This is a genomic window from Changpingibacter yushuensis, from assembly GCF_014041995.1.
Lineage (GTDB): Bacteria > Actinomycetota > Actinomycetes > Actinomycetales > Actinomycetaceae > Changpingibacter > Changpingibacter yushuensis.
The window spans coordinates 1,614,803-1,845,488 of record NZ_CP059492.1 but is presented as its reverse complement, the minus strand read 5'-3'; the positions used below and the strand labels follow the sequence as shown (position 1 = coordinate 1,845,488).

The 230,686-nt window shown below is 58.1% G+C and carries 203 protein-coding genes, 3 tRNA genes, 1 other RNA gene, 3 pseudogenes and 1 other annotated feature (2 of these 211 cut by a window edge); of the genes and pseudogenes, 142 read left to right on the top strand and 68 right to left on the bottom strand.

The annotated features are described in order from the left end of the window. The 8 genes from H2O17_RS08065 to H2O17_RS08030 form a co-directional block, all read left to right on the top strand. Nucleotides 1-837, top strand: partial view of a UxaA family hydrolase gene (locus H2O17_RS08065; protein WP_182049222.1) — the 3' portion only. The gene continues 678 nt to the left of window position 1, outside the view; only the last 837 of its 1,515 coding nucleotides appear in the window; the start codon falls outside the window, past its left edge; it ends in the stop codon at nt 835-837. A 120-nt stretch (nt 838-957) separates the two neighbouring features. Then, a complete protein-coding gene (locus tag H2O17_RS08060; protein WP_182049221.1) occupies nt 958-1,173 on the top strand; it encodes a hypothetical protein in 216 nt (71 codons plus the stop codon). An 8-nt stretch (nt 1,174-1,181) separates the two neighbouring features. Beyond that, nucleotides 1,182-2,174, top strand: coding sequence for a bifunctional riboflavin kinase/FAD synthetase (locus H2O17_RS08055; RefSeq protein WP_182049220.1), 993 nt, complete (start codon nt 1,182-1,184; stop codon nt 2,172-2,174). Between the two features lie 219 nt (nt 2,175-2,393). Continuing rightward, complete coding sequence (rpsO, locus tag H2O17_RS08050; protein ID WP_182049219.1) at nt 2,394-2,663, top strand: 30S ribosomal protein S15; 270 nt, start codon at nt 2,394-2,396, stop codon at nt 2,661-2,663. Nucleotides 2,664-2,970: 307 nt separating this feature from the next. Further along, entirely contained in the window at nt 2,971-5,319 is a 2,349-nt protein-coding gene (locus H2O17_RS08045) for a polyribonucleotide nucleotidyltransferase (RefSeq protein WP_182049218.1), read from the top strand. Nucleotides 5,320-5,429: 110 nt separating this feature from the next. Further along, nucleotides 5,430-6,752, top strand: a complete 1,323-nt coding sequence (locus H2O17_RS08040) for a M16 family metallopeptidase (RefSeq protein WP_246311199.1) — start codon at nt 5,430-5,432, stop codon at nt 6,750-6,752. 119 nt (nt 6,753-6,871) lie between these two features. Further along, nucleotides 6,872-7,612, top strand: coding sequence for a 4-hydroxy-tetrahydrodipicolinate reductase (gene dapB / locus H2O17_RS08035; RefSeq protein ID WP_182049217.1), 741 nt, complete (start codon nt 6,872-6,874; stop codon nt 7,610-7,612). Between the two features lie 111 nt (nt 7,613-7,723). Then, nucleotides 7,724-8,854: a 6-phosphofructokinase gene (locus H2O17_RS08030; RefSeq protein ID WP_182049216.1), complete on the top strand. Its 1,131-nt coding sequence runs from the start codon at nt 7,724-7,726 to the stop codon at nt 8,852-8,854. A 159-nt stretch (nt 8,855-9,013) separates the two neighbouring features. On the opposite strand, the gene H2O17_RS08025 is transcribed toward H2O17_RS08030, so the two are convergent. Further along, on the bottom strand, nt 9,014-9,616 hold the full coding sequence (locus tag H2O17_RS08025) for a GNAT family N-acetyltransferase (RefSeq protein ID WP_182049215.1): 603 nt from the start codon (nt 9,614-9,616) through the stop codon (nt 9,014-9,016). A gap of 104 nt (nt 9,617-9,720) precedes the next feature. On the opposite strand from H2O17_RS08025, the gene dapA reads away from it, so the two are divergent. The 4 genes from dapA to H2O17_RS08005 all read left to right on the top strand — a co-directional run bounded on the left by dapA (nt 9,721) and on the right by H2O17_RS08005 (nt 16,051). After that, nucleotides 9,721-10,626 (top strand): 4-hydroxy-tetrahydrodipicolinate synthase, encoded by a 906-nt coding sequence (gene dapA / locus H2O17_RS08020; protein WP_182049214.1) that lies wholly within the window; start codon nt 9,721-9,723, stop codon nt 10,624-10,626. Between the two features lie 99 nt (nt 10,627-10,725). Next, entirely contained in the window at nt 10,726-12,384 is a 1,659-nt protein-coding gene (locus tag H2O17_RS08015) for a ribonuclease J (RefSeq protein WP_182050993.1), read from the top strand. Nucleotides 12,385-12,504: 120 nt separating this feature from the next. Next, nucleotides 12,505-13,296 carry a purine-nucleoside phosphorylase gene (locus H2O17_RS08010; RefSeq protein WP_182049213.1) on the top strand — a complete coding sequence of 264 codons (792 nt, stop codon included), beginning with the start codon at nt 12,505-12,507 and terminating at the stop codon, nt 13,294-13,296. 61 nt (nt 13,297-13,357) lie between these two features. Next, a complete protein-coding gene (locus H2O17_RS08005) occupies nt 13,358-16,051 on the top strand; it encodes an FtsK/SpoIIIE family DNA translocase (protein WP_246311198.1) in 2,694 nt (897 codons plus the stop codon). Between the two features lie 55 nt (nt 16,052-16,106). On the opposite strand, the gene H2O17_RS08000 is transcribed toward H2O17_RS08005, so the two are convergent. Beyond that, nucleotides 16,107-17,369 carry a CapA family protein gene (locus H2O17_RS08000; RefSeq protein WP_182049212.1) on the bottom strand — a complete coding sequence of 421 codons (1,263 nt, stop codon included), beginning with the start codon at nt 17,367-17,369 and terminating at the stop codon, nt 16,107-16,109. Nucleotides 17,370-17,447: 78 nt separating this feature from the next. Here H2O17_RS08000 and pgsA point away from each other — a divergent pair, with 78 nt between their 5' ends. From pgsA to dapF, 9 genes are all read left to right on the top strand, one after another. Beyond that, nucleotides 17,448-18,065 carry a CDP-diacylglycerol--glycerol-3-phosphate 3-phosphatidyltransferase gene (gene pgsA / locus H2O17_RS07995; protein WP_182049211.1) on the top strand — a complete coding sequence of 206 codons (618 nt, stop codon included), beginning with the start codon at nt 17,448-17,450 and terminating at the stop codon, nt 18,063-18,065. A 39-nt stretch (nt 18,066-18,104) separates the two neighbouring features. Further along, nucleotides 18,105-18,611, top strand: coding sequence for a CinA family protein (locus H2O17_RS07990; RefSeq protein WP_182049210.1), 507 nt, complete (start codon nt 18,105-18,107; stop codon nt 18,609-18,611). Between the two features lie 246 nt (nt 18,612-18,857). Continuing rightward, entirely contained in the window at nt 18,858-19,184 is a 327-nt protein-coding gene (locus tag H2O17_RS07985) for a helix-turn-helix domain-containing protein (RefSeq protein WP_246311362.1), read from the top strand. Next, nucleotides 19,184-19,423: a DUF3046 domain-containing protein gene (locus tag H2O17_RS07980; protein WP_182049208.1), complete on the top strand. Its 240-nt coding sequence runs from the start codon at nt 19,184-19,186 to the stop codon at nt 19,421-19,423. Before H2O17_RS07985 ends, H2O17_RS07980 begins: the two co-directional genes overlap by 1 nt. 378 nt (nt 19,424-19,801) lie before the next feature. Beyond that, entirely contained in the window at nt 19,802-20,887 is a 1,086-nt protein-coding gene (gene recA, locus H2O17_RS07975; RefSeq protein ID WP_182049207.1) for a recombinase RecA, read from the top strand. Nucleotides 20,888-20,973: 86 nt separating this feature from the next. Further along, nucleotides 20,974-21,450 (top strand): regulatory protein RecX, encoded by a 477-nt coding sequence (locus H2O17_RS07970; protein ID WP_246311197.1) that lies wholly within the window; start codon nt 20,974-20,976, stop codon nt 21,448-21,450. Between the two features lie 72 nt (nt 21,451-21,522). Further along, the gene (miaB, locus tag H2O17_RS07965) at nt 21,523-23,082 is read left to right on the top strand and encodes a tRNA (N6-isopentenyl adenosine(37)-C2)-methylthiotransferase MiaB (RefSeq protein WP_182049205.1); all 1,560 of its coding nucleotides are present in this window, start codon (nt 21,523-21,525) and stop codon (nt 23,080-23,082) included. Nucleotides 23,083-23,085: 3 nt separating this feature from the next. Continuing rightward, nucleotides 23,086-24,009: a tRNA (adenosine(37)-N6)-dimethylallyltransferase MiaA gene (miaA, locus tag H2O17_RS07960; RefSeq protein WP_182049204.1), complete on the top strand. Its 924-nt coding sequence runs from the start codon at nt 23,086-23,088 to the stop codon at nt 24,007-24,009. Between the two features lie 4 nt (nt 24,010-24,013). Beyond that, nucleotides 24,014-24,886: a diaminopimelate epimerase gene (gene dapF / locus H2O17_RS07955; protein ID WP_182049203.1), complete on the top strand. Its 873-nt coding sequence runs from the start codon at nt 24,014-24,016 to the stop codon at nt 24,884-24,886. Nucleotides 24,887-24,890: 4 nt separating this feature from the next. On the opposite strand, the gene H2O17_RS07950 is transcribed toward dapF, so the two are convergent. Next, entirely contained in the window at nt 24,891-25,535 is a 645-nt protein-coding gene (locus H2O17_RS07950; RefSeq protein ID WP_182049202.1) for a class I SAM-dependent methyltransferase, read from the bottom strand. A gap of 65 nt (nt 25,536-25,600) precedes the next feature. Between H2O17_RS07950 and hflX the strand changes: the two genes are divergently transcribed. The 3 genes from hflX (at nt 25,601) to H2O17_RS07935 (ending at nt 30,268) form a co-directional block, all read left to right on the top strand. Further along, nucleotides 25,601-27,178: a GTPase HflX gene (hflX, locus tag H2O17_RS07945; RefSeq protein WP_223148994.1), complete on the top strand. Its 1,578-nt coding sequence runs from the start codon at nt 25,601-25,603 to the stop codon at nt 27,176-27,178. Between the two features lie 5 nt (nt 27,179-27,183). Next, nucleotides 27,184-29,127, top strand: a complete 1,944-nt coding sequence (locus H2O17_RS07940) for an ATP-dependent DNA helicase (protein ID WP_246311196.1) — start codon at nt 27,184-27,186, stop codon at nt 29,125-29,127. Nucleotides 29,128-29,245: 118 nt separating this feature from the next. Further along, nucleotides 29,246-30,268 (top strand): L-lactate dehydrogenase, encoded by a 1,023-nt coding sequence (locus H2O17_RS07935; protein WP_262485941.1) that lies wholly within the window; start codon nt 29,246-29,248, stop codon nt 30,266-30,268. A 93-nt stretch (nt 30,269-30,361) separates the two neighbouring features. Here H2O17_RS07935 and lexA read toward each other — a convergent pair whose 3' ends face one another. Next, nucleotides 30,362-31,081 carry a transcriptional repressor LexA gene (lexA, locus tag H2O17_RS07930; RefSeq protein WP_182049200.1) on the bottom strand — a complete coding sequence of 240 codons (720 nt, stop codon included), beginning with the start codon at nt 31,079-31,081 and terminating at the stop codon, nt 30,362-30,364. 189 nt (nt 31,082-31,270) lie between these two features. On the opposite strand from lexA, the gene H2O17_RS07925 reads away from it, so the two are divergent. After that, nucleotides 31,271-31,870 carry a LysM peptidoglycan-binding domain-containing protein gene (locus H2O17_RS07925; protein WP_182049199.1) on the top strand — a complete coding sequence of 200 codons (600 nt, stop codon included), beginning with the start codon at nt 31,271-31,273 and terminating at the stop codon, nt 31,868-31,870. Between the two features lie 203 nt (nt 31,871-32,073). Then, a complete protein-coding gene (nrdR, locus tag H2O17_RS07920; RefSeq protein ID WP_182049198.1) occupies nt 32,074-32,562 on the top strand; it encodes a transcriptional regulator NrdR in 489 nt (162 codons plus the stop codon). A 207-nt stretch (nt 32,563-32,769) separates the two neighbouring features. On the opposite strand, the gene H2O17_RS07915 is transcribed toward nrdR, so the two are convergent. The 3 genes from H2O17_RS07915 to H2O17_RS07905 all read right to left on the bottom strand — a co-directional run bounded on the left by H2O17_RS07915 (nt 32,770) and on the right by H2O17_RS07905 (nt 38,455). Beyond that, nucleotides 32,770-34,905, bottom strand: coding sequence for an AMP-binding protein (locus tag H2O17_RS07915; protein WP_182049197.1), 2,136 nt, complete (start codon nt 34,903-34,905; stop codon nt 32,770-32,772). Between the two features lie 10 nt (nt 34,906-34,915). Then, complete coding sequence (gene serA / locus H2O17_RS07910) at nt 34,916-36,127, bottom strand: phosphoglycerate dehydrogenase (RefSeq protein WP_182049196.1); 1,212 nt, start codon at nt 36,125-36,127, stop codon at nt 34,916-34,918. Nucleotides 36,128-36,208: 81 nt separating this feature from the next. Beyond that, nucleotides 36,209-38,455 carry a HelD family protein gene (locus H2O17_RS07905; RefSeq protein ID WP_182049195.1) on the bottom strand — a complete coding sequence of 749 codons (2,247 nt, stop codon included), beginning with the start codon at nt 38,453-38,455 and terminating at the stop codon, nt 36,209-36,211. Between the two features lie 269 nt (nt 38,456-38,724). On the opposite strand from H2O17_RS07905, the gene H2O17_RS07900 reads away from it, so the two are divergent. Both H2O17_RS07900 and H2O17_RS07895 read left to right on the top strand, forming a co-directional pair. Next, the gene (locus H2O17_RS07900; protein ID WP_182049194.1) at nt 38,725-40,071 is read left to right on the top strand and encodes a PAC2 family protein; all 1,347 of its coding nucleotides are present in this window, start codon (nt 38,725-38,727) and stop codon (nt 40,069-40,071) included. A gap of 5 nt (nt 40,072-40,076) precedes the next feature. Then, nucleotides 40,077-41,606, top strand: a complete 1,530-nt coding sequence (locus tag H2O17_RS07895; protein ID WP_182049193.1) for an MFS transporter — start codon at nt 40,077-40,079, stop codon at nt 41,604-41,606. Here the strand turns inward: H2O17_RS07895 and H2O17_RS07890 are convergent. Next, nucleotides 41,555-42,457, bottom strand: coding sequence for a spermidine synthase (locus H2O17_RS07890; protein ID WP_246311195.1), 903 nt, complete (start codon nt 42,455-42,457; stop codon nt 41,555-41,557). The two genes, H2O17_RS07895 and H2O17_RS07890, sit on opposite strands and share 52 nt — an antisense overlap. 304 nt (nt 42,458-42,761) lie before the next feature. On the opposite strand from H2O17_RS07890, the gene dinB reads away from it, so the two are divergent. From dinB to dnaE, 23 genes are all read left to right on the top strand, one after another. Then, the gene (gene dinB, locus H2O17_RS07885; protein ID WP_182049192.1) at nt 42,762-44,003 is read left to right on the top strand and encodes a DNA polymerase IV; all 1,242 of its coding nucleotides are present in this window, start codon (nt 42,762-42,764) and stop codon (nt 44,001-44,003) included. A 105-nt stretch (nt 44,004-44,108) separates the two neighbouring features. Further along, nucleotides 44,109-44,504 carry a DUF3040 domain-containing protein gene (locus tag H2O17_RS07880; protein WP_182049191.1) on the top strand — a complete coding sequence of 132 codons (396 nt, stop codon included), beginning with the start codon at nt 44,109-44,111 and terminating at the stop codon, nt 44,502-44,504. A gap of 460 nt (nt 44,505-44,964) precedes the next feature. Continuing rightward, nucleotides 44,965-45,396, top strand: coding sequence for a division/cell wall cluster transcriptional repressor MraZ (gene mraZ / locus H2O17_RS07875; protein WP_182050988.1), 432 nt, complete (start codon nt 44,965-44,967; stop codon nt 45,394-45,396). A 114-nt stretch (nt 45,397-45,510) separates the two neighbouring features. Beyond that, nucleotides 45,511-46,569, top strand: coding sequence for a 16S rRNA (cytosine(1402)-N(4))-methyltransferase RsmH (gene rsmH / locus H2O17_RS07870; RefSeq protein WP_182049190.1), 1,059 nt, complete (start codon nt 45,511-45,513; stop codon nt 46,567-46,569). After that, nucleotides 46,566-46,973 carry a cell division protein FtsL gene (gene ftsL, locus H2O17_RS07865; protein ID WP_182049189.1) on the top strand — a complete coding sequence of 136 codons (408 nt, stop codon included), beginning with the start codon at nt 46,566-46,568 and terminating at the stop codon, nt 46,971-46,973. The genes rsmH and ftsL overlap by 4 nt, the downstream gene beginning before the upstream one ends. Then, nucleotides 46,974-48,848, top strand: a complete 1,875-nt coding sequence (locus H2O17_RS07860; RefSeq protein WP_182049188.1) for a peptidoglycan D,D-transpeptidase FtsI family protein — start codon at nt 46,974-46,976, stop codon at nt 48,846-48,848. Then, entirely contained in the window at nt 48,838-50,361 is a 1,524-nt protein-coding gene (locus H2O17_RS07855; RefSeq protein ID WP_246311194.1) for a UDP-N-acetylmuramoyl-L-alanyl-D-glutamate--2,6-diaminopimelate ligase, read from the top strand. Before H2O17_RS07860 ends, H2O17_RS07855 begins: the two co-directional genes overlap by 11 nt. Beyond that, nucleotides 50,361-51,764, top strand: a complete 1,404-nt coding sequence (locus H2O17_RS07850) for a UDP-N-acetylmuramoyl-tripeptide--D-alanyl-D-alanine ligase (RefSeq protein ID WP_182049186.1) — start codon at nt 50,361-50,363, stop codon at nt 51,762-51,764. The genes H2O17_RS07855 and H2O17_RS07850 overlap by 1 nt, the downstream gene beginning before the upstream one ends. Beyond that, complete coding sequence (mraY, locus tag H2O17_RS07845; protein ID WP_182049185.1) at nt 51,765-52,850, top strand: phospho-N-acetylmuramoyl-pentapeptide-transferase; 1,086 nt, start codon at nt 51,765-51,767, stop codon at nt 52,848-52,850. Beyond that, nucleotides 52,847-54,322: a UDP-N-acetylmuramoyl-L-alanine--D-glutamate ligase gene (gene murD / locus H2O17_RS07840; protein ID WP_246311192.1), complete on the top strand. Its 1,476-nt coding sequence runs from the start codon at nt 52,847-52,849 to the stop codon at nt 54,320-54,322. Before mraY ends, murD begins: the two co-directional genes overlap by 4 nt. Nucleotides 54,323-54,425: 103 nt before the next feature. After that, nucleotides 54,426-55,598: an FtsW/RodA/SpoVE family cell cycle protein gene (locus H2O17_RS07835; protein WP_246311190.1), complete on the top strand. Its 1,173-nt coding sequence runs from the start codon at nt 54,426-54,428 to the stop codon at nt 55,596-55,598. Beyond that, entirely contained in the window at nt 55,595-56,710 is a 1,116-nt protein-coding gene (gene murG, locus H2O17_RS07830; protein ID WP_182049182.1) for an undecaprenyldiphospho-muramoylpentapeptide beta-N-acetylglucosaminyltransferase, read from the top strand. The genes H2O17_RS07835 and murG overlap by 4 nt, the downstream gene beginning before the upstream one ends. A gap of 2 nt (nt 56,711-56,712) precedes the next feature. Next, nucleotides 56,713-58,083, top strand: coding sequence for a UDP-N-acetylmuramate--L-alanine ligase (gene murC, locus H2O17_RS07825; RefSeq protein ID WP_182049181.1), 1,371 nt, complete (start codon nt 56,713-56,715; stop codon nt 58,081-58,083). Further along, nucleotides 58,080-59,249 carry a cell division protein FtsQ/DivIB gene (locus H2O17_RS07820; RefSeq protein WP_182049180.1) on the top strand — a complete coding sequence of 390 codons (1,170 nt, stop codon included), beginning with the start codon at nt 58,080-58,082 and terminating at the stop codon, nt 59,247-59,249. Before murC ends, H2O17_RS07820 begins: the two co-directional genes overlap by 4 nt. 138 nt (nt 59,250-59,387) lie before the next feature. Beyond that, nucleotides 59,388-60,614, top strand: a complete 1,227-nt coding sequence (ftsZ, locus tag H2O17_RS07815) for a cell division protein FtsZ (protein WP_182049179.1) — start codon at nt 59,388-59,390, stop codon at nt 60,612-60,614. 102 nt (nt 60,615-60,716) lie between these two features. Beyond that, entirely contained in the window at nt 60,717-61,589 is an 873-nt protein-coding gene (locus tag H2O17_RS07810; protein ID WP_182049178.1) for a purine nucleoside phosphorylase YfiH/LACC1 family protein, read from the top strand. A 59-nt stretch (nt 61,590-61,648) separates the two neighbouring features. Then, on the top strand, nt 61,649-62,059 hold the full coding sequence (locus H2O17_RS07805) for a cell division protein SepF (protein WP_182049177.1): 411 nt from the start codon (nt 61,649-61,651) through the stop codon (nt 62,057-62,059). A gap of 1 nt (nt 62,060) precedes the next feature. After that, entirely contained in the window at nt 62,061-62,348 is a 288-nt protein-coding gene (locus H2O17_RS07800) for a YggT family protein (RefSeq protein WP_182049176.1), read from the top strand. Between the two features lie 340 nt (nt 62,349-62,688). After that, on the top strand, nt 62,689-63,273 hold the full coding sequence (locus tag H2O17_RS07795; RefSeq protein WP_182049175.1) for a DivIVA domain-containing protein: 585 nt from the start codon (nt 62,689-62,691) through the stop codon (nt 63,271-63,273). A 70-nt stretch (nt 63,274-63,343) separates the two neighbouring features. Further along, on the top strand, nt 63,344-64,033 hold the full coding sequence (gene lspA / locus H2O17_RS07790) for a signal peptidase II (RefSeq protein ID WP_182049174.1): 690 nt from the start codon (nt 63,344-63,346) through the stop codon (nt 64,031-64,033). Continuing rightward, nucleotides 64,026-64,955 carry an RluA family pseudouridine synthase gene (locus tag H2O17_RS07785; protein WP_182049173.1) on the top strand — a complete coding sequence of 310 codons (930 nt, stop codon included), beginning with the start codon at nt 64,026-64,028 and terminating at the stop codon, nt 64,953-64,955. Before lspA ends, H2O17_RS07785 begins: the two co-directional genes overlap by 8 nt. Next, nucleotides 64,952-65,407 (top strand): GNAT family N-acetyltransferase, encoded by a 456-nt coding sequence (locus H2O17_RS07780; RefSeq protein WP_182049172.1) that lies wholly within the window; start codon nt 64,952-64,954, stop codon nt 65,405-65,407. The genes H2O17_RS07785 and H2O17_RS07780 overlap by 4 nt, the downstream gene beginning before the upstream one ends. A 125-nt stretch (nt 65,408-65,532) precedes the next feature. Continuing rightward, nucleotides 65,533-69,066, top strand: a complete 3,534-nt coding sequence (gene dnaE, locus H2O17_RS07775) for a DNA polymerase III subunit alpha (RefSeq protein WP_182049171.1) — start codon at nt 65,533-65,535, stop codon at nt 69,064-69,066. 100 nt (nt 69,067-69,166) lie between these two features. On the opposite strand, the gene H2O17_RS07770 is transcribed toward dnaE, so the two are convergent. The 6 genes from H2O17_RS07770 to H2O17_RS07745 all read right to left on the bottom strand — a co-directional run bounded on the left by H2O17_RS07770 (nt 69,167) and on the right by H2O17_RS07745 (nt 73,138). Then, a complete protein-coding gene (locus H2O17_RS07770; protein WP_182049170.1) occupies nt 69,167-69,394 on the bottom strand; it encodes an RNA-binding S4 domain-containing protein in 228 nt (75 codons plus the stop codon). A gap of 46 nt (nt 69,395-69,440) precedes the next feature. Next, complete coding sequence (locus tag H2O17_RS07765; RefSeq protein WP_182049169.1) at nt 69,441-69,953, bottom strand: DedA family protein; 513 nt, start codon at nt 69,951-69,953, stop codon at nt 69,441-69,443. Nucleotides 69,954-69,984: 31 nt separating this feature from the next. After that, nucleotides 69,985-70,386, bottom strand: coding sequence for a Fur family transcriptional regulator (locus tag H2O17_RS07760; protein ID WP_182049168.1), 402 nt, complete (start codon nt 70,384-70,386; stop codon nt 69,985-69,987). Next, the gene (locus H2O17_RS07755) at nt 70,368-71,240 is read right to left on the bottom strand and encodes a metal ABC transporter permease (RefSeq protein WP_182050987.1); all 873 of its coding nucleotides are present in this window, start codon (nt 71,238-71,240) and stop codon (nt 70,368-70,370) included. The genes H2O17_RS07760 and H2O17_RS07755 overlap by 19 nt, the downstream gene beginning before the upstream one ends. Nucleotides 71,241-71,248: 8 nt before the next feature. Continuing rightward, a complete protein-coding gene (locus H2O17_RS07750) occupies nt 71,249-72,052 on the bottom strand; it encodes a metal ABC transporter ATP-binding protein (RefSeq protein WP_182049167.1) in 804 nt (267 codons plus the stop codon). 144 nt (nt 72,053-72,196) lie between these two features. Continuing rightward, on the bottom strand, nt 72,197-73,138 hold the full coding sequence (locus tag H2O17_RS07745) for a metal ABC transporter substrate-binding protein (RefSeq protein ID WP_182049166.1): 942 nt from the start codon (nt 73,136-73,138) through the stop codon (nt 72,197-72,199). Between the two features lie 183 nt (nt 73,139-73,321). Here H2O17_RS07745 and H2O17_RS07740 point away from each other — a divergent pair, with 183 nt between their 5' ends. Together H2O17_RS07740 and dusB are read left to right on the top strand one after the other, a co-directional pair. Next, the gene (locus H2O17_RS07740; protein WP_182049165.1) at nt 73,322-74,719 is read left to right on the top strand and encodes a glycine--tRNA ligase; all 1,398 of its coding nucleotides are present in this window, start codon (nt 73,322-73,324) and stop codon (nt 74,717-74,719) included. A gap of 148 nt (nt 74,720-74,867) precedes the next feature. Next, nucleotides 74,868-76,136, top strand: a complete 1,269-nt coding sequence (gene dusB, locus H2O17_RS07735; RefSeq protein WP_246311189.1) for a tRNA dihydrouridine synthase DusB — start codon at nt 74,868-74,870, stop codon at nt 76,134-76,136. Between the two features lie 16 nt (nt 76,137-76,152). On the opposite strand, the gene H2O17_RS07730 is transcribed toward dusB, so the two are convergent. Then, nucleotides 76,153-77,250, bottom strand: coding sequence for a hypothetical protein (locus H2O17_RS07730; RefSeq protein WP_182049164.1), 1,098 nt, complete (start codon nt 77,248-77,250; stop codon nt 76,153-76,155). A 51-nt stretch (nt 77,251-77,301) separates the two neighbouring features. On the opposite strand from H2O17_RS07730, the gene H2O17_RS07725 reads away from it, so the two are divergent. From H2O17_RS07725 to H2O17_RS07715, 3 genes are all read left to right on the top strand, one after another. Next, entirely contained in the window at nt 77,302-78,549 is a 1,248-nt protein-coding gene (locus H2O17_RS07725) for a deoxyguanosinetriphosphate triphosphohydrolase (protein WP_182049163.1), read from the top strand. A 138-nt stretch (nt 78,550-78,687) separates the two neighbouring features. After that, entirely contained in the window at nt 78,688-80,823 is a 2,136-nt protein-coding gene (gene dnaG, locus H2O17_RS07720) for a DNA primase (protein ID WP_182049162.1), read from the top strand. Nucleotides 80,824-80,925: 102 nt separating this feature from the next. Further along, nucleotides 80,926-81,002, top strand: a tRNA-Ile gene (locus H2O17_RS07715). Between the two features lie 320 nt (nt 81,003-81,322). Here the strand turns inward: H2O17_RS07715 and H2O17_RS07710 are convergent. Next, complete coding sequence (locus tag H2O17_RS07710; protein ID WP_182049161.1) at nt 81,323-81,637, bottom strand: thiamine-binding protein; 315 nt, start codon at nt 81,635-81,637, stop codon at nt 81,323-81,325. Nucleotides 81,638-81,838: 201 nt separating this feature from the next. On the opposite strand from H2O17_RS07710, the gene H2O17_RS07705 reads away from it, so the two are divergent. The 4 genes from H2O17_RS07705 to H2O17_RS07690 all read left to right on the top strand — a co-directional run bounded on the left by H2O17_RS07705 (nt 81,839) and on the right by H2O17_RS07690 (nt 85,479). Then, on the top strand, nt 81,839-82,882 hold the full coding sequence (locus H2O17_RS07705; RefSeq protein ID WP_182049160.1) for a zinc-binding dehydrogenase: 1,044 nt from the start codon (nt 81,839-81,841) through the stop codon (nt 82,880-82,882). Nucleotides 82,883-83,052: 170 nt separating this feature from the next. Continuing rightward, nucleotides 83,053-83,577, top strand: a complete 525-nt coding sequence (locus H2O17_RS07700; RefSeq protein ID WP_182049159.1) for a type 1 glutamine amidotransferase domain-containing protein — start codon at nt 83,053-83,055, stop codon at nt 83,575-83,577. Nucleotides 83,578-83,687: 110 nt separating this feature from the next. Further along, complete coding sequence (locus H2O17_RS07695) at nt 83,688-84,617, top strand: VOC family protein (protein WP_220456736.1); 930 nt, start codon at nt 83,688-83,690, stop codon at nt 84,615-84,617. A 529-nt stretch (nt 84,618-85,146) separates the two neighbouring features. Beyond that, entirely contained in the window at nt 85,147-85,479 is a 333-nt protein-coding gene (locus H2O17_RS07690) for a Sec-independent protein translocase subunit TatA/TatB (protein ID WP_182049158.1), read from the top strand. Here the strand turns inward: H2O17_RS07690 and H2O17_RS07685 are convergent. Beyond that, a complete protein-coding gene (locus H2O17_RS07685; protein WP_182049157.1) occupies nt 85,450-85,602 on the bottom strand; it encodes a hypothetical protein in 153 nt (50 codons plus the stop codon). The genes H2O17_RS07690 and H2O17_RS07685 overlap by 30 nt on opposite strands. Between H2O17_RS07685 and H2O17_RS07680 the strand changes: the two genes are divergently transcribed. From H2O17_RS07680 to H2O17_RS07620, 13 genes are all read left to right on the top strand, one after another. After that, nucleotides 85,601-87,970 carry a glycoside hydrolase family 127 protein gene (locus tag H2O17_RS07680; RefSeq protein ID WP_182049156.1) on the top strand — a complete coding sequence of 790 codons (2,370 nt, stop codon included), beginning with the start codon at nt 85,601-85,603 and terminating at the stop codon, nt 87,968-87,970. The two genes, H2O17_RS07685 and H2O17_RS07680, sit on opposite strands and share 2 nt — an antisense overlap. After that, the gene (locus tag H2O17_RS07675; protein ID WP_182049155.1) at nt 87,967-90,375 is read left to right on the top strand and encodes an FG-GAP repeat domain-containing protein; all 2,409 of its coding nucleotides are present in this window, start codon (nt 87,967-87,969) and stop codon (nt 90,373-90,375) included. The genes H2O17_RS07680 and H2O17_RS07675 overlap by 4 nt, the downstream gene beginning before the upstream one ends. Nucleotides 90,376-90,465: 90 nt before the next feature. Beyond that, nucleotides 90,466-90,741 carry a twin-arginine translocase TatA/TatE family subunit gene (gene tatA / locus H2O17_RS07670; protein WP_182049154.1) on the top strand — a complete coding sequence of 92 codons (276 nt, stop codon included), beginning with the start codon at nt 90,466-90,468 and terminating at the stop codon, nt 90,739-90,741. Beyond that, nucleotides 90,738-91,601 (top strand): twin-arginine translocase subunit TatC, encoded by an 864-nt coding sequence (tatC, locus tag H2O17_RS07665; protein WP_182049153.1) that lies wholly within the window; start codon nt 90,738-90,740, stop codon nt 91,599-91,601. Before tatA ends, tatC begins: the two co-directional genes overlap by 4 nt. A 168-nt stretch (nt 91,602-91,769) precedes the next feature. After that, the gene (gene murJ / locus H2O17_RS07660) at nt 91,770-93,548 is read left to right on the top strand and encodes a murein biosynthesis integral membrane protein MurJ (RefSeq protein WP_182049152.1); all 1,779 of its coding nucleotides are present in this window, start codon (nt 91,770-91,772) and stop codon (nt 93,546-93,548) included. A 5-nt stretch (nt 93,549-93,553) separates the two neighbouring features. Continuing rightward, on the top strand, nt 93,554-94,813 hold the full coding sequence (locus H2O17_RS07655; RefSeq protein WP_182049151.1) for a carboxylate--amine ligase: 1,260 nt from the start codon (nt 93,554-93,556) through the stop codon (nt 94,811-94,813). 111 nt (nt 94,814-94,924) lie between these two features. Further along, entirely contained in the window at nt 94,925-96,193 is a 1,269-nt protein-coding gene (locus H2O17_RS07650; RefSeq protein WP_182049150.1) for a peptidoglycan bridge formation glycyltransferase FemA/FemB family protein, read from the top strand. Between the two features lie 42 nt (nt 96,194-96,235). Next, entirely contained in the window at nt 96,236-96,583 is a 348-nt protein-coding gene (locus H2O17_RS07645) for a hypothetical protein (protein ID WP_182049149.1), read from the top strand. Continuing rightward, nucleotides 96,583-97,125, top strand: coding sequence for a hypothetical protein (locus H2O17_RS07640; protein ID WP_182049148.1), 543 nt, complete (start codon nt 96,583-96,585; stop codon nt 97,123-97,125). The genes H2O17_RS07645 and H2O17_RS07640 overlap by 1 nt, the downstream gene beginning before the upstream one ends. 132 nt (nt 97,126-97,257) lie before the next feature. After that, nucleotides 97,258-97,329: transfer RNA gene (locus tag H2O17_RS07635), tRNA-Asn, on the top strand. Nucleotides 97,330-97,458: 129 nt separating this feature from the next. Beyond that, nucleotides 97,459-97,944: a peptide deformylase gene (gene def / locus H2O17_RS07630; RefSeq protein ID WP_182049147.1), complete on the top strand. Its 486-nt coding sequence runs from the start codon at nt 97,459-97,461 to the stop codon at nt 97,942-97,944. Then, nucleotides 97,944-98,864 (top strand): TIGR01777 family oxidoreductase, encoded by a 921-nt coding sequence (locus H2O17_RS07625; protein WP_182049146.1) that lies wholly within the window; start codon nt 97,944-97,946, stop codon nt 98,862-98,864. Before def ends, H2O17_RS07625 begins: the two co-directional genes overlap by 1 nt. Before the next feature lie 297 nt (nt 98,865-99,161). After that, nucleotides 99,162-99,665 (top strand): DUF3145 domain-containing protein, encoded by a 504-nt coding sequence (locus H2O17_RS07620; protein ID WP_182049145.1) that lies wholly within the window; start codon nt 99,162-99,164, stop codon nt 99,663-99,665. Between the two features lie 92 nt (nt 99,666-99,757). Here the strand turns inward: H2O17_RS07620 and H2O17_RS07615 are convergent, their stop codons facing one another. Further along, a complete protein-coding gene (locus tag H2O17_RS07615) occupies nt 99,758-100,078 on the bottom strand; it encodes a hypothetical protein (protein ID WP_182049144.1) in 321 nt (106 codons plus the stop codon). A 34-nt stretch (nt 100,079-100,112) separates the two neighbouring features. Between H2O17_RS07615 and H2O17_RS07610 the strand changes: the two genes are divergently transcribed. Genes H2O17_RS07610 through H2O17_RS07600 form a run of 3 tightly spaced genes read left to right on the top strand, consistent with a single transcriptional unit; the run spans nt 100,113 to nt 102,006 of the window. Continuing rightward, nucleotides 100,113-100,733: a hypothetical protein gene (locus H2O17_RS07610; RefSeq protein ID WP_182049143.1), complete on the top strand. Its 621-nt coding sequence runs from the start codon at nt 100,113-100,115 to the stop codon at nt 100,731-100,733. Then, entirely contained in the window at nt 100,733-101,350 is a 618-nt protein-coding gene (locus H2O17_RS07605; protein WP_182049142.1) for an L-threonylcarbamoyladenylate synthase, read from the top strand. Before H2O17_RS07610 ends, H2O17_RS07605 begins: the two co-directional genes overlap by 1 nt. After that, entirely contained in the window at nt 101,347-102,006 is a 660-nt protein-coding gene (locus H2O17_RS07600; RefSeq protein ID WP_182049141.1) for an HAD family hydrolase, read from the top strand. Before H2O17_RS07605 ends, H2O17_RS07600 begins: the two co-directional genes overlap by 4 nt. A gap of 75 nt (nt 102,007-102,081) precedes the next feature. Here the strand turns inward: H2O17_RS07600 and H2O17_RS07595 are convergent, their stop codons facing one another. The 3 genes from H2O17_RS07595 to aceE form a co-directional block, all read right to left on the bottom strand. Then, on the bottom strand, nt 102,082-103,905 hold the full coding sequence (locus H2O17_RS07595; RefSeq protein ID WP_182049140.1) for an ABC transporter ATP-binding protein: 1,824 nt from the start codon (nt 103,903-103,905) through the stop codon (nt 102,082-102,084). After that, entirely contained in the window at nt 103,905-105,677 is a 1,773-nt protein-coding gene (locus H2O17_RS07590) for an ABC transporter ATP-binding protein (RefSeq protein ID WP_182049139.1), read from the bottom strand. The genes H2O17_RS07595 and H2O17_RS07590 overlap by 1 nt, the downstream gene beginning before the upstream one ends. A gap of 171 nt (nt 105,678-105,848) precedes the next feature. Beyond that, nucleotides 105,849-108,593 (bottom strand): pyruvate dehydrogenase (acetyl-transferring), homodimeric type, encoded by a 2,745-nt coding sequence (gene aceE, locus H2O17_RS07585; RefSeq protein WP_182049138.1) that lies wholly within the window; start codon nt 108,591-108,593, stop codon nt 105,849-105,851. A gap of 369 nt (nt 108,594-108,962) precedes the next feature. Between aceE and H2O17_RS07580 the strand changes: the two genes are divergently transcribed. From H2O17_RS07580 to H2O17_RS07570, 3 genes are all read left to right on the top strand, one after another. Further along, a complete protein-coding gene (locus H2O17_RS07580) occupies nt 108,963-109,361 on the top strand; it encodes a DUF3052 family protein (RefSeq protein ID WP_182049137.1) in 399 nt (132 codons plus the stop codon). A gap of 138 nt (nt 109,362-109,499) precedes the next feature. After that, nucleotides 109,500-109,573: transfer RNA gene (locus tag H2O17_RS07575), tRNA-Val, on the top strand. 88 nt (nt 109,574-109,661) lie between these two features. Further along, entirely contained in the window at nt 109,662-109,859 is a 198-nt protein-coding gene (locus H2O17_RS07570) for a hypothetical protein (protein ID WP_220456735.1), read from the top strand. A 28-nt stretch (nt 109,860-109,887) separates the two neighbouring features. On the opposite strand, the pseudogene H2O17_RS07565 reads toward H2O17_RS07570, so the two are convergent. The 5 genes and pseudogenes from H2O17_RS07565 to H2O17_RS07545 form a co-directional block, all read right to left on the bottom strand. Beyond that, nucleotides 109,888-110,208, bottom strand: a pseudogene (locus H2O17_RS07565) (integrase core domain-containing protein); the annotation flags it as partial. A 4-nt stretch (nt 110,209-110,212) separates the two neighbouring features. Beyond that, complete coding sequence (locus H2O17_RS07560; protein WP_425486310.1) at nt 110,213-111,616, bottom strand: IS30 family transposase; 1,404 nt, start codon at nt 111,614-111,616, stop codon at nt 110,213-110,215. Between the two features lie 86 nt (nt 111,617-111,702). Continuing rightward, a pseudogene (locus H2O17_RS07555) lies at nt 111,703-112,652 on the bottom strand (IS3 family transposase); the annotation flags it as partial. Further along, nucleotides 112,219-112,353: a sequence feature (AL1L pseudoknot), on the bottom strand. It overlaps the preceding pseudogene by 135 nt. 248 nt (nt 112,653-112,900) lie before the next feature. Beyond that, nucleotides 112,901-114,145 carry an MFS transporter gene (locus tag H2O17_RS07550; RefSeq protein ID WP_182049136.1) on the bottom strand — a complete coding sequence of 415 codons (1,245 nt, stop codon included), beginning with the start codon at nt 114,143-114,145 and terminating at the stop codon, nt 112,901-112,903. After that, nucleotides 114,142-115,674 (bottom strand): ATP-binding cassette domain-containing protein, encoded by a 1,533-nt coding sequence (locus H2O17_RS07545; RefSeq protein ID WP_220456734.1) that lies wholly within the window; start codon nt 115,672-115,674, stop codon nt 114,142-114,144. The genes H2O17_RS07550 and H2O17_RS07545 overlap by 4 nt, the downstream gene beginning before the upstream one ends. Before the next feature lie 566 nt (nt 115,675-116,240). On the opposite strand from H2O17_RS07545, the pseudogene H2O17_RS07540 reads away from it, so the two are divergent. Then, nucleotides 116,241-117,552, top strand: a pseudogene (locus H2O17_RS07540) (ISL3 family transposase). Here H2O17_RS07540 and H2O17_RS07535 read toward each other — a convergent pair. From H2O17_RS07535 to H2O17_RS07510, 6 genes are all read right to left on the bottom strand, one after another. Then, a complete protein-coding gene (locus H2O17_RS07535) occupies nt 117,521-117,865 on the bottom strand; it encodes a hypothetical protein (RefSeq protein ID WP_182049134.1) in 345 nt (114 codons plus the stop codon). The pseudogene H2O17_RS07540 and the gene H2O17_RS07535 sit on opposite strands and share 32 nt — an antisense overlap. Further along, nucleotides 117,862-118,329 (bottom strand): ribonuclease H family protein, encoded by a 468-nt coding sequence (locus tag H2O17_RS07530; RefSeq protein ID WP_182049133.1) that lies wholly within the window; start codon nt 118,327-118,329, stop codon nt 117,862-117,864. The genes H2O17_RS07535 and H2O17_RS07530 overlap by 4 nt, the downstream gene beginning before the upstream one ends. A 117-nt stretch (nt 118,330-118,446) precedes the next feature. Then, complete coding sequence (locus H2O17_RS07525; RefSeq protein ID WP_182049132.1) at nt 118,447-118,599, bottom strand: hypothetical protein; 153 nt, start codon at nt 118,597-118,599, stop codon at nt 118,447-118,449. A 12-nt stretch (nt 118,600-118,611) separates the two neighbouring features. After that, a complete protein-coding gene (locus H2O17_RS07520) occupies nt 118,612-118,935 on the bottom strand; it encodes a hypothetical protein (RefSeq protein ID WP_182049131.1) in 324 nt (107 codons plus the stop codon). A gap of 102 nt (nt 118,936-119,037) precedes the next feature. Continuing rightward, a complete protein-coding gene (locus H2O17_RS07515) occupies nt 119,038-120,252 on the bottom strand; it encodes an SIR2 family protein (RefSeq protein WP_182049130.1) in 1,215 nt (404 codons plus the stop codon). Then, nucleotides 120,249-121,748 carry an AlbA family DNA-binding domain-containing protein gene (locus tag H2O17_RS07510; protein ID WP_182049129.1) on the bottom strand — a complete coding sequence of 500 codons (1,500 nt, stop codon included), beginning with the start codon at nt 121,746-121,748 and terminating at the stop codon, nt 120,249-120,251. Before H2O17_RS07510 ends, H2O17_RS07515 begins: the two co-directional genes overlap by 4 nt. Before the next feature lie 430 nt (nt 121,749-122,178). Between H2O17_RS07510 and H2O17_RS07505 the strand changes: the two genes are divergently transcribed. Both H2O17_RS07505 and H2O17_RS07500 read left to right on the top strand, forming a co-directional pair. Next, nucleotides 122,179-122,418, top strand: coding sequence for a hypothetical protein (locus tag H2O17_RS07505; RefSeq protein WP_182049128.1), 240 nt, complete (start codon nt 122,179-122,181; stop codon nt 122,416-122,418). Next, a complete protein-coding gene (locus H2O17_RS07500; RefSeq protein WP_182049127.1) occupies nt 122,415-124,865 on the top strand; it encodes an ATP-binding protein in 2,451 nt (816 codons plus the stop codon). The genes H2O17_RS07505 and H2O17_RS07500 overlap by 4 nt, the downstream gene beginning before the upstream one ends. 600 nt (nt 124,866-125,465) lie before the next feature. Here the strand turns inward: H2O17_RS07500 and arsA are convergent. The 3 genes from arsA to arsM form a co-directional block, all read right to left on the bottom strand. Continuing rightward, the gene (gene arsA / locus H2O17_RS07495) at nt 125,466-127,340 is read right to left on the bottom strand and encodes an arsenical pump-driving ATPase (protein ID WP_281363043.1); all 1,875 of its coding nucleotides are present in this window, start codon (nt 127,338-127,340) and stop codon (nt 125,466-125,468) included. Then, on the bottom strand, nt 127,331-127,765 hold the full coding sequence (gene arsD, locus H2O17_RS07490; RefSeq protein ID WP_182049126.1) for an arsenite efflux transporter metallochaperone ArsD: 435 nt from the start codon (nt 127,763-127,765) through the stop codon (nt 127,331-127,333). Before arsD ends, arsA begins: the two co-directional genes overlap by 10 nt. A gap of 208 nt (nt 127,766-127,973) precedes the next feature. After that, entirely contained in the window at nt 127,974-128,750 is a 777-nt protein-coding gene (gene arsM / locus H2O17_RS07485; protein WP_182049125.1) for an arsenite methyltransferase, read from the bottom strand. An 84-nt stretch (nt 128,751-128,834) separates the two neighbouring features. Between arsM and H2O17_RS07480 the strand changes: the two genes are divergently transcribed. Then, nucleotides 128,835-129,203, top strand: a complete 369-nt coding sequence (locus H2O17_RS07480) for an ArsR/SmtB family transcription factor (protein ID WP_182049124.1) — start codon at nt 128,835-128,837, stop codon at nt 129,201-129,203. Nucleotides 129,204-129,891: 688 nt separating this feature from the next. Continuing rightward, nucleotides 129,892-131,706 (top strand): DNRLRE domain-containing protein, encoded by a 1,815-nt coding sequence (locus H2O17_RS07475; protein WP_182049123.1) that lies wholly within the window; start codon nt 129,892-129,894, stop codon nt 131,704-131,706. On the opposite strand, the gene H2O17_RS07470 is transcribed toward H2O17_RS07475, so the two are convergent. Beyond that, nucleotides 131,696-132,466 (bottom strand): carboxymuconolactone decarboxylase family protein, encoded by a 771-nt coding sequence (locus tag H2O17_RS07470; RefSeq protein WP_182049122.1) that lies wholly within the window; start codon nt 132,464-132,466, stop codon nt 131,696-131,698. The genes H2O17_RS07475 and H2O17_RS07470 overlap by 11 nt on opposite strands. Before the next feature lie 252 nt (nt 132,467-132,718). On the opposite strand from H2O17_RS07470, the gene H2O17_RS07465 reads away from it, so the two are divergent. From H2O17_RS07465 to ddaH, 6 genes are all read left to right on the top strand, one after another. Beyond that, on the top strand, nt 132,719-133,609 hold the full coding sequence (locus H2O17_RS07465; protein ID WP_182049121.1) for a helix-turn-helix domain-containing protein: 891 nt from the start codon (nt 132,719-132,721) through the stop codon (nt 133,607-133,609). Between the two features lie 237 nt (nt 133,610-133,846). Further along, complete coding sequence (locus H2O17_RS07460; protein ID WP_182049120.1) at nt 133,847-134,824, top strand: ABC transporter ATP-binding protein; 978 nt, start codon at nt 133,847-133,849, stop codon at nt 134,822-134,824. After that, nucleotides 134,821-136,401 (top strand): ABC transporter permease, encoded by a 1,581-nt coding sequence (locus H2O17_RS07455; RefSeq protein WP_182049119.1) that lies wholly within the window; start codon nt 134,821-134,823, stop codon nt 136,399-136,401. The genes H2O17_RS07460 and H2O17_RS07455 overlap by 4 nt, the downstream gene beginning before the upstream one ends. A gap of 151 nt (nt 136,402-136,552) precedes the next feature. Beyond that, nucleotides 136,553-137,125: a dienelactone hydrolase family protein gene (locus H2O17_RS07450; protein ID WP_182049118.1), complete on the top strand. Its 573-nt coding sequence runs from the start codon at nt 136,553-136,555 to the stop codon at nt 137,123-137,125. Between the two features lie 288 nt (nt 137,126-137,413). Continuing rightward, nucleotides 137,414-139,501, top strand: a complete 2,088-nt coding sequence (locus tag H2O17_RS07445; protein ID WP_182049117.1) for an InlB B-repeat-containing protein — start codon at nt 137,414-137,416, stop codon at nt 139,499-139,501. Nucleotides 139,502-139,641: 140 nt separating this feature from the next. Next, on the top strand, nt 139,642-140,430 hold the full coding sequence (gene ddaH, locus H2O17_RS07440) for a dimethylargininase (RefSeq protein ID WP_182049116.1): 789 nt from the start codon (nt 139,642-139,644) through the stop codon (nt 140,428-140,430). Here the strand turns inward: ddaH and H2O17_RS07435 are convergent. Further along, the gene (locus tag H2O17_RS07435; RefSeq protein WP_182049115.1) at nt 140,408-141,310 is read right to left on the bottom strand and encodes a ketopantoate reductase family protein; all 903 of its coding nucleotides are present in this window, start codon (nt 141,308-141,310) and stop codon (nt 140,408-140,410) included. The two genes, ddaH and H2O17_RS07435, sit on opposite strands and share 23 nt — an antisense overlap. Before the next feature lie 200 nt (nt 141,311-141,510). Between H2O17_RS07435 and H2O17_RS07430 the strand changes: the two genes are divergently transcribed. From H2O17_RS07430 to H2O17_RS07400, 7 genes are all read left to right on the top strand, one after another. After that, nucleotides 141,511-142,209: a uracil-DNA glycosylase family protein gene (locus H2O17_RS07430; protein ID WP_182049114.1), complete on the top strand. Its 699-nt coding sequence runs from the start codon at nt 141,511-141,513 to the stop codon at nt 142,207-142,209. 57 nt (nt 142,210-142,266) lie between these two features. Then, the gene (locus tag H2O17_RS07425) at nt 142,267-143,094 is read left to right on the top strand and encodes an aldo/keto reductase (protein ID WP_182049113.1); all 828 of its coding nucleotides are present in this window, start codon (nt 142,267-142,269) and stop codon (nt 143,092-143,094) included. 84 nt (nt 143,095-143,178) lie between these two features. After that, nucleotides 143,179-144,453 carry a pyridoxal phosphate-dependent aminotransferase gene (locus tag H2O17_RS07420; RefSeq protein WP_182049112.1) on the top strand — a complete coding sequence of 425 codons (1,275 nt, stop codon included), beginning with the start codon at nt 143,179-143,181 and terminating at the stop codon, nt 144,451-144,453. 38 nt (nt 144,454-144,491) lie between these two features. Continuing rightward, nucleotides 144,492-145,355, top strand: coding sequence for a glutamate ABC transporter substrate-binding protein (locus tag H2O17_RS07415; protein ID WP_182049111.1), 864 nt, complete (start codon nt 144,492-144,494; stop codon nt 145,353-145,355). A 60-nt stretch (nt 145,356-145,415) separates the two neighbouring features. Then, nucleotides 145,416-146,105, top strand: a complete 690-nt coding sequence (locus H2O17_RS07410) for an amino acid ABC transporter permease (RefSeq protein ID WP_182049110.1) — start codon at nt 145,416-145,418, stop codon at nt 146,103-146,105. Further along, nucleotides 146,102-146,956, top strand: coding sequence for an amino acid ABC transporter permease (locus H2O17_RS07405; protein ID WP_182049109.1), 855 nt, complete (start codon nt 146,102-146,104; stop codon nt 146,954-146,956). The genes H2O17_RS07410 and H2O17_RS07405 overlap by 4 nt, the downstream gene beginning before the upstream one ends. Before the next feature lie 162 nt (nt 146,957-147,118). Further along, nucleotides 147,119-147,907: an amino acid ABC transporter ATP-binding protein gene (locus H2O17_RS07400; protein WP_281363042.1), complete on the top strand. Its 789-nt coding sequence runs from the start codon at nt 147,119-147,121 to the stop codon at nt 147,905-147,907. A 110-nt stretch (nt 147,908-148,017) separates the two neighbouring features. On the opposite strand, the gene H2O17_RS07395 is transcribed toward H2O17_RS07400, so the two are convergent. Next, nucleotides 148,018-148,335, bottom strand: coding sequence for a heavy metal-binding domain-containing protein (locus H2O17_RS07395; protein WP_182049108.1), 318 nt, complete (start codon nt 148,333-148,335; stop codon nt 148,018-148,020). 97 nt (nt 148,336-148,432) lie between these two features. Between H2O17_RS07395 and H2O17_RS07390 the strand changes: the two genes are divergently transcribed. The 5 genes from H2O17_RS07390 to H2O17_RS07370 all read left to right on the top strand — a co-directional run bounded on the left by H2O17_RS07390 (nt 148,433) and on the right by H2O17_RS07370 (nt 155,028). After that, nucleotides 148,433-148,720, top strand: coding sequence for a glutaredoxin domain-containing protein (locus H2O17_RS07390; RefSeq protein ID WP_182049107.1), 288 nt, complete (start codon nt 148,433-148,435; stop codon nt 148,718-148,720). A gap of 143 nt (nt 148,721-148,863) precedes the next feature. After that, on the top strand, nt 148,864-150,603 hold the full coding sequence (gene spxB, locus H2O17_RS07385) for a pyruvate oxidase (RefSeq protein WP_220456733.1): 1,740 nt from the start codon (nt 148,864-148,866) through the stop codon (nt 150,601-150,603). Nucleotides 150,604-150,840: 237 nt separating this feature from the next. Further along, complete coding sequence (locus tag H2O17_RS07380) at nt 150,841-151,251, top strand: (deoxy)nucleoside triphosphate pyrophosphohydrolase (RefSeq protein WP_182049106.1); 411 nt, start codon at nt 150,841-150,843, stop codon at nt 151,249-151,251. Beyond that, the gene (locus H2O17_RS07375) at nt 151,248-154,139 is read left to right on the top strand and encodes a DEAD/DEAH box helicase (protein ID WP_182049105.1); all 2,892 of its coding nucleotides are present in this window, start codon (nt 151,248-151,250) and stop codon (nt 154,137-154,139) included. The genes H2O17_RS07380 and H2O17_RS07375 overlap by 4 nt, the downstream gene beginning before the upstream one ends. Nucleotides 154,140-154,575: 436 nt before the next feature. Beyond that, nucleotides 154,576-155,028, top strand: a complete 453-nt coding sequence (locus H2O17_RS07370) for an Lrp/AsnC family transcriptional regulator (RefSeq protein WP_182049104.1) — start codon at nt 154,576-154,578, stop codon at nt 155,026-155,028. Nucleotides 155,029-155,049: 21 nt separating this feature from the next. Here the strand turns inward: H2O17_RS07370 and H2O17_RS07365 are convergent, their stop codons facing one another. Continuing rightward, nucleotides 155,050-155,526, bottom strand: a complete 477-nt coding sequence (locus H2O17_RS07365; protein ID WP_182049103.1) for a hypothetical protein — start codon at nt 155,524-155,526, stop codon at nt 155,050-155,052. On the opposite strand from H2O17_RS07365, the gene H2O17_RS07360 reads away from it, so the two are divergent. Continuing rightward, nucleotides 155,525-155,725, top strand: coding sequence for a hypothetical protein (locus tag H2O17_RS07360; protein WP_182049102.1), 201 nt, complete (start codon nt 155,525-155,527; stop codon nt 155,723-155,725). The genes H2O17_RS07365 and H2O17_RS07360 overlap by 2 nt on opposite strands. Nucleotides 155,726-155,878: 153 nt before the next feature. On the opposite strand, the gene H2O17_RS07355 is transcribed toward H2O17_RS07360, so the two are convergent. Then, a complete protein-coding gene (locus tag H2O17_RS07355) occupies nt 155,879-156,592 on the bottom strand; it encodes a MarR family winged helix-turn-helix transcriptional regulator (protein ID WP_182049101.1) in 714 nt (237 codons plus the stop codon). 133 nt (nt 156,593-156,725) lie between these two features. On the opposite strand from H2O17_RS07355, the gene H2O17_RS07350 reads away from it, so the two are divergent. Next, entirely contained in the window at nt 156,726-157,304 is a 579-nt protein-coding gene (locus H2O17_RS07350) for an NADPH-dependent F420 reductase (RefSeq protein WP_182049100.1), read from the top strand. 93 nt (nt 157,305-157,397) lie between these two features. Further along, entirely contained in the window at nt 157,398-159,869 is a 2,472-nt protein-coding gene (pepN, locus tag H2O17_RS07345; RefSeq protein ID WP_182049099.1) for an aminopeptidase N, read from the top strand. 37 nt (nt 159,870-159,906) lie between these two features. Here pepN and H2O17_RS07340 read toward each other — a convergent pair whose 3' ends face one another. Beyond that, the gene (locus tag H2O17_RS07340) at nt 159,907-161,616 is read right to left on the bottom strand and encodes an FAD-dependent oxidoreductase (RefSeq protein WP_246311188.1); all 1,710 of its coding nucleotides are present in this window, start codon (nt 161,614-161,616) and stop codon (nt 159,907-159,909) included. A 296-nt stretch (nt 161,617-161,912) separates the two neighbouring features. On the opposite strand from H2O17_RS07340, the gene H2O17_RS07335 reads away from it, so the two are divergent. From H2O17_RS07335 to H2O17_RS07325, 3 genes are all read left to right on the top strand, one after another. Then, the gene (locus H2O17_RS07335) at nt 161,913-162,182 is read left to right on the top strand and encodes a metal-sensitive transcriptional regulator (RefSeq protein WP_182049098.1); all 270 of its coding nucleotides are present in this window, start codon (nt 161,913-161,915) and stop codon (nt 162,180-162,182) included. Between the two features lie 140 nt (nt 162,183-162,322). Then, complete coding sequence (locus H2O17_RS07330) at nt 162,323-163,129, top strand: Nif3-like dinuclear metal center hexameric protein (RefSeq protein ID WP_182049097.1); 807 nt, start codon at nt 162,323-162,325, stop codon at nt 163,127-163,129. A 93-nt stretch (nt 163,130-163,222) separates the two neighbouring features. After that, a complete protein-coding gene (locus H2O17_RS07325; RefSeq protein WP_182049096.1) occupies nt 163,223-163,957 on the top strand; it encodes a zinc ribbon domain-containing protein in 735 nt (244 codons plus the stop codon). A gap of 70 nt (nt 163,958-164,027) precedes the next feature. Here the strand turns inward: H2O17_RS07325 and H2O17_RS07320 are convergent, their stop codons facing one another. Continuing rightward, a complete protein-coding gene (locus H2O17_RS07320; protein ID WP_182049095.1) occupies nt 164,028-164,726 on the bottom strand; it encodes a YaaA family protein in 699 nt (232 codons plus the stop codon). A 195-nt stretch (nt 164,727-164,921) separates the two neighbouring features. Between H2O17_RS07320 and rnpB the strand changes: the two genes are divergently transcribed. After that, an RNA gene (gene rnpB, locus H2O17_RS07315) (RNase P RNA component class A) lies at nt 164,922-165,289 on the top strand. 102 nt (nt 165,290-165,391) lie between these two features. Here rnpB and ppgK read toward each other — a convergent pair. Next, nucleotides 165,392-166,438 carry a polyphosphate--glucose phosphotransferase gene (gene ppgK / locus H2O17_RS07310; RefSeq protein ID WP_182049094.1) on the bottom strand — a complete coding sequence of 349 codons (1,047 nt, stop codon included), beginning with the start codon at nt 166,436-166,438 and terminating at the stop codon, nt 165,392-165,394. Between the two features lie 35 nt (nt 166,439-166,473). Further along, nucleotides 166,474-167,373 (bottom strand): type I methionyl aminopeptidase, encoded by a 900-nt coding sequence (gene map / locus H2O17_RS07305; protein ID WP_182049093.1) that lies wholly within the window; start codon nt 167,371-167,373, stop codon nt 166,474-166,476. A gap of 97 nt (nt 167,374-167,470) precedes the next feature. On the opposite strand from map, the gene H2O17_RS07300 reads away from it, so the two are divergent. Continuing rightward, nucleotides 167,471-167,716 carry a hypothetical protein gene (locus H2O17_RS07300; protein WP_182051064.1) on the top strand — a complete coding sequence of 82 codons (246 nt, stop codon included), beginning with the start codon at nt 167,471-167,473 and terminating at the stop codon, nt 167,714-167,716. A 175-nt stretch (nt 167,717-167,891) separates the two neighbouring features. On the opposite strand, the gene panB is transcribed toward H2O17_RS07300, so the two are convergent. Further along, on the bottom strand, nt 167,892-168,713 hold the full coding sequence (gene panB / locus H2O17_RS07295) for a 3-methyl-2-oxobutanoate hydroxymethyltransferase (RefSeq protein ID WP_182049092.1): 822 nt from the start codon (nt 168,711-168,713) through the stop codon (nt 167,892-167,894). Between the two features lie 143 nt (nt 168,714-168,856). Here panB and H2O17_RS07290 point away from each other — a divergent pair, with 143 nt between their 5' ends. The 4 genes from H2O17_RS07290 to H2O17_RS07275 all read left to right on the top strand — a co-directional run bounded on the left by H2O17_RS07290 (nt 168,857) and on the right by H2O17_RS07275 (nt 175,168). Further along, the gene (locus H2O17_RS07290; protein WP_182049091.1) at nt 168,857-170,035 is read left to right on the top strand and encodes a DUF2207 family protein; all 1,179 of its coding nucleotides are present in this window, start codon (nt 168,857-168,859) and stop codon (nt 170,033-170,035) included. Nucleotides 170,036-170,097: 62 nt separating this feature from the next. Beyond that, nucleotides 170,098-171,435 carry a type I glutamate--ammonia ligase gene (gene glnA / locus H2O17_RS07285; protein ID WP_182049090.1) on the top strand — a complete coding sequence of 446 codons (1,338 nt, stop codon included), beginning with the start codon at nt 170,098-170,100 and terminating at the stop codon, nt 171,433-171,435. A gap of 13 nt (nt 171,436-171,448) precedes the next feature. Beyond that, nucleotides 171,449-174,514 (top strand): bifunctional [glutamine synthetase] adenylyltransferase/[glutamine synthetase]-adenylyl-L-tyrosine phosphorylase, encoded by a 3,066-nt coding sequence (locus tag H2O17_RS07280; protein ID WP_182049089.1) that lies wholly within the window; start codon nt 171,449-171,451, stop codon nt 174,512-174,514. Between the two features lie 45 nt (nt 174,515-174,559). Beyond that, nucleotides 174,560-175,168: a histidine phosphatase family protein gene (locus tag H2O17_RS07275; RefSeq protein ID WP_182049088.1), complete on the top strand. Its 609-nt coding sequence runs from the start codon at nt 174,560-174,562 to the stop codon at nt 175,166-175,168. Nucleotides 175,169-175,294: 126 nt separating this feature from the next. Here H2O17_RS07275 and H2O17_RS07270 read toward each other — a convergent pair whose 3' ends face one another. The 7 genes from H2O17_RS07270 to lpdA all read right to left on the bottom strand — a co-directional run bounded on the left by H2O17_RS07270 (nt 175,295) and on the right by lpdA (nt 183,879). Further along, complete coding sequence (locus tag H2O17_RS07270; RefSeq protein ID WP_220456732.1) at nt 175,295-176,056, bottom strand: amino acid ABC transporter ATP-binding protein; 762 nt, start codon at nt 176,054-176,056, stop codon at nt 175,295-175,297. Nucleotides 176,057-176,058: 2 nt separating this feature from the next. Continuing rightward, a complete protein-coding gene (locus H2O17_RS07265; protein ID WP_182049086.1) occupies nt 176,059-177,039 on the bottom strand; it encodes an amino acid ABC transporter permease in 981 nt (326 codons plus the stop codon). 2 nt (nt 177,040-177,041) lie between these two features. Continuing rightward, nucleotides 177,042-177,941, bottom strand: a complete 900-nt coding sequence (locus H2O17_RS07260) for an ABC transporter substrate-binding protein (protein ID WP_182049085.1) — start codon at nt 177,939-177,941, stop codon at nt 177,042-177,044. 295 nt (nt 177,942-178,236) lie between these two features. Beyond that, nucleotides 178,237-179,661 carry a type I glutamate--ammonia ligase gene (gene glnA, locus H2O17_RS07255; protein WP_182049084.1) on the bottom strand — a complete coding sequence of 475 codons (1,425 nt, stop codon included), beginning with the start codon at nt 179,659-179,661 and terminating at the stop codon, nt 178,237-178,239. A gap of 191 nt (nt 179,662-179,852) precedes the next feature. Continuing rightward, nucleotides 179,853-180,557 carry a DUF4191 domain-containing protein gene (locus tag H2O17_RS07250; protein WP_246311186.1) on the bottom strand — a complete coding sequence of 235 codons (705 nt, stop codon included), beginning with the start codon at nt 180,555-180,557 and terminating at the stop codon, nt 179,853-179,855. 163 nt (nt 180,558-180,720) lie between these two features. Further along, on the bottom strand, nt 180,721-182,484 hold the full coding sequence (sucB, locus tag H2O17_RS07245; protein WP_182049083.1) for a 2-oxoglutarate dehydrogenase, E2 component, dihydrolipoamide succinyltransferase: 1,764 nt from the start codon (nt 182,482-182,484) through the stop codon (nt 180,721-180,723). 18 nt (nt 182,485-182,502) lie between these two features. Continuing rightward, nucleotides 182,503-183,879 carry a dihydrolipoyl dehydrogenase gene (gene lpdA / locus H2O17_RS07240; RefSeq protein ID WP_182049082.1) on the bottom strand — a complete coding sequence of 459 codons (1,377 nt, stop codon included), beginning with the start codon at nt 183,877-183,879 and terminating at the stop codon, nt 182,503-182,505. A gap of 503 nt (nt 183,880-184,382) precedes the next feature. Between lpdA and H2O17_RS07235 the strand changes: the two genes are divergently transcribed. After that, the gene (locus tag H2O17_RS07235) at nt 184,383-184,712 is read left to right on the top strand and encodes an oxidoreductase (RefSeq protein WP_182049081.1); all 330 of its coding nucleotides are present in this window, start codon (nt 184,383-184,385) and stop codon (nt 184,710-184,712) included. A gap of 68 nt (nt 184,713-184,780) precedes the next feature. Here H2O17_RS07235 and H2O17_RS07230 read toward each other — a convergent pair whose 3' ends face one another. Next, nucleotides 184,781-186,208: a leucyl aminopeptidase gene (locus H2O17_RS07230; RefSeq protein WP_182049080.1), complete on the bottom strand. Its 1,428-nt coding sequence runs from the start codon at nt 186,206-186,208 to the stop codon at nt 184,781-184,783. Here H2O17_RS07230 and H2O17_RS07225 point away from each other — a divergent pair. Next, on the top strand, nt 186,207-186,680 hold the full coding sequence (locus H2O17_RS07225; protein WP_246311185.1) for a hypothetical protein: 474 nt from the start codon (nt 186,207-186,209) through the stop codon (nt 186,678-186,680). The two genes, H2O17_RS07230 and H2O17_RS07225, sit on opposite strands and share 2 nt — an antisense overlap. Nucleotide 186,681: 1 nt before the next feature. Continuing rightward, nucleotides 186,682-187,704 carry a quinone-dependent dihydroorotate dehydrogenase gene (locus H2O17_RS07220; protein ID WP_182049079.1) on the top strand — a complete coding sequence of 341 codons (1,023 nt, stop codon included), beginning with the start codon at nt 186,682-186,684 and terminating at the stop codon, nt 187,702-187,704. 117 nt (nt 187,705-187,821) lie between these two features. Here the strand turns inward: H2O17_RS07220 and H2O17_RS07215 are convergent, their stop codons facing one another. Then, nucleotides 187,822-188,502, bottom strand: a complete 681-nt coding sequence (locus H2O17_RS07215; RefSeq protein WP_246311184.1) for a DUF3043 domain-containing protein — start codon at nt 188,500-188,502, stop codon at nt 187,822-187,824. Nucleotides 188,503-188,678: 176 nt separating this feature from the next. Between H2O17_RS07215 and H2O17_RS07210 the strand changes: the two genes are divergently transcribed. The 4 genes from H2O17_RS07210 (at nt 188,679) to H2O17_RS07195 (ending at nt 192,721) form a co-directional block, all read left to right on the top strand. Beyond that, complete coding sequence (locus H2O17_RS07210; RefSeq protein WP_182049077.1) at nt 188,679-190,037, top strand: dipeptidase; 1,359 nt, start codon at nt 188,679-188,681, stop codon at nt 190,035-190,037. Then, nucleotides 190,034-191,170, top strand: a complete 1,137-nt coding sequence (locus H2O17_RS07205) for a glycerate kinase (protein ID WP_182049076.1) — start codon at nt 190,034-190,036, stop codon at nt 191,168-191,170. Before H2O17_RS07210 ends, H2O17_RS07205 begins: the two co-directional genes overlap by 4 nt. Nucleotides 191,171-191,318: 148 nt before the next feature. Beyond that, complete coding sequence (locus tag H2O17_RS07200; protein ID WP_182049075.1) at nt 191,319-191,669, top strand: HesB/IscA family protein; 351 nt, start codon at nt 191,319-191,321, stop codon at nt 191,667-191,669. Nucleotides 191,670-191,686: 17 nt separating this feature from the next. Continuing rightward, a complete protein-coding gene (locus H2O17_RS07195) occupies nt 191,687-192,721 on the top strand; it encodes an FKBP-type peptidyl-prolyl cis-trans isomerase (RefSeq protein ID WP_182049074.1) in 1,035 nt (344 codons plus the stop codon). Between the two features lie 420 nt (nt 192,722-193,141). Here H2O17_RS07195 and H2O17_RS07190 read toward each other — a convergent pair whose 3' ends face one another. Continuing rightward, on the bottom strand, nt 193,142-193,765 hold the full coding sequence (locus H2O17_RS07190) for a superoxide dismutase (protein WP_182049073.1): 624 nt from the start codon (nt 193,763-193,765) through the stop codon (nt 193,142-193,144). Nucleotides 193,766-194,053: 288 nt separating this feature from the next. Here H2O17_RS07190 and H2O17_RS07185 point away from each other — a divergent pair, with 288 nt between their 5' ends. Together H2O17_RS07185 and trpD are read left to right on the top strand one after the other, a co-directional pair. After that, a complete protein-coding gene (locus H2O17_RS07185) occupies nt 194,054-194,500 on the top strand; it encodes a response regulator (protein WP_182049072.1) in 447 nt (148 codons plus the stop codon). 1 nt (nt 194,501) lies between these two features. Next, the gene (gene trpD, locus H2O17_RS07180) at nt 194,502-195,563 is read left to right on the top strand and encodes an anthranilate phosphoribosyltransferase (RefSeq protein ID WP_182049071.1); all 1,062 of its coding nucleotides are present in this window, start codon (nt 194,502-194,504) and stop codon (nt 195,561-195,563) included. A 95-nt stretch (nt 195,564-195,658) separates the two neighbouring features. Here trpD and H2O17_RS07175 read toward each other — a convergent pair whose 3' ends face one another. From H2O17_RS07175 to H2O17_RS07165, 3 genes are all read right to left on the bottom strand, one after another. Further along, a complete protein-coding gene (locus H2O17_RS07175; protein ID WP_182049070.1) occupies nt 195,659-195,937 on the bottom strand; it encodes an Lrp/AsnC family transcriptional regulator in 279 nt (92 codons plus the stop codon). A gap of 44 nt (nt 195,938-195,981) precedes the next feature. Then, nucleotides 195,982-197,748 (bottom strand): DEDD exonuclease domain-containing protein, encoded by a 1,767-nt coding sequence (locus tag H2O17_RS07170; protein WP_246311183.1) that lies wholly within the window; start codon nt 197,746-197,748, stop codon nt 195,982-195,984. Nucleotides 197,749-197,828: 80 nt separating this feature from the next. Next, nucleotides 197,829-198,383 (bottom strand): hypothetical protein, encoded by a 555-nt coding sequence (locus H2O17_RS07165; protein ID WP_182049069.1) that lies wholly within the window; start codon nt 198,381-198,383, stop codon nt 197,829-197,831. A 70-nt stretch (nt 198,384-198,453) separates the two neighbouring features. Between H2O17_RS07165 and H2O17_RS07160 the strand changes: the two genes are divergently transcribed. Both H2O17_RS07160 and H2O17_RS07155 read left to right on the top strand, forming a co-directional pair. Beyond that, entirely contained in the window at nt 198,454-199,665 is a 1,212-nt protein-coding gene (locus H2O17_RS07160) for a pyrophosphate--fructose-6-phosphate 1-phosphotransferase (RefSeq protein WP_182049068.1), read from the top strand. Nucleotides 199,666-199,808: 143 nt separating this feature from the next. Then, on the top strand, nt 199,809-201,167 hold the full coding sequence (locus H2O17_RS07155) for a class II 3-deoxy-7-phosphoheptulonate synthase (protein WP_182049067.1): 1,359 nt from the start codon (nt 199,809-199,811) through the stop codon (nt 201,165-201,167). A gap of 112 nt (nt 201,168-201,279) precedes the next feature. Here H2O17_RS07155 and pknB read toward each other — a convergent pair whose 3' ends face one another. Then, nucleotides 201,280-203,256: a Stk1 family PASTA domain-containing Ser/Thr kinase gene (gene pknB, locus H2O17_RS07150; RefSeq protein ID WP_182049066.1), complete on the bottom strand. Its 1,977-nt coding sequence runs from the start codon at nt 203,254-203,256 to the stop codon at nt 201,280-201,282. 113 nt (nt 203,257-203,369) lie between these two features. Then, nucleotides 203,370-204,584, bottom strand: coding sequence for a lytic transglycosylase domain-containing protein (locus H2O17_RS07145; protein ID WP_182049065.1), 1,215 nt, complete (start codon nt 204,582-204,584; stop codon nt 203,370-203,372). A gap of 247 nt (nt 204,585-204,831) precedes the next feature. Between H2O17_RS07145 and H2O17_RS07140 the strand changes: the two genes are divergently transcribed. Then, nucleotides 204,832-205,191 (top strand): Rv2175c family DNA-binding protein, encoded by a 360-nt coding sequence (locus H2O17_RS07140; RefSeq protein ID WP_182049064.1) that lies wholly within the window; start codon nt 204,832-204,834, stop codon nt 205,189-205,191. A gap of 107 nt (nt 205,192-205,298) precedes the next feature. Here the strand turns inward: H2O17_RS07140 and H2O17_RS07135 are convergent, their stop codons facing one another. From H2O17_RS07135 to H2O17_RS07125, 3 genes are all read right to left on the bottom strand, one after another. Beyond that, nucleotides 205,299-205,871, bottom strand: coding sequence for a TetR/AcrR family transcriptional regulator (locus H2O17_RS07135; protein ID WP_182049063.1), 573 nt, complete (start codon nt 205,869-205,871; stop codon nt 205,299-205,301). Next, entirely contained in the window at nt 205,858-207,387 is a 1,530-nt protein-coding gene (locus tag H2O17_RS07130) for an MFS transporter (RefSeq protein ID WP_182049062.1), read from the bottom strand. The genes H2O17_RS07135 and H2O17_RS07130 overlap by 14 nt, the downstream gene beginning before the upstream one ends. A 92-nt stretch (nt 207,388-207,479) precedes the next feature. Next, entirely contained in the window at nt 207,480-208,568 is a 1,089-nt protein-coding gene (locus H2O17_RS07125; protein ID WP_182049061.1) for a polyprenyl synthetase family protein, read from the bottom strand. A gap of 184 nt (nt 208,569-208,752) precedes the next feature. Here H2O17_RS07125 and H2O17_RS07120 point away from each other — a divergent pair, with 184 nt between their 5' ends. The 6 genes from H2O17_RS07120 (at nt 208,753) to H2O17_RS07095 (ending at nt 216,486) form a co-directional block, all read left to right on the top strand. Further along, a complete protein-coding gene (locus tag H2O17_RS07120) occupies nt 208,753-209,802 on the top strand; it encodes a DUF4192 family protein (RefSeq protein WP_182049060.1) in 1,050 nt (349 codons plus the stop codon). A 105-nt stretch (nt 209,803-209,907) separates the two neighbouring features. Then, complete coding sequence (locus H2O17_RS07115; protein WP_182049059.1) at nt 209,908-210,321, top strand: universal stress protein; 414 nt, start codon at nt 209,908-209,910, stop codon at nt 210,319-210,321. A gap of 3 nt (nt 210,322-210,324) precedes the next feature. Beyond that, entirely contained in the window at nt 210,325-211,440 is a 1,116-nt protein-coding gene (gcvT, locus tag H2O17_RS07110; protein ID WP_182049058.1) for a glycine cleavage system aminomethyltransferase GcvT, read from the top strand. Nucleotides 211,441-211,523: 83 nt separating this feature from the next. Then, entirely contained in the window at nt 211,524-211,889 is a 366-nt protein-coding gene (locus H2O17_RS07105; protein ID WP_182049057.1) for a glycine cleavage system protein H, read from the top strand. A 2-nt stretch (nt 211,890-211,891) separates the two neighbouring features. Then, nucleotides 211,892-214,765: an aminomethyl-transferring glycine dehydrogenase gene (gcvP, locus tag H2O17_RS07100; protein ID WP_182049056.1), complete on the top strand. Its 2,874-nt coding sequence runs from the start codon at nt 211,892-211,894 to the stop codon at nt 214,763-214,765. Nucleotides 214,766-215,001: 236 nt separating this feature from the next. Further along, nucleotides 215,002-216,486 carry an RNA polymerase sigma factor gene (locus H2O17_RS07095; RefSeq protein ID WP_182049055.1) on the top strand — a complete coding sequence of 495 codons (1,485 nt, stop codon included), beginning with the start codon at nt 215,002-215,004 and terminating at the stop codon, nt 216,484-216,486. Nucleotides 216,487-216,672: 186 nt separating this feature from the next. On the opposite strand, the gene H2O17_RS07090 is transcribed toward H2O17_RS07095, so the two are convergent. Continuing rightward, nucleotides 216,673-217,296 (bottom strand): 3'-5' exonuclease, encoded by a 624-nt coding sequence (locus tag H2O17_RS07090; RefSeq protein WP_182049054.1) that lies wholly within the window; start codon nt 217,294-217,296, stop codon nt 216,673-216,675. Nucleotides 217,297-217,435: 139 nt separating this feature from the next. Here H2O17_RS07090 and H2O17_RS07085 point away from each other — a divergent pair, with 139 nt between their 5' ends. The 3 genes from H2O17_RS07085 to H2O17_RS07075 all read left to right on the top strand — a co-directional run bounded on the left by H2O17_RS07085 (nt 217,436) and on the right by H2O17_RS07075 (nt 220,949). Further along, nucleotides 217,436-217,630 (top strand): DUF7455 domain-containing protein, encoded by a 195-nt coding sequence (locus H2O17_RS07085; protein ID WP_182049053.1) that lies wholly within the window; start codon nt 217,436-217,438, stop codon nt 217,628-217,630. Nucleotides 217,631-217,748: 118 nt separating this feature from the next. Next, the gene (locus H2O17_RS07080) at nt 217,749-219,884 is read left to right on the top strand and encodes a DNA gyrase/topoisomerase IV subunit B (RefSeq protein WP_182049052.1); all 2,136 of its coding nucleotides are present in this window, start codon (nt 217,749-217,751) and stop codon (nt 219,882-219,884) included. A 63-nt stretch (nt 219,885-219,947) separates the two neighbouring features. After that, nucleotides 219,948-220,949: a GNAT family N-acetyltransferase gene (locus tag H2O17_RS07075; RefSeq protein ID WP_182049051.1), complete on the top strand. Its 1,002-nt coding sequence runs from the start codon at nt 219,948-219,950 to the stop codon at nt 220,947-220,949. Nucleotides 220,950-220,974: 25 nt separating this feature from the next. Here H2O17_RS07075 and H2O17_RS07070 read toward each other — a convergent pair whose 3' ends face one another. Beyond that, complete coding sequence (locus tag H2O17_RS07070) at nt 220,975-223,407, bottom strand: DNA gyrase/topoisomerase IV subunit A (RefSeq protein ID WP_182049050.1); 2,433 nt, start codon at nt 223,405-223,407, stop codon at nt 220,975-220,977. A gap of 129 nt (nt 223,408-223,536) precedes the next feature. Here H2O17_RS07070 and H2O17_RS07065 point away from each other — a divergent pair, with 129 nt between their 5' ends. From H2O17_RS07065 to H2O17_RS07055, 3 genes are read left to right on the top strand one after another with little or no spacing between them, the layout of a single operon-like run. Next, entirely contained in the window at nt 223,537-224,100 is a 564-nt protein-coding gene (locus tag H2O17_RS07065) for a DUF5998 family protein (RefSeq protein ID WP_246311359.1), read from the top strand. Between the two features lie 13 nt (nt 224,101-224,113). Beyond that, entirely contained in the window at nt 224,114-225,256 is a 1,143-nt protein-coding gene (locus H2O17_RS07060; RefSeq protein ID WP_246311181.1) for an alkaline phosphatase family protein, read from the top strand. Beyond that, entirely contained in the window at nt 225,257-225,901 is a 645-nt protein-coding gene (locus H2O17_RS07055; protein ID WP_182049048.1) for a thymidine kinase, read from the top strand. Nucleotides 225,902-225,984: 83 nt separating this feature from the next. Here H2O17_RS07055 and sepH read toward each other — a convergent pair whose 3' ends face one another. Beyond that, nucleotides 225,985-227,046, bottom strand: coding sequence for a septation protein SepH (gene sepH, locus H2O17_RS07050; RefSeq protein WP_182049047.1), 1,062 nt, complete (start codon nt 227,044-227,046; stop codon nt 225,985-225,987). A gap of 348 nt (nt 227,047-227,394) precedes the next feature. Here sepH and H2O17_RS07045 point away from each other — a divergent pair, with 348 nt between their 5' ends. From H2O17_RS07045 to H2O17_RS07030, 4 genes are all read left to right on the top strand, one after another. Further along, nucleotides 227,395-227,694, top strand: a complete 300-nt coding sequence (locus tag H2O17_RS07045) for a DUF4193 domain-containing protein (RefSeq protein ID WP_182049046.1) — start codon at nt 227,395-227,397, stop codon at nt 227,692-227,694. 199 nt (nt 227,695-227,893) lie between these two features. Next, complete coding sequence (locus tag H2O17_RS07040; RefSeq protein WP_246311180.1) at nt 227,894-228,583, top strand: DUF3710 domain-containing protein; 690 nt, start codon at nt 227,894-227,896, stop codon at nt 228,581-228,583. Continuing rightward, nucleotides 228,580-228,831: a hypothetical protein gene (locus tag H2O17_RS07035; RefSeq protein ID WP_182049044.1), complete on the top strand. Its 252-nt coding sequence runs from the start codon at nt 228,580-228,582 to the stop codon at nt 228,829-228,831. Before H2O17_RS07040 ends, H2O17_RS07035 begins: the two co-directional genes overlap by 4 nt. 22 nt (nt 228,832-228,853) lie before the next feature. Further along, nucleotides 228,854-229,690: a DUF3159 domain-containing protein gene (locus tag H2O17_RS07030; protein WP_220456731.1), complete on the top strand. Its 837-nt coding sequence runs from the start codon at nt 228,854-228,856 to the stop codon at nt 229,688-229,690. On the opposite strand, the gene H2O17_RS07025 is transcribed toward H2O17_RS07030, so the two are convergent. Both H2O17_RS07025 and H2O17_RS07020 read right to left on the bottom strand, forming a co-directional pair. Continuing rightward, nucleotides 229,687-230,373, bottom strand: coding sequence for a potassium channel family protein (locus H2O17_RS07025; protein ID WP_182049043.1), 687 nt, complete (start codon nt 230,371-230,373; stop codon nt 229,687-229,689). The genes H2O17_RS07030 and H2O17_RS07025 overlap by 4 nt on opposite strands. Continuing rightward, nucleotides 230,370-230,686 carry the 3' end of a potassium channel family protein gene (locus H2O17_RS07020; protein ID WP_316932578.1) on the bottom strand. It continues 352 nt past the right edge of the window, so 317 of the gene's 669 nt are visible here — the last part of the coding sequence; its start codon lies beyond the right edge, outside the window — the gene reads right to left on this strand; the stop codon is at nt 230,370-230,372. Before H2O17_RS07020 ends, H2O17_RS07025 begins: the two co-directional genes overlap by 4 nt.

Sequence of the window (230,686 nt, the reverse complement as noted above, 5' to 3'; positions counted from 1 at the left end):
CAGGATTACGAGGGCTTTGAGGCCATCATTGAGGCACTTGTGGCTTGCGCCGAGCCCAAGTTGGCACGCCTTAACCAGCGTGAACGCACACCACTGCCGCTCTCAAAGCTCTGCATTGGCATGCAATGCGGTGGGTCAGATGCCTTCTCCGGACTTTCGGCAAACCCAAGTGCGGGATACGCCTCCGACATGCTGGTCAAAGGGGGTGCAACTGTCATGTTTTCCGAAGTCACTGAAGTGCGCGATGGAGCATATCTCATTGCTGACCGATGTGAGGACGAGGAGACTGCTGCAAAGTTCCTAGCCGAAATGGCTTGGTATGACAGCTACTTGGAGAAGGGCGGTGTGGACAGGTCTGCGAATCCTACTCCTGGCAACAAAAAGGGTGGACTCGCCAACATCGTCGAAAAGACAATGGGCTCGATCGCCAAGTCGGGCACTGCCACTATCACTGAGGTAATCTCGCCTGGAGAGTTGCCTACGAAGCATGGACTGATGTTCAACGCGACACCCGCCTCCGACATCGTCTGTGGACCCATGCAGGTAGCCTCGGGAATCACCCTTCAGGTGTTCATGACCGGACGGGGTACGCCATATGGGCTGGATATCGCGCCTGTTATCAAGGTGTGTTCGCAGAGCGATCTCAAGAAGAAGTGGTTTGACATCATCGATGTCAATGCGGGACAAGTGGTGGACGGCGAGAAGACTATTCCCGAGGTCGGCACCGAGATCTTCAACTTGATTCTTGACGTGGCTTCAGCGACCAAAGAGACGTTTTCACAGAAGTACGGTCTGAAGAACGACTTCATCGTGTTCAACCCAGCTCCTATCACGTAATGGCTGCAGGGCTAGCGCCGTAGAGGCTTACCACAGCATGTGCCCGGATGTGATCCGGGCACATGCTGTTTGTGACCGCCCGGACGGGATTACATGGGCTATGGACGGTAGGCTTGTTCCGTGGAACTGAACCAAAATGAATCAAACACGGAATCCTGCGGTTGCGGCGGGCACGCTAAGGCTGAAGAAAAGCTGGGCGGCTGCGGTTGCGGCGGGCACCATTCTGATCAGGAAGTGCGCCATGCGCATTCTCCCGAGGCCGAGGAAATGCGCGCTGAAGGACATCTGGATCTTTCCGAAGGCCGGCGTAATCTCGGCCTTCGGTCGGCAAAGTGAGCCGCGCTATGCAGGTTTGGCACAGCGAGGAGGATATTCCGAGCGAGTTGGGCCGAACCGTGGTGACGATGGGCATTTTCGACGGCGTTCACAAAGGCCACCGAGCCGTTCTTGCCAAGACCGTTGCTGAAGCCAAGGCACGAGGCGTCATGTCCGTGGCGCTAACGTTTGATCCTCATCCGGCAACCGTCCATAATCCTGACAGCCCTATTCACCTAGTGGCGACGCTTGGAGACCGGCTCGATCGCCTAGCTGCCGCTGGCATTGATGCCACCTTTGTGCAGCACTACACACTCGAATACGCACAGGCCAGCCCCCGAGAGTTCGTGGCAAATCAGCTCGTGGGTCAGCTTCACGCCGAAGCGATCGTGGTGGGCCAGGACGCTAGGTTTGGCAAGGGCAACGTTGGTGACGGTGACATGCTACGGGCCCTAGGTTCCCAACTAGGTTTTAGTGTGTACCTTGTCTCTGACGTAGGCGACGACGCCGGTCATCGCTGGTCATCTACTAGGGTCCGCGAACTCCTTTCGATGGGTGATGTCAGCGGCGCTGCGATGGTTCTGGGGCGTCCTCACCGGATTCGTGGCGAGGTAGTTCACGGCTTCCAACGCGGGCGCGAACTTGGATTTCCTACGGCCAACCTAACAGGGGACAACCTTGGTGAGGTGCCAGCCGACGGCGTGTACGCCGGGTGGCTTGTCAGGCGCGTTCCAGCCTCCAGTGCCGCCGAGTACCTGCCGGCCGCGATTTCTGTTGGAACCAATCCGCAGTTTGACGGCGTGGAGCGCACAGTGGAGGCTCACGTGCTTGGCCGTTCCGACCTCAACCTGTATGGCGAATCAGTGGCGATTGACTTCATTGAGCGGCTCCGCCCGATGTTCTCATTTGGCTCCCTTGATGAGTTGCTAGTGCAGATGGATGAGGATCTGCGCGGAACTGCCGAGGTGTTGGGTGTACCCACTGCCGGGCGGGTGGATCCCAAGAAGATCAAGGCTATCTAGCAGGTTTGATAGCGGGCCGTAAGGCAATTGGTGGCAGGCAGTGAGGCGAGGCGTAAGGCAGTGAGAGAGGAAAGCCGGTCGGCAAGCTCACAACTGGCCTAACCGCTGGAAAAACCCGGACATGGTAGACTTCTTGAGCCGTTAGATCGGCCACGGATGTGTCATTGCCTGGGAGAACATGCCCCAGTGCTCTGTGCAACGGAACCAATAAGGAGAATCATGGCGCTCAAGCCTGAAGAAAAGCAGCAGATCATTGCAGAGTACGCAACCCATGAAGGTGACACCGGTTCGCCCGAGGTTCAGGTTGCACTGCTCTCAGCTCGTATCAAGGAGCTCACTGAGCACTTCCGCACACACAAGCACGATCACCACTCACGCCGTGGTCTGATGCTCCTCATCGGTCAGCGCAAGCGCCTTCTCGCATACCTTGCTGAAGAAGACATCGAACGCTACCGTTCCCTCATTGCTCGTCTCGGCTTGCGCCGATGACTAACTGATAAGCGGCCTGGGCATATTGCCCGGGCCGCTTGTAGTTTGTTGAGCCGAATGGCGAATCGTTAACAGCCACAGTGAGCCCGTGTGTTCACGCAAACAACAGACAACTCCGAATAGAATTCGGTAGTCTGCCAATGGCTGAGTGGCTTGTTCGCCGCTCATGCCACAGCAAACTGGAGGCCCCCGCCTCCACGATCGACAAAGAAGATAGACCCGCACCCGGTCCTCGGTGGTGGCCTACGGAAGCTGTTCCGCGGGTTTTTACTGATGGCCGTGTCGGGAGCAAAAGAAGGAGGTCCCTGTGGAGGGTCCTGACGTTCATTCTTCCGAGGCAGTCATTGACAATGGCTCTTTCGGAACCCGCACAATCCGTTTCGAGACGGGCGTTCTCGCCCGTCAGGCAAATGGCTCAGCAGTCGCTTACCTTGACGGTGAAACAACCGTGTTCGCCGCCACCACGGCATCTAAGTCGCCGAAGGAACATTTTGATTTCTTCCCGCTGACCGTAGACGTGGAAGAGCGCGCTTACGCAGCTGGCCGCATCCCTGGATCGTTCTTCCGCCGCGAAGGCCGTCCCGGTACTGAGGCCATCCTCGCCGCTCGCCTCATCGACCGTCCGTTGCGCCCCGCATTCAAGAAGGGCATGCGTAACGAAGTTCAGGTTGTCGCAACTGTACTGACGATTCACCCGGACGATGCGTACGACGTCGTCGCCATCAACGCCGCTTCACTTTCCACCTCCCTTGCTGGCCTGCCGTTCTCCGGCCCAGTTGGTGGTACTCGCATTGCGCTCGTTGACGGCAAGTGGATCGCATTCCCTCGCTACAGCGAAATGGCACGCGCCACCTTCACGATGGCAATCGCTGGCCGCATTGTTGGCGACGACGTCGCCGTCATGATGGTCGAAGCCTCCGCTCCGGAGAACGCTGACGCTGTTATCAAGGTCGGCGGCACCAAGCCCACCGAAGCAATCGTGGCCGAGGGGTTGGAAGCTGCTAAGCCAGTTATTCGCGAGCTGTGCGAAGCGCAGATCAAGCTCATTGAGGAGTGCGGAAAGCCCACGGGCGAATTCCCATTCTTCCCCGATTACACGGAGGATCAGCTAGCGGCTGTTGAAGGCGTGCTCGGCGATCGTTTCGCTCCGATCTTGGGCATTGTTGCCAAGGCCGAACGCGATGAGGCTCTCAACACTCTGACGGATTCTGTGGTTGCCGAACTGGCAGACCAGTTCCCGGAGCTGGAGAACATGGTGGCCGCTGCGGTCAACGCAGCTTTCAAGAAGACAATGCGCCGTCACGTACTCACTGAAGGCGTCCGTATGGACGGCCGCACCCCGGTTGAGATTCGTTCCATCAGCGCAGAAGCCGGTGTGCTACCTCGCGTTCACGGCTCTGCACTGTTCCAGCGCGGCGAAACCCAGATCTTGGGCGTTACAACCTTGAACATGCTGAAGATGGAGCAGCAGCTGGATAACCTTTCTCCGGTTACCCGCAAGCGCTACATTCACCACTACAACTTCCCGCCATACTCGACTGGTGAGACCGGCCGCGTTGGTAGCCCCAAGCGCCGCGAGATCGGTCACGGCCACCTTGCTGAGATCGCACTCGAATCCCAGCTTCCTGAACGCGAAGAGTTCCCCTACGCGATTCGTCAGGTCTCTGAGACCATGGGCTCGAACGGTTCATCGTCAATGGGATCTGTGTGCGCCTCGACCCTCGCTCTGCTCAACGCTGGTGTGCCGCTGAAGGCCCCTGTTGCAGGTATTGCGATGGGCCTGATTTCAGACACGATCGACAACCAGACTCGTTTCGTCACACTGACAGACATTCTGGGCGCTGAGGATGCACTCGGCGATATGGACTTCAAGGTTGCCGGCACACGCGAGTATGTCACGGCTCTTCAGCTTGACACCAAGCTGGCCGGCATTCCTGCCGCAGTGCTGGATGCCGCTCTGGGCCAGGCTCGTGAGGCACGCCTCGCGATCCTCGATCTCATGAACGAAGCCATTGGTGGTCCTGATGAGATGGCGCCAACAGCACCACGAATCATCTCCGTCAAGATTCCTTCCGACAAGATCGGTGAAGTCATCGGACCCAAGGGCAAGATGATCAACCAGATCCAGGAGGATACCGGCGCAGACATCACGATCGAAGAAGACGGTACCGTCTTCATCGGCGCGAGCAATGGCGAGTCTGCTGATGCTGCGCGTTCGGCGATCAATGCGATTGCAAACCCACAGATGCCTGAGGTTGGCGAGCGCTTCGTGGGCACGGTTGTCAAGACCACCACGTTCGGTGCGTTCGTTTCCCTTATGCCGGGCCGCGACGGCCTACTGCATATCTCGCAGATTCGTCGGATGGTGGGCGGCAAGCGCGTCGAGAACGTGGAAGACGTGGTCAACGTCGGTGACAAGGTCGAGGTCGAGATCTCCGAGCTGGATTCACGCGGCAAGGTTTCGCTGGCTGCTGTTGTCGATGGCGTTGCCGTCACTGAGCGCGATTCGGAGGAGGAAGGCGAACGCCGTCCTCGCAGCGACCGTGGTGAGCGGGGCGATCGCGGTGGCGAACGCGGTTCGCGCCGTGGCTCCCGCCAGCGCCGCCGTACCCACTCGGATGATGCAGGCGAAGGCTCAGCTCCCGAAGGAGAGTGAGTCAATCCACCGCTGGCAGGCTGTGGCTTGCGAGCGGTGAGATAGTGATGTGATAGGCAAGCGGCCCAGAAGGTTTCTTCTGGGCCGCTTGTTTCCATTACGCTGGCATAGTGGTTGCTGCAGATTTCACCGAACGTTCACTCGATCTGGATGCCGAAAAGGAAATGCGGCTTGTTGACAACGGCCTTGTCACTCGCCGAAGTATCCTTCCCGGCGGCATTCGCGTTCTCACTGAGGAGATACCCCATCAGCATTCGACCTCGGTTGGGCTGTGGATCGGAGCGGGTTCGCGGGATGAAGCTCCGGGATCCGAAGGGTCAACCCACTTCCTTGAACATCTTCTCTTCAAGGGGACGAAGAAGCGCAGCGCTAAGGATATCGCGGAGCGCATCGACTACCTTGGTGGCGGATTCAACGCAGCCACGGCCAAGCAGTACACCTGCTACTACGGCCATGTATTCGACGAGGATCTATTCGACGGCCTAGATCTGCTCACAGATATGGTCACCGGCGCCCGGCTTAGCGCTGAGGATATGGAGATGGAACGCGGCGTTATCCTCGAGGAACTCGCCATGTATAACGACGACGCCTCCGAGGTGGCGCACGAAGCCATTCCAGCCATGGTGTTCCAGAATCACCCGCTTGGACGCCCGGTTGGTGGATCGAGGGAGTCAGTGACAGCGCTGTCACATGATCGGCTGACCGCCCATTACGGTTCAAAATACCGATCGAATGAGCTGGTGGTGACGGCCGCGGGCGCAATCAATCACGATCAGTTGTGCGACGATGTGTTGCACTTGCTTGAGATCTCAGGATGGGATACTTCGTCGCCTGCCGTTCCCAGCGAAAGGCGATACGCCAGCCAAATCGAATACGCCCAGCCCACACGCCAGCATCTCAATCGTGCCGTAGAACAAGCAGCTGTAGTGCTCGGAATGCCTGCGATGGATCTGTTCGATGAACGCCGTCCCGTCATTTTTGCGTTGAACGCGATCCTCGGTGGTGGCACATCATCGCGGTTGTTCCAACAGATTCGCGAGGAACGTGGGCTGGCCTACTCCACGTACTCATTCCCGGCCAACTTCCCTGAAGGGGGAATGTTCGGACTCTACGCTGGATGTGCACCAGATAATGTTTCTGCTGTGTCCGAGTTGCTTGGCGCATGCCTTGACGATTTGGCCGCCAACGGCGTCACTCAAGACGAAGTGGAGTCTGCCTACCGGCGTGTACGTGCAGACATCATCTTTGACGCCGAGCGAATTTCAAGCCACATGAATCGGCTTGGGCATGCGGAACTCATTCGCGGCACACTCGTGTCCCAAGATGAGCAGCTCCGCCGGTCACGCGCTGTGACGGCGGAACAGATTACCGAGTTGGCACGGCAGTTGGCATCCGGTCCTCGTTCTCTGTGCACAGTGGGTCCGCAGGGCTAGACACCTTTCCGAACTACGTGCCACACGAGAGAGTGTGGGTAACTAACGCCGTTCCACAGCCCAAGGCCTTTCAGCGAACATCTTTCTGCTCGGTGCGCCTCAGACGGTAACCTGATTTCATGACGATCAAAGTGGCAGTAATAGGCGCAGCAGGCCGCATGGGTAGGACGGTTTGCGATGCGGTAAGCCAGGCGGAGGATCTGGAACTTGTGGCCCAGATTGACGCCGGTGTTTCCATCGAGGGAAATCTCAACGGCGCACAAGTGGCTGTCGAGTTCACCGTTCCCGCGGTGACTGAAGCCAACGTCCATGCGCTGCTGGACTGTGGGGTCGACGTCGTCGTCGGCACAACCGGCTGGACGGAAGAATCGCTTGCGCGTGTGGGTGAACATGCGGATGCCACACGACGTTCGGTGATCATCGCGCCGAATTATGGGCTTTCCGCGGTATTGCTCATGAGCTTCGCGGAAAAGGCGGCGCCGTATTTCGAATCGGTGGAGGTAATTGAACTACACCATCCAGAGAAAGTGGACGCTCCATCAGGAACGGCCACAACCACGGCCAAGCGCATCTCAGCAGCCCGGGTGGCCGCTGGTGTTGCCGCCAGCCCCGATGCTACGCAGATCGATCCGGAGGGAGCGCGAGGCGCCAATGTTGAGGGCGTGCACGTCCATGCAGTTCGCCTTCGCGGTCTGAACGCGCACGAGGAGGTACTGCTCGGAAACCCCGCGGAACAACTGGTGTTGCGCCAAGACTCCTTTGATCGAACAAGCTTCATGCCGGGGGTACTGCTCGCGATCCGCAATGTAATGGGGCGGGGTGGGCTCACATATGGCCTAGATAAGGTGATCGACCTCTAGAGCGCGCGATCTCTCAGGTAGTCTACGAAATAATCATGAGATGCCGGGCAAACAAAGGTGGCACAGCGGCCACCTTTCCCGGCGCTGAACCGACTGATGAAGGAGGGGCCGATGAGTGAAACCCCACGCAGAGTAGGTGTGCTGACCGCTGGAGGCGACAGCCCAGGGCTTAACGCCGCCATTCGAGGGTTTGGCAAAGCTGCCATCTCGCGTTATGACATGGAGCTAGTTGGCTTTATCGATGGGATTCGAGGGTTGGCTGAGAATCACACACGTCAACTAACCTCAATTGACCTCGCGGGAATCCTCACCGTGGGCGGGACGATCTTGGGCACCTCGCGCGACAAACCGCACAAGATGAACGTGAACGGCGAAATCGTCAACATGGTGCCCACCATCGTTGAGAACTACCACAAGAACGATCTGGACGCCCTCGTGTGCATTGGTGGTGGCGGAACCGCGAAGAATGCCATGAAGCTCGCAGAAGCCGGGCTCAACGTCATCCACCTTCCTAAGACGATTGACAACGACATCGCGCATACTGACACCAGCTTCGGGTTCTCCACTGCGTTGGGAATCGCCACTGAGGCAATCGACAGGCTTCACTCCACAGCCCATTCCCATCACCGCATTGTGGTGGTAGAGACCATGGGTCACAAGGCCGGCTGGCTGGCGCTGGGCGCTGGGATCGCCGGGGGAGCGGACATCGTCCTTATCCCCGAGATTCCGTACGAGGTCAATGCGATCGCCGCCTCGGTTGAAGAACGCGCGCGTTCTGGGCACAACTTCTCAGTTCTTGCGATTGCCGAAGGTGCACTGAGCGTCAAAGACACGGCAACTCTGGCAGCAGCGGAATCGCTCGTGAGGACCGCAACCTCGCCTGAAGCGAAACGGGCAGCAAAGGAGTACCGGCAAAGCGTCCTGAGCGGGCATCGTGACAACGCCTTTAAGCTTGCCGAAGAACTCGAAGGAATCACCGGGCTCGAAGCCCGCGTGACAGTCTTGGGATATGTGCAGCGCGGAGGTACGCCGGATGCGTCTGACCGTCTGCTCGGCACAGTTCTGGGCGGTGCCGGAGCACGTCACGTGGCTAACGGGGAGTTCGGAATTACTGTTGCCGCTCGCGGCCAAGGATCCGAACCTGTGCCACTCGAAGAGGTCGCCGGTTCAGTCAAAACCGTGCCTCTAGACCACCCATGGGTCACTGCCGCACGGGATGTGGGAACGAACCTCGGAGACTAGGGGGCTTGGGAAACTAGGCCGCTTGGGAGTCTCTAGGCCGCTGGGGAGTCTGAGAAGTCGGCAAAGCTCACGGGAAAAGGCGGCGGTATCCTACGGGGCTGGCATGTAGGCATCAGAGAATTCTAGGCCGAACGCCCACGATCACGTGATCGTGGGCGTTCACTCTGCCAGCAGAGCATGCCAGCAGTGCTCGTTGACCAAGACGCCGCCCACGTCCACTGCGCGGCGCAGTCCCGCAGGCGCAAAGCCTGCGGCCTGAAAGAACTTGATGTGCGCGTCGTCGCCCGCCAACACCCATGTCTGGATCTCAGTGGCTCCCTGTTGGCGGGCGGTGTCCGTTGCCGCAGCCAGAAGGCGCGATCCGTGCCCTGCCCGCTGCCGTGCCGCGGGAACTTCCAAAGCCGTCACTTCCACCACAACCCGTTTGGCTGCTTCGCTACTGCGCTGCTCCGCGACATTTGCCCGCGCGGGTGTCACGACCACGTCGTCGGACACAACAGTGGGGCAAAACGCGACGAATCCCGCTATGACGCCGTCGTGAACTGCAACGAGTACGTGATGATCGGAGGAAGGTGGGTTCGAGATGGTGCCAAGCCACGCATTGGCGAACACACGGGCGTCGATCAGCGCCTCCACGTCAGCAGCGAGGCGTGCGCCCGTAGCTGCCACCAGCTCGGCTTTCATCGTTCGTGCATGAATATCGCCCATCGCAGAGGCGTCTAGGCCAGTAGCAGGACGAACAAACACATGTGACTCGCTCATGCCCACTAGGCTAGCTGGCACCGCGTTGGTCCGCCCAATTGACGTCCGTCCGAATATCGGGTCCTTGCCACGCAACGTCTTCGCGCACGCTAGAGTCATGAAGCATGAGTGAGACAACGCAGGTCCCGCAGCGCGCATTCGGCTCTGTCGCCGTTGCGATGGTGACACCGTTCCATGAAGGCGGCGCCCTTGACATAGATTCCGCCGTGGCCCTAGCCAACAAGTTGGTTGACGATGGCTGTGACGCCATCCTCCTTTCGGGTACCACTGGGGAGTCTCCCACCACCCATCAGCCGGAGAAGGATGAGCTTGTTCGGGAGGTCAAGAAGAGCCTCGGAAACCGTGCGATGGTGATCGCCGGCGCAGGTTCGAATGACACTGCGCACGCAGTACGCGTTGCGCAAGGTGCACTGGAATCGGGCGCCGATGGCTTGCTCGTTGTGGCTCCGTACTACAACCGCCCATCTCAAGAAGGCGTGTACCAGCATATTCTGGCAGTCACCCAAGCCACAGATCTGCCCGTCATGATCTATGACATCCCGGGGCGAACCGGAGTCAAGCTGGAGTTGGACACTCTCAAGCGCCTCGCGGAGCATCCACGCATTCTGGCTGTCAAAGACGCCACAGGCGATGTGGCTGACGGTTTTGTGAAGATGGACGTCACCGGGCTCGAGTATTACTCGGGCGACGACGCCCTGAACTTTGCGTGGCTCGCACACGGAGCGTCCGGTGTTGTATCTGTGGCCGGGCATATCATTGCCAAGCAACTGCGCGCGCTAGTGACAGAAGTCGACGCTGGCGATTTGCCTGCTGCGCGCGCTGAGGCCGCACGCCAGCGGCCCGTTATTCAAGCGATTATGGGTGGGGGCCAAGGTGCGGTTATGGCCAAAGAAGCCCTCAAGCTTGCCGGTGTGCTGCCTTCAGCCACTCTTCGGCTGCCGCTTGTGGGAGCATCGAAGGGGCAGATTGCTGAACTCGCCCAAGTGTTGCGTCACAACGGATTGATGTGAGCCACAGCGCGCCCAAACGATGAACAACAACGCATATGTGCATGTGCCCGCCAATTCGGGTTGATCTCATGCGACAATAGTGCTGTGACTGACCACGTGATGCCTGCTCCTTTGTCCAACGATGCCGTTCGTATCATTCCTCTTGGAGGGTTAGGCGAAGTCGGGCGCAACTGCAATGTTCTGGAGTATCAGGGCAAGCTCGTCGTCGTCGATTGTGGTGTGCTCTTCCCGGAAGAAAGCCAACCCGGCGTTGATCTCATACTTCCTGATATTGATTATCTGAAGAATCGGATTAACGACGTCGAAGCCATTGTGCTCACGCACGGCCATGAGGACCATATTGGTGCCGTTCCCTATCTTCTGAAGCTTCGTAACGATATTCCAATTGTCGGTTCTCAGCTGACCATTGCATTTATCGAGGCAAAGCTTCAAGAGCACCGCATCAAGCCACATTCCCACATCGTGGTGGAGGGTGACGTAGAGAATGTGGGGCCGTTCGAGATGGAATTCATCGCGGTGAACCACTCGGTCCCTGATGCTTTGGCTGTATTTGTGCGGTCACCCGAAGGCAACATTCTCATCACGGGGGACTTCAAGATGGATCAGCTGCCAGTTGATGGCCGCCTGACTGATCTGCGAGCCTTTGCCAAGGCCGGTCAAGAGGGCGTAGATCTGTTCATGTGCGACTCAACCAATGCTGAGGTTCCCGGCTTCGTACGGTCTGAATCAGAAATCGGTCCGGTTATCGACGATGTATTTGCTCATGCACCTGGGCAGATCGTGGTGGCTTCCTTCTCGTCACACGTTCATCGCGTTCAGCAAGTACTCAACGCCGCCGCCCACCACGGGCGCAAGGTTGCCTTCGTTGGCCGTTCGATGGTGCGCAATATGACCATCGCTGCTGAACTCGGCTATTTGGACGTTCCGGCCGGAGTGCTTTTGGACCTGGGATACATGCGTGACATCCCTGAGAATCAAAGGGTCTACATGTCCACTGGTTCTCAAGGTGAACCGATGGCAGTTCTAGCTCGTATCGCATCCTCGACTCATCCGAAGATAGCGGTGGGTCCAAGCGATACGGTGCTTTTTGCGTCCTCTCTTATCCCTGGCAACGAAAACTCCGTGTACCGCCTTATCAATGGGCTCATGCGTCTTGGTGCCCGCGTCATCCACCAAGGAAACGCACGTGTTCACGTATCGGGTCACGCTGCTCAAGGCGAACTGCTCTATTGTTACAACATCCTCCAGCCGGCTTTTGCTATGCCTATTCACGGCGAAGTTCGCCATCAGGTGGCAAACGGCGGCATAGCAGTCAAGACGGGTGTTCCGCCAGAGAATGTGATCCTCGCGGAAAACGGTTCCGTCATAGATATGCACGATGGAGTGGTCCAACTGGTAGGTTCTGTGCCATTCCACGAGATCTATGTTGACGGATCCTCGGTTGGAGACATCACAGAGACCGAACTCAAGGATCGCCGCATACTCGCGGAAGAGGGCTTCATCGCCATCTTCGCTGCTGTAGATGCCAAGGCTGAGCAGATTGTGACAGGCCCGCATATTCAAGCCCGCGCCATGGCGGAAGATGAATCTGTGTTTGACGATATCCTCCCCGAAGTCACGGTGGCTCTTGAGGAAGCTCTGGAGAAGGGCATGGATACGTACGGCATGCAGCAAGCCATGCGCCGGGTCATGGGCCGGTGGGTCTCCCGTAAGCTTCGCCGCTCGCCCATGATCATCCCAACTGTTGTAGAGGTCTAGCTCCTATCCGATAGGAAGCCCTAGTCGTGTAGCCATGCCCTGATTTGATCGCCTTGGTTCCAATCTGCTGAGAATCTCGAGACACCGCGTTTTTGCGTGTTCAGGACTACGATGTGAGCCATGGTTTCCGATGAAGCAAGCGCTGAGGCAATCCGGAAACGGTTTGGCTTGGCCAGTTATGATGCAGCAGTTGTCCTTGGGTCTGGCTGGGGCCCTCTCCTTGACGCGTGGCCGGACCCTATCGCAGCCACAACGTATGCGGAGGTTGGATTACGCCCGCCTGTCGCTCCAGGGCACGCCGGCCAGCTAGTCGCTTTTGAGCATAAGGGGCATCGCACTCTGGTCTTCTCGGGTCGCACGCACCTGTATGAGGGGCACGGGCCCGCTGAAGTGAGCCGGAATGTTCGGGTGGCGGCGGCTCTGGGCGTCAAGACGCTCGTGCTAACCAACGCGAACGGGGCCCTTTTCCAGGATTGGCCGCTAGGCCAGATCATGATGCTGACCGATCACCTCAACCTCACCGGTACTTCGCCTCTTCACGGGGCGACCTTCGTAGATCTCACGGAGACCTATTCTCTCGGCCTGCGCCAAAGAGCTCGCCACGAGGCTGAACTCGATGGAATTGATTTGGTTGAAGGCATCTACGCGATGCTTCCTGGTCCTCACTATGAGACAGCCGCGGAGGCACGAGCGATCTCTCTCCTCGGAGCTCAGGCGCTCGGAATGTCCAGCGTTCTGGAAGCCATCGAAGCGCGAGCGCACAGAATGGATGTGCTCGCACTCTCAACCGTCACAGCACACGAAGCCAGCGGTGAGATTATCGATCCTGATGAAGTTGTGGAGATTGCAGGACGCGAAGCGGGACGTTTAGGCCCGTCTATCTGGCGGTTGATCGAGGGTTTAGGGGTGTAAGAACGCGTCACATGGCGGCGCGCCAAGTGCAACCCGCCGTGGCTCGCGCTAGTGTTCTAATGTGAGTCCACGAGTGCCCAAAGAAGAAGCGAAGAAGAGGCGTCCCTCCAGCAGGTCTGGTGCGAACCCCTCTCCTCGCAGTGAGCCGGCGCCCGCGGTTGAGCGCAAGCCCATGTCTGGCCTCAAGCGAGATGCAATCGCATTTGGCTTCTTGGCGCTCGCGATTATCGTGGCGCTCAGGGAATGGTTCAACTTGTCCGGATTGCTCGGCGGAGCAATCCACCATGTGACCTCCGGTGCGGTGGGCCTCCTCTCAATTCTGGTTCCGGTGCTGCTTCTCTTCATTTCGGTACAGTTCTTCCGCGCGAGTCCGCCCGCCACGAATCGCCGTATTGCACTGGGTCTCTTCCTCATGATTCTTTCGATTTCTGGCATTCTCCAGTTGGCGGGCGACCCAGCGAGCCCCATCGAGAACTTCGTGGAAATTGAGGGAGCTGGTGGCCTAGTTGGCTGGGCGATTGGCGCGGCCTTGAAGACCTTGCTTTCTGCATATGGCGCGTATGCGGTGCTCGGACTCCTTCTGATCTTTGCGCTGTTGTACATCACCAACACAACTGTCCACGACATATGGGTCTGGATTCGTGGCTCCAAGCCCACAGGTGATGAGGCCTCCGAGGTTGCAAACCGCGGAGCGTCCGCTTCCATTCCATACGATTCAGCGCATGAGATCGACGTCGCTCCAACCCCCACCCGCCTTCTTCCCAGGAGGAGGCGTTCAACTGCAGATGCTGAGCCCACGGAAGTGGCGCCCGCTATCGAGGCCACCAATGAGGATGAGCTGGCTCGTCAGGCGCTTGAAGCGGTTGAGACACCCAGTTCGCAACGCAAGCGCGCATCCAAGCGCAAGGCGCCAGAGACAGTGCGGGAGCCGTCTGATCCAGACAGTCAAGCTACCATCGCCGGTGTTCTTCCTTCGGACCTACCCGCTCCAGGTATCAGCAACGTAGGCGTTGAAGGGCAGCAACTTGCATTGGACCCCGATGTAACCTATCGACTGCCGGATCTGGGCGACCTCAAGGCGGGACTACCGCACAAGGAAAAGACGGAAGCGAACGACCGCGTCGTCGCCCAACTAACTCAAGTGTTCACCGATTTCTCAGTGGATGCGCAGGTGGTGGGATTCTCTCGCGGACCCACAGTTACACAGTATGAGGTTGAACTGGGCCCAGGCGTCAAAGTCGAACGCATCGGCGCACTGTCAAAGAACATCGCCTACGCGGTGGCCTCAGCGGATGTGCGCATACTTTCACCAATTCCTGGCAAGTCGGCTGTGGGAATCGAGATTCCCAATGCAGACCGCGAGACCGTTCTGCTTGGGGATGTCCTCCGCTCTGGAACAGCCCAGAAGGCTTCGCATCCTCTCACCGTGGGCGTGGGAAAGAACGTTCAAGGGCAGTTCGTCATCGCTAACCTAGCGAAGATGCCTCATCTCTTGGTGGCAGGTGCTACAGGCGCGGGTAAATCGTCTTTCATCAACTCGATGATCACGTCAATCATGATGCGTGCGACTCCCGATCAGGTGCGCATGATTCTTGTCGATCCCAAACGCGTGGAACTCACGATCTATGCGGGTATTCCGCATCTCATCACCCCGATCATTACCAACCCGAAGAAGGCAGCTGAGGCCCTCGACTGGGTGGTCAAGGAGATGGATGCGCGCTATGACGACATGGCTGCGTACCACTTCAAGAACATCAACGATTTCAACGCGGCTGTGCGTGAAGGCAGCGTAGCGGCTCATGATCCACACCGAACACTTGCGCCGTACCCTTACCTCCTCGTGGTTGTAGACGAACTAGCCGATTTGATGATGGTGGCCCCCCGCGACGTCGAAGCGTCCATCCAGCGGATCACACAGCTTGCTAGGGCCGCTGGTATCCATTTGGTGTTGGCAACTCAGCGTCCTTCTGTAGACATCGTGACGGGCGTCATCAAAGCAAACATCCCATCGCGCCTCGCGTTCATGACCTCATCGCTTGTTGATTCCCGGACAATTCTGGACCAGTCAGGCGCCGAGAAGCTGATTGGTCAGGGCGATGCGCTCTTCCTACCCGCGGGTGCCTCAAAGCCGATTCGCCTCCAAGGAGCGTGGGTAGACGAAGAAGAGATTGAGCGTGTGGTTGCCCACGTCAAGGGGCAACTCCAGCCGCATTATCGCGAGGACTTTGAGGAAGTTGAAGCCCAGAAGAAGCAACGCGACGAGATCGGGGATGATCTTGAGGTGCTGCTCCAGGCTGCTGAGATAGTTGTGACTACCCAGTTTGGCTCCACATCTATGCTTCAGCGAAAGCTGCGAATTGGGTTTGCTAAGGCGGGCCGCATGATGGATTTGCTGGAGCAGTATGAGATCGTGGGGCCATCAGAGGGTTCGAAAGCTAGGGCAGTGTTGGTTTCGCCTGAGCAGCTCGAGGACTGTTTGGCCGTGCTTCGTGGCGAGCGCCCCACGTTGGGCGACGTCGAGGAAGCTGATTCTCCCGGCGTCATTGAATCCGAGTCGTCAGAAGATTGGGGAGAGTGGGACGGCGATGATAGTGACCGCGAACCAGCAGGTAGCCCGGATTCACCAACCGTCGTGGATAGGTACCCACGTGATCCGCTAGACCACGCCACTCAACCCTCCGCCACAAGTTGGTACGACGATGACGACGACGAGGGCGAATCTGGCGAGGATGCTTGGCAGCTCACAGGCCGCTGATGGGCGCCAACGGACGGGCGAGGATTCTTGGAACTCCGCTAGTGCCGTTAGGGCGCTACTGGCGCGCAATGGAGACTAACGTGGATTGCCCTGTTGGTGCCACGGTTCGCTCTGAGGAGCCGTCCGCTTCCATAACCGGGTACGTAGCGTCCGCACGCGCCTGAATTTCGGCCGCTGAAAGCGACATGCCGGTGCCGCCTTCGCCATTCATCAGCCTATTGAGTAGGAATAGGTGATCTGTGCGGTCATCCTGCGTGACGGCCGTCCATTCGAGGTTGGTCACGTGTGCAGAGCCCTCGGGCGGAACACTTACTGTAGCGGTAGTGAGGAGGCCCGTGGTGACCCGGTACCCGTGGTTCTCGATGGTCTGACCGGAAATGAGATTCCCCATGGACCACACCACCCACATACCTTGGCCGTCCGGCCCGCCATCCACCTTGGTGACAGGTTCAGGAACGTGTGAATGGTTCCCGAAGATCACGTCAACTTCTCCGGAATCTGCCAACTCTTGTGCGATGAGTGTTTGTTCCTCAATGGGATCAGACACATACTCTGTTCCCCAATGCATCGAGACCACAACGAGGCCCGCACCTTTGGCGCGAGCTTCTTTCGCATCCGCGATGATATCTTCCACAGAGTTATTTCCGAGGCTTCCCACCACGTTCCATGAGTAGGGGTGTTCGGCCGGGATGGGTATTCCGTTGGTGAGCGTGGTGGCTGAGATATGAGCGATCTTCAGGTCACGTCCGCCGGTCTCCAAGGTGTAATACTGGATTTCGTCGGCTTCTTCTTGGGTACGAGCGGTTCCAGCGTGTCCGAGGCCCTCAGCCTCCAAATGGCGGATTGTGGACTCGACTCCGGCAAAGCCACGGTCCATTGAGTGGTTGGTGGCCAGTGCGCAGCCATCCCAGCCCATGTGCTTGAGCGAAGTTGCGATCTCTGGTGGAGCGCCAAAGTTGGGGTAGTTGGACGGCTCCTGACCGTCGGGGACAATCGGCACCTCAAGGGCGCACAGCGCAAGGTCCGCACCGCTGATCCAGTCGGAGATCCCCGAAAACAGTGTGGTGTAGTCGTAGGTGGATCCATTCCACGCGGCGGCGTTGACCGAAAGGTGAAGAAGAATATCTCCGCCGGCGACGATGGAGATCTCGCTGGGCGTGGCCGTTGAAGTTGGCTCCGGAGTGGCTTCAGCAGTGGGGGAGTCAGAGGCTTGGGCAGCTGGAGGCTGTGAGGACGCTGGCGCGGAACTTGCTGATGTACAGCTAGCCAACGCAATCATTGTGCACGTTGCTGCCAGAAAAATGTGAGTGCGGCGCATGTTTTCCCCTCGTGATGTACAAGCATTCTATCGGCGGTGGTTCGAGAAGAACACGGGACGGGCGGCTAGGCTTGGCATGTGAGTAGCCATCAACGTGAACCGAGGAATGAACCTCCGGTTCTCAATATCGCCAACGTCCTGACAATCGTTCGCCTCATCTTGGTGCCAGTGTTCATTTTGGTCTACTGGGAAGCCACTCCGGGACGCGCGTGGATTGCCTGTGCCGTCTTCGTGGTTGCTGCTATCACGGACAAACTGGACGGCTATTTGGCCCGATCACGGAACCTTGTCACTGATTTCGGCAAGCTCGCTGACTCGATCGCAGATAAAGCGCTGATCTCAGCGGCTCTCATTATGTTGTCGTGGCATGGGTACTTGTGGTGGTGGGTCACGGTCCTCATGATTGGCCGCGAACTGGCCATCACGCTCATGCGGATGGCGTTGGTGCGCAGGCAAGTCATGGCTGCTGGCAAAGGTGGCAAGATCAAGATGGTCTTCCAATCTGTGGGCATTGGAATGCTTCTGGCTCCTTGGCATTCATTCTTGCCCGGAACGCTGGCAACAGCGGCTATGTGGCTGTGCTACGCGCTGTTGGGTATTGCTCTGTACTATTCGCTCAGCTCGGCGGTGGGATATGTACATGATGCGCAGCGGATCATTCGGCAAGCCAAGGAAGCTGACGATTCGCAGGATTAGCCCGCTGGTGCGGTGCGGTTTGCAGGGGAGTTGAAGCACATGGAGCGCAAGTTACCTAGTGCAGACGAAAGTGTCCGCGCAATTGTCGACGAACTCAAGCGGCGCGGGCTTACTCTCGGTTGCGCCGAGTCTTTGACGGGAGGAGCCCTGACTGCAACGTTTGTGGCAGTGCCCGGAGTCTCTGAGATTTTGCGTGGGGGTGTGGTCTCCTATGCAACTGATGTTAAAGCGTCGCTGTTGGGTGTTTCCCGCGATCAGCTGCTGCTGACAGGTCCTGTGGATGGCGAAGTGGCTCTCCAGATGGCACGCGGTGCGTGTTCAGTTCTGGGCGCCAACATTGGATTGTCGACGACGGGCGTGGCTGGCCCTGGTCCAGCCGACGGACATGAGGCTGGGACTGTGTGGATCGGACTTGCGGGCGTGCTCGGCGAGGCAAACCGGCTCTTACGGTTGAGTGGTACACGATCACAGATCCGTTCGGGCACCATCGATGCGGTCATTGAGCTCCTGAGGGAGTCTCTGTGGGGAGTTCTCCCTCACCAGTAGACGTAGTTTCTCAGGACTTCCCCAGCTAGCGTGTGAAGGATGGCACGTAAGCACCGGCTCAGATTTGAGTCTTGCGACGAAACAAAACTTGAGTGGCATCCACTCAAGTTTTGTGCTTTACTGATTTAGGTAACTTGAACGGGAACATAATTCCAACGTTCGACGTTGAGAGAGTTGATGAGCATGGAGCTACGTACCGGCGTCAACCGGAAGAACGATGAAGTAATCCATCAGACTGTTGAATCAATGCACCGCGAACAGGCGCTTCTGCGCCGTGAACTCGGTGAGGTGCTGCGCGAATATCGCCAGCGTCAGGGCCGCACGCTTCGCGAGGTGTCCTCGGGCGCCCGGGTTTCACTGGGTTACCTCTCAGAGGTAGAGCGTGGTCAAAAGGAAGCCTCCTCTGAGTTGCTTTCCTCGATTTGCCGCGCACTGAACGTGCCGTTGAGTCATGTTCTGCGGCTCGTCGCGGACCGTATCGACCTCATTGAAGGCCGTATTCCTCCGCACATGCGAGTTCCAAATGCGGTGCCGGATGAGCTGGTGCGCGCTGAACTTGCAAAGCTGAACTGATGCGAGAATCCGAGTTCTGGGCCGCGGTCGATTGGGTATACCCCAATGGACGTGGGCACAGCTTGGCAGAGGATTTGGTCCTTTCCGCGTTGGGTGATGTGAGCCCACGTGAAGCACTCGATGCGGGGGAGAACCCACAACGGGTGTGGGAGGCGATGTGCGATGCGATGGACTTGCCTTCCTCCTACTACTTCATTAATCGTGTGAAGCCGGAAGATCGTGACCGTTTGGTTGGCTGAGAGTTGCTGCGCAGTTCACCGCCGGTAGTGACGTGGCTGGCGGTAGCTGCTGTGCGAGTTGCATTGGAGCGAGTGACGCGGCTTGGCTGCTAGGCCGCCGGCTGATACCGCACGTTACGTGAGTCTTTTGTGACAATGCTGTGGAAGAAAGCGCCTCATCAAGATGTGTGCGTGTTGCTCTTTATCGAACGGACGTTCGAGAGTAGTGTGTTCCACAGGTCCCGGGAGTGGAAGGTTCTGCACAGTGCAGTTCAGTCTTCTTTTTGTGTCGGAGGTTGGGCATAACGTGGATCTCGGATAGCCGCTCGGCGAGGGCGGGCTCCGAACAGACCTGTTCTGACCGCGCCGCATGAGCGGCATCGATACAGAGGAATAACGATGGCTAAGTCCAGCTCCACTTCCAGCGTGCCCGTCACAAAGGCAACTGACCGTGCTAAGGCGCTCGATGTAGCGCTTTCTCAAATTGATCGCCAGTTCGGCAAGGGTTCCGTCATGAAGCTGGGGGACAAAGTCCACACAGCTGTTCAAGTCATTCCCACTGGATCTGTTGCTCTAGATATTGCCCTTGGCATCGGAGGTTTGCCACGCGGACGCGTTGTTGAAGTCTATGGGCCAGAATCCTCCGGAAAGACCACAGTGGCACTACATGCTGTGGCGAATGCTCAAAAAGGTGGCGGGATTGCTGCCTTCATTGATGCTGAACACGCCCTTGATCCGGAGTACGCCAAGAGGCTTGGCGTTGATACCGATTCGCTCATTGTCTCGCAGCCAGATACTGGCGAACAAGCGCTTGAAATTGCGGATATGTTGATCCGCTCAGGTGCGCTTGACATCATCGTCATCGATTCAGTCGCCGCCCTTGTCCCAAAGGCGGAAATTGAAGGTGAGATGGGTGATTCACATGTTGGTCTGCAGGCACGGCTTATGAGCCAAGCCCTACGCAAGATCACCGGTGCTCTTTCCGCTTCGGGTACCACAGCAATCTTCATCAATCAGCTGCGTGAGAAGATCGGTGTATTCTTCGGCAATCCTGAGACCACCACGGGTGGAAAGGCACTGAAGTTTTACGCTTCTATACGCCTTGATGTGCGTCGTATCGAAACCCTTAAAGAGGGAACCGATCCAGTTGGAAACCGGACGCGTGTCAAGGTCGTCAAGAACAAGATGGCGCCTCCATTCAAGCAAGCAGAATTTGACATCCTGTACGGCCAAGGTATTTCGCGTGAAGGCGGAATTATCGACATGGGTGTCGATCTGGGAATCGTCCGTAAGTCTGGCGCATGGTTCACCTATGAAGGTGATCAGCTTGGTCAAGGTAAAGAAAAGGCGCGCCAGTTCCTCAAGGACAATCCTGAGATGGCAGCTGAAATTGAACACAAGATTCTTGTCAAGGTAGGAATTGCTGGGGAACCAGGAACAGAGTCTGTCGTGCCTGAGGGTGAGGATACGGACGTCGAATTCTGATGTCTCCGCGCCGTACTCGTGGCACCCACTCCATCGATGGAGAGCTCAGCCGTGATGAACAGCTAGCGCGTGGTCGGGATATTGTGATGAGACAACTCGCCATGGTGGACCGATCACGCGCTCAACTGGCGCAAGCCATGGAACGCAGGGACGTTCCTTCCGATGTGGCCGAGGAGGTTCTCTCCTATTTTGAGTCGATTGGCTTAATCGATGATGCCCACTTTGCAGAGGTGGTGACCCGCATGCGGCTGGCTGAGAAGAAGGCTTCGCGCAGGGCCATTTCCGAAGAGTTGCGCCGCAAAGGAGTCGATCGTGAGCTCGTCGAGCAGGCAGTCTCTACTATCGACCCCGAAGAGGAGCTTGAAGGAGCAGTTCAGCTCGCATTCAAGAAACTCGCAAGTAGGTCCGGCAACCCAGAAACTCTGTATAGACGCACCTACGCAATGCTTGCGCGGCGCGGCTATTCGCCGTCGCAATGCACACTGGCACTACGCCAGGCACAATCTCAACTTGCAGAAGCAGAGCTGAGTTCTGACGTACCCGAATGGCAAGAAGATGTGTAGTGCTGTCAAACGCGATGCATGCCTCATGCGGCATGCTGGTGATTTGGATTCTCTCAACTAGACTGGTCGGCGATGTCTGAACTACCGATTACCTATGCCATCCGTACCCTTGGCTGCCAGATGAACGTCCACGATTCCGAACGTCTTGCGGGCCTCCTTGACGCTGCGGGCTATGTGCCTGTTGCGCAGGTCCCGGACAAGGCGGCGCGTGCCACGCTGGCCGGCGACGAGGGTGCGGACATCGTTATTCTCAACACGTGTTCGGTGCGGGAGAACGCTGCCAACAAGCTGTTCGGTAACCTCGGGCAGCTCGCATCTGTCAAGCGAGATCGCCCCGGCATGCAGATTGCTGTAGGGGGCTGCCTTGCCCAACAGATGCGAGACGGCATTGTGGAAAAAGCACCGTGGGTGGATGCCGTGCTTGGCACCCATAACCTCGACGTCCTTCCAGCACTGCTTGAGCGGGCTCGCCACAATCACGAGGCTGCCGTGGAGATTGAAGAATCGTTGAAGGTATTCCCTTCAACCTTGCCCACGCACCGTGAGTCGGCATATGCGGCCTGGGTTTCGATCTCCGTGGGCTGCAACAACACGTGTACCTTCTGCATTGTTCCCCATCTTCGGGGAAAGGAACGTGATCGCAGGCCAGGCGACGTGCTCAACGAGGTTAATGCAGTTGTATCTGAAGGCGCGTTGGAAGTGACTCTGCTTGGGCAGAACGTCAACTCATACGGCGTCGGATTTGGTGATAGGCAAGCATTCGCTAAGCTCCTGCGCGCATGCGGAGAGGTTCCTGGCCTAGAGCGAGTGCGCTTTACCTCACCCCATCCAGCAGCTTTCTCTGATGAGGTCATCGCTGCGATGGCTGAGACTCACAACGTGATGCCGTCACTACATATGCCACTTCAATCAGGCTCTGACTCGATTCTTCGAAAGATGCGGCGTTCGTATCGATCAGAGAAGTTCCTAGGCATCCTTGAGCGTGTGCGCGATCAGATTCCTGACGCCGCCATCACAACTGACATCATTGTGGGCTTTCCTGGTGAGACCGAAGAGGACTTCCAAGCGACCTTGGATGTTGTGGAGAAGTCTCGGTTCAGCTCAGCATTCACTTTTATCTATTCACCACGCCCGGGTACTCCGGCCGCGGACATGGAGGAGCAGGTCCCCGAAGCCGTCGTTGCAGATCGCTACCGGCGGCTTTCCGCGCTCCAGGACAGAATCTCGGAAGAAGAAAACCGTAAGCAGGTTGGTCGCGCTGTCGAAGTGCTCGTCTCGGAGAGCGAGGGCCGCAAGGACCGCGCCACACACCGCGTGAGTGGCCGAGCAGCTGACAATCGGCTCGTCCATGTGGCACTTCCAGATACCTTGCCTGAAGCCGAGCGGCCCCGGCCAGGCGATATGGTGCGTGCTGTGGTTACCCACGCTGCTCCCTACCACTTGGTGGCAGATTCGGCCTCTGAAGGTGGACTGTTTGAGGTGCGGCGCACGCGGTCGGGCGACGCATGGCAGGCCCGCGAACGCCGGACTGCCGAACTGACAGCGGAAGCGGAAGGACGGGCACCTGTTGCAATCGGCATGCCAAGCATTCGGACCTCCCTCCCAGTGGCATCTTCGCGGCCTGCGGACTGACCAGTGATAGTTTCAATCGTCGGCCCAACTGCTTCAGGCAAGACGGCCCTGTCGCTTGAACTCGCGGCGCTTCTGGGCGGGCCAGACTCAGTTGAGATCATTTCTGCTGACGCCATGCAGCTCTACCGCGGTATGGACATTGGCACGGCCAAGCTTCCGCTGGAGCAACGCCTGGGAATCCCACATCACCAGGTCGACGTGCTTGATGTGACAGATGAAGCGAGTGTGGCTGCCTACCAGCGCTCCGCGCGATTGGATGTTGCAGACATCCAATCGCGCGACAGGATCCCGATCGTTGTGGGCGGATCAGGGCTGTATGTATCTGGTCTGCTCGATGAGTTGGACTTTCCGGGCCACGACTCGCGGATCCGCGCGGAACTTGAAGCCACCGTGACCATGCAGGGGCTAGCTCCGCTGGTTGCGGAGCTAGCCCAGAAAGATCCCCGTGCTTACGCAACGATGGATGTAGCGAACCCCAGACGAGTGGTTCGGGCGTTGGAGGTCATTCGTTTGACAGGCCAGCCCTACACGCCACGCTTCCCTCGGCACACCTCCCACTTCGAGTCCGTGCTCATGTTTGCAGTTACTCGTGAGAAAGCCGTGCTGCACGATTCCATCGAACGCCGCGCACAGGACATGATGAAGAGTGGTCTCCTTGAAGAGACGAGAGGGCTCATTGATGTAGGTCTGCGCCACGCACCAACTGCGTCGCGCGCTACTGGATATGCGCAGGCACTTGACGTCATTGACGGGAACCTCACCCCGCAGGAGGCGATCGAATCCATAGCTCTTGCTACGCGACGGCTCGCAAAGAAGCAAGGCACATGGTTCCGTGCTGATCCGCGTTTGACGTGGTTTGATCTGACTGACGGTGATATCACGCGCGTGGCCCGTGATATCGCATCCCGCATCATGGAGATAGGCTAAACACGTGATAATCCCTGAGCTTGAAGGCGTGACCCTCACCAAGGGGCACGGTGCTGGCAACGACTTCGTGCTGGTTCCAGACCTAGCTGGTCAGCGCACCATCAGTGAACAGACTGTTGCAGCTATATGCGATAGGCATCTAGGCGTTGGAGCCGACGGTCTGATCCGTGTTGTGCGCACTGCGCATGTGCCTGAAATGGCTGATGTTGCCGCGGCCCATCCTGAGGCCGAATGGTTCATGGACTATCGCAATGCGGACGGCTCTGTTGCGCAGATGTGCGGCAATGGTGTGCGGGTGTTCGTGCACTATCTGAGGATCCAGGGCCTCATCGATCTGGTATCGGGTGAAGAGGTTGCCGTGGCAACCCGTGGCGGAGTTCGTACTGTTCGGTTCAACGATACTGACTACACCGTGGATATGGGAGAGTACGGCCTGCCATTCGGCCCCGGCGGAGCAGATACCACCGTCGACATTCCGGGAGTTGGGATCCGGCCTGCCGTCTCTGTCACGATGCCTAATCCACATACCGTGGTGCTGTTGCAGAACCTCGCAGAACTCGAAGCCGCGGATCTTCATCACGCGCCACAGTACGATCCGGTTCCGAAAGACGGGACTAACCTTGAGCTTGCCGTGCCAGGAGAAGTCACCGCCATGCGGGTCCTCGAACGAGGCGTAGGTGAGACTTTGGCCTGTGGAACTGGCACGTGCGCTGTGGCACTCGCTGTACTACTTGCTCGCGGCGACTGTGCGGGCAGAGTTGAGATAGATGCTCGAGGTGGCCACCTTTCGGTGCTCATTGAGGGCGGCCGAGCATTCCTGACTGGTCCAGCTATCCTCGTCGCCGAAGTGAATGTGCTGGGGATTGCGGGGCACTAAGCTCCTAGCCTTCGTGGGAATCCACAACGTCGGCACGGGGGTGGCGGGTAGCCTCAAAGACTCGAAACCCCTTGGCTGAGCCGATCTTCTCGCATCCGAAACCTTGCTTGTGAAGCCAGTTCTGAAGGGAATCTGCGCCAAGGTTCTTTTGCACAACGAGGTAGGCGACGCCGTCGTCGGACAAGACGGTGAGCCAAGTCGAAAGAAGCGAGTGCAACTCCGCCTTTCCAATACGCACGGGAGGGTTGGACCAGATAAGGTCAACCTTGCGGTCGCCCAACTGGGCGAAGGCTTCCTCGGGAGAGAATACAGATCCACTAAGACCCGCTCGCTCTAGGTTCTCAGCCGTCAGTTTCCGGGCGCGTTCATTGACATCAACACCCCATACGTGGGCGCCGGGTGCTGCCGCTGCAAGTGCCAGCGTGATGGGGCCCCAGCCGCAGCCAACGTCCACCGCGATGCCCCTGTGCGCTAGGAGCGGATCCGGGACTTTTGACAGCAGAACAGCCGTTCCCTTATCGACGCGATCATGTGAGAAGACACCGCCTTGGGTCACCACAGAATAGGGATTGCCGCGCAGAGTTACCTCGCGCAGGACTGGCGCTTCGTCGGATGAGGGGCTGGCGGAAAAGTAATGCTCTGTGCTCACGAAGGTAGTTTACCCGAGCCTGCTCAGCGCACGCTTCTGCGATGTGAGATTATTAGAGGAGCCAATTGAAGGAGTACACAACGTCCACAACATCAGGGTCCGATGTGGCCCGAACGAACGACGACGCCGCCAACCGTGACGCCTTAGATCACGATTCCGAGGTGGATGTCCACTCGCGCGAAGGCACCGCGCTTCAGGCGGACCCCGCATACACAGGTTCATGGTCTGGAGATTCACTCGACCGTGAGGAACGTACCTCATTGCGGCGTGTGGCGAGCCAAGAAACTGGCGTCGAACGCGAAGAAGGCGTCGATATTGAGTACCGTCAGGTCAGGCTCGAACGAGTCGTCTTGGTGGGGTTGTGGCTGGATGGCACGCTCAAGGATGCAGAGGACTCCCTACGGGAACTCGCCGCTCTGGCAGAAACTGCTGGATCCGAAGTGCTCGACGGCGTGATTCAACACCGCGACCTGCCCGATCCAGCAACCTATCTCGGCTCAGGAAAGGCCAAGGAACTGGCCGAACTCGTTGCAGAGCTTGAAGCCGATACGGTCATCGCCGATTCGGAGCTGGCACCCTCCCAACGCCGTGCACTTGAGGACATCGTCAAGGTCAAGGTGATAGACCGCACCGCCTTGATTCTGGATATCTTTGCTCGCCATGCCAAGTCCCGCGAGGGCAAAGCTCAGGTGGAGCTCGCTCAACTAGAGTACTTGCTCCCGCGCCTGCGTGGTTGGGGTGAGTCCATGTCCCGGCAGGCCGGTGGCCGAGTGGCGGCCGGTGCAGGTATTGGATCCCGCGGCCCTGGCGAAACCCAGATCGAAATGGACCGCCGCCGCATCCGAAATCGCATGGCGAAACTCCGTAAGGATATTCGGCAGATGACGCCTGCTCGTGAACAGCAGAGGTCTGAACGCCGCCGCACCAAGATTCCATCCGTCGTGATAGTCGGATACACAAACGCGGGGAAATCCTCGCTCCTTAATCGGATCACCGGAGCAGGCGTGCTCGTTGAGAACGCTTTGTTCGCCACCCTCGACCCCACTGTGCGTAGAGCGCGCACCCCTGAAGGGCGCGACTTCACAATCTCTGACACAGTTGGGTTTGTTCGCAACCTGCCAACTCAGCTAGTGGAAGCGTTTCGCTCAACTCTTGAGGAAGTGGGAGAGGCTGACGTGCTCTTGCACGTTGTTGACGCATCGCACCACGATCCCGTTGGTCAGGTACAGGCGGTCCATGACACCCTGGCTGACGTGCCAGGCATCCACGATGCTCACGAGATCATCGTGCTCTCCAAAGCTGACCTCGCCGATCCCGTTGACATCGCAACTTTGCGATCACGCTTTTCGGGTGCCGTCGTCGTCTCGTGTTTGACCGGCGAAGGAATCGACGACCTCATGGAGGTCATCGACCAAGCGTTGCCCCGCCCCGCAGTGCAGGTGCAGGTTGTGATCCCGTATTCAATGGGATCGCTGGTCTCACGCGTATATGCGGAAGGTGAACTCCTAGAACCCGTTGAGTATCGCGACGGCGGAACGTGGATCCACGCGATGGTCTCCGCCGGATTGGAGGCCGCACTCACCGATTACATGATCGGTGAACCCGAAGCCGCCGCGGCGCCCAATCCCGACGAAACCAAGTAGGTCACGTGGGCGCTGATATCGAGGATCTTCTCGATGCCGTCGTTGCCCAGCTGGGCGGAAAGCGCCGTGAAGGCCAAGTCGAAATGGCCCAAGCGGTGGTGGACTGTCTGGAAGTGGACGGGCACCTCCTCGTTCAGGCTGGCACGGGAACGGGTAAGTCGATCGGCTACCTCGTTCCCGCCATGAAGTGGGCAATTGAGAACGATTCGAGAGTCATCGTCTCGACGGCAACCCTCGCATTGCAGCGCCAAATCGTGGCCCACGACGCCCCGCGGGTAGCCGAGGCCGTGTACAACGCCACCGGGAAGTCTCCCCGAGTCAGCCTCCTCAAGGGCTGGAACAACTACGTGTGCCTTCGAAAGGCCGCGGGCGGGTACCCAGAGGATGATGCTCTTCTCTCCCGTGCCTCAGGGGAGTACGGTGCCAGTTCCACTGGTGAGGAGGTTGTGAGGCTGCGCGATTGGGCGATGTCAACCGACTCAGGAGACCGGGATGACCTTGTGCCAGGCGTTTCTGATCGAGCATGGCGGCAGGTTTCCATCGCCAAACCGGAGTGCCTAGGGTCCAAGTGCCCCCTGCGTGGCTCCTGTTTTCCAGTTCTCGCGCGCCAACAGGCCGATGAAGCCGACGTCGTCGTCACAAATCATTCGATGCTGGGTATCCAGAGTGCGGGAACTCCCGTCCTTCCAGAAGCTCAGGCCTACATCGTTGACGAAGCACATGACTTGGTGGACCGCGTGACGAGCCAGCTCACAGCATCCGTATCCAAAGCAGACATAGCGGCTCTCGCGCGGCTCTTGCGCCGTGAGAAGATCCTTGCAGTTGAGCTAGAAGATGCAGGCGATGGGATTGATACGGCGCTCGCGGACCTTCCCGAGGGGCGTATCACCCAGTTGCCGGAGAACCTTCAGGATGCGTTGTTGCGGCTCTTGGGAGAGTTGCAGCAGGCAGCTGTTGACGTGGGAGAGCTGCCAGGCAAAGAGGAAGCAGACGCCGCTGCCAAGGCCGTGGCACGCAATCGGGTGCAGAGCCTATCTGAGGTGGTTGATCGGCTTCTATCTGATCAGACCTCACAGGGTGCGCTCGTACCGTGGGTCGCGCGTGATCTGGACGATCGAGCTTCACTGTATGTTGCGCCACTTGACGTCTCAAACTCGCTTGCGGACCAGCTCTTCGAGGGGAAAGCAGCGGTGTTGACGTCAGCTACTTTGGAAATTGGCGGCAGCTTTAACCACGCCGCCCGCGAGGTGGGCTTCCTGTATCCGAGTCAAGGGCCGTGGACTGGCATCGACGTCGGCTCTCCTTTTGACCACGGCAAGCAAGGCATCTTGTACGTCGCTGCGCACCTTCCCACACCGGGGCGTGACGGTTACGGTAACGAGCAGCTCGATGAGATCGTGGACCTCGTGCGCGCATCGGGTGGCGGGGCGCTGGCCCTCTTTACCTCACGTCGTGGGGCGGAAGCTGCTGCAGAGTATGCGCGTGAGCGCCTACAGACGCCAATTTTCGTTCAGGGCGAGGATCAGTTGCCCACTCTCGTTCGCGAGTTTTCCGACGACGACGCCGCGTCGCTTTTCGGTACGCTTTCGCTGTGGCAGGGAGTAGATGTTCCGGGACGAACGTGCCGGCTAGTCATCATGGACCGGATTCCCTTTCCTCGGCCTAATGAACCACTCACGCAGGCGCGCACCAAGCGTGCTGAAGAATCCGGAGGCAACGGATTCATGGAGGTCTCGGCGACTCACGCGGCTCTCCGGCTAGCCCAAGGTGCAGGCAGGCTTCTCCGCAGAATTGATGACAAAGGCATGGTGGCTGTGCTTGATCCTCGATTGAGGAAGGCACGGTATGCAGGTTATCTCATGGCATCCCTGCCGCCGCTATGGCCCACAACAGATAAGAGCACTGCAATCTCTGCGCTCGAGAGGCTTGCGCGTTTCGAGCAGGAATGACATCCGTTCAAGCTTGCAAATCGGTCTGAACATCGGCCCAAGCCCACGACGTGGCGCCAAGGTCCGTACAATGAAACATGAAAGCAGAACAACCTGCTCCGAATCAGTGAGGTGCACATTGTCCGACAATCCCAATCCTGAAGCTGAAGTTGAAGCAACACCAGTTCCGGTGGTTTCCTCCGGCAAGGTAACTGAAGTCAACACAAAGGTATCCGTCATTGGTGCTGGAGCAGTTGGCTCAGCCTGCACATACGCGATGATGATCAAGGGCGTTGCACGCCATTATGCGATGTATGACATCGCTGAGGACAAAGTTAAAGCCGAAGCCCTCGACATCGCCCAGGGTTCCCAGTTTGCCCCAGTTTCAACCGTAGTTGGCTCATCCGATATTGAGGTCATCAAGGATTCGGATGTTGTGGTGGTGACGGCTGGTGCCAAGCAGAAGCCGGGGCAGTCGCGACTGGACCTAGCCGGGGCAACCATCAACATCATGAAGAACATCCTTCCTGCTGCTGTTGAACAGGCACCCAACGCCATTTTCCTCATCGTCTCCAACCCCGTGGACGTTGTTACATACACTGGCTTGAAGATCTCCGGCATGTCGCCAGATCGTTTCTTTGGATCAGGTACAGTGCTCGATTCGTCCCGCCTTCGCTATCTTGTTGCTCAGGACTGTGGGGTGGCTCCTCAGACTGTCCACGCATACATCGTTGGAGAGCATGGCGATTCTGAGATCCCGCTGTGGTCTAGTGCGATGATCGGTGCAGTTCCGCTGCTTCAGTGGGGTGAAACCGCCTCCGGAAAGACTTTGGATGACCGTGAGCGTGAAGCCATTCATCGCGAAGTTGTGAACTCTGCATACAAGATCATTGATGGAAAGGGCGCCACAAACTACGCCATCGGGCTTTCCGTCTCTCACATCGTGTCCACCATTCTGCGTGACGAGCGCCGGGTGTTGCCCGTCTCTTCGCAGCTCAATGATTGGCTCGGAGTCTCCAATGTTGCCATGTCTGTTCCAACAGTCGTGGGCCGCGATGGTCTTGGCCGCAGGCTCGTTCCAGTGGTAACCCCTCGCGAATTTGAAGGACTGCGCGCGTCGGCTGATTCTATTCGCGCGGTGGCCGCCAAGTTCGGTTACTAAACGCTTGTGCGCTTGTGATTAGCGCTCAACGTCATTGTGAGGCTGGGGTGCACATCAACAGATGTGCACCCCAGCCTCACAATGCATAAGCCCCTATATCGCGCGCAACACAGTCACAACACGACCAAGAATCGCCACGTTGTCCGCAGGAATGGGGGAGTAAGCGGAATTCCGCGGCAGAAGCGTGACATGCCCAGCGCGCCGCTGGAGAACTTTGACTGTAGCTTCACCATCGAGCATGGCAGCCACAATCTCTCCGCTCTCTGCCACCGACTGACGGCGCACCACTACCCAATCGCCGTCGCAAATCGCGGCATCGATCATGGAATCACCTGAGACCTTCAGCGCGAACATCTCGCCCTCGCCCGTGAGGCGGCGGGGCACGGTGAACACATCCTCCACAAGCTGTTCGGCCAAGATCGGTGCACCAGCCGCGATCCGGCCAACTACGGGCACATTGACGGGCGGTTCCACGGCGACGATTGAATCGCCGTCGTTGAACGATACTGGATTGCTCCGAACACTAGGTGAGACAGAGGGAAGAGGTAGCTCAGTCACGGATGCCCGCACGTCCTCGCCGAACGAAAGCCCCAGGTCCGTCAGTTCCATTGTGCGTGGACGCCGGGTGTCACGCCTCAAATACCCCAGATCAGTGAGGCAATCGAGCTGATACTTCACGGACGAGGTAGAGGAAAGGCCGACTTCGTCACCGATCTCGCGGATGGTTGGCGCGTAGTGGTTGCGCAACATGTGCGTACGGATGCACATGAGAACCGCAGCCTGCCGCTCGGTCAGAGTTGCTTGATTCGCCATCCGTACCTTCCTTTTTGGCCGCAAATTTGTCGGCCCACAATGTTTGACTGCTTCTACAAGGTTACCGGTCATTCGGGCGCTCAAACACACGTTCAGGCGGCGAGTCGAAATCTTGTTCTAGACACGATGAAACCTAGGCGCTAGAGTACAAACAGATGTTCGACGAACAATCGTTCGAAAGGAGCCAAAATGAGTGTTCTGGAGATCCAGCAACCTGACGCTGGTGCAGCAGCCCACAATGCTCGTCGCGATGGTGCGGTGGCCTTGTACCCCATTCCTTCACTTAGTTCACAGGCTGGCCGCCGCAAACCGGCAACTGGCAATCGCGCTCTGCGCGCCGTACCTACGGCTGATTCTGCGGAGTTCGCGCACTCAGTAGGCCAGCGCGCAGCTATCCGTGCTGATGTAGAAGCAGCTTTCTCGCCGCGTGCTGGGCGGGCCATGCTTACGTCGCTGGGTGCACCAGCCAAGGCCACAGCAGTAGGCACGCGGAACGCGGCAGGCGTTGCAGTTGACCTTGATAAGGTGCTCACTCTTGTTGTGAAGGCACTGAGTGCGCTTCTCCTTGTCGCTGTTCTTGCTGTGGCCGGTTTGATGGTTGGTTCGCTTTTCTTGGCAAGTCCCGGTGACGTGTTGGTTGTTCAACCGGGTGATACGTTGTGGTCAATCGCTAGCACGGTCACGAATGCGCCGGATACCAGCGCAGTTGTTGCGGATATTCGTGACCTCAACAATCTTGGTTCTGACGCACTGACCGTGGGGCAGAGTATCGAACTGCCTGCCTACTGATTCCCTGACCGATCGGTGTCCGCACATAGTGCATGACGTCCGCTGCGTCGGTTGCTTGAACAGCTTCGTCGTGAGCCAGCATCAGTTCCTCAGCCAATCGGTTCGGCAACCCACCGTTCCCATCGGCTTGTCAGTGTGGCCACGGCTCTTCGGCTAGAGGAGTTCCTAGTAGCGTGCTATGGAGCGTTTGCTATGATCGCTGAGTGCACTGTCCTTTTTGTCACCATCCGGATTCGCGAGTTATTGACTCGCGAACAAGCGACGACGGCCTCTCCATCCGGCGGAGGAGGGAATGCCCTGCCTGCAAACAGAGGTTTTCCACCCTCGAGACGGCAAGCTTGATCGTAGCGAAGCGATCAGGAGCCACGGAGCCTTTCTCCCGCGAGAAGATAATCGCGGGAGTCGGCAAGGCTTGTCAGGGACGGCCGGTAACAGATGACGATTTGGCGCTCCTCGCCAGCCAAGTTGAAGAGCGCCTGCGAGCCACCGGTAGTGCACAGATCTCAACGCATGAGATCGGTTTGGCAATACTTGAACCACTGCGCAAGCTGGACGACATTGCGTTCTTGCGTTTCGCGTCCGTCTATGAGGGATTTGAAACTCTTGACGATTTCGAAACTGCCATAGCAAAGCTTCGAGCTGAAGAAGCAGATCTGCCTACTGATGACCACACGGGTCCCTCAGATTCCTGATGGTTCTGCGGTACGTGGGTGGGCATTGCGGTAACCAAAGAGAACTCGGCATTACGGTAGCCAAGAAGAACTCGGCATTGCGGTAACCAAGAAGAACTCGGCATTGCGGTAGCCAAGAAGAACTCGGCAGCACTGAAAGCTCAATACCTCTGCGCGGGAGGACCCCACTTCTCTACGGTGACCACCCGCGCACGGTGTCTCAGCGAATCAGTGGAGTGATTCCTCATCCGAGTCGATTGGTTTCTCATCTGGTTCCTGCGAAGATGCTGCACCAGCGGCCGGCGCACCATTCGCGGTGTGCGTTTCGGCCTGCGCTTGTGCACCTGAACCGGGGTCGGTTCCTTCGGATGAATCCTCTTGGGTGGCCGCCTCGCTTTCAGCTGCAACTTGATGAAGGCCGAACCCAATGCGACCATCCTCATCTGTCTTGAGCCTAGCGTTGAGCTGTTCAGTAGCCTGTGAGATCTGCTCGCTTGCCAAGGTCAGCTTCTCCTGAAGCTGTTCCTTGGTCGCATGCCACGTTTCGGTCACATTCAAAGAGAGTTCTGAGACGGATTCGGCAACCGATGCTGTCAGGGCCTCGAGTTTGTCTGAGGTAGCTTCTGTAAGTTCGGCAGCCTTCTTCCGCCATTCGCCGGATTTGAGCTCGTACTCTTGGAGTTCGTCGCGCACCGCGCGGCGTAGTACCTTTCCCAGCTGTGAGCGTGGCAAATCTTCTGCGATGGCAATGGACTTTGGCATGGCGTAGTGAGAGAGCTTATCTTGTGTCCACCTGCGAACGGCATCGATATCAACGATGGTATCGGGCTCTAGCACCAGTACCGCCACAACAGACTCACCACGGTTCTCATCAGGCATACCAACTACTGCTACGTCGCGAACACCCGGCATGGACTTAATGGCATCTTCCACCTGAGACGGATACACGTTGAAACCACCGTGAATGATCATCTCCTTGCGACGATCAGCCATGACGAGGAACCCGTCATCCCAACGGCCAAGATCTCCGGTGCGGAGCCAGCCGTCGTGGAATACGGCGGCTGTCTCATCAGGCTCGCCCAAGTATCCAGAGAACACTTGAGGCCCACGAACGAGGATTTCTCCCACATCGGCGGCGTCCTTGCTCGGGTCGTCCGGGTCAGCAAGGCGAATCTCGGTGGATGGGAAAGGAATCCCGAGAGTGGATGGGCGCCGATTGATCGAGACAGGCGAACCGGCAATGATAGGGCTCGCCTCGGACATGCCGTATCCCTCAATAATGAATCCGCCAGTGGCTTCCTCCCATCGAGTGGCGAGGTCTGGATCCAGGGCCATGGCACCGGAGAAAGCCCATTTGATGGAGGTGAGGTCTGTTGCCTTTCCCGCCTCGCGTTCTTTCACGGCCTGGGCAAGAACACGTTCGAACATGGGAGCAACCCCGGGGAAGAGGGTGATGGGGTAGCGACGCTGACCAGCAAGTAGGGAGGAGACGTCAAAGTTGGGCAGGATCACCAACGTGGCCGCTTGAGAGATCCCCACGCCGAGCACAGTCTGGAGCCCGAATGCATGGAAGAATGGCAAAACACCAGCGAAGACTTCCTCGCCTCTGCGCACACCTTGGATCCACAGCGTGGTCTGGGTGATGTTTGCCATGAGGTTTCGGTGGGTGAGTTGGACGGCCTTGGGTACGCCAGTGGTTCCACCTGTGTGGATTAAGACTGCGCGGGAATCAAGGTCGATTCCGGAATCAGTCTTCAAGATGAACTGGCTGGCACTAGGGGCTTTCTTGACAACTCTGTCAAAAGAGAGAATGCCATGTGGCACATCGGCGCGTAGTTTCGCCCGCTGCGCGCGTGCAGACGCAACAGGGAGAGTCAACAACAAGCGCGAGAAGTGGGGGAGTTCCCGAGATAGGTCAACTGAAAGGTACGTCCTGCCCCGGTCATCGCCGTCCTCAGTCAGTTTGGCAAGCGTCTGCTCCCAGACCACCACCACTTTCGCTCCATGGCGCGCCAACTGTTCGTGAAGCTCGGCGGATGGCGCCAGAGGATTATGCTCCGCCACTACGGCGCCCAGGGAAAGGGCCGCGTAGAATGCCACCACGTGTTGCGGGCAGTTCGGCATAATCAGGGCTACTACATCGCCGCGGCGTACCCCACATCGGTACAGTGCAACCGCGGCCTTCCGCGTCTGATGCGCGAGTTCGGAGTAGGTGATGGTCCGCCCGAGAAAGTCAATTGCAATGCGATTGGGATAATCTTTGGCAGACTGCCACAGAAGCGAACCCAAAGGCCGCGTGACTGGTTCGATCTCAGCTGGTATGCCGGGAAGATAAAAGGGCCGCGCCGATGTGGATTCACTCATGCTTCAAACCCTAGTACTCACGCCTGAGAACTCGAAGCCGAATGTTCTGAGGAGAGTCCGCGAGATGTTCGACGGCGTGAGCCGGAAGCTCCGTGGAGACGTCGGTCACCATGTAGCCAATCTCTCCTTCTGTTGCTAGAACCTGAGTGTTGATGTTGGCTCCCTCATCCGCAAAGATCTGGTTGACTCGCGCCAAAGCGCCTGGCATGTTCCTGTGGATCCACGCGATGCGATACAGAGAGCTGCGCGACGGCGTGGCCGCGATGTTCGGAAGGTTGACCGATAGTTCGGTTGAACCCTTTCTCCAGTAATCCAAGAGCTTTCCAGCCACGAAGTAGCCAATTGACTCCTGAGCCTCGAGGGTGGATCCTCCGATGTGCGGCGTCAAGATGACGTTGGGGAACTCAACAAGCGGGGAGTCGAACGGATCGCCATTGCCATCTGGTTCTTCAGGGAATACGTCGATGCCAGCTCCCGCGAGTGAACCATCTGCCAGCTTCTCAACGAGGGCGTCGATGTCGACGATCGAACCGCGCGAAAGATTGATAAGTATCGCGCCCTTCTTCATCTGTGCAAACTGCGAGCGACTGAAGAAACCCCTATTTGAGGGGCGCCCGTCCACGTGCAAGGAGACAATGTCAGCTTGGTTGAGGAGCTCATCCAAGCTTCGGACGCGTTTCGCATTGCCGATGGTCAGGCGTTCGGCTATGTCATAGAAGATGACGCGCATGCCCATAGCCTCAGCCAGTACCGAGAGCTGCGTTCCGATCGAGCCGTATCCGACGATGCCAAGAGTCTTGCCCCGTACTTCGTGGGCGCCGTTGGCAGACTTCTTCCACAGTTTGGAGTGCAGTGCGGAGTTCTTCTCAGGAATGTGACGGGTCAACGCGATTGCTTCACTGATGGCCAGCTCCACAACGGAGCGCGTGTTGGCGTATGGCGCATTGAACACAGCGACGCCGTGTTCGTTGCACGCTGCCAGATCGATCTGATTGGTGCCAATACAGAATGCGCCAATCGCTGTAAGGCTGGGGCATGCCTCGATGACTTCGCGAGTCACGGTGGTCTTAGATCGGATGCCAAGGATATCGATTCCGTCAAGAGCGTCTATCAGATCCTGGCCTTGGAGGGCGTGGGAGACTCTGATGATCTCGCAGTCGGTCTTGTTGAAGACCTCATCGGCTGACTGGTATGGATTCTCGAGCAGGAGTATGCGGGTCACGGATCAACAATGTCCGAAAAACCCTGGCGCGGCAACATCAGCTCACATCCCGGGCTTTTTCGCGTGAATGCCCTCGGGCTCTTAGGCGTGCATGCCTTCTGGAAGTGCAGTGGTATGAACCACCCGCAGCTGCCGCGTTGGCCTAGTCATGGCTACGTAGAGACTTCCGGGCCCCTCCTCCAGAACCGCAGCAGGTTCAAACAGCACGACGACGTCGTATTCGAGCCCTTTGGACTGATACGGAGTCAACACCTGGATGCGTGCGGCAACATCATTCCCATCAGTGTCGGTAGGCCAACGTTGCGCTGATTCAGATGCCAGGATGGCCGCTGCGACCCGATCGTGCATGGCTTCGGGGGCGATGACTGCCAGAGTGCCGCCGCCAACGCCATATTCTGCATCCATAATGAGGCAAGCTTGTGAAATCTCCATGGCGAGCACCTCATTCACGGTGTCGATTGTGGCCGGGCTATCTACAAAGCTGTCCGGAAGGTCGCGAGCTGCTTGGACAGACGCCACCCTGGCTCCCGCTGCGAGCAGCGTCCGGCTCGCGGCATTCAGAACAGTTGCTGGCGTGCGGTAAGAGATCGTCAGGTTCTCCTGACGTACGTTCTCACCGAGGCGGCCCAGCAGGGACCGCCATCCGCCTTGCGGCGCGCCCTCTGGGCGTTGGTCGAGATCTCCTACCACGGTGAAGGATCGGCTCGGGCAGCGCCGAATAAGCATCTCCCACTGCATGGGTGAAAGCTCTTGTGCTTCGTCTACCACCACGTGGCCGTATGTCCATGAACGGTCAGAGGCTGCCCGTTCGGCGAGCGTAATGCGCGGGCCAGAGTCCGCCAGCCGCTCCGCCATCATCCCGGCATCGAGGATCCCGCCGCCGAGATTCATAGCGGACATCGTCTCGCTGACGTATGAGGAGAGTTCGGCTTGGCGAGCCTGTGCGGCTGAACGTTGCCGCCTCTCAAAATCGTCATGGAACGGGCCAAGGTGTTCGGCAAGTTCATCAAGAATGGCGATGTCAGCCGGGGTGAAGCCCGAACCCTTGGGACGAATGAGTGCGCTGAGTTCACTATCGCTTAACTCGCGGGCCACTTCCCGAAGAAGTTCGGGGCGCGAGTAGAGGCGTTCAAGCAGCTGGGAGGGTGCCGATGGCAGCCAATGGAGGTTAATCTCACGGCGCGCATCTGTGGACGCGGCGACGTCGCCGATAATCCACTCATTTTCTGCCAAGGAGAGGTCTTTTGCATCAGCTACGCGGCGGGCAAGCAGGTCAACGAGCATTCTTGCGTAAACGTCGCGTGCTTCATTATGTGAGGTGCCTGCGCGGCGGGCTTTGCTGTGAGCGGTTTCCACATCTCGTGGGGTCAGGCGAACCTGGACTCCGGAGATGGTGAGGGTGACAGAACGCGAAAGTGGACGCTCAAGTACCTCGCGGACAGCGCGCTTGGCAATCCTGCGCCACACGAGGCGACCCTTGATCTCGCCAGCGTATGCAGAATCTACAGACGTAGCTCGAACACCGGGCATGAGGCCAGCGATTGTTGTCGAAACAACGTCTGATTCGCCGAGAGAGGGAAGGACCTGATCGATGTAGCGGAGGAACACGGGGGAGGGCCCCACAATGAGCACTCCGGAGCGCGATAAGCGTGCCCTCTGGGAGTAGAGAAGGAACGCAGCGCGGTGGAGGGCCACGGCCGTCTTACCGGTGCCGGGGCCACCTTGCACTACGAGGACGCCCTGAGATTCGGCGCGGATGATTCGGTCCTGTTCGGCTTGAATGGTCGCGACGATGTCAGACATCTTTCCGTCGCGAGCCTGATTCATGGCAGCCATGAGAGCGCCTTCGCCCGTGAGATTGAGGTCATTGCTCGTGGCATTGGAGTCGAGTAGTTCGTCTTCAATGCCGGTGACCTCGCGGAAACGGGTCTGGATATGGCGGCGTCGAACTACATCGCCAGGATGGGCGGCCGTGGCCTGATAGAAGGCTTCTGCTTGCGGTGCCCGCCAGTCCAGCAGGATGATCTCGCGATCCGAGTTCTTCAGACTGATGCGGCCAATGTGTTCGTTAGTTCCATCTTCAAAATCCAGGCGGCCCAGAACAAGACGATTCTCCACGTTACGAAGCCGGGTGAGGTTGTCCTCATAATGACTGGCAAAGGAATCCCGCTCGGAGAGTTCCCCGGCGCTCTCTTGGCCCGTTTGGCTACGAACGGTGCTCAGCCGATCAGCGTACGCTGCGCGTTGACTATCTAGAGCGTGGTAAGCATGGTCCACATAGTCCTGCTCTTGAGCGATGGCGCGTTCACGTGGCGAGCTTTCAGTCACTAGGTGGCCTCCGTGGGTGGTGGGCAAAGTGTGTTTACCCAGTAAGAAAACTGGACCATCAATTATCGGGCATACGTCCGCATTTCGCCAACAATGGTTCGCCGGTGGGATAAATGCGGCTCGTGCCACGCCACTGTAGTCTGGAAGCGTCGAAGATTGAGCACAAACGGATTACTATTTGCACGGTCCGATCCATGTGAGTGGTTTCGACTGTAAGTGATCGGCTTGGCACGTCACGTTGTGCCGGTGCCCGTCGGAAGGAGAGAGTAGTGGCGCATTACGTTTCATTTCCCGATGAGGTGCCTGAAGGTCCCATTGAGAATCTGGTAATCAACCTCGTTGATCCTGCAACCGATGCCGGTGCTGTATCGCGTCTTATCGCCCATTCGCTTGCACCACTCGACGGTCAGCCTGCGGCATTGTTCGATACGGATCCTTTGATGGATTATCGCGCGCAGCGTCCGTGGGTGAACTTTGAAGATGGCAAACTCGTGGGATTGTGGCGCGATGGCCTTGTCCTCTCAAACGCGCGGGATATGGAAGGACAGCCCTTCCTCCACCTCCACGGCATGGAACCCGATTTTCACTGGGAGGCATTGGTCTCTGACATGCTCGACATCGTCGAGCGGTTTGGTGTGCGGCATATCTTTGCTTTCACCGCCATTGGTTCGGCCACTCCGCACACGCGTCCCGCTGACATGGTTGTCCGAAGCTCGGATCCGGACACCAATCCGGAGGTGCTGGAAGCAAACTTCTGGTTCCAATCATCGTTTGCTGACTACCTTGAGTTCCAGACCTCGCGGCTCGATCTAGGCATGACCAACGTTGCAGTCCGAGTGCCGATGTACTTAGTGGGTCATCACTTCTCGGCTGGCGCTGCGGGCGTTCTTAAGATGGTCTCCAGCTTGTCCGGTCTGCGCCTGCCCGTGGGAGATCTGGAGCAGGATTCGGCAGGTCAGGTGGAGGAACTCGCGGAGCTCATGGAGCAAAACGAGGAGCTCAAGGGCATGATCGCAGCCCTTGAGAATGACTATGACCAAGAAGGCGCCACCCAAGGCTTCGTTACTGCGCCGGCAATGGAACTCGCGGTGCCAAGTGTTGATGAGATCGGGCGAGCAGCAGAGCAGTTCCTTGCACAAGCCGATATCACGCTACCGAACCCCGCTGAGACGGACCAGTACGATCCGCAAGGACTTATCCAGCGTATTGCTGAGTTCCGTCAGCGAAATCGCGTCATGGAACAGAACGACGACGGCAGGCCACGGTCCCGTTTTGAAACGAACGTTCGTTTCGGCGACGTCGTCGATAGAGGTGTGCGGGAGGCGTTCGAGGAGTCAAACAACGGCAAGTCGAAACGGGTTGAAGGCGAAGGATCTCAAAGGTCTGACGGATCGAGTGAGCCGGAGCACATTGATACTCCGCCGAATTCGCCCGATACCGCCCAAACCCAGCAAGATGACCAGATCGATGGAGCCGGTGCGGCTGATCCAGAGCCTGAGCAGGAACCGTCCGCATCCGATAACGCCGATAGCATAAGACCAAGTAATGACAAAGAGTTTCGTCTCTGGCCACGGCGCCGGGGCCGGCACGCACGTCCGAAAGACGAGGACAGGTAGACCACGTGGCTGAAGCGGGATCAAAGCAGTCCAGATCCGCATACTTGGTATTCTTCGCCGCCGAAGCCATTTACATTATGGCGATTGCTGGGCGCTCCAGCTTCGGAGTGGCTGGGCTGTACGCGATGGATCGATTCGCGATTAACGCTTCGACTTTGTCCCTCTTCACGGTCATTCAGTTAGCTGTGTATTCGGGTGCCCAGATCCCCGTCGGTCTGTTGCTGGATCGCATTGGAGTGCGCAAAGTCCTCGTGAGTGGTGCGGTCATCATGGCTGCTGGCCAGATCGTCCTAGGACTGACCACATCGCTTCACGTGGCGCTCGCGGCCCGGATTCTCATCGGCCTTGGGGATGCCACGGCTTTTAGTTCGGTGTTGCGACTCATCCCCGTGTGGTTCACGCCCTTCGCTGCACCACTGATGACTCAGATGACGGGCATGCTTGGACAGATTGGCCAGATCATTTCATCGATCCCATTCGCATTTGTGTTGGGGCAGTTTGGGTGGTCTCCAGCTTTTGTTGGTCTGGGAACGGTGGCTGGGCTTGTGTCCATCATCGGGTTGGTATGGGTTCGAAACTCTCCAACGGACAGTGGCCAGCAGGTCCGGCGTGTTGACCCGCAAGAGCAAGGGCAGAGCGCACGGGACGTCATGCGGGAACCTGGCACATGGTTGGGTTTCTGGACGCACTTCACGTGTGGATTCCCCGCCACAGTGTTCCTCCTCTTGTGGGGCACACCGTTTCTGCAGATCTCACAAGGACTTTCTGCCGGAACCGCAGCTGGGCTACTCATCCTTCCACCGTTGGCGGGGGCCGTGGTTGGACCAGTCATTGGGCGCATGACTGGCGCTCATCCTCTCCGCAGATCGTGGTTGGTGTACGGATCAGTGGGCTTGTGCGTGGCGACGTGGATTCCGCTGTTGGTTATGGATTCCGCGCTTCCACTCTGGTACCTGGCCTTGTTCTGTGCGCTGCTTTCGATTCCTAGCTCGGCTTCGAGCATCGCTTTCGATTTCGTGAGAACATCGGTGGACGTGCGCCGCGTTGGGACGGGCAATGGGCTCGCCAATATGGGCGGATTCTCCGCCTCTCTCATCATTTCCTGGGTCATTGGGCGCATTCTTGACCAGCTAGCGCCGGGTGGGGATTACAGCCGGGACGATTTTCAGATAGCGATGGCCAGCCAAGTTATCTTCATCGTGATTGGCCTCATTGGAATCGCGTATTTCAAGAACAAGGTCCGCAAGAAGATGATGCAACAAGGAATCATTGTTCCTCCGCTGCGCGAGGTGTGGGAACGCTATCATCCAGCCGCTACAGTGCTGGACAGCCGGACAACCACATATGAGGCCGCTGTTGAGGCATCCTCAATGGAGTTAGCTGCTGCCTTAGCGGCAGACACCGTGATAGAAGCGGAGAATGCTGCACAGGTGAAAGCCGTGAGCGATGGAGATGGACACGATGATGCCGCAGGAGCGGCACCTCACACAGTGGGGTCACCAGAGGAATCGGGAACGAGCGTAGACCACAACTGACCTGGAGCGAGGTCGGCGTCGCGAAATGGGCGGGCGCTTTCGGCTCGTCGTCGTAGTTCGGATTCCCCAAGGACCTTTGCGGGTAGTGGGAGGCGCCGCACATCCCGTTCTATGGTGTCCATTGCGAAGTCGCGGTCTGAAGCGGCGATGACGATGTTCCCGAAGCGCCGCCCCTTCATGATGGCTGGATCGACGATTGCCATGACGTGGGCAAAGGTACCTGTCAAAGCGCTGACTTCCTCACCAAACACCGAAAGTCCAGTCGAAGCGATGGAGTTGAGAAGATAGACGCCTCCCTCCGATAGGACATCGTGGGCGCGTGCAGCGGACTCAAGCGTCCTGAGCTGAGAAGGCACGTGACGGTTTGCAAATGCGTCGCGAACAACCACATCCCATGTGCCCTTCGTAGTATCGAGGGCCCTGCGTGCCTCATCAATCCGGATCCTGAGGCGCGGAGATCCTGGTAGGTCGAACCACTCACGCACGGAGCGCGCCAGGATCGCGTCAATCTCAATGGCTAGCTGCCGCGAGTTCGGCCGGTCAGCGTCAAGTGCGCGAGCGAGTGCGCAACCAGCCCCGCCCAGATGGAGGACGCGAAGGGGCTCTGCTTCGGTAAATCGCGAGTCTACGATGAGCCGAATGTGCTGCATGTACTCGAACTCGAGTTGGCGCGGGTCAGCGAGGTTGAGTGCCGATGATTCTGCGCCATCGAGGTAGAGCGTGGCGAGATCTCCGGCCAGCCCCACTTCGGCGTGTGCAAATGTGGTGCGCACGATCCCCTCTGGCAGTCGATCCCGCTGGAGAATCTGATCATTAGGCGTGTGGGAGGTCATTCGGGTTCTTCTGCTCACGGAACTCAGCTTATCGTGGCAGGTACCTGCGCCGCCTCGCACGAGTATGACGTGCCAGCAGCTCACTCACTATAGTGACGTGCCAGCAAAGCACTCATGAGTATGTCGTGCCAGCAAAGCACTCATGAGTATGTCGTGCCAGCAAAGCACTCATGAGTATGTCGTGCCAGCAAAGCACCCGGCAGCAACGATCGTCACGGGTCAGGAACGATCGTCACAGATCAGGAAGGTGCTCGTGTCTGGGACTGGCGCTCATACTGTGGCGGTGCTCACGCGTTAGGCTGGAGTTAGTTAGGAGGAAATGATGTCACGAGCTCCTCGATCTGCAGCGGCCAAGAGAAACTGGGGTAGTGATGACTCCCAGACGAATATCCTCCACATCGATATGGACGCATTCTTCGTTTCTGTGGAGCTCTTAGAGCACCCAGAGTTGGCGGGTAAGCCTGTGGCGGTTGGTGGCCGTGAGCGGGGAGTGGTTTCAGCAGCATCGTATGAAGCGCGTGCTTACGGAGTGAACTCAGCGATGGCGGTGGGTCAGGCGTACCGGTTGTGTCCTTCCATCATCATGCTTCCTCCGCGAGGGGATCTGTACCGCGAGGTCTCACGCCGAATCATGGCAATCCTCGCCGATGTGACTCCCAAGATTGAGCAGGTCTCGGTCGATGAAGCGTTCCTTGACGTCTCTGGAGCCCGACGGCTCTTCGGGTCTCCGGTGGAGATTGGGCAGGCACTGCGTCACAAGATCCGCTCGGAGGTTGGAGTACCCGCCTCTGTTGGCATTGCGGCCACAAAGCATGTTGCCAAGGTGGCTTCTGCCCACGCCAAACCGGACGGTCTTCTTCTCATCCCTGCATCGCAGACTGTGGAGTTCCTCCACTCACTTCCCGTGGGAGCGCTGTGGGGAGTAGGCGAAAAGGTGCGGCAGAAGCTTGAGGTTCAGGGAGTTGAGACCGTTGCTGATCTCGCGAACCTCGGCGAAGAGCGGCTCGTTCGCATCCTTGGTCAGGCCAGTGGAAGGCACCTCTTCGCACTGGCCAACGGCGTGGATCCACGCCAAGTTGAGGTATCCCGTCCCGAAAAATCAGTGGGTCGCGAAGAGACCTTCTTCGACCATGTCAGTGATCGGGAGGAACTAGCACGTGTGTTGCTTTCTCAAGCCCATGACACCGCCAGACGGCTGCGCGCCATGGGTCTAGTGGCGCGATCCATCAGCATCAAGGTTCGTTTCGCTGACTTCACCACGATCACTCGCTCCACAACCTTGGCCCAGCCCAGCTCGGTTGCCAGTGATCTCTACGCGGGCGCAATGCGGCTGCTCGCAGCGGTGACAATCAGGGGAGATGGCTTACGGCTATTGGGAATGCGTGCCGAACAGCTCATAGATCCAAGTGACGGGATCCAGCTGGCGTTTGATGACGATCCTCGCCGCGCCAAGGCAGAGGCTGTCATGGATCTCGCTCAGGTCAGGTTTGGCCGGGCAGCACTGCGCCCGGCGGCGCTGATCGAACATGATAACTCGGGCACCGAGGAGGATACTCAAGGTTAGTTGGGCTGATTCTTGGGGATTTCTTTACCAGCACAACCTTGTTAACTACCCTTCGGCTACGCCTAGGGGATATTCTTAGGGCACGACGATCGACGAGGAGACGAAATGCCTCTTTCAGAATATGAGCGCAAGATGCTTGAGGAACTCGAGGCCCAGTTGGCCGACGAGGACCCCAAGTTTGCCGACACATTCAAACCTGAACCTTCCGCGGAAGCACGGTCGATGGAACTTTCCATTCGGGACCTCGTGCTCGGCCTCCTCGTTGCAATTGTTGGAATTGCAGTGTTGGTGGGTGGAATTGCAATAGAACAGGTGATCGTTGGTGTACTTGGCGTAGTTGTCATGTTCGCCGGATTCTGGTTTATCGCTTCAGGCTTCAGGTCTGGACCATCGCAGGGCAAGGGCACATCCAAGGCCTCCAAACCTGACCCAGACGCATCTGGGAAGTTCATGGACCGGCAAAACCAAGAGTGGGAGCGTCGGCGCCGCGAGGGCCGGTAGGTTTCTTCTCTGTGGCACCGGCAGCGTGAATGGTACCGCTAGCATGACTGGTGTGTGCCACCCAAGCAGGGCTTGGCGTGCGCCGCGGCGCGGCTTGGCAGGGCTCTAAGACTCTCAATCCCACCAACTCAATATCTTCTCTCACGGGAGGTCAGACCATCTGGTCTGACCTCCCGTGTTGTGTGCTGCCCGCGATCTTCCGCCCCACTTCGCTCCACCTCCAAAGAGGGGATGCACTGCGCCGATAGCCAACCCCAGGAAATCTCCGTCATCTCCTCTACACTCCTGCCGTCTTCCTGTGACATCTCCGGAGGAGCCTCAGCGAGAGGGGCGAATTCCCCTCCACTCCGATTTCTCAGCAATTTCAACGAATATCCGAAATGTGGTTGCGCCCGGTGACGTGATGTTGGAGCATTGTGGAGTAAAGTGGAGCTACGAAAGCAAAGAGGGGGTGAATGCGGTGTTCCTCGGTACATATGAGCCACGGCTTGATGACAAGAGCCGCCTCATTCTTCCCGCCAAGTATCGTGACCAACTCCAAGCTGGGCTGGTCATGACTCGTGGTCAAGAACACTGCCTGTACGTCTTCCCGCTCGCCGAGTTTGAAGGCATGCAAGAACAGCTCCGCCAAGCTCCACTCACTTCGAAAGAAGCACGCTCTTACCTGCGCGTGTTCCTTTCTGGTGCAGTTGACGAGATCCCAGATAAGCAAGGCCGCGTCACAATTCCGTCGTCCCTGCGTACCTACGCAGGATTGGAACGCGAACTTGCCGTTATCGGCACGGGCAACCGGATCGAAATCTGGGATCAGGCGGCGTGGAACGCCTATCTCACCGACCAAGAGTCAGCCTTTGCTGATCGTGAAGACGAGGTTATCCCGGGACTCTTCTGAGTCCCGGTTGGTGATCTTCTTCTGCCTATCTGAGGCAATTCCCCAGTTTCAGATAGGCGGGAGAGGACCACTGATCGGGCCGGATTCCCAGATTTCAAGAGAAAGGAACTGTGGATGCGGGACCACTTTGCTGCACCTCATGGTGCTGAGTCACCTGAAGGCCCTCACGGCGACTTCTCTCCCATTGACCCAAGCGGGCCACGCGCAGCCGGCAACGCCCTTCACAAGCCGGTCATGCTCGACGAGTGCTTGGAATTGCTCGCCCCCGCCTTGGATGGGCGCACGCCAGTCATGATCGATTGCACGCTTGGAATGGGCGGGCACACTCAGGCATTCCTTGAGCAGTTTCCGCTGTTGACTGTGGTGGGAATCGATCGCGACAAGGATGCTATCGCTTTGGCATCGGAGCGCCTGAGCGGATTTGGTTCGCGGTTCCAACCGGTTCAGACCACCTACGACGACGTCGCCAATGTGGCCTCCACGTATGGAACCAACGGACGTGTTGATGCAGTTCTGATGGACCTTGGCGTCTCATCTCTACAGCTTGATGAAGTAGAGCGCGGCTTCTCATACGCTCACGATGCTCCACTGGACATGCGGATGGACACGCGGAGTGGGCGCACAGCCGCGGATCTGCTTGCCACAGAGCCTGTTAAGGAGATCGCCCGGATTCTCTCTACGTATGGAGAGGAACGATTCGCAATGCGAATCGCCCAGAGAATCGTGGCTCGGCGTGATACGGATCCAATCGTGCGTACGCGAGATTTGGCTGAACTTGTCAGAGACGCTATTCCGGCAGCAACTCGCCGAACCGGTGGAAACCCGGCAAAGCGCACGTTCCAAGCCCTAAGGATCGCAGTCAATGATGAGCTTTCTGTTCTTGAGCGGGCAATGCCTGCGGCAATCTCAGCGATTCGAGTAGGTGGGCGAATCGCCGTCGAATCCTACCAATCGCTCGAAGACAAGATCGTGAAGCGAGCGCTGGCCGAGGGCGCCACGTCGTCGACCCCTCCAGGGTTACCGATGGAACTACCGGGCCACGAACCCTACCTCAGACTTCTCACACGAGGGGCCCGCAAAGCGAGCGCCGAAGAAATCGCCGTCAATCCACGCAGTGCATCGGTTCGCCTCAGGGGTGCCGAAAGGTTGCGTAACGAAGGGAGCAACTCATGAGTGCCGTGTCAAGTTCAGCTGTGCGTTCGGCTGCTCCACGCCCAGTTATTCAGGGACTTCCTGAGCTCTCCGTGGTGCCCACTCCGGCCAAACGAAGTGGCTTCATCGGAACAGTTTTGGCGTGCGCCGCACTGTTCGTGGGCGCTTTCGGATTGGTCTTCTTCCTCAACACTCAGATGGTGGCTTCTGCATTCGAGATTCAACAGATCAACAAGGAACTCAACGTCGTGACTGCTCATCAGCAGACGCTTGAAGATCAGGTTGTGGGCGTCTCCACGCCTCTTGGCCTTGAGCAGAAGGCGAAGGATCTCGGAATGGAACAAGCAACGACGATCCTCCACCTTGATGTGGACACGGGCGCGATTGTGAATCCGGACCAAACCCAGGCAGCCTCAGGAAAATAGATGCCGAACTTACGAGATAACCCCAAACTGCGCAAAGCGAGTCAGGGACTCTCGAACTGGCGGCATTCGTTCACGCGCCAATCAATGCCGGTTCGCAGGTTGCGTTCATTGACGGTGATGTTCATGGTCTGTGCTTCGCTGCTGACTGTGCGGCTCGTTGACGTTCAGGTGATACGGTCCGCTGAACTGGCTGAGAGCGCATCATCGTTTCGCACGCGCACATACACGCTGCAGGCCAAGCGTGGCGACATCGTGGACTCATCGGGTGCGGTGCTCGCCACTTCTGTGGAACGCTACAACGTTGGAGTGAACCAGAATCTCATTAGTTCGTACGTCGTTACTGACGACAACGGCAAGGTGACCGGTACGGGAGCAGCCGCTGCGGCGGCGGCCCTGGCACCGCTTCTCGAGGTCGATCAGGCAACACTTGGTGGCACGCTTCTGGGCGGTCAAACCAAGTCCACATTCGTGTACATCGCGAAGGATATTTCGCCTGAACTCTGGCGCGAGATCAACGCACTCGGTATTCCCGGTATTGAGCCTGAGCAGTACATGAAGCGCATCTATCCCAATGGGACTGTGGCGGGAAATATCCTCGGCTACACAGGCGAGACCGGCGATGATGACACAGTGACGGGCCAAGCCGGAGTTGAGAAGTCGGAGAACAGCGTCTTAACCGGAACTGACGGTTCGCTGACTGTACAGATTGCTTCCGGTGGTGCCGTGCTGCCCAACGGCGAGAAAACGCAAGTTGCAGCTGAAGATGGCGATACAGTCAAGCTGACGATCGATCGAGACCTACAAAATACTCTTCAGGAGGCCGTCGATTCATCGGTCAAGGAAAACGACGCCGAATGGGGCGCCGCCGTCATAATCGAGATCGGCACGGGACGCGTCTTAGCGCTGGTGGATTCGAACTCTCCTGATCCCTCTGATCTTTCGGCAACTGATCCTGACGATTGGGGATCGCGTGCGGTCTCTTCTCCTGTTGAACCGGGATCAACGGGGAAGATCATCACCTTTTCCGCTGCAGTTGATCAGGGTACTGTGACGCCCCTGACCGTCTATCAGGTTCCTGACTCTCTGACCATGCCCAATGGCCAGACCATTCATGACAACGATTCGCATGGCACGTCCACTATGACCGTGGCTGGCATTCTGGCAAAGTCGTATAACACGGGGCTTATCCAGGTTGGCGATACGATCTCAGACGAAACACGATTCAACTACATGAGGAGCTTCGGGATCGGATCCAAGACGGGCATTGAGTTGCCCGCAGAATCGGCCGGAATCCTTTCCGATTACACCACGTGGGACAATCGAACGCGCTACACCACAATGTTTGGTCAGGGTTGGGCGTTGACCACACTTCAGCTTGGCCAAATGGCAGCGACAGTTGGAAATGGTGGCGTGTACGTTCAGCCACACCTAGTCGATTCGACCATTGACTCCTCAGGCACGGAAACCCCTACGGTTCTTGAAGAATCACATCGGGTGATATCAGAGGACACCTCTCAGACCATGATCAACATGATGCAGGCGGTGACCGATTCGCAGTCCACGGGATGGAGGGCTCGCGTCAACGGGTACAATATTGCGGGCAAAACCGGAACGGCTCAGGTCGCCGACGAGAACGGCAACCTTACCAAGCGTGTGGGCACCTTCGTTGGTATCGTTCCTGCCGAGGATCCGCAGATCGCGGTGGCAGTGGTGGTGTACAACGCTGCGGGCGCTGGTTACGGAGGTGACGTGGCGGCTCCGGTTTTCAGTGACGTGACAACGTTCGCGGTCAGGCAGTTGGGAATCTCCCCATCAACCCAACCGCTGTTCAAGTACCCGTGGTATGAATCGGAGATCGAATCAGATGACAAGTGAGTTGCGAGAGCTGGCAGAACTGTGCGGTGGGGCCTGCCATGGCGATGTCGCTGTTTCTGGGGTGACCTCGGATTCTCGTAAGGCTGGTCCGGGTATCCTTTTCGCCGCGGTGCGGGGCCAACACGTTCACGGCGCGGTCTTCGCTGAAACCGCCGTTCAGCAAGGTTCTCCCGCTGTCATTACAGACCATGATGGCGAAGCGCTTCTCACGTCACACGGTGTTGCGGTTCCCTATATTGTGGTCGACGACGTCGCCGCGCGGTTGGGCGAGGTTGCAGCTCAGATCTATGGTCGTCCAGCAGATTCGCTCCGCACTTTTGCGGTGACAGGTACAAACGGAAAGACCACCACCGCATATATGGTGGACAACATTTTGACCAGCTTGGGACGCACAAATGGGCTCATCGGCACTGTGGAGATTCGTTTAGCAGGGGAGCCGGTGCCGGCAGCGCTGACTACACCGATGCCTGCTGACCTTCAGGAACTGCTGGCAGATCTCGTTTCGCGGGGCGGCACGGACCTCGTTATGGAGGCTTCTTCCCACGCGCTTGCACAAGGCCGCACCGATCCCATCCAGTTTGATTCAGTGGGCTTCACCAACCTGACGCAAGACCATTTGGACTTCCACAAGACTCTAGACGCCTACTTTGAGGCGAAAGCATCACTTTTCACGGAGAAGAAGGCGCGCAACGCCGTTGTGACTGTCGACGACCAGTGGGGCCAGCGCCTCTACATGCGCGCTCAGGAAGAGGTTCCGGGCACAGTATGGGCACTCGCCGTTCTGGGTGACTTGCCTCAGGGCGCTGTGGGTTGGAAGGTCACCGCCATTCTCCCTGAACAAGGGCGCACTCGCGTGACTCTAGCCAGCACAAATGGTGAGGAGTTCACCTTTGCCACGGAGCTCCCTGGCGATTTCAATGTGGCGAATGCTGCGTTGGCGTTGCTCATGGTCGCTGCTTCGGGTGTGCCCGTGTCCGATTTGCCGACGCTTGTCAGTCCTGCAGTTCCAGGCCGGATGGAGCGGATCGACGTGGACGGGCGGACTGTTGGGCCACGCGTCGTCGTCGACTTTGCGCACAATACGGACGCGCTCATCAAAGCGCTGGAGGCGTTGCGTCCAACAACGCGTGGGAAGCTCATCGTACTGACGGGGTCCGCCGGCGATCGTGACAAAGGCAAGCGGGCAGCGATGGGCGCCGCGGTGGCAAGGCTCGGCGATATTGTGATCATCACGGATGACGATCCGCACAGTGAAGATCCTGGCGCGATCCGAGAGGCAATAATCGCGGGAACCGCGGCGTTTGACACGCCCGTCATTGAGATTCCCGACCGCGGGCAGGCAATTGAACGGGCGATCACGATGGCCGGTTTGGACGATACGATTCTTCTAGCGGGGCGAGGCCACGAGACGATTCAAGATGTTGGGGGCAACCTCGTAGAACTTGATGACCGAGTCGAAGCCCGGCGGGCGCTCGCTCAGCGTGGGGTCCACGAAACTCAGGAGATGAACTAATGATTCCGGTGACGCTGGCGCAGCTGGCCAACGACTGCATGGGTGACCTCGGAGGTCATGCAGAGGCTCTGGTCACGGACATCTCGACCGATACCCGTTCGCTCAGTGGTGGCGAACTGTTCGTAGCCATTCGCGGCGAACGTGTCGATGGCGCTTCTTTGGCTGGTCAGGCAATACGCGCCGGAGCCGTCGGTGTGCTCACAAGCGATCCTGAAACTGCAGTGGCTTCTGGCGCGCCAGCCGACCGCCTCGTCGTGGTTCCTGACGTGGTGCAGGCCTTGGGTGCCGTGGCGCGCGGGAATCTGGAACGCGCACGTTCATACGGAAATCCGGATCTGACCGTAGTAGCCGTTACTGGTTCCGTTGGAAAGACCACCACCAAAGATCTGCTTGCTGCAATTCTGGCCGAGCGCGGCCCCATTATTGCGCCACCGGGCTCATTCAACAATGAGATCGGGTTGCCCATGACAGTCTTGCGCGCTGATGCCAATACTGCGACGCTCGTGCTTGAGATGGGCGCTGACCACATCGGCAATATTGAATACCTGACCTCGATCGCATCACCGGATGTTGCGGCCGTACTCATTGTGGCGCGCGCGCATTTGGGCGAGTTTGGTGGCATAGAGAACGTGGCGCGCGCGAAGTCCGAGATCATCGTTGGTTCCAGGCCCGGAGCCACTGCCGTTCTCAATGCCGACGACGCCCGCGTAACCGCCATGCGTTCGCTGGCGACGGGTCCAGTGGTCACGTTTTCTGCCGTCGGTAATGCTGACGTCTTTGCTTCCGATATCACCACCGACGCAGCCGGTCACGCTTCGTTCGTCCTGCACCACGGCCAGGAGTCACTGCCCGTCACACTTCAGCTGGTAGGCGTACACCATGTCAGTAATGCGCTGGCTGCCGCGAGCGTAGCTATCGCACTGGGAACCTCGCTTCGTCACGTTGCCGGCGTACTCAGTTCATCGGGACCCGCCAGCCCGCATCGCATGGATGTCCGTGTAGTTGACGGCGTGACGATCATTGACGACTCATATAACGCCAACCCAGACTCCATGCGCGCAGGACTCGCTGGACTTGGACACGTCGGTTTGGGACATCGAAAGATTGCCGTACTGGGCGAGATGCTTGAACTCGGCGATGCTTCTGCGGCCGAACATGCGGCTTTAGCTTCAGTTGCCAAGGAGGCCGGAGTAGACATTCTGGTGTGTGTAGGATCTGGCACGCGCGCCCTCTCTGCATCTGCGATCGCAGAAGGGTTGAATGTGATTAATGCGGAGAATCCTGATTCTGCGCTGGTTGTTTTGTCCAAGACTCTCGATCCTGGAGACGCTGTACTCGTCAAGGGATCCAACGGGTCCGGTGTATGGCGAATCGCCGATGCGCTTAACGGGAAGGGAAAGTAGATGCTGTCAATTCTCGTCGCGGGTGCGGTATCGCTGTTCGTCACACTGCTCGGCACGCCAGTACTCATCAAGGTGCTTATCAAGCACCAGTACGGTCAGTTCATTCGGCAGGACGGTCCCACTGCGCACCTGACCAAGCGTGGCACCCCAACCATGGGCGGGTTGGTCATCATCTTTGCAACGCTGGCGGGATACTTCGTTGGTAACCTCGCCACAGGTCGTGGGCCGAATGCGTCGGGCCTGCTAGTCCTCTTCCTTATGACTGGCTTGGGCTTGATTGGCTTTCTCGATGACTTCTCAAAGATTCGCCACAAGCAGTCGCTTGGACTCACACCATGGGCGAAGATTCTGGGGCAAGCGATTGTGGGAATCCTCTTCGCTGTGCTTGCCGTGCAGTTCCGCGACGATGCGAATCGCATGCCCGCTTCGTTCCGTATCTCCACGGTTCGCGATACCCAAATCGATCTAGCCTTTGCCGGAGTTGGTATAGGCATAGTTCTGTTTGTCATTTGGGCGAACTTCCTGATCACGGCATGGTCCAACGCAGTCAATTTGACCGATGGCCTCGACGGCTTAGCCACTGGCGCCTCAATGATCGCGTTCGGGGCGTACACAATCATCACGATCTGGCAGATGGGTCAAGTATGTGAGAGCGTGCTGAATCCGGCTCCCGGATGCTACGACGTTCGCGATCCTCGTGATCTGGCAATTGTGTGTGCTGCAATCATGGGCGCTTGCTTTGGATTCCTGTGGTGGAACACGTCTCCTGCCCAGATCTTTATGGGTGATACCGGTTCGCTCGCTTTGGGAGGAGCCTTCGCGGGCCTCTCGATCTTCACGCATACCGAATTCTTAGCTGTGATCATTGGCGGACTCTTCCTCGTTGAAGTTCTTTCGGACGTGATTCAAGTCGGTTCCTTCAAACTCACGAAGAAACGAGTCTTCCGAATGGCTCCTCTTCACCATCACTTCGAGTTGAAGGGGTGGAAGGAAGTGACGGTGACCGTTCGTTTCTGGATCATTGAGATCGTGTTCGTGGTGATTGCTCTTGGTTTGTTCTATGCGGAATGGTTGGCGCGTCAATGACACTCACAAATCCTGGGGCACGGGAACTGGACGGCAAGCGTATAGCGATTGTTGGGTTGGGAAAGTCAGGGCGAGCTAGCCTCAAGGTCTTGGGTGAACTCACGCAAGCAACGCTGTCTGCTTGGGACGCGGATATGACTGCGCTGGCGCGCATCGCCGGTAGTCGCGTTGATACCGCGGGCAGCGATCTGGATGCCGCAAGCCTCGCGCGAAAGGTCCTTGCATGGCACCCGGACATCATCATTCCTGCCCCTGCCATTGCCGAAGTTGGGCCTTTGTTTGAAGCTGCCCGCGAGGCAGATGTTGAGCTGTGGAGCGAGATCGAGCTGGCTTGGCGTTTGCGGGCGATGGACGAACAGGGTAACTATGCGCCGTGGCTGTGTGTAACTGGCACCAATGGGAAAACCACCACCGTCTCGATGGTGGGAGCCATGCTTAAGCAAGCTGGTCTAGGTGGATTACCCATTGGCAACGTTGGAAACCCCGCCGTTCTGGAGACCACCAGAACAGACGCCGCTGCGCCGAAAGCTTTTGTTCTTGAGCTTTCTTCGTTCCAACTAACCACCACCCATTCGGTATCACCTCTTGCATCTGTCTGTCTGAACTTTGCCGATGATCACCTTGAATGGCATGGTAGCCGCGAGGCATATTGGGCCGCGAAGGCGCGGATCTATGAGCGTACTCAGGTGGCATGTGTGTACCCGGTGGGTGACTCAATTGTCCAGCGCATGGTTGATGAGGCCGATGTGGTGGAAGGTGCACGCGCCATTGGCGTGTCTGCAGACGTTCCCGCCGCAGGATCCATCGGCATTGTTGAGGGCGTTGTTGTCGACAGGGCCTATCACGCGAGCCGATTCAACGAAGCCATTGAACTCTTTGAGATCTCGGATATTGCGCACCTCGCTCCGGCTGGTTCACCGCTGCCCGAACACATCGTCAAGGACGCATTGACGGCGGCCGCCTTGGCACGTGCTGCCGGAGTCAGTGGTTCTGACATCAGAGCGGCGCTGCAGTCTTTCGAATCAGGCCATCACCGCATCGAACTCATCGCAACCCTCAATGGCGTGCGGTATGTAGACGATTCCAAGGCCACGAATGCACATGCCACACTGGCATCGATCGCTTCCCAACGCGACGGCTCAGTGGTTTGGATCGCTGGGGGAGTTGCAAAAGGTGCGCGCTTCAACGAGCTAGTGGGCGCCGTCAAGTCCAAACTCCGCGCCGTCGTCGTTATTGGTGTTGATCAAGAGCCATGGAGGGACGCTCTGGGCCAAATCCCCGATGTCCCCATCCGCTGGGTGGATCCTTCCACCACCACGCCGATGGAAGACGCCATTGCACTATCACGTGATGTGGCGCGGCCAGATGACACTGTGCTGCTTGCGCCTGCATCTGCCTCGTTTGATCAGTTCAGTTCCTATGCACAGCGCGGCGATGCCTTCGCCGCTGCGGTCCGAGCCAGCCGTGCTTAGCCCGGGAAGCAGGCGCCGGTCCGCTGCGGGTCCACAGGAGCCCGCAGCTGTTGCGGCGTCACCCGAAGCTCCTTCTGAAAGGGGCGAACAGATTCGTGCCGTTATGTATCAGTCGATCATCGTACTGATCGTTGTCACGAGCGTTCTTGTTGTCTTTGGCGTGATCATGGTCTATTCGGCGACTGCTCCCGAGAGTATCCGCGACTCCATGTACAACTCGAATGTCTCTCGCTTCTCCACAGCCAATAAGCAGCTTGTTTTGGCCGTGATGGGATCAGTGATCGCCGCGGCTATGGCATTCGTGCCGATGCAGGTTTACCAGCGTCTTGCAAAGATCTTGTTTGGTCTTGGTGTTCTGCTTCAGCTAGCAGTGTTTACCCCGCTCGGCGTGAACGTAGGCGGCAACACCAACTGGGTGGGAATCGGAGGATTCACACTCCAACCCTCTGAGTTCCTCAAGCTCGCAACCGTGGTGATCTTGGGTGTTGAACTCAGCAAGGTGAAACCTGGCGAATCTGACTGGCGGAAGTTCAAGATTGCGGGTGGATGTGCGCTTTTTGGACTGATACTCATCATGGCGGGCAAGGACATGGGCACGGGCATGATGTATGCCCTCCTGTGCGTCGGCATGTTCTGGTTGGCAGGCCTTCCGGGAAAAGTGTTCGCCTACCTTGGCGGGCTTGGAGTATTGGCCGCGAGCATCTTGGTGGCCGCGAGCCGTTCCCGGCTGGAACGCGTGATCAGCTACTTCCAGAATCTGTTTACGTTGCCCAACACGTCCACGCCAAGTCAGTCGGACTTCGCGCTGTGGGCATTCGGCTCTGGTGGTATTGGTGGATCGGGCTTAGGAACTGGCGCCGAGAAGTGGCCAGGTAACTTGGCTGAGGCCCAGACTGATTTCATCTTTGCCGTGGTGGGGGAGGAACTCGGCTTGCTTGGATGCCTCGTGGTTATTGCTCTCTTCATGATGCTCGGCTGGGCTCTTCTGAGGATCTCCCGCTACCACCCCTCTCGGTTTGCTCGCCTCGTCTCCGGTGGTGTCGCGGTCTGGTTGTGTGGGCAGGCGCTTGCAAACATGCTTGTTGTGACTGGCGTGTTGCCTGTGTTTGGCGTGCCGCTGCCATTCATCTCACAGGGTGGATCGTCAGTAATGGCCTGTGTGATGGCCGTGGGCTTGGTTATTTCATGTGCGCGCGCCGTACCCGGTGTCAAAGAGTCTTTCCGGGTGCGAGGACGTCTAGCCTCCCGTGCCCGGGTTCTGCTGCGAAAGGGATGAGTGTGTCTGATCTACGTGTCGTATTGGCCGGTGGCGGAAGCGCTGGTCATGTTAATCCGCTTCTCGCTACGGCTTCAGCTCTGCGTGATGCGGGCGCTGGGGTTGTGGCTGTTGGCACCAAGGAAGGACTGGAGGCCGACCTGGTTCCCGCTGCTGGATTTGAGCTGCGCACGATCGAACGTGTGCCGTTTCCACGCCGCCCTGGAGCTGCCATGGTGCGCTTCCCAGCACGTTATGCCGCCGCCGTGCGGCATGCGGGTGAAATCCTCGATGAGTCCCGGGCTGACGTTGCCGTGGGTTTTGGTGGGTTCGCTTCCACACCCATTTATGCAGCGGCGAAGAAGCGCGGTATCCCGGTAGTGATTCACGAGCAGAATGCCAAACCTGGACTGGCCAACAGATATGGTGCTCGATTCGCTAGCGCAATTGGGCTCACCTTTCCTTCAACCAAGCTTGCGGCCAAGGTTGGTGTGACCCGTACAATCGGGTTGCCTTTGCGACCGGCTATTGCTGGCCTTGCCGCTGATCGTGCCGTAGATCCGCGCGCCCACCGCGCTGAGGCTGCACAACGGCTTGGCCTGGACCCTGACCGAATCACACTCGTGGTGACCGGAGGATCGCTTGGCGCTCAACACCTGAACGAGGTGTTTACTGAGGTTATGCCCCAGCTCGCTGGTTTCCAAGTGTTTCACCTAACCGGACGCGGCAAGGATGCCAAGGTCGCGGCGGCTGCTGCAGACTTGGCCGATTACCACGTGCGCGATTACCTCACTCAGATGGAGGATGCCTATGCGGTGGCTGATCTGGTGGTCTGCCGGTCAGGCGCTGGAACCGTGGCAGAACTGAGTTCGTTAGGACTACCAGGTTTCTTTGTTCCGCTTCCCATCGGAAACGGTGAACAAGAGCTTAATGCTGCCGACGTGATTGCTGTTGGCGGCGCCAAACTTGTGCGAGATAAGGACTTCACGCCCCAGACGGTGCGATCCCAGATCGTTGCGTTGCTCCGCGATCCGGAGCAACTCGTTTCCATGGGATCGGCCGCTCGAGGCGTTAGCCCCACCGATGCCGCTGGACAGCTAGCCCAGATGATCATTGAAGCTGGAAAGAAGTAATCATGAGATTCCATTTTGTAGGAATCGGTGGCGCGGGGATGTCGGTAGTAGCGGAGCTTTTGCACAGCCAAGGAGCAACTATCTCTGGTTCAGATGCCAAGGCTTCCGCTGTGACGGCACACCTTGAAGGGCTGGGCATTGCAGTCAGCATTGGTCAAGCTGCTCAGAATGTTCCGCGCGACGCCGTCGTGGTGGTTTCATCCGCGATCCGTGACGACAATCCGGAGCTTGCAGCGGCTCGTGCTCATGGTCAGCGAGTTCTTCACCGATCGCAGGCATTGGCACTGGCAGCTGAGGGCCGTGACTTTGTGGCCGTGGCCGGTGCGCATGGCAAAACCACCACATCAGCGATGATTGCCACGGCGCTTTCGAAAGTTGGGTTTGACCCGTCGTGGGCGATTGGTGGCAGCGTGACGGGCTATGGAGCAGGCGGTCATTTGGGTTCGGGCCAGGTCGTGGTGGCGGAGGCAGACGAATCGGACGGTTCGTTCCTGAACTACCAACCGCGCATTGAGGTGGTGACGAACGTCGAACCGGACCACTTAGACCATTACGGAACGCGAGCCGCCTTTGAGCAGGCTTTTGTCGAGTTTTCGGAGCTGCTTGTGCCCGGCGGACTGTTGGTTGTGTGTTCCGACGACGACGGCGCGAAGCGTCTGGGAATGCAAGCCATCGAGAACGGGCTACGCGTAGTGAGCTACGGCCGCGGTTCCGGCATAGGTGGCGAAGAAAAGCACGTCAGGATCACCCAGGAAACCCATGACGCAGGGGTAGCCTCCGGAGTATTTGACGACGGCGTGGCGCGCTATCCAGTTACCTTGCGGGTAGTGGGTGCGCACAATCTGCTCAATGCCGCTGGAGCGTGGGCGGCTGGTGTGGAACTTGGAGTTGAGGGTACGGCCATGGCTGCTGCTCTTACCGAGTTTGCAGGCACGGGTCGGCGCTTCGAGCTTCGAGGCACAGTCCATGGCATCACCGTGGTGGATGACTACGGTCACCATCCAACCGAAGTGGCTGCCACGTTACGGGCTGCACGGGAGCGCGTGGGAGATGGCCGGGTATTGGCGATTTTCCAGCCACACTTGTACTCGCGTACCCGCAACTTTGCCGCCGAGTTCGCGAAGGCGCTTGAACTGGCTGACTACGTGATTGTGACTGGCGTGTATGCCGCTCGCGAGGATCCGATGGACGGCGTGGACGGTTATCTCATTTCGGACAAGATGGCTGGTGGCGCGGCCTTCGTCGAGGATAAGTTTGAGGCCGCGCGATCCATCGCACACGTAGCAAAGCCGGGCGATATGGTGCTGACTATCGGTGCAGGTGATGTAACAGAACTTGGACCGTTCATACTGGAGGAGATTGCCGCGTTATGAGGCCACCGCGCCGACCTGGCCGCCCCCGATCCTTGGGTGAAGCTCAGCCCCGCACCAGCGGCGGGGAGGTTCGCCGCGCCTCAGATCCCCGCGCGATCGATGACATAGCAACCGCAGCTTTGAGCCCCGACGAGGCTCGACTTCTAGCCGATCCGAGCAACTACCCGGTGGTGGGGCAAGAGGAACGTACTCCCGCGTCCCAACGGACGGACGTTCAACGCCAAACCTCCGCAGGGCACAAGAGAGTCGCGAAGAATGCCAACGATAAGGCGGTCCAGCACGGGTCGGTCCACATGGGCACTGGCGAGGTTGCGCGTACCAAGGAATCGCACGCTCCTGATCCTCAACCTGCATCCGAATCGGCTGTCTCGGCCTATGAGAGTGCTCGCCGGAAGATGGCGAGTTCGGTGGCGTCCTCACGGGAGTCAGAGCCGGATGAGATCTCGGCGCGCAGGCGTGAACGGCAGGCAGAGCGCCGCCGCCTGTGGGGCAAACGGGCATTGGTTGGCCTCGGTTCGCTGGTCATCATCTTGGGTGTTGTTTGGGCACTGTTCTTCTCTCCGCTACTCGGGGTGAAGTCGGCAAACGTGCAGGTCACCGGTATCTCTAAGGATTCTTCAGTATCGGCAGCCGATATTCTGGAGAGTATTTCCGAGGCAGACGGAACCTCGATTCTGCGGATCAATGTGGGGAAGCTTGCCACAGAAATCCAAGACAAGGTCTCACTGGTCAAGACGGCAACCGTCTCGCGCGATTGGCCCAATGGATTGACCGTTGATGTCACGCTACGGACTCCGGTGGCATGTCTTGTAGTGGACGATTCTTGCGTCGGCCTGGATTCGGACGGGGTGCAACTTGAGCTTCCACAGGAGAGCGCTGACGCTTTGCCGCATCTGACCACGCAGAATGGCGAAGCTCCCACGAGTGAGACTATGGAGACGATGTTGGTGGTGTTGGCTGCGCTCGATTCGGGCACAAGGTCCAGCGTTGCAAGTATCGAAGTGGATGAGAATCTGCAGGCAACATTGACGTTGTCTGGTGGCGCAACCGTGTTGTGGGGCGATACCGAGGATAGCGATCTCAAAGCCACTGTCCTCAAGGCGCTCATGACTCAAAACGCTCAGTACTATGACGTTTCTGCACCCACGGCTCCGGTTACTCGCTAACTCAAAACAGGTTGTTTTCAGGCAAAAGTGCGACACACCGCCTAGGTCATTGATCGTAGAGATTTAGACCTCTACCTTTTGCGCGAAGTCAGACGCGAGAAACCTCAAGTTCAACTTGAGGTCTGAAAGGATGAGAACATGCCTGCTCTCAATAACGCCGCAAACATCAAGGTCATTGGTGTGGGCGGTGGCGGTGTTAACGCCGTAGATCGCATGATCCAAGATGGCCTAGCTGGGGTTGAATTTATCGCAGTCAACACGGACGGCCAATCGCTGGTGAAGTCCGAAGCCGAAACCAAACTGGACATCGGGCGCGATGTCTCCCGTGGTTTGGGAGCCGGCGCGGATCCAACTGTGGGCAAACGCGCCGCGGAAGAAAATCTAGAAGTCATTAAGTCCGCACTCGAGGGTGCAGACATGGTCTTTGTAACCGCTGGAGAAGGTGGAGGAACTGGCACGGGTGCGGCTCCTATCGTCGCCCAGATTGCTCGAGAGAGCGGTGCCTTGACTGTGGGTGTGGTTACGCGCCCATTTGAGTTCGAAGGCCTCCAGCGCGCAAATAACGCCATTGCGGGCATTGAGAACCTTCGTAAGTCCGTTGACACGTTGATCGTCATTCCTAATGATCGTCTGCTGGAAATCGCAAATGATGAGCTCTCAGTTATTGAGGCCTATCATCTTGCGGACGAGGTTCTACGCAATGGCGTCAAGGGAATCTCGGACCTCATTACCATTCCGGGCCTTGTGAACCTCGACTTTGCGGACGTTAAGGCAATCATGAAGGATGCCGGTACCGCCTTGATGGGTATTGGATCGGCTACGGGCGAGGACCGAGCCATGCTCGCTACTGAGAATGCGATCTCGTCTCCACTGCTTGAGGCTTCGATCGATGGAGCACACGGCGTGCTGATTTCCTTCCAAGCTGGTGAGAACTTCTCCCTGAAGGAGATGAACCGCGCATCCAAGCTTGTCAAGGAGTCGGTGGACCCGAACGCCAACATTATCGTTGGCCAGATCATCGACGAATCCCTTGGTGATGAAGTCCGTGTGACCGTCATTGCCGCAGGATTCGACGAAACCGAGGATCACCTCCTCAATCTCGGGCGCCAGAGCGGGAATCAATCGGCCGGCCCTCGCCATTCGGCGAGCTCTGCTGACCGTGGGGTTGAAGCCCGCACGGCTCCCGAACGCCGAGTGGCCCAGGCGGTCTCGCCCCTTGTGCAGGGAGAGATTGCTAGTCCAATTCACCCGGTAGCAGAGAGCGTGAGCCCTGAGCTCCCCTCCGTTGCCGAATCTTACACACAGCAAGAGTCGCGCAACCGCCAGAATCTGACGATCCCGGCATTCCTCTTCGAAGAGGAGTAAATAGCTTCGGCGTCATGCGTCGAGGGGCATCTCACGGTGTCTGACTTCATGCGGCCCGTGCCTTTCAGGCACGGGCCGCTCTTCATAGTTAGTATGTGAACGATGAACGTCATTGAGTGGGTTGCCGATTTCCGTGTTCCACAGGGGCGCGTGCGCGCTGGCTTCACCTCGCGCCACGGAGGAGTTTCCACAGCTGGCTATGATTCACTCAATCTCGGCTTTCATGTGGGTGATGCTCCCACGCACGTGCAGGCTAATCGCGCGATCTTGGGTGCGCAACTCGGCTGCGAACCAGCGTGGATGAATCAGGTGCATGGGTCACGCGTGGAGCTAGCGCAACCAGGTGTGACGGCCGAGGCGACGGACGCCCTTGTGGTTGCACGTGGGCCCAGCGGTGGCACTGGCCCTCTTCACAACGCTGGTGACGATGCGGTGCTGGCAGGTGGGCCACTGCCGTGGCTTAGTGGTGAAGCAGACGCATTCTGCGCCCACCCAGCAACGCAGAGGGCTTATGCAGCTTGCGTAATGGTTGCTGACTGTATCCCACTGATACTTGTAGACCAGACTGCGCTTCGTGGTGCTGCCGTTCATGTGGGTAGGGCTGGGCTCTTGGCCGACATCGCGACGCAAGCCATTCGATCGTTGGGTGGCCCAGCCTCACATCTTTGCGCCTTCATCGGTCCCGCAATATGTGGGAAGTGCTACGAAGTGCCCGAAGCCATGCGCGTTGATGCCGCTCACCGCGTGCCCGAATGTGCCAGCGAGACCTCGTGGGGCACGCCGTCGATCGATCTCAAGGCAGGGTTGAAAGCGCAACTCTCGCGTGCGGGCATCCAACATGTCGCAGATGTGGATATTTGCACGTTGGAGGATGATCGCTATTTCTCTCATCGCGGCGGTGGCTCCCAATCTGGCAGGTTTGCCGGCGTTCTTCAGGTAATTTGCGACACGCCCAGCGAGCCTCAAGTACCTTGAGTGCCCTGTCTAATACCTTGAAACCAGCTGGCTCTCGGATTCTGGAAAAGGACAAAGTCATGGGATTTATGCAGAAGTTTGTCGATAAGGCGACTCTGGTCGACGAAGAGTACGACGACGAATACCTCGACGACGTGTACGAAGATGAAGAGGAAGTGGCCGAGGAACCGGAAGTCACGCCTATCCGTTCCGTAGCTCCGATGCCCGATCTTTCCCGTATCGTGACAGTCCGCCCACGCTCGTTCAACGATATTCAGGCGTTTGCGGACGAGTTCCGTAAGGGACTGCCCGTAATCCTCAATCTCGCCGAGACGAACGAGGATGACCGCCGCCGTATCGTCGACTTTGCGACTGGGGTGTGCTATGGTCTGCGTGGCCTTTTAAACCCAATCTCTGATGACGTGCTGCTCATGACTCCACATACGGTTAAGGTCGAATCACGTCGTTCGGAGCCCACCCGTACCTTCTGAGATGCGAACGATCTTTACACTTCTGTATTTAATATGTGCCCTGTACACGCTGGTCTTGTTGGCTCGGATTATTCTGGATCTGGTCCTGAGCACAGCGCGTGATTGGTCGCCGTCGGGATTCCTCCTGGTCATCGCGAACTTCGTGTATCGAGTGACGGATCCACCGCTCCGATTCCTCAACAAGTACATTCCACCGCTGCGGCTCGGTGCCATTCAGTTCGACATGGGATTCCTTGTGTTGTTCTTTGGCATTCAGATTCTCCAGTCCATTTTTGCGCGACTAGCGTAGTCACGTTTCGTGGGGCTGGTGTGGTAGATCCAGTTCGCCATAATTCGTCGACGTGGCTTTGCTCCCATGCAGCTTCCCGAAGTCTTAGGATGCAGCCACTCTTACGGTGAGACTGACCTCGCGCGTTGGTTTTGTTTTCCAGACTCGTGAGTTCACACTGCGCAATCTGTGCTGCTCCGTCCGAATCGTCACGCAGTTTTCTTTTCCACAAGGAACACTCGCGTGTCTTGGTGTGCGCGCTTTGCCAACGCGCGCAGTATTTTCGGGTAATCTTCTACTGTAAGTGACGGCCAGTACGTCACGCACAGCTCATTGGACCGATTCATAGAGGTGAACACTTATGGCGCTGCTTACGGAACACGACGTTGTCAACATGCGCTTCAAGGAGCCACAGTCAGTCAGCGAGGGCTACGACCAAGACGAAGTCGATTTTTTCCTTGATGAAGTCGCCGAAACGGTCGCTCAGCTCGCTAAGGATAAGGCTGCCCTTGAGAACCAGGTGAAGGTTGCCGAGGCTCGCGTAAAGGAACTCGAAGGTTCCTCCGCTTCGGCAGATCAGAGCCCCGATTCTGCAACGTCAACCGCAGCATTTGCTAGTACTCAGCCAAATGAGTCTGAAGCGGCAACAGGAATGCTGCTGCTTGCTCAGGAACTGCATGACAAGCACATTCGTGAAGGCAAAGAGGAAGGTGACCGCCTCATCGCGGAAGCCCAGTCTCGCAGCGAACAGCTTGTTGGCGATGCACAAGAGCAGTACAACCGCACGCTCGCTCAGCTTGAACAGGAACGTGGTCTGCTCGAACGCAAGATCTCCGAGCTTCGCGATTTCGAACGCGACTACCGCACCCGCCTGAAGAGCTACCTCGAATCTCTTCTCTCCAACGTAGAGACGGGTTCGGCGCCAGGCGAGGGCCTGCACAACTGATAGCCCAGCATCTGTATTATGAATCGGCGGCAGTCACATTGGCTGCCGCCGATTTCTTGTAAGGAGCACGATGAGATCTCGACGCAGCCTCTTCTTCACGTGGTTGGTGTGGGCGGTGTTGGTTCTGGCCGCCGACCAGCTGACCAAGGTATGGGCATTGCGCAACCTTGTGGAAGGTGAACGCCATTCACTGATTGGTGATGCGCTTGGCCTACAGCTGCTCTTCAACCCAGGCGCTGCCTTTTCCTTTGGTGTAGGTACCACGGCAGTCTTCACCGTTATCTCAACGATTGTGGTGATTGGCTTACCTTTCTACACGTTGAAGTCAACATCCCGCGTGTGGGTAAGTGTGCTGGCTGTTGTCTGGGGCGGAGCCGCAGGAAACCTCGTCGATCGTCTCTTCCGTCAGCCAAGCTTCGGCCGAGGGCACGTGGTGGACTTCATCGCCTACGGCAACTGGTTTATCGGAAACGTGGCCGATATTGCGCTGGTGGCTGGCATCGCCGTCGTCGCAATACTGACGCTTGCGGGTGTCGCATTCACGGTGGACCCAGGTGATGAGGCGGGCGGTGAATTCGGTGGCGAGATCGAGGGTACTGGCGAACGTGCAGATGATCCACATCACACGGACGTAGAAGAAGATGGCCTGCAGAACACAGCCCTAGAAGAGGCCAGCGCGCCGGATATGACGGGACTCCCTCACATTGAACCGGGCACTAGTGACGATTCGCCAATCCTCGGTGAGGGAACCGATGCGTGAGAAGCGGTACTACCCAGTCCCAGATGGCTTCCATGGCGACCGAGTGGATGCGGTGGTAGCGCGCCTGACGGGAGCCTCGCGCGCACTGTGTGCCAAGTCGATCGACGCTGGCGATGTGCTCATTGACGGCAAGATGGCCTCGAAGTCTGACAAGGTCACTGCAGGCCAGCTTCTCGAAGTCCTCGTGCCCGAACCGCCACGCGTGGAGGCCGTCCCAACGCCCGCGGATCTACCGATCCTGTACGAAGACGACGACGTGGTCGTTGTAGACAAACCAGCCGGGCTCGCCGCACATCCTTCGCTCAACTTCGAAGGCCCGGACGTACTTGGTGCGCTCTTAGCGATGGGGAAGAGGCTAACGACGTCGGGGCCACCCGAACGCAAGGGGATTGTGCATCGACTCGATGTGGGGACGTCGGGGTGCATGGTCGTGGCAAAGTCTGAGTGGGCCTACAGCGTGCTCAAGCAGGCATTTCGGGACAGAACCGTTGAGAAGATCTATCACGCTTTGGTACAGGGACATCCGGATCCGAGTGCTGGAACGATCGATGCACCAATCGGCCGCGACTACCGCCACCAGTGGAAGATGGGAATCCGTCAAGATGGGCGGCATTCTGTGACTCACTACCAAACGCTGGAGGCAATGGCAGGCGGTTCATTGCTAGAGGTACACCTTGAGACTGGGCGCACGCACCAGATTAGGGTCCACATGGCTGCAACCGGGCATCCATGTGTGGGAGACGAGATGTACGGAGCCGATCCGTCACTCACCCAGCGGCTGGGCCTGACAAGGCAATGGTTGCATGCCACGCGGCTCGGATTCGAACATCCGAGCTCGGGAGAGTGGGTGGAGTTCGTTTCGGAGTACCCAGACGATTTGCAGCACGCACTTGATGCTATGCGAGAAGGAGTGTTCACGTGATTGAAGAGGTAACCACGCGCGAACAGTTGGAGCGGTGCTGGGCGATCCGGCTCGAGGTCTTTGTGGAGGAGCAGAAGGTCTCCGAAGATGAAGAGATCGACGCAATCGATCTGCTCGAATCCACCGTGCACTTCTTGGCCTCGCGTGACGGAGTGGATCTTGGCACGGCCCGAATCGTTGCTGAGGAAGCAGGCCGTTGCCACATCGGGCGCGTGGCCGTGCGCAAGCTAGCCCGCGGCACCGGCGTGGGCCGGGAACTGATGGAAGAAGCAGCGCGTATCGCTGTTGAGCGGTACTCAGACAGTCGGGGCAACCTAGAGATCGCCATCTCGGCACAGGAACACGCGATCCCGTTCTACGAGTTGTGCGGATATGTGCTGGTACCTGGCGAGCGCTACCTCGATGCAGGGATCTGGCATCGTGACATGGTGGCCCATTTCTCCGGGCAATAGGTGGGCCCCACAGGGTGGTTCAGTTCCATGGCGTGTCGGGGGCTTTGACGCGCCGAATGGGGCGCGAACCCGCGTGAGAATTTTGCGACGTTTTTTCGTCGAGGAGGCTCGCTAGAATGGTTGGCATGGCAAAAGACTTCGCTCACCTCCATGTCCACACTGAGTATTCGATGCTGGATGGCGCTGCGAAGATCAAGAAACTGGTCAAGGAAGCCAAGGCTCAGGGGCAGAAGTCAGTTGCCATCACTGATCACGGCTACTGCTTTGGGGCTTACGAATTCTACAAGGCCTGCAAGGACGCAGATATCAAGCCGATCATCGGCGTCGAAGCCTACATGACCCCCGGAACATCCCGCTATTCCAGCAATCGGGTGTTGTGGGGCGATGATACGCAGCGTTCGGACGATGTCTCGGCTCGCGGTGCCTACACGCATCTCACACTCCTCTCATACAACAACACGGGGTTGCATAACCTCTTCCGGGTGGCTTCACGGGCCTCGCTGGAAGGGCAGATGGGCAAGTGGCCACGTCTGGACATGGATCTTCTTGAGACCTACCACGATGGGCTCATCGCCACCGCCGGATGCCCATCGGGTGAGGTTCAGACCCGCCTGCGCTTGGGTCAGTTTGATGAGGCCTATGCTGCTGCTGGCCGTATGCAGGACCTCTTCGGCAAGGAGAACTACTTTGTCGAAGTTATGGACCATGACAATCAGATCGAGCGGCGGGTGCACAATGACTTGCTCGATCTAGCCAAGAAGATTGGTGCGCCACTTCTGGCCACCAACGATTCGCACTATGTGACAGCGAATGATGCTCCAATCCAAGACGCCATGTTGTGCATCAACTCTGGTTCTACACTTCAGGATCCCAACCGCTTCTCGTTCGATGGAACTGGCTACCACCTGCGTTCGTCACAAGACATGTGGGAACTGTTTGGCGATCTGCCGGGTGCATGCGAGAACACCTTGGCAATAGCCGAACGCTGCGACGTGTCCTTCCGCACCGCCTCCGAAGGCGCGAACTTCATGCCAGAGTTTCCCGTTCCCGAAGGAGAGGACGTCACATCTTGGTTTGTGAAAGAAGTGGAGAACGGCTTACACGGCCGATTCGGTGAACATATCCCCGCCGATGTGCGGGAACGTGCGGACTACGAAGTGGGCGTCATCGTTCAGATGGGTTTCCCGGGTTACTTCCTTGTCGTTTCTGATTACATCCGGTGGGCGAAGGAACACGGCATTCGCGTTGGACCTGGCCGAGGCTCAGGCGCTGGCTCGATGGTGGCGTATGCGCTGCGCATTACAGAACTTGACCCCATCAAGTACAGCCTCCTCTTCGAACGATTCCTCAACCCGGAACGCGTATCGATGCCCGATATCGACGTCGACTTCGACGAACGGCGCCGCGGCGAGGTCATTGAGTATGTAGAACGAAAGTATGGGGCAGACAAAGTCTCCCAGGTAGTCACCTTCGGAACCATCAAGACCAAGCAGGCACTCAAAGACTCCTCTCGTGTGCTTGGCTACCCGTTTGAGATGGGAGAACGCCTCACAAAGGCGCTTCCTCCGGCCGTTCAGGGCAAGGACATCTCGCTGGCAGGCATTTACAACGAGCAAGACGATCGTTACAAAGAAGCCGAGGATTTCCGCCAGCTGGTTGCAACGGATCACGATGCGAAGAAGGTCTTGGATCTGGCTCAGGGCCTCGAAGGTCTGACCCGTCAGTGGGGTGTGCACGCCTGTGCCATTCTCATGTCCTCTGTGCCGCTTACAGACGTAATCCCAGTCATGAAACGGCCAGCCGACGGCGCCACCATCACCCAGTTCGAATACCCGCTGTGCGAAGAACTGGGCATCCTCAAGATGGACTTCTTGGGTCTGTCAAACCTGACAACTATTGACGATGCCCTCCACAACATTGTGGCTAATGGCAAGGACCCGGTTGAGATTGAGTCAGTTCCACTTAATGATCAACCCACGTTTGATCTGCTAGGGCGTGCAGAGACACTTGGCGTGTTCCAGCTTGATGGTTCTGGAATGCGCGCCCTTCTCAAACAGATGAAGCCAACCGAGTTCGAGGATATCTCCGCGGTTTCAGCTCTGTATCGCCCAGGCCCTATGGGCATGAACTCGCACACAAACTACGCGCTGCGGAAGAACGGGCTTCAAGTGATCTCCCCGATCCACCCGGAGCTTGAGGAGCCACTAAAGGATGTGCTTGCAAGCACATATGGCCTGATTGTGTATCAGGAACAGGTTATGCAGATTGCGCGTACCTGCGCCGGATTCACAATGGGTCAGGCAGACACGCTTCGCAAGGCCATGGGTAAGAAGAAGATCGATGTGCTGAACAAGCAGTTCGAAAGCTTCTCCAAAGGCATGCTTGATAACGGCTACTCGAAGGAGTGCATCGATACGCTGTGGGGCGTATTGGTTCCCTTCGCGCAGTACGCCTTCAACCGCAGCCATTCGGCCTGCTATGGCCTTATTTCCTACTGGACGGCCTACCTCAAGGCCACCTACCCAGTGGAGTTCATGGCGGCCCTGCTCACCTCCAAGAAAGACAACAAGGATAAGCTTGCCCTCTACCTCGGCGAAGCGCGCCGGATGGGTATCACGGTTTTGGTTCCTGATGTCAACGAATCACTCTCCGATTTCTCCCCGGCGGGCGCCGAGATTCGAGTCGGATTGACTGCTATTCGTAACGTTGGCGCCAACGTGGTGGAAGGGATCATTCAGGCTCGCGAAGAAAAGGGCAAGTTCACCTCATTCCAAGACTTCCTCGACAAGGTGCCGCTACAGGTATGCAACAAGCGCGCTATTGAATGCTTGGTCAAAGCAGGGGCTTTCGATTCTCTCGGATACACCCGCCGTGCATTGCTCACCCGCGTTGAAGAGGCCGTGGACGCCGTCGTCGCACTCAAGAAGAATGAAGCCGCTGGCCAGTTTGACCTCTTCGGCGGAGCTGGCGTTGAACTCGAAGGCGGACTTGACGTAGTTATCCCAGACCTGCCCGAATGGGATAAGAAGGTGAAGCTTGATCATGAACGCGACATGCTCGGCCTGTATGTCTCCGATCATCCGCTTTCCGGACTGGAGCACGTGTTGGAGCGGGGAGCCGACATCACCATTGTGAGACTCATGAACGAGGAGGCGATTCCCGATGGCTCTTCGATCAATCTGGCGGGGCTCATCACATCGGTTCAGCCACGTATCTCCAAGAAGAACGGCAAGATGTGGGCCACGATCACGCTTGAGGATCTGACAGGTAGCACGGAAATCAACTTCTTCCCGCAGACCTATCAGACGGTCTCTACGATGCTCACCCAGGATCAAGTTGCAATCGTCACCTGCCGAGTGCAAGATCGCGATGGATCGATCCAACTCTCCGCGCAGTCCATGACCCTGCCTTCGGGTGATCTCATGCCGGATTCGCCGTTGGATCTCCAGCTGCCTGAACGCATGTGCACGCAGCAACTCATGGCCAACCTTGCAGTGATCCTCAAGTCCTACCCGGGCTCATCACCGGTGCGGCTGCATATCCGCAGGCCCTCTACTACCGCTGTGGTTCAGGTATCGCAGGAGTACTACGTGAAGCAAGGCGCAGGCATGTTTTCAGATCTGCGCGTGTTGTTGGGCCGCAACTGCCTTATGCAATAGGGCGAATGCCAAATAACGCAGGTACGCCGTGTGGTTTGGTCCAGACGTGCGGGCGGGCCGGGTCAACACCCGGCCCGCCCGCGTTCGCGCCTGTGCGCAGTTACTCTTCGAGGGCTACGAGTTCCACGGCGATCTCGCCGTGGACTGTTTCCAAGGCCACGACGTCGCCATCACTGAGGTGATGTCCGCGGCGGGTTTCCACCACGCCATTGACCGTGATATCACCCAGCTCAATCATCTCGCGAGCTTCGGAGCCTGATTCCGCCAGCGAGGCAAGCTTGACGAACTGGCCAAGCTTAATAGGGAGGGTAACTTCAATTCTGTCCATCAGACTTCCTGCGTTTCGAGTGTGGTGTGGTTGGCTACGGCGGAATCTACTTGCTGATGCGCCGCTTACGGCGTCGCTTGAGAACAATATAGGCTCCACAGCCCACAATCACAGCGCACATCACGGCGATTCCGGCTGGGGATCCTGCGGCAGCGGCAATTGCTGCGTTCCACACGGCAAAGCCAATAGTGGAGTAAATCGCGGCCCACGCCACCCATCCAGGGAACGCCGCAAGGGCGAACCGGGGATAGCTCAGGCCAATGATACCGGCGGCGAGCATAACGAATGACTGCACGCCAACCGTAAGAAATGCCAGGGGAATAGCGATCCAGCCACGACGCCGCACCGTCGCCATGGCTCGCTGAGTGGTAGGTAGATTAGCCCACGTCCAGATCCTCAGAGGGAAGCCAGAGGTAGGAGGTGCTGGTCTCAACATGAGATGGTTGGCATAGCGGCCCAGAGCGTATGTGGCACTCGATCTAGCAAATGCCCCAAACATGAAGAAGGCAAACAAGAGAGCGAAGGGCCCCTCGGCAATGAATTGGGGGATTTCGTTCATGATGCAAATCCTATCGGAGGGAGCTCAGGGTTCACGTCTTGGCAGCGCGGATTGAGCACTGGGCGCACAGCCCTGAGAGCTCGAGCGTATGTTCCACTTCAGAAAACCCTGCCGAAGCCGCAACTGAGCGTGCCCATTCCTCAACTCCTGCACCGGAGACCTCAACCGTGCGTCCGCAGGTGCGGCAGACCAGATGGTGGTGGTGCGAACTCGTTTGGCACCGCCTATACAGGGTTTCGACGTCGAGGCGCAGTACGTCCAGTTCGCCGTCGTCGGACATGGACTGAAGCGTTCGGTATACGGTCGCTAACCCAATCTTCTGGCCTGCCACCATCATCTGTTCGTGAAGTTGTTGTGCGCTAACGAACCCTTTTTGGTCCGAGATCATCTGAGTGATCGCCGCGCGCTGGGCCGTCATGCGTGCGCTGGGCATTCTTGACTCCTTGAGGTTGCGTGGCGGGAACGCATTCCGGCGATCGAACGAACGAAGGCCACGATTGCATAGATGGCAATGAGGATGACCACGATTGTAGCGCCCGGGGATGCGGCAACGGAGTAGGTGATGACCAGTCCAGCCACGCACACCACTGCGCCGATCCCCTGAGAAATGCGCATCGTGTGGACGAACGACGTGGAAAGAAGCTGAGCGATGGCCACGGGCACAATCATGATTGCCGATACCAGAAGCACACCCACGACCCGCATCGATACCGATACGGTGAGGGCGGCAAGCACTGCCACAAGAATGTTCAACAAACGAACGGGCAGGCCGGTGGAACGTGAGAACTCCTCGTCATGGGACAGTGCGAAGAGGGCACCACGCAGGCCGATACCCACGAGCACGATGAAGACCGCCAGAATGACGGTATACCAAACGTCTGCAGTTGAGACCGTTGCGATAGAGCCGAAGAGATAGCTGGTTAAGTTGGTAGTGGTGCCGCCCGCAATGCGGATGAGCAGGACGCCGCCAGCAATACCCCCATAGAACAACATCGCAAGTGCCACGTCGCCGCCAGTTCGGCCGTGTTCGCGAACTATTTCGATGAGAATCGCGCCCACGAGTGACGCAAGGATAGCGCCAGGGATAGCCAGAGCATCATTGGGACTGATACCGAACCAACCTGCTGCCAACCAACCGAGTGCGACGCCTGTAAGGGAAACATGGCCAATACCGTCACCCATCAAGGCCATACCTCGTTGGACAAGATACGTGCCCACAATCGGGGCCGCAAAGCCCACAAGCAGCGCGACTACAAGGGCGCGCTGCATGAGTGGGGAGGCAAGCATTTCGATGATCACGGCATCTCCGTTCGAAGGATGGGAGCGTGGTGGGAAGTAGGGGCTGGAGATTCGTGGGGATGCACGTGATCATGCTCAAGATCGTCATGTCCCGGATCGGGGCGTGGCGGGGCTCCATCGCGGCGAATATGACCATCGCGGAGTTCGATTGCGCGAGTCATGAGAGATTCGAGTTCTCCCATTTCGTGGAGCACGGTAACCAGAGTCAAGCTCTGTGACTGCAAATTGGCAAGGAGTTCGGCCAAGGTCTCGCGTGACTCCCGGTCGATTCCTGCTAAGGGTTCATCTAGGAAGAGGAGATCAGGTTGGCGCACCAGTGCCCGCGCAATGAGTACGCGTTGGGCCTGACCACCGGAGAAAACCTGAACGTGGTCATTCGCGCGATCTGCCAAGCCGACGGCATCAAGCGCAGCCAAAGCAGCTTCGCGCGCCTTCCGGCCGCGGTCTGCCCACAAACGCTTGCCAGGGCCAAGCAATCCAGCTTTCACCACCTCGAGCGCGGTGGCTGGAACTCCAGATCCAGCGCTGACGCGTTGCGGCACATACCCAATCTCATCCCAGCTCACTTTGTGCCTGATGGAGATATCTTGTCCGAACAGTTCGATGGATCCGGAGGCGAGCGGCACCACCCCGAGCATTGCGCGAACCAGAGTTGACTTGCCTGAACCGTTGGGGCCAAGTAGGGCGACGGATTCGCCAGCAGAAACCGAAAAGGTGATGCCATGAAGGATCCGGCTGTTGCCGAGAACCACTGACACATCACGCGCAACGATTGGAGCGATGGATGTTTCTCTGGCCATTGTTACCTGAATTCGTATGTGGGGATGCCCCCAAATGGGGGAACGGATAGCGCTGAAGGACGGAAAGGAGGAGGGCATTCGCACGCAGCAGCAGATTTCGCGAGCGCGAGTAAGAGCACGCACCATGACCGCGAGACATAGAGTCTACTGGCAGTCGAGTGCAGTGCGAAGTGCGGAGAGATTGTCGGTCATTGCACTGACGTAGTCCCCATCTTCTGGCTGTGCCTCCAGAGTGTTGAGGACTTTGGTGGTGGCACCGGTTTCAGTTGCAAGAGCATCGGCGGTTTTCGATGACACGAGCTCTTCAGTGAAAACGGTGGTTGATCCGGTGGACTCGATGACCTTCTTCATTGCAGCAAGGTTTGCGGGGCTCGGCTCGGACTCTGGATCGATTCCCGAAATTGATACTTGCTCGAGGTCGTATCTATCGGCGAAATAGCCGAATGCAGAGTGGCTTGCCACAATCGTGCGCCGCTCGCAGGTCTGGAGGCCGGCTGCGAGGGAGTCATCTAGGTCAGAAAGGGAAGTCTGGACGGCAGAGAGGTTTGCGGCGAACAGATCCACGTTTTCGGGATCTGAAGTGGCCAACTGCTTCTCGATTGCGCCGGCAGCCGCTTCCATTCGATGCGGATCCAGCCAGAAGTGAGGATCTGTGGTGCTGTGACCATCGGAAGACTCTTCTTCGGAAGCTACTGAGTGATTACCGTCGGTATCCTCGCTCAGTGGCACAAGGTCAACCGTGGAGGTGAGATCGAGGATAGTCGGGCCAGAAATGAGGGCGACGGCGTCGTCGAGAGACGGCTGGAAATCCGGCACGTAAATGATGGTATCGGCGTCTTCGAGCTTCGCAATATCTTTGGGTGAGAGCTCGAAATCGTGGGGTTCCACGTTCCCGGGAGTTATGAGGGTGACGTCAACCGCATCGCCGCCAATCTGCTCGGTAAGCCATGCGATGGGGTAGAAGGATGCAGAAACCTGAAGCTTGCCGTCTGACGAGTTGTCAGGCGTGCTGGCCAAACTGGAGCATCCGGATAGGCCCAGTGTGATTACCGCACTTGCTGCGAAAGCGATGTGTGTCTTCTTCATGAGAACGATTATCACTATTGATGAGAATGATTGTCAATTTCAATCAAAGTGGTGTGTGCAAGGCCGCCGTGCGGAGCGATACGCAGCGGGATCTGTGAGGTGGCTAGGATGGTGGTCAGTCCGTGCCAGCCGGGTACGGACCCAATTCGCATCATCCAGATGCGTAACGAAAGGAGTACGCGTATGGCCAAGTCGGCCCCCTCGCGCCTCGACAACGTTATCTCCCTCGCCAAACGCCGTGGCTTTGTGTATCCATGCGGCGAAATCTATGGCGGCACGCGCTCAGCTTGGGACTATGGCCCACTGGGTGTGGAGCTTAAGGAGAACATCAAGCGCCAATGGTGGCGCTACATGATTACTTCCCGTGACGACGTCGTGGGCTTGGATTCATCCATCATCCTTCCCAAGGAAGTGTGGGTGGCCTCCGGTCACGTCGGTGTGTTCACGGATCCGCTCACAGAATGCCTTTCCTGCCACAAGCGCTTCCGCGTGGACCAGATGCAAGAGGAGTATGCGCAACGCAAGGGGCTAGAGGACCCTGACGCAGTTGAGCTCACTGAGCTGCCATGTCCTAACTGCGGCACTCGCGGCCAGTGGACCGAACCACGCGACTTCAACATGATGCTCAAGACCTACCTTGGGCCCGTGGAAGATGAATCCGGATTGCACTACCTGCGGCCGGAAACGGCTCAGGGTATCTTCATCAACTTCCAGAATGTGGCGACCTCGGCACGCAAGAAGCCGCCGTTTGGCATTGGCCAGATCGGTAAGTCTTTCCGCAACGAGATCACCCCAGGAAACTTCATTTTCCGCACTCGTGAGTTCGAGCAGATGGAAATGGAGTTCTTCGTGGAGCCCGGCACGGATGAGGACTGGCACGAATACTGGATCAATCAACGCCGCGATTGGTACACAGACCTCGGCATTAGTGAGGAGAACCTTCGCTTCTACGAGCATCCACAGGAGAAGCTCTCCCACTACTCCAAGCGCACTGTTGACATCGAGTACAAGTTCGGATTCCAAGCTTCGGATTGGGGTGAGCTGGAAGGTATTGCCAATCGTACCGATTTTGACCTTTCGACCCATTCGAAGCATTCGGGCAAGGATCTCTCTTTCTTCGATCAGGCCAGCGGCGAACGCTGGGTGCCCTACGTCATCGAGCCTGCAGCCGGCCTAACTCGTTCCCTCATGGCTTTCCTGTGTGAGGCATACGTGGAAGACGAAGCTCCCAACACGAAGGGTGGGGTGGACAAGCGTGTTGTGCTCAAGCTCGATCCGCGTCTCTCCCCGGTCAAGGCGGCAGTGCTGCCACTCTCGCGTTCTGAGAAGCTATCGCCCGTTGCGCGAGAACTCGCGAGCAAGTTGCGTAAGTACTGGAACGTTGATTTCGACGACGCCGGAGCCGTTGGCCGCCGGTACCGCCGCCAGGATGAGATCGGCACGCCATACTGCATCACGGTGGACTTCGATTCTTTGGAGGACAACGCGGTAACCGTGCGTGATCGCGACACAATGGAGCAGATCCGTATTCCAATCGATGAGGTGCAAGGATTCTTGGCGGGCAAGTTGATTGGCTGCTAATCACTGAACCAATGCGGTGAAAGGCTCGGGTGGTTGCCGGTACTTCGGCAACCACCCGAGCCTTTCTGTGAGGTACGTGCTACTGGTGTGTGGCGGGGTCTCCGCTAGTCTTGACTGAGCACAAATACCAGATGGCGGGAGAGGATGCATGGCCGGGGTAGCAAACACAGGAACCATGACGGGCCAAGCAGTTCAGCTTGGTGCGTTACGGTTGGGCACGCCCGTCATGCTGGCACCCATGGCTGGAGTCACGAATCCTCCATTCCGCCAGTTGTGCCGGGAGCAAGGCGAAGCCGGCATGCGCGCGGCAGGATGCGATGTTGACGCGCCCATGCGCGAGGCTGGGCACATTCCCGGGACCTACGCGCCTGCGGGCTTGTGGGTGTGTGAGATGGTAACAACTCGGGCGCTTGTGGAGCGCAACGCTGAAACGATGAACATGATCAAACCGGATCTAGGCGATCCGGTCCGTTCGATTCAGCTGTATGGTGTGGAACCGGCCACCACAGCCGAAGCTGTGCGGATACTTGTGGCGGAGAATCGTGCGGACCACATTGATCTCAACTTTGGCTGCCCGGCCCCGAAAGTCACGCGTAAGGGCGGCGGTTCAGCCCTTCCGTGGAAACTCGACCTTTTCCGTGAGCTCGTGACGGCCGCGGTTGCGGCTTCGCGTGCTGCCAGCGTGGATCGCGACTTCGAAGTGCCCATCAGTGCCAAGATCAGGATTGGCATCGACGAGGATCACCTGACGTTCTCCGATGCGGCACACATTGCCGAAGATGCAGGAATCGTGGGACTCACTCTCCACGCCCGCACGACGGCGCAACACTACGCGGGTCATGCCCACTGGGATGCCATCAACGAACTTGTGCAGGCAACCGCCCTCCCTGTGCTGGGCAATGGTGACGTGTTTGGGGTGGATGACGCACAGAACCTCATGGAGCAGACGGGAGCCAAGGGAGTGGCCGTTGGGAGGGGATGCCAAGGCCGCCCATGGGTCTTCCACGATCTAGCCGCCTATCTTCACGGTTCCGCGGCCCGCGCGCTACCTACGTTGGCGGAGGTGGCGCAGACTCTTGTTCGTCACGCTGAGCTCTCCATCGAGCACTTCAACAACGATGAACACCGCGCTCTTCGCGAGCTGCGCAAGCATATGGCGTGGTATCTTCGTGGATTTGCAGTCGGCGGCGAAGCCCGGAACGAACTCGCATTGGTCTCAACCCTTGACGAATTGAAGGACCGCTTGGGAAACCTTGATCTCGATCAGCCTTTCCCTTCTGCTGCAGAAGGGCCTCGAGGCCGGGCAGGGAGCCCAAAACGTCCCCACCTTCCAGACGGATGGTTGGACTCGCGTGTTCTGAGTGCAGAGCAACAAGCGAAAATCGCGTTAGCCGAAATCGGAGTCTCGGGCGGCTAATGCGTACCGCTGGTGACTAGATGGCCTCTGGAAGCGTCTCGATGGTGGCGTCTGACGCGCTGAGCCAAGCCACACCGCCCGGCGCCAGCCACACGCCCTCGGGATCAGTGGTTGCGGCATCGTCGGAGACCACAAGAGTGCCGGATGCTTCCTGGAGCAGTGCTGAATTGTTGCTGAAGTTGGCAACGACGACGATGCGGCCGACACTCAGGCTCACTACGTCAAGCTGAGGATCCATGTCAATGAGAGTGATCGGAGCGGTTGCGAGGCGGTATTCGTTCCGAATCCGAAGGGCTGCCCGAAGCGTTGGGGTGATGTCCAGACTGGATCCAACTGTCATCATTCCGGGGAGAGCCAGGCGCAAAAGGGCTGCACCTGTGGGTGTGAGAGCTCCGTGAGTGCGCTCAAGAGTTGTCTTTCCTACATACCAACCCGGGGTAGTGCCAAAACGCCGGTAGGAGCTATAGATCTCGTCAAGTTTCGAAGCGAACGCTGTGGCTCTCCAGGGGCCGCCATCCAGCAAGCCATGGAAGAGCACGTGCACCCAGTTCTCTGCCAGAACGTGCAGAAGAGCGTCAGTATTTTCGGGAGTGTGGCTGAGTAGAAGGGCAGCGCCTTCGCTGAACTGCGCGGTGAGTGCCAGGAGCGGAAGCATGGCCGTGGCAACTTCGTCGTCGTCGTGCCATTGACTCATAACAGCGATACCTTTGGCGCCTGATTGGAGCCAGCGGCGGGCGGCGGGAATGTTGGCGACCTCATCGCGCGTATCGAGCCGCACGATGATAGATACGCCGATCTGCTCGGCTTTGGCCATCACACGCTCAAGGTAATCCGGTTCGTCTGGGACGGTTGAGGGCACTGAGACGCTGGGAATCTGGAAGCGCCCGGCGCGCGAAATATCTGCGCGCACGCCCTCAGCCTGGGTGTGGTTTGACTGGTAAAGAGTTTCCTGATGCCACCACTGGCCCGCACTATTGGCTGGGAACAGTAGTTTCGCGCGCAAGCTCCCAGAATCCGCAAGGCTTTGGAGCGGAGCGAGCCGCGTGGAAGCAACCTCTGTACTCGATTTGCCGGAGGATTCAGGCGCAGAACTGCGGTCAACAAGGATGTCCACAACTCTTTAGTACCATCACGTGCGGCCCTACGCAAAGGTAGGCTCTACTGCGTGGCAGACAGGTATAGTGCGCAAGATCGGGAACGATGGGTTCGTGAACCCGCGAAGAACCCTAGTCGAACAGAGTTTGAACGCGACCGCGCCCGCGTTCTGCACTCCTCGGCCCTGCGGCGGCTTGGGGCAAAAACGCAGGTACTGGGCCCGGAATCCGATGATTTCGTTCGCACCCGCCTCACTCATTCTCTTGAAGTCGCACAAATCGGGCGATCACTGGGAAAGAACTTCGGGTGCGATCCAGACATTGTGGAAACCGCTTGTTTGTGCCACGATTTGGGGCATCCACCATTTGGACATAACGGGGAAGCGGCGCTTAATGAAGTTGCTGAGTCCGTGGGTGGCTTCGAAGGCAATGCGCAGACGCTTCGGCTTCTCACACGGCTCGAACCCAAGCGATTGACTCCGGATGGCGAACCGGCCGGGCTCAACCTCACACGCGCCACCTTGGATGCCACGATCAAGTACCCCTGGCTAAACAGGGAAGGGCCGCCGCTCTCGGATGGTTCGGCAACGCCCAAGTTCAATGTCTATTCCGACGACGAAGCCGTGTTCCGGTGGATACACGGCGAACATGGCCATGCAAAGTGTATAGAGGCCCAGATTATGGATCTGGCGGATGACATCGCGTATTCGGTCCATGACGTCGAGGATGGAGTAGTGCGCGGTTTTGTGAAGCCGGAGGCTCTGCGCGATTCCATCCAGCAACAACGCATCATAGCCGCCACTCAGGACTGGTACGCAATGCCAGATGCCGGGCGCCTGGAGGCCGCACTTGATCGCCTGCTCGGCGAGGAACTGTGGCCCGGCGGTTTCACTGGATCGTACCGAGATTTGGCCGCTATGAAGGATCTGACCAGCGATCTCATCGGCAGATTCGTTTCTGCTGTGTGTGAGGCCACCTACCGTGAGTATGGCGAGGATCCTTTGGTCAGGTATGAGGGTAACGTGGTGATCCCGGACGATATCTGCGACGAGATCACGGTACTCAAGGGCATCGCCGTTGAGTACGTCATGCTGCCACGCGAGTATGAACCCCTCTACTACGAGCAGCGGACACTCCTTTTCGACCTCGTGGATGCAATCGCAGCCAATCCCCACCATCTCGAACCTCACTTCTACGACATGTGGAAGCGCGAGGATTCTGATGCCCGGCTTCGGGTAGTTGTTGATCAGGTGGCTTCTCTCACTGACCAGTCAGCGCGTCAGTGGCATGCCAGATTGTGCGGGATGCTAAGGAACTGAATCCGCGTCAGTGCGGCGGTCGCTGGTTGCGAGCGAGGATCATTTGCTCTGACGGAATTGAGGTTTCGCTTGGCAGCCGAGTGTCAAGGTGACGTAGGCCAGCTAATACTTGTCGCCGCCAGCTACTAGACTGTCCCCATGCCTGGCCTTATCAGGCGGGAGGACATCGACGAAGTCCGCGCCCGCATTCGGATCGACGACGTCGTCTCGGGATACGTTGCGCTCCGCACGGCCGGTATGGATTCCATGAAGGGCTTGTGCCCGTTTCATGATGAAAAGACTCCGTCATTTCACGTACGCCCAAACGTTGGCAGGTGGCACTGTTTCGGATGCGGTGAGGGTGGCGATGCTATCTCGTTCATCGAGAAGGTTGAGCACATCTCATTCGTTGAAGCTGTGGAGCTGTTGGCGCGCAAAGCTAACGTGCAGCTCCACTACGAGGAGGATGGCCGCACCGGGCCGCGCGATCAAGGCGGACCAAGCCGAGCTCGATTGATTGACGCACATCGTGTGGCAATGGAGTTCTATATCAAGCAACTCCACACCCCGGATGCGCAAGCTGCTCGCACAATGCTCGCTGAGCGCGGCTTTGACGATGCGGCGATCGCCCACTACCAGATCGGTTATTCGCCCGATTCGTGGGATTCGCTGCTCAGGGAGTTGCGCAACCACGGTTTCAGTGAACGCGAGATATCTGTTTCTGGCCTTGCGACCCAAGGTAACCGCGGTATGTATGACAGGTTCCGCGGCCGAGTCATGTGGCCGATCTTCTCCATTACTGGCGACCCGATCGGATTTGGCGCACGCCGCCTGAAGGATGACGATAATGGCCCGAAGTATCTCAATACTCCTGAGACCCCCATATACAAGAAGTCGCAGGTTCTCTATGGACTCAACCTCGCAAAGAAGGCAATATCGCAAGAACGCCGCGTCGTCGTCGTAGAAGGCTACACGGACGTCATGGCAGCGCAACTTGCCGGAATCGAGTGTGCGGTGGCCACGTGCGGTACGGCGTTTGGTACAGACCATGTCAAGATCGTTCGGCGCCTCATTGGTGATGGCGCAGATCCGGCCGCTGGCGTCATGCTTTCCAATGGGAAGTCCTACGGTGGCGAGGTCGTCTTCACCTTCGACGGCGACGCCGCGGGCCAGAAGGCCGCGTTGCGCGCATTCCAGGAGGATCAGTCATTCGCCGCGCAGACGTTTGTAGCCGTTGCTGAGAACGGTATGGATCCATGCGAAGTCCGAATGACGTACGGAGATGAGGGTGTGCGCCAGGTCGTGGCCGCACGCCGTCCTCTCTTCGAGTTCGCGATTCAGTCTGCGCTTGCGGGCCTGCCGCTCAACACTGCGGAAGGCCGTACCGCTGGGCTTCGAGCCGCGGCGCCTATGGTTGCCTCAATCCGCGACAGAGTGTTGCGTGGGGAATACACTCGCCAGCTGGCTGGATGGCTCGGCATGGACGAAGTGACTGTGCGCATGGCGGTTAAGGGCGCCGCGCGTCACCCACAGGCTCGGCGGGGGAACGATTCCCAGTTCGGCGGTGCTGGTTCTCAGTTCGGGGGTGCTGGTTCTCAGTTTGATGGCGCACGGCAGGGGAGCTTTGGACCGGCCGGTGCGGGTGGGCCAGCTGGCATGGGGGCGGCTCGTGGAGCGGTCCAAGGTAGCGAACAGCAATCATCGGGGAGCCAAGGCGGTGCAGAGCTTCCGCGCGAGCCTGTACTCAGACCGCGCAACCAGCTGCGTGATCCAATTGAGCGGGTAGAACGCGAGGCCCTGGAAGTGTACTTGCAGGTGCCGTGGTATGCAGCCGACGCGCTCATGGATCAGTTGCCACCCCAAACCTTCCAAGTGCCCATTCATGCGAGTGTCCATGATGCCATCCGTGCCACAGGTGGAACTCAATCCTTCACCACTCGATTTGATGAGCTCAGAGAAAAGGGTTTGACTGAGGAACAGGCTCGGCGCGACGCCAGTTCGTGGTATATAGAGAGAGTATTGCGCAACTCTGACCCTATCGTGGCGCGCGCTGTGAACCAGCTCGTGGTGGAAGATCTGCCAGAGAACCGGCAAGATCGAATGCGGTGGTACTCGTGGAGCATCGCCATGGCCCTTATTCGTCAGGGCATCACACGTCAGATTGCCGACGTTCGATCCGAACTCCAGCGCACCCCGCCAGCAGATGAACGTTATAGCGCGCTCTTCGCTCGGCTTATCGAGCTTGAGAACCAGCGGCGGGCCTGCGATGAGCAGATTGAGACACCTGAAGCGTGATACGTGTGCTGAAGCTGATACCTACGCCGATTCAGAAGAATCAGCTTTGAGCCGCTATTATGGTCAAGGTTGCAGATGGAGGCTTGCTCGGATCTGCTGCTAGCCCCCATAGCTCAGTTGGTCAGAGCAGTGGACTCATAACCCATCGGTCACAGGTTCAAGTCCTGTTGGGGGCACCAATAATGGCGGAATACCGCCACTTTCCTACGTCACTGAGCCGTCTAATTTCGCCAAAAACGGCAAGAGTCATCGGAAAGTCATCGGAAAGTCGATAGAAAGTCGTCGTCTATTCCAGGTTTTCGACCATGCTTTGCAGGATGTGAGAGGCGTCCGGTCCCAACGCTCGATGCCAACACCAATCGTCAGACTGCGGTTTTCGCATACTGGCACGATGACGGTTTGGCCCGAGAAATGATCCGTGATGAAGCATCGCACCACAGCCAGCTTCGGATTGTGAAACGCCAGATCTCAGCTGGGGTGGGGTGGAGCTCAGATGTGATCAGGCGTCGGCGTCGCGCTTCATTGCGGCGTTCAGGCGCTCCACCTTGCCTGTGATCTCGCCAGAGCGCCCCGGGCGCAGATCGGCCTTCAGCACGAGCGAGACCCGGGGAGACACCTCTGCCACGGCCTCGCATGCGGCTTTGATAACCGGCATGACGTCATCCCATTCACCTTCAACGGTGGTGAACATCGATGTGGTCTCCTGGGGGAGGCCGGAGGCTTGGATGACTTCGACGGCGCGCGCAACGATATCGCTCATGGAGCCGTCAGGATCGGACGTAGTTGATGGTGCAATAGAGAAGGCAAACAACATAACTTCATCCTAATCCGTGTTCACGGTGGTGATGTCTTGGCGGGACGAAAGTCTGAGTATAAGAAGATCGATATTCTGTATGTACCTAGACCGAAATGGACGTAGCCTTGACTGGTCGGGACGAACGTCTCACTCTTATCCTGTCAAGGATGACAGGCAGGTTATCGCCGTCAATGAGGACGGCTCAGGAAGGACCATACGATGACCGAAACCATGCGCGCCGAGCGCCTGAACTTGGAAACCAAGGAAGTCACAGTCGAAGATGTGCCAATTCCGGAACCAGGACCGGGCGAGGTGCTCATCAAGGTTGAGTATTGCGGTATCTGCCACTCGGATATCTCGCTCATCAATGGAACTCTGCCCAGCTCGCTTCCCGTCGTGACGCAAGGCCACGAAGCCTCGGGAACCATCGCTGGAATCGGAGCTGGCGTCAGCGGTTGGGATCTGGGAGACCGCGTCATTCCTTCGGCCGGCAGACCATGCATGAAGTGCCGCAACTGCCGCCGCGGCGCCTACACAGATTGCCTGCACATGCAGGTCATGGCATTCAACTATGACGGCGCTTGGGCTGAGTACTGCATCTCTCCGGCCGCTGGCCTCACCCGAATTCCCGATAACGTTGACTTCAAAGAGGCTGCCATTTTGGCCGACGCCGTCGCCACACCGTACGGCGCTGTTGTTCGCACGGCAAAGGTTCGTCCAGGTGAGGCAGTTGGAGTCTGGGGTCTGGGTGGCGTTGGAACGCACATTGTGCAGATTGCTCGGATTACCGGAGCCGTACCGATCATCGCTGTGGACGTGGATGACGAAGTGTTGCGCCGGGCTATGAAGTCTGGTGCTGACTATGCTTTCAACTCGAAGGATCCAGATCTGGTTGAGAAGATCCATTCGGCAACGGGTGGGCGTGACCTCAATGTCGCTTTCGATGCGGTGGGTATCTCGGCGACCTTCTCCAAGGCCATTGAGTGCTTGGGTGTTGGCGGGCGTCTGGTCTCTGTTGGCATGTCAGCTGAGAAGCTCTCGGTTGGCCACGGCGCACAGTTCAGTATGAAGAGGCTGACTGCCTCGGGTCACTTCGGGTACAAATCTGAGGATATTGCAACGCTGGCCGATCTCTTGAGCTTCGAACGTCTTGACCTGAGCCGTTCGATCTCAGGGGTGATCTCATTGGAGAACATCAAGGAAGGCATTCGCCAGCTCGATGAACATGAAGGCAGCCCCATCAGGATCTTGGTGCGGCCGTAGCGTGCGCGTGCAATAACGCCTTCACAAGGGTGGCTCACATCCTGGACCAGTTCCAACGTGTTCTGGCACCGATGTGGGCCACCCTTTTCGCCGACTGCAAAGAGGCCCTGCCGCACATGAGTATGCATCTGCAAGGATGAATGGAGCGACCCGATAGAAAGGTGCCTGACATGGCGAAGAAAGTTGCTTTTGTTCTCAAGCGCGGCGTTGAACAGCCGGAACTCACGGAACCGTGGGCGGCCGTGAAGGAAGCGGGCTATGAGCCGGTTCTCATTTCAGACGCCCCCGGTGAAGTCACTGCGCTCATCCACGATTGGGAACGAGGAGAATCCTTCCCCGTCGATCTCGAACTGAAGGATGCCAATCCGGATGACTATGCGCTACTCGTGTTGCCCGGCGGCACGTTGAATTCTGACAAAATTCGCACTGTTCCGGAAGCGTTGGCTTTCGTCAAGGCATTCGTGGATGCCGGTAAGCCAATTGCGTCGATCTGCCATGGCCCGTGGATTCTCATTGAGGCAGGGGCAGTCAAGGGCAAGAAGATTACCTCCACAGCCCGCATTTCGACGGATCTCAAGAATGCCGGAGCCCAATGGATAGATGAGGAAGTGGTCATTGATGGCAATCTCATCTCGAGCCGAAGCCCGCGCGATCTTCCGGCATTCAACAAAGCAATTGTAGAGGTGCTCGGCTGAGCCCTCGCCAAACTGGACGGCGCCCGCCTCTAGGTCTTGTGTCCTACGCCACATATTCGGAATACTCATAGCTAACTCGGCACTGTGCCGAGCTTCGTGGTGAGGAGTGCATGATGCAGAAGATCATTCCGAACATTTGGTTCAACAAGACTGCGCCCGAGGCGGGCGCCTTCTATGAGGCGATCTTTCCTGGCTCAAAGGCATCAATTGATTCGTTCTACCCGACCCAAGGTCTGATGGACTTCCAAGAAGACCTAGCCGGTGAGGCCTTAACTGTCACCTTCCAACTTGGCGAGTACCGCTTTGTGTTCATCAATGCGGGTCCGGAGTTTCGGCCAAACCCCCGGATCTCATTCATCCTCAACTTCGACCCGCTTCTGTTTGGTAATGACAAGACGGCAGCGCGCCACGAACTGGATCGCGTGTGGAAAGCACTCGGCGAAGGTGGCGAGATACGGATGGATCTCGGAGAGTACCCGTTCAGCCCGCATTACGGCTGGGTCGAAGACAAATACGGGGTCAACTGGCAGTTGATATCGTCGGATCCCGACGGCGCCCCGCGCCCATTCGTGATTCCCGCGATGCTGTTTTCAGGAACGTCAGACTTCAAAGCCGAATCCGCAGTGGACTTCTACCTAGATGTGTTTGAGGATTCGGAGCTCGGAGATCGGTTCTATTACCCGGAGCAAGATGGCGAAACCGGTGGCATTCCTGAGTCAGTACATAGCCGGCGACCGGTCATGTACTCCGATTTTCGGATTGGCAATCAGTGGTTCGCTGCCACAGATTCTAAAGATGACATGCCATTCAGCTCCGATTGCGGGGTCTCATTCCAAGTTGATTGCCGAGATCAAACGGAAATTGACTCTCTATGGGAGGCGCTTTCAGCAGTTCCCGAGGCAGAGCAATGTGGTTGGCTCGCTGATCAGTTCGGAGTAGCGTGGCAGATCGTTCCAGAGAATATGGAAGAACTCATGCGCCGCCCCAACGCGTGGAACAACATGATGGCAATGCACAAAATTGTCATAGATGACTTCTAGAATCCCGAGTAAGACAATTGGATATGTTCCAATCTTGACGGCAGTGTTGCGCACGGTTCGGCCTGGCACATTCGATTCATATCACGAAGTATTCTATTTTGGGGACTCGTCGAGTCTGTGTACCTGACCTGCAGTTTGTCAAGGTTTCATGCATCTATCTGCCGTGAATCTTGCTGGGCAGAAGCTCACAAACGTGACTGCAAGTTGCGAAAAAGCGCCTCATTTCGGGTAGTGAGGTGTCACAAAGTGACGGAATGACAAGGATAGCCACACACACCCACTTTCAGCGAAAATTTTCGGTATTCCCCAACGACTCCCTTTCATTTGTCATGGTCTTCTCAGACTGGTAGCGTCTCACTCGCAGACGAAATGTTAGGGCTAACATTTTGGTCGGTCCGGGGCCAATGAGGGCCACGGGCGGGTATATATTGCCGCCAGGAACGGGTGCCAGCGGTGTCACCGGTTCCTTCTACAACGACGCCTAATGGCCGGTTATTGGCCATTATTGGGTTGCATCTTTGGAGTATCGGTGTTCGGGATTTCACTTGATGAAGCAATTGTCATACTTGCGTTGATGGCGCTCATTGTTGGGCCTAAGCGACTTCCGCTACTGGTGTCGCGGCTGACCGAACGGATTCGTCATATGAAGGTACTGTGGCGAGCTGCCAACGACCGTGCCGATGCAGACGCGGTGGCTCTATGGGCCTCCTCAGGCATCAACTCTTTCGATCCACGTTATCTGGTCCAATCAGATCTGGTCGAAGATGACGCGCAGAGTTTCGTGGCACTTCCGCCTCCCGTGCCAGCCCTGCCTGAAGATGCTTCCACGAGCTCAGAGCAGGGGATCGGGAACGTTGCCTGAGGCAACCTTCGCAATGCGGCGATAAGTGAGAAGTACATGTGCGCTGCGCTCAATGCCGAGCGTGGAGTCGTCAGCAGAATCAGTACCGCGTGGAGCGGTTCTGAACAAGAGAAAGCAGATCATGAACCAACATGAAAGAGAAGGGGTCCATGGTGATGGTCCATTCACGGATCTCGCGCGAGCCAAGATCTCACGGCGGTCGTTTCTGGAAGGCGCAGCACTTACCGGTGTGGTGGTAGGGGCCAGTTCCCTTCTGGCACGCTCGCCGGCCGCAGCTGCTGCCCAAGCATCACGTGTTCCGGTAGCGCAACTCAGTGGGATAGAGCAGCAACGTGCAGCAGTGACCGGTAGCGTTGTTCCACTTTCGAAGGTCAGAGCTTCTCAGCCGAATCAGTTTGAACCGGATGTTTGGGTTAATCGTCCGTTCGGTCTATCTGACGTGTCCATTGATAGCGGTGTTTACAAGCGAGGTCAGGATCAAGGCTTGGCACTCGCGCGCGCCTACTCCGTGGATCGGATACTCGCAGTGTTCCGTCGCAATGCGGGGCTGGACACGAAAGGTGCAACACCCCCAGGTGGTTGGGAAGAGTATGGCCCGGCTCCCGATACTCAGAAGTGGGGAGCAGCCGAATATGTGCGTGGGCAGAACAAGGCAGGAGCAGGTGGATTGCTTCGGGGCCACTATGCTGGCCATTTTCTGTCGATGATCTCGATGGCCTATGCGTCAACTGGTGAGGCCGCACTCAAGAGCAGGGTTGACGAACTGGTGGTGGGTCTCAAGGAATGTCGGGATGCGCTAGCGGCGCAAACGTATCAAGGCAAACCGCGCTACTCTCATCCCGGATTTCTTTCCGCCTACGGGGAATGGCAGTTTTCCGCACTGGAAGAATATGCGCCATATGGAGAGATTTGGGCACCCTACTACACTCTTCACAAGATCCTCGATGGGCTCAACAACGCATATCTATTGACCGGCAGTCAAGATTCACTAGAGCTGGCTGAGGGAATTGGCCGATGGGTCTATTCACGGCTATCAAAGTGCACCAGTGATCAACTGACCAAGATGTGGTCGATCTACATTGGCGGTGAATATGGTGGCATGAACGATTCGCTAGTGGACCTGTATTCGGCGTCGAAGGCCACGGATCGCGACGTGTTCCTCAAAGCTGCCCGTCTGTTTGACCTTCCCACACTCATCGACGCATGTGCACAAGGGCGTGACACTCTCAACGGCAAGCATGCAAACCAACATATTCCTCAATTTGTTGGATACGCGAAACTCTATGCGGTCACCGGTGAGGAACGTTATCTCAAGGCGGTCAAAGGATTCTTCGACATGATTGTGCCAGGGCGTATGTACGCCCATGGCGGCACCGGAGAGGGAGAGCTTTGGGGCCCTGCCGATACGGTGGCCGGCGATATTGGCTCCCGTAATGCCGAATCGTGCGCAGCATACAACATGGTGAAAGTCGCGTGGCAGCTCTTTCACATCACAGGAGAACAACGCTATTCGGATTACTGCGAACGTACCGTTCTCAATCATCTTCTTGGCGGGCACCGCGATAAGAACTCCACTACGTCACCAGAAAACCTGTATATGTTTCCGGTACATGCTGGGGCTCAGAAGGAGTACGGCGACGGAAACATCGGAACCTGTTGCGGTGGTACAGGTATGGAAAGCCCGATGCGCTATCAAGAGACGGCCTATGCGCATTCGGCCGACAACACGACACTCTTTGTCAACTTCCTTATGCCGTCAACCCTGACGTGGCAAGAGAAGGGGCTTGTCCTTCGAGTTTCCTCCGAGTATCCGCTGGATGGAAAGGCGACACTCGAAGTTGTGTCAGCACCTTCGACGTCTCTTGAGATTGCCATCAGGGTTCCTGAATGGGTCACGGGAGAGGCATCCGCTGCCGTTTCTGGAGCAAAAGTGACCTCGTCCGGGGGAGCATACATCCGTATCAAGCGGACATGGGCGGCGGGTGACATGATCGCGCTTTCTGTGCCCATGCGGGTGTGGGTAGATCCCACGGTGGATCGTCCCGAACTACAAGCGCTTCGTTACGGTCCTGTGGTCTACGCTGCCGTTGGGAAGACGACGAAGTTTCCTCAGATCTCGTTGTCTGCGATGTACGACCTCAGCGGTGGGCTGAATCACGCAGCGACGTGGAACGGTACGTCTCTCATACTGGCCGGACGCGAATTCGATCCGCTCTACGCCGGTCACGATATCTACTACAGCACCTACTTCGAACGAGTCGAGAAATCGATCGCCTTCGGCGGGCAGGACTCTGGAGTCCTCAATATGCAGGGAGCCAACGGGTCAGCATTCCTCGACGAACTATGGACGGCAGCACCCTTCGCTAGTCGCGCTGACTTCCTCGAACGCGTGCGGGATCTATCCAAGCAGTACCAAGATTCGGGAGCGATGACATCTAAGGACCGCCAAAAGGTCCTCCTCGCTGCCTCACGCGCACGAATGGAGAAATGATGGTGCACAAACAGGAATCGCGCCCGGCACGCGGGAAGCGTAAGTGGATCGCCGGGCTCGTGGCCGCGCTCGCGTTGGGTGGCCTCACGGTCCCAGTACAAGCCGCAGATACTCCCGAACTAGTGAATGTTGCCAGCCAAACAAGTGAGCACGAACCCGAAGTGACTGTCAGCTACGTTCCCGCGTGGAACAGCGCTGGCGCGCTCAACAATGGATCAAGTGCGGCACCCGGTCATGGAGACGTGTGGGGGACATACGGCGATTTCAGCGCGTCGCATTGGGCACAGTATGAATGGGATACCCCCGTCACAGTGTCAACCACATCGGTATGGTTCTGGAACGATGCTGCAAGCGCCGGAAATGTCCTCAATCCGCAGGATTGGACATTCCAATACTGGGATGAAGAAGCAGAGGAGTTCGTCGACGTCGTCGCCGAATATCCAGTTGCCGCCGGTGACGGTAGCGTGCTTGGACCCAACACCGTCGCATTCGATCCAGTGAAGACCACGAAAGTGCGGATCGTCCTCAACGCTCAAGCAAGAGATGATTCTTGGTTCTCTGTGGCGGCCACAGAATGGGAGGTCATGGGATCATTCACGGAGGAAGAGCCGGAGCCTGTAGACCCAAGCGCTCCGATTGACGTCGAAGCGGTGCATGTGCGGACAGCTGTTAACCAGCAGCCAATACTCCCAAACAATGTGTGGGTCCTTCCTGAAAATGGTCCATTGAGTTACTCAAAGGTGGAGTGGGCAAGCGTTGATTCTGCAGCTCTTGCTGAGACTGGCAAGTTCACGGTTGCAGGAACACTTGCAAACGGAACAACCAAGGTTCAAGCCACTATCTATGTTGTGGCCGATCCAGATCTGGATGTCGAGAGTTTCGATTATGCTGCCACCATCACCACCCCCGGGGTTGCCCCTGTGTGCCCTAATACTGTGGTGGCGCATTATGCCGATGGCTCGCAGAGTTCTCAGATTGGAGTCACGTGGGAAAAGGCTGATCCGTCAACCTACGCTGAGGCGGAATCCTATGGAGACATTTCCGGAAGTATTTCCGGTGCGGAAGAACCTGCCCTGTGTACATTCTGGGTGGTTGAGCCTGCCGTAGCGGTTGATACACCTCCTTACGTAAAGGTTGATATGGCGGATTCGCCCACCGCGACTGGCTGGTACACACAACGTCCTGCGTTCACCATCATCGCGCAAGAACGCACTTCGCCCATTGCCTCCGTCGAATACTCATTCGGTGGGGATTGGACGAAAGCTAGTGCGGACGCCGTTCAGATTCCAGGTGAAGGCCTCGTAACGGTCTACGTGCGGGCTACTGACACCGAGGGTCGAGTAGGAAATGCGGAGGCACAACTCAAGGTTGATACGAAGGCCCCGAGTTCCACCTTCACAGTGGCCGAGGATTCAGAGGGCAAAGTTGTGACTGTTGACCTCGCTGCTTTCGATGGAGAAGTGGGCAGTGGCGTGAGCCGAATCGTGTATTCGATGGGGCCATCGGCTGACCCCGAAAGCACTGAGAACGATATGTGGGCCACGTATGATGAACCGTTTACGGTTGCACGTCGCGATGTCCCTATGTATGTTCACGTCCGCGCTCAGGACGTAGCTGGCAATCAGGAACAGACAAATTCGATGACCGTGGATGCTCTCAAACCCACGGAGCCAAAGGATGATCCTCGCCCAGTTCCTGAGAAGAGCAAGGGAACTAACGCCTTCTTCCAGGACACCGTCAAGGATTCAATCGCACGCACAGCGATGACAGTCGCATCGGCGACTGACGTGCTTGCGGGAGATTGGGATGGCGATGGCGTTGACACCTTGGTTCTGCGAAAAGGAAACGTATACACCTTCCTCGGATCGAACAGGACCGGTGCTGACGGCACTTCTGTCACGTTTGGGACGACGACGTCGATTCCTGTGGTTGGCGACTTTAACGGTGACGGTCTGGACGATCTTGCTGTTCGTGCCGCACGCAACAACAACTTCTCCATCTCGTACAACCGCGGCGGAGCCATCCCGGGCGGTAGTCCGGACAAGGTCATCACATTCGGGCGTCCGAGTGACGTCCCGATCGCTGGCGATTGGGATGGCGATGGGACCGACTCACTGGGTGTGCAACGCGGCCGGCACTTCCTGCTTCGTAAGAAAGTCTCCTCAGGTGCTGCGAACATTTCGTTTGCCTATGGGAGGCCTGGTGACACGCCAATAGTCGGCGACTTCGATGGTGACGGCAAGGATGCGATCTCCATTGTCCGTGTGACAACTCTGCACGTGAACAACTCGCTACGAGCGGGCGCGGCAGAAAGCCGAGTCGTCTACGGCCGAGTCGGGGATATACGAGTCGCTGGTGATTGGTTCGGCAAGGGCTTCGATTCAGTCGCTGCCATTCGGTACTAACAAAGACGCGCAGTTCCCGCATAGAGCCCCAGGGGTAAGAGCGGGAACTGCGCGCAGACCCATCCATAGACCCAACAAAGGAGATTCGTCATGTTCGCGAACATGCGGCCAATAGAAGTTGCTGTCATCATTGCTGTCATCGTGCTGCTCTTTGGTGCGAAGAAGTTGCCTGAGCTCGCCAGAGCATTGGGAGAGTCACTGCACATCCTGAGGAAAGAGGTAAGTGAGGCTCCGAGCCCATCCGCACAGGCGTCCGTAACTAGTGGTTCGAATACAACAACTGCGCCAACACCACCAGCCGTGCTGGATTCTGCGACCTCTGAAGCGAGTTCAGCCAACCCCGCTCCGATGGAGCACATGGGATGAAAAGAACGGGTGGGTGGCACCCGATCATCGGAAGAGGGACCGCCTCCCACGTTCGAGGCGGTCCCGAATCTGACGGCCCTCAAGCGGGCACGATTGGTTATCATCTCAAGGAGTTGGGCAGACGCCTGCTGTGGATTTCAGCGGGGCTGACCATCGGGAGTGTGATCGGGTGGTGTGTGTACCCGCACGCCTTTGAGTTCATTCAGCAACCGCTGTTAGACGCCGGTGGTGCCGATGGCCGAATGACGCTGCTGAACTTTCCACGGCTCGGCAGCGCTCTTTCCACGCAGATCAAGCTTTCGATATTCCTCGGATTCCTGATATCACTTCCGTGGACTGCTCTCCAAGTGGGTGTGTATGTGTGGCCAGGTCTGGCCAAGCGGGAGCAGCGGGTCATCGCGGTGCTCTTGATATCCGCCACGCCGCTCTTCCTCACGGGAATCGCCTTTGGCTGGCTGTGCATGCCGTCGACTATCGCGGTGATGGCGGATTTCGCACCCGCCTCTACAGCCACAATGGTCAGCGCCGAAGACTATCTGACTTTCGTCATGCGAATGCTTGTCTCTTTCGGTGTCGCATTTCTTCTTCCCATCGTCATGGTGGGCTTGACGATGATGGGGGTCATGGCAGCTTCGGCGTGGCTTCATGGTTGGCGCGTTGCGATGATAGTTGCTGTTGTCTTCGCGGCGGTCGCTTCTCCAAGCGGAGATATCGCCACTCTCGCGGTGCTCACCTCACCAATTGTGTTCCTCTACTTCTCAGCAATCGGCATTTGCGCAGGATGGGAGTGGTGGCAGGTGAAGAAGCTGACGCGGGGCGATAAACACAGTCCGAAGAAGCTCATCACCGATGTTCACTGAGCCCCGTTGAGCTGGGATCACTGAGCGGAGCCGCGAGTCCATGGTTCTACCGATCGCGTTGGCCGCCAAGTTCTGGTTTCTGGGTATCAAAGAAACCATGTGCGGGTCACACTGTGAGAATGAGCGTGCCACGCCGGTCTGCCAAGGTCTACGGGCTACCATCGCAGTATGCCTTTTCGTCCGCAACGCCCGCTCGGCCGCCATTTCACAGATGGAACCGGCCGAGGGTGGTCTCGCCACACTGAGAACGCAAAGCGGAGCTCTGGGACCAGCCGACCGGCTACGGCTCACAACAGCGTGGCGAAGTCGTCAGCGATCATGTTCCTTGGCACACTCACGTCCCGCGTCCTTGGTCTCATCCGCTCTCCAATCCTCTTGGGCGCAATCGTTGGTATGACCTCACCAGCGGCCAACTCGTTCGACGTCGCCAATAAACTCCCGAACCTCATCTACATGGTGGTAGTAGGTGGTTTGGTCAACGCGGTGCTGGTACCCGCGATTGTTCGGGCGACGAAAGCTTCTGACGACGGCGGCGCCGCCTTCATCAACAAGCTTCTCACGATGGCAATCGTGTTCCTCGGTGCAGTCACTGTTGTGCTGACTCTTGCGGCACCAATAGTCGTGAAGGTATTCGCAGCCACGATGTCCCATGAGTGGTACTCATTGACGGTTGCTTTTGCCTACTGGTGTTTGCCGCAGATCTTCTTCTATGGCTTGTACACGGTTCTGGGCCAGATTCTCAACGCACGCGAGAGCTTCGGGCCATACATGTGGGCGCCGGTTCTCAACAACATCGTGGCGGTCGTTGGCATGATGGCCATGTTGGCGATCTACGGTGGTTTCGATTCAGCCACTGCGAGTGATTCAGGTATCTGGACTGGTGACCGCATCGCGATGCTAGGCGGGGTGTCAACGTTGGGGATCGTAGCTCAGGCACTGATCCTCATCTGGCCGATGCGCAGGCTTGGTATTCGTTTCACACTCGATTTCCAGTGGCGCGGTGCAGGGCTCGGATCTGCAGGCAGGGCATCTTGGTGGATCTTGCTGACGATGGTTGTGGGAATGATTCCTACGGTCGCGCTCTCCAATGCAGCTGCGAGTGCCACCAACAGAGCAGAGACGCTCGGCATTCCTTTTGAGCAGGTGGCGGGCAACTTTGCATACACCACCGCATATACCATCTACTCCATCCCAACTTCGCTCATAGTGGTCTCCGTTGCCACCGCGATGTTTACTCGCTTGGCGCGTCACGCTGCGGAGGCTGACATGGTCTCCATGCGCAAAGACATGTCCAAGACACTTCGGATGGTCTCCACACTCATGGCCCTCTGCACAGTCTGGATGATCGTGCTCGCGGTTCCAGTTTCCCGAGTGCTCGCGGCATCTATCTCGGCGGCCGAAGTAGTCACCCTCTCTAGGGTTGTCATTGCTATGTGCCTTGGCCTGGTAGGCGTGGCTGCCGTCAACGTTCTCAACCGCGGGTACTACGCCACAGAAGACACCCGGCGGGCCTTCCTCATCAACCTCCCGTTCCAAGTCATTGGCCTGGTGGGATATGCGCTGTGCGCATTCCTGCCGCCGGTGTGGATAGTGGTGGGTATCGGCCTAGTCATGTCGATCACTAACACTGGCGCAGCGTTTGCGCTTGGGCGCGGTCTTTCCCAGAGAATGGGTGGGATTGATGGTGCGAAGCTGTTTTCGAGTCACGCCAAGTTACTGGGAATCAGCTTCGTGACGTTTGTGGTGGGTGAGTTGCTCATGCAGGTCATCACGCGTGTATGGGCCGTGGATGCAAGCGTGCTCCTAGCGGCGGCATCCATCGTTATAGTGGCGCCGATCCTTGGCCTCGTCTACGTGGGTCTCATGAAGCTCCTGAGAATGGAAGAGCTGGAATCTCTGGAAGGCCCCGCGCGGGCACTCTTGCGCAAGTTTGGTATCAAGAAGTGAGTCATATGGAATCGCACTACCCGCCCGACCCTCGTCCCATCCTGCCTGTCATTTTTGGCTTTGACATTGCCGACTATGCTTTCGCTCGGATCTTCCATGAGTCACTTGGAGTGCGCTCTCTTGTGATTTCTGAGATTGCGCGTGGCCCAATCAACGACTCGAAGATATTCGATGTTCAGTTCGTGGCTAAGTCCACGCTGGGGAATGAGGATCGTTTCATTTCTCTACTGCGCCAGATCTCCGCTGAGCACCCCGATGAGCGCCTCATCTTGTGCGTGAATACGGATGAGGGCGTGGACTTCGCAATGAAACACGCGTCAGAACTCGAGCCCCACTGGTTCCTCCCATACGCCTCTGCGCAAGCCGTTCAACGCGCAAACTCCAAATCATCTATGGCGGATCTGTTTGCCTCGCTCGGGCTTAATGCTCCGGCACGAACGATTGTGGATCTGACGTCGAGGGAAAGCTGGGATGCGGCGCTCGCGGCCATTCGGTTCCCCGCCGTCGTCAAACCAGAGAATGGTGCAGACCTCGATGTGTTGTGGAAGAAGGGCCTCAAAAAGGTCATGCCTACCCAGAGCCCAGATGAGGCCAGGCAGTACTTCGAGTCTCTGGCAGATAATGACGTCACCGTTCCACTCATTGCACAGGAACTGATCATGGGAGATGACACCACCCAGTGGGTGATCAACGGTTACGTGGATTCGCGTGGAGTGGTAACTGCCGCCGGGTCTGGCAGGGTGCTTCTGGGGCTTCACCAACCCAACCTCATTGGCAATGCGGCGATGATCCTGTTGGAGCACAACGATGGGCTCATTGAGGCCGCCAAGCGCGTGGTACGTGCCGCAGGCATGCATGGTTTCTTCTCCATCGACGTCAAGTTCGATTCCCGCAACGCTCAGCCATATTGGCTCGATCTCAATCCTCGTATTGGCCGAGGCCACTATTACCTCAAGATCGGCGGCATAGATCTGGTAGCCGCGATGATGGCAGATATGCGCGGCGAAGAGATCACCTACCAAACCAACTCGCTTGATGGTATCTACACAGTCATACCCTCGAACCTAGCCAATTCGACCTACATCCAAGATCCGCATCTGTTGCAGAAGGTAAAGGCGGTCAAGCGCCGTCGTCGCCCTATTAACCCGCTCCAATATGCGCAAGATCGCCATATCAGAAGGACGATCTATCGGTGTGTGAACAATCTCAACCAGTTCCGCCAGATGCGCCAGTACAACCCTAGGCCCACCCAGACTGGTTTCTAGGGCTCTTCTGGCCTTTGGACGAAGAACGAAGCTGACTGGTCAGCTCTCTCCTCATGGCCCGTCCGGCAGGTGCGGTTCACATTGCTCCTCCATCTGTGGACAATAGAGGTCATGGAATTCTCCGTGCTTTCTCCAGACAATTACCAGAAATTCGTCAACTCTCAAGAGCGCTGTTTCTACACGCAACTGGTTGAATACGGAGAAGTCCGTCAATCTGATGGACTTGAAGTGGAACGGGTGGGGTTGGTTGAGTCCGGCCAGATCCTCGCCGCCGCCACCATCGTCTACCAACCGTGGAAGAGGATCTTTCGCCGCGCCACGATTCCTTACGGTCCCGTCCTCAACTGGGACGACGACGTCCTCGTGGGCGAGTTCTTCCGGCAGTTGCGTGCCTTCATCGCGGCCAAGCGCTCAGTGTTGGCTATCCGAGTTAACCCATTCGTGGTGCGCCGGGAGTACGAGGACATCACGCCTGGTGAGACGGTTTCTGCGGCGGCAATCATGGATCGCGTGGCTCAGGAGCTAGGCGGCACGTTGCTCCACAGGGAGTTCTACGAGGACTCCAGTGTGCAGATTCGGTTTGCCTACACCAAGGACATCGGCGGCATGACGTATAAGGAAGCTGCAGCGTCCTGTGGGCAGGTCGTTCGGACTGCATTCAACCGTAAGGGGACGAACGGCGTTGAGGTTCGCTTCCTCGGTCCGGATCGAATTGACGTTCTAGCGCGGGTGCTTGAGCACACCGCCAGCCGCACTGAAATGTCCGAGATCAGCAAGAAGACCATTGAGTATTACCGTGAGCTCATGGAGCGCATGGGACCGGATGGTGCTTTCCTTCCAGTTGCCATCCTCAATTGCCCCACAGCACTCGCAGACCTAGATGCCGAACGCCACGAGGTTGAAGCGAAGGTGGCTGCGCTTGAAGAGGCTCATGAGAAGGCGGAGGCGGAAGGGCGCGCCGTGGGAAAGAAGCAACACAACGCGCTGAAGGAACACCGTGCACGCTTGGAGGTCATCGCGCGCCGCGAGGCAGAGGTGCGTGAGGTGCAAGCCGACCATGGTGATGAGGTTGAGCTCGCCGCGAGCTTCTTCGTCCATTCGCCACACGAACTGGTCTACCTCGTGTCCGGCGCCTATTCCGAGTTCCAAAGCTTCCAAGGCATTTATCTCATTCACCGGGCGATGTTCGAATGGGCAACAGAGCACGACGTGCGCTGGTACAACATGTTCGGCATTTCCGGCGACTTCTCTGAGCATGCCTCTGATGCGGGAGTACTCCATTTCAAGCGCCAGTTTCGCGGCAACGTGGAGGAGTACGCGGGAACATACGACATCCCCGTTCATAAGCACCTTGCAGCTTGGACGGGAATGATCGGATGAGCGGCCCGGCAACCGTTAGGCTCTACTTCAGGAGGAACACGAATGCCACTAGATGAAACAGACGAAGCGGGCTTGTCACACCACGCTTCAGAGCCCGATTCGATCTCTGACGGGAATGGGGTACTGGATCCGAGCCCGCAGGTCAGGGCGGTTCTGAGTGACGAGGAGCTAGCGGAACTGAAAAGGATTCAACGCAAGCGCTTCATCGTGGCTGCTATCGCAGGCGTAGTGCTCATGATCGTCGCCTTCTTCGCTGGTCGGAACTTGGCGGATCGCGGTTCGGACTCGATTGGGACGCCTGAACGGGCGGTATCTGTAGTTGTCTTAGTTCAGCCGCATGCAACGCAAGATTCCAACGCGCCCACACCCACGGAGGGCGAAGAATGCTGATGTTCCACAAGAAGCCCGCAGCCGTCGCGAAACTCGGCGGCCACCCATTGGGCTACATCCGCATTGAGAACATGGCTGGCCTCTCCGCCACACACAGTACCGACGACGTGGATACCAACGCTTCCACTTCTCCCGTCTGGTTTGTGCCGTTCGCGGATCGCCTCGTCGTCGTTGGCGATCACACGGAAGAACTCGAATGGTCGGACTTCGAGGGCGCAACCTGGGACGAAGGTGCACGCCTCATTCGCATGGTTTTTGTGGAGCCTGAGAGGAAGCCTTTCTTGGTCCGCATCGCTGAGGATGAGGACCAGAAGATTGTCTGGGTAGTGCGGGAGCGAGTCCAACGTTCAATTGTCTATCAGGAGCACGCGGTACTTCCTTCGGGTGCGAAGGCGCGCGGTATGGTCCGAAGGGACCGAAGCGAGAACCTCTTCACACAGGTCCTTGTAGATGGGAGAAGTGAGGCCGCTGATGAACCGCGTCTGGCGGAACTCGAGCGTTCTTTGCGAGACGTGACGGGCATGGAGCCTGAGGAGGGCTGAGACGGGGAGTGGTAGGGCGCGATGGCAAGGGTACACGCCGCTCACGGGCCCATCTCAAGGGGTGTGACCTTGCAAACGCCTTTCTGATTTGCCAGCCTGAGCGAGTCCCAACTAAGCTATAACTCGTTGCGATCCCGCGTAGCTCAATGGCAGAGCATCCGACTGTTAATCGGACGGTTACTGGTTCGAGTCCAGTCGCGGGAGCAAGAGATGGCCGGTCGCCGCAAGTGACCGGCCATCAGCATGTGGTCTGCGTCCAGTTGGAGCAGGCACCACACGTGGCGCATACCCCACGCAGCCTCTTTTCCCTAACCCATGTGAGAGAATCTGACCATGTCATTTCGCGAGATCCGAATTGTTGGCGACCCAGTACTACGCACGCCGTGCTCACCCATAAAGGAAATCACACCTGGTGTGCGTGCGCTTGTTGAAGACCTCCTTGAGAATGTCGACGACGACGGACGTGCAGGACTCGCAGCAAATCAAATCGGCGTCTCATTGCGGGCGTTCTCATGGAACATCGAAGGCAAAGTGGACTACATCCTCAACCCTGTCATCGTTGCTCTGGATGAGGAGCACTATCAGGATGGTGACGAAGGGTGCCTTTCTGTCCCTGAACTCTGGTTCCCATGCAAGCGGTCTTGGTACGCTCGCGCTGAGGGCATTGATTTGGACGGAAAAAAGAAGATCGTCGAAGGCGATGGGCTCATGGGGCGGTGCATTCAGCACGAATGTGACCACCTTGATGGTCATCTCTACATCGACCGTCTGGAAAAGTCCGTTCGCAAGAAAGCGATGAGGGCAATCAGGGAGCTGTGATGAGCGATCTCAAACGCACGCTGTTGTTGGCTGGTGGTTCAGGTTTTGTGGGAGGCCGCATCAAATGGGAGGCGGCGCGGCAAGGATGGGCTGTCAGGCAACTGGTTCGCGATTCGTCGTCACCGTGGCACTGGGATCCTGATTCCGGGTCCATCGCGGACGGCGTCCTCGATGGAGTGGACGCCGTAATCTGCCTTAACGGCGTGAGTTTGGGTAGGCGATGGACAGCTGCTTACAAGGAGAAGCTGTGGCGCTCTCGCGTGGACTCGGTCTCCACGTTGGCTCACGCTGTGGCTAAGGCCCACGCGGACGGAAGAATGGGCTCAATGGGGAGCTCTCCCGAGGGTCCTGTGTTCCTTTCGGGATCTGCAATCGGATTCTACGGCTCGCGCGGTGATGAGCTTCTGGACGAGGATTCGACGCCGGGAACTGGTTTCTTGGCCGAACTGTGCGAAGCGTGGGAGAAGGCTGCTCAACCTGCTGCAGATGCTGGTTTGCGCACTGTTCAGCTCCGCACAGGCCTTGTCATGGGCACCGATGGAATGCTCCTCAAAATGGTGTTGCCCCTCTATCGCTTCAACCTGGCTGGACCGTTGGCTGGGGGAAGAAACTGGATGAGCTGCATTTCGGGGGAGGACATCGCACGGGCCATTCTGTTCGCAGCAGAGCACCTGTCAGGTCCGGTGAATCTGACAGCTCCATATCCGGTGAAGAACAAGGAATGGAACAAGGAACTTGCGCGTGCTCTTGGGCGTACGGCGTTTCTGCCAGTGCCAGGATGGGCCATCAAAGCTGTGCTGGGCGAGTTTGGCACCGAGGCAGTTCTAGCTTCTCAACGCGTGCAACCCGGCAAGCTTCTGGATGCAGGCTTCACTTTTCGCAACCCTACGATTCAGAAGATCTTCGCCGCCGAAATGTAGCGCAGCGGTGAGGTAGGGTGCAGAGGCGGCGGCCAGTTGCAGCATTGGGGGAGCCTGCCGTGGCGGGACACATTCAGCGCCACCCAGCGGCCAACCTGATCTCAGAATCAGCATTCTGTAACTGTTGGCTCGTAATCTGTGGCACAGTAGACGTGTTCGAGTTTTCGAGTCAGCGCTCATCATCTGTGTATCTGAGGAATGAGCAAGATTCCGATTCGGGCACCTGCCTAAAAACGCGTTTCGGCACTGTCAGGGGGTAGCAAGGGGAAAGCCACCCGCTCTCAGGAGGAACGCAAGATGAACAAATACTCCACACGTGGTGTCATATTCATCCACTCGGTGCCACCAGCCGTTCAACCACACGTTGAATGGGCAGTATCCAGCGTGCTTGGATACGAGGTGCACATGGAGTGGACGCACCAGCCTGCTCTGCCCGGGATGAACCGGGCAGAGACTTCGTGGACCGGTGAGATTGGCACGGGAGCCGTGCTTGCCTCCGCACTGGGCGGATGGGAGCACTTGCGATTTGAAACTACCGAGGATCCCACCCCTGTGAGTGAAGGCGGCCGGTGGTCCTGTACACCCGGACTTGGGATCTTCTACGCCCAGACTGATCTGGCTGGCAATGTTGTGATTCCGGAGAACCGGTTGCGTTCGGCGCTGGAGGAATCTGCAGGCGACTCGGATGAGCTGCAGCGTCTCCTTGACTTGGCTCTTGGGCAAGCGTGGGACGACGAACTAGAGGCATTCCGGTATGCCGGTGCCGGGGCACCGATCCGCTGGCTACATCGCGTGGGTTGAGATGCGCAACGCAGGCCAACAGGCTATTTAGGCACTCGGCCGGGGAGTTGCGGGGACTTTTCGCATCGGGCAGGTGCTTCCAGACGCGATGACTACGGCTGAGGCGTCAGGGAATCACGACCTGATTCGGAAACCTCAAGGCCCGGATCCACAACTTCAGCAATAAGCTCCGCAAGGGTCGAAGCTTCACAGACGATGTGATCTTTGATCTTCCTGTCCGAAGCGGCTTCCAGTGCTACGGCGATAACCCAGCGCGTGACGTCGTCGACCTGATCAAGGCGAAAGCCCGGCCCAATTTCGATTCGACTCGCGCGGTCAGAGGGGGTGGAATCAGCCCCTTCTTCGGGTGAGATTCCGTAGCCGTCGCGGGCCAGAGCCTCACGCGCGGCGGTTAGTGCAGTTGAGTAGTCCATAACATCTTCCCTCGTAATTGGATAGGCTCAGGGCATGGCGTTTCTGGACCTACTTCGTCAACTACTCAAGCATACGGAGGAATCCGCGCAAGCTACGGCTCAGCGCGCGGAGGGGTTGCGTGCCCAGCTGCAGGCTGATCCCAATGATGTCGAGGCGTTCGAAGAGCTCGCGCAGCTTGTTCGCGACATGGACCGCCAGTCAGAACCTGTCGATCCACTAACGGCGGATACATCCTCTCGAATTCCGATCACGGCGGACCTTGCACTGTGGGCGTTGGCGGAAGAGATCGGAGCATCACCACATGCGTGGTATCCGCTTGTCGAACTCGCGCGGCTTTCAGTGGACTCAGATCGCGAGGGTGCTTTGAGGCGTGTATCCGTTGCTGCGGATCGCGATCCGACAGGGAAGGCACTGGCAGCAGGTATTCGGGTGTTGCGCGATGCCGATCTTCCTCATGATGCGCTGAACTTGGGGCTTGGGCGCTGGCGCCCGGGAACGCAGGTGTTCGAAGCCGGGGAACAGGTGGTACGGGCTGCAATCGAATCGGGACATGTAGCTGAAGCGAGTGCCTATCTGAGCGAGCTGACGCTTGAGGGCCACGAAGGCGAGGTTGCCTCGCTTGAAGAAGCAATACGATCCGCGAAGGAGAACTGATGGCACATTACGTTGAGATTCACCCAATCGATCCCCAGCCGAGGCTCATCGAGAAGGCCATTGATCATGTGCGGGCCGGTGAGGTCATCGCCTTTCCCACAGACTCCGGGTATGCGATTGGTTGTTCCCTTGGCAACAAGGAAGGCCTAGAACGAATTCAGGCAATCCGACACGTGGGGGATAAGCACCATTTCACCATGTTGTGTCACAACTTCGCGCAGCTTGGGAAGTTCGTGATCGTGGACAACTCTGACTTCCGGCTGGTCAAGTCACTCACGCCTGGCCCGTATACGTTCATTCTCAAGGCCACGAAGGAAGTCCCGAGGATGACCTTGAATCCGAAGAAGAACACGGTTGGAGTCAGACTGCCAGACCACAAGATCGTTCAAGCACTCCTTGCCGAGCTGGGAGAGCCCATTCTCAGCTCGTCCCTTATTCTGCCGGGTGAATCCGATCCGATGACGGAGGGATGGGAGGTCAATGATCGGCTGGGCAGCGTGCTCGATGTTGTGATCGACGGCCCATGTGGTGAAGAAGGCCCCACCAGCGTCATCAACCTTGTGAAGCGTAAGATTTCACGGGTAGGTGCAGGCGACGTTTCAGGAATCACACTTTGAGAGCAGTACTCTTCGACTTTGACGGAACTTTGGCGGATTCGGCGCCAATCATCACGCAGTGCCTGTCTGAGGTTCTCAGAGAACACGCAGGTATCAACCTAGAACCTGCTGCCTTGCTGAAGTATGTGGGCCCTCCTCTGCCGGATACCTTTGCGGAATTGGGCCTAGACATCCCCAGAATGACCAAGCTGTATCGGCAGCGCTACCTCGAAGAGATGCTGAGCACTCCACTGTTTCCCGGCATCGAAGTAATGCTTCGCAATCTGAAGGCTCGCGGTGTTCCCGTGGCTGTCGCTTCGTCCAAACCTCTCAATGCAATCAACATACTGATCAATCACCTCGGTATAGCCGACCTCTTCGATGCTGTCTGTGGTGCAAGCCCTGATGAGACCAATGGTTCAAAGGCGACTCGCGTGGCTGAGGCACTCACGTCTCTGCGGCACCAAGGCGTAGATACTACTGATGCGCTGATGGTGGGGGATCGTATCTTTGACATCGAAGGCGCCGCCGCCAATGGGCTGCGGTGTGTACTCGTTGAGTGGGGTGAGGGACCGGCTGATGAGCAAGCATTGGCTTGGCGCACTGTTGGAACCGTGGCCGCACTCGAACGCCTTATTCTGACCGAGACGTTAGAGAGGGCCGACGTCCCGGCCTGATCGCCCGTTCTGGCGTCCCGGCCTGATCGCCGGTTCCGACGTCCCGAGCTTGGCGTGTGGCGTATGGGCGCGGGTCTATTCCTCGGTCTTTGTCCCAGCAAACTGGGATTGGTAGAGCCTGGCATAGGCGCCACCAGCCGCGATGAGCCCATCGTGCTTGCCCGTCTCAACCACGTCTCCATGTTCCATGACGATGATGAGGTCCGCGTCACGAATCGTGGAAAGCCGATGGGCGATGATGAAAGACGTACGCCCGCTGCGCAGTTTGTTCATGGCACGCTGCACGAGCATCTCTGTGCGCGTGTCCACTGATGAGGTCGCCTCATCCAAGATCAAGATATCCGGATCCGCAAGGTATGCTCGCGCGATTGTGAGCAGTTGCTTTTCTCCTGCCGAGATGTTGCCACCTTCATCGTCCACAGGTGTGGCGTACCCACGAGGTAGTTGCCGGATCATCCGGTCGATCCCAGTGATACGTGCCGCTTCGACGACGTCGGCATGTGTGGCGTCTTCTTGGCCAAAAGCGATGTTCTCTTCGATTGTTCCTTCAAACAGCCAGGTGTCTTGGAGAACCATTCCCATGCGTGCACGCAATGAGTCCTTTGAGATGCTGGCGGTGGAGACGCCGTCGAGCAGAATCTGTCCGCTGTCGATTTCGTAGAATCGCATGAGCAAGTTGACGAGGGTTGTTTTCCCGGCACCGGTTGGCCCCACAATCGCGATTGACTGGCCGCGGTGCACGTGAAGTGAGAGATCATTGATCACCGGTTTGCCGGGGTCGTAGCTGAACCTGACGTTGCGGAACTCGATGTTTCCCTTGCGTTCATCTGCGGCAACCACATCTTCGTAGACGGCAGTGGCATCCTCATCCATTTCCGGGGTGTCAAGGAAGTCAAACACGCGTTCGCCCGATGCCGCGCCCGACTGAATGAGGTTGGCCATTGAGGCCACGGTCTGGATGGGGTTACCTAGTTGCCGCGAATACTGAATGAATGCCTGAATACCGCCAATAGTCAGACTTCCGTGGATCACCTGAAGCGCACCTGCAACGGAGACCACCACGAAGGATAAGTTGGTCACGAAGGTCATGACGGGCTGAGACATCTGGGAGAGGACTTGGCCACGGAAGCCCGCATTGAAGAGCTTGGTGTTGGCCTCTTCAAAGACGTCTTCGAACTGGTCCTGAAGGTTGTATGCGGAGACGACGTCGAGGCCAGTGAACGATTCTTCGACAATGGCAGACACCTCGCCCGTCATCTTCCACTGCGCACGGAACTGCGGCCGGGATCGGCGCAAGATCGCCAGTGTAGCCACCACACCTAGCGGCAGCACTGTCGCTGATAAGAGGGCGAGACTCCACGAGATCCAGAGCATCATGGCGAGGATTCCAATGAGCTGATAGATCGCGTTGATGAGCTGGCTGAAGGTTTGCATGAGAGTCTGTGTGACGTTGTCGATGTCATTTGTGACTCGGGAAAGGAGGTCGCCGCGCTGCTGTTTGTCTAGATACGACAAAGGTAGACGGTTGATCTTGTGGTGGGCATCCGCGCGAAGCTTGTACCCCAAGTTCTGAACAACAATGCGTATGATCGCACCGGCGCTGAACTGAAGAATCCCGGCTATCGCGTAACAGCCGACCACGATGAGCAGAAGGCGGCCCAGCCTTTCGAAGTCGACAGCCTGATGGGCGCTAACAGCATCGACCACTATATTGGTTGCATCGCCCAGCAGCTTCGGTGCAGCAACGGTGCCAGCTGTGCCAACAAGGGACATGATCAGGATTGCTGCGATCTGCAGGCGGGCTGGCGCAATGAGTACGAGGAGCCGCCGGATCGACCCAGACAGGTCACGGGACTTGGAGTAGGGTTCGGCTCCACCGCCTCCGGAATGTGGTGGCATTATGCGGCCTCCTCTGCAGATAGTTGGGAGGAAACGATCTCTTGATATGTGCTGCACGAAGCCATGAGCTGTTCATGCGTGCCTATCCCGGCGGTCTGGCCAGCCTCAAGAACGAGGATGGCATCGGATTGCCGAATCGTGGCAACGCGTTGCGCCACAATCAGGATCGCCACATCACCCACTGCTTCACGTAGCCCGAGGCGCAGAGCGGCGTCGGTGGCAAAGTCCAGGGCGGAGAAGGAATCGTCGAAGATCAGCAGGTCAGCGGTGCGATGCCCAGATGCATCTGGAAGGCAGCGGTACAGAGCGCGAGCGATTGTCAGGCGCTGGCGTTGGCCGCCGGAGAGGTTTTTACCCCCGGACTCAACCTGAGTGTCCATCCCGTTGTCAAGGCTGTTGACGAAGTCCCACGCCTGGGCGGCACGCAGGGCGCGTTCCACGCGCGAGCGGTCGATCTGGTCAGTGACACGGAGGCGTCCTGCAACATTGGAGGCCACTGTTCCTGAAAACAGGAAAGCTTGTTGCGGAATGATAGCGATGCGAGCACGCAGTTCAGTGAGATCGAGTTCGCGTACGTCAATACCGCCTGCCAGAACTCTTCCAGCGCTTGCTTCGATAAGGCGCGGAAAGAGCCGCAGCAAGGAGGATTTGCCAGATCCTGTGGACCCAATGATCGCAGTGGTTGTGCCGGGGTCAAGCCGCATGCTGATCCCCTCAAGGACGGGAACCTCGGCTCCAGGATAGGTGAGGCTGACCGATGCGAGCTCGAACGTGAGCGCACCAGCGGGAAGAGTCCGTGGATTGGGCGGAGTGGAGATCGATGGCTTCGTATCTAGAATCTGATTGATACGGGTTGCCGATACGTCCCCACGGGGGAACAGCATCGCCATCATTCCTGTCATCATGACGGCCGTCAGGATCATCATGAGATATGAGATGAACGCTGCGAGGGATCCGACCATCATGGCACCTTCGGCTATGCGATGGCCTCCCACCCATACAACCGCGGCGCTGGATGCCCCCACTACAACGTTGGTGGCGGGCATGAGAAACGCCCAGAGCATGCCGATCTGAAGCCAAATGGAACGCAGATCGGAGTTCGCGCCCGCGAAACGATCTTGCTCCCTCCCTTGACGCCTGAATGCACGGATAACCCGGGCCCCAGTGAGTTGTTCGCGAAGTAGGGTCGAGATTCGATCGATTCGTTTCTGCTGTACGGAATAGCGTGGTGTAAGGGCGCGCATCACTAGCAGGATAATGAGACCCAGAACTGGGACCACTATGAGAAGCAAAAGAGAAAGTGGTGGATCCTGCCGAATAGCCATGACGATGCCACCCACTCCCATAATGGGTGACGTGACGATCACAGTGAAGGTTAGCAGCACTACCATCTGCACCTGTGTGACATCGTTTGTAGTACGAGTGACCAGTGTTGGAGCGCCAAACTCGTGTTGATCAGTTGCGGAGAAACCCTGAACGTGCCGAAATACCTGCTTTCGCAGATGGCGTCCGAGCTGCATGGCTGTGCGTGAGCCGAAGTAAATCGCACCCATTGCACACATGATCTGCACCAGAGTTGCTACCAGCATCTCGATGCCGGTGCGGTAGATGTAGGGGAGATCTTGGTTGGCAATACCGACGTCGATGATCCTCGCGTTGAGCGACGGCAACCACAAGTTGAGCAGGATCTGCACCAGCTGAAATCCAAGAATCGCAGCAAGCGCGCCCTTCCGGTGCCGCAAGAAGTCCCAAGCCAAATGGACAATTGTCACGCATACCTCCTCACATCAGATCCAACCTTGCCAGAAGGCACCGTCAAATTACACCGAGATCACTTCCAGCGGACGGCCAGAAAGCTAGCTGAACGGTCAGGACGTCGTCGTCGGGAAAAAAGGAGCGGCAGCACCCTTAAGGCACTGCCGCTCCTTGACTAATCAGCCAAATCAGATCTCTTCGGCCACAGATGCTGCGGCGTTTACGTTGAAGAGGTCGTACTTGTCGATCGCCTGCTTGACCACGGAACGGTCAACCTTGCCCTGATCTGCTAGAGCCTGAAGAGCCCGAACAACCATGGAGGCGGCATCGATCTTGAACTCCCTGCGAGCGGCCGGGCGGGTATCTGAGAACCCGAAGCCGTCGGCACCCAAGGTGTAATAATCACCCGGGATCCACTGACGGATCGAATCCTGAACCTGATGCTCAAAATCGGAAGTGGCGATGAATGGACCTTCAGCTCCCTGAAGCTTGGCGGTCAGGTAAGGCACCTGAGCGTCTTCTTCTGGATGGAGGAAGTTGTGCTTGTCCACGGCAAGGGCGTCACGGCGAAGTTCGTACCACGAGGTGACGGACCAAACACCGGCCTGAACGCCCCAGTCCTCAGCAAGCATGCGACGGGCTTCGTGAGCCCACGGTAGGCCAACACCAGAAGCGAGGAGCTGGACGCGCTGGCCGTCTCCCTGCGGGGCATCCAGCTGGTAGATGCCCTTGATGATGCCGTCGACGTCAACGTTCTCGGGTTCCGCTGGCTGATGGATTGGCTCGTTATACACCGTGATGTAGTACATGACGTTCTGATCGCGGCCATCAGAACCGTCTCCGTACATGCGTGTGAGGCCATCCTTGATGATGTAGGAAACCTCGTAGGCGTACGCCGGATCATAGATCACCGTTGACGGGTTGGTGGATGCGATAACGGGGGAGTGGCCGTCCAAGTGCTGGAGGCCTTCTCCTGTCAATGTGGTGCGGCCGGCCGTTGCGCCAATTACGAATCCGCGAGCCATCTGGTCAGCTGCCTGCCAGAACTGATCGCCTGTGCGCTGGAATCCGAACATCGAGTAGAAGATGTAGAACGGAACCATCGGGAATTCGTGTGTGGCATACGAGGTAGCCACTGCCGTGAAGGCGGCGGTGGAACCGGCTTCGGAAATGCCCGTGTGCATGAGCTGACCTGAAGTCGATTCCTTGTAGGAGAGCAGCATGTCGTGATCAACTGCGGTGTAGTGCTGGCCAAGAGTGTTGAAGATCTTGGCAGTTGGGAACATCGCGTCCAGACCGAACGTGCGCGCTTCGTCAGGGATGATCGGGACTATGCGGTAACCGAAGTCCTTGTCCTTGACCATGTCCTTGATCAAGCGGACGAGCGCCATAGTGGTGGCGACCTTCTGCTTGCCGGAACCCGACTTCAACATATCGAAGTGCTTGTCCGCAGGCATAGCCACCCCGCCCGCATGAACGCGGCGCTCGGGCAAGAAGCCGCCCAGCTGCTGGCGCTTTTCGATTGCGTACTGCAACGCGGGCTCGCTTGCATCTGGCTTGAAGTAAGGAGCGCTATACGGATCCTCCAGCTGTGAATCTGGAATATCAAGCTGGAGCGTATCGCGCAGGAGCTTGAGATCTGCCGAGTTCAGCTTCTTCATCTGGTGAGTGGAGTTCTTGCCCGCGAAGTTGCGGCCCAAGAGGTAGCCCTTGACGGTATGAGCCAAAATGACTGTTGGCTGGCCCTTATGCTCAAGTGCTGCCTTGTAAGCGGCGTAGACCTTGCGGTAATCGTGGCCACCGCGCTTGAGGGACCAAATCTGCTCGTCGGTCCAGTTGGCAACCATTGCCTTGGTGCGGGGATCACGGCCGAAGAACTCATCGCGAACGAACGCGCCGTCGTTGGCCTTGTAGCCCTGGTAATCGCCGTCGAGCGTGGTATTCATCAGGTTGATGAGCGCACGGTCCTTGTCAGCTTCGAGAAGCGGATCCCATTCACGGCCCCAGATGACCTTAATGACGTTCCAGCCGGCACCCTTGAAGAAGGCTTCCAGCTCCTGAATGATCTTGCCATTGCCGCGCACCGGGCCGTCGAGGCGCTGGAGGTTGCAGTTCACCACGAAGGTCAAATTGTCGAGGTTCTGCGATGCAGCCTGCTGGAGTAGGCCACGCGATTCGGCCTCGTCCATTTCGCCGTCGCCCATAAAGGCCCAAACGTGCTGGTCGGACGTGTCCTTTAGACCGCGATCGTTGAGGTAACGGTTGTACCATGCCTGATAGATGGCGCCCGAAGGTCCAAGGCCGAGCGAAACGGTGGGGAACTCCCAGAAGTCTGGCATCTGATGGGGGTGCGGATAGGAAGGAAGGCCACGGCCGCCAGACTGGCGTGACGCCTGCTGGCGGAAGGAATCCATGTCGGCTTCGCTCAGGCGGCCCTCAAGGTAGGCACGAGCATAGTTGCCGGGTGCTGAATGCCCCTGGAAGTACACTTGATCGCCGCCGCTGGGGTGGTCCTTGCCGCGGAAGAAGTGGTTCAGGCCAACTTCGTACAGGGTTGCTTGTGCGGCAAACGAGGAAATGTGGCCTCCGACCCCGATCCCGGGGCGCTGCGCACGAGTGACCATAACGGCTGCATTCCAACGGACCCACCGGCGGAACGTGCGTTCGAGGGCTTCGTCGCCCGGGTAGTACGGTTCATCCTCAACGGGAATCGTGTTGATGTAAGGGGTCACAAGGTTTGTAGGAACGTAGATGCGCTTGCGGCGCGCCTGGCGTTCCATACTCATCAGAATGTAGCGGGCGCGCGGGCCACCGCTTGTCTCGATGAGATCGTCAAGTGAGTCAACCCATTCTTGGGTCTCCTCGGGGTCGATGTCGGGCACTAGGCCAAGCTGACCGTTGATGAGCGGTGACAGTTCCGATTGTGAGCTCACTGAATCTTCCTCGTTTCGAAGCCGGTGTCATGCGTCGGGGCCGTGTCTGATGGACGAAAGTCCCGGATGCGGTTCAGTCTATCTCCATGGTCACGGCGTTTGGAGCCGGTTGTTGCGGCCTATGGTGTGAATTACGCGTCGTTGCTGTGTTCTAAATTACGCCAAAACTAGGTGCGGTGACGTCTAGGACTTAAGTTCGTGTTTCATGGCGTGCCGCACTTCGCTGTGGCCGGAGGGTTGACGATTGATCTGGTCTTGTGATGAAGGTTGATCTGGATTTGCGCGATCAACCTCTTTCATTCTCACATCTTCGGACCGAATGGCGGGGCGAACTTGCGAAATACCGCCGAATGTTGTGGGCTTATACCTATGAGATCGTTCGGTTTCGCTGAAGGAAGTGTTGTTCAAGAATACGGCTACGACGACGACGTCGATTCCACGTTGAGGGAAGAGATCGCGAAGTCCACGGGCCAAGAGCTGGTGGATGAGGATTACCCCGATATCGCGGATGGTGCCATCGGATGGTGGCGCGACGAGGATGGTGACGCCGACGATCTAGCAGACTTGCTGCTTGATATGAAAGCAAACCTCGAGTCTGATGCCGCGCTGTGCTGGATTCTGGTGCCCGGGCCGCGTAAAGATGGCCACGTCACAACGGACGTCATTGAGGAAGCCGCTGAAACAGCTGGCCTCATGGCAACCACAAGTGTGGCGGTAAACGAGGGATGGCAAGGCGTTCGCCTGACTGCCCAGGGCCCTCGCCGCTGATCTGGCTGCTAATCCATATAGTCCCTAAGCTTGCGGGTCTGTTGGAGTAACCCGATTCGGATTACTCCAACAGACCTGCTAACATCTTCTAGTTGCCGCTTTGGAATCGCGGCAACAATCCAACGCCTTCGGGTGATTGGGCCTATAGCTCAGTTGGCTAGAGCGCCACGTTTACACCGTGGATGTCAGGGGTTCGAGTCCCTTTGGGCCCACGTAAGTTGAGCAAATCGAAACCTGCCCCGCCTGAGTGCGGGGCAGTTTTGTTTCTGCGGTGACTTCGGTCGGGGCATCGATGCTGGTGTGGGCGAGGACGCTGGCGGTGGTCTGCTCGGGGGTGTAGGTGGCGTTCTCTTCGTCGTCGATGGTGATGTGGGTGAACAGGGCGCGGTTGAGGATGCGTCGTTCGGCTGGTTCGCACTTGTTGTAGGGCTCGTCGAGGTCGACCAGGAGTTCGGCGAGCTGGTCCAAGCCCATTCGGGCGTCGGCGTAGGTGTCTGAAGCGCCCTGGGTCTGATGGAGACTCGCGCTATTTGGTTCCGACCAGCAGATTGCGGTCGGCTTGGACAGCATAGAACGCGTTCTCGAACTCGACGGGCGGGACGTCGCCGAGGTAGCCATGGAGACGTTGCGCATTGTGCCAGTGCACCCACCCGAGCGTCGCGAGCTCGAGGTCCTCGACGGTCTTCCACGGTCGTTGGCGGGCAGGTCCGCGGACGAGTTCGGTCTTGTAATAGCCGTTCACCGTCTCGGCCAGGGCGTTGTCATACGAATCGCCGACGGTTCCGATCGAGGGTGTCGCGCCGATCTCCGCGAGGCGTTCACCGTAGCGAATCGACGTGAACTGGGCGAGTTCAACCGGTCGACGCAACACCGGGCTGTTGAAGCGAGCATAGCTGCTCGGCGAACACCTCCGCCGGGGTGCGCCAGCCGAGGACCTTCCGAGGTCGGTTGTTGAGAGCGAGAGCGACCGCTTCGAGGTCCTGGGCCGACCACCGCGACAGGTCGGTGCCTTTGGGGAAGTACTGCCGCAGCAGCCCGTTCGTGTTCTCGTTCGTCGGTCGTTGCCAAGGCGAGTGCGGGTCGGCAAAGAACACTCTCGTACCGGTCTCCAGGGTGAGCTGCGCGTGCCCGGAGAGCTCCTTGCCGCGATCCCAGGTGAGAGTCTGGCGCAGCTGGATGGGCAGCGTAGTGAGCGACGCGGTCAGTGCGGCGTTCATCGCAAGAGCGCCGTAGCCGCCGAGCGCGGGCCCGTTCTTCACCGCGGGCTGCTCGCCCCAGCCCTCCAGGCGGGGCAGGTGCACCAGGATCGTGGAGCGGCTGGAACGCTCGACGAGGGTGCCGATCGCAGACCTGCCGGTGCCGATGATCAGGTCGCCTTCCCAGTTCCCGGGAACTGCGCGATCAGCGGCCGCAGCGGGCCGCTCGGAGAGCACCACGTCGGCGGTGACATGCCCCTGAGGCTTGTTCCGTGACCGCTCTCGCGGCCGGCGCAGGGCCCGCCCGGTGCGCAGACACGTCACCAGCTCGCGTTTGAGCGCGCCGCGGCCCTCGATGAACAGCGACTGGTAGATCGCCTCGTGGCTGATGCGCATGGACTCATCATCGGGGAAGTCGATCTTCAGCCGGTGGGAGATCTGCTCCGGGCTCCACGCCGTCGACCACCGCCGGTCAGCCCGACGGGGCTTGTTCAGCCCCTTCCAGGGCTGCGACCTCGGTCCTGTGACGATCGTGCCGTCAGGGCGACGCACGTGCCCGGCAAGCCGCTCCTGGACGTACTGGCGCAGCCGCGGGTTCTCGACAAGCTTCGCGGTCTGGGGCCGCTTGGCGGCATGCTGGGCCTTCCACTGGGCGACGACCGCGCGGTAGTCCTGCTTGCCGCCACGAGTGGCGGCGTTGCGGCGCAGCTCTCGAGAGATCGTTGCGGGGTCACGCCCCAGAGTGCGGGCGATCTCACGCACGCCCTTGCCCTGGACCTTGAGCAGCGCGATCTCCTCGCGTTCTGCGAAGGTCAGGTAACGGCCGCTGGGCTCGGCCAGCGAGATCGGTGGCATGCCGCCAGCGTGGCGAAACCAGCGGCTCCCGACCGGCACAGACACGCCCACCATCAGCGCCGCCTCGGCTGAGGTGATGCCCGTAGCGATCAGCCGCCAAAACTCCCGCTGCACCGCTCGCGAGGGTTCCGGACGACCGGGCGAGCACATCGCGGGCCTGAGAGCTCGATCGGCACGCCACTGTCGGCGAAGCCCCTCGGGCATCTCGCTGGTCTTCCTGCTCCAGACCGCCGTTGCCATCCCTGAACACCTCCGAGGTCAAGGTGTTGCGACGACCGGTTGAATCCGCCCTGAGAGCCCGCGTCGCTGTGACAGCGCAGATCGGCGTGGTGGCGTCCGCGGGACCAGCGGGCCATCTCGATCGCGTCGAGGACCATCTCGGTGCGCATGTGGGACGCGACCCGCCAGCCCACAATCATCCTGCTGAACGCGTCGACGATGAAGCACACGTAAGCGACGCCGGCCCAGGTGGGCACGAACGTCAGGTCCGTCACCCAGAGCCGGTTTGGTGCGGTCGCGGTGAACTCGCGCTTGACGAGGTCCGGGTGCCGCGCCGACGCCGGATCCGGGCGGGTGGTCTTCACCCGCTTCGACCGTCGGGCGCCCTCGATCCCCGCGACCCGCATCAGCCGGGCGGTCTGATCCCGACCGATCACGATCCTCGCTCGTCGGGCCGCCTTCCACAGCTTGCGGACCCCGTAGACGCGGTAGTTCATCTCCCACAGCTCGACCAGCCGCGGGATCAGCTCCTCGTCCCGCAGCGCGCGAGCCGAGGGGGCGCGGGTCTTCGCGGCGTAGTAGCTGCTCGGAGCCACCTGCAGCAGTCTGCAGATGAGCTCGACTCCGAGCCGGCGACCGTCGACCAGGTCGTCCTTGTTCGCGTCGATGAACGCGACTACTTCCGGTAGTGGCGGTCGAGCTCCGCCCCGAAGAAAGACGCCGCACGCTTGAGCACCTCGTTGGCGCGGCGAAGCTCCCGGTTCTCCTGCTCAAGCTCCCGCACCCGCTGCGCTTCGGCGCTGCTCACGCCCGGGGTGACGCCGTCGTCGATGTCGGCCTGCTTGACCCACATCCGCACGGACTCGACCCCGTAACCCAGCTGCGTCGCGACCCGCTGCACCGTCCCCTGCGTGACGCCGAGCTCAGCGCGCAGCGTCCTCACCATCCGCACCGCAGCGGCCTTCTCCTCGCTCGAGTAGCGACGCGTCGTCGGCTTCCCATTCGCCAGTTCCTTCGGCATGACTCCATCCTCGTTTCCAAGGTCAGGAGCCTCCAACAAACTCAGGGCGCTTCAACCCGAGAACGCGCGAGACAGTGTCGAGGACATAACCAGCTCCTTCGGGTGCGTGGGCTGTACTGGCCGGGGAGATTGGTCAGTCGTGGGAAGGGGTGGCTGGTTCCCACAGATCCGTGTGGGGACTGTGCTCGTTGTGCGCGTGGAAACGACCCCGGAGAGACTCGCTTGGGGTGGGGAGTTGTGGACTCGCATCAGGCCTTCCCTGCCTCGCCAAGCGTCTTCCTCGGCATTCGGAGCTGGCCCAGCGCCGCGAGGAGAGCCGCTGTCGCAAGAGGCACGAGGCCGGAGGTGATGAACAGGGTGTGGGTGTCAATGTGGCGGCTGAGGATGCCGGTGAGGGCGATGGACAGGGGCATGAAGGCGATGGAGATGAAGAAGTCGAGGCTGGCGACCCGGCCGAGCATCTCCAGAGGGACGTGCTCTTGGAGCACGGTGCCCCAGATGACCATCCCGATCCCGATCAGGCCTCCGTAGATGGCGAGGCCTGCGCCGATGGCCCACGGGTTGTTGGTGAGCGCGGGGATGGACAGCGGCAGGCAGCCAAGCGCCCAGACGCCGACCATGGCGGGCAGGAAGCGTTCCGGTGTGCGCCACGATCCCGCCAGGAGGGAACCAATCAGCCCGCCGGCGCCGAGGGCAGCCAGGATAGCCCCGTACAAGGCCGGTCCGTTGTCGTGCGAGGAGCGCATGAGAGCAGGCAGGAGAACTTCGAGTGGTCCCGTTACGGCCAGTCCCATGACGGCCGCGAACAGGACGCTGGAGCGGACCCAGCGCGTGCGAGCGACATAGCGGAACCCGTCGACCAGGTCGGTGATCGGCGAGGCGGCCGAAGCGTCGGCCTCGGTCTCGGCGGGGGTGGGGGCGGGGAGCTGCAGGGCGGTGAGCAGGGCCAGTCCGAGTGTTGCTGCGATGAGGTACCCGCCCGCGGCGGGCACGCTGGCACCGATGATTGCTCCGACGGCGGCGGGTGCAAGAGCCTGTCCGACCAAGGGGCGGGTAGCACCTTCCAGTCCGTTGACGGCCATCAGGTCATCGCTGTCCACCAGCACGGGCACCAGCGCGGTGTAGGCGGGGAAGAAGAAGGCGGTTGAAGCTCCGATGATGAAGGCAGAGGCCGCGAGCATCCAGAAAGTGACTGTGTCGAGGATTGCGGCGGTGGACGTTGCGGTCGCGATCGTGAAATTCAGGGTAAGCACGCCCACGATGACGGACTTGTTGGGGATTCGGTCGGCGAGGACGCCGGCGGGGAGGGACCCGACGAGAAGACCGATGCCGCTCCAGGCCACGACACCCGACAGTGCGGCGGGCGTGGCACCCAGGTCGAGGGTTTGCATGGCCAGGTAGAGGGCCCAGGCGCCCTGGGCGAAGATGGTCAGCACCATCGCTGCGAACAGCCGGCGGTACGTGCGAATAGTCAAGGGGTGAAGCGGGTTCATGGCATGTCCTTCGGGTCAAGGTTCAGGTGAGGCCAGTCGGCCAGGTCATGGAGCATCTGCCGGTCATGCGTGGCGACGATCACTGCGCAGGTGGCCTGCAGGAGCTCGGTAGTGATGTCGTCGACGAGGCTCGAGGACAAATGATTGGTGGGTTCGTCCAAGAGCAGCAGGTCTGGGGCCTGGGCCAAGCACATGGCTAAATGAAGACGGCGTTGCTGCCCTTGCGATAGACGCCCCACGGGCGTGCCGGTTGCAGAGGCCTCGAGCAACCCGAGCGAGTCCAGAGCTGGAGCCGGGGATCCGCGGCCCAGCTTCGCCAGGTACGCTTCGTACGCCGCGTGGGCGGAGCTGGAATGATCCCAGTCGGGCACCTCTTGGGACAGCAGAGCGATGCGGGCTTTCGGATTCACTCGCACGCCTCCCGTGGTGGGGGCCAGCCGCCGTGCGAGAACTGCCAGCAAGGTTGACTTGCCCGCCCCGTTCGGTCCGGTGACCACCAACCGGTCCCCGCCGTTCACGTCCACCGAGACCGGTGTGTCCAACCGGTCCTTCACGGTGAGTTGGGTGGCGTTCACGATGCTCTGTCCGGCACGGGTCGACGAGGCGGGCCACGCCAGACGCAGTGGTGGTGCCGGCACGTCGATCTCATGTCGTTCCAGGTCTTCGACGCGTCGGTTGAAGGCCTGGACCACTCCCGCAGCGCGTGTGGCGCGTTGGTGCTTGCCTGTGCCCTTGTCTGGCCTCCATCCGCCCTGGGACAGTCGCGATCGTGCTTCGGCTGCAGCGCGTGTCAGTTCTGCGTGCTGCGCGACCTTGGCGGCATGGTCTTGTTCCCACGCGAGGCGTTCTCGTCGGCGGCCTTCGATCCAGCCTTGGTAGCCGCCCGCGTAGGTTCGCGGCACGCCATCGCGGGTCGGGTCGAGATCCAGGAAGGTGGTCGCCACGTCATGCAACAGAGCGCGGTCATGGCTGACCAGAGCCAGACCACCGGGGTGGCCACGCAGGCGCTCAGTGAGGAAGGACAGTCCTGCAGCGTCCAGGTGGTTGGTGGGCTCGTCCAGCAGGAGCAGGTCAGGGGTAGATCCAAGTGCGACGGCCAGCCGAACCCGGTAGCGCTGGCCCACCGACAAGGTCGACAGAACGCGAGCGCGGTCGCTGCAGGCGTCCAGGCCTGCCAGTGCGATGTCCACGCGCCTTTCGGCATCCCAGGCATCCAGCAGCGTGGCGGCCTCGAGGGCGGCAGAGTAGGTATCAGCCGCGTCGTCGCCTGCGGCGAGTGCAGCGCTCGCCACGTCGAGTGCCTCGAGCGCAGACCTGGAGGGAGCAGTCGCTTCGGCGATGAGGTCGCCTACGGTCCGGTTGCCCTCGGTGGACATGTCCTGCTTGACCAGGACGAGGGAACCCATCTGGGTCACTAATCCCGAGTCGGGTGTCAGGATCCCCGCCAAGGCGTGGAGCAAGGTGGTCTTGCCGCGGCCGTTGTCGCCGACGATCGCCAGGCGGGACCCGGCGGAGACCGTGACGTCCACCCCGCTCAGGACATTCTTGTCCCCCAAGGTGATGTGGATTGATTCAGCGCGGATGTGTGCAGCAGGCCCGTGAGGCGTTCCGTTCCACACACACGAACGCAAGGTTGGGGTGATTGGCATTGCATACTCTCAGCTCGTCATGGAGCCGGGCAGCACAAGATCGCCGCCCGACAGATGGCCAGGACGGCAGACGAGAGATCAGAAGGGGTCCCGCCGCCGTCAGCGGGCGGAACGCAGCTTCATCGAGGCGATGCCTGAGTACATGGAATCAACTTTACCTAGCCCGGTGAGTCTTTGTCGAACAAGTGGCGCATGCGGCAATCCCAGTTCACGGCGAAGTAGGGCAGCCGGGTGGCCGTTACAGCGAGCACAACATCAAGAGCTGCCACGCGTCTTGCAGATCGAGGTTGGGAGGCTGCCGGCTCACCTGTGTGACGAGCAGGTGAGGGGTGGTTTGGGGGCTCTTCGCAGTTGAGGGTGTAGCGGGCGGCGCGTCGGTGCCTGGGTAGAGGTCGAGGTCTCCCGAGGATGGAAGTTCTCACACTGCCCATCTGGAAGACCTCGACGTGCCTGACGCTACCTTCGTCTGCCCTGATCTGACCACGTTCTGCCGCCTGGACGAGCTCGGCCTGGAAGTCCTCGGCCAGCGGCTCGAGCCCGGCCGGGCGGTCCTGGCCTGCCGGGTTGTAGAGCCGGATCCCTGGTGTCGGCGCTGCGGGTGCGAGGGCACTGTCCGAGACACGGTCACTCGGGAACTGGCGCACGAGCCGCTGGGTTGGCGACCTACGACGCTGCTGGTCACGGTCCGCCGGTACCGGTGCACCGGGTGCGGGCACGTGTGGCGTCAGGACACCAGCGCCGCAGCCGAACCACGCGCCAGGCTGTCGCGTCGTGCGCGGCGCTGGGCGCTGGAGGGGCTGGTGGTCGGGCACCTGAGCGTCGCCCGGATCGCCGAGGCGTTGGCTGTGTCGTGGAACACGGCCAACGATGCGGTCCTGGCCGAGGGGCGTCGGGTCCTGATCGAGGACCCCGGGCGCTTCGACGGCGTTGCGGTCATCGGTGTCGATGAGCACGTCTGGCGACACACCCGCCACGGCCACAAGTACGTCACCTTCGATCATCGACCTGACCCCGATCCGCGACGGCACCGGTCCCTCCCGGCTGCTGGACATGGTCCCGGGCCGCTCCAAGCAGGCGTTCAAGTCTTGGCTGGCCGACCGGCCTCAGGCGTGGCGCGAGGGCCTGGAGGTCGTCGCGATGGACGGGTTCACCGGTTTCAAGACCGCCACCGCCGAGGAACTGCCGGACGCGACCGCGGTCATGGACCCCTTCCACGTCGTGCGTCTCGCCGGCGACGCCCTGGACAGGTGCCGTCGCCGGGTCCAACAAGATCTGCACGGTCACCGCGGCCGCGCCGACGACCCGCTCTATCGCGCCCGCCGGACTCAGCACACTGGCGCTGACCTGCTCACCGACCGCCAGCGCGAGCGGCTGACCCGCCTGTTCGACGTCGAGGAGCACATCGAGGTCGAGGCCACCTGGGGCATCTACCAGCGCATGATCGCCGCCTACCGCGATCCGGACCGATCCCGCGGCCACCAGATCATGACCGAGCTCATCGCCTCGCTGAGCCACGGCGTCCCGGCCGCCCTGACCGAGCTCATCACCCTGGGACGGACCCTGAAGAAGCGAGCCGCGGACGTCCTTGCCTACTTCGATCGCCCCGGCACCAGCAATGGCCCGACCGAAGCGATCAACGGCCGACTCGAGCACCTGCGTGGCACCGCGCTCGGCTTTCGCAACCTCACCAACTACATCGCCAGGAGCCTGCTTGAGACCGGCGGCTTCAGACCGCGGCTACACCCTCATCTGCGATGAGCCGAACAAGATCAAGCGCATCTGTCGAGTCGGTGTCGTGACCATAGACCACAAAGACATTCTTGTTTAAGCCGGGCTTCGGTTGAAAGCCAACCGCGTCGTCGCCATCCACAAGGGGCTCGCCTGCCTCTTTCCAAGCCTTGAGTTCAGCCGCCAAAGGCGTACTTTTGCCTTGTACCTGAACCGTCCCAGTCTTGAAGAAGTTGATCACTTCGTCCGACTTGGCGCGAACCTGGATACAATGCTCCTGGTCTTTTGTCTCATATTCCACCCCGCGTTGAGTGAGAAACGCTTCAACCTCAGTCTGATTCATGGCCTGTGCCCTTTCGCTTCTGATGAGTTCCTGCCAGAGACCTGAGTTGCTGCATGCCTCGCGAGCGAATCGACTTTTTCGTTTAGCGGATGACCAGCATGACCCTTCACGTGTTCCCATTCGACATCACGTGTTTCGAGTTCTGCGGCAATCAGTTCGAGGCACTGACGGTTTTTGACCGGTTTCTTGGCGGCCGTTCGCCAACCATTCGCCACCCAATTGGGAAGCCATTGGGTAAAAGCGTTGATTACATACATGCTGTCAGCTTGGATCAAGAGCGGCACCCTTGGATCGTGCGCTCTGAGCGCCTCATAGACGGCACGAAGCTCCATGAGGTTGTTGGTCGTGTCAGCCACGCTCCCTGAGTCGCAACGACCATCGGGACATGCCCAAGCCCACCCACCTGGGCCAGGATTTCCTAGGCACGACCCGTCGGTGGCGACCGTAATCCGTTCGCCGCTCATGTGTCCGATAATACCGAGCGCGGCAGTCATGTCTCTGCTCGCGAACTGCTGTCGGCAACTGAGTCTCAAACCTGCTGCGCGCTTCTCAGGCTTTCGCAATGTGGAAGAAGTGCCTGCTTAGCGCATGTTGTGGTGCTTGAAGTTCTCCAGCACGCCACGGTGGTCGATCAATGCCTGGTCGTAGCTGTCTTCCCCGCCGAGCAGAAGCACCCACGGCCAGTCAGGGATGCGCTGCCCAGCGTCGCGAAACGCGATCTCCGCGAGTGGCACGTTCCGGTCGTCCTAGGACCAGCCTTGTTCACCCACGTACTCGCCCGGCATCGCGCGGTAGGCCCCCGAGTTGCTGGCGTTCGTGCGTTCATGAAGCAAGCTCATCCGGTACTCGTAGCCGTGAAAGGTGTCCCCATAGTCAGAGGGCTCGGGGATCAGTTCGTCAAAGATCGCGCGGACGTCGGCTTTGAGCAGGTGGCTCAACGGATACGTCCAGCCATTGCCGCCGCTCCACCTGGGAAGAGCGTTCACCGATTCCTTGTCGAGGACTCGGTAGGGGTGGATGACCTGGCAGGCAGGCAAGCGAATCCTCGTTCCCGTATCTACGGCGCCCATGACCTCGGTGGCGAGTTTGATGAGCAGGTCGTCTCGTCCTCGCCGTGTCGCAGCGACGCCTATGGCAGTGTGCGCGATGAGCGCCGGGTATAGCCGTGCTTGTTAGAGCAGTTGCTGAACGGGGACACCCAGGAGCCGCGTTGTGCTGGTATCGAGCAGGCGTTCCAGGACGTCCATCCAGAGCCGGTCATGGGCTCCGTCGGGGTCGTGCCACGCACCGGTCACAAGTAGTGCGCACAACTGTCGAGATTGTTCCCGATGTGCTTCCAGCACGTCTTGGAGAGCTGCTGCGTCGAGCCCGTCGATGGAGAGCGGCTGGTTCTTCACGCCTTCGATGACTTTGTCGGTTGCTCCCATCACCAGGTCGTGCAGGTCGATGCGGTGCACAGGATCGGGCAAGTAGCGCTTCAAGCGTGCCACCGCCATCGCGGTCGTGAGCGGCGGCTCGGCGAGACGGTCGAGCACCTCCAGTGCGGAGGAAAGGTCGCTGAACATCTCGTCAGCTCCCGCGGTCGGGATCACGTGGCCCGAGCGCGTGGCAAAGAGCTTCTGAGCGTTGACGCCCTTCCGGCTTCGCGCATCCCAGTACAACGGATAACGACGGTTGGGAGTGGACTCGATGAGCCGAACCAATGCGGTGTCCCACTCGGCTGACCATCCCGAGACAATGAGGCCGTACTCGTCGAAGACGCGAGCGAGCAGCGTTACCCATTCGTCCGGGTACTGGTCGAGCTCGGCCGGAGTGTTTCGGGAACCGAGATCGAGATAATCCCCGTGGACCTTGATCACTGTGGCCGGCGCGTGGGCGAGCGGCTTCATGCCGTTGACTGCCTCCGGCCGCGCGATCACCTGTGGTGCTATCCCGACCGCATCAAGCGCCTGCTCCATGAGCCGGTCGAAGTTCGTTGTCACAATGACCTTCACTGATCCCCGCTTGACTAGCTCGGCGATCGCGAGGTGCCCCCTGCTCGGCGTCTTGATTCCTTGTTCTCGTTCGTCATCGGACGGCTCGAAGAAGTCCGCCAACAAGCCCTGCCTGGTCGCCGGGGTGGGTGCAAGCGCTTCAAGAAGCGACGAGTACCCAAGGGGTTCTCCGTGGTGGTCGTGCCACCACTTTTCGGGGTCACTGGCGGCATCCTCAATCGATGCGGGGTCCTCGACGGCTGCGACCCGACGCACCAGTTCGGTGACGACACCCCATCCAGTAGGCACACCAGCGCCGGTGGACACGCCGGAGCCCAAGAGCAAGGCGTAGACGCCGGGCTGTGCTTGCATCGACGTCGCGAGCATCGCCAGCGGTGACAAGGGGTTGCTCATGTGCCTTCTCCAAGATGGTTGCTGACGAATCGCTGCGCCACCTGGGGTAGTGACCACCAATGCCCGCCGAAGCCAAACGATTCGCGCTCCGCGCTGGTGAATACCTGCGTCATCGCTTCGGCGACCTTGCGCTCGTCGGAGGTGGGGAACATTGCTGCACGCGCGTCCGGATCGCTGGCGACGACCTCGAATGCTGGATCAGACCGGTCCTGGTTCATCGCTGATGCGGCCGGGTACCCGCTTCCGTGATGCTTGCCCTCGGCGGCCACGATCAGGCAGTAGAGGATGTCGAACTGGCAGAGGGAGTTGAAGAGCGCGTCGTCGTGGGCAAGGTCGCCGGGGTCGGGCACTGCGCTCCCGGGGACATCAGCACCCAGGGCCGGTTGCTCACTCATCAGCACCCGCGCGGCAGAGATCATCAGCCCGCCCTTATCCTTTGGAAAGAGATCCGCACAGCTTGCATCGACCTGTCCGTGTCTGATCCAGGACGAGTAGATGTAGATGTCACCGCTTGGCGGGTAGGGGCGAAGTGCGAGGTCGTGAACGACGGACCACTGTCGAAGGCGGACCGCGAGGCTGCCAAGGACGTACACGAGCGTGATGATGTCGAGTCGCGCGGCGGCGTCGCCATGACCGAGCTTGGCATAGGCATCGAAGAGGCTATCGATGGCTTTCTCGGCAATGGCATCACGCTCGAAGTACATCGCGTGAGCCGCAAGGATTGTGATCTTGTCCAGAGCTGTCCGGCGCTCATCGGGGTTGCTGACGAGTGCGGTGGCCTGTCCGAGGAACTGTCGCAGACGGATGTCGCTGTCGGCTTCCAAGTGCGACACCACCGCATCACCGAAGGCGTCGCCTGCCATCTCAACCGCCAACGGCACGAGCGCGGGTCCGGCGCCGCCCGTCCTCATGGCAGCGGCCAGGTCAGCGATCAGCGAATCGACGTGTGCGCGGGCCTCCTCACGGAGTCGCTGGTCGCGGTGACTCAGCGGATCGTTCCAGTGCGCGTGGCGAAGCGCAGTGTTCCTGGCACCTTCGCGAACAAGGACATCTCTCTCGCGGAAGACCAACACCTGCTTGCTGTTTGGGCCAGAGAACTGACCCAGCTTGCTCATCGGCACCGGAAGCCCGTCCCGATGGTGAGGCAGGTAGATCAGGACGACCTCATGCCCATCGACCTCGTGTACCTGCGAGATCACATGGATTTCTCCTTCGATGTACTTCCTGATCGTGTCACCCAACCGGGCACCGTCGAAGCGAGCGCGATCAACGATGGTGCCGGTAGGAAGCGCCAGGGCGCCGTCGTCATTGACGCCGACCAGGATGTAGCCGCCAGGCGGTCTGTTGCTCATCGAGACCGCGTCCTTGACGAAGTTCAGCTCATCCTGCTTGACCGTCAAGTCCAGCTCGGCCTTGAACTCCAAATGCGTTTGCTCGGGCAACTGGAGCAGCTCGACCAGCTTCTCCCGATCGGTGCGTCCATCAACGACGATCAAGCTCCATCACCGCCGTCATCGACACGACTGTCGGGAGAGGGCTGAGACCCGCGCTGACGCAAACGACCGGGGGACGCCATGGCCTTCGAAGGGCCCGCTTCCGGGCGCCCCCGGAAGTGTGGTGATTGCCGCACGACTCTCCCTTCGTCAGCCTCGCTCGTCCAAGCACCTCCCGTGCGAATGCTCAGCGATCATGATCCAACTCTACGAGGCGGGTGGCACCGAATCGAGTTGCCACGACGCGCTGTCGGTGACGCGTCCCGTCGGGAGGTGAACCAGTCCCTTCGCTCGGGCTGTGCGGCTCTCGAGACACACGTGTGGGCGAGGCGAGTCCGCGGCAGTGGAGCGCGCGTGCTGGTGGCGGAGGTCCTCCGCACTGACATGGCAACGTGCGTTGGCCCACATCCAGTGGCATCTCGGCGGTAGAATCGTGATTGCCATCAGTAAACAGGCGGTCCAGGTTCCGCCGCGATCGCAAGCAAAGGGGCGCGGAGTGGCGGGCATCGAATCTGAGGTCTTGGACACCTTCCTGGCCGAACTGACCGCAGTTGATGACGTGCCGTCGCAGGTGACCGAGAGCCTTGCAGCGTTGCTGGCGGCGGACAAGCTACCGAAGCCGGACCAGCTTGTGGCGCTCTACACCGATGCGAGTGGTGAGTCAGCGCTGTGATCCAGGTTCAGAAGCTTCGCATAGAAGAGTTTCGCGGCATCCGCGACCTCGACCTCGACCTGGGCAGCAGTTCCTTCGTGGTGGTCGGACCGAACGGGTCGGGTAAGAGCGGAGTGGTCGACGCCATCGACTTCGCGTTGACGGGCAACGTCGCTCGCCTCAGCGGAGCTGGCACGGGCGGCATCTCCGTCGCGAAGCACGCGCCGCACGTGCACCAGCGGGATAACCCAGCCGCTGCTAGCGTCACCTTGACGTTCACACACCCAGCCAGCGGACAGACCGGCACTCTCACTCGCAGCGTGAAGACCGCAGGCCAGTTCACCCTAGAGCCCAAGACTCCCGAACTCGTCGCAGCCGTGGAATGGGCTGCTCGCCATCCTGAGCTGATCCTGTCTCGACGTGAAGTCATTAAGTATGTCAACACCGAGCCGGGGAAACGTGCCCAAGAGGTGCAGGCTCTTCTTAAGCTCGACCGTATTGACGAGACTCGTCGACTACTCAACACGGCCCGCACCAAGACGAGCGCTGCCGCCAGGAGCGCGGACGACGCCGTGAAGTCCGCAGAGGATGCCGTCAAACGCGGCCTCGACATCACCGATCTGCTGCCGAGCGAGGTCACGGTGGCGGTCAACAAGAAGCGTGAAGTGCTCGGCCTGGAAGCGCTGCCAGCAACCACCCTTGAGACTGACCTCAGCGCCGGAGCCAGAACCGACGACAGTCAAAGCACTTTCAACCGAGCTTCGGCCATCCGGGACATCGAAGCCGTCACCAGCTACATGGCTGAGCACGAAGACCTAGACAACGCAGCGAACGACCTGGACGCGGCGTTGAGCGATCTCGATGCCGATCCCGCAGTCCTCGACTCGTTAAAGCACCGCCAACTGGTCGAGACCGGCCTGCCACTAGTCATCAGTACCGCCTGCCCGCTGTGCGACCTGGAGTGGCCCGACGTCGCGTCGCTGCGGAAACATCTGAACGATAAGCTCACTCGATCCGAGACCGCCGCAACGCTCCAGCAGCGCATCCAGACCGCTGCGGGCAAGGTGATCGGGCAACTTCGCGGGGTGCGGTCCCTGATCCAAGCGGCACAACCGCACGCTGTCACGATGGGACAGTCTGCGTTGCAGACGTCTCTCTTGGAGTGGTCGAATGACCTTGCCGCGTTCGAAGCGAAGCTGACGACAGTCGAGTCCGTCCGTGACGAGTCCGAGCGCGTCACCACCGATCCGTTGGCCGCTCCGTCACCGATCGCTGATGGATTGAAGGCGCTTCGAACGACGATCGAAGCACTGCCGGACCAGACCGCAACTGAGGCTGCACGGACATTCCTCACTGTCGCTCAAGACCGCTGGACGCAACTACGCCAAGCGCGAGCGAAAGCAACCAAGGCAACCGCAGCTCACAAGGCGGCGAACGCGGCCTACGAGAAGTACAACTCTGTGGCAGATGCGGCACTTACGACGCTCTACAAGACCGTCGAGGCTGACTTCAGTAGCTTCTATCGGCAGATCAACGCCGACGACGAGTCATCCTTCAAGGCGGGGCTGTCACCGACCGCCGGGAAGCTCGACCTTGAAGTTGACTTCTATGGGCTCGGCATGTTTCCACCCATGGCTTACCACAGCGAAGGCCACCAGGACGGGATGGGGGTGTGCCTCTACCTGGCCTTGATCCGCCAGCTCCTCAAATCGGACTTCCGGCTCGCCGTTCTCGACGACGTCGTCACCTCCGTGGATGCCAACCACCGCCGACAGTTCTGCAAGCTGCTCAAGGACGTCTTTCCCGACGTCCAGTTCATCATGACGACCCACGATGAGGTTTGGGCGCGCCAAATGCAGTCCTCGGGTCTCATCGCTCGACGTTCTCTCGCTCGGTTCCACGGTTGGACCGTCGATGGGGGACCGTTCTACGGTCAAGGTGGTGACTTCTGGACTCAGATCGAAGCCGACCTCGCTAGCGACGATGTTCCTGGCGCTGCTCACAAGCTACGGCGCAATCTGGAGTCGTCCCTAGCCGACATAGCTGCAAGCATCCAAGGCCAGGTCGTGTTCCGCGCCGACAACAACTACGACCTCTCATCCTTCTTCTCCGCAGTCAAAGGCCGGCACGGAGATCTGCTCAAGAAGGCCACCGCCTCAGCGAACTCATGGAACCACGACGCAGCGAAGCAGAAGGTCGAAGGGCTGAAAGACGAGCGAGCGAAGGCGATCCTCGCCCAGGACGGAGAGAACTGGGCAATCAACGCCCTCGTCCACAACAACGACTGGGCAACCATGACGAAAGCAGACTTCGTACCGGTCGTTGAAGCCTGCAAGCAGTTCCTCGGACTTTTCACCTGTAGCAACGATGCGTGCGACGGGTGGATCTACGTCCTCGGCATCCCCGGAAAGGAAGAAGAACTCCGATGCTCCTGCGGGGACTTCAATCTGAACCTGCGGAAGAAGTAGCAACGGACTTCCTCGTGTGCTCCCAAACAGTCGCGCGATGCACATCGAACCGCCTCGCAATCGACAGGACGCTGTCGCCGTTCTCTCGGGCTGTTCGGATAGAGTCCACTTGCTTTGCCGTCAGGGGAGTTCTAGCTCGTCTCCTTGGGTTTGCGACGACTCCCGGCTCGTTGACGGTGGCGCCGTTCGACGCATCAGCGACACCGAGTTTCGCCTGATTCCACGCGGAACTCAGCCGCTCGAGCCTCTGCCAGGTGTTCGGTTTGAGTCCACCCGCGTCCACAATAGAATGGATGTTCAAACCCGCGACGTGCGGGGGTTGAACATCCCTTGCTTGTCGTCGCTGTTCGTAGGCGAGTGCCTCTGCGTGGAGTGCCGGGTCGAGTAGTTCCCGGTCGCATATGCCTCGAACGCCCACCGCACGAGGGCGGCGCGGTCCGGGTCAACACATTCGCCACCGCTTTGTACGCGGGACTCACGATCGAGCAGATCAGCGACCTTGACCTCTCCTATACGCCGCCGCTCGGCTCGCCGTGGGATGCCGGACAGGTCGCGACCCAGGCGTGGTCGACCAGGCACACTAGCGATCCGCGATCATCGTCAGCGATCTGAGCGCGAACTCGAACTGATACTGTTCACTGCTAACGGAGACCCGGTCATCGCAAGCAGGCCGGAAACCCCGACTGGCGGGTCTGCAAGAAGGGGGACGACCGCCATACGATTGGCTGTCGAGTGGACCCGCCTCACATGCTCTGCTTCGTTGGCGGCGATGGTGCGTAGGAATGGTGAAGCCGGGTTGGCAGCGGCGACAGAGTCATTTACGACCCATCCCCAAGGGGTAATGCCTGCCCGGCCAAGGTCCTCCTGCAACTGTTCAGCTTCGAGAACGGGTGTTGTTTCTGGAAGTGTGACAATGACGAGTTTCGTGTACTCCGGGTCCTGAAGCCGCATCATGGGCGTGGTGTATATGTTCTCCGTGCCCATCTGGTGCATGACTTCGCGGTGGTAAGACCCGGTAGCGTCCAGCAACAGGAGCGTGTGCCCAGTTGGGGCAGTATCCATGACGACGAACTTATGCCGAGCCTGACCGATGGCCGCGGAGAACTGGCGGAACACCGCGACTTCCTGAGTGCAGGGGGAGCGTAGGTCTTCGGCGAGCTGTTTACGGCCAGTCTCATCGAGGTGCGCTCCCTTGGTGGAGAGCACCTCTTGTGTGTATTCGACAAGGGCTGCGTCCGGATCGATTCGTTCTACGGCGAGGTTGTCCAGGCCATCATTCATTGCTTCTGTCAACCCTCCGGCCGGGTCGGTTGTGGTCAGCAGAACGTCGTTGCCGCGTGTGGCCAGGGTGACTGCGATTGCCTCGGCAATTGTGGTCTTTCCTACGCCGCCCTTTCCCATGCACATGATGAGGCCGTTCCCTTGGGCTTCTAGAGAATCGATCAGTGACCGTAGCGAGGGAAGTTCTTGATCGTGCCCGGTCGGCAAGGGCGTCTCCGACTGAACAGTGGATTCGACTGCTCCTCGGTGCATCGTGAACATGTCGCGCAGGCTGGTGACTCCCATGATGTTCCATGGGCGCAGTTCGAGGATGTCGCGCGGTAGCGATGCGATGCCCGCAGGCATGGTCCTCATTGCGTGCTGTTCCCGGCTCCGGATCGCAGTCTGGAGTGGGTCTTTATCGCCAGCGTCGGGCATGACCGCATTGATCACGAGGTATTGGTTTGCGAATCCGACATCCAAAAGCTCGCCACGCGTCCTCTCGGCCTCTCGGAGGGCGGAGTCTTGCGCACGGGCGACGAGTACAAGCCGCGACAGCTCCGGGTCTGCAAGAGCATCGACGGCGGCCGCATAGACCTCGCGGTGTTTGTCCAGACCTGACATGGGCCCGAGACACGACGCATCCCCTTGCCCGTTATCGATGAAGCGGCTCCAGTCGCCTGGGAGTTGGAGAAGACGGATCGTGTGGCCAGTGGGGGCGGTGTCGAAGACGACATGATCGTAGCCACGAGTGCGGTCCGGTTCGGCCAGCAGGTCAGTGAACTCGTTGAAGGAGGCGATCTCGGTGGTGCATGATCCGGAGAGTTGTTCGGTCATCGCAGCGATCTCTGCGGCGGGCAACAACGCCCTCACCGGACCGACAATCGACTCGCGGTATGTGGTCGCAGCTGCCTCCGGGTCGATCTCCAGAGCATCGATGCCAGGAGCTGCCGTCAGCGAAGTGATGGTGTTGCCAATGAGTTGCCCGAAGACCTGCCCGACGTTTGACGCCGGATCGGTGCTCACCAGCAGCACCTTCTTGCCACGATCGGCCAGCGTCACGGCGGTGGCGCAGGCCACCGAGGTCTTGCCTACACCGCCCTTGCCGGTGAAGAACACGAACTTAGGCAGGGCGGTGAGGATTGTCATGTCGATAGGAAGCTGCCCAACGTCAGTTCGCGGATTCCTTCGAGTTGTCATGTCATTCAGCAGCATGATCCACCCCCGCAACAACTCTCTCCCGACGCCTGGGCGGTTAGTCCCAGGTCCTCGTGGACGGGGTCGCTGCCGCCTAGTAGTGCGAGCCGTTCGAGCTGGGCTCGGTCCGGGTAGGAGCCGGTGGCCACGGTTACCCCGTCTACTATGACCAGCGGCAGGCCGGCCGACCCGACCACGTTGAGGAAGGCGCAGACAGCCTCGTTGTCAACGAATGCTCGGGGATCATTCGCTAGGTTGTGGCGAACCACCTGAACACCGTGAGATGTCAGGTAAGCGCAGTCCGCCGTAAATGAGATGAGCGCTTGGCTGGGGTCCGTTCCGCACACACCCGTGTTGCAGCACAGTGCCGGTTCGAACACCTCGATTACTCGTGATGAGGGTCGCGTTCCTTGGGCGAGGTCAACGTTCTGTGTTGATGACATGAAACAAATCTCCTTAGATATGGGTGGTATTGCGGCGGGTTCGTGAATGGCGACCTGTCTCGATGAACAGAAGTGCCGACGTGGTCAGGGCGGGAGACGTCTGGACTCGACGTGAGATGGCACCGCAATCACGGGGACCAACCACATCGAAAGGGCGTGTTGATTGTGAAGCCAACAGCGCGGACCTGCACCGGCGACAGTCAGGACTTCACTGCGGCTTGGCAGCTCGGATGATCGCCCCGTGCATGCCTGGCGCAACCTCGTGAGTGAACTCCACCGAGGTGTCGACAAAGCCGACAGCCGCGAGTCCGTCAAGGTACTCCGAGCGGGACATGGCTCCGGCTATGCATCCGACGAATGACCCCCGTTCTGCCCGTTCGGCGGGGGTCAGGGCGTCTTCGGCAACTACATCGGAGAGCCCGATCCGGCCACCGTTCACGAGGACGCGGAACATCTCGGCGAGCACAGCCGGCTTGTCGGTCGAGAGGTTGATGACGCAATTGGAGATCACGACGTCGACCGCGGCATCGGGCAGCGGCACCGCTTCGACCGTGCCCTTGAGGAACTCGACGTTCTGGGCGCAGGCCTCGGCGGCGTTCGCGCGGGCCAACGCCAGCATCTCATCGGTCATATCCACGCCGTAGGCGAACCCGCGTGGTCCGACACGGCGGGCGGAGAGCAGAACGTCGATCCCGCCACCGGAGCCGAGGTCGAGCACCCGTTCCCCTTCTCGCAGATCGGCCACCGCCGTAGGATTGCCACAGCCCAGACTCGCTAGTACAGCTTGACTGGGCAGGTCATCGGTCTGGGACGTCTCGTAGAGAACCGACCCGAAAGTCGTCCCGACCCCGGCTGACACCGCGCCGACCGCCGGTTCACAGCACGAGGCTGCCGAACCGCAACAGCCACCGTCGGCGACGGACCGAGCCGCGTCTGCGTACCGCCGCCGCACCTGTTCCCGGGCAACCTCATCCTTACCAGTCATCTACATCTCCCATCGACGAATCTCTATACGACCCATACTGCACGACATATCGACATGTGTCAATGTGAGCAGTAATATGAACGCATGAACATAGCGACCGCGAGTCTCGCCCCTACCAACGCCACCTGCTGTGAGGCGCTGACAGTGGAGGCTGTTTCCCCAGCGCACGCTGAACGGGTTGCACGAGTTTTCAAGGTGCTCGGTGACCCCACCAGGGTGATGCTTCTGTCCCTGATCGCCACCAGTCCCGAGGGCGAGGCGTGCATCTGCGATCTGACCGGACCAGTGGGGCTTTCCCAGCCAACTGTTTCCCACCATATGAAGCAACTCAGCGATGCTGGTCTCGTCACACGAGAACAACGGGGCAAGTGGGCCTACTTTCGGGCGATGCCTGGAGCCATCGACGAGATCACGAACGCTCTTGGCTTCATCGTCCGTGTGCCAAAGCAATGACCTCTTCGATCCGGAATACTGATGTCGAGGTGGTTCTACTCTGTCATTGCTCGCCGTGAGCGACTAGCTATCGACCATGTTGAGCAGTCGTGACAATTGCAATCACACAGATGCAGCATATTCCTGGGATTATTGTCAGTTCACATCGCTCGATTAGTTCTTACCAGCATTTGCAGGCTCTTCCAGCTCGATTCTTAGAATGGGATTCCTTGCGGCAGCAATTCACATCTGAGGTCCAAGCGAGATATTTCGGGAGGGGGCTGGAAGATGATTGTCGGTTTCACCGCGGTGATCTGCATCATTGCCACACGCAGTGCTTTGACTTCCAAGGAGACCAAGGATGTGCCGACGGCGAAGCTGGGTCTCGTTTGATGTGAGGTCACGTTGAGGCGCGTTTTACTGCCTGTCATGACATTCTCATGGATGCTTCGGGATCCCCAGATAGTTCTTGGAGAACTTACGGGAGGTTCTAGGACTTTTGTCATGTCGCTAGGTGAATACAATATCTTCACCTCTCCTTACCGTTGCAGTTAGATCGTGTAGTGCTGCGGGGGCTGGGCTCGATAAGAAGTGCCGGTTGGCTCAATGTCTCTGTTCTCATTGTCGAGGCGGGACCAACCTTCGACAGGTGGTTGCGGTGTCTTTTCTCGGTGTATCCCGTGCGTCTTCTTTTAGTCGTTTTCGATGGATGAGCGGAGTGGGCCTTCTGGTGGCCTGCGCGATGGTCATGGCGGATGCGCCGCCAGTCCTCTCCGACGAGCCCAGCACAGATGAGGCTACCGCCAACAGTTCCAGTGACGAGCAGCTCATCTCGCCCGTGACAGGCGAACTCACGGCTTCCGACGAGTTCTCAGCGCAGTTGCTGGCGCGGTTGCGTGGCGAGCGCGTGGAGGATCTGTCCCAGCGCACGGAACGGGGCTCTCTTTTCGCTTTGCCTGATGGACAGTGGCAGCAGGTCGTCGCCACGGGTCCGGTGTGGGTTCGGCTCGGAGGAGACGGAACCGCCAACGAGGATTGGGCCGCCGTGGACGAGACCCTGCGCCAGCGTGAGGATGGTGCATACGGGCCCGTTGCCCATTCTGGGGAGGTGCTTGTTTCCGGTGGCGAATCCGCCGGAGACGACGGCATCGCCACCGTCGCTAGCGTTCAGGATCCAGTGACGGGTTTGGTCAGCGAGTTGACTTGGCCCGGCGATCTTCCGGTGCCGAGCGTGGAGGGGCCGCGGGCGACGTTCGCTGCCGTCCAACCGGGGATCGACATGGTTGTGCAGGTCACCGGTTCGGGCGTCGAGAAGTTCTTCATCGTGAATGAACGCCCGGAGGAGGGAACAGAGATTTCGCTCCCGGTGACCGTCGCGGCGGACGGCGCCACGAGCCAGGATACGGGCGATGGTTCCGTTGAGTTGGTAGGTGATAACGGCGTAGTGGCCCGAGTGGGGTCGCCAGCCATGTGGGACGCGGCAGCCGACGGGCAACTGGCGAATCCACTCACGCTTGAATGGGAAATGTCCACGCAACAGAGTCTGTGGGCTCTTGCGGAAACGAAGAATACGCCTCCGAAGGATGAGGGTTTTGACGCGGATGACTCTCCTTCTGCGCAGGAACCGGATGATGAACCCAGAGAGGTCGGCGTGACCGTGCCGGTGCCGACGAGCGTGAATGTATCCGAAGAATCTGCCCAGGTCTTGTTGCAGCCGGCAGAGGACTTCCTTCAGTCTGAAGGTGTCGACTATCCGTTGATCGTCGATCCGAGCGTGTCGATCGGAGTGGCTTTTGATGCATTCGTGCAATCGGGAGTGACCGGCGATTTTTCATCGGATCCTGAGCTCCGATTGGGCACATTCGACTCCGGGAACACGGTTGCTCGTTCGTTCCTGGGATTCACTACCTCTGCGGCCAAAGGGGTCAAGGTCACCTCAGCGCAGATCAACCTATGGGAGTTCTGGTCCTACTCATGCAACGCCCGCCAGTGGGATCTGTGGTCGGTTTCGGCGGCGTCGAGCGCAACTCGATGGACCAAGCAACCGACGTGGTTCCAGAAGTACTCGTCCTCGACCGCGACGAAGGGATACTCCTCCTCGTGTGGTGCGGGGTGGGTCTCCATCGATGCGACATCCTGGGCACAGGCGGCATCCAATAACGGTGATGCCACGAATTGGGTTGGTATTCGGGCTGCAAATGAGTCAGACAACTTTGGATGGAAGCGGTTCAATTCCGGCGACGCTGTATCGGGACGCCCCACATTGTCCATCACCTACAATTCGTACCCCGCCACTCCCGGATATACGACTATTCCACGTGGCCAGTACAATTGGTGGACGGATGGGTCCGGCAATAGGAGCCTCTATGTGAACAGTGCTCGGCCTTCGTTCTCTGCTTTGGTGAAGGATCCTGATCGGGGCCAGGTCAAGGGGCGCCTGCCGACTCGATTCCTCATCCCTTTCAGACACTTAAGCCGCACCAGCAGGCTCAGCCAGCAAGGTCGTGTAAGCCTTACTTGTTGAGAGTGGCTTGGTCAAGCACCCGGAGCCCGTTGAGCGTGCGGGGGTATCCAATGAATGGAATCAACTGGGTGAGGACATCCAGAAGCACCTCGCGAGTGTTGCCAATGTTGAGGTTTCCTTGAATGTGACCTGCCAGCTGCGGTTCGCACCCTCCCAATGAGACGAGCATTGTGAAGGTCAGGAGCTCACGAGTCCGAACGTCCAAACCGGACCGAGTGACGAAGTCGCCGAAGCAGTTTCCGGAAAGGGCACGCTGGATGTGCTGTTCGTCGTCGGGAGCGTTTTCATACATGGCGGTGATCGAATCGTGCCCAAAGATATCGCCCTGAATGGCGCGTCCGGATTCCATGCGGTCTGCGGGGCTGGTAGTTGCCTGGCCTTCGAGGGGAAGTCCGATACCACGGTCTGTGAAGAGTTCGTTGACAGCGATGAGAAAATCGAGAACCTTAGACATGCCGACATACGGCACTGCCTGATACACCACTGCCTGATACACCACTTCCTTTATCTGCACCGGGGTTATTCCAGTGTTGAGCGCGCCGGCGGCTAGCGCACGGAACTCTGCGTGCGCCTGCGCTGCGATCGTTGAGGCGAGCTGAGTCAGCAGTCGGGTCTCCTTGGAAAGGTTGCCGTGTGACTGAATCTCGTCAAAAGCGAAGTTGTCGAACACCTCGATCAGCTCTGGGTCCGTGATGGACAGAGTTGAATTTCGCTCGGGAAACAGTTCGTCATGATTCTTCTGTGCGGTGTGTGATGGCATGTCTTCTCCTTGACTTGTTATGGTGGGCGCTCAGTCCGTCACATCCCTAGGTGTGGGGTCTCGCTTCGAAAAAGGCTGTGGGAAATGAAGACCGGAGGAGGCGGGTGCGGTGCGGCATACTCGCCCCGCGCAGAATCCAGCACGATCGGTCGCACCCCATTAAACGCCAGTTCTTTGTGGGGTAGGAGTTGCTGGTCATACGGGTACCAGCAGTACCTCCTACATGAACGGTTCCGGTTCTAGGATATGGCTATGGATCTTCAGGGTGATGCTAAAGAGTTCTTGACGTCGCGCCGGGCTCGAATCACGCCTGATCAGGCCGGATTGCCTGCATACGGGGGCAAACGCCGAGTACCCGGATTGCGGCGCGAAGAGGTTGCAATGTTGGCGGGCGTGAGTGTGGATTACTACATTCGTCTGGAGCGCGGCAATCTTTCTGGTGTTTCCGACGACGTCTTGGAGTCGATCGCGCGCGCACTTCAGCTTGATGAGGCCGAATACGAGTACCTCTTTGATTTGGCGCGCCGGTTACCGGGTTCGGCAACTGGACGGATGCGTTCCTACCCTTCGAGTATTCGCCCGGTTGTGTATCAAGTTCTCGATGCAATCGTGGATGCTCCGGCCTGGGTGCGCAACGCCCGCCATGATCTTCTGGCCGCCAACCGTCTAGCCGAGGCTCTGTACAGCCCGATGTTGGCTGATCCGCGCCGGCCAGCTAACACGGCTCGATTTACGTTCCTTGATCCCGAGGCGAAAATCTTCTTTGCCGATTGGGAGCGTGCGGCTGATGACATCGCAGCTATGCTCCGTTCGGAAGCAGGGCGCCATCCCCATGACAAGGCGCTCTCTGATCTAATTGGTGAGTTGACCACGCGCAGTCCGGAGTTCACCAAGCGGTGGGCATCCCATGACGTTCGATTCCATCGCACTGGATCGAAGCGTCTGCATCACCCGGTGGTGGGGGATATGACACTTAACTTTGAAGCAATGACGCTTTCATCCGATCCTGAGTTGACGCTGCTTGTGTACACGGCAGAGCCGGGATCATCTTCAGCTGACGCGCTGGATATGCTCGCCAGCTGGGCTGCTTCCGAGCCGAGTGAGTCGCTGCACGCTGGGGAGGGCTCGCCGAAGGGAAATTGAGCCCTCGAGGCGTACATACTCCATTGCCCAAAGCGTTCGGCTCACAAGGTCGTGCAGTATCACCGGCCCAATTCTCTGGACTAAGGCAATGAGAGGCATTTCCGCAGAGTTCACGTGCGGCCTAGAGAACGGGTTCCCGCGTGCCACTATCGCCTGCCCGGCCTCCAGTGGGACGCTTGGGTAATGGTGCGGAACTGGTGCTGCCGATTTCGAGATCCCAAATAGAAAGGCGCGCCCATGGACGTTGAGAGCGTGATTGAAGTTGAGGGACTGACGAAGTCTTTCGGGAAATTCCATGCGCTGACGGGTCTAGACCTGACCGTTCGGAAGGGCGAAGTGCACGGATTCCTAGGTCCCAACGGCTCCGGAAAATCAACAACTGTCCGTGTGTTGCTCGGATTGCTTCGGGCCGACGGCGGATCGGCTCGCGTACTTGGAAAAGACCCGTGGCGCAACGTCGTCGACCTTCATCGAAGACTCGCCTACGTTCCCGGGGACGTTTCGCTGTGGCCGTCCATGACCGGCGGTGAAGCGATTGATCTACTGGGCTCACTGCGGGGAGGGCTCGACGAAGCGCGCCGGGCTCAACTCATAGAACGATTCGAGCTGGACCCCTCAAAGAAGGGACGGCAATACTCAAAAGGAAACCGCCAAAAAGTCGCAATCGTGGCGGCCCTAGCCTCTAATGTGGAGCTCTTGATTCTGGACGAACCCACTAGTGGGCTCGATCCGCTCATGGAGAACGTATTCCAGCAGTTCATCGGTGAATCGAAGGATCGCGGTGCATCTATTCTTCTCTCCAGCCATATCCTCGCCGAAGTTGAGACTCTAGCGGACCGCCTCTCGATTATTCGGGAGGGCAGAATCGTTGAGACTGGAACTCTCCGCGATCTGCAGCGCCATACCCGGACCGATATTCGCGCCACTCTTGAGCACATTCCGGATCAGCGCGTGCTCGCCGGTCTTCACAATGTCTCTATCGAGGGCAACACTCTCACAGCCCAAGTTGATTCTGACCTCATCGGCCGCGCGATGACCGAGCTCTCCGCCTGTGGCCTCACGTCGCTGACGGTGGCACCGCCGTCCCTTGAGTCCCTATTCCTGCGTCTGTATGGAGATGCGGACGAGGATGAAGTACCGGGAAGGTCTGAAGCCTCCACCCCCACAAGTCGTGGGATCTCAGGGAAGCACAAGGAAGGCACGGCGACTCAATGAGAGGCACGAGTCAGCTGCTCCGCACATTGGTCAAACACGACGGCCGCAGGTTTGCCCCGTGGCTCCTCATCGTGACGGCGCTCTCGGTTTCCTCTGTAATCGCCTATCCCTTGGTGTTCCCATCTCAGACGGACCGAGCAGCTTTCGCGGCGACAGTAGGATCCAACCCGGCACTCGGCCTCATCTTTGGTCCCGCTTTCGATCTGTCTACCACAGACGGTTTCAACGCATGGCGTTCTCTCGCATTGGGTGGTTTCCTCACGGCCCTGTGCGTGATCTTTGCAGTAATCCGTTCGACCCGAGCGCAGGAGGATTCAGGCCAAGCAGAGCTGCTGGCATCGGGCGTGATGGGACGGCAAGCGCGTTTGAGTGCTGCAGTCGGGCTCGCTCTGTTGGGGTCAGTAGCGATTGGGTGCGTCTCTGGCATAGTCACCGCCTTGTGTGGTGGAGATTGGCAGGTTTCTTTGCTGCTTGGCGCCACCTTCGCGGCCACCGGATGGATGTTCACCGGTGTGTCGGCAGTTGCGGCGCAACTGGGTACTGATTCAAGAAGCGCAAACTCCTTAGCAGTCGGCTTCCTAGGTGTCCTCTTTGTGCTGCGTGGATTCGCCTACTCAGTGGACGCCCAAGAATGGACCATCTGGATCAACCCATTGGGATGGATGACCCAGACTCGTCCGGCTTTTGAAAACGATTGGTGGCCGCTCCTCTACGCCCTGGCGTTTACCGTGTTGGCGCTGGTCGTGGCATATGCCTTGCAGACTCAGCGTGACTTTGGCCAAGGTGCGATTCCACCCCGTCCGGGGCCAACACGCGGCAAAGTGCGCACCACCTGGCGCCTTGCCATTCGGCTCAATCGAGGGCCAGTTGTGACGTGGGCGATTGCTTTCGTCATCCTCGGAGTTGTGTTTGGGTACTTTGCCACATCGGTGCAAGACCTGCTGAGCGAAGATGCTTCGGTGGCACACATACTGGCATCTGGGGCTGCCAGCTCCGAAGAGCTCGTTTCCGCCTTCATTGTGACGATCCTCAGCATGGTGGGAATTCTCGCAGCAGTGTCCGGAGTGCAAGTGGTGATGAAGGTACGCAGCGAGGAAATAGAAGACCGGGTAGAGCCAATCATCGCTGGCTCAGTTCGTCGATCGCGATACTTCGCGAGCAACGTGCTCCTCGCGGCGCTGTCAACCGCTGTAAACATTCTTATCGCGGGAACGATCATCGCATGGTTGGCATCCAGTGCTGATATAGGAGTGCAGTTCTCTGATGTCTTGGTGCAGGCAATCGCCACCATCCCGGCATCATGGACAGTAGTGGGCGTCTCCGTGGCGGTCATTGGTGCGCGGCCAGCCGTGACGCTCGCGGGATGGGTGGGGGTAGTGATCTCATTCGCGCTCACGATCCTTGGTCCCACCTTTAAGCTCTGGGATTGGATACTGGGTATTAGCCCGTTTTGGCATGTCCCAAACGTGACTGGAGCTGACGTGGATTGGACCGGCTTGGCGTGGATCAGCCTCATCACAGTGGGATTCATCGTGGTCGGCCGTCAGGGATTCAGGAATCGAGATTTGGCTCGTTAGGCGAATCCTCTGTCACCGGCGTGGGTAGATCCTTGTGTGAGACAGATGCCCGTTTATCACTGGCACAAGTAGATGTTGTGATATGGCTCTCTCTGTATCATTCTCTTGCTATCTTCTATTAGTAGAGGATGTGAAAGAGAGGTGGGTCACAATGGCCGAGATTGTCTTCTTTCATCACGCCCGCGGATTGACTGATGGTGTGAAGGCGTTTGCGCAGACCTTACGGGACGCGGGAAACGTGGTCCATACACCTGACCTATTTGACGGACTCACTTTTGAATCTATCGACGACGGCGTGCGCCACATACATTCTCTTGGAACCAAGGTATTCGCGGAACGGAGTGAAGCTGCAATTAGCGCCTTTCCCAGCCGGGTGGTCTACGGCGGGGCTTCGTTCGGGGTACATGCCGCCACGACGCAGATACTCAGGCACACCGGCGCGTTGGGTGCCTTCTTCTTGTATGAGGTTCCTTTGCCTTCGTGGTGGGGTGTCGAATGGCCCCTGAATGTACCTGTTCAGGCACATCAGGCTGAGTTTGATCCGTGGCGCCAACCAGAGGTGGAGGCGCATTTTGCTGAGACGGTTCCGGGTTCAGAGCTGTATCTTTACCCCGCATCTGGGCACCTGTTCCTTGACTCGGACTCAGCAGATTTCGATTTGGGGGCCGCTCAGCTGGCGACCCAAAGGATCTTGAGTTTCGTGGCTGGCCTGCCAAACGTCTGAAACAACGAACTTATGTGGACGTGTGCAAGAAGGCGCCGCCGCGCAATTCCGCAAGAAATAAAACGTTACAGAGTGCGTGATTCATAGAAGAAACAACCACGTCTGAACGATTTACATCCCGAATTAGGAAACATTTACTCCACACGTCTGGCAATCGATCTCGTGTGCTGTATAGGATCAATGTGACGGCCGCCACGATTACGGCCGATCGCATTTCGCGCTGCCTTCGATTGCTGAAGGCTTCAACTCTCATGTACAGACTTCACTCCTGCTGTTAGGAGCCCTCAAATGAGTGCGAAAAAACAACGTATTGACAACAAACATCGGCTAATTGCGCTAGCTGTAGCAACCGCATTGACGGTTGTATCATTTCCTTCTTTGGCTTTTGCCGACGAACCTGCTGTAACCGATACCTCGACCTCAGACGTAGTGGCGCCAGCCGCGGTTCCTGAGCCTGCGGCCGAACCAGCTACAGAGCCAGCCGTCGAACCGGTAGTTGAGCCTGCGGCAAGCGAACCTGCCGTTCAAGAACCAGCCGTCACGACTCCACCTCAGGAAGCAGCAACGCAACCTGAGACCCAAGCTGGAAAGGCGCCAGCGCCAACACCCACGAAGACCACACCAACCCACAAGACCGTGACGCCGGGCAAGCCTAGCGTTGACTATGTCAAGTGCCTTCCCTATGGCAAGACGGTGCTGGATCTGGTAACCGTTCCGTCCACCGCCAACATTGTCTACACAAAGTCAGTATCCGGAGCTGGTCCATCAGCAACAGTGATCGTCAAGGCCACTGCAGCTGAAGGTTTCAGGCTTGTCCTAGTACAAGGGTCCGGATGGGAACCTGACAAGGTCCTCAAGAACACGGCAACCTACAAGATCACCTTCCGACATCTCAAGGATTGCCCGAAAATCGCGATACCGGTACCCCCACAGGTGACAAACCCAGAGTGTCTGGCCGATGGCTCAGTATCGAAGGGCTCGGTTGTGCCGGCGGCAAATACAGAGTCGATCACCTACAAGGTGGACGAACAGCGCGGTGGCAAGCCCGGCGATGAGCAGGTCTTTGTCGTCACGGCCAAAGCAATCAATGGATTCAAGTTCTCCAAAGAGACGATAGGCGAGGGCTGGACCCTAGGCGGAAAGAATGACATTGCCACCTACATCGTCAAGTTCACAGATCCTAGGCCGTGTGTTGTTATTCCAACTGATCCCACGGTAACCCACCCTGTCTGCAAAGCGGACGGATCGGTGAGCGAGGGAATCGTGCAACTACCGGCGGATACTAATGCGATCCGTTATGAGAAGCGCGTGGAACGCGATGGCAAGGATGGCAAGGGAAGCACCACAATAATCGTGGTTGCCACAGCCCAGAAGCATGTGAAGTTCTCCGCGGAGAGCCTTGGTGAGGGTTGGGTCTTGAAGAGTGACAAGGTGGCAACCTACACCGTCAAGTTCACAGATCCGCGGCCGTGTGCGGTTACCCCAACTGATCCCACGGTCACTGATCCTGTCTGCAAGGCGGATGGAAGTGTGACTAAGGGGCAGGTGACTTTGCCTGCTGATACTCGTCAGATTTCGTATGGTTTGTCCGGAAAGCACGAGAAGGCTGGATGGGATGGCCAAGCTGGCAAGTATGGCGATGATAGTGCCTATGCGAACTCTCATAAGGGCAATACGGTCATTGTCACGGCGACTGCTCATAAGGGATTCAAGTTCACTGCGGAGAGCCTTGGTGAGGGTTGGGTCTTGAAGAGTGACAAGGTGGCAACCTACACCGTCAAGTTCACAGATCCGAGGCCATGCGCGGTTACCCCAACCAAGCCCACTGTTACTGATCCTGTCTGCAAGAAGGACGGTTCCGTCACAATGGGTACCGTGACTCTGCCGGCCGATACCAAGGCGATTCATTATGAGAAGAAGACCGACAAGCATGGCAATATCATCATCATTGCCACAGCTCAGAAGGGATACACATTCTCAAGTGCAAGCGTTGGCGAAGGCTGGCAGCTTTCGAAGTACAGCCACAAGGTCAGTAAATCTGACAAGGGCGACTGGGGGAGCGGTGATCGCACGTACGGTGATGGCAATGGTTACGACCGCGGCCATCATGGCAACTGGACCAACTCCAAGGGAGTGAAGGTGGCAACGTACACGGTGAAGTTTGCTGATCCAACACCATGTGCCGTTCCGCCCAAGAGCACACCGAAGGCTCCAGTAGTCGTTGTTAAGCCATCGGTAACGCCGGTATACACGCCGGTCCACGCACTTGCGAACACGGGTGCTGATTCCAGCAGCTTGTTCATCGGTGCCATTGCCCTGATCGTTGCCGGAGTTGCAAGCGTCGCGCTAGCTTCGCGCCGTCGCAACGAAGAGTAAAGAAGTGAAGGTGTAGTCGGCTTCAAGCTGCACGAACTTCATCAATAGCTGAATGACAGTGGGCAGTGGAACGCGTAATCGTTCCCCTGCCCACTGTCGACTATGCTGGCGTGATTACTCGAACGAAGAGAAGGCAAGGAATGTCGAAAGTCGCGCTAGTCCGTAAGCCCGGTCCGTTACTTGACAACGGAATCGTTGATCACATCGAGAAAGTGGCCGTGGATATTCCAACAGCCCTACAGCAATGGGCGGGGTATGTTGACACACTGCGCGCCGCCGGCTGGGAGACGATCGAGGTCGCGCCAGCTGATGATTGCCCGGATGCGGTGTTTGTAGAGGACTCAGTGGTCATGTTCAAGAACGTTGCGGTCTCAACGCGCCCGGGAGCTCTGCCGCGGCGCCCGGAGCCCGCTGGCACCCGGGACGTGGTGGAGAAACTCGGCTTGTCTCTCAATTCGATTCGCGAACCCGGAACGCTCGAAGGAGGCGACGTACTCAAGGTTGGCAACACCGTGTACGTCGGGCGCGGAGGGCGTACCAATGCTGAAGGAATCGCCCAGTTGCGTGCAATCCTCGGCCCACTTGGCGCACAAGTCGTGGCGGTACCGGTCACGAAGGTCCTTCACCTGAAGACGGCCGTGACGGCTCTGCCTGATGGCACAGTGATCGGATACCCGGAATATGTGGACAATCCCGCCATCTTCGAACGCTTCCTGCCTGTTCCGGAACCTGCGGGAACCGCCGTGGTGTGCCTCGATGGCTCCCACCTGCTCATCTCTGCTTCGGCTCCACGCACGGCCAAAATGCTTCGTGAACTTGGATATGACGTCACGGAGGTTGAAATCAGCGAGTTTGAGAAGCTCGAGGGCTGCGTCACCTGCCTATCGGTGCGAGTTCGCTGCCTCGCTACCCCACCTGTTGGGTTCTGATCTGAAGCACTGTGGCGTTTAGCAAGGGAGCGGGCACTGCGAGCTGCTGAGCGCGCAGAGCCATATCACCGAGAAGGTGTTCGGATTCCTGAGCATTCCCATTCATGAGGTCGCGGTACAGGGACGAAGTGAACGTGGAGTGCGGTTCTGTCAGCATGTTGACCGTCTGCTCATGCGTTGCTTCACTTACGGGATATCCCGATGCCGCGGCCACAGCCTCGCATTCGGCAACGGCGTCAAGGATCATATCGTGCCCTCCAGCAGCGATGATGTCCCCGATGTTTCCCCGGAACAGAATTGTGGTGACCCCCGCTGCGGCAATGAACGCCCACTTCTCCCACAAAGAACCAGTGACGTCCTCACGAACGATCAATCGGATTCCGGGAACGTCTAACGCCGCGGCGACGTCGTCGGGGAGCTTCCGGCCATGGACGCCACCCACAATCAATTCGCATAGGTTTGTCAGCTGAACAACGGTGTTGTCTGGATCGAGAGTCGCCATAATCCGCATGATTCCGCCCCGGACGCAGCCGGGAAAGGCATCCTCGAACATGGCGTTGTGGGCCATTCCATTCAGGAGAGGAATGATGATGGTGTTAGGGCCAACGGCGTTCTTCAGGTTCTCGATCACACTGGGGAGAGCCGGTGCTTTGACTGTCACCAGGATCAGATCGTACACATCGCCGGGTTCTGGCGTGACGATCGCTTTGGCAGGATATGACGTCGTACCGGACTTCCGACGAACGCGGATTCCTTCAGCGGAGATCTCCTCGAATCGGCGTTCGCGCACAAGGAAGGTCACGTCGCGGCCAGCCTCCACCAGCTTTTCGCCATAGACTCCGCCGGTTGCTCCTGCACCAACGATGAGAATTCGCGCCATGGGTTCCCTCCCGCACATCGCCACGCTGACCGTAATGAGCAGCATCGAGCGAAGATAAGACAATTGAGTTGGGCGGCGATAAACACCGCGCCCTCGATGAGATTACTGCAAACCTACCCTTTGGTCCTGCAATTGTGAGGGCAGGCAATTCTTCGTGAAAGTTTCCCAAATTGAGAAGCATGCCACCTACCATGGTTAGTATGACAACGACGTCTGGCAGGATGACTGATTCTTGGTTCCTCAAAGGGCAATGGGACCATTTGTATGACACGCATGTGCGGCATATCAATCGCTATATTGACAAGCTCTCCCAAGAAAACCCATACGGTTTGCACCTCCCTTACCTTGCCCCGTGGCACGGTGCTTCAGATACTCGGGTGCTTGCTCTCCTCAGTGGCGCATCCTCCATGGGGCAGCGCGCCACCGGGAATGACATGATATGCACTGAGAACACCAGTGACTTGTCCATGCAGTTGCGACGGCTCATGAAGCTTTCTGGAATCAACCGGCAGCAGTTGTCGCCATGGTTCACGAATCCGTGGGCGTCTGCCGATTCGGTGGAGGTTCCCGATTCGGTGGAGGTTCCCGATTCGGTGGAGGTTCCCGATTCTGTGCAGGTTCCCAATCAACAATGGGCACCGGATGAGGTTCTCAAGGGCCTCTTGGCGCTCATGCCCAACCTGCAGGTCGTTCTGTGCTTGGGTGATGAGGCAGCCGCAATGTGGCGCGCTGTAAGTGCGGATCCTGAGGTTTCGTCGCGAAGCATACGAGGATTCTTCACCTATCTACCTAGCCAACGCCTTGCGGATGCAGCCACCATCGAGCACCAAGAATCGACCTGGCGTGATGTGGCCGAGTACCTTCGCATTACCCCCGAACCCGATGGAGTTGCCGGGTAACCCGTTCACCACAGTGCCAGTCCACCTTGGTAACGTTGAGCAACGGAAAGGATTCACATGCGTACATTCACCACAAACGGAGGCCTCGAACTTCCGGTTATCGGTTTCGGCACCTATAAGCTCAACGGGAATTCTGGAGCGGATTCGGTGGCGCAAGCCATCGCAAACGGATACCGGCTCATCGATTCGGCCTTCAACTATGAAAACGAAGGCGCTGTGGGTGAAGGTGTGCGACGTTCCGGGATCACACGTGAACAGGTCATCGTTACCTCAAAGCTCCCGGGCAGGCGGCAGAGATACGAATCGGCCATCAAGGCTGTGGAAGAGTCAGTGTTCCGCACCGGCTTGGGCTACATTGATCTCTACCTCATTCATTGGCCAAATCCGCGAGTGGATAAGTACGTCGAGGCGTGGCAGGCGCTCATCGCTGCGAAAGATGCAGGCCTAGTTCGCCATATCGGTGTGTGCAACTTCTTGCCCGAGCACCTCACACGAATCATTGATGAGACCGGTGTGGTTCCCGAAGTTAACCAGATCGAGCTCAACCCATATTTCCCGCAGCTTGAATTGGCAGATTTCAACAGCAGTCAAGGCATCATCACGCAGGCATGGAGTCCACTGCGCAGAGGCGAACTCCTTGAAGATCCCGCAATCACCGCACTAGCTGCCAGTCATGGGGTTACGCCCGGTCAGATCGTTCTGGCTTGGGAAGTTGCTCGCGGAGTCGTACCGATTCCGAAGGCTTCTTCGACCGAACGTCAGCTGGAGAACTTGGGTGCGCTCGACGTGGAGTTGAGTGAGGCTGACGTCGCCACGATCAGTGCGCTTGGACGCCCTGACGGCCGTCTCTTCGAGTCCGATCCAAACGTTCACGAAGAGTTTTGAGGATCACAACCAACCATTTGCCCACATTTCAGACCGTAACTGAGTAGAAACGCCTGCGAAATATGCGCCCCGTAGCCTCGGGGCATGCAGTTGGCATCCCATTTCAGAATCACAAAGTCAGCGACTCTAGCTATAAATGAAGAAGTTTCGGCGCTGCGTGCGGCGGGAGAACACGTCATTCACCTCGGATTCGGGGAGGCGGGGCTTCCGCCGCATCCTCTTCTGGTGAATGCACTTCAGGCGGGTGCCTCACTTAACCACTACCCGTCCACAGCAGGCGCGCGGTCAACTCGGCAAGCGATCGCGAGCTTCTTTAGCCGTGACCGTGGGCTCCCAACGGAGCCGGAGCAGATCGTTACGGCTCCCGGATCCAAAGCGCTTATATACGCACTCATGCAGGCAACGGATGGCGCTGTTGTTCTCACCCGGCCTTCGTGGGTCTCGTATGGTGCGCAGGCGGCTCTTCTGGGCCGGGAAGTGATCTGGGTGGACGCTCCCGTTAACGAGGGAGGGTTTCCTGAGCCCGACGCGCTGGCTAGTGCACTTGAGGATGCAACGGCAGCGGGCCTCAATCCGCGGCTTATCGTCACTACTCTTCCTGATAATCCATCGGGTTGCGCCCCACTTCCAGAGACGGTTCGCCGCGTTGCCGCGCTGGTAGAGCGATATGACCTCCTCCATGTTTCAGATGAGATCTACCGCGAGCTCATTCACGATCCCGATTTAGACGTGCTGAGCCCCGCAGACGTGAGTCCAGATCACGTCTTCGTGACTGGTGGTCTATCCAAGTCGCTCGCTTTGGGAGGCTGGCGCACAGGTTTCCTTCGAGTTCCGGCCACAGAATTTGGAAGTATTGTGCGCGACGCCGTCGTCGCAATCGGAAGTGAGATCTGGTCGGCTATGCCGGCACCGGTTGAGCCTGCGCTGGAGCTTGGAGTCAGTGGTACGCCGCAGATCCAAGAACGGATCGTTGAGAGCCGGCGCCTCCATGGCCTTGTCGTCAATTCTGTATATGACATCCTTGTGGACCTCGGAGTGAGGTGCCGCAAGCCTGTGGGTGGGTTCTACCTGTATCCGGACTTTGGACCTCATCGGGAGGTTCTTGGTACCAAAGGAATCCTCACCTCCGATGACCTGGCTGAGTCGTTGCTTCGCTCATATCACGTGGCAGCCCTGCCCGGCACCGCCTTTGGCGACCACCCCGAAAACTTGTGCCTGCGCATGGCCACATCCATGCTCTACGGCGCAACGCCAGAAGAAAAGATCGCTGCCCTTGATGCTGCAGATCCACTTTCTTCACCTGTCATTTCCACGAACCTCAAGCAGCTTAGGGAGGCACTTACCGCTCTGTTGTCATAAAACAACCATTCATGAACCACGACGTGAAGGAAACACACATGAGTATCAAACGACGCTTTGCTGCTGCAGCAGCAGTACTCACCACCGCACTCATCCTCACCGCATGCAGCTCAGGTACGGCCTCCGAGGAGGCATCCGGCGATGTGTCGCGAGGTGGCGGGCTCACTGGAGATACGATTCGCATCGGTATCAAGTATGACCAGCCAGGCCTCGGACTCAAGGAAGGAGATACCTTCTCTGGGTTCGACGTCGACGTGGCACGGTACGTCGCGAACGCGCTTGGTTATGACGACGACCACATCGACTGGGTAGAATCCATTTCGGCTCAGCGAGAAACGCTCATCCAGAATGGATCTGTGGACCTCATCTTTGCGACGTATTCGATAACGGATGCTCGCAAGGAGCAGATCAGCTTCGGTGGTCCATACTTTATTGCTGGCCAAGACTTCCTTGTCTCAGCTGACAACACGTCGATCACTGGCCCGGACGATATCGGAAGTTCAATTCTGTGTTCGGTGGAAGGCTCGATTTCCGCAGAGCGAATTCGCGATGAATACTCCTCTGAGGTCCAGCTGTACCCTGCTCAGACGTATTCCGAGTGCGTAGAACTGTTGAGCGCGGGATCTGTGGACGCAGTCTCGACTGATGACATCATCCTTGCTGGCTTTGCTGCACAACCACAGTACGAGGGGCAGTTCAAGATTGTTGGTAACCCCTTCACTGAAGAGAAGTACGGCGTTGGCTTGGCCAAGGGCAACACCGAACTGTGTGAAGCAGTCAACGATGCGCTGACAACTATGTTCGACGACGGCTCGTGGGAGAAGGCACTTTCCGATAACACGCCTTCGGACTACTCACCCAATGCCGAACTGAATCCTCCAACATTTGAGGGGTGCGAGTAATCGGATGTAGATCCGGCGGAGGGGAGTCTCCCCTCCGCCGGGCTGAGTTGGAGGTTCCCTATGAGTGCATTACAGGAGCTGTTCGGTCAGTTCGACATCATCGAGGCGTTTTGGGTGAACATCCAGCTGACGGTTCTAGCTGGAATCTTGGCATTCGTGCTCGGTGCAGTCCTGACCATCATGCGCATTTCGCCTGTCCCAAGTTTCCGAACGGCTGGCAACCTATATGTTTCGATCGTGCGAAGCATCCCCTTGACTCTCATCATCTTGGGTTGCTCGCTTGGCCTGTGGGGCCAGCTTGGAGTGGAGTTGGCTGACTCATCGAGCCCAACGTTCATAGCCGTAAACAGCTTCCGCTTGGCTGTGCTAGGGCTCTCCCTCTACACGGCATCGTTCTTCAGCGAGTCGCTGTACTCAGGCTTCAACACAATTCCTGTGGGGCAAATCGAGGCTGCCCGATCCATTGGAATGAACTTTGGTCAGATTATCAGCCAAGTTGTTGCTCCTCAGATGCTGCGCGGGTCAATCGCACCCATTGGCAACACGGTTGTGGCATTGGCGAAGAACACCACTGTGGCCCAAGCGGCTGGTGTGTTTCAAGCCGCATCCGTGCTCAGTGCCATGCTTGAGTTCCGCCCGGACCTCCTATTCTCCATCTTCCTCATCATCGCATTCGGGTGGACCATCATTGTTCTGCCGGTTGGGATGCTCTTTACATATCTCTCAAAGAAGTTGGTGGTGGCACGATGAATCCACGTCTCTTTGACGCGCCAGGTCCCAAGGGTCAGCGCCGAATTCGAGTTGCCAACGTTATTGGCGTGCTTTTGGTTGTTGCCTTCTTCGTCTGGATCGTGGTGGGACTATACGGACGGGGGCAGCTTGCACCAGCAAAGTGGCTTCCCATCTTCACTCTCAATACGTGGCAGTACTTCTTGCTTCCGGGTCTGGTCTCCACACTCAAGGCTGCCGCACTCTCAGTGCTGTGTGCCAGTGCTCTGGGAGTCATCATGGGCTTGGGACGCTCGAGTCACAATCGCCTGATTCGGGCTGCCTCAACGGTCTTTGTGGAGCTGTTCCGCGCAATCCCTGTGCTCATCATGATGTTGTTTGCATATGCGCTGCTCGCTTCCTCTGAGTACATTGATGCCTCGAATGCGCCGTTCATGGCTGTAGTACTTGGCCTGACTCTCTACAACAGCTCGGTCATGGCCGAACTAGTGCGGAGCGGAATAGCCGGTCTGCCGAAGGGACAGCGTGAAGCAGCGCTGGCGATTGGCCTAACACCCAGCCGCAGCCGCATCTACATAGAGCTACCCCAGGCGGTAGCCGCAATGCTTCCGTCGTTTGTCAGCCAACTAGTGATCATCTTGAAGGACACGGGCCTCGGGTACTTGGTGAACTATCCCGAACTGCTCCGCCAAGCTCGACTTCTCGGATCTACAGAGGCCAACCTCCTTCCGGCGCTCATTGTTGCCGCAATTATCTTCATCATTATTAACAATGCTCTAGCGCAGTTTGCTAAGTGGCTAGCGAAGCGCGGCAGTAACCGAGCCGCTGGAAGAATGGCACAAATGCCCGCGCAGGTGAGCGTTCCTGTGTAGCATCTCCCCACGATCTGCCCGGTGCTCCTGCGTCTCGGGCACGGATCCCGCGGTGCCATAGTGGACCGCGGGATCCTCTCTTTCCGAGTGAAATCTGCAACTGTTACACAGCGGACACACAGGGCACAATCGGCGGAAATATTCGTTGCGTAGAGTCATTTCATGGCAAACAACACTGAAGAAGCGTTTGAAGTCCCAGCCGCGGATCCGTCGTCGAAAATGATCGAACTGGTCAACGTCAATAAACACTTTGGTTCGCTCCATGTCCTCAAGGGCACGAACCTTACCGTGCACGCGGGCGAAGTTGTTGTTGTCATTGGCCCATCGGGTTCGGGCAAGTCCACCCTCTGCCGCACTATCAATCGCCTTGAGGACATCGAAAGCGGAGCAATCCTTATCGATGACAAGGAGATTCCTAAGGAAGGCCGGGCGCTGGCAAAGTTCCGAGCCGAGGTGGGAATGGTGTTCCAATCCTTTAACCTCTTCTCAAATAAGACAGTTCTTCAGAACGTAACTCTGGGTCCGATCAAAGTTCGCAAGATGAAGCCGAAGGATGCGGAGGAACTTGCCCGAGCTCTTCTGACTCGAGTGGGGCTGACTGATCACATCCACAAGTTCCCCGCGCAGCTTTCAGGAGGTCAGCAGCAACGTGTCGCTATTGCCCGCGCGCTTGCCATGAAGCCCAAGGCGTTGCTCTTCGATGAACCGACTTCCGCCCTGGATCCCGAAATGGTCCAAGAAGTCTTGGATGTTATGCAAGGGTTAGCCAAAGACGGTATGACGATGGTGATCGTGACACATGAAATGGCGTTTGCGCGCGATGTGGCGGATCGGATCATCTTCATGAATGACGGCGAAATCCTCGAAGATACGCCGCCCGCGGAGTTCTTCTCATCTCCCAAGACAGAGCGCGCGAGGAACTTCTTATCGATGATTTCGTGGCATGAATGAGTAGTGCTGAGGTTGGGGTCGAGGCCTTTGGGCGTCAACCCCAACCACGTTGAGACACCTTGTGGCGATGTTGGTACACATCACCACGTGCTCGAGTGTTTCCTGTGCGCTTAGGAAAGCCGCACGGCTGTTCCGGTAGCAACCACCATCAACATGTTTCCTTGTCCGAGTACCTCGTAATCGAATCGGAAGCCGACGACTGCGTCGGCGCCGATGCTCGCGGCACGTTGCTCCATTTCTCCAATTGCTGAATCGCGCGCTGCAATGAGTTCATCTTCGTATCCCGCGCTGCGGCCGCCAAATACGTTGCGGAAACCTGCTCCGATGTCCTTCAGGACGTTGATTCCGGCAATGGTTTCGCCGTTGACAATGCCAAGATAGGCCGCAACGGGGTGGCCTTCAACGCTATTGGTTGTTGTGATGAGCATCAGTAAGCCTTTCGGTTGGGAATGAATTGACTCTCGAAAGCGTAGTTTTTAGTGAGAGTTTACGTGACAAGATCACATCCTTGAGGAAGGACTATCCATGAGCGACTCAACGGCGCAGGCTTCAGGCACATCAGAGGGAATTGAGTTTTACGGCGCGGATTGGTGCACGGACTGCCGTCGCTCCAAGAAACTTCTTGACGAACTCGGGGTCACGTATATCTACCATGATCTTGAGTCAGAAGATGGCGCTCCCGAGCGCGCCACAGCAATCAGCGGGCAGAAGCACATCCCGGTTCTGCAGTTTGCTGATGGCACTTTCCAAGTGGAGCCAAGCAATGCTGAACTCAGGGCTAAAGTGGTGGAACTTGGCCTTTATTCTGAGTGAGGCCCGAGGTTGTCCTGCCGATCACATACCGGAATAGTTAAAGTATTAACTAAGTTCTCCTGAGTGGGTCGCGGAAGGCGCGATGAGATCCATCGCAAGGTTGCGGAAGGCAACCGCCAACGCCCCACAAGAAAACAGGAGACATGATGTCCGAGAAGGCGCAAGCAGGTCAAGTAGTACTTAAGGTTATTGAAAGCTGGGGAGTAAAGCGCATTTACGGCTTGCCTGGAGGATCGTTTGATTCGATGATGAACGCGATCCACCTTGAGAAGGATAATCTCGATTTCATTCAGGTCCGTCATGAGGAGGCTGGATCGCTCGCTGCCTCGGCTGAGGCGAAGCTGACCGGGCGAGTTGGCGTCATGTTTGGATCTGCCGGGCCGGGTGCGATTCACCTTCTCAACGGCTTATACGATGCGCGTGAGGATCGTGTGCCAGTCCTCGCTTTGGTCGGCCAAGTGCCGCAGGCATTCATGAACATTGACTACTTCCAGGCGATGGACGAGGGGCCTATCTTTGACGATGTGGCAGTCTACAATCGCACGGCAACCACGGCGGCGGGCCTTCCCAAGCTCATTGACGAAGCTATTCGTCAGGCGTACGCACATCGCGGCCCCGCAGTAGTAACCATCCCAAAGGATCTGGCGTGGGAAGAGATCGATGCGGCCGTCCCAACTTCCGCGAACTACTACTCGGATCCCGTCTACCCGCTTCCTGTAGCCTCCAAGATTGAGCAGGCCGTAGAACTCCTATCTCAAGCCGATCGGCCGCTGGTCTACTTTGGAATGGGTGCTCGGAACGCCCATGATGAGCTTCTGGAGCTCTCCTCAAAGCTCAAGTTGCCACTCATCTCCACTCACCCAAGCAAGGGGAGTATTGCGGATGATTTCCCAGCCTTCCTAGGTTCAGCTGGCCGAGTGGCCACCAAACCTGCCGTTGAAGCCTTGAGCGCTGCGGACGTCATTGTGTGGGTGGGCAATGACATGCCGTTCGCTTCGAAACTTGTGAACTCTCATCAGAAGATCATCCAGATCGATGTGGACGCTCAGAAGTTCGGAAAGCGCTTTGCAGATGAGCTCTCTATTCTTGCCGATGCCAAGGTGGCGTTGCGCGCCCTCATTGACGCCAGCCCCGAGTTGCCGGGCACCGCGTTCTACCGCGCCAGCCTTGCAAACAAGCAGAACTGGGAGGAATGGTTGACTACCTTTGCGAATGATTCACGTACGCCACTTCGAGTGGAACCGATCTTCCATCTGTTGAACGAGGTTTCCAAGCCCGACGACGTCTTTTTGGTTGATGTCGGTAACGTCAATATCAACTTTGCCCGGCTCGCTCATCTGACACCGAACAACAAGTGGGCGACTTCTGGCAAATACGCCACTATGGGCTTCGCGGTACCCGCAGGTATAGCTGCCAAGGCAGAGTACCCGGATCGCCGTGTGTGGACCCTCTCCGGTGATGGTGGCTTTGCAATGCTGAACGAGGAGATCCTCACTCAAGTGAAGTACAACTTGCCCGTTATCAACGTGGTGTTCTCAAACCGCACCTTGGGGTTCATCGAGGCCGAGCAGCGCGATGATTCTCATCAGCCGTTATCAGGCGTGCTGATTCAAGATGCGGATTGGGCCAAGGTCGGCGAAGGTATGGGTGCCGTCGGGTATTCGGTGAACACTCTGGACGAGGCGCGAGCAGCGTTCGAAGCTGCTAAGAAACTCGACAAGCCGAGTGTTATCGACGTCAACATTACCGGTGACATGCCGTTTACCACGATGTACATGCACCTCTCCGACCACGATGATCCGGAGGCCGTGAAGGAGTTCCAGGCCAAGTACGAGGCTGAGGATCTCAGGGCCCTTGATTACTGGATGGAGCAGGCCAAGTAGTGGGGAAGTAGGCGTGGGGCGGGCTCATCAACGCATGATGTGCCCGCTCCTCTTGCTTAGACCACCATCTGTTCGGGCTGATACCTAGAATCTTTCCTATGTGCCGTGCATCTGTTTTCCGCAACCGCAGGACTCTGTGGACCATGGATCAGGTGCCCGCTGCTCACGTTCTTTGCGGATAAGGAGTTGATCCATTGCGCTATCCTGGGCACGAACATCTTGGAAGGAACTCAAAGCATGACCACAGAACACGTAAAGAAGCGCATCACAGTAGTGGGGGCCGTGATCGTGGACGGTGGGAATGTCTTTGCCGCTCGGAGAAGTGAGCACATGTCGCTACCCGGCATGTGGGAGTTCCCCGGTGGGAAGGTGGAGGCGGGAGAAACGCCACAAGATGCTCTGCGCCGTGAGCTCATGGAAGAGCTGCGGTGCCACGTTGAGGTCGGCCAGCTGGTTGAATCCACCGAGTACGAATACGACTTCGGTGTGGTGCATCTGACGACGTTCTTATGCACGATGAATGGCGATGCGCCTCACCTGACCGAGCACTCTGAAATTCGATGGGTTCCCACTGCACAACTTGATGATCTGGAGTGGGCTCCAGCAGATGTTCCCGCAGTCGAATCGGTAATGAAGCTTCTCCAATGACCTCTTCTACCGAATCTGCGCTGAGCTCTGATACAGCATTTGGGTTTATGGATGCACATACCGCTTCCATGCAGCTCTACAACCCGGTTCTCATCGAAAATGAGAATGAGAACACGATGTTGTACGCAATCCTCAAGGAGATGCGCAGGTCCAACCGGTTCGATTTCTCGGTGGCGTTTGTGGCGCCGAGCGCGTTGGCGTTGCTCAAGCAACACCTCCTCGATTTCACAGGCACGGGCCGGATAGTCACGGGAACGTACTTAGGTTTCAACTCTCCAGAGGTCTTCAGAGAACTCCTCGCTCTGGACAACATAGAGGTTCTGATCTATCCAGACCACAAGGGCTCGTTTCACGCAAAAGGCTACATCTTTGAACAGGATGAGATCACCACAGCAATTGTTGGTAGCTCAAATCTCACCCGTGGCGCACTACTTGAAAACAAGGAGTGGAACTTACGGTTTTCAGCCATGCCAGGTGGCGATATCACTGGGCAGCTCAAGCAGGCCGTTGATCGCCAAATCCGCGATGCCGTTCCCCTCACCCAAGAATGGCTCGAGGAGTACCACGCGCAATATGTTGCTCCGGTCCGTACTCCGGGGAGCCGGTTAGGGGGCGCATCCGCGGATCTAGATAGGTTTGGTCGCGGCGAAATCATCGCGAACTCTATGCAGCAAGAAGCCTTGGAGTCCATTTCAGACCTGCGCAACTCTGGTGCTCGCCGAGCGTTGGTTATCTCTGCAACCGGTACCGGTAAAACGATTCTGGCTGCCCTCGATGTCAAGTCAGCCGCTGCCAAACATATGCTCTTCGTGGTGCACCGCGAGCAGATCCTTGACCGCGCCATGGCAGATTTTCGCCGCGTGCTCGGTGGCGATTCGTCGGACTACTGCAAGTTCTCTGGCAACGAGAAGCGGCTAGATGCCCGCTACGTGTTTGCCACAGTGCAATCCTTGGCGCGCTCCGACGTGTTGAGCGCCATTCAGCGAGACACCTTCGACTATGTCCTCGTTGATGAAGTTCATCGTGCTGGTGCCGAGACCTACAGACAGATTATCGAGTGGTTTACGCCCACGTTTCTTCTGGGAATGACGGCCACACCAGAACGCATGGATGGCTTCGATATCTTCCAGTTGTTCGATTACAACGTGGCTTATGAAATACGGCTTGCTAGGGCACTTGAAGACAAGATGCTCGTGCCGTTCAGCTACTTCGGAGTCACTGACTACGTGAACGCGTCGGGTGTGACTGTGGAGGACTCCACTGATTTGGCCAAACTGGTGGCTACTGAACGCGTCAGGCACCTCGTGGAGAAGCTGACGGTGTATGGACACACAGGCCAGGTCAAGGGATTGATGTTCTGCAGTCGAAACGATGAGGCGAGGGAGCTCTCCGCGCTTCTCAATGAGCAGCGCGTCAACGGAAGGCAGCTGCGGACGATTGCGCTGAGCGGAGCCGATTCGATTCTAGCGAGGGATCAGGCAGTAGACCGTCTCGAGGCCGGCGAGCTCGACTACATCATCAGCGTTGATGTGTTCAACGAAGGCATCGACATCCCGGCCGTGAATCAAATCGTGATGCTCCGCCAGACGAAGTCGGCAATCATCTTCACTCAGCAGCTTGGCCGTGGCCTGCGCAAGTGCCCTGGCAAGGATCACCTGCGAGTCATCGACTTCATCGGGAATTACAAGAACAACTACCTCATCCCTATTGCACTCTCAGGTGACAGTTCCCTTAACAAGGACGTAATACGCAAGAGGCTCATTCGTGCTGATACTGCGGGCACGGTGGCTGGAGTCTCGAGCATCAGCTTTGACAGGGTGTCGTCAAAACGAGTCCTGGACTCCTTAGCGGCCGTCTCGCTCAACAGTCTGGCCAACCTTAAGCGCGCCTTCTTTGACATGTCTGCAAGGATCGGAGCGACGCCTAAGCTTTACGACTTTGCAAGGTTTGATGCGATTGATCCGGTGGTCATGGCAACCAAGGAGAAGAATTACTGGAGTTTCCAATACAAGGTCAAGGCTGCTCCTTCGGGTCCGTCACTTTCGCAAGAAGGTTATCTCAACTTCCTTTCGGGTGAGCTACTGAATGGGAAACGCCCACACGAACTCGTTCTTCTGAATGCTCTCATCCAAGGTGAGCGTGTCACTGAGAGAGAGTTAGCGAACATCTACTCAAGGTTTGGTCTAGATAGTTCGTCTGCGCTTGAGAACACTGTGGTCAGCATCTTGGCTTTGAGCTTCTTCACACAGACGCGGCGGGAAGCGTACGGCAGTCAGCCGCTGATTGACTATCGCAAGGGTGTTTACACGCTCTCTGCCGGATTCGAAACAGAACTGAATGAGGATTCCTACTTCACAAGCGAAGTCGAGGATCTGATCAGGACTGGGCTGTTTCTGTCTCGGCACAGATACAACGGATCGGGCCATCTCTTAGTGGGTGAGAGGTACTCGCGTAGCGACGTCTGTCGGCTCCTCAACTGGAGTTCAGACCAATACTCGACCATGTATGGGTATAAGATCGACGAAATGTCGGGAACCTGCCCCATCTTTGTCACGTACGCAAAGAACGTTGGCATCAGTGCAAGCACAAGGTATGAGGACGAGTTCGTCGATCCCCAAACATTGAAGTGGTTCACAAGAAGTCGGCGAACGCTCTCATCGTCGGAGGTTGTCACCATCACAAGTGGTGCCACCAAGCTCCACTTGTTCGCAAAGAAGGATGATGCGGAGGGGCGAGACTTCTACTACCTCGGACCGGTGCATCCTCGCGACGCAAGGCAGGAGACGATGCCCAGCGATCAGGGCACGTCGTTGGACGTTGTTTCCATGATGCTGGATTTGGAGATTCCTCTGCAGCCGAGTCTCTACTCATACTTCGTCCAATCGTGAGCATCGGGGGAGTACCTCAAGTTGAAAGTTCAACATGAGATACGTCACAGGGCCAAACTCGTGTTAATTCAAGAGGGTGGGATCAAAGTCACATCTCATGGTGCTTCACCAGTTCCTGTACGCCTCGGCTGCGACCTTGGGCTGACCTTTCGGCGTGGATCCGGCTATTTTGGACGATCTTCGGCCATCTCGAATATATACATAAACAGGTGTGATTATGCGATTGGGTGAACGGTCTGACACTGCTTCGTGACCAGTAATGAAGCTACGATGGTGGTCAGCTTTGTCGCGATTTGGTGGAAAGGTCCGGCGCGTCTGGGTGGAAAGTCCCGCTATGGACATCTTCTTGGAGAAGAATTGTCCAAGAGTTCGGGCGTGTCGGTGATACGGTGAGCCCGTTTGCGATTGGTAGTGAAGCTGTTCAACAATCATTGTTGTGGATGACATCGATAAGAAGATTCTGGCAGAACTGCAGGTTGACGGCCGTTTGACCGTCACTGAGCTTGCCGAACGAGTGAACCTAAGCGTGTCCCCTTGTCATCGACGCCTGCGCGCGTTGGAGGCAGATAAGGTGATTACCGGATACCGCGCGCTCATCGATCCGAGTTCGGTCGGATACGACTTCTCGACCATCGTCTTCGTAACTCTGCGTGATGGCGACAATCAGACCATGACGCGATTCGAAGAGGAGCTGGAACAGGTCCCAGAAGTCGTTCGAGCAGTGCGAATGTTTGGTGAGCCGGACTACCTCTTGGTGGTGTGGACCCATGATGTGACCGCCTTCCAACACCTCTATGACGAGCGTCTTTCTGCCTTGGCTGGTGTCCAGCGCCTCACCTCAACAATCGTCATGAAGACTGTGGTGCCGGAGCGTTCTGTACCACTCTGATCTTCTCAAACACAGCAGGGTTTACCGGTCCACCAGCTCACGCACCACGTCTTTCGGGTCAAAGGCTGCGAGCGTGGATTCGTTGAGGTAGTCGCCTGGTGCCGGATCGGTGTAGTGGTGACAGGCGTCTGGCGGCCACAGGGGTGCGTAGTACTTACCCTCGTCACTCTCAACCCAGATGTTGGGGTATGCCTCGTAGTATTCGGCGCAGGCTTGGTCGGTTCGTGGCTGTGGTGCGGTGTGAAGAGCCTCAGTGAGAGTGGCGATGTCGCCGGTGAAGGCTCTGAGCCAGTAGCCAACGAATTGAGATTCCCGATCGTAGGTGGCCACGCATAGCGTGGCACTGACAAGGTCTACGTCTGATGGCAGCGCAGTGCGGCGGATGATAGTGGAGTTTCCACCGGGGCGCTCCAGAGCGTTCGGATACAGACCGGGGAGGATTCTTCCGTTTTCGACGACGACGCTTGATGCCACGAGTGCTGGATCCTCACCGGCCATGCAATCGATTCTGGTAAATGGACCGGATGAATCCGCCGAGGTTGGCTCTGTCTTGGGTGGCGTGGAGGTGGAGGTTACTGACGATGGCGAAGTGGTCGGGTTCAGTGGAGTGGCGCTGCCACTCGATCCGGGGCTGCTCACGGACGTGCAGGCGGTTAGGGTCACTATCGCTGCTACCAACAACACTGTATGTACATAGTTGCTACGCATGAACTCTCCTCTCACGTTGCAGTCTAGAACAGCAAGAATGCACTGAGGGAGAGGTATGTGCGCCCTACTGAGGCGCGTTGGTATCTAGCTCGGGGGAGATCGTTGGGTGGCTCGGTGTTTGGACGCGCCACCCTCGCCGTTCCTACAGAGCGAGTTTGAGTGAGCCGTTGGATGGCGCCTGACTCCACGGATCCGCGGGTAACGCCGCCTCCTGCAAAGATTCCTTGGAAAGCTCCTTGCGAGGTGGGTCGGCCGGACAGGATGAAACCAGTGGCGGGTCAGCTGGACAGGATGAAACCAGTGGCGGGTCGGCCGGACAGGATGAAACCAGTGGCGGGTCCACGGGGCACACTGTGCCATCAACGGCATCCATCTGTGTTGTGGTCACCTTGAGCCGGCCGTCCGGATCGAGCTTGCGAAGGACCGCGAGGCTTACGTCGGCGAGCTGCTGGACGCCGTCGTCGCCCAAAGACTCCAGGCCGGAAAGAATCATCTGGCGCGCGGCGGCACTGTAAACAGGCTGGGCCCGCTTTTGCGCTTCCAATCCGGCATCGGTGATGAACGCATTGGTGGCCCGGGCGTCGGAGGAACACTTCGCGCGGCGCACAAGCCCCTTCTTCTCCAAAGCTGAAACCACGCGGGAAAGGCGGGGGAGGGTGGCGTTGGTGCGCGAAGCGAGCGCTGTGAGGCGCAAGTATCGTTCCGGTGCCTCGGACAAGGCTTCAAGAAGGGTGTACTCGAAAGAGGTCATGCCGGCTGGGATGAGCTGGTGGTCCAGGGCGGTTGGTAACAGCTCCAGAAGTGCGTGCAAGCGCGCGATGGCAACTCGCTCTTGGTAGGTCAATGTGTCGGACATAAGAAGATTCTACCTCATAGTTGTATGTTTAACTATGGTGATCTATAGTGATGGTTGTACCTACAAGTAACTGACGTGTGGTTCCGGATTCTTAGGGCCTCACGAACCATCCTCACACAGAAGGAACAAGAACATGACCAGCATTTCTATCTTCGGCAACGGCAACATGGCAACCGCAATCGGCGGTGTGCTTTCAGCAGGTGGCGCCGATGTTCAGTACATCACCCATGAGGAGTCCGGATCGGCTGCGATCTCTGGCGAAATCGTGGTGCTCGCTGTTCCATACCCGGCCCTAGATTCCATCGTGGCTGATTACGCCGGCCAGCTCGCGGGCAAGACGGTAGTAGACATCACCAACCCGCTTGACTTCCAAACCTTCGATTCCCTCGTGGTTCCCGCTGGTAGCTCGGCTGCAGCGGAGCTACAGGCTAAACTTCCCTCGGCAAACGTTCTCAAGGCATTCAACACCACGTTTGCCGGCACTCTCGCTGCCAAGACTGTTGGTGAGAACGCGACCACCGTGCTGGTGGCCGGCGATTCCACGTCCGCCAAGGACGCGCTCATCGCAGCCGTCACCGCCGGTGGTGTTCAGGCACTCGATGCCGGTTCGCTCAAGCGCGCACACGAACTAGAGGCAGTTGGCTTCCTTCAGCTCACCCTCGCTGCCGCTGAGAAGATCTCGTGGACGGGTGGCTTCGCAGTGGTCAAGTGACCAGTCTGCACATCGTTTAGTCAGGCACGGTGCTGGGAGCAATGCTCGCGGCACCGTGCCTGACTGTTTGCGTGGGCGTGTCAAAATGGAGGCATGAGTTCTGCAAACCTGACCAGAGAAGAGACGGCTGCCCGCGCGGCCGCGATCACAGTCAAGACCATCCGGGTCGAACTCGACCTGACGAATGCACGTGATCACGAGAATCTCGGTTTCCCCACGACCACCACGCTGGAGTTCGATGCGCAGGAGTCAGAAACGTGGCTTGACTTCATCGGCCAGAGCGTTGAAAGCGTAACGGTGAATGGCATTGATCGCGCCGTCGTGTGGGATGGAGCGCGAATCGCGCTCACAGATCTTGCGGAACACAACGTCGTTTCCATAGCTGCGGTGGGTTCATATAGCCGGACGGGTGAGGGCCTTCACCGCTTCCTTGACCCGGCAGACGGTCAAACCTACCTCTACACCCAGTACGAACCCGCTGATTCACGCCGTGTTATGGCGTGCTTCGAGCAGCCCGATATGAAGGCGCGCACCACATTTGCTGTCGCAGCCCCCTCGTCCTGGCAGGTTTTGTCCAACCAGAGTGTGGTTTCTATGGCCGACGACGGCGCGGAAAAGCGCGTTGAGTTCGCGCCCACGTTGCCGCTTTCCAGCTACATCACTGCGGTTGCCGCAGGGCCTTACCACCGGGTTGATTCAGAGTGGACGCGCGCAGATCTGGTGGTCCCGCTCGGCGTGCTGTGCAGGGAGTCGCTTGCGAAGAACCTTGATCCGGATGAGATTCTCGAGATCACAAAGCAAGGCCTCGACTTCTACGCAGATCACTTCGATTTCCCTTACCCGTGGGGCAAGTACGATCAGATCTTCGTTCCCGAGTACAACTTGGGCGCCATGGAGAATCCCGGCCTCGTGACCTTCACGGAGAACTACGTGTTCAGGGGTGCTGCCACGCAGGCGCAGCGTGAAGCGCGAGCTAACACAATACTGCATGAGATGGCCCACATGTGGTTCGGCGATCTGGTCACCATGAAGTGGTGGGATGACCTGTGGCTGAAGGAGTCTTTTGCCGATTACATGGGTTCGCACGCATCCGTTGCGGCCACGCGCTTCACGCACGAATGGGTGACTTTTGCCAATTCGCGCAAGGCATGGGCATACACGCAAGATCAGCTTCCCACCACGCATCCGATCGTGGCGGACATCCCGGATCTGGAGGCTGCCAAGCTCAACTTTGACGGCATCACCTATGCCAAGGGTGCGGCAGTGCTCAAACAGCTTGTTGCCTTCGTCGGAGAAGAGCGGTTCTTTGAAGGAGCGCGGCGCTATTTTGCAGCACATGCGTTTGCGAACACCACACTCGATGATCTGTTAGTGGAACTTGAGGCGGCTTCAGGCAAAGACGTACGGGCCTGGTCACACGCGTGGTTGGAGACCACAGGTATGTCCACTTTGAGCCTTGAGACTGATTCTGAGGGTACGTGGATCACACAGACCGATCCTCGCCCGCACACGCTTCGTGTGGGCATCTACCGAAGGGATCCAAGCGGCGTCCTCAGGCTCCTCGAAAAGATCCCCGTAGACATTTCTGACGTCCGGACACCCGTCAAGCTTCCGGAAGCTGATCTGGTGCTTGTGAACGACGACGACTTGACGTTCGCGAAGGTGAGGTTGGACCCGAAGTCTTTGCATTCAGTGAAGCAGTCCCTTTCCACGATTGAAGATGATATGCCCCGCGGGCTCATCTGGTCGGCGCTCTGGAATGCAGTCCGCGACGGAGTGCTGCCAGTGGATACTTACCTCGAGGTTGTGCGTCATCACGCTCAGGCGGAGACGAATGTTGGGGTGGTAGGCGTGGTGTTGCGCCACGCGCTCTACGCGGTCTGCAACTTCACGCGTGATCCGCACACAGCTAAGCGCCAATGGTTGGAGACCACTCGCAAGGGTGCATATGAAGTCGAAGGCGACTGCCAGTTAGTGTGGGTTCGCGCGTTTGCGGCAGCGGCGGAGTTCTCGGACGCGCAAGCGCCGCTTATCCGTGAGCTGCTCGACGGCACATCCGCACTGCCGAGAATCGAACTAGATACTGACGTGCGTGGTCGATTCGTGGTGGCTCTCGCTGCCACGGGCTACCTGTCAGAGGAGGAAATCCACGCCGAACGTCAACGCGACAACACCGCGAGCGGCCAAGCGAACGAGGTATTGGCACTCAGCGCGCGCCCGATCGAGGAGGTCCGGCTTCAAGCGTGGAACAGTGCGTGGACTTCCACAACTCTGTCCAATGAACTGCTCAGCTCCACTATTGCGGGATTTACAGCGGGAGCGCGCCGCGATCTGACCGCCCGCATGGATTCCGAGTACTTCAAGAATATCCGTGAGGTGTGGCGGACTCGAAGCATTGAAATGGCTCGAAGGATTGTGCGTGATCTCTACCCCGCAATGGAGACTACCGAACTAGCTGATCGTTGGCTTGCGGAGAACCAAGATGCTCCAGGAGCACTTCGGCGCATTGTCATCGAACAGACGGATAACTTGGCTCGAGACCTGAGGGTACGCGCTCAAGGATAACGAGGGGCCCAACCTCCATTCCCTGAGCCCGGCCACGTCATCCCTTCGTCAGCCGCTCGGACCCAAGCGCATCGATCAAGGTGAGTATTCCACCGCTCAGTGAGGCACTATCCAGTCCCTCCTGCAGCAGAATCCTGTTAGCAATGTGGGCTCTGACTCCAGACTTGCACAGCAACCTGATACCGCGTCCTTGGGCAGCTCCGCGAACCTCGTCGAGGCGTTCGCGGAGCTCGGTGTGGGGAATGTTTAGGGAGCCCGGGATGTGCATGGCATCAAACTCTGCCCTGCTCCTCACATCGAGAATGAGGTGGTCCTTCTTCAAATCGTCCAGCTGTTGCGCGTACCACAAGGTCAACGTGCCATCGAGCAGGTTTTCAGCGACCATACCGATGAAGTTGATCGGATCCTTGGCACTTCCATATGGCGGTGCATACGCCAGATCAAAGTCAATGAGCTCAGGCGCTGTGGTTCCGTTTCTCATCGCGGCCGCCAGAATGTCAATGCGCTTGTCTACACCTGCCTTACCGACGGCTTGAGCTCCGAGCAGCCTCCCATCGCTGCGGCCAATGTGAACGATGATGGATAGCTGCTCAGCTCCCGGAAAGTAGCCAGCATGCTGGTTTGGATGGAGGTGGAGCGTGTGGAATGAGGTTCCGGCAGCTTCGAGTGAGGCTCTGTTTGCGCCTGTCATTGCGACAGTTAATTCGCCCACGCGAACGATTGCCGTGCCGAGAGCACGTGGAATCGGCCGGGCCCTATCGCCCAAGAAAATGGCGTCTGCGATGAGCCGGCCAGCCCGGTTTGCTGGTCCGGCAAGGGCCACTGGCCGCGCAGCGCCCGTCACCTCATCGGTGCTCAATGTGGCATCACCAGCGGCATATACTCCGGGGAGATTGGTCCTGCCATGTTCATCGGTGACGATGAACCCTCGATCGCATGTGACGCCAGATTGCTCAAACGGTCCCGTATCGGGGCGCGTACCAACGCTCAAGACGACGACGTCGGCTTCCAACGCAGTCCCGTCAGATAGACAGACAGAATCAACCTGAGGACCGTGCTTGATTTCTACTGCTGAGCGCGAGGTAAAGAGATGAACTCCGAGTCGCTCCAGTTCGGAGGCAACGCGGGAGGCAATCTCATCTTCGAGTGGGGGAATGACGTGGGGTGCGAGTTCAACCACTGACGTTTCCACGCCCATCTGGGCGAATGCTTCAGCTGCTTCAATACCAATGAAACCTGCTCCAAGAACCACGGCTTTGCGTGCGTGCTTATGGATGCTTTCCCTGAGTGCGATGGCATCTTCGACTGTGCGCAATGTATGTACTCGCGGCGAGTCCAGTCCAGCAATCGTGGGGCGCAGTGCTTGCGTACCGGGCGCGAGGATGAGTTCATCGTATGGGAACTCGGTGGTTTGCCCGCTGCCGTCGGTGGCGAAGACAACTTTGGCTTCGTGATCGAATCCGGTCACCTCATGGCCGATTCGAACGTCTAGGTTGAGGCTGGCTTTCAACGACGCCGGCGTTTGCACCAGAAGATCATGTGGTTCTGTTATCTCACCGCCAACAAAGTACGGAAGCCCGCAGTTTGCAAAGGATGGGTGCTGGCCGCGTTCGAGCACAGTGATCTGTGCCGATTCGCTGAGTCTTCTGGCGCGCGCGGCCGCGCTCATTCCCGCCGCAACTCCGCCAACAACCACGATCAAGTGGGAGCGGCCTATGGGAGGTTGCCTGTCAGTGTGCATGAGCATTACTTGGCACCTCGGATTCGGCCGAGGAATCCGGTTTTCCTTGCGGCCAAGATTTCCGCTTGCGTGTGCTCCCCATCGCACCACTGGTCTGCCGGAACTCGCGCCTTAACGCTGGCAATGTGTTGGCCGCAACCAGACCATGTTGTTTTTCCGCATACCTCGCACGTGACTGGGCTACACATGTTGGGTGATTCCTTTCGTCGGACGACTCGCATACCCTAGGGAGTATATCAGAAGATACCCCACGGGGTATACTTTGGTCAGAAACTCTGGTCAGAAACTGTGGAGAGGAAGCTATGGGACGGGAACCACATGCACGTCAAGAAGAGGCAAAGATCCTCAACCGACTGCGCCGCGCCAATGGGCAACTCGCTGCGGTCATTGCCTCAATAGAGCGGGGCGAGGATTGCCAAAAGGTGGTTCAGCAGCTGGCGGCAGTTTCCAAGGCTGTGGACAGAGCAGGGTTCCTCATCATTTCGTCCGCCATGAAGAACTGTTTAGCGGAGGAAAACGAGGGCGATTTGACCACAGAAGATCTCGAGAAGCTCTTCTTGTCTCTCGCGTGAGCCACCTTGCTGCTGGCATGAATGCTGAATGACGCCTTCGGTGGGAGGTTGCTCCTGTGCTGGTCTCGTACACGCCCCACGCGCTGACCCGCGACTCGTGGTTCTGGGAGGGATACTCCAGTGCGGGTTAGCCTTGTGTCATGAGTATTCGAGTGCACGACGTCGTCGGCGCAATGGAGCGCCTCTTTCCGCCTGAGACCGCCGAGGCGTGGGACCACGTAGGGCTAACGATCGGAGATCCGGACGCGCCAGTTTCACGCATCGCATTCGCGGTGGATCCTTGTGAGGCCTCGGTAGCCGAAGCGCTGACACGCCAGGCAGACATGCTCATCACGCACCATCCGCTCTACCTTCGCGGAACGCATTCGGTTGCCACAACCACAGCAAAAGGCCGTTGGACCACAGCGCTGATCCAGAACGGGGTCGCCCAGTTCTCCGCCCACACCAACGCGGATGTGGCCGCGTCCACGGCTGCGCTCGCGGAACTGCTCGATGTGACGATTGAACAGCCGTTGGATCCTCAGACAGGTATTGGCGGAGTGGGAGAACTCCAATCCCCGCTCACACTGGAAGCCTTCGCCAGACTCGTCTCCAGTGTGCTGCCCACCGTCCCTGCTGGCATCTTGGTAGCTGGGGAGCTTGACCAGATAGTCTCGCGCGTGGCGATATGCTCCGGCTCGGGTGACTCCCTCCTGCAAGCAGCCAACGAATCTGGTGCCGATGTCTATGTGACTGCTGACCTACGCCACCACCCGGCAACCGACCACTTGTGGAACGGCGGATGTGCGCTTGTGAGCGCCACGCACTGGGCAAGTGAATGGCCTGTGCTGAGGGTTATGGAGCGGCGCCTGACGCGCGAACTTGCGCTTGTTCACGGCGCGGATGCCGAAGGAATCGAAACCTATGTGTCCGCCCTATCAACGGATGCATGGGCGATGCGGCTCTGAGAGACGCTCGCGGGCTTAGCCACCGCGGCTGGCAACCTAGCCCTGCCAGCGTGAACTCGAACATCCCACCTCCCAATTCGGTAAGGTCAGAACATGGCACAGGCACCCGTCACCGATCAGCTGGCACTCCTAAAGGTCGCGGAACTCGATTCCCGCATCGCCAGGTTGGAGCGTGAGAACACCAAGCACCCGCTTCGCGAAAAGCTTGGAGTCATGATGAATACTGCCGCCGCGCGGGCCAGATCCAAACAGGATGCGCAAACTAAGGTTGGCCAAGCACAGGATGCACTTGCTGCAGCGGAAGCTACTACGTCTTCACTTCAGGCTCAGATTGCGGACAAGGAGTCCAAACTGAACTCGGGGGTTGGCCTGACTTCCCGCGATCTGCTCGTCTTGCAAAGTGAAATCGAATCCCTTCGCAAGAGCTTGGATGCAGCTAGCGATGCCGAGTTCGAAGCGCTTGAAGCGGTGGAGAAGGCGGAAGGGCTGGTAGGGAAGTTCACGGCCCAGATTGCAGACTTGAAGGATCAGATCTTGGCGGATCGTTCCGATCTCGAAGATGCAGTGGCAACCATCGTCACGGAACAAGAGGAGCTCCGTGCGCAGCGATCTGTTATCTTCGATCCTCTAGCAGAGGAACTGAAGAAGATCTATGATCATTCGCGTGCCAGCGGCGGATACGCCGTGATGGGGATGCGGCCCAACGGTATGACGGGCGCAGGCGTGACTCTTTCACCAGTCGAAGTTGCCCAGATCAAAGCGCTGCCCCCAGAGCAGATCTACCTCTCGGAAGATTACGACGCCATCGTGGTGCGCCTTCCCGAATAGCGTTCGCCCATTCCCACCATCTCATCGTGACCGCGTTCGCGTCAGGACTCGATCGCGTACCTTCAGTTGATCACATACCTTCAGGGATAAGCACGAGATGGCGCCGATTATCCTTCTGGGTTACGCGGACCTCGCCGAGCGTGCGGGCAACATCCGCCACTTCGTCGGTCTTTGCGTCCAACAGTGCCCGTGTGAGCAGTCCTCGGTAGCGCTTGGCCATATGCGTCACAACCTTGCCGTGAGAGTCCGTCACCTTTGTATCCCACCAGATTCCGCGTGGGTCCCACACTTGGTAAGCGCCAGAACGCATGTCTACGACGACGTCGTCGTGGTTCAAGAAGTCCGCTCTCTCAAGACGGTGGCGCCAAAATGATTTCAGTGCGCCGGTGATGGGTAGTGAAACGTTGATGGAAAGGCGATAACTCGGGATAAGGTCCTCGGCGGTGGTTGCACCAAAAAGCCCGGAGAAGATCACCACGTCATCACCTGCATGCAGCTTGGCTGCCTCATACAGAACGCCCGTGTAGACCTCCCGGGCCGGCGCACAGGGAGCATTCCACAGATCGCGTTGGGCCTCAACTCCACCGGCGATACGTTTGCCCACACGCAGCACCGACAGGGCTTCGCGTGAAGTGGAGACCGTAATGAGTTGCTCAATTGCCTGATGGCGGGCTTGCGTGAGGTCGGGCCAAGTCATCGCACTGAGGTCCAGGTGAGGACCAACGGCGGGAGCTGACTTGCCCTCAGAGGGCGGCAGCAGAATATGCATACAGGCGATCATAGATGAGTTGCCGTAATCCCTGCCCCTCAGCAGCCCAATAAGTGACTGAACTAAAAGTGTGTGCCTGGTGCGAGAATGAGCCAGAAGCGCGGCTCGTGGGATCCATGCGTCATGGTCGGCAGCAAAGCTCACCCGATCCGATGCAGGGGTGGCAGGTTCAGTGGGCTAAGATCATAGGGCGAATGAGTCGGCTAGGCGGCCGCGTGATCTGTGCGCAAGCGCGTGGATCCCGAGGAACGTCCGGGCTCCACAGGGAACGGTGGTGGGTAACGCCCACCCGGGGTGACCCGCGGGATAGCGCCACAGAGAACAAACCGCCGCTGCACAGCAGCGGTAAGGGTGAAACGGCGGTGTAAGAGACCACCGCGCCTCAGGTGACTGAGGCGGCATGGCAAGCCCCACCGGGAGCAAGGTCAGACAGCGCGCATAGGCTTCCCGTCAAGCGCGCGGGTGGACTGCTTGAGGCCTGTGGCAACGCAGGTCCTAGATGGATGGTCGCCACTGCGCAGAAATGCGCAGTACAGAACCCGGCGTATCGGCCGGCTCATTCGCCTTGCTGCATTCTCAATACTGCGGCGCGAGCCGTCAGAAACTCTCAATACTGCGGCGCGAGCCGTTAGAACGGTTCGCTGCCCGTGTTCAGTCCCTGTATGTCAGTCTCGCTTTCCAACTCGCCGTTGCGTGGCTTTCTTGGCATCTTTGGATGACTTGCGCTCGGCTTTGGCCGCCTTCTTCGCGGCTTTGGCTGCATTCTTGGTGGCCGCCTTTTCCGCCTTCTTCGCAGCCGCCTTATCTGCCCGCGTCTCACCGGCAGGTATGCCATATGCGAGATCTGGTTGTTCGCTCAGCGGAGACGTTGAGCGGGCTCGAGCCTCGGCTCGAATCCTGTCCCGATTGGATCGGATCTGCGCTCTTACTTCGGGCGTCAGGTCAAACGCGCCGTCTTCCTGAGCAGCCATCAATGCGGATCCAACTATTCCGGCGGAATTCAGTAGCTCGGCGGGAATAATGGGGGCACGTGTGCTCAAGAGGGGAACAAACTTGTCTGCCTTCTTCGAAATGCCACCGCCGATGATGAACACATCGGGGGAGAACAACATCTCGACGTGGCTGAAGTAGCGCTGAAGGCGCCGTGCCCACCGTTCGTAGGAGAGCTTCTCACGTTCGAAGGCAGAAGTGGCGGCCTTGGACTCAGCATCGTGGCCATTGATCTCGAGGTGGCCAAGTTCCGTGTTGGGAATGAGCGTGCCGTTCATGACGAGTACTGTTCCGATTCCAGTACCCAGCGTGACGACCATGACAAGGCCCTTACGATCTTCGGCCGCTCCGTAATGGACTTCGGCATACCCCGCAGCATCGGCGTCGTTGACAACAGTGACTGAGCGGCCCAACCTGTCCCGCATGAGACGGCGTACATCCACTCCGGTCCACGATTTGTCTAGGTTGGCGATCATGGGCGCAACCCCGTGGATGATCGGAGCAGGAAAGTCGATGCCGATCGGAATAGAGGCATCAAGATTGAAATGGCCAACCAGTTCCGCAACGGTATCGGCTACCGCCTGCGGAGTGGCTGGCTGTGGGGTCGCAATCCGATATCGAGGTGCAAAGAACTCGCCGGTCAAGAGATCGACGGGTGCTCCTTTGATTCCCGAGCCGCCGATATCGATGCCAAAGGCGATGTTCGTGGGATAGTCGCTCATATTGCACTCCTTCGTTTTCCGGCCCCACAGAGCCTTTACAAGTGTGGCGCTAGATCTGGGTCAGATGGAAGAGTCAGGATTTCAGCGCCGTCCTCTGTGACCACAAGTGTGTGCTCCCATTGAGCAGTGCGGCTACGATCCTTGGTGACCACAGTCCATTCGTTGTCCCACTGCTCCCATGCGATGTCACCAAGCGTGAGCATGGGTTCTATGGTGAACACCATGCCAGGCTCCATCACTGTTGCGTAGCTCGGGGCGGCGTCGTAATGAGGAACGATCAAGCCAGAATGGAATGCTTCCCCCACACCGTGCCCGGTGAAATCCTCTACCACCCCGTACTGAAAACGCTTCGCGTAGGATTCGATGACGCGCCCGATCACGTTGATTTGGCGCCCGGGTTTGACAGCCTTGATGCCGCGAAGCATCGCGGTGGCGGTGCGCTCACACAGGAGTCGCGATTCTTCATCGACTTCGCCAGCGTAGAACATCGCGTTCGTGTCACCATGAACGCCGTTCTTATAGGCAGTCACATCAAGGTTGATGATGTCACCTTCCTTGAGCTCAACAGAATCGGGAATCCCGTGGCAAATGACCTCATTAATGGAGGTACATATGGACTTCGGAAAACCCATGTATCCCAAGCATGATGGGTAGGCGCCATGATCACACATGTATTCGTGAGCAATGCGATCTAGGTAATCTGTTGTGACGCCGGGAGCCACGGCCTTTCCAGCCTCATACATCGCATCGGCGGCAATGCGGCCGGCCTCACGAATGTGCTCAATCGTCTCAGCATTCTTAACGTCGGAAGCTGTGATTACTTCGGGTCCGCTGTGAAACATGTATTCCGGTCGCGGAATGCTGTTCGGGACGTGAAGCTTTGGTGAAACTGTTCCGGGAACGAGTGTTCCCAACGGTGCTCGATCTGCCAACATAACATCCAGTCTAGGCTTCCTCGCTTCAAGGTAATAACGTTGTTCGTACGAGCAACCGGACATGTGGTGCTCATGGGCACGAGGTAGGTGGAGTCAGATGTCAGAGCCAACTGAGTTCTACTACAACACCAAGACAGGAGAGGTTGAGTTCGGCAAGCAATCTAGCTGGCTACATCGGATGGGGCCCTATGCCTCGTACGACGATGCTGAACACGCCATGGAATTGGCTGCCGAGCGTAACCGCGAATCCGACGCTGAAGATGAGGAATGGGAAGGGGAGTGGGCCGCCGAGCGCGATGTCAACCAAGACGGCGAACCTGATCTTCCTCCAGCACGGACCTGAGGTACGTGGGACTCTCGGGGTCATAAGAGCTTCGGGCCAGGCTGGTTTCGTGCGTTAGCTGGGGGCTTGCTCTGAGCTAGCGCGGAAGGCAGTAGCGCCCAGCACAACCTAAACGAGTTCGAGCGCCAGCTGCGTGACATTACGCGGCTGGCGCTCGAAGGCTGCTGAAGTAGGTTTACTTGAGGAAGCTGTGTGAATCGTCGGGGAACTGGTGGCTCTTGACGGCGTTGCAGTAATCCGCTGCCGCGCCCCGCAAGGCGTCACCGACATTGCCAAACGTCTTTGAGAACGAAGGCGACCACGTGGTCATGCCTGCCATGTCTGTCCACACCAGAACCTGGCCATCGCAGCCGGCACCAGCGCCGATTCCGATGGTGGGAATGGAGAGGATCTTCGTGATCTTGGCTGCGACCTTTGCGGGAACCATCTCAAGAACCACGGCAAACGCACCAGCATCTTGGACGGCGACGGCGTCGTCAACTAGACGCGCTTCCTGTTCCTCACCACGGCCCTGAACCCGTGGCCCACCAAGGTTGGACTCGCTCTGTGGCGTGAATCCAATGTGGGCACACACCGGGATTCCCGCGGCGGTTATCTTTGCGATTGTGTCAGCTTGACGTAGGCCGCCTTCGAGTTTGACCGCATTGGCACCGGCCTTCATAAGCCGCACGGCCGACCGCACCCCTTGCGCGGGCGCCTCCTCATAGCTGCCAAAAGGAAGATCAGCCACGATGAGAGGACGCTTGGCACCTCTGCAGACCGAAGCTGTGGCCACGACCATCTCGTCCAAAGTGACGGGGATAGTTGATCCATAGCCCAGAAGAGTGTTGCCATAGGAATCACCAACCAAGATCGTGTCCACACCTGCTTCTTCGAGGATGTGGGCCGTGATGGCGTCGTAGCACGTGAGCATCGTAATGGGTTCGCGGCGTTGCTTCATCTCAGCGAGATGTTGGAGGTGTATCTTTCGAGGACGTGCGGAAGTTGAATCCGTCATCTTTCTCCTAAGTTTGTTCCTAGCACTATCCTAGACCTCAGCCCAATCTGGGCGCATAATCGCACCTGAATGGGCGATATAGCTAGCTGCCTTCCCAATGGGGAATACGCTTGTTCTGAATCGGCGTGGGGAAAGGAGTGCTCGTGGAGTCGATCATCTCCTATTTTGCCGTCACCCCCACCGAATTCTGGGTTGGTGTGCTGCTCATCGTGGTGGCAGTGATGGTTTTACTCGCGGCATTGCGACCGGAACGGGAGTACCGGGATCTTCCGCGCGGTGTTTTTCCCGACGACGGCAAGCTCCACCCCACACGACGTGCTTCGAGCAGTGAACCGCCTTTGCGCACAGCGCTGCCAGAGATGAGCCCAGCTGAAGCAGCGCTCATAATCCGCGAGGCGGATGGGCCCTCGCTCACCATCGTGACCTTGGTGGACCTCGCGGCGCGCGGCTTTCTTGAGTTTACTGAGTATCGCCAGTTTCCAGGCGCACCACCGTCAGTGGTTGTTGTGTTTCTCAAGGAAGCGGATAGCACGTGCACATCCGAAGAACGCTACCTGTTGGAGATCTTGGCTGACCAAGGTGCGGCAGAGAGTAACGCTTTCGTCCTGCGCCACCCGTTTGATCTTCCTCGATACCGCAACACCTTGGAGTCGCTTGGGGTGCCACCTCTCGGATTGCCCACTGCGCGTTTGAGTGGGCTTCGCAGTTCGGTTAGTGACACTATGGCGGAGATCGTGTCGCATCGTTTAGAGGTGGAAAGAGAATGGTTTCGCACTGCTCGTCAGAAGCTATCCAATGCCGGGGCGTTGGAGTTTCTTGGCGGGGCAATGGGCGCAGCTGTCTCCATCTTCTTGATGCTGACCAGTTCACTGCGCCCGTTTTGGCTTCTGGTATGCGGAGTGCTCGTTCTTCTGGGTGCGATTACGATCCTCGGAGCTGCAGAACGAACTGTTGAAGGATCTGTAGCCCGCGACCAGGCGTTGGGCTTTCGGAGGTATCTTCTGGAGGCCCCTCGTGCAGGTGGGGCGACTCTAGAGCAGTTCGCGCATCTGGCTGGCTGGGCTGTGGCGTTGGATTGCGCGCACGAATGGGAGCAGAGCATTGAACGCCTCAGCGTGGGAGACAATCGAAGGGTTGATGAGGTGTTTCCCTGGATTGTGTACACCACTTCACCGCTTACTGAGCTGCGTCAGATCCCCGAGTTCATCAAGCTCATGTTCGCGCGAATCCACTCCGCTCCCGAGGCCGACGATACGCGTGATGACGATACGCTTGGTGCGGGGCTGCGTGGTTGGCAGAGTTCGCCGTCCACTGAACAGTGAGTCGCCCGCACGCGCTCCGGTCAATGGCACAATAGTCGTGGCAGAGCGATGTGAGGAGACCAATGGACCGTCAACAGGAATACGTGCTTCGGACAATCGAGGAACGCGGAGTACGTTTTGTCCGATTGTGGTTTACCGACGTCGTTGGGCAGCTCAAGTCCGTCGCGATCGCTCCTGCAGAACTGGAGGAAGCATTCGAAGAAGGCATTGGATTCGACGGCTCCTCAATTCAAGGTTTGACTCGGGTACTTGAATCCGACATGTTGGCTCGCCCGGACGCTGCCACATTCCAGATCTTGCCATGGCGCGGTTCCGATAACGCAGTTGCTCGGATGTTCTGCGACATCACCACACGCGATAACGAACCGGCGCGGTCAGACCCGCGCACTATTCTCAAGCGCACACTCTCCAAAGCTGCAGAGATGGGGTTCACCTGCTACGTCCATCCCGAGGTGGAGTTCTACCTGTTCCAGCCTGAGACTTCAGCTGACGCAGTCCCCGTTCCCATTGACAATGCCTCCTACTTCGACCACGTCTCGCGATCCACAGCCCACGATTTCCGTAGGGAAGCCATTCTCACGCTCGAAGAGATGGGGATCTCGGTGGAGTTCTCACACCACGAAGCAGGCCCGGGCCAAAACGAGATCGACCTGCGCTACTCTGATGCGCTTTCGATGGCGGACAACCTCATGAGTCTGCGCGCTGTGATCCAAGAAGTTGCTATTCACCAAGGTGTTCAAGCATCGTTCATGCCCAAACCACTGGTCGATGCCCCGGGCAGCGGCATGCACACCCATATCTCCTTGTTTGAAGGTGAACGCAACGCATTTGCGGATCCCACAGGTGCCTACGGCCTATCCAAGACTGGGCGGCAGTTCATGGCTGGTCTGCTGCGGCACGCCCGGGAGATCGCGGCTGTGACCAACCAGCATGTCAATTCCTACAAGCGGCTATGGGGTGGTGACGAAGCGCCGTCCTACGTGTGCTGGGGTCCCAACAACCGCAGCGCCTTGATCAGGGTTCCTGCATACAAGCCTCAGAAGACTCAATCCGCGCGGCTCGAGTTCCGTTCCATTGATTCCGCAGCCAACCCGTACCTGGCATTCGCCGTTATGGTGGCTGCGGGTTTGGCGGGAATCGAAGGTGACTACGAGCTTCCCGAACCCGCGGATTCTGACATTGCACAGATGAGCGATATGGAGCGGGGCATTCTGGGAATTGAGGCGTTGCCTGAGTCGTTGAGTGAGGCCATTGCGCTCATGCAGAAGTCTGAACTGGTAGCCGAAACCTTGGGTGAAGACTGCTTCGACTACTTCATCCGCGATAAACACCACGAATGGCAGCAGTACCAGCACCAAGTCACACCGGCTGAACGGCTACGGTTCCTATCCACGTACTGAAAGCAGGGTGCGAATGCGCGAAATAAGCCACACCCGGCAGCTGCGCCACGCTGGGTTCATCGATCCCGGCAGAGCTGAAAACCTTCTGGCCGAACCTGTTCTACACAAGCTCGACATCACGCGCTACATTGAGGAATTCTCCGCAGTTTCTGACCCTGATCAGTGCCTGTTGGCACTGATCAGGCTTGGGGAAAACTGTGCGGATCAAGGTAGATACGACGTTCTCCATGACCTGATCAGCGATCTAGGGCCGCGTTCCGCACTGTTTGCATTGCTCGGTATGTCCAGTGCGTTGGGGGACTTCCTTATCTCGCACACCGGTCAACTCGATGCGGTGCTCAGCAGTTTCCGTACGGATAGCAATACCGAGGCCAGTGAAGAGCGATTCGGAATTCCACCGGTTTCGCTCGCCTCGGAGCGGGAGGTCGCTCTGCGCGCTGTGGGTGGCGATCCTGCGTCCATTACTCCGGTTGCGCGCTTGTCTGGTGCCGCTGGAGTCAACGCAATGCGGGTCACCTATCTCACTAGGGTCTGCACCTTGGCCGCAGCAGACCTCACCTCTACGGATGTGCTCGGTGCCATGCCCTTGGTTGGTGCCGCTATGTCAGACATCGTGGGAGGGGCACTTGACGCTGCGCTCGCGGTAGCTCGCGCCGAAGTTCCGGGTTCTGAACGAGTTGGCCTGACCGTCATCGCGATGGGGAAGACGGGAGCGCGCGAACTCAACTACATCTCCGACGTCGACGTGGTGTATGTTGCGCGGTCCTTGGAGATTGACGGCGAGGAACCTCTTCCTGAAGCAGAGATGCTGGCAATCGCAACGAAACTCGCAGCGGCTATTGGAAAGGCTGTCTCCGCACCCGCTGGAGAACCCGGCTTATGGATTCTTGATGCCGCGCTGCGGCCAGAGGGCAAAGATGGTCCGCTCGTGAGAACTCTGGAATCTCACGTTGCCTACTATGAGCGTTGGGCAAAGGGATGGGAGTTCCAAGCTCTACTCAAAGCCCGTCCCATTGCGGGAGATCTCGAATTGGGTGCCGCCTATCTGGAAGCACTATGGCCTTTGGTGTGGACGGCTGCTGGTCGCGAGAACTTCGTGGAGGATTCGAGGGCTATGCGGCGGCGCGTGGAAGATCATGTGCCCGCGCGCGAAGAGAACCGCCAACTCAAGTTGGGCAAGGGCGGCCTTCGTGACGTGGAGTTTACGGTTCAGCTTCTCCAACTGGTCCATGGACGAGCAGACCAGACCTTGCGGGTCCGTTCGACGCTTGAGGCGTTGGCGGCACTGCGAGACGGAGGATATGTAGCGCGTAACGATGCGCTCGCACTTGATCATGACTACCGTTTGCTCAGAACTCTTGAACATCGGATTCAACTCCAGCGTCTCCGGCGTTCTCACCTCGTTCCTACCAATACCACTGAACTGCGGCGCATCGCGCGCTCGATGCATACAGATGGCATCACCACAGAAGCCGAACTCGAAGAGGTGTGGCAATCCACGCGACGCCAAGTACGTGGGCTGCACCAAGAGATCTACTATCGCCCGCTCCTGCCCGAGGCCGCCAGGCTTTCAGCTGATGACATCTCGCTGAACTTCGACGCCGCTATCGCGCGATTGGCTGCGACGGGATACCGGGATCCGGTGGGAGCACTCAACCATATCCGTGCGTTGACCGCGGGTGTATCACGCACCGCAGCTATTCAGCGCCAGCTTCTGCCTGTGATGATCGGGTGGTTTGCTCAGGGTCCCGAACCTGATAACGGGCTCCTCACATTTAGAGTGCTCTCAGAGAAGATGGGCCGCACCTCGTGGTACATGCGGACCTTACGTGACGGTGGGGCGGCTGCCGAACGGCTGTGCACGATCCTTTCATCCTCCCGCTACCTTGCCGATCAGATCCCCAGCCTGCCTGAATCGGTCAACTGGCTGGTAGAGACTGGCGATCTGCTGCCCTTAACCCGCGAACAGCTTGACTTGGAACTGGACTCGCTCATTGGGCGGCGCAATGGAGCATCTGAGATTGCTGCAGCAGGCAGGTACCTGCGCCGGCGCGAAATGCTTCGCGCCGGCATGGGTCAGACGCTGCGGATAGTCAATTCAGTGGACTCCAGGGCAGCGGTTTCGCATGCGGCAGACATTGCGCTGGACGCTGCCCTTCAGGCAGCCACGCTTGCCGCTTGCCAAAAGCTTGAAACTGAGCCGCTTTCGCGCTACCTCATTGTGGCAATGGGACGCCTTGGGGGAGAAGAGATGGGGTACGCCTCGGATGCGGACATCCTCTTTGTCCACGATCCTCTTCCGGATGTGGACCCAGAGGCGGCTCAACGCCTCGCGCTGGAAATCGCCGCTCAGGTGAAGGCGCTCCTTCAAGAACTCGGCCCGCAACCCCCGCTCCCGGTGGACTTTGACCTGCGGCCAGAAGGCCGGCAGGGAATGCTCACCCGCACCCTTGCTTCTTATGCCGAATACTATGAGCGCTGGGCCCAGACATGGGAACGGCAGTCGCTTCTTCGTGCTAGACCCTGTGCGGGCGACGCCGATCTGGCAGCCTCCTTTGTTGCGCTTATCGATCCGTATCGATATCCAGCAGATGGCCTGTCAGATTCTGAAGCTCTTGAGATCCTCCGCATCAAGGCTCGTGTGGAGACCGAACGGATGCCTCGCGGAGTCTCGCCACACCACCACCTCAAGTTAGGGCGTGGCGGACTCTCTGATGTGGAGTGGACGGCCCAACTCATTCAGCTCAAACACGCAGGAAAGTGCGCGAAGCTTCGCACCACGTCCACGCTGGGAGCTCTAGACGCTGCTGCCAGCGCGGGTATCATCAGCGAAGCGGATGCCGAACAGCTCGCGACTGCATGGAACCTCGCTTCAGAGATCCGGGACGCAAATTTCCTCGGGACGGGCCGATCGTCGTCGTCGAAAATCGATGTACTGCCCCACAATTTGCTCGATTTGGCGGTCGTTTCCTCGCTTTTGGGCCATGACGTCTCATCACGCCATGACATCGAAGAGGAGTATCTGAGGGCATCGCGGCGGTCGCGCGCAGTAGTTGAACGGGTTTTCTACGGCAAGTGACTATATCCTTGAAAGGAGATTTACACAGCACAAAAAGGAGTCGCCATGCGAATTCATCTCATACGGCACGGACAGACGGAGATGAACGCCATCCAGACGATTGACACGGTATACCCAGGTGCTTCGCTCACCGCAAAGGGACGCGAGCAGGCGCAGGCGCTCGTTGGACGGCTGGAAGGCATTCCGTTTGACTCTATCTACGTCTCAAATCTCGTTCGCACGCATCAAACCGCGGATCCGTTGGCCAGAAGTCGAAGCATCACTCCAATTGAACGCGATGGTTTCCGTGAAGTTGAAGCTGGTACGTGGGAACGCGGCTGCACAGAGTTTGACTACAAGGGCTACTACAGCACCATGATTCGCTGGATGCAGGGTGACCTAGACGAATGCATGGGGGGCGGAGCTAACGGGCGCGAGGTCCTTGATCGTTACGATTCCGCAATCCGCGAGATTGAGCTAACGAGAGCTGAGAGTGTTGCCATCGTGTCCCACGGGGCGGTCATCTCCTACTGGGCCGGGCTGCGCGGCGCGGGCCTAACTAGGTACCACTGCATAGAACGCCATCTGGACAACACGGAAATGTGTGTGCTTGAAGGGAGCCTAGATAAGGGCTACCGGGCGCTCACGTGGATGGGCGAACCTGTCACGCTGTGACGCCACTGTGCACGTTTGGGCGCCTGATATCTCAGACGCCCAAACGTGCGGAGTAATTGATCCCTAAGTTTCTAGAGGCCTTTCCGCGTGACAAAGTGCCACGAGGTCTTGTCAATCAGCCACCAGCTACAACACCTTTGCAAGGAAGTTCTTGGTGCGTTCATTGGTCGGATGATCGAATACGTCGGAGGGAGAGCCTTGCTCAACCACGACCCCCTCATCCATGAACACAACATGGTTTGCCACCTCGCGTGCAAAGCCCATCTCGTGCGTGACCACTAGCATCGTCATTCCTGAACCCGCCAAGTCTTTCATGACTGCGAGTACCTCGCCCACGAGCTCGGGGTCCAAAGCCGACGTAGGTTCGTCAAAGAGCATGACATCTGGCTCCATGGCGAGCGCACGGGCAATTGCCACGCGTTGCTGCTGCCCACCCGATAGCTGGGCGGGGTAGTGGTTGGCGCGATCAGACAACCCCACCTGTTCGAGGAGATTTGCTGCCTGTTGCCGTGCTACCTCCGGCGCAATCTTCTTCACCTGAACGGGAGCTTCCATGACGTTTTCGAGTGCCGTCATGTGCGGGAATAGATTGAAGCGCTGGAAGACCATTCCGATAGCGGAACGTTGAGCTGCCAGCTCGGAGCTCTTCAGCTCATGGAGGCGTCCGTCCGTACCTTGGCGGTAGCCCATGAGGCTTCCGTCCACCACAATCGAACCAGCTTGAATCTCCTCCAACACGTTCACACAGCGCAACAACGTTGACTTGCCGGAACCTGATGGACCCAAAATGGCGCATACCTCGCCTGGCGCCACCTCGAGCGAGACACCGCGCAGCACGTGAAGATCGCCGTAAAACTTGTGGACATCGTGAATCTCAATCCTGCTCATTTTCACGGTGTCCATTCTGCGCTGTTGGATTCGGGAGTGGTCTGAGCCGCGTTGATGGCACTCTGGCGCGAGACTCGTTGACGCGCTTTGGCCCGGCGGCCCCCGCGCGAGGAGCGAGTGGAATCAGACTTGCCATAGTAGGCCTCCAACTTGGATTGTCCCACCATGAGAATGGATGTGATGACGAGGTACCAGATTGCAGCCACCACGAGGTACGGGATTTGGAGCAAGCTGTGGGTACCCAGATCGTTCGTCACCCGCGTCAGCTCCAGGCTGAATGGGACGGCTGTAACCAGCGATGTGGTCTTCAGCATCGAAATGGTCTCGTTTCCGGTTGGCGGTACGATCACTCGCATTGCCTGGGGCAGAATGATGCGGCGCATGATCTTGCCCGGAGACATGCCCAGAGCGCGGGCAGCTTCTTCCTGGCCGGAGTCAACCGAATTAAGGCCGGAACGCATGATCTCAGAGAGGTAAGCCGCTTCGTTAAGACCAAGTCCCAGAATGGCAGCAACTGCAGCAGTGAAGATGTCATACGTGCGGAATGAAACGAATTCCGGCCCAAATGGAATACCGAGTGAGATTCGAGGGTAGAGAACGCCAATGAGTCCCCAAAAGATCAACTGGGTATAGATTGGCGTCCCGCGGAAGAACCAAATGTAGGTCATCGAAACCCAACGAAGAATGGGATTCTCCGACCTGCGCATAATCGACAAGATCATGGCTAAGACGATTCCAATAGCCATGGAACTGACCGTCAGAATAAGGGTCCAACCGATGGCCTTGAAGATCTGCGGCTTGAACAGGGTGTCAAAGACGATATCCCAGTGGAAATTCTGGTTGGTTATAAGCCCGTTAGCGATCATTGCCGCCAAAACTGCCACTACTGCAGCGGAGGCCCAGCGACCCCAATGCCGAACGGGCACGGCATGAATGAGTTCCGGTAGATCCGAAGACTCGTCAGAATGTGTATGGCGGTTCATGATTAGAGAGCTGGGTTGATTTCAGCTGTGGTTGCAACTTGGTCTGTGATACCCCAAGCGTCGAAAATGTCCGCGAGAATACCCTGGTCGATGAGGTACTGAAGAGCAGCCTGTGTTGCTTCGGCCAGTTCCGTATCGGACTTGGCAGTGGTAATGCCGATCGGCACAACACCAGTGGTCTCGCCAGTGGTCTCGAGTTGGCCAGCGGTCTGTGACACGGCGTAATCGGCAACGGAGGAATCGGTGTACATGGCGTCAAACTTGCCGCCTACCAATGCCGTGGTGACAGCGGACTGCTGATCGTAGCGCTGGACATCCAAGTCGCCATCGCAGTTCTCTGCCAGCGTGGCGATCTCTTCATCTTGGACGGTTCCGGTCTGAACCCCAACAGATGTGCCACAGATATTGGTGGGATCGAAATCGGTGTTGCCCGCTGTGACGGTCCATGTGGAGCCTGTTGCGAAGTACGGGATCATGTTGAAGTTCGCCATGCGATCCTCGTTGACTGAGATGTTCGCAATGGCCATTTCGAACTTGTCGGGCAGGCCAGGAAGAATCGTCGAGAACTCCGCATTCTGAAGGTCCAGTTCGAGGCCCATGACCTTGGCGAGTGCGTTCGCGAGATCGATGTCGTAACCAATGGGGGTGGTGCCATCTTCTGCGTAAAACTCCGCGGGAGCGTAGTAGATGTTGTCACCCACGGTCAGCTTGCCATCCTCGGAAACGGCGGCGGGGACCATGGCTGCGATGTCGTCCACCTTTGTGATCGACGACGTGTCGTAGCCAGTGGTTGCTGCTGAAGTGCTGTCTGACGTGGAATCAGACGAACTATCGTCGCTACCGCAGGCTGCAAGGGTGAGAGCGAGTGCTGCGGCCAGTGCAGCGGTTTCAAAACGACGCATGAGGTCCTCCTGTTATTCGCGACAAGTGTACTCATCGCGGTATCTGGTCAGTTACTCCACATCTAGGATACCTAATCTATGCATAGCTATACAGCTTTGTGTATATAGCGGCGGATATGGCTTTCGTTACATCCGGACTGTCAGCTGGGCAACTAGCGAATCACCAAGGAAAAGCGGCATAGCATACTGAGATCCTCAATGCGAAATGATGCAAAAATGGCGGAGCCCGGAACCGAACGAATCGGTTCCGGGCTCCGCCAGAATCTGGCGTCAGAATGACGCCAACCTCCGAGTATCAGATATCAAAGTAGAGATCGAACTCGTAGGGATGAGGGCGCTGACGCAGAGGAGCAATCTCGCGCTCCATCTTGTAATCGATCCACGTCTGGATGAGATCCTCAGTGAACACATCGCCTTCCGTCAGGAAGTCGTGGTCCTCAGCAAGGGCCTGCAGAGCTTCTTCGAACGACTCAGGAACCTGAGCGATCTGAGCGTGCTCTTCCGGAGGCAACTCGTAGAGATCCTTGTCGATTGGATCAGCTGGTTCGATGCGGTTGCGGATGCCATCCAAGCCAGCCATGAGCTGAGCAGAGAAGGCGAGGTAGGGGTTCGCCGAAGGATCGGGAACGCGGAACTCGATGCGCTTTGCCTTGGGGGACGAACCAGTAACTGGAATGCGAATGCACGCCGAACGGTTACGGGCTGAGTACACGAGGTTAACGGGAGCTTCGAATCCTGGCACCAAACGGTGGAAGGAGTTGATCGAGGGGTTGGTGAACGCTAGCAGTGCCGGGGCGTGCTTCAGCAGGCCGCCAATGTACCAACGTGCGAGGTCAGAAAGACCGCCGTAGCCCTTCTCATCAGCAAAGAGTGGCTTGCCATCCTTCCACAGAGACTGATGGCAGTGCATGCCAGAACCATTGTCTCCGAAGAGTGGCTTGGGCATAAAGGTGACAGTCTTGCCGGCTTCCTTGGCGGTGTTCTTGATGACGTACTTGAACTTCATCATGTCGTCTGCTGCGGTCTTGAGAGTATCGAACGTGTAGTTGATCTCCTGCTGGCCACCGGTGCCGACCTCGTGGTGGGCACGCTCCACAACAAGGCCCACTTCTTCGAGCTTCAGCGACATCTGATCGCGAAGATCGCAGTAGTGATCGTTAGGAGAAACAGGGAAGTAGCCGCCCTTGATGCGGGTCTTGTAACCAAGGTTGCCGCCTTCTTCTTCGCGGCCAGTGTTCCACCAGCCCTCTTCTGAATCAAGGCTGTAGAAAGAGGAACGAACATCGTGACCGAAGCGGACGTCGTCGAAAATGTAGAATTCGGCTTCAGCGCCGATGAACACAGTGTCAGCAATGCCGGTGGAGACCAAGTAATCCTCGGCCTTCTGGGCGATGTTGCGAGGATCGCGGGCGTAGACCTCTTCGGTGAAGGGATCAACGATCGAGAAGTTCATGACCAGAGTCTTCTCTGGGCGGAACGGATCCACGAATGCTGAGGTAACATCCGGAACCAGCTTCATATCGGATTCGTGAATCGCTGTAAAACCACGAATGGAAGAGCCGTCAAACATCAGGCCATCAGTGAACACGTCATCCTTGAATGCCTTCACTGGAATGGTGAAGTGCTGCATGACGCCCGGAAGGTCGCAGAAGCGAACGTCAATGAACTTGACGCCTTCTTCCTTGGTGTAGGCAATAGCCTCTTCAGCGTTTGAGAACATTCTGTCTCCTTTTACCGTCCGCTCGGTCTGGCCCCGGCGGTGATAGTTACAGACTAGGTGGCTGCAGTTACCTGAGGGTCACCTAATTGTTTCGAGTATGTTACAAGTGTTGTGATTTAGCTCGCTCAATGCATGATGCCCCACAGCTTTTGCTGTGGGGCATCATGCGCACACGGAAGATGAAGCGACCGTTACTTGCCGCGAAGAGCTCTACGGCTCATGCGGGTCTTGTAGGGATCAATGCCCTTAGGAATGGGCAAATTGTTCGAATTAATCGCATCGAGCCGACGCGAGAGGGCAGCAACTTCTTCATTGGAGATGGCCTTCGGAAACTTCTTGATGGCTCGTTCGACCTTATCAAGTGTCACTTGACCCTTATCGTGGCCTGACATCACTACGTTCACTGGAGCGTTGGGTGCCACACGTTTGATGGCACGCCTTTCGTCATCAATCAAGCCGCGAACCCGGTTGACCGGGCCCTCCGTTACAAGGACAATTCCGCGGCGGCCGATGGCACGAAACACCATGTCCTGCGTGCGTGGGTTGAATCGAACAGGCTCTGTCTTGACGTCCCAGCCACGACCAAGGTTCTCAAGAATCGCAGATGTGGCGCCGGCCATCCCATCGAGCTGAAGGTAGCTGGCTTTACGAACTAGGCGCGTCAAGAGAAGCAGGGGGAGCAGGAAAGCGAGCATCACACCGGTGATGCTCCAGATGATCCAATTACTTGTGAGTGCGCCAAGTATGACGCCGAAAGCAATTCCGGCGGCCGCTGCGCCCAGAAGGCCCCACGGGAGCCAAGAGTACGTGCGCTTGGTGATCTTGTAGGCGTCACCTAGATAGTTCCACCAGTGCTTCTTCTTTGCTTTGCTTGGCTTGGAATCCCGTGCCATCATCTTCCTTTCGGCGTGCAGTATCACTGATTCTAGGCGATTGGAGTCTGTAGTCCCAATGCGGCACGTCCCATGAAGGACATGGAGTGCGCCACGCCAGTCGGGGGTCTTGCACCTTCGTGCAAGACCCCCGAGCAATTGCGAATCAATTGTTGGCTTTCTCGGTTCAGATGCCGAGGTCAGCCTCAAAATCTCCAGACTCAAGACGCTTCTTGAGATCCGAAAGGTAACGTCCGGCGTCGGCGCCGTCAACAATCCGATGATCGTAGCTCAGCGCCAAGTAGACCATCGATCGCAAACCAATCGTCTCGTTGCCGTCGGCGTCGCGAACAACTCCGGGACGCTTCGTGATCGTGCCAACGCCGAGGATCGCGACCTCAGGCTGGTTGATGATCGGTGTATCGAACAGAGCGCCAGCGGAGCCTGTGTTTGTAATCGTGAAGGTGGAGCCGGAAAGCTCTTCAGGCTTGATAGAGCCATCACGGACGCGCGATGCCACGTCGTTGATCGCCTTCGCAATTCCACCGATGTTGAGATCGCCGCAGTCCTTGATAACTGGAACCATGAGTCCCTTGGGGCTATCCACAGCCATTCCGACATGCTCGTGATCCCAGTAGTGGACGTTCTTGCCGTCAATTGAAGAGTTGATCTTCGGGTGTGACTTCAAGGTATCCACTGCGGCCTTCACGAAGAATGGCAGGAATGTCAGCTTGGTGGACTGCTTGGCTTGGAACTCATCCTTCTTTGCAGTGCGCAGTGCCACAACCCGAGTGACGTCCACTTCGATGACGGTGGTGAGCTGTGCAGAAACCTGCAGAGACTCCACCATGCGCTTGGCAATCACCTGACGCATGTGGCTCATCTTCTGGGTGGTGCCGCGTAGCTCAATACCCGTAGCCGATGGGGTGGCCTTGCCAGCGCGTGCCGGAGCTGCTGATGTAGCTGTAGGTGTTGCTGGGGCTTGAGCGGCCTTGGCTTCGGCGGCGGCCTTGGCTTCGGCAGCCTTCTTAGCTTCAATCGCTTCCTCGACGTCCTGACGGCGAACGCGTCCGCCTACGCCAGTTCCCGTCACTGCTGCCAAGTCCACTCCGCCTTCGCGGGCGAGCTTGCGCACGATTGGGGTGACGTAGACGTCAGCTTCCGCCGATTCCGCGACTGTGGCTGTTGCAGGAGCCGGAGCCGGGGCAGCGGCTTCAGGAGCCGCGGCAGCAGGCGCTGCAGGAGCAGAAGCTGGTGTTTCAGGAGTAGCCGGGGCAGGAGCTGGAGCGGCGGCTGGAGATGCCGGAGCAGGAGCCGCCGGTGCAGAAGCCACGCCGTCACCGATGATCGCGAGGACGGTGTTGACGGCGACTGTGGCATCTTCTTCAACCAGAATCTGCTGAATGACGCCTGCAACCGGTGAAGGGACTTCGGAATCTACCTTGTCAGTGGAAACCTCGAGGATCGGCTCATCCGCTTCCACCGAATCGCCAACCTGCTTGAGCCAGGTGGTGACAGTGCCTTCGGTGACCGATTCGCCGAGTGCCGGCATCTTCACTTCGACACCGCTCGCCGCGGGGGCCGGCGCGGGGGTCGGAGCTGATGGGGCCGGTGCTGCAGCCGGTTCGGGAGCGGAAACTGCCGGTTCGGGAGCGGAAACTGCCGGTTCGGGAGCTGGGGCGGCGGCAGCAACAGGAGCCGCGCCCGCACCAGAACCATCACCGATATAGCCGAGGACGGTTCCGACTTCGACTTCTTCGTCTTCCTGAACCAGGATTTGCTCGAGGATACCTTCTGCGGGAGCGGGGACCTCAGTGTCAACTTTGTCAGTGGAGACTTCGAGAATTGGTTCGTCGAGCGAAACGGCATCTCCCACGTTCTTCAGCCAAGTGGTGACCGTTCCAGTAGTGACGGACTCGCCGAGTGCCGGCATCTTGATGGGTTCGGACATAGTTCCTTAATCCCTCTCTCAGTTGTGAGCGTGAAGGGGCTTGCCGGCAAGAGCAAAGATGGCCTCGCCAACGGCCTCGTTCTGTGATGGATGTGCGTGAATGAGACCCTCGAAATCCTCGGGTTGAGCTTGCCAAGCGACCATGAGCTCACCTTCGCCAACCTGTTCACCCATGCGGGCGCCAATAGCGTGGAAGCCGACAATCGGGCCGTTCTTTTCGCGGACCAGTTTGACGAAGCCTTGAGTCTTGAGCATCTGAGACTTACCGTTGCCCGCAAGGTTGAATTCGACGGTTTCGACGTTTTCCTTGCCGTACTTCTCTTCAGCCTTGTTCTGGTTGAGACCAACAGAGGCAATCTCAGGGTTGCAGTACGTGACGCGGGGGATGAGGTTCTCATCAAGCGGACGGGGGTCAAGGCCAGCGAGCTGTTCTGCGATGTAAATTCCTTGGAGGAATCCACGGTGAGCGAGCTGGAGCCCGGGAACGATGTCGCCAACGGCGTAGATGCCGTCAATGTTGGTGCGCAGGCGTTCGTCAGTGAGGACGAATCCGCGTTCCATATTGATGCCAGCTTCCTCGTAGCCAAGGTTTGCCGTGGCGGGGCCTCGGCCAATCGCAACGAGAAGGTAGTCGGCGGAGAACTGCTTGCCGTCTTGCGTATGAACCGTGACACCGTTGGCATCCTGGTCCACGTGATCAAACATGGTCTTGGTGTTGAACTTGATGCCGCGCTTGCGGAAGCTGCGTTCGAGTACCTTTGAGACTGCTTCATCCTCATTTGGAACGAGGTGAGGAAGTCCTTCAATGATCTGAACGTCAGCGCCGAATGAGTTCCACACAGAGGCGAACTCAACGCCGATCACTCCACCGCCCAGGATTATCGCCGAGCCTGGCACCTGAGACATGTTCAGTGCTTGATCAGAAGTAATGACACGATCGGTGATTTCGAGGCCGATTGTCTTTGAGAAGGACCCGGAGGCGAGGATCACGTTCTTGCCGCGGTACTGGACGCCATTGACCTCAACGGTGTTCTTGGAGACCAAACGGCCCCATCCGTTCACAACCTCAATACCGCGGGAGGAGATGAGGCCTGTGAGGCCCTTATACATCTTCTCAATGACACCGCCCTTGTAGGCATTGAGAGCGCTCATATCAATGCCTTGGAACTGTCCAAGAACACCAATGGAAGGGCCTTCCTTCATCTCATCGGCCACTTCGGCTGCGTGAAGCAATGCCTTGGTAGGGATGCAACCGCGATGAAGACAAGTGCCGCCAACCTTGTCACCTTCAATAAGGGCGACCTTCAATCCGAGTTGCGCTGCTCGCATTGCGGCGGCGTAACCGCCACTGCCTGCACCGAGCACCACAATGTCGTAATCTTGCGTGTCAGCCACGTACCTCTCCCTTGAGCTAGGAACGGACCAGTCGATCGACTAGTCCTTACGTCCTAATTATTGACGCTTGGTCTGCGAGTTTCACAGCTATTACATTGTGCCACGAGCAACATTATCCATGTGCCCTGTCCCACATGCAGTCTACAGTCTTCTTAAACAATGGCTAGATTGAGCCATTTTGCTGAGCTCAAGAATGCTCGCTGCTGGGGTGCTGGCGGCGGCTCTGAGGTGCCCCGTTTTCGTGGCATCTTACACAATGTGACGTCTATCCCGTTCGGTCCTGTTGGTCACGGGGCATTTGTGTGGTTTTTGTGGTTTCTACCAACCATTTGCGCGCTATTTCGGCTCAGACGTTCTGGGCACTCCGGCGAGGATGTTCTAGACTAATTCGCTCCGGATTAGTTGGCGAGCCATAGGTACTTCGGTTAGTTCAGCAGTGAACGAACAAGGAGCCTTGATTGCGGTGTCTGGCCCACGGCCCTACAGCGGGATAATCTTTTTCTATGGGACTCTTTTCACGTAAGAAGCCAGAGAAATCTGAAGGTCAGTCACGGCGAAGCCAGCATGCTGCCCAAGCCGCAACCCTCAAGCATTTCGAGGGCTTCGTTGCGACCAAGTTGGGAGTCGAATCGTATTTTGAGCCAGCCACTCCTCGCGAGCAGGCGGCGTTGTTGCTGGTTGCCCGTGATGGTGAATGGACGCGCAGAAGAGTCCCCGATGCCGCGGCTGGTGCTCAGCTGGCAAATACACTAGGTATTCCGTTTTATGAGGTGGTCAAGACTGGCTACCCAGATTCCATGCGGCAGTGGAACCTGCGCCAGCAGGGGCGCTAATCCGGAGCTATGGCGGCCCCGTTGGAATGTGGGGCCGCCAGCCCAAGAATCTCAACTTCGAGAGGCGCTCACCGCGCCAGATGTGAGATCAGCGTGCGCACGCCGAATCCTGTGGCTCCCTTCGGTGTGTATCCCCACGCCTCGCTTGTGTTGAACGAAGGTCCAGCAATGTCGATGTGGGTCCATGGAGTTTCGCCAACGAAGTCCTTGAGGAATAGGCCGGCTACGAGCATCCCCCCAAACCTGCTGCCAGAGTTCTTCATGTCAGCGATGTCCGATTTCAGGGACTTGCGCAGATAGGAGGGCAGAGGCATGGCCCACATGGACTCACCCTCGTCCTCGGCTGTCTGCGCAAGGGAAGAGACGAGTTCGCTGGTACCCATAAGACCTGCACAGCGAGCCCCCAGCGCCACGATCTGAGCGCCAGTTAGGGTGGCGACGTCGATCACTTCATCGGGCGATTCCTTGATTGCCTGAGTTAGGCCATCTGCGAGCACTAGGCGGCCTTCGGCATCAGTGTTGTTGACCTCAACTGTTGTGCCGTTGGAGATCGTCAGCACATCGCCCACACGAGTCGCAGACCCCGACAGCATGTTTTCGGCAATGCACAGCCAAGCTGTCACGCGGACCGGCAGATTGAGACGGGCGGCAGCCCAAACAACTGCAGCTACGGTGGCGGCTCCTGTCATGTCCGTCTTCATATCAATCAGACCAGCGTGGGTCTTCAGACTCATGCCACCCGAATCAAAGGTGATGCCTTTTCCGACCAACGCCACATGCCGCGTGGCACCTGCCGGAGCCCATTCCACGCGCATGAGGCGCGAAGGAGCAGTGGACCCGGCACCCACGCCGAGTATTCCACCGCAGCCTTCCTGTGCCAGTGCTTCTTCATCCCACACGCGCGTCGAAATCGATGTTCCTTCCACCATCGCGGCGACGGCATCGACCAAATCGGTGGTGCGCAGATCGCCAGCGGGAGTGTTGACTAGGTCCCGAACCTTGTTTTGGGCGGCGACAAGGATGCGAGTGGTTTCGAGCAGTTCCTCGGTTCGCGGCACATCGGAAATAACCGTTATGGCGTTCACAACGTTGGTTTTCTCCGAACGGTAATCGTTGAACTGGTAGGCGCCAAGCAGTGCCCCTTCGGCAATGGCTGAGAACTCTTCAGCATTCGTGTGCTGCACCTCAACCACAACGTTTTTAGCCTTGTCCACCTGGCGAAGCGCCGCACCAACGCATTCTCGCAGAACTGTAGGGGTTGGGTCTTGTCCAACAAAGACGGCGTAGATTTGCTGACCCGGAAGTGCCGGGGAGACAATTGGAATGATTGTTTCCGGGGCCTGCGATGCTGCTAGCGTTGTCAGAGTTGCCGTGACATCGGTTTGTGCTTGTATTGGAAGTACTCGTGACCGAATGTCGCTACTGGCGGTTACGCCAAGGATGATTGCTGCGTTCGGCGCTGCTTCGTATACAGCTGTTGCGTTGATTGAAGTCATGGCAGTAATGCTATGCGTTGATCGGGAGGACTTCTTGAGCTCGGAACCCGGGGGACTGCACGATGAACGGCAGTCCACTCATGGATGGCCGTTGGTTTTCCTCGCTTTGCTATGCGTTGGTGCGGCTATCTTTGCGTGGCGCGGTATCGTCGCGTCCACCGAACAATTCACCACAGGTGAAATTGGAACCGGAGTCGTCACGCTCGCCGCAGTGAGCACGTGGGTAGCTGGAGCAGTTGGAATTCTTCATAATGGCAGGCGAATGCGACTGCTCGCTTGGGTTATGTGGTCCATCAACGCCGTTCTTCCGTTTGCATCTTCAGTGTTCGACGACGCACTCGTCGCGTACGTCAGCCCGTGGTTCAGTGCTGGCGCAACGTATTTCTACCTCCCAACCATCGGCGCGATTCTTGCGTTGATATGGCTGGGCTGGTCTTCTCCATCTCAGATTGCCACTCGCAACGGAGGCTGACATGATCTATCGGCTCATCTACGACAAGCTACTAGTCCACACGGATGCAGAGGTGGCTCACCGCATAGCCATGGACGTAATCGGATGGTTCGGGCGCAGTGCCCTAGCTCCCGTGTGCGCCGCCACAGTGGGAAACACGGGCGGTGGAAGGTTTGAAGGTCTGCTCAGTAAGCCGGTCCCAGGGCGCCTTGGAATGGCGGCAGGTCAGGACAAGAATGCGACCGCCATCTTGGGAACCTTGGCTCTGGGATTTGGATTCACAGAGATTGGTACGGTCACGCCTCTCCCACAGCCCGGCAACGAGAAGCCTCGCCTGTGGCGAATCCCCGAGAAGAAGGCATTCCGCAACCGGATGGGCTTCAACAACGATGGCGCCGACGTCGTCGCTGACCATCTGTGCGCTGTGCGCGGTACGAGGCGCGGCAAAGACGCGATAATCGGCGTAAACATCGGCAAGAACAAGTGGGTGAGCGCTGCAGATGCCCCTAACGATTACGCAACGTGCGCCCGCAAACTCGCACCGTGGGCCGATTACTTGGTCATTAATGTCTCGTCACCCAATACGCCGGGTCTGCGTGACCTTCAGGCTATCGACTCTCTCAAGGTGATCGCCGGAGCCACACGGATGGCTGCCGATTCAGTGACGGACCATCACGTTCCGGTGCTGGTAAAGATTGCGCCTGATTTGGCTGACGAAGACGTGGCCGCTGTGGCAAAGATGATCATCGATACCGAACTAGACGGTGTAGTCGCAACCAACACGACCATCAACCACTCGTACGGCGAAGGTGGCCTTTCAGGGGCGCCAGAACTGGACCGCGCGGTGGATGTGGTCGGCCAGCTTCGCGCTATCCTCGGCCCCCACAAACTCATCATTGGAGTGGGAGGCATCTTCACGGTTGCAGACGCCTATCGAATGGTCAACGCAGGCGCGGACTTGTTGGAGGTCCTCACCGGGTTTGTGTATGAAGGACCGCTTATGCCAGGCCGTATCAATCGCGCGCTCGCAAAGACCGCAGGCTGAAGACCACAGGCTGAAGAAGAGCCGCGGGCCCGCAGGCCATGTGGCTGCGGGCCCGCGGGTCCACTGTGGGTGTCAGGCGCGAGGCATGCTCGCGCACTTCAATTGCCTGCCCGAAGGTTACTTGCCGCGAGAGCGGCGTGCCTTGCGCGCTTCCTTGAGATCTGCCGGTGAGCCTCCCGCAGGGTAATGCCCGAACTTAACCATGGGCTTTGGCATGCGCCACCTAGGGATGTAGAAAGTGCGGCTAATCATCTGCCAAGTGAAACGTGCCGGCACGCGCCCTTCGCCAAACTTGTGTTCGATGAGGATCTTCGCATTACGCACGGCCCACCACGAGTCGAGAAGCATGAGTGCGAAGAGAACATAGACGGAAGAGACCAGCCACACAAACAAGGTTTCACTGATGCTCTGCAGGAACATCGAAAGGACCAGCACCACGGCCAGAGGCATGAAACCTACTCCGAGGCACGGACGTGCGTCTAGGTAGTCGCGAGCGAATCGACGAATGGGGCCCGCGTGCTGAGCGGGCATGTTGCGATCGTCGCCCGTCTTCATTGCGTGCTGCTGCTTCTGCCATTCTGCATCGGAGCGGGCACGGTTCTCCGCCTTGAGCGCCTTCTTCTCTTCCTTCGTCATCTTGGTTCGATCAGCAACGATCGGACGACGCTGGGAAGCCTCGACATCCCGCCGCTTGGGAGTGGGAGTTCCCTTGCTTGGGGTGTAACCCTTTGGCAGCGAACTGTCGCTGGGCTCAAACGGGCTCGTCGTTGATTCGGGGTCCTTCTTGCGACCGAACACACTCACTCCATCCAATATGGGCGTCCACAGGGACGCTGATCATCTAAACAATAGTCTAGGTGGCTGAGCGTCTCCGCTCCATTTCGTGCCCGCAGGCAGTGCAACGCGCCACGATCTTAACGGAACTGCGGATACCGCTTGGGCTATGGGTCTACAGAAACAGCTAGGCTTGAAGAATGACACGTCTTGATGATCTCGCTGCGCGCGTCGATGCGCAGATGCCCGCCATTCGCACCGAACTCGAGAACCTCGTCCGAATTCCATCGGTTTCGGCTGCATCTTTCGATCAGTCTCGAGTGCGTGAGAGCGCAGAAGCGGTCGCTGCATTGGCGCGAAACCGCGGTTTGGAAGCAGAAGTCATTCAACTTACTACACCGTCCGGGTTGGTTGGCCGCCCAGCTGTGCTGGCACATCATGAGGCACCTGCGGGTCAACCCACCGTTCTCCTCTACGGTCACCATGATGTGCAGCCAGAAGGAGCGCGGGAAGGATGGTTATCCGAACCGTTCGAACCCGAGGAACGCAATGGACGCTTGTACGGGCGTGGCACGGCAGATGACAAAGCCGGAGTGATGGTGCATATGGGTGCTATCTCTGCGCTTGCCGATGATCTGAATGTGGGCGTAACTCTGTTCATCGAGGGTGAAGAGGAGTCGGGTTCGCCCACTTTCCATGACTTCCTTGAGACCTACAAAGATCGCCTTGAAGCAGACGTCATCGTGGTGGCAGATTCGAACAACTGGAAGGTCGGTACGCCGTCGCTGACCACGTCTTTGCGCGGAGTCGTGGCACTCTCGGTCACAGTAGAATGCCTTGACCACGCGCTTCATTCTGGTGCTTACGGTGGTCCGGTGCTTGATGCAGTCACACTGATGTCTCGGCTCGTCGCCACACTCCACAATCCTGATGGGTCAGTAGCGGTTGAGGGTCTTGTTTCCTACGACGACGCTACCGCCAACTACACCGAAGCAGACCTTCGGGCTGATATGGGCGTGCTCGACGGTGTGGAGCTTGCAGGCACGGGCACCATCGCCTCGCGTCTGTGGACGCAGCCAGCTATCGCTGTTATTGGCATGGATGTGACCAGCCTAGAGAAGGCATCCAACACGCTTATTCCAGCGTGCACAGCTCGCCTCTCAATGCGCATTGCACCAGGGCAGAACCCCGCAGAGGCGGCAGAGGCGCTCTCGCGTCACCTCAAGGCATTCGCACCGTTCGGGGCGCGCGTCACCACAACGATCGAAGAGGCAGGACCATCCTTCAAGGCGTCTGGCGATACACCCGCGACCAAGGCGGCACGCTGGGCACTCGAAGCCGCATGGGGGAATGAATCAGTTGACATTGGTGTGGGCGGGTCTATTCCGTTCATCTCAGATCTTGGCGCGGTATTCCCTGAGGCGGAGATTCTGGTGACTGGAGTGGAGGATCCAGATACCCGGGCTCACTCGCAGAACGAATCGCTGCATTTAGGAGACTGGCGCAATGCAATACTCGCCGAAGCCGCGCTCTTGGCGCGCCTCGGCGGCCACCTGTGAAAGTAGTGCTCGCAGGGTCTGCGCTGCCTGGTATCCGGGCAGCGCAGACCACCCGCATTGCCGCCACCGCCTGGGAGCAGATGAGGCCCAGCGATGAGATTGCTTCCTGGGTGGTCTCTGACGGCATCTCTATGCCACTTGTGGGATCTGGCCTTGATGACGTTTTGGCGACCGCGCAGTCCCGAGTGGAGGAACGCGGAAGCGTGGATACTCGCCATTTTGCCCTGCGCACGGGCAATGATGTTCTGCTGGACTACACCACATTATTGGCTGGAGTGCCGGCAGAGGGATCTCCTTCTTCGGCTTTGGTCGGCCACGACCTCCTGTGGGCGGTGGATTCGGGAGTCACACATGCGATTCTGGCACTACCAGTTCCAGGCTCGATAGATGACATGGGTTATGGTTTGCTAGCCTCCTTGGCCAGAATGCAGACACATCTTCTGGGAAGCCACAGCTCGCAAGAATCAGAGCTTCCGGCAGTCCCCGAGCTCGCAACGGCGCTGGCACAAGCCAAGGAACGGCTCGGCGGTTTACGAATCACGTTGCTGGCACCAAGTGAGCAGCGCCTTCTTGGCCTTTCTGGCGTGGCACGCAGCTGGATGCAGCGCGGAATAGAACCAGCGGTTGCCCAAGCAGCCGAGCGCCGTATTGGAGAGTTGGCCAGCCGCGTTATCGAAGCTTCGGCACATACCCGCAGAACCTCACTCTTGGCTGACGAGCTGACCTCGCGAGGTATATATGCAGGAATCGGTGGCGGCCTTGGATTCATGTTTGAGGCGCTGGGAGCCAGCATCTTTCCGGTGGGGGACCTGACAGTCCGGGACCGTCTCACCCCAGATATTTCGAATGCGGATCTCGTCGTCTACATCTCAGGTGCAATCAACGACGATCTTCCTTCAGGTCTTATCAGCGCACTAGACCAAGCGAAAAAGGTGGGTGTTCCCGTCGTCGTCGTTTATGACTCTGGTGCGCTGCGCAAAGGCGAGTTGCCAAGCCTAGGGCTCAATGGTGCGTATGAGCTGAGGCCCGACTTCGCTTTTGAACCCCCTGAAGCGATTGACGAGTTCGGCAGGCTTCAACCCATCTTGTTCGACATGATGACCCGAGTTGCGCGTACGTGGGGCTGGGATTAGCGGCGTGTCGATATCTTGCTTGCCTGAGGAAGTGTTGGAAAAACAGGAAATGAATGTGCCAATGGCGAAAAGCGAGAGGTAGGTCGCTAGTGACATTCAGGTTTGGGCACTAGGCTTGTACGGTAGACACTTTTCGAGGAGGACCGTCATGACTGAGATTCTTGACACTGCAACTCACAACGTGACCTTGACTGATGAGGCATCAACAAAGGTTGCCACATTGCTGGAGCAAGAAGGCCGCGATGATCTGCGCCTTCGCATCGCAGTACAACCAGGTGGATGCTCTGGCCTGATGTACCAGCTCTACTTCGATGAGCGTCTCCTTGATGGCGATGCTGTCCGTGATTTCGGTGGCGTTGAAGTGGTGGTAGACAAGATGTCCAAGCCGTACCTCGATGGGGCGACCATTGGGTTTGCTGATTCCATCGAACGTCAAGGATTCACCATCGACAATCCAAACGCTCAGGGCACCTGCGCCTGCGGTGAGTCGTTCCACTGAGTTTCACGGAAAGAAATATGCGAAATCGACTTCTGGCCTCAGCGCTTGCTGCGGGCCTTCTATTCAGTGTTGCCGCGTGCAGCAGCGGCGACGCCTTGGAGTCGGAGAGTAGCGCCTCGGCGAGCTCATCGGCAAGCTCAATTCCAGCTCCGGACGTCAAGTTCACGTCCGACGGGATGCCTACCCTCGCCTCCGACAGTGATGGCAACCCATCCCTCGAGTTCCCGGATTCGGATGCTCCGGCCGATCTGACAGTCGACATCCTGGAGGAAGGCGACGGCGATGAGGTGTCATCTTCCGATTTCGTGGTTGTTGATTACGCGGGATTCGTATGGGGTGGCACCGAAGCGTTCGATTCGTCGTTCGCCAACGGTTCCGCCGCAGCCTTCTACCTGAGCAACCTCGTAACTGGGTGGCAGTACGGTCTCGATGGCACCCATGTCGGTGACAAGCTGATCATCTCCATCCCGGCTGACTACGGCTACGGCCCATCCGGTGGCAACGAGTCCGCGGGAATATCCGAGACTGACACGATTGCTTTCTACATTGAGATTCATGATCGCATGGATGCTACAAGTGCTGGTCAAGCCGACGCCTCTGTTGAAGTGACATCTGATGACCTTCCTCTGAGCTATGTGGGCGATCTCGGTGCACCGATCACTGAGGTCACCATTAACGACGGCGAGGCGGAGCCAACAGAGGTTTCGTCGACGATCATCGCGAAGGGCTCCGGTGACGAGGTCGGCTCTGATGGCACCATGGTCATTGCGTATGCTGCTTCAACGTGGGATGGATCAACCGTTGAAAATACGTGGACAGGGGAGCCGTCGGATTCCATCCTTGGCCCTCAGGCCGTGACAGTTGGATATGGCACCATCTTTGACGCGTTGATCGGAACACCTGTTGGTTCTCGCGTTTTGATCCTCATGCCCGCCACGGATGGTGACGACTCCACGTCAGCCACCGCGGCCTATGGAATTGTGGCGGATGTTCTGGAGTATCTGCCGGCGTCGTCGACCTCCGATGGAGCAACCGACGACTCAACTGAGTAATCACTAAACAGTGCAAGGGCCGGTCCGCGTATCCTGTGCGGACCGGCCCTTCCTGTTGGTTGGACAGCGAACGGGCAGCAGATTTCGCTTGTCAACACTGGCTCTCAGAGCGTCCGTGCGCAGCGGGTTTGGTCAACCTTGGCGAAAGTCGCGCCAGTTTGGCGAACCGAGCGCTGCTCTGGTTGGGTGGCTGGTCTGCCGCGCCCGCTAGACGGGCTAGGACCACATCCAGACGGGTTAAACCTACCTCGCTTTGAACCGCATCAAACTGGTGGTTTCCCGCGTTCAAAAAGCGGACCCAACGCCTACCCAAGCGGGTTGTTCGGCGCTCACGTGGCGGCTTCTTCAGCGTATACAAGATGGTGGAGGGGATGCAGCTCACGAGCTGCATCCCCTCCACCATTGCGCTATGTAGTGAGATTAGCGAAGGATAAGACCCTCGGTCTTGGACACTGCGTTGGCGAGGCGCTCAGAAACGTCCGCCCAGTTCACGATGTTCCAGATGGCCTTGACGTAGTCAGCCTTGACGTTCAGGTAATCGAGGTAGAAGGCATGCTCCCACATGTCCAGCATGAACACAGGTGTGACGCCCACGGGGACATTGCTCTGCTGATCAAAGAGCTGGAAGATGATGAGCTGACCGGCGATGGAATCGTATCCCAGAACGGCCCAGCCGGAGCCCTGAATGCCAGTGGCTGCAGCGGTGAAGTGCGCTTGGAACTTCTCAAATGAGCCAAAGGCATCGTCAATTGCGGAAGCCAACTCACCCTCGGGGCGTCCGCCACCGTTCGGGGAAAGGTTCTTCCAGAAGACTGTGTGGTTAGTGTGGCCACCAAGGTTGAATGCCACGTCCTTGGAGAACTGGTTCACCTTGGAAAGGTCACCAGCGTCGCGGGCAGCCGCGAGATTGTCCAGTGCGGCGTTAAGGCCAGCGACGTATGTTGCATGATGCTTGTCATGGTGAAGTTCCATGATCTTGCCCGAGATGTGGGGCTCAAGCGCTGCGTAATCGTAGGGAAGTTCGGGAAGAGTATAAACGGCCATCGGTCCTCCAAAGAACTGGTCGAGGTTGATAAATCCGACTCTGGCAACGCTAATCGTTCAGGGCACTCCATCGCAGAACCACTGGTGAAGTGGTGGGTGCAAATCGTGATGCACTGAATTTCGTGCGCCGCCACGTTCTTAATTATAGGGACGATTGTCCCGATTGCCAGATAGTGGGTGTAATTCTGCCAACAGCCGATCAATATGGCGATTCGCTCGTGTTTTTGCCCGTATTGGGCGTGGTCTCTCATCAGCTTCAACAAATCGCTACTATTGACGATGGGCATATTGCCACTGAATTTACTTGCACTCACGGAGGTTGAGATGGTCGAAGAACTCACGTCGAAGGTTGGCTACGTAAACGTCCTCGTCTTTTCAGACGATGCCACAACCCGGCGGGAGATCGTGACTGCTGTTGGCCGCCGCGCGGGCAAGGGTCTTCCTGAAATTGTCTGGAAGGAAACGGCTACGGCCGATGCCGTGATGGCTGAGGTTCGCGACGGTGACTACGCACTGCTGATCTTGGATGCTGAAGCACCCAAGTTCGGAGGAATGGGCGTTGGCAAAATGATCCATGATGAGATCGATGCTGACATCCCGTTCATCACTGTGCTTGGCCGCCCGCAGGATGAGTGGCTTTCGCGATGGTCGGGTGCGGCAGCTGTAGTGTCCCACCCTGTTAACCCACGCGAGCTTTCCGAGACGGTTGCGCGCATTCTCAAGACTAGGATTTGAGATGCAAGAAGAACGTACCTGGCCTGAGCTCACCACGCGCCTGATTAGAGGTGAAGACCTGTCAGATCGGGACACGTCGTGGGCCATGGATCAGGTTATGTCTGGCGTCACTTCACCGATTGTATTGGCCGGATTTCTCACCGCATTGGCTACCAAAGGTGAAACTTCAAACGAATTGCGTGGCTTGGCTGATGCGATGCTGGCCCATGCACTGCCCATCTCGATCGATGGCGAAGTCCTTGACATCGTGGGCACGGGTGGTGACCGCCTGCGGACCGTCAATGTTTCGACCATGGCAGCGCTCGTTATCGCTGGCGCTGGCACGCCGTTGGTAAAGCACGGAAATCGCGCTTCTTCCTCTGCTTCCGGGTCAGCTGATTGTTTGGAGGCTTTGGGCGTCAATTTGACGATGTCCGTGGCCGACGTCGAACGCTGCTTCCGCGAGATTGGCATTACGTTCATTTTCGCAAACGTCTTTCATCCTTCAATGCGCTATGCAGCGCAGGCTCGTAAGGAACTCGGAGTGGGTACGGCGTTCAATGTCTTGGGCCCACTAACAAATCCGTCACGTCCAAAATCGTGCGTGATCGGCGTTTCAAGCGAACGGCATGCGCCTATTGTGGCAGGAGTGCTGGCGGATAGAGGAACATCTTCGATTGTCTTCCGGGGCACGAATGGTATGGATGAACTTTCTGCAGTGACCACCAATCAGGTGTGGGAGGTCCGCGACGGGAACATTGGCTATACCGAGTTCGACGCCGTTGCAGAGTTAGGGCTAGCGCAGGCTTCTGTTGAGGATCTACGTGGCGCTGATGCTGGCTACAACGCCGAAGTCGCTCGCCAGGTATTGGCGGGTGCCGCTGGCCCAGTCCGCGATGCAGTCATCCTCAATGCCGCGGCGGCTTTCGTTGCCGAGGGCAGGCGCGAGGGCGTTCGCCCGAGCGATGGGTCTTTGGTGACGAGGCTTTCTGTGGGGTTGGATATTGCACGGAAGACTATCGATTCGGGCGCAGCGCAGGATTTGCTTAAGCGGTGGATTGAGTTCTCCGAATCGGTCTCTTGATCCGAACCTCGCATGACTCGTTCTGAGAGACTCTCAGTGATAGATAGGCGGGGAGGCAAGCCGTGGCTTGCCTCCCCGCCTATCTATCACAACTATCAGTCGAGCCCGATGTGGAATGCCTCATCCAGATCCGACTGCGAAAAGGTCTGGAAGGCCAAGTAGGTGGTCATTCCGATAACGCCCTCAACCTTGCCTATCTTGTCTGAGATCACCTGTGCGAGATCGTCGTGTTCGTCGACTCGTACCATCGCGATGATGTCAATATCTCCAGTGACTGAGAAAACTTCGGCAACTCCCGGGATCGCAGCTACCTTCGAAGCAACTTCGGGAATCAAGGATACGTCGGCATCGATCAGAACAATTGCGGTCAGCATAGAATCTCCTCAGGAATGATGTGCGCCGTTCTCACGGCCAGAGATCAGTCTAGTTCAACCCCGGATCGTACCTTAGGCAAATCATGACGCGCGGCCGCGTTTCTTGGAAGTGCCAGCGGCAGGGGACCATCGCATTCCAGCAGACGAGTGTTTGGTTTCCACAACCATTTGAGCAGCATTTCCGTCTCCTCTACCGGTGCGGCGCCACAAGCAAACTCAGGTTGCGGAACATCGTGGCAGCTCGCTGCTAATCCTGCAGCTACGCTAGGTGGATCTTCTTCCCCTTGCGCTACAGCGCTTCCGGCGAGCCGTCCATAACGAATAACAACAATCTCCCAGCGTTGTTCTTCCTTACACACCGCAATGACCTGCCGAGCCTGAAGGAGCGGCAGAAGCCTCTCTTTGCGCCGCTGTGTGGCAATAACAGAGGTGAGCCGATCGCGTTCTACCGCTGCCTGCTCAAAACGTTCCTGTTGGGCCAACGCGGTGAGGCGTTCCATCTGGGTGGTCCATAGCGGATCAGATTCACCACGGAGAATCGCGCGCGTATCTTTGAGCGCCGCGCGATCGACTTCTCCTGATACCACGCAGGGCGCCGCACATTTGCCCATTGCCTGAAGATGGCAGGCCGAGGAGCGTGATGCTGGTGTGAGCGGGAGCCGTTTGGTACATGTGCGAAGCGAGGCGACGTCGGCGATGAGTTCGCCTGCACGTTTTGCCTGCCCGAGTGAGGTGAATGGCCCCAAAGATGTTGGAGCATTGCTGGCTGAGAGCGAGCGGGTGGCCTTTAGGCGAGGATGAGGTTCATCCGTTAACACCAACCATGGGCGGCGTTCAGGGTGGCGAGAGCGCCGATTGTACGGAGGATCGAGTTCAGCGATCAGACGGAGCTCAAGAACGCTGGCTTCAAGGACTGTAGCAGTGGAGGTTGCCTCCACACTGACTGCGAGATCCACCATTTCAGCAATGCGTTTCCGGTTCTCTGCCGCAGTGAAGTATTGGCGCACGCGCTTGTAGATGTTGACTGACGTACCAACGTACATGACGTTATGGTCTGGGCCGATGAAGCGGTAAACCCCCGGGGTATGAGGCAGCCCATCGGCAAGAGTGGACTTGCGGCGCCGGGCAGCTGGCACAGGATCAGACGCTGTGACGAGATCGTCAAGGTGGGTGACTCCGAGCGGCCCGAGCCGCCCGAGAATGGTGTGGAGCACATCAACTGTGGCACGCGCATCGTCAAGAGCCCGATGAGTGGGGCTGGTGGTTGCATTGCAGATGCGGGCGAGCGTCCCAAGCTTGACGTTGGGTGCTTCATCACGGGTGAACACCCTTCTGGCAAGTTTGACGGTGTCAAGAATCTTCACGCGCGGCCATGGCAGTTCAAGGCCTGCTGCCGCTGCTTTGAGGTGGCCAACATCAAATCGTGCGTTGTGAGCCACGAGTACGGTATTGGGATCACTGCCGAGGAACTCTAGAAATGCTGGCATGACAGCCGAAATATCGGGAGCTTCTATGGTCATAGCGGTGGTGATGCCCGTCAGAACTGTGATGAATGGGGGGATAGGCACACCAGGATTGACAAGTGTTGCAAATTCCCCAACCAACTCACCTCCGCGCACCTTCACCGCGCCGAATTCGGTTATGGAATGTAATTCAGGTTTGCCGCCGGTGGTCTCTAGATCGACCACAACGAATGTGACGTTCTCAAGAGGCAGCCCGAGATCGTCAAAACTCAACTGGCCAACCGGGCCACGGTAGTGGTCCAGTTCAAGCCGATGCCCAGGGGCAGTGGAGTTCAGCGATTCTTTCACATGTCCAAGGCTACGGTCATGAGGGGACAGATTCTGATTCCTGAAGTCTTCCGACCTGTCGTAATCGGGTGTTCAGAAAGTCACAGGCGCGCGCCGTCGTCGTACGGATCAACGTCACCTTGGTCGGGAGAAGTCGCGAACGCAGCGATAGCGGCGAGTACAAAAGCGGATACGCCCACTATCGTGGCACCGACAACTCCGCCTGGAATCACTGAAAACGCCATGAGAACTGCAACGGCAAGGGCAACTAGAGCTCCACCCCACAGCAGCGCTGAATGCCGATGGGCCGAGCCTACGGGTCCATTAAGAGATTGGTCTGCTGGAGCTTCTGGACTCAAATAGAAGGGTTCGTCCGCGTTTGTTTCCGCAACTGCTTCCGCATCTGCTTCCTCGCCGGGAGACCAGTCGCGCGGACCATTCAGTCCGCCGTTTGGGTCTGAATAGGTGAGAACGGAATCGCGGCCATCCTCAGAATCGGAGTCTGAATCCACACGTGGTCTCGCAACATGAAACTGGTCAGGGCCGGCCGAATCGAGTGCCGCTTCATCCGTAATGGCATTCAATTCGGCGGCATATTCAGCCCACGTGGCTTCAAAACTGTCATCAGGTGTGCCTGGTCCCGGGGTCTGTGGCATAGGTCCTAGCATACCGCCGCTAGAATGGACGGGTGATTAACACCGAACACGACCTTAGGGAAGGTTAAAGATGACTGTTCGCCGCGTCGCTCTCCTCACTGCAGGTGGATTCGCACCTTGCTTGTCCGCTGCTGTCGGTGGCCTCATTGAGCGCTACAACGAAGTTTCTCCAGACGTTGAGATCATCGCCTACCAATACGGCTACCACGGTCTTCTGACCGGCAACTATGTTCTTGTAGATGACGAGGCACGCAAGAATGCAGCCATTCTCAATCGCTTCGGTGGTTCGCCCATTGGCAACTCCCGGGTGAAGCTGACAAATGCCAAGAACCTCGTTGAGCGTGGTCTGGTCAAGGAAGGCGAGAATCCCCTCGAAGTCGCCGCTGAGCAGTTGCGCAAAGACGGGGTGGATGTTCTCCACACTATCGGTGGCGATGACACCAACACCACCGCAGCTGACCTCGCCGCCTACCTCCACGATCATGACTATGAGTTGACGGTTGTGGGTCTGCCCAAGACCATCGACAATGACATCGTTCCTATTCGCCAGTCACTGGGTGCATGGACTGCGGCAGAAGAAGCGGCAGATTTTGCGCAGCACATCATTGGCGAACACCGTTCAAACCCGCGCATGCTCATTGTCCATGAAGTCATGGGCCGCAACTGCGGTTACCTGACCGCTCAGTCCGCCTACGATTACCACAAGTGGGTTGGCAAGCAGGAGTGGGCACCAACCATCGGTCTATCTGAAGAGCGCTGGGACGTTCACGCGGTGTACCTGCCAGAGATGTCCATCGATCTGGATGCGGAAGCCACACGCCTCCGCGCCATCATGGATGAAATCGGCAACGTCAACATCTTCCTTTCCGAGGGTGCTGGTGTGGATGAGATCATTGCTGAAAAGGAAGCTGCCGGCGAAGAAGTTCAGCGCGATCCGTTTGGTCACGTCAAACTTGACACGATCAACCCTGGTCAGTGGTTTGCTAAGCAGTTCGCTGACCGTATTGGCGCTGAAAAGGTCATGGTTCAGAAGTCTGGATACTTCTCCCGCGCATGGCATGCAAATGCAGATGACCTCCGGCTCATCAAGGGCATGGTTGACCTCGCAGTGGAGTGCGCACTGGCTGGAAAGCCGGGCGTGATCGGCCACGATGAAGAGAATGGTGACGTACTTACCAACATTGCGTTCCCGCGGATCAAGGGAGCCAAGGCCTTCGACGTCACGCAGGGTTGGTTCACTGAAACCATGGCATCGATCGGTCAAACGGTTCAGGCACGCTGAAGAAGCGCGTGATGAGTCCACGAGCACGGCCTCTTGGTTGAGGAATGCTGGGATCTTTGCGTGCACAATGCACGTGAGGATCCCAGCATCCGTCTGGCGGAACGTGTCATTCCGGCATCCGGCAGACGGATAGAATCGGATGCATGTTTGACGACGCAGATGAGGAAACGTTGGCTGCACTCTTGGCCTGGCGCGATAAGCCGGCCAAACACCAGCCTGCTTGGCCAGACAAAGACGAACTGGATCGAGTTGTTGCTTATCTGCGCACCCTTCCACCTCTCGTCTTTGCAGGCGAATCGGACAAGCTGAAGCAAGAGATGGCTCAGGCCTCCCGTGGTGAAGCCTTTGTGCTTATGGGTGGAGACTGCGCTGAAACCTTTGCTGACGTGCGTGCGGATCGAATTAGGGCGCGAATTCGCACAATTCTCCAGATGGCGGTAGTGCTGACATATGGAGCCTCCGTACCCGTGGTCAAGATCGGGCGCATGGCGGGTCAGTTTGCTAAGCCTCGGTCAAACGACATTGAGACTCGTGACGGCATATCGTTGCCTTCCTACATGGGCGACGCAGTCAATGGGCACGAGTTCACGCCGGAGGCTCGCATTCCGGATCCGGAGCGCTTGATCTCCGCGTACCAGCACTCGGTTGCCACTTTGAACCTCGTGCGCGCATTCACCACTGGTGGTTTTGCGGACCTGACGAAGGTGCACGAATGGAACAAGGGCTTCATGGCCAATCCGGCTTACAGCCAATACGAAGCGATGGCGGGTGAGATCGATCGGGCGATGCGCTTCATGCGCGCTGCAGGGGTCTCCCATGATTCTTTCCGCACAGTGGACCTGTACTGTTCGCATGAGGCGCTCCTCCTTCCCTACGAGGAAGCGATGACCCGCATAGATTCACGCACCGGTCTCCCATACAACACATCCGCACATCTCGTGTGGATTGGAGAGCGCACGCGTGATTTGGAGGGCGCCCACGTCGAGTTGCTTTCTCACGTTCGCAATCCAATCGGAGTCAAGTTGGGGCCGACGACGAAGCCTGAAGAGGCTATTGCCCTCATCGACAAGCTCAATCCAGAGGGCGAACCCGGCCGACTGACGTTCATCAGTCGCATGGGTGCTGGCCTTGTCACAGAGAAACTGCCTGCCTTGGTTGAGGCAGTGCGGGCAGATGGGCGGCCAGTCACCTGGGTGACAGATCCGATGCACGGCAACACGATCACGGCGTCGAACGGTTTGAAGACCCGCCGGTTGGGTGACATTCTCACCGAGATCAAGGGATTCTTCACTGTTCATAGCGAACTGGGTACACATCCTGGTGGTATCCATGTCGAACTCACTGGCGATGATGTCACCGAGATTCTGGGCGGGTCTGAAGAGATCGTCGAGGACACCTTGACTGAACGCTACGAGACCCTAGTTGATCCACGCCTCAATCACCAGCAGTCCTTGGAGATGGCGTTCCTCGTGGCGGAAGAGCTGCGGCACATCGAGATCTGAGATGCCCTTGTCGGGTCTCGCTACCAGTTGCGAGGCGGGACCCGACGCTCAGATTATCGAGTCCTCAGATTCTCGAGTCCTCAGATTCTCGAGTCCTCAGACAATAGCGCCGTCAGACAATCGAGATTGTGATGACGCTGCCTTTGGGGGCCTTTCCACTGCTGGGAGACTGCGAGTAGACAAGCCCCAGAGTGACGCTCAACGCGTTCTCACTCTTTACTGTGAATCCGGCGTCTGTGAGAATCGAGATCGCGTCCGACTTGGTCCGACCGATCACATTGGGTACATCAATCATTTCGGGCCCAAGCGACACAGTGATGGTCACGGGATCGTTTCTGAAGAGGGTGCCCTCGCTGGGATCTTGCGAGATGACAGTTCCGGCGGCCACGGTATCCGAATACGCCTCCGCCGCGGTTGGGGAAAGACCTGCTCCTTCGATCGCCGCGACCGCGTCGGCTTTGCTCAAACCAACCGCGGATGGGACGGAGATAGGTTCACGGCCCAGCGAAATCGTCACTGTAATTGTGGAGTCGTGATCAACCAACGTTCCTGACTCGAGGTCTTGCACCACCACGTAGCCCTCTTCCACGGTCTCTGAATAGGACTCCGCGTGGGCGTATGTGAGGCGTGACTCGGCAACCGCTTGTTGAGCTTCGGCTTCCGTCTTGCCCGAAAGATCTGGGACTTCGACCTGTTCAACACCCAAAGAAACAGTGAGAGTAACAACTTGGTCAGTTGGGACGCGGGTGCCGGCATCTGGGTCTGTGGAGATAACCAAGCCTTCGGCGACGTCGTCGGAAAACGCCTCTTCACGCGCAGCGCTCAGTCCCTCACTCACTAGCGTGCTTTCAGCTGCCGAATACTCTTGACCCGTAACATCGGGAATCGCCAAACGCTGCCCAGGACCGGCCAGGAAATACCATGCTGTGGCGCAAGCGATCAGAGCTACCAGCACGATCGCGAGAATCAGCCGCGTGGCCTTTCTCCGGCGCGGCGCACCTGGTGGCGGAGGGGGAGAACCTTCGGCCACAGCAGCGGGCTGCGGGTGGTCCGCATCAAATAGCGTGAGGGCTCTGGTGTGGCCAGTGGCTTCATCTCGATGCTCTGAAGGAGGCTGCTCTTGGCCCATGATGAGGGTGTGATCAGCGGCAACGGGCGCGCTTGCCGGAATCGTGGGTATCACTGGGATTCGGCGAACAAGATCTTCCTCCGGCACTGATGCCCGAGCTGCTTCGAGTGCCTCAAGTGCCGCCGTAGCGTTAGCGGGGCGATCCGCCGGATTCTTTGCGGCAAACAGCCCAATAAGTGAGTCGACGGCCGCAGGCAGCCATGAGGCTTGTTGGGCCACGCGAGGCACCGGAGAGTTGATGTGCTGGTATGCGGTAGCGATGGGTGTTTCACCAGCAAATGGAACACGTCCGGTCAGGAACTCATACAGCATGATGCCAACACCGTAGATGTCGGCCGGCGCTTCCACGACGCCGGAGGAGGCCACCTCGGGAGCCATATAGGCAACTGTGCCCATCACGGCCGACGAATGAGAAGTAGATGAGACGATGCGAACCAACCCGAAGTCAGCCACTTTCGCGTGAATCTCAGGGCGTTCGAAGACGCTCACGGGCGGGAGGGGACTGGTTAACATGACGTTCTCCGGCTTGATGTCCCGGTGAACGAGGCCCATACGATGAGCCTCTGCCAAGGCCTTGAGTATCTGTTCGGTGATCTGAAGGGCTGTTCCCAGGTTGAGGCTTCCCAATCGGGCAAGTTCAGAGCGAACGTCCGGGCCAGGGATGTATTCCATAACAAGGTAGGGCTGGAGTCCAGCGGCGTTTTGCCACATTCCCTGATCGTGCACGGCAACAACGTATGGACTGGAGAGTTGGGCCGCAGCGCGGGCTTCCTTGTTGAAACGTGCGGAAAAATCCGGCTGATCAGCCAAGTGCGGATGAAGGAGCTTGATCGCGACGTCGCGTTCCAGCCTCTTGTCCCGGGCGCGGTACACCGTTGCCATGCCGCCGCGGCCAACCCGCTGGAGCACGGCATAGCGGGAATCCACAACCACGCCTACTAGGGAATCTGTTTGCACCACAGGCCAAGATTACCTTTTCGGCAACATTAGGTATGCGTTCACGCGCCACGGTGGCGAAACAGGGGGCCGCGCACTGCGGTCTCGTACACTAAGGAGTGGAAGAGTGTTCCCGCTCAGAATCGCGCCATGGCAGCCTTGACCTTGGCAACGTATGCCACGGTGTCCGACTTCATCCCGTTCTTTTTGACCCCTGCGAGGCCCTGGTAGTATCCCGCAATCGCTTGGTCCTTCGAACTAGCGTTCCGGTCAAGGTATCGGATGATCGCGACCCCAGCCACAACGTTGTCATACGGGTCCAAGAGGTTCAGTTCGCGGCCCACCATTTGTGACGCCCATACACCCGATGATGGGATAACTTGCATGACTCCCACAGCATTGGCGGGAGAGACCGCACGCGCATCAAACCCTGATTCTACGTACGCATGCGCCAGCGCCAACGTTGGATCAACGCCCATTGAGATAGCCACTTGGCGAACCATTGTCTGCATATTCGCCCGCGAGGGCACGGTCATCGCGTTCAAGGCTGCCTTGTTTTGGTTGGCAGCTGCCGTTGTTCCCGAGGAGTATGTGTAGCCAAGAAACGTGTTTGGTACAGAGGTAGTGTTCGACGTCGTCGTAGACGAAGCTGTTGTAGTTTTTCCTCGGATAGTGAGCTTCTGGCCGATAGAGATGCGGTTGACGTTGGTGACTGCGCTGGCGGAGGCGATCGCGGAAACGGTTGTTCCGTATTTTTTGGCAATACTTGAGAGTGTATCGCCCGACCTGACAACGTACGTTTGCGACGCCGTCGCGGAACTAGTGGTGTTCGACGACGCTGCGGTGTTCGACGTCGGCGTGGACGAAGAGGTTGTTGTTTTTCCTGGGATAGTGAGCTTCTGGCCGATAGAAATGCGGTTGACGTTGGTGACTGCGCTGGCGGAAGCGATCGCGGAAACGGTAGTTCCGTATTTCTTGGCGATACCTGAGAGTGTATCGCCCGACTTCACAACGTATGTGACGGCAGTGGTCTTGCTTGCCACGAGTTGCGCGGTTGGCACGGGGATCGACAGGTGCTGACCAGTCCTGATTGCTGAACTGACTAGCTTGTTAGCGTAGGCGATGACCGCGGCCGCGGTGCCAGTGGACTGTGCGATGGACTCGAGAGTGTCACCTTCGCATACGCGGTAGTTCATGTCTGTGACGGAGGTGGCTTTCTCAGACGTGGTCTGACGGGCCGAATCGTCCTGAAGCACAGGGGCCTGCGCGGCCACCGTTGGCACGACCATTCCAAGTGTGGTGGTAGCGGCAAGAACCGCTCCTGACGTTCGAATGATGCGGGATGCCTGCATGGTGACCTCCAAGTGGTAATGGCACGTGCCAACCACTATGACCTGTTTTGGACTGTCGTGGACTGTATATGTAGATGTTACACGAGTTTATAAAGTGACAAATGGTGAAGATGTGAAAATGGTGAAAGTAGAGCTCAGCTCAGTCTTCTGCGAAGAACCGCATGATTTGGCAATGACAAACGTTGCATTGAACGCAATACGGGCTGGTCAGTTTCCCGGGGTGGGCCAGAGACTATAGCCTGAGAGGGTGACTACAACTCCACAAGCCCAGTGGCTCTCAATCCCCGAGGTTGCCGAAATCCTTGATGTGCGCCAACGTGAGGTTCGGGCTCTTTTGTCTGATCATTACTTGGCGGCGGCTCGCCGCGGGGAGAACCGCGCCCTCATGATTCCGGCGGTCTTCCTCACCACGATTGATGGTTATCCGGCCCCTGTTGAGTCGCTACACGGTACGCTCGTGACCCTTCACGACGGCGGGCTGAGTCCAGACGAATCGGTGGAATGGATGCTCACTGAAGAGCCGACACTTGGCCGTTCACCTATTCAAGCCCTTCTTGATGGGCAGGTGCACGCAGTGCGAATCGCGGCAGGGATGCTCGCCATTTAGCGGCTTTGCTTGCTGGCTTTGCTTGCCCGGCTTTGGTGGTGGCGTGGCCCTCTTATTCTCACGTCCTAGCGCCCTCCCTGGTGAGAGCTGCCGGATTCCGTGCTAGGTCAGCCTTCTGTGAGTTCCAAGAGTCGGCGCCGTGCCACGGCGAGTTCGTCCGCTGTGACGTAACAGGAACCCACCGATCCGGCCAGACCTTCGGCAGCAAAACGGACAGTCAGCGTGGTTTGGGTGTCGAGGCCGTCAGCAGCGAAAGCTTCCCGCCACATAGCGGCGTCCCGTTCTAGCAGTTCTGACGTTGGTTGTTTGCTCCCCAGAACTTGCATGAGGGACATGGGCGAGAAGATCTGCTTGACTACCTCGTTCTGTGTGGTCAGCGTTCTGACGTAAGCACGCATCAGCTTGCCTGGGCGATTCTCCGAAAGGTCCACGTGAGCGTGCACCTCATCCCAAAACCGCTGCGCAACGTCCTCCAGCATTGCCATCTCAAGGTCGCTGCGGTTGGGGAAATGGTGCGTCAGCGCCCCCTTAGATACTCCTGCGCGGGTGGAGATAACCGCCAAACTCACTCCGGCGCCCTCTTCTGCGAACAGTTGTGCGGCAGCATCGATGAGTGCGCGCCGGGTGCGTTCCTTGTCCCGGGTCGCATCTTGGCTTTCCAGGTTCTCAGTGTTCGACATGAGTACTAACCTTCGTGGTTGGCGTGGAGGGGATGAGCCGCCAAGCCATCGTGGCCGCAATGAGCAGAAGGACGGCCGCAATGCCAGCGGTGATCTGCATGCTGTGTGTGAACGCATGTTGCACAATGTCTAGCAGTTCCGCGTTAGATGAGCCGATGGTGCTCACGGCGTTGGCAAGAGAGTCCTTCATCGCTTCCGCAACGGTATCACTGGTGCCTTGCGGAATAACCAGAGTCGATCGATAGAGGGCCGTCTGGAGCGAACCCAGCACTCCGATTCCTAATGCCACGCCCAACTCATAGGCCGTCTCTGAGATCGACGAAGCGGCGCCAGCGCGCTCAGGTGGTGCCGCTGAGACAACGGCATCAGTGGAAAGGGTCATGGCTAGACCTGTGCCGAGCCCAATGATGGCCAGTGAGATACCCAAACCGATATATCCAGGCAGGCCTTCGCTGAAGCCCAATCCTGCCAGGCCGATAGCACCGATGATCAGGCCCAAAGCAATAGCACGCCCTTGCCCCAGCCGGGCCAGCACTCTCGCCACGATAAGAATCACCACTATTGAAGCGATGGTTGCTGGCATTTCGGCTAGGCCTGCGCGCAGCGGCGAGTATCCGCGAACCAGTTGCAGGTACTGCGAGAAGAAGAACAGCAGTCCGTAGAAAGCGAAGATTGCCAATGCGTTGGATGAGACTGCGCCACTGAAGGCGGGAATCTTGAACAGTGAGATGTCCACCAATGGAGTCTCCAAGCGGCGCTGCCGGCGGACAAACAGGAAGCCCGCGATCAGGCCCAGTATTACCGCGCCACCTGCGATAACGTCAATGCCGTCACTTATGGCGTGCTTGATGGCGTAAACCACCGCAACAATAGCCAACACGGAAAGGCCGGCACTGATCACATCGATGCGCCCTGCCTCTCCATTTCGAGACTCGGGCAACAGCATGACGCCGAGGATAACGATGAGGGCGATGACGGGTACGTTGATGAGGAAGACCGATCCCCACCAGAAGTGCTCCAGCAGAAACCCTCCGACAAGAGGGCCAATTGCGCCACCGGCCGTCGCGCCAGCCGCCCAGATGGCAATCGCTCGCGAACGGTCTGAAGGGTGGAGGAAAACGTTGCGGATGATAGACAAGGTCGAGGGCATGATCGTTGCTCCTGCAACGCCCAACAGTGCCCGGGCAGCGATCAACACTGCGGCGTTCGGTGCGAATGCGGCAATGGCTGAGGCGATGCCAAAGCCCACGCTGCCAATCAAAAGCAACCGCTTACGGCCCACTCGATCTGCAACGTTGCCCATTGTGACCAGAAGGCCTGCAAGCACGAAAGAGTAGATGTCACCGATCCACAGCGTTTGAGTGGCCGTTGGGCCGATGTCGGCAGTTAGGGCCGGAACAGCCATGTAGAGCACTGTTCCATCGATGGCCAGCAGTGTCACAGCCAAGATCAGCACGACAAGTGCTGACCATTCCTTGCGTCCGGCGCGTGGTGGGGCGGAGATAATCTCAGTCATGCGCACAAGCTAACAAACCAATTGGTTTTTTATAAAGAACGTTCGGTTCCTTGTGACTATTTGCATATCTGAGGGAGCTGGTCAGTTCCGATCTAGGAAGCGCGCGCTGCCAGAGCGGATGCAATAGCTTCCACCATCTCCACGCCTGCGGGGCGGGCACCGTGTAGAGAGAGTTCGGCGATTGCCGAATTGGCAGCGAGCTCCCGTTCGGCGATCATCTGTTCGTGAGCGCGTCGGGCACCGGTTTCCTCAACAATGGAGCGCACCCGGATGACATCGCTTGCGGTGAGCGCGTTGCCGCAGATCCCTTCGATCCATTCGGCGTCGGCCGAGGAAGCCGCATCTAGCGTAAGTGCCAGAAGTACCGTGCGTTTTCCCTCGGCAATATCTCCGCAGGCAGGTTTGCCCGTGGTGGCTTCGTCTCCGAAGATACCCAGATCATCGTCGCGAAGCTGGAATGCCTCACCGAGTGGCGTACCGATCTCGCCGAGCGCATGAAGGAGTTCCGCATCGGCTCCGCCCAAGATTGCGCCGATCGTCAAGGGGGCTTCGATGGAGTATCGCACTGTCTTGTGGTTAATGACCGAAAGCGCCGTGCTGATGGCCTGATCAACGGAGTTTGTATGCATGTTTTCCGCGCGAACATCAAGGAACTGGCCATAGGCCACTTCTGCGCTCATCGTGTGGAAGATTCGGCTGGCCTGTGTGAAGACCTGTGCCGGCACATATTCGCTTGTGCGGGCAAATTCAACCATCGACTGGGAGAGGAGAAGGTCGCCAAGCATAATCGCGGCAGCTGTTCCAAAGTCAGTTGCCGATCCACGCCAGCCCGCCTCTGCGTGGTCGGATGCAAATCGTTTGTGGGCGGCAGGCATTCCGCGCCGAACGTCTGAATCGTCGACGACGTCGTCGTGAACCAACGCTGATGCTTGGTATAGCTCCATCGCAGCGCCAGCGTGAATGGCAGCGGGGCTCGCGCCGGAGAAGGCACACGAGTACCCTGCCAGAACCAGAGTGGCGCGCGTTCGCTTTCCTTCAGAGAGCAGGGAACGAGCGGGTGCCATGAGCTGGTGAAGTGCCACGTCCTCAAGACCTGTATTAGCCATCCAAGACACAGAGTCCATGTTGGCCACGAGGGCCGCAGCCACATCTTCTTTGAACGAGGTGAAGTCAACAGTCATGTTCTCAAGCCTACTGGGTGGCCATTGGTGTCTACGTCAGGAACCCGAGCGGTGGGCACAGCAGTTGTCGAATCGCGCGGCTTGTGGGGCGCGCTGAGTTCCACAAACAGGCCTTAATCGCTGACGCTCCACAACTGCAAATATGGGCACCTCAGCTTTGCCTCGCGCATGGTGGGCTTGACCTATGAACACAATTACGCTGCGCACTTTTGAAGAATCCCTCATCCTGATCCCGCATCTCCTCGGGTATCAGCCACGTCACCACGTTATCCTCCTCAGCCTTGACCATCGCGGCTCCGATTCCACAGGTAGGGCCGCTTGCATTGGGCCGATGGTAGCCGTTGATCTCACCCAAGTTGAAGACATTGCGACCCTATCGAATGCGCTGCGGGAAGCAGCGCACAGGTGCCGTGTGACGTGCGGGGTCTTGGCCTTCTTTGATGCCGAACCGAGCCATCTCTCGGGTGGTGCGCACATCGAAGTTGAATCATCGCTCCGGTCCCTGTGTGAAGATCTCCCGGGCCAGATACGCGCTTTTCGTGCGCGTCCAAGCGGTTGGGTGGATCTCGAACGGCCCGATGATGTGCGTGGGTGGGAGGTGCTCGAAGCAAGCGAGGTGGCGGCAGCACTCGTATTTGCTGGCAGCTCTCCGCAAGAGTTTCCGCCGCCCACTCTAGTTGCATGTAAATCCGAACAAGAACTGGAAGTCGCACGGCTGGCAGGGCTGCGATGGGTTGATACGAACTCACATGAACTTGAACTAGCGGGCTGCCGGCTTTGGACCGAACTCCTCGAAATGCTTGATGCCTCCATAAGTGATGTAGCGGCGGGTTTGGCGGGTGAAGCTAACGCCGCGCTCGCACTTGATGGCGTCCGTGACCGCGTACTTCTCCACGCATTGTCGCCTGGGGGAGCATTACCTTTGGAGTCCGTCACTCGTGAGGCTCTCACGTCTAGATTGAGTGAGATCATGTACCTCCGCCCGGCTGCGAGGAAGTGCACGATTGTGCGCAATCTCTTCGATGAATGCGCGGCCTATGCGCAACCAGATGATCCGCACGCTCTTGGAGCGTCGGCATACCTCGCGTGGTGGATGGGTTCGAATACGCTCGCAGCAGCGCGCGCCCACCAAGCCTTGGAAGCAGAACCTCTTCACAACCTTGCGCTCCTCCTGGCAGAATCCATTTCCTCGAGCGTGCTGCCGCCGTGGGCTGAACATGCACTTTCAGGTTGATTAGCCGGTGTCCCAAAAAAGAGCGTTCTTTGGAAGTAGTCTTGGGTGAAAGATCACTCATCGGCTGCAGCCCGTGGGTGTGCTATTTCGAGGTGAGGAAATGCCATGACAGTAGTGGTTCCAGTACACAGCGGCCCCGAAGGTGAAGCGGCCTTGAACGCCGGAATAGCATACGTTCGAGAATTCGGAGGTAGGCTCCTCGCCGTACTGCACCGGCCCTCCTCACAAATCAGCAATGAAGATTTGGACCAAGAGATCGATGAACTGAGTATGCGGCTGGAGGCAGAGGAGATCGCTTTCACCGTAGTACCCAATACCCGTTCAGAAGACCTGGCAGCACTCATCTCTGGAACCGCGAAGACGGAGGCCGCCAGCCTCATCATCGTTGGGCTTTCTGAAGCCAGCAATCACGGCAAGCTGGTGTTGGGCACTCAGGTCCAGCGCCTTCTACTCGAGGCGCCATGCGCTGTGCTAGTGGTCCGCGAGGGGCAAGTACTGCCGCAATCACAGCAAGGCTGACCGGTGGCAGAGCTCCTACGTACGGCGCTGTACGCCGAACACCAGCGCCAATCGGCCACCTTCACCAGCTTTGGCGGTTGGGATATGCCCCTGCGGTTTGGCTCAGATCGCGGGGAACACGAAGCGGTCAGAACCCACGCTGGGATCTTCGATCTTTCACATATGGCCCAGATCGAAGTAGAAGGTCCACATGCTGCACACGTACTGGACTACTCGCTCACTGGCTTGCCGTCAGCCCTCGAAGTGGGACAGGCACGCTACACGCTCATACTGGCAACAGATGCGGGGATCATTGACGATCTCATTGTGTATCGGATCGCCAGTTCCCACTTTCTGGTAGTCGCAAACGCTGCCAACCGCTTGGATGTTGTGGATGAGTTGACGGCGCGGTCCATGGCGCTCAAACAGTCGCAGGTCAGCATTTGCGACACCACTGCGCATAGGTCACTGATCGCAGTTCAAGGGCCAGAATCTACATCTGTTGTCTCTCAGATACTGCCCGCAGCCGACCGCGAGCGCTTCGCCAAGCTGCGTTACTACCGGATGATGGAGGTTCGCGTGCAGGACCTACCCATTCGCATCGCGCGCACCGGATACACGGGGGAGTGCGGCTATGAACTCATGCTCCCTGCGGCAGGTGCGGTTGATGTGTGGCGCCAACTGATCCACAGCGGTCAAGAACATGGGTTGACACGCTGTGGCCTAGCAGCACGCGATACGTTACGGCTTGAGGCAGGCATGGCACTCTATGGTCACGAACTTGATCGGTCAATCTCTCCGCTGGACGCAGGGCTTGGTAACACCGTTGTTGACCACACTTTTGTGGGGGCCACAGCGCTCAGTGAGCGTCCCGTGGCGTGGAATCTATATGGTCTGATTGGTCAGGGACGGCGTGCAGCACGGGCAGGTTGCAACGTCTATGCAGGCGGGGGTCTTGTGGGCACGATCACGTCCGGTGTGCTCTCTCCTACGTTGGGTCGGCCCATTGCACTGGCACGGCTTGTGCCGAATCTGCCCGCTGGCACCTATCACGTGGACGTTCGAGGGAAACTCCAGCCTATGGAGACTGTGGATCTGCCCTTCTATTCGCGCAACCGATCCTCACATACCCACAGCTAACAGCATTCGTGCAACTTGAATCACGCAAAGCACGGCGGCGACATAGGATGAACGTGACGTTGATCTCGTAGTTTGGAGCAATAATGACGTACCCCGCTGATCGGCAGTATTCGAAAGACCATGAATGGATCACCTTGGGCAACCCTGCCCGTGTGGGCATCACGCAATTTGCTGCACAGGCACTCGATGAGGCGGTATACCTCGAACTTCCGGAAGTGGGTTCGCAGGTGAGAGCCGGTGAGCCTTGTGGCGAGATCGAGTCGGTCAAATCGGTATCAGATCTCGTTGCTCCTGCTTCGGGAACGGTGACGGCTGTAAACGCGGCCGTCGTCGAAAATCCGAAGCTCGCCACGGACGATCCCCACGCAAACTGGCTGTACGAGATCGAGGTACGTGAACTCGGAGACCTCGTCAGTAGTGACGAGTACGACGGCTTGGCCAAGGAGTAATCATGGGGTTCGCCTCACGCCACATCGGGACATCGCAGTCTGATCAGCAAGCCATGCTCGAGGTGGTGGGTGCCGCGACCGTGGAGGAACTCATGGACCAAGCAGTTCCCAACCAGATTCGGTCTGAGGGTCGGTTGCACCTACCTCCGGCTGCCACCGAGCAACAGGTAGCTCGTGAGCTCGCGCAGATGGCAAGCCACAACACCGTGCGGACTTCCATGATTGGCCAGGGATTCTATGACACGGCCACGCCTGCGGTGATTCGGCGCGGCATCTTGGAGAATCCTTCGTGGTACACCGCCTACACTCCCTATCAGCCGGAGATCTCCCAAGGGCGGCTCGAGGCACTTCTGGGGTTCCAAACGGTCGTCAGTGAACTGACCGGGCTCCCCATCGCGGGAGCTTCGTTGCTCGATGAAGCAAGTGCTGGCGTGGAAGCTGTGCTTCTGGCAGTCCGAGTACATCGCGGCGAGCTCCGCAGGGTTGCCGTCAGTAGTGATCTGTTCGAAGCGAGCAAGGCAGTCTTGACGAACCGATGTGATGCGCTGGGCATTGAGATTCGTTGGGTGGACGCCACCGAGAATCTAGACCTCACCGATTGCGCAGCGCTGGTCGTGCAATACCCGGGTGCCGGGGGCGTGGTTCATCCTTATCACGCGTATACAACGATGGCAGATCAGATCCATGCCGCCGGCGGAACCTTTGTCGTGATTGCCGACCTCCTAGCATGCTCCATGCTGGTGCCGCCCGGACGCCTCGGTGCGGACGTCGTGGCTGGATCAGCCCAGCGCCTCGGCATTCCACTGGGTGGCGGTGGGCCTCACGCTGCCTACATCGCTACCACGCAGGCCAACGAACGCCAACTTCCGGGGCGGCTCGTGGGAGTATCGCGTGATAGCGCGGGGCATCCCGCGTTTCGGCTCTCGCTTCAAACTCGCGAACAGCACATCCGGCGCGAGAAGGCCACTAGCAACATCTGCACAGCACAATCACTTCTTGCGATCGTGGCTTCGATGTACGTTGTCTACCACGGGCCCGAAGGCCTCAAGAACATTGCTGAGACCATCCACGCTCACACCCTCGATCTGGCCCGCAAGCTATGTGATAGTGGGCACCGCATTACTCATAAGGCCTTCTTCGACACCGTGGAGCTTGAGATTCCTGGCAGAGCAAGGCCTGCCCAGCTCACGCTCCTGGCCAAGGGGATCGCTGTGTATCTGCATAGCCCGAGCCACTTACGGATCTCTTGCGACGAACTAACTGAGACGTCGACGATTGACGCTATTGCACAAGCGTTGGAACCATTCGCTGATTCGGGCAAATCTGAGCAGATTGAGGAACTCCCCGCGGCTAGTTTGCGCACCGATTCTTTCCTTGAGCAAGCAACCTTTCACCGCTACCGCAGCGAAACAGACTTGATGCGTTACATGAGGCGCCTAGGTGACAAGGATTACGCACTGAATCGAGGAATGATCCCACTGGGTTCGTGCACCATGAAGTTGAATGCAGCAGTGGAAGTCAGCGCAATGACACTCGAAGGATTTGCACATATTCACCCGTATGCTCCACCCGAAGATCATGCAGGCTTCGAACGGCTGGCAGAGGATCTGGAGCGTTGGCTCTGCGAAATCACTGGATACGATGCTGTTTCACTGCAGCCCAATGCTGGAAGCCAGGGTGAGCTAGCGGGACTTCTGGCAGTGCGGGGCTACCATCGCGCTCGCGGAGAGGCGCGCGACGTGTGCCTCATTCCTGCCTCCGCGCATGGAACCAACGCGGCTTCGGCCACATTAGCGGGCTTCCGCGTAGTAGTTGTGACAAGCAAACCGGACGGATCAATCGATCTAGAAGACCTCCGATCCAAGATCGCGGAGAACAGAGATCGCATCGGTGCCATCATGCTTACGTATCCATCCACGCACGGAATATACGAAGAGTCGGTTGGTGAAGTCATCAGCATGGTTCACCAATCCGGAGGCCAGGTCTACATCGATGGCGCCAACCTCAACGCAATGGTGGGGTTTGCCCGTCCGGGCGACATGGGTGGCGACGTCTCCCACCTCAATCTCCATAAGACTTTCGCCATACCGCACGGAGGGGGTGGCCCGGGAGTGGGCCCAGTGGCGGCAAAGGCGCATCTTGCGCCCTACTTACCCGGCTTTCCGGGCCGCCGGGAGAGCGCGCTGCCCGGGAGTGGCGCGGTGGCCGCCGCACCATGGGGTTCGGCGAGCGTCCTGCCGATTTCATGGGCCTATATTCGCCTCATGGGTGCTGAAGGATTGTCAGCTGCTACGGCGAGTGCGGTCTTGGCGGCCAATTACATCGCCGATTCCCTCGACCATGTCATTCCTGTGCTGTACCGCGGTTCCAGTGGCCGCGTCGCCCACGAATGCATCTTGGATGTACGCGGTTTCAAACAAGCCGGGATTTCGGTCGACGACGTCGCCAAAAGGCTTGTTGACTATGGCTTCCATGCACCCACTATGAGCTTCCCGGTGCCAGGCACACTTATGGTTGAACCCACTGAATCGGAGGGACGGAGCGAACTGGATCGATTCTGCGCGGCGATGCTATCAATAACCGAGGAAGTGACCAAGGTGGCCACCGGTCACTGGCCGCGAGAGGACAACCCACTGATCAACGCGCCACACACAGCTGAGGTGGTCATCGCTAGCGAGTGGAATCATCCCTACAGCCGGGAGATCGCCGCGTATCCAGCCGTCTACGGAGTTGGAACAGAAGTCTTAGATCCGGAGCTCGCGCGCTACATGGTCGAGGACAAGTATTGGCCGCCAGTAGGGCGCGTAGATGGCCCATGGGGTGACCGCAACCTGCAGTGCACGTGTCCGCCACCCGAAGCATTCACTGCCTCGTGATACCGATCCCGTGGCTACCGTGCAACTCTATTGGTACACCGTGACCTAGCGCCGCGCAATGGATGCACCAGCCGCGGTAGCGGCGCGCTGGTTTGACGTGGCCAGAAACACCTTGCAATTGTGGGAACAATTGCCGATCATTTGGCGTTGCCGTAAGTGTGCTGAACTGAATTCTGCCCATCAAGCGGTAGAATGTCTGTTCGTCATTCGAATAATCCTCATGTGAAAGGTCTCAAGTGGCAACAAAGACCGCCAAGAAGCCCACGGTTGATTCCGCTCAGGTCGACGTACCTGAAGAAGTCTCAACAGCGAACGCAAAAAAGGCGCCGGTTAAGAAGGCACCTGTAAAGCGCGCCTCCGCAGGTAAGGCGGAAGCTCCAGAGGAAGTTGCCATCCCAGCCAAGCGCGCCCGCAAGGCTTCCGGCAAGAAGGTTGCCAAGGGGCAGGCTGAAGAAGCACCTGAGGTTGTAGCCTCCAGTGATTCGGATGACGCAGATTCCACTTCTTCACCTGAAGATCTTGACTCAATCAATCTGGAACTGGATGACGTTTCGGATGCCGATGTAGTTGTACCCACCACAAGGTCATCGGAGGATGTTTCCGTTGATTCGGATTCTGATGAGGATTCAGCCGCAGACGATGCTGGGGATGACGAATCGGGAGAATCCGATCAGAGTGATGAATCCACGGCTGGCGCAGCCAAGCCCAAGGTGGAAGAAGCACCGGTGACATCAAAGGGTGCCTTCACTATGAAGGACTCCGATGAATCCGATGAACCCGCTGTGCGGGTACATGTGGCTGGTGCCACGGCGGACCCGGTGAAGGATTACCTTAAGCAGATCGGCAAGGTTCCTCTGCTTAATGCGGAAGAGGAAGTCGAACTCGCCAAGCGCATTGAGGCCGGCCTGTACGCAGAACACATTTTGGGTAGTGGCGCCTTGGATCCACAGTCCGATCGCATCTACATGCGTGAGCTCAAGGCGATTTCACGAGATGGCCATCAGGCCAAGAATCACCTCCTCGAAGCCAACTTGCGCCTCGTTGTTTCGCTTGCAAAGCGCTACACCGGCCGCGGAATGCTTTTCCTCGATCTCATTCAGGAAGGCAACCTTGGTCTGGTTCGCGCCGTAGAGAAGTTCGACTACACCAAGGGCTACAAGTTCTCTACGTATGCAACGTGGTGGATTCGCCAAGCAATTACCCGGGCAATGGCCGACCAAGCCCGCACAATTCGCATTCCCGTTCACATGGTTGAAGTCATCAACAAGCTGGCCCGTGTCCAGCGTCAGATGCTTCAGGATCTCGGACGTGAACCAACCACCCAGGAGCTCGCTAAGGAACTCGATATGACCGAGGAAAAGGTCGTTGAGGTCCAGAAGTATGGGCGTGAACCCATATCGCTTCATACGCCACTTGGCGAGGATGGCGATTCTGAGTTTGGAGACCTCATTGAGGATTCCGAAGCCGTTGTCCCAGCAGACGCTGTTGGCTTCACATTGCTCCAAGAACAGCTCCATCAGGTGCTCGATACGCTTTCGGAACGCGAAGCTGGCGTGGTCTCGATGCGCTTTGGCCTGACAGACGGCCAGCCGAAGACCCTTGATGAGATCGGCAAGGTGTACGGCGTTACTCGTGAACGTATTCGGCAGATCGAGTCCAAGACAATGTCAAAGCTTCGTCACCCAAGCCGTTCTCAGGTTCTGCGTGACTACCTAGACTGACCCGCAACTAGACTGACCCGCAACTAGACTGACCCGCAACTAGACTGACCCGCAACTAGACTGACCCGCAGTTGGGAAAGTGGAAGGTGGCGCTGATTCACTGAATCGGCGCCACCTTTGCATGTGGCGCGGCACCCGGAGCTGAAATCATCGGGGTGGTGTGCCTTGATATGCACGTATGAGGTTCTAGAACAGACTGACTGGCCAGTCCAACGCGCCGGCTTGCTGGAGGGCAGGCAGCCACGCCGCAGGCTTCGTCACGCTACCCTGGCGGGATTTTGCCTGCTGCGCATACCGGATGCCCCGCGATTCGGCCAACATATAGTGGCGCAGCAAGTCTGCCGCTCCCCACGCATCTACCAACGCACGATGATGGCCACCCAAGGAGATCCCTGCCCGTTCGGTTGCCGAAACAAGGCTGTGACGGCCCTCCGGAAGATAGATCTTCGAAAGCTCCATCGTGCACACCGTGGCCTGCGCGGGGATAGTCATAGGGTAAGAAGAACGCTCGAACTCAGCGTTGAGGAACGCCACATCGAACACAACGTTATGAGCCACCACCGCACGTGTCTCAAGAAGAGATGTGAGACCGGGAAGAATCTGGGTGAACGTTGGGGCCGAAGCGACGTCGTCGTCGTAAATGCCGTGGATGAACTGAGAGGTGACAGGACGCAGCGGATTGACCAACGTGCTCCACTCATCCTGAAAGGCGCCCGAAGAATCCAGGAGTACAACCCCAACTTCGATGATGCGTTCTTGAGTGGCTCGAAGGCCGGTTGTCTCGCAGTCGACCACGGCAAATCCGGCCATTGCGCCTCCTTGGCTGATATTCCAGATAGATGGCGGTTGCGAACTCGTAGGCAACAAGCAAATCTAGCAGACTTCCGCCGCGGGTGAACTCACACGGCCGGATGGGAATGTTTTTTGGGCATCGTGCTTTTATTGAGATGTGAGTACACCAGTGATTGAAGAGAAGAACCTGACTGCGGCAGATCGCTGCGACGCGTGCGGTGCGCAAGCATACGTGCGGGCCGTCATGCCGTACGGAGAGTTGCTGTTCTGTGGTCATCACGCGAATCAGCACCTCGCAAAGCTGCAGGAAACTGCAGTTCATATCGTTGACGAACGCAACACTATCAAGTGAGGTTGGAAGGTTGGGCGGTTCCCGCCCAACCGATCTGCTGAACAGGATGCGAACAGCATCGTGAGTTTCCACCCGTTGAGCGCGCCGGTAAAGAAATCCATCGGCTTGGGCACGTAGCATGTTGGACGTGTCAACGAACGAAGCCTATACCGCGCGCCACCTGCAGGTCCTTGAGGGCCTAGAAGCTGTGCGCAAGCGCCCTGGAATGTACGTCGGATCCACGGACTCTCGTGGTCTGATGCACTGCCTCTGGGAGATCATTGACAATGCCGTGGACGAAGCCCTAGAAGGGTATGCCTCATCGATCGTTGTGACACTTTTCGCGGACGGTTCCGTTCAGGTCAACGACGACGGGCGCGGAATCCCTGTGGACATCGTGCCAGGCGTGGGACTCAGCGGCGTGGAGACCGTCTACACCAAGCTGCATGCAGGCGGCAAATTCGGTGGCGGATCATATACCGCTTCGGGTGGTTTGCACGGAGTAGGTGCGTCCGTAGTCAACGCTTTGTCTGAGCGGCTGGACGTTCAAGTTGACCGCGGTGGCAAGACTTACCAGATGCAGTTTCATCGCGGGGAGCCGGGGCGATTCGAGGATGAGAAGAGGGCTGCTTCGCCCCACAGCAGGTTTGTTCCATTCACGGACGGGTCAGAACTCGACGTCGTCGGAAAAGTAGCGCGAAAGAAGACCGGAACCCGGGTGCGTTACTGGGCTGATCCTGAGATCTTTTCAGCCGATGCTCAGTTCTCCTATCACGAACTCGAAGATCGAGTTCGTCAAACGGCTTTTCTTATTCCCGGACTCGGGATATCGATTATCGATGAGCGAGGCCTACCCGGAACGCCGGGCGCGGAAGGTGTCCATAAGGAAACTTTCCATTACGAAGGTGGAACTGTGGATTTCGTGGACTTCCTTGCCACGGATCCAGCGGTAACTGACTCGATCCATCTGGTTGGTTCGGGGACATTCACGGAGAACGCTCAGGTGTTCGACAAGGAGTCTGGAAGCCTCGTCACGCAGGAGGTGCTGCGCGATTGCGACGTTGACATCGCACTGCGGTGGGGGACCGGATATGAAACCCGCATCGAGACCTTCGTCAACATCATTCGGACCCCCGGGGGCGGTTCCCACCAGACGGGGTTCGAACAGGGCTTGATCAAGCTCATGCGCTCAATGATCGATTCGAACTCTCGGCGCCTCAAGCTCACTGCTAAGGACCCAAAGATTGAGAAGGATGATGTCCTAGCAGGCCTCTCAGCAGTGGTAACTGTGCGATTCCCAGAGCCTCAGTTCGAAGGGCAAACCAAGGAGATACTCGGAACTGCTGCCATTCGGCAGATCGTCTCTGGCGTGGTGGAGAAGGAACTTGGTGAAGTTCTTTCCTCTCCGAAGCGGGATCAGAAGACTGAGACCAGCAGGCTCCTCGAGAAGATCGTTGCGGAGATGCGCGCGCGAGTAGCGGCCCGAATGCATAAGGAGATTTCGCGCCGGAAGAACGCTTTGGAGAGTTCGTCATTCCCAGCGAAACTGGCTGACTGCCGAAGTGAAGATGTGGAGCGCACAGAGCTCTTTATCGTGGAGGGCGATTCGGCGTTGGGTACTGCGCGCCTAGCCCGATCAAGTGAATTCCAAGCGCTGCTGCCAATACGTGGCAAGATCCTCAACGTCCAGAAGGCCTCCCCAGCCGAGATCCTCAAGAACGCGGAAGTTGCTGCGATAATCCAAGTGGTTGGGGCAGGATCAGGCCGCACGTTTGATGTCTCGGCCGCACGCTACGGCAAGGTCATCATGATGACTGATGCCGACGTGGATGGTGCACATATTCGTACGCTACTTCTGACACTCTTCTTTCGGTATATGCGCCCCCTGGTTGAGGCCGGGCGGGTGTATGCGGCGGTACCGCCACTCCATCGCATCGAGGTGGCCGGAAGCGGGGGCAAGAAGGGCAGATTCATCTACACATATTCCGAAGAAGAACTGCACAGCGAGCTTCGCAAGTTGGAGCGCACAGGCAAGCATTACAAGGATCCGATCCAGCGGTACAAGGGTCTAGGCGAGATGGACGCTCACCAGTTGGCCGAGACCACAATGGACCCGGCCCACCGCACTTTGCGGCGCATTCAGATGGAGGACGAACAAGCATTGCGTGAGGCCGAACACGTATTTGAACTCCTTATGGGCAACGATGTGGCCCCCCGACGTGACTTCATCGTGGGGCATGCCGATAACGTAGATCGTGACCGCATCGACGCATAGATGCATATTGCATCGTGACCACGACCGGTACACTCACAGTGAGTGCAATCCAACAGGAGGGTTATGACGGCTGTCGCTCAACCTGCGTCTTGGGTCCCCCTGGGACCAGAGCAAAGTCGGGAGATCTGGAGTCTTATCCAGACAATTGAGAAGCATGACGGTACAGCGTTTCGCACGTCACAAGCTGAAGTCGATTCGTATTTTGATTCGGCATATCTGTGGCGGGCTTCTGGAGTGCGCACTGTTTTCGGTGAACTCATTGCCTATGGCCTTTCGCGCATGCCGCGGCTGCATGGGGACTCCGTTGAGATCATCATGTCTGGCGGAGTGCACCCTGACTATCGGTCCATTGGGTTGGGCGCAGGACTGGTTGAAACGCAGCTCGCCACGTCGGAGCAATTAGCTCAAGGTGAGGTTCGCCGCGCCACAGCCACCATGCATGTGGATTCTGAGAGCGCCGACCTCATGGATCTTCTTGAACGAGCTGGATTTGTGAACACTTCTTCCTACATCCAGATGCGGCGCAAACTCGACGATTTCGTTCCCAATATAGAGATCCCGGGTTTCATCAGTATCGTGGAACTGAGTTCTCTGACCGACGACGACATACGCCGCGCCCATAACGAAATCTACTTCGAGCTGGCCGGGCAGGGTCCGATGAGTCCTGAACAGTGGACGGCTGAACGCGCATTCCTCATGCGCGAATGGAGTTTCGCTGCGCTGGACCGCAGGGGCGATCGGCCGCGATTGGCAGGCTACATTCTCTCCGCCAAATACGACCAAGAGTGGGCGGATATCGGGTGGTCCGAAGGCTACATCGACGAGGTCGCCGTACACGAGGAATGGCGACGAATGAACCTCATGACCGCTCTTCTGAGCTCCGCAATGGTGGCTTACCGTAATGATGGAGTGGAGTATGCGGGCATCGACGTCTCGATTGATCCGCAGGCTGACAACCCGTTTGACAGGGTGCGGCTCTTCTCAGACTTCGAGTTTGAAAAGACTGTCCAGACCTTCGTTATGTCACGCCCAATCGACCTCCAGCCCACCGCTATACAGAGTTAATCGCGGTCGGCTTCTGGCCGCTTAGCTATCCGATAGTTGTAATCACAGCAGTCAAAGGAACCCCAGAACCATCGCGGCGCTCGTCGATCTCCGGCAAATCCAGCGGCTGGCCAGCACTACCAATTGCGCGTAGGGGAGCGCCACCAACGTGAGCCAGCTGCAAGCAATCTTCACCTCGTAGGAATCGATGCGCACGAACGCCACCTGTGCCGCGACCCTTGGAAGGAAAGCGATCCAACGGCGTTACCTTAACGGAACCAGCTACAGTACCGGGAAGGGCTTCAGAGCTACCGGTGACGGTAGCAACGAGTGACCCGGCGACGTCGTCGCCGCGAACCACGCCGAGCGCGATGACATGTGCGCCTTCTAAGAGTCTGATACCTGCAACTCCTTTGCCTGTGCGCCCCTGCGGGCGCACAGCATCTGCCCCAAACCTCAGTAGCTGGGCATCACTCGTTACCATGACGATCTGGTCGGAGTCCTGGCTGTGGGCGGCACCAATCACCTTGTCATCCGCGGCAAGGCCGATCACATCCCATGAGTCCTTACCTGGATGTGCCGCAGCTAGCCGCTTGATCTTTCCTTCCGCGGTGGCCATCGCGATTGGCGGCGCATCTTCAGCCAGAGATACGAGGGCAACGACGCGCTCGCCCTTCTCGAGAACGAGGAGCTCATGGATGGGCGTGCCACCCGCGAGGCTCGGTGCGCCGGTCGTAAGCGGCAATGCGGGCGCAACGATGACATCTAGCCGCATGAGCCTACCCGCCGAGGTGAGTGCTCCAACTTGACCGCGAGCGGTAGCCGGCACAGAACTGACGATAGCGTCGTGGGCTGACCGTGTGCCTTCGGTGAGGGGGGCCAAAGCTTCCGTTGTGCGTGCTACGAGCCCGGTGCCTGATAAGAGCATCCAACATGGGTCGTCTGGCGTCTCCAGCGGAACTTCCTTGGATGCTGCGACAGGATCGGCGCCATCGGATTCAAGCAGAATAGTGCGGCGAGGTGTGCCGTACAGTTTGGCCACCTCGGCCAGTTCGGAGGAAACCACCTTGTGGAGGGCGGACTCCGATGCCAGGATCGCCTCGAGTTCCGTGATTTGCTGTGTCAGCTCATCGCGGCGTTGCTCCAGTTCAATCTGCGAGTATTTGGTGAGGCGGCGCAGGCGCAGCTCAAGGATGTAGTCGGCTTGAGCCTCCGACAAGTCGAAGACTTGTTGAAGCCGGGCCCGCGCCGCCGCGGTGTCATCAGAGGTACGGATAACGGCAATGACGTCATCGATGTTGAGGACCGCCACAAGAAGACCTTGAACAAGGTGGAGGTCCTTCTGAGCCTTATCTAGGCGAAACTCAGTGCGCCTGCGCACCACGTTGACCCGATGGTCAAGGAACACCTGCAGAAGCTGTTTCAGTCCGAGCACGCAGGGCTGGCCATCAACCAACGCGACGTTGTTGATTCCGAACGAATCCTCCAGTGGCGTGTGTTTGTAGAGCTGGACCAAAACGGCTTCCGGGTTGAAGCCATTCTTCACTTCCACAACGAGGCGCATCCCGTGATGGCGGTCCGTCAGGTTCTGAACTCCTGTGACGCCCTGAATCTTCTTGTGATTGATTGCATCCTTGAGCTTCTCAATCACCTTCTCTGGGCCAACCAGGTAGGGGAGTTCAGTGAAGACTATGCCCTTCTTACGGGCAGTGACGTTTTCAATATGTGCGGTCGCGCGAGTCTTGAATATGCCACGACCAGATTCATAGGCTGCTCGAATGCCATCTAACCCCACGATCTTGCCGCCTTCGGGCAGATCGGGGCCGGGAATGAACCGCATGAGGTCATCCAGCGTGGCGTCAGGATGTGAGAGGAGGTGGCGCGCCCCTGAAACAACCTCAGTGAGGTTGTGAGGGGGCATGTTGGTGGCCATGCCAACGGCGATCCCAGAGGATCCATTGACAAGAAGGTTCGGGATGGCGGCAGGGAGGACGTCCGGCTGCATCATCGTGTTGTCATAGTTCGCCACCATGTCCACGACGTCTTCGTCCAGAGATGCTGTCATGGCAAGAGCGGCTGGTGCTAACCGGACCTCGGTGTATCGGGGGGCTGCCGGGCCGTCGTCGAGCGATCCGAAGTTACCGTGCCCGTCAACCAACGCAAGTCTCATCGTGAATGATTGCGCCATCCGAACCATGGCATCGTAGATCGCGGTATCGCCATGGGGATGTAGGCGACCCATCACGTCGCCCACCACCCGCGAGGACTTCACATGCCCTTTGTCAGGGCGCAACCCCATCTGGCCCATCTGGAACAGAATGCGGCGCTGAACCGGTTTGAGACCATCGCGGGCATCCGGCAGGGCGCGGGCGTAGATCACGGAATACGAATACTCGAGGAATGACGTGCGCATCTCCGTGGAGACGTCGATATCGACGATGTTTTCCTCAACGGGAGTGGGCTCGGCAGACTTTCGCATGGTTGTAAGTATTCCTGCCCGTCACGCTTTGGCCAAAACGCCATCCCCGCTTGTGTCTCGTGATCTTCCTGACGACGCTCGCTGGCAATGGTGCACAGCAGGTAGCGATGATGAGAGAATCGGGAAGTGATGAACGAACGGCATGGAGAATTCTGGGCAGACCTCACTGCTCGAGTATCCGAGGAGTCCCCGATTCTGGAGGATGTCTCCGCAATTCTCAAGGGCTACGGGCCCATCCGCTCCTATTTCATTCGGCCAGAGACGGTCTTTGATCAGGATTCGGTGTTTGACTCGATTGGGGTCTTCGTACTGACGAAGTCTCACTTAATCATTGTTATCTCCGATGTAACCTACGAACTCAGCCCCACAGGCGAGTTCGTCACCACTACGCAGGTGGTTCAACTCTCCCAGATTCGTGACTTCCAAGTGGTTCGCCGGCGCGTGCTCGATGGCCCAGAACGGGGAGCGCTTGGAACCGTCCAGCTACGGTTCAGATGGGGTGCTGGATGGGCGGCGGATATCCGTCCCGCTAGCTGCGATGATCCCACATGCGAGGCAGACCATGGTTACCTCGCAATGGTTTCTGGCGACGACGGCGAAATCCTCCTCGATCCATCTTTGGACCCGGAGATTCTTGCACAGGGCTTGCGCTTCATTGATGAACTGACGGCCTGCTTGGCTGCCAAGGCGTGATGAGGAGAACAGCATGAGTACGCTGCCATTTGGATTCGTTGCGCCCGCTGAGCGTTCGGTGCGGGCAACCTTGTCCGCCGCGCTGGACGCTGTGGGACTTGCAACCACAACTAATGAGTCACATTCTGCGGCAGACCGCGAGCTTCTTGGGCTGCCCGAAGCGCCGCGGGTCTGCTTCGTCTTGGTGGATGGCCTCGGCGCCCAGAACCTCGCGGCTCGTTCTGGCCACGCTGGAACTCTGCGTGCTTGGCACGGTGCGGAACCGCTGACCTCTGTGGCGCCCTCAACCACAGCTGCTGCGATCACAGCCGTGGGTACGGGAGAACTTCCTGGCCGCACGAGCATGTTGAGTTACTCGCTCCGTTCTCCCGCGAGTGGAACAAACTTTTCGTTGATCAAGTGGGAGGACCCGGCACTCAACCCTGTGGATTGGCAGAGCGAGCCAACTCTCTTTGAGCGTCTGGGAAAACAATCTTCCTCATGCGTCTTGGTGCAACCTGCCGCTTACGTCGGATCAGGGCTCACCCTCTGTGCCTTGCGTGGTGCCTCCGCTCGCGCAGCTGAAGCGCTCGAGGATCGTGTTCATGCGGCAGCCCGCGCACTTCGCACCGGCGCCAAGGCCGTGTACCTGTACTGGGGGGAAGTTGATCACACCGGGCACAACAAGGGTTGGCTCTCTGAAGCGTGGGTGAGCGAACTTGAACAACTCGATGCTGGTATGAGGCTCCTTGCGCGATCGGTACCCAAAGGTACGCTGATTGTTCTCACAGCTGACCACGGGATGGTGGACGTTACCGAACGTATAGATGTTGGAAGCGTGCCGGGTCTACTGGATGGCGTCGATTTGGTTTCTGGAGAGGAACGGTTGCTTCATCTGTACACGCACGATGGTGAAGCGGTTGCTGCCCGCTGGCAAGAAGAGTTCGGTGAGCGATCGCTCGTTCTCACTAAGCAACAGGCGATCGATTCAGGCCTGTTTGGCAGCGTGAGCGAGCATGCTGCTGGCGTCATGGGAGATGTGCTCGTTATGCAGAGCGGAGCTCTTTCGCTCATCGACGGGCGTGGGCGCGATCCACGCCAATCTTTCATGGTAGGAGTGCATGGCTCTCTCACCCCTGAAGAAATGTTCGTTCCGTTGCTTGTAGAGGTGGTCTAGGTGGCCGAGCTGGTCTTTTTCTCAGGGACGATGAACTGCGGTAAGTCCACACTCGCACTTCAGACTGCATACAACCATCAGCAACGAGGATTGCACGGACTCATTTTCAGCCGTGGCGACCGCGCCGGTGAAGGCAAGCTCTCTTCACGGATAGGCCTTGAAGAGAACGCTATTGAGGTCCTGGCACATACCGACTTCTGGAGAACGGTTAACGCCGAGCGTTTGAGAGGCAAGCGGGTCGATTTTCTCATTTGCGATGAGGTTCAGTTCTACACGCCAGACCAAGTTGAGCAGTTAGCCAGAGTGGTGGATGAAATCGAGATCGACGTGTACGGATTCGGTATCACGTCTGACTTCATGACGCGGCTCTTTCCGGGCTCAGCCCGCATGATTGAACTTGCGGATCGGGTCGAAGTACTCCAAGTTGAGGCCCTGTGCTGGTGCGGGAAACGAGCTACTCACAACGCGCGTACTATCGGCGGCGTTATGGTCACTGAGGGCGAGCAAGTGGTGATCGGCGATGTAGATTCTGCTGACGTGGGCTATGAAGTACTGTGCAGGTATCACCACACCAAGCACATGACTGCGGAGGTGGCTCATGCCAGTATGGGCCCAGATCCCATCAATCACGTGACGCTCGATTAATGGCTGAGGAGCTTGGCAAGCGGAGGTGAGAAAACAATAGACTCCTTCACCGCGCCGGTCAAGCTGTTCCTCTGCGGGTTAAGCTATTCGTCCTTCTTGCCAAAAACGATTTCATCCCATGAGGGCATCGTGGGGCGAGCAGCTCCGCGCTTCTTCTTGTGCAGCTGTGCATCCTCATCTTCGACGCCTCGCACAGCCTTCTTGGAGGAAATGCTCAGCAGCGTGGCCGAGCTGTCTGAAGGGCGTTGAGCCGGCACGTCTAGATCTCCAGCATCTCCCGGAGCTGCATCAGGATCTCGGCGCCGCGGCAGGCTCAAAATCGTGGCATCTTGGACGGCAGTGGGCTCACTTGTAGCTGGATGAGCACCGGCAAATTCTGGTTCGGGAGCTTCCTCATCTGCCTCAACAAACGTGGGCATTGGGCGCTGCTTTCCTCGTTGAGCATCTAGGGAAGCGAGCACCTCTTCGATCCGATTCGCCTGCGGCGCTGTTTCCGGTTCTTCAGAAGAACCCGAAGAAGGATCGGGAGCCTGCTCAGGAACTGGGGGAGTATTGGGGTGACGCCAGGGTGTACTGGCCCGAGCCAGCTGGGTCTCGGAAAGCCATGTCGCTTCGTCGTCCACGGCCTCAAGCGCTCGCCTATCTAGATCAATTGTCCAGGTAGCCTTTCGATCTCTGTCCGCAGAAGTGAAGTACGCAACCAACTGCCACGGCCGCCCTTGTTCCCGAGTTGCATCCCAGCGGATTTCTGTTGGGCGAACACCGCGTGAAAGCAGGCGTGAGGCCACAACCTCTTCAACTGTCAATGCCCCAATCTCACGGCCCATCGGGAACATGCGGGCGGTTCTCGCTGTGTACTCGCGCTCTGCAAGGATCGGATGCGCCAACGTGCCAATGCGCGAAGCAGGAAGCGCAGAGAGTTCGCAAACTTCTTGAACCGATCTGCCCTGCCTGATGAGTGCTTGGATCTCCCTGGGGCTCATCTGCCGAGCGGGGGTTTCATGTGACTGTGAAGCATCGATGTCTTGGCGAAGTGCCGCTCGCAACGCGTCGTTAACCGGAAGTGAATAGCGATTGCCATTCACATCGTTCAGCGTAAGATTCTCCCCGTCTGGCTGAAGACCAAGCAGTTGGAGTTCAATCATGGCTCCCCTTCAATACAATCCTGCCTCAAGCGTGCCATCACTTGGGCTCGGCGTGGGGCATTGTGGGATGGTGTGTTTGCGACATCTGAGTCGAGGTGATTGCGACTTCTGGCGCGCTGCAGCTGGCCTTTGTGAAGCGGTGAGTAGTGCCACACGCTCACCGCGAAACAAGTCTAGGATCAACCCGAAAACTCTGGTACATTATGGGCGCACTCAACAACAGAGTGGGAATAAAGAGGGAGATTGATCGTTCTGGTGAGACAGGGCGTGACAACCCACATTCACTTCGCCTGGGTGACCAAGGTGGAAGCGAATGGCAGCGACGAAATGACGGGAGCGTGAGCGACCATGGCAACCGATTACGATGCACCACGCAAGCAAGACGAGGAGCTCCGTGAGGATTCACTTGAGCAGCTAAAGGCTCGTCGCTCCGATCAGCAGTCGGGGACGGTTGACGAAGATGAGGTAGAAGCGGCTGAGGGCTTTGAGCTCCCGGGCGCAGACCTCTCCAACGTGGAGCTATCAATCAATGTGGTTCCAGCGCAAGATGACGAGTTCACTTGCTCACAGTGTTTCTTGGTACACCACCGTTCACAGCTGGCGTATGAGGAAGACGGACAGCTCGTGTGCTCGGAGTGTGCGGCCTGAGATTGTGGCCTTAGACGGTTGTGCGGGGAGGTTCGGCTCGGCGCCGAACTTCCCGGCGCAAAAACACCGTAGGCCGCACTCGAGATAACGAGCCTTCCCGTTCGGGGTAACACACCCTGCAAGGTAGACTGACGTATTGAGCAGAGCGTAAACGATGCGCTCTCTCATTCCTTTACATGGGCTGGAAAGTGACATAGGCATGGGGCTGTTTTCCCGGAAGAAAGTATCGGATGAGGTCGCGAGCGTTGAATCCGAAGCTGCCGAGGTAGCGAACGCCGAAATCCCATCGATAGGGCCGTGGGATGAATCGGACCATCCTGAACAGGGCGCACTGCTTGACGCTGGTGCGCTGTGGATCCCAGCCGTCAAGGGAGCCTCAATCCAGTTCTCTGTTGATCAGGGCCGCAAGGTTGTGTTGGGCGTCGTATTTGTATTCAACCAGACCGCCGTTCAGCTTCAGGTTTTCGCAGCCCCCAAGTCCGCCTCTTTGTGGGAGGATGTTCGGGCTGAACTCATTTCGTCCATTGCTAACCAAGGCGGTTCGTCACGGGAGCATGATGGCGAATACGGTCCAGAGATTCGCGCGCAGATGCCCGCCCCCGGCAAGGCCAAGACTGTCCAGCCAGTGCGGTATCTGGGAATAGATGGGCCGCGGTGGCTTCTTCGTGTCACGGTCACAGGCAAGGGCGCAGTTGATGAGGTAGCAGCAGCCTCTGCGCTTCATGCGGTTCTCGACGATCTTGTGGTGGTACGTGGCCAGTCACCTCATCCACCGCGTGAAATCTTGCCGCTTTCGGTACCCCGTACAAAGGCACCAGAAGCGGAAGAACCTGAGCGCATGAAGCTTGAACTTCCTCGCCGTGGACCGGAGATTCAGGAAGTGAGATGACCGCGCAGGGCCGGCGCATCAATGTTCGGGGTACGGTCGATGCGATCACGTATCCCGGGTATCAATGCGAGCCTGTCGTGACGGTGATGCTTGGGGTTGGTGACCAAGAGCTAGTCCTCAGTTTTCTGGGGCGTACAGACCTTCACTCGGTCAATGTTGGCGCTGTGCTGCACGTCAAGGGCACGCTCACTAGTCAGCGTGGTGTCCCAACTGTCTTTGATCCGGCCTATACCGTCATTACGAACTGAGCTGGAACCGAAAGGACCTCACATGAGCCACACGCCACCCTCCGGCGATGAACCCCTGATGTCAGGAAAGGGGACAGGCGGCCTCAGCTCGATCCTCGCTGAGGATTTTGACGTCTGGCAGGCCGTGGGTGGGGTACGCGGAATGTGCGAAACCACTGCGCCAAGTCTCATCTTTATCCTGACGTACACCGCGACGGGCGCACTCGTGCCATCCGTAGTTGCTCCGCTTGTTGTTGCAGCCCTCGCGATTGTCGTCCGGATTGCGCAGCGGATCGACGTCATTCCGGCGCTTGGGGGCGTCGCAGGTGTGGTTGTGTCGGCAGTGTGGGCGTGGCGAAGCGGCGAAGCTTCGAACTTCTTCGGACTTGGCCTGTTGACAAACGTTGCCTACCTCGCCGTACTCCTTCTTTCGATACTCGTGCGGTGGCCTGCCTTGGGCCTCTTCATCGGTTTCATGCGAGGCGACGCCACTGGTTGGCGTACGGATCCTCGTCAAGCACAGACGCGCCGCCGCTACACACAGATCACATGGTTGTGGGTGGGTCTTTTCGCAGCACGCCTGCTCGTTCAGGCTCCGCTCTTCTTCGCGCAAGCTACCACCGCGCTTGGAGTGGCTCGCATGCTCATGGGCCCTCTGTTGTTCGCACTGGTCGCCTGGTTCTCGTGGATGATGGTTCGCAACCTGCCTCAGATCGCCGTGTCCCCTACGTCCGATCCCGCCACCACGTCCGATTCCGCCACCACGCCCGATCCTGCCACCACGCCCGATCCTGCCACCACGCCCGATCCTGCCACCACGCCCGATCAGTCAGGAACGTCCGGCGGCCCCGCCGGATCGGAGCGCGGCGAACGCGACTAGATTTCGTCGTCGTTATCGACTGAAACGAGGAGTTCCTGGACCAACTCGAGATCGTCTTCAGCGCCCTCGGAACAGAGCAACAGAATCTGATCGCCAGCCTCGATCGTAAGATCCGGGTCTGCTGCGAACGGGACACCATCTCTCACGATCGCGTTGAGAACGATGGTTGGGGGTAGCAATACCTCGGAGACGGGCATTCCCACAATCGGGGCCGTTGCAGGCAGAGTTGCCTGTGCCAAAGAGGCTCCCGACTTCTGGAACTGAAGTACTGTCACGAGGTCGCCGTCGGCAACGGCATCCTCAACTAACGTTGTCATGATTCGAGGAGTAGAAACGGGAACGTCCACACCCCACGTGTCATTGAACAACCATTCATTCTTGGGGTTGTTCACACGTGCAATGACGCGCTCCACCCCGTACTCCGTTTTGACAAGGAGCGAGACAACCAGATTCGCTTTGTCGTCACCTGTTGATGCGACGACGACGTCGGCCTCCTCAGCTCCGGCGCGCGTGAGTGTCTCAACTTCGCACGCGTCGCCGAGGATCCAATCGGCCTCAGGCACGGAAGCGACTTTCATAGCGCTTGGCTCTTTGTCGAGGATCGTGACTTGGTGTTTGGAACGGACGAGTTCGCGCCCAATCGAACGCCCCACAGAGCCTGCACCGACAATGAGGACCTTCATAGGGATGCCTCCTTCATCGGGTTGATAAGAACGTGCTGGGCAGCGCCCGCCTTGTTGGTAGGAACGATCAGGCGAATCTGGTCGCCTTCTTGAATGACCAGATCGTAGGCGGGCATCATGCCTTTTCCGAGCCGAGTCACATACGCAACGTGGGCACCGGTGGCAAATTCGATATCTCCCACGGTGTGCCCAAACCACGTCTCATTGAGGTCGACTTCGACCAAACTTATTCCTGCCACCGAGTCGTTGTAGTCATAGTGAGGGCCCAGCGGAATGAGATGGCGCAGCACTTGGTCGGATGTCCACTTGACAG

Excerpts from the sequence above, each read along its gene's own strand:
- H2O17_RS07760 (WP_182049168.1), bottom strand. The coding sequence starts at position 70,386 with ATGCCCAGCGCACGCATGACGGCCCAGCGCGCGGCGATCACTCAGATG.
- arsD (WP_182049126.1), bottom strand. The coding sequence starts at position 127,765 with ATGTCATCAACACAGAACGTTGACCTCGCCCAAGGAACGCGACCCTCA.
- H2O17_RS07610 (WP_182049143.1), top strand. The coding sequence starts at position 100,113 with ATGGCGTTTCTGGACCTACTTCGTCAACTACTCAAGCATACGGAGGAA.
- H2O17_RS07280 (WP_182049089.1), top strand. The coding sequence starts at position 171,449 with ATGCGCGAAATAAGCCACACCCGGCAGCTGCGCCACGCTGGGTTCATC.
- lexA (WP_182049200.1), bottom strand. The coding sequence starts at position 31,081 with ATGGCGAATCAAGCAACTCTGACCGAGCGGCAGGCTGCGGTTCTCATG.
- H2O17_RS07535 (WP_182049134.1), bottom strand. The coding sequence starts at position 117,865 with ATGAATCAGACTGAGGTTGAAGCGTTTCTCACTCAACGCGGGGTGGAA.
- ftsZ (WP_182049179.1), top strand. The coding sequence starts at position 59,388 with ATGCCTGCTCTCAATAACGCCGCAAACATCAAGGTCATTGGTGTGGGC.
- H2O17_RS07435 (WP_182049115.1), bottom strand. The coding sequence starts at position 141,310 with ATGGCGCGAATTCTCATCGTTGGTGCAGGAGCAACCGGCGGAGTCTAT.
- tatC (WP_182049153.1), top strand. The coding sequence starts at position 90,738 with ATGAAAAGAACGGGTGGGTGGCACCCGATCATCGGAAGAGGGACCGCC.
- H2O17_RS07325 (WP_182049096.1), top strand. The coding sequence starts at position 163,223 with ATGGCACAGGCACCCGTCACCGATCAGCTGGCACTCCTAAAGGTCGCG.
- H2O17_RS07425 (WP_182049113.1), top strand. The coding sequence starts at position 142,267 with ATGCGTACATTCACCACAAACGGAGGCCTCGAACTTCCGGTTATCGGT.
- H2O17_RS07800 (WP_182049176.1), top strand. The coding sequence starts at position 62,061 with ATGCGAACGATCTTTACACTTCTGTATTTAATATGTGCCCTGTACACG.
- H2O17_RS07620 (WP_182049145.1), top strand. The coding sequence starts at position 99,162 with ATGAACAAATACTCCACACGTGGTGTCATATTCATCCACTCGGTGCCA.
- H2O17_RS07175 (WP_182049070.1), bottom strand. The coding sequence starts at position 195,937 with ATGCTGACCGCAATTGTTCTGATCGATGCCGACGTATCCTTGATTCCC.
- H2O17_RS07450 (WP_182049118.1), top strand. The coding sequence starts at position 136,553 with ATGGCCGAGATTGTCTTCTTTCATCACGCCCGCGGATTGACTGATGGT.
- ppgK (WP_182049094.1), bottom strand. The coding sequence starts at position 166,438 with ATGAGCGACTATCCCACGAACATCGCCTTTGGCATCGATATCGGCGGC.
- H2O17_RS07355 (WP_182049101.1), bottom strand. The coding sequence starts at position 156,592 with ATGTCCGACACATTGACCTACCAAGAGCGAGTTGCCATCGCGCGCTTG.
- H2O17_RS07070 (WP_182049050.1), bottom strand. The coding sequence starts at position 223,407 with ATGCGAAAGTCTGCCGAGCCCACTCCCGTTGAGGAAAACATCGTCGAT.
- H2O17_RS07480 (WP_182049124.1), top strand. The coding sequence starts at position 128,835 with ATGAACATAGCGACCGCGAGTCTCGCCCCTACCAACGCCACCTGCTGT.
- H2O17_RS07550 (WP_182049136.1), bottom strand. The coding sequence starts at position 114,145 with ATGAACCCGCTTCACCCCTTGACTATTCGCACGTACCGCCGGCTGTTC.
- H2O17_RS07475 (WP_182049123.1), top strand. The coding sequence starts at position 129,892 with ATGAGCGGAGTGGGCCTTCTGGTGGCCTGCGCGATGGTCATGGCGGAT.
- H2O17_RS07985 (WP_246311362.1), top strand. The coding sequence starts at position 18,858 with ATGCACCGCGAACAGGCGCTTCTGCGCCGTGAACTCGGTGAGGTGCTG.
- H2O17_RS07605 (WP_182049142.1), top strand. The coding sequence starts at position 100,733 with ATGGCACATTACGTTGAGATTCACCCAATCGATCCCCAGCCGAGGCTC.
- def (WP_182049147.1), top strand. The coding sequence starts at position 97,459 with ATGTCATTTCGCGAGATCCGAATTGTTGGCGACCCAGTACTACGCACG.
- H2O17_RS07465 (WP_182049121.1), top strand. The coding sequence starts at position 132,719 with ATGGATCTTCAGGGTGATGCTAAAGAGTTCTTGACGTCGCGCCGGGCT.
- H2O17_RS07210 (WP_182049077.1), top strand. The coding sequence starts at position 188,679 with ATGACACGTCTTGATGATCTCGCTGCGCGCGTCGATGCGCAGATGCCC.
- H2O17_RS07220 (WP_182049079.1), top strand. The coding sequence starts at position 186,682 with ATGATCTATCGGCTCATCTACGACAAGCTACTAGTCCACACGGATGCA.
- H2O17_RS07105 (WP_182049057.1), top strand. The coding sequence starts at position 211,524 with ATGACGTACCCCGCTGATCGGCAGTATTCGAAAGACCATGAATGGATC.
- H2O17_RS07260 (WP_182049085.1), bottom strand. The coding sequence starts at position 177,941 with ATGCGTCGTTTTGAAACCGCTGCACTGGCCGCAGCACTCGCTCTCACC.
- H2O17_RS07655 (WP_182049151.1), top strand. The coding sequence starts at position 93,554 with ATGGAATCGCACTACCCGCCCGACCCTCGTCCCATCCTGCCTGTCATT.
- H2O17_RS07410 (WP_182049110.1), top strand. The coding sequence starts at position 145,416 with ATGAGTGCATTACAGGAGCTGTTCGGTCAGTTCGACATCATCGAGGCG.
- H2O17_RS07970 (WP_246311197.1), top strand. The coding sequence starts at position 20,974 with ATGAGACAACTCGCCATGGTGGACCGATCACGCGCTCAACTGGCGCAA.
- H2O17_RS07160 (WP_182049068.1), top strand. The coding sequence starts at position 198,454 with ATGACTGTTCGCCGCGTCGCTCTCCTCACTGCAGGTGGATTCGCACCT.
- dapB (WP_182049217.1), top strand. The coding sequence starts at position 6,872 with ATGACGATCAAAGTGGCAGTAATAGGCGCAGCAGGCCGCATGGGTAGG.
- H2O17_RS07705 (WP_182049160.1), top strand. The coding sequence starts at position 81,839 with ATGACCGAAACCATGCGCGCCGAGCGCCTGAACTTGGAAACCAAGGAA.
- H2O17_RS07520 (WP_182049131.1), bottom strand. The coding sequence starts at position 118,935 with ATGGGCGCCGTAGATACGGGAACGAGGATTCGCTTGCCTGCCTGCCAG.
- H2O17_RS07075 (WP_182049051.1), top strand. The coding sequence starts at position 219,948 with ATGACGGCTGTCGCTCAACCTGCGTCTTGGGTCCCCCTGGGACCAGAG.
- panB (WP_182049092.1), bottom strand. The coding sequence starts at position 168,713 with ATGACGGATTCAACTTCCGCACGTCCTCGAAAGATACACCTCCAACAT.
- H2O17_RS07195 (WP_182049074.1), top strand. The coding sequence starts at position 191,687 with ATGCGAAATCGACTTCTGGCCTCAGCGCTTGCTGCGGGCCTTCTATTC.
- tatA (WP_182049154.1), top strand. The coding sequence starts at position 90,466 with ATGTTCGCGAACATGCGGCCAATAGAAGTTGCTGTCATCATTGCTGTC.
- H2O17_RS07805 (WP_182049177.1), top strand. The coding sequence starts at position 61,649 with ATGGGATTTATGCAGAAGTTTGTCGATAAGGCGACTCTGGTCGACGAA.
- trpD (WP_182049071.1), top strand. The coding sequence starts at position 194,502 with ATGCAAGAAGAACGTACCTGGCCTGAGCTCACCACGCGCCTGATTAGA.
- H2O17_RS07925 (WP_182049199.1), top strand. The coding sequence starts at position 31,271 with ATGAGTGTTCTGGAGATCCAGCAACCTGACGCTGGTGCAGCAGCCCAC.
- H2O17_RS07755 (WP_182050987.1), bottom strand. The coding sequence starts at position 71,240 with ATGCTTGCCTCCCCACTCATGCAGCGCGCCCTTGTAGTCGCGCTGCTT.
- H2O17_RS07675 (WP_182049155.1), top strand. The coding sequence starts at position 87,967 with ATGATGGTGCACAAACAGGAATCGCGCCCGGCACGCGGGAAGCGTAAG.
- H2O17_RS07120 (WP_182049060.1), top strand. The coding sequence starts at position 208,753 with ATGAACACAATTACGCTGCGCACTTTTGAAGAATCCCTCATCCTGATC.
- H2O17_RS07375 (WP_182049105.1), top strand. The coding sequence starts at position 151,248 with ATGACCTCTTCTACCGAATCTGCGCTGAGCTCTGATACAGCATTTGGG.
- ddaH (WP_182049116.1), top strand. The coding sequence starts at position 139,642 with ATGTCGAAAGTCGCGCTAGTCCGTAAGCCCGGTCCGTTACTTGACAAC.
- murG (WP_182049182.1), top strand. The coding sequence starts at position 55,595 with ATGAGTGTGTCTGATCTACGTGTCGTATTGGCCGGTGGCGGAAGCGCT.
- H2O17_RS08030 (WP_182049216.1), top strand. The coding sequence starts at position 7,724 with ATGAGTGAAACCCCACGCAGAGTAGGTGTGCTGACCGCTGGAGGCGAC.
- H2O17_RS07145 (WP_182049065.1), bottom strand. The coding sequence starts at position 204,584 with ATGCAGGCATCCCGCATCATTCGAACGTCAGGAGCGGTTCTTGCCGCT.
- spxB (WP_220456733.1), top strand. The coding sequence starts at position 148,864 with ATGATGTCCGAGAAGGCGCAAGCAGGTCAAGTAGTACTTAAGGTTATT.
- H2O17_RS07515 (WP_182049130.1), bottom strand. The coding sequence starts at position 120,252 with ATGAGCAACCCCTTGTCACCGCTGGCGATGCTCGCGACGTCGATGCAA.
- H2O17_RS07980 (WP_182049208.1), top strand. The coding sequence starts at position 19,184 with ATGCGAGAATCCGAGTTCTGGGCCGCGGTCGATTGGGTATACCCCAAT.
- H2O17_RS07810 (WP_182049178.1), top strand. The coding sequence starts at position 60,717 with ATGAACGTCATTGAGTGGGTTGCCGATTTCCGTGTTCCACAGGGGCGC.
- H2O17_RS07035 (WP_182049044.1), top strand. The coding sequence starts at position 228,580 with ATGACCGCGCAGGGCCGGCGCATCAATGTTCGGGGTACGGTCGATGCG.
- H2O17_RS07275 (WP_182049088.1), top strand. The coding sequence starts at position 174,560 with ATGCGAATTCATCTCATACGGCACGGACAGACGGAGATGAACGCCATC.
- H2O17_RS07395 (WP_182049108.1), bottom strand. The coding sequence starts at position 148,335 with ATGCTCATCACAACAACCAATAGCGTTGAAGGCCACCCCGTTGCGGCC.
- dapA (WP_182049214.1), top strand. The coding sequence starts at position 9,721 with ATGAGTGAGACAACGCAGGTCCCGCAGCGCGCATTCGGCTCTGTCGCC.
- H2O17_RS07850 (WP_182049186.1), top strand. The coding sequence starts at position 50,361 with ATGATTCCGGTGACGCTGGCGCAGCTGGCCAACGACTGCATGGGTGAC.
- H2O17_RS07400 (WP_281363042.1), top strand. The coding sequence starts at position 147,119 with ATGGCAAACAACACTGAAGAAGCGTTTGAAGTCCCAGCCGCGGATCCG.
- glnA (WP_182049090.1), top strand. The coding sequence starts at position 170,098 with ATGGACCGTCAACAGGAATACGTGCTTCGGACAATCGAGGAACGCGGA.
- murJ (WP_182049152.1), top strand. The coding sequence starts at position 91,770 with ATGCCTTTTCGTCCGCAACGCCCGCTCGGCCGCCATTTCACAGATGGA.
- H2O17_RS07390 (WP_182049107.1), top strand. The coding sequence starts at position 148,433 with ATGAGCGACTCAACGGCGCAGGCTTCAGGCACATCAGAGGGAATTGAG.
- H2O17_RS07860 (WP_182049188.1), top strand. The coding sequence starts at position 46,974 with ATGCCGAACTTACGAGATAACCCCAAACTGCGCAAAGCGAGTCAGGGA.
- dnaG (WP_182049162.1), top strand. The coding sequence starts at position 78,688 with ATGCCTGGCCTTATCAGGCGGGAGGACATCGACGAAGTCCGCGCCCGC.
- H2O17_RS07320 (WP_182049095.1), bottom strand. The coding sequence starts at position 164,726 with ATGCATATTCTGCTGCCGCCCTCTGAGGGCAAGTCAGCTCCCGCCGTT.
- H2O17_RS07135 (WP_182049063.1), bottom strand. The coding sequence starts at position 205,871 with ATGTCGAACACTGAGAACCTGGAAAGCCAAGATGCGACCCGGGACAAG.
- dusB (WP_246311189.1), top strand. The coding sequence starts at position 74,868 with ATGGCCGGGGTAGCAAACACAGGAACCATGACGGGCCAAGCAGTTCAG.
- ftsL (WP_182049189.1), top strand. The coding sequence starts at position 46,566 with ATGAGTGCCGTGTCAAGTTCAGCTGTGCGTTCGGCTGCTCCACGCCCA.
- H2O17_RS07155 (WP_182049067.1), top strand. The coding sequence starts at position 199,809 with ATGTTTGACGACGCAGATGAGGAAACGTTGGCTGCACTCTTGGCCTGG.
- H2O17_RS07430 (WP_182049114.1), top strand. The coding sequence starts at position 141,511 with ATGACAACGACGTCTGGCAGGATGACTGATTCTTGGTTCCTCAAAGGG.
- H2O17_RS07360 (WP_182049102.1), top strand. The coding sequence starts at position 155,525 with ATGCAATCGATTCTGGTAAATGGACCGGATGAATCCGCCGAGGTTGGC.
- murC (WP_182049181.1), top strand. The coding sequence starts at position 56,713 with ATGAGATTCCATTTTGTAGGAATCGGTGGCGCGGGGATGTCGGTAGTA.
- H2O17_RS07470 (WP_182049122.1), bottom strand. The coding sequence starts at position 132,466 with ATGCCATCACACACCGCACAGAAGAATCATGACGAACTGTTTCCCGAG.
- H2O17_RS07090 (WP_182049054.1), bottom strand. The coding sequence starts at position 217,296 with ATGGCCGGATTTGCCGTGGTCGACTGCGAGACAACCGGCCTTCGAGCC.
- H2O17_RS07415 (WP_182049111.1), top strand. The coding sequence starts at position 144,492 with ATGAGTATCAAACGACGCTTTGCTGCTGCAGCAGCAGTACTCACCACC.
- pepN (WP_182049099.1), top strand. The coding sequence starts at position 157,398 with ATGAGTTCTGCAAACCTGACCAGAGAAGAGACGGCTGCCCGCGCGGCC.
- H2O17_RS07530 (WP_182049133.1), bottom strand. The coding sequence starts at position 118,329 with ATGAGCGGCGAACGGATTACGGTCGCCACCGACGGGTCGTGCCTAGGA.
- H2O17_RS07060 (WP_246311181.1), top strand. The coding sequence starts at position 224,114 with ATGAGTACGCTGCCATTTGGATTCGTTGCGCCCGCTGAGCGTTCGGTG.
- H2O17_RS07130 (WP_182049062.1), bottom strand. The coding sequence starts at position 207,387 with ATGACTGAGATTATCTCCGCCCCACCACGCGCCGGACGCAAGGAATGG.
- H2O17_RS07065 (WP_246311359.1), top strand. The coding sequence starts at position 223,537 with ATGAACGAACGGCATGGAGAATTCTGGGCAGACCTCACTGCTCGAGTA.
- H2O17_RS07770 (WP_182049170.1), bottom strand. The coding sequence starts at position 69,394 with ATGGACAGAATTGAAGTTACCCTCCCTATTAAGCTTGGCCAGTTCGTC.
- H2O17_RS07835 (WP_246311190.1), top strand. The coding sequence starts at position 54,426 with ATGTATCAGTCGATCATCGTACTGATCGTTGTCACGAGCGTTCTTGTT.
- H2O17_RS07625 (WP_182049146.1), top strand. The coding sequence starts at position 97,944 with ATGAGCGATCTCAAACGCACGCTGTTGTTGGCTGGTGGTTCAGGTTTT.
- map (WP_182049093.1), bottom strand. The coding sequence starts at position 167,373 with ATGTTGGCAGATCGAGCACCGTTGGGAACACTCGTTCCCGGAACAGTT.
- H2O17_RS08015 (WP_182050993.1), top strand. The coding sequence starts at position 10,726 with ATGCCTGCTCCTTTGTCCAACGATGCCGTTCGTATCATTCCTCTTGGA.
- H2O17_RS07455 (WP_182049119.1), top strand. The coding sequence starts at position 134,821 with ATGAGAGGCACGAGTCAGCTGCTCCGCACATTGGTCAAACACGACGGC.
- H2O17_RS07445 (WP_182049117.1), top strand. The coding sequence starts at position 137,414 with ATGAGTGCGAAAAAACAACGTATTGACAACAAACATCGGCTAATTGCG.
- H2O17_RS07040 (WP_246311180.1), top strand. The coding sequence starts at position 227,894 with ATGGGGCTGTTTTCCCGGAAGAAAGTATCGGATGAGGTCGCGAGCGTT.
- H2O17_RS07200 (WP_182049075.1), top strand. The coding sequence starts at position 191,319 with ATGACTGAGATTCTTGACACTGCAACTCACAACGTGACCTTGACTGAT.
- H2O17_RS08055 (WP_182049220.1), top strand. The coding sequence starts at position 1,182 with ATGCAGGTTTGGCACAGCGAGGAGGATATTCCGAGCGAGTTGGGCCGA.
- H2O17_RS07750 (WP_182049167.1), bottom strand. The coding sequence starts at position 72,052 with ATGGCCAGAGAAACATCCATCGCTCCAATCGTTGCGCGTGATGTGTCA.
- mraY (WP_182049185.1), top strand. The coding sequence starts at position 51,765 with ATGCTGTCAATTCTCGTCGCGGGTGCGGTATCGCTGTTCGTCACACTG.
- H2O17_RS07795 (WP_182049175.1), top strand. The coding sequence starts at position 62,689 with ATGGCGCTGCTTACGGAACACGACGTTGTCAACATGCGCTTCAAGGAG.
- H2O17_RS07270 (WP_220456732.1), bottom strand. The coding sequence starts at position 176,056 with ATGAGCAGGATTGAGATTCACGATGTCCACAAGTTTTACGGCGATCTT.
- H2O17_RS07855 (WP_246311194.1), top strand. The coding sequence starts at position 48,838 with ATGACAAGTGAGTTGCGAGAGCTGGCAGAACTGTGCGGTGGGGCCTGC.
- H2O17_RS07990 (WP_182049210.1), top strand. The coding sequence starts at position 18,105 with ATGGAGCGCAAGTTACCTAGTGCAGACGAAAGTGTCCGCGCAATTGTC.
- H2O17_RS07650 (WP_182049150.1), top strand. The coding sequence starts at position 94,925 with ATGGAATTCTCCGTGCTTTCTCCAGACAATTACCAGAAATTCGTCAAC.
- H2O17_RS07045 (WP_182049046.1), top strand. The coding sequence starts at position 227,395 with ATGGCAACCGATTACGATGCACCACGCAAGCAAGACGAGGAGCTCCGT.
- sucB (WP_182049083.1), bottom strand. The coding sequence starts at position 182,484 with ATGTCCGAACCCATCAAGATGCCGGCACTCGGCGAGTCCGTCACTACT.
- H2O17_RS07560 (WP_425486310.1), bottom strand. The coding sequence starts at position 111,616 with ATGCCCGAGGGGCTTCGCCGACAGTGGCGTGCCGATCGAGCTCTCAGG.
- H2O17_RS07785 (WP_182049173.1), top strand. The coding sequence starts at position 64,026 with ATGCGTGAGAAGCGGTACTACCCAGTCCCAGATGGCTTCCATGGCGAC.
- H2O17_RS07340 (WP_246311188.1), bottom strand. The coding sequence starts at position 161,616 with ATGCTCATGCACACTGACAGGCAACCTCCCATAGGCCGCTCCCACTTG.
- H2O17_RS07230 (WP_182049080.1), bottom strand. The coding sequence starts at position 186,208 with ATGACTTCAATCAACGCAACAGCTGTATACGAAGCAGCGCCGAACGCA.
- H2O17_RS07125 (WP_182049061.1), bottom strand. The coding sequence starts at position 208,568 with ATGACTGTTGACTTCACCTCGTTCAAAGAAGATGTGGCTGCGGCCCTC.
- H2O17_RS07580 (WP_182049137.1), top strand. The coding sequence starts at position 108,963 with ATGAGATCGTTCGGTTTCGCTGAAGGAAGTGTTGTTCAAGAATACGGC.
- H2O17_RS07115 (WP_182049059.1), top strand. The coding sequence starts at position 209,908 with ATGACAGTAGTGGTTCCAGTACACAGCGGCCCCGAAGGTGAAGCGGCC.
- H2O17_RS07080 (WP_182049052.1), top strand. The coding sequence starts at position 217,749 with ATGTTGGACGTGTCAACGAACGAAGCCTATACCGCGCGCCACCTGCAG.
- dinB (WP_182049192.1), top strand. The coding sequence starts at position 42,762 with ATGTCACGAGCTCCTCGATCTGCAGCGGCCAAGAGAAACTGGGGTAGT.
- H2O17_RS07380 (WP_182049106.1), top strand. The coding sequence starts at position 150,841 with ATGACCACAGAACACGTAAAGAAGCGCATCACAGTAGTGGGGGCCGTG.
- H2O17_RS07235 (WP_182049081.1), top strand. The coding sequence starts at position 184,383 with ATGGGACTCTTTTCACGTAAGAAGCCAGAGAAATCTGAAGGTCAGTCA.
- H2O17_RS07745 (WP_182049166.1), bottom strand. The coding sequence starts at position 73,138 with ATGAAGAAGACACACATCGCTTTCGCAGCAAGTGCGGTAATCACACTG.
- H2O17_RS07025 (WP_182049043.1), bottom strand. The coding sequence starts at position 230,373 with ATGAAGGTCCTCATTGTCGGTGCAGGCTCTGTGGGGCGTTCGATTGGG.
- rsmH (WP_182049190.1), top strand. The coding sequence starts at position 45,511 with ATGCGGGACCACTTTGCTGCACCTCATGGTGCTGAGTCACCTGAAGGC.
- gcvP (WP_182049056.1), top strand. The coding sequence starts at position 211,892 with ATGGGGTTCGCCTCACGCCACATCGGGACATCGCAGTCTGATCAGCAA.
- H2O17_RS07225 (WP_246311185.1), top strand. The coding sequence starts at position 186,207 with ATGGCAGTAATGCTATGCGTTGATCGGGAGGACTTCTTGAGCTCGGAA.
- H2O17_RS07915 (WP_182049197.1), bottom strand. The coding sequence starts at position 34,905 with ATGAGTGAATCCACATCGGCGCGGCCCTTTTATCTTCCCGGCATACCA.
- H2O17_RS07365 (WP_182049103.1), bottom strand. The coding sequence starts at position 155,526 with ATGGCCGGTGAGGATCCAGCACTCGTGGCATCAAGCGTCGTCGTCGAA.
- H2O17_RS07265 (WP_182049086.1), bottom strand. The coding sequence starts at position 177,039 with ATGAACCGCCATACACATTCTGACGAGTCTTCGGATCTACCGGAACTC.
- H2O17_RS07330 (WP_182049097.1), top strand. The coding sequence starts at position 162,323 with ATGAGTATTCGAGTGCACGACGTCGTCGGCGCAATGGAGCGCCTCTTT.
- rpsO (WP_182049219.1), top strand. The coding sequence starts at position 2,394 with ATGGCGCTCAAGCCTGAAGAAAAGCAGCAGATCATTGCAGAGTACGCA.
- arsM (WP_182049125.1), bottom strand. The coding sequence starts at position 128,750 with ATGACTGGTAAGGATGAGGTTGCCCGGGAACAGGTGCGGCGGCGGTAC.
- H2O17_RS07640 (WP_182049148.1), top strand. The coding sequence starts at position 96,583 with ATGTTCCACAAGAAGCCCGCAGCCGTCGCGAAACTCGGCGGCCACCCA.
- H2O17_RS07740 (WP_182049165.1), top strand. The coding sequence starts at position 73,322 with ATGGCCAAGTCGGCCCCCTCGCGCCTCGACAACGTTATCTCCCTCGCC.
- arsA (WP_281363043.1), bottom strand. The coding sequence starts at position 127,340 with ATGCTGCTGAATGACATGACAACTCGAAGGAATCCGCGAACTGACGTT.
- recA (WP_182049207.1), top strand. The coding sequence starts at position 19,802 with ATGGCTAAGTCCAGCTCCACTTCCAGCGTGCCCGTCACAAAGGCAACT.
- H2O17_RS07335 (WP_182049098.1), top strand. The coding sequence starts at position 161,913 with ATGGGACGGGAACCACATGCACGTCAAGAAGAGGCAAAGATCCTCAAC.
- H2O17_RS07695 (WP_220456736.1), top strand. The coding sequence starts at position 83,688 with ATGATGCAGAAGATCATTCCGAACATTTGGTTCAACAAGACTGCGCCC.
- H2O17_RS07700 (WP_182049159.1), top strand. The coding sequence starts at position 83,053 with ATGGCGAAGAAAGTTGCTTTTGTTCTCAAGCGCGGCGTTGAACAGCCG.
- H2O17_RS08025 (WP_182049215.1), bottom strand. The coding sequence starts at position 9,616 with ATGAGCGAGTCACATGTGTTTGTTCGTCCTGCTACTGGCCTAGACGCC.
- H2O17_RS07405 (WP_182049109.1), top strand. The coding sequence starts at position 146,102 with ATGAATCCACGTCTCTTTGACGCGCCAGGTCCCAAGGGTCAGCGCCGA.
- H2O17_RS07595 (WP_182049140.1), bottom strand. The coding sequence starts at position 103,905 with ATGCCACCACATTCCGGAGGCGGTGGAGCCGAACCCTACTCCAAGTCC.
- H2O17_RS07460 (WP_182049120.1), top strand. The coding sequence starts at position 133,847 with ATGGACGTTGAGAGCGTGATTGAAGTTGAGGGACTGACGAAGTCTTTC.
- H2O17_RS07615 (WP_182049144.1), bottom strand. The coding sequence starts at position 100,078 with ATGGACTACTCAACTGCACTAACCGCCGCGCGTGAGGCTCTGGCCCGC.
- miaB (WP_182049205.1), top strand. The coding sequence starts at position 21,523 with ATGTCTGAACTACCGATTACCTATGCCATCCGTACCCTTGGCTGCCAG.
- H2O17_RS07880 (WP_182049191.1), top strand. The coding sequence starts at position 44,109 with ATGCCTCTTTCAGAATATGAGCGCAAGATGCTTGAGGAACTCGAGGCC.
- H2O17_RS07685 (WP_182049157.1), bottom strand. The coding sequence starts at position 85,602 with ATGATCTGCTTTCTCTTGTTCAGAACCGCTCCACGCGGTACTGATTCT.
- H2O17_RS08010 (WP_182049213.1), top strand. The coding sequence starts at position 12,505 with ATGGTTTCCGATGAAGCAAGCGCTGAGGCAATCCGGAAACGGTTTGGC.
- H2O17_RS07680 (WP_182049156.1), top strand. The coding sequence starts at position 85,601 with ATGAACCAACATGAAAGAGAAGGGGTCCATGGTGATGGTCCATTCACG.
- dnaE (WP_182049171.1), top strand. The coding sequence starts at position 65,533 with ATGGCAAAAGACTTCGCTCACCTCCATGTCCACACTGAGTATTCGATG.
- H2O17_RS07420 (WP_182049112.1), top strand. The coding sequence starts at position 143,179 with ATGCAGTTGGCATCCCATTTCAGAATCACAAAGTCAGCGACTCTAGCT.
- H2O17_RS07165 (WP_182049069.1), bottom strand. The coding sequence starts at position 198,383 with ATGCCACAGACCCCGGGACCAGGCACACCTGATGACAGTTTTGAAGCC.
- H2O17_RS07030 (WP_220456731.1), top strand. The coding sequence starts at position 228,854 with ATGAGCCACACGCCACCCTCCGGCGATGAACCCCTGATGTCAGGAAAG.
- sepH (WP_182049047.1), bottom strand. The coding sequence starts at position 227,046 with ATGATTGAACTCCAACTGCTTGGTCTTCAGCCAGACGGGGAGAATCTT.
- H2O17_RS07710 (WP_182049161.1), bottom strand. The coding sequence starts at position 81,637 with ATGTTGTTTGCCTTCTCTATTGCACCATCAACTACGTCCGATCCTGAC.
- H2O17_RS07820 (WP_182049180.1), top strand. The coding sequence starts at position 58,080 with ATGAGGCCACCGCGCCGACCTGGCCGCCCCCGATCCTTGGGTGAAGCT.
- H2O17_RS07300 (WP_182051064.1), top strand. The coding sequence starts at position 167,471 with ATGTCAGAGCCAACTGAGTTCTACTACAACACCAAGACAGGAGAGGTT.
- H2O17_RS07645 (WP_182049149.1), top strand. The coding sequence starts at position 96,236 with ATGCCACTAGATGAAACAGACGAAGCGGGCTTGTCACACCACGCTTCA.
- murD (WP_246311192.1), top strand. The coding sequence starts at position 52,847 with ATGACACTCACAAATCCTGGGGCACGGGAACTGGACGGCAAGCGTATA.
- lspA (WP_182049174.1), top strand. The coding sequence starts at position 63,344 with ATGAGATCTCGACGCAGCCTCTTCTTCACGTGGTTGGTGTGGGCGGTG.
- H2O17_RS07190 (WP_182049073.1), bottom strand. The coding sequence starts at position 193,765 with ATGGCCGTTTATACTCTTCCCGAACTTCCCTACGATTACGCAGCGCTT.
- glnA (WP_182049084.1), bottom strand. The coding sequence starts at position 179,661 with ATGTTCTCAAACGCTGAAGAGGCTATTGCCTACACCAAGGAAGAAGGC.
- H2O17_RS07250 (WP_246311186.1), bottom strand. The coding sequence starts at position 180,557 with ATGATGGCACGGGATTCCAAGCCAAGCAAAGCAAAGAAGAAGCACTGG.
- H2O17_RS08000 (WP_182049212.1), bottom strand. The coding sequence starts at position 17,369 with ATGCGCCGCACTCACATTTTTCTGGCAGCAACGTGCACAATGATTGCG.
- H2O17_RS07350 (WP_182049100.1), top strand. The coding sequence starts at position 156,726 with ATGACCAGCATTTCTATCTTCGGCAACGGCAACATGGCAACCGCAATC.
- H2O17_RS07765 (WP_182049169.1), bottom strand. The coding sequence starts at position 69,953 with ATGAACGAAATCCCCCAATTCATTGCCGAGGGGCCCTTCGCTCTCTTG.